At 57.5% G+C, this 183,301-nt stretch carries 151 protein-coding genes, 1 tRNA gene, 3 rRNA genes, 1 pseudogene and 1 riboswitch (1 of these 157 cut by a window edge); of the genes and pseudogenes, 84 read left to right on the top strand and 72 right to left on the bottom strand.

Features of this window, described 5'->3' with window-relative positions:
• Positions 1-200 precede the first annotated feature (200 nt).
• The 6 genes from rpmH (at position 201) to rsmG (ending at position 3,784) form a co-directional block, all read left to right on the top strand.
• Positions 201-338 (top strand): 50S ribosomal protein L34, encoded by a 138-nt coding sequence (gene rpmH / locus H2O17_RS11445; RefSeq protein WP_246311256.1) that lies wholly within the window; start codon positions 201-203, stop codon positions 336-338.
• A 3-nt stretch (positions 339-341) separates the two neighbouring features.
• Positions 342-770, top strand: coding sequence for a ribonuclease P protein component (gene rnpA, locus H2O17_RS11440; protein WP_182049782.1), 429 nt, complete (start codon positions 342-344; stop codon positions 768-770).
• Positions 767-1,105, top strand: a complete 339-nt coding sequence (gene yidD / locus H2O17_RS11435) for a membrane protein insertion efficiency factor YidD (RefSeq protein ID WP_182049781.1) — start codon at positions 767-769, stop codon at positions 1,103-1,105. Before rnpA ends, yidD begins: the two co-directional genes overlap by 4 nt.
• A gap of 62 nt (positions 1,106-1,167) precedes the next feature.
• The gene (yidC, locus tag H2O17_RS11430; protein ID WP_182049780.1) at positions 1,168-2,358 is read left to right on the top strand and encodes a membrane protein insertase YidC; all 1,191 of its coding nucleotides are present in this window, start codon (positions 1,168-1,170) and stop codon (positions 2,356-2,358) included.
• Positions 2,359-2,451: 93 nt separating this feature from the next.
• Complete coding sequence (locus H2O17_RS11425; protein ID WP_182049779.1) at positions 2,452-3,051, top strand: Jag family protein; 600 nt, start codon at positions 2,452-2,454, stop codon at positions 3,049-3,051.
• 97 nt (positions 3,052-3,148) lie between these two features.
• A complete protein-coding gene (rsmG, locus tag H2O17_RS11420; protein ID WP_182049778.1) occupies positions 3,149-3,784 on the top strand; it encodes a 16S rRNA (guanine(527)-N(7))-methyltransferase RsmG in 636 nt (211 codons plus the stop codon).
• Positions 3,785-4,229: 445 nt separating this feature from the next.
• Here the strand turns inward: rsmG and H2O17_RS11415 are convergent, their stop codons facing one another.
• Positions 4,230-4,916, bottom strand: a complete 687-nt coding sequence (locus H2O17_RS11415) for a hypothetical protein (protein ID WP_182049777.1) — start codon at positions 4,914-4,916, stop codon at positions 4,230-4,232.
• A gap of 1,642 nt (positions 4,917-6,558) precedes the next feature.
• On the opposite strand from H2O17_RS11415, the gene H2O17_RS11410 reads away from it, so the two are divergent.
• Together H2O17_RS11410 and H2O17_RS11405 are read left to right on the top strand one after the other, a co-directional pair.
• Positions 6,559-7,512: a ParA family protein gene (locus H2O17_RS11410; protein WP_182049776.1), complete on the top strand. Its 954-nt coding sequence runs from the start codon at positions 6,559-6,561 to the stop codon at positions 7,510-7,512.
• A 13-nt stretch (positions 7,513-7,525) separates the two neighbouring features.
• Positions 7,526-8,962, top strand: a complete 1,437-nt coding sequence (locus H2O17_RS11405) for a ParB/RepB/Spo0J family partition protein (RefSeq protein ID WP_182049775.1) — start codon at positions 7,526-7,528, stop codon at positions 8,960-8,962.
• Positions 8,963-9,048: 86 nt separating this feature from the next.
• Here H2O17_RS11405 and H2O17_RS11400 read toward each other — a convergent pair whose 3' ends face one another.
• The 7 genes from H2O17_RS11400 to H2O17_RS11370 all read right to left on the bottom strand — a co-directional run bounded on the left by H2O17_RS11400 (position 9,049) and on the right by H2O17_RS11370 (position 18,740).
• Complete coding sequence (locus H2O17_RS11400; protein ID WP_182049774.1) at positions 9,049-10,029, bottom strand: D-alanine--D-alanine ligase family protein; 981 nt, start codon at positions 10,027-10,029, stop codon at positions 9,049-9,051.
• Between the two features lie 249 nt (positions 10,030-10,278).
• Positions 10,279-11,625, bottom strand: a complete 1,347-nt coding sequence (locus H2O17_RS11395; protein WP_182051063.1) for an aminotransferase-like domain-containing protein — start codon at positions 11,623-11,625, stop codon at positions 10,279-10,281.
• Between the two features lie 266 nt (positions 11,626-11,891).
• Positions 11,892-12,182 carry a hypothetical protein gene (locus tag H2O17_RS11390; protein ID WP_182049773.1) on the bottom strand — a complete coding sequence of 97 codons (291 nt, stop codon included), beginning with the start codon at positions 12,180-12,182 and terminating at the stop codon, positions 11,892-11,894.
• A 62-nt stretch (positions 12,183-12,244) separates the two neighbouring features.
• A complete protein-coding gene (gene trxB / locus H2O17_RS11385; RefSeq protein WP_182049772.1) occupies positions 12,245-13,183 on the bottom strand; it encodes a thioredoxin-disulfide reductase in 939 nt (312 codons plus the stop codon).
• A gap of 114 nt (positions 13,184-13,297) precedes the next feature.
• Positions 13,298-15,592 carry a protein kinase family protein gene (locus tag H2O17_RS11380; RefSeq protein ID WP_182049771.1) on the bottom strand — a complete coding sequence of 765 codons (2,295 nt, stop codon included), beginning with the start codon at positions 15,590-15,592 and terminating at the stop codon, positions 13,298-13,300.
• Between the two features lie 168 nt (positions 15,593-15,760).
• Entirely contained in the window at positions 15,761-18,199 is a 2,439-nt protein-coding gene (locus H2O17_RS11375) for a DUF6049 family protein (RefSeq protein WP_182049770.1), read from the bottom strand.
• A gap of 1 nt (position 18,200) precedes the next feature.
• Complete coding sequence (locus H2O17_RS11370; protein WP_182049769.1) at positions 18,201-18,740, bottom strand: NUDIX hydrolase; 540 nt, start codon at positions 18,738-18,740, stop codon at positions 18,201-18,203.
• Positions 18,741-18,854: 114 nt separating this feature from the next.
• Here H2O17_RS11370 and H2O17_RS11365 point away from each other — a divergent pair, with 114 nt between their 5' ends.
• Complete coding sequence (locus H2O17_RS11365) at positions 18,855-20,336, top strand: CCA tRNA nucleotidyltransferase (protein ID WP_182051062.1); 1,482 nt, start codon at positions 18,855-18,857, stop codon at positions 20,334-20,336.
• Complete coding sequence (locus H2O17_RS11360; protein WP_182049768.1) at positions 20,333-21,649, top strand: MFS transporter; 1,317 nt, start codon at positions 20,333-20,335, stop codon at positions 21,647-21,649. The genes H2O17_RS11365 and H2O17_RS11360 overlap by 4 nt, the downstream gene beginning before the upstream one ends.
• Before the next feature lie 113 nt (positions 21,650-21,762).
• Here the strand turns inward: H2O17_RS11360 and H2O17_RS11355 are convergent, their stop codons facing one another.
• Both H2O17_RS11355 and H2O17_RS11350 read right to left on the bottom strand, forming a co-directional pair.
• Positions 21,763-22,842, bottom strand: coding sequence for an inositol-3-phosphate synthase (locus tag H2O17_RS11355; RefSeq protein WP_182049767.1), 1,080 nt, complete (start codon positions 22,840-22,842; stop codon positions 21,763-21,765).
• A gap of 55 nt (positions 22,843-22,897) precedes the next feature.
• On the bottom strand, positions 22,898-23,473 hold the full coding sequence (locus H2O17_RS11350; RefSeq protein ID WP_182049766.1) for a PadR family transcriptional regulator: 576 nt from the start codon (positions 23,471-23,473) through the stop codon (positions 22,898-22,900).
• A gap of 293 nt (positions 23,474-23,766) precedes the next feature.
• Between H2O17_RS11350 and H2O17_RS11345 the strand changes: the two genes are divergently transcribed.
• The 12 genes from H2O17_RS11345 (at position 23,767) to rrf (ending at position 37,033) form a co-directional block, all read left to right on the top strand.
• Complete coding sequence (locus H2O17_RS11345; protein ID WP_182049765.1) at positions 23,767-25,221, top strand: AI-2E family transporter; 1,455 nt, start codon at positions 23,767-23,769, stop codon at positions 25,219-25,221.
• A gap of 3 nt (positions 25,222-25,224) precedes the next feature.
• Positions 25,225-27,549, top strand: coding sequence for a transglycosylase domain-containing protein (locus H2O17_RS11340; protein ID WP_182049764.1), 2,325 nt, complete (start codon positions 25,225-25,227; stop codon positions 27,547-27,549).
• A 236-nt stretch (positions 27,550-27,785) separates the two neighbouring features.
• Entirely contained in the window at positions 27,786-28,073 is a 288-nt protein-coding gene (gene rpsF / locus H2O17_RS11335) for a 30S ribosomal protein S6 (RefSeq protein ID WP_182049763.1), read from the top strand.
• 24 nt (positions 28,074-28,097) lie between these two features.
• Entirely contained in the window at positions 28,098-28,703 is a 606-nt protein-coding gene (locus tag H2O17_RS11330) for a single-stranded DNA-binding protein (protein WP_182049762.1), read from the top strand.
• A 78-nt stretch (positions 28,704-28,781) separates the two neighbouring features.
• Positions 28,782-29,018: a 30S ribosomal protein S18 gene (gene rpsR, locus H2O17_RS11325; RefSeq protein ID WP_182049761.1), complete on the top strand. Its 237-nt coding sequence runs from the start codon at positions 28,782-28,784 to the stop codon at positions 29,016-29,018.
• Between the two features lie 14 nt (positions 29,019-29,032).
• A complete protein-coding gene (gene rplI / locus H2O17_RS11320; RefSeq protein ID WP_182049760.1) occupies positions 29,033-29,494 on the top strand; it encodes a 50S ribosomal protein L9 in 462 nt (153 codons plus the stop codon).
• A gap of 364 nt (positions 29,495-29,858) precedes the next feature.
• Complete coding sequence (locus H2O17_RS11855) at positions 29,859-30,164, top strand: MFS transporter (RefSeq protein WP_425486304.1); 306 nt, start codon at positions 29,859-29,861, stop codon at positions 30,162-30,164.
• Positions 30,085-30,345, top strand: a complete 261-nt coding sequence (locus H2O17_RS11310; RefSeq protein WP_182051065.1) for a hypothetical protein — start codon at positions 30,085-30,087, stop codon at positions 30,343-30,345. The genes H2O17_RS11855 and H2O17_RS11310 overlap by 80 nt, the downstream gene beginning before the upstream one ends.
• A gap of 76 nt (positions 30,346-30,421) precedes the next feature.
• Positions 30,422-31,381 carry a glucuronate isomerase gene (locus tag H2O17_RS11305; RefSeq protein WP_182049758.1) on the top strand — a complete coding sequence of 320 codons (960 nt, stop codon included), beginning with the start codon at positions 30,422-30,424 and terminating at the stop codon, positions 31,379-31,381.
• Between the two features lie 558 nt (positions 31,382-31,939).
• A 16S ribosomal RNA gene (locus H2O17_RS11300) occupies positions 31,940-33,474 on the top strand.
• Between the two features lie 237 nt (positions 33,475-33,711).
• A 23S ribosomal RNA gene (locus tag H2O17_RS11295) occupies positions 33,712-36,798 on the top strand.
• Positions 36,799-36,916: 118 nt separating this feature from the next.
• Positions 36,917-37,033 (top strand): 5S ribosomal RNA (gene rrf, locus H2O17_RS11290).
• The 16S, 23S and 5S rRNA genes sit together here, the layout of an rRNA operon.
• A 384-nt stretch (positions 37,034-37,417) precedes the next feature.
• Here the strand turns inward: rrf and H2O17_RS11285 are convergent.
• Complete coding sequence (locus H2O17_RS11285) at positions 37,418-37,846, bottom strand: Fur family transcriptional regulator (RefSeq protein ID WP_182049757.1); 429 nt, start codon at positions 37,844-37,846, stop codon at positions 37,418-37,420.
• A gap of 233 nt (positions 37,847-38,079) precedes the next feature.
• Between H2O17_RS11285 and H2O17_RS11280 the strand changes: the two genes are divergently transcribed.
• From H2O17_RS11280 to nrdE, 4 genes are all read left to right on the top strand, one after another.
• Positions 38,080-39,612 (top strand): L-serine ammonia-lyase, encoded by a 1,533-nt coding sequence (locus H2O17_RS11280; protein WP_182049756.1) that lies wholly within the window; start codon positions 38,080-38,082, stop codon positions 39,610-39,612.
• A 710-nt stretch (positions 39,613-40,322) separates the two neighbouring features.
• Entirely contained in the window at positions 40,323-40,580 is a 258-nt protein-coding gene (nrdH, locus tag H2O17_RS11275) for a glutaredoxin-like protein NrdH (protein ID WP_182049755.1), read from the top strand.
• A 134-nt stretch (positions 40,581-40,714) separates the two neighbouring features.
• Positions 40,715-41,119: a class Ib ribonucleoside-diphosphate reductase assembly flavoprotein NrdI gene (gene nrdI, locus H2O17_RS11270; protein ID WP_182049754.1), complete on the top strand. Its 405-nt coding sequence runs from the start codon at positions 40,715-40,717 to the stop codon at positions 41,117-41,119.
• On the top strand, positions 41,101-43,254 hold the full coding sequence (gene nrdE / locus H2O17_RS11265) for a class 1b ribonucleoside-diphosphate reductase subunit alpha (protein ID WP_246311254.1): 2,154 nt from the start codon (positions 41,101-41,103) through the stop codon (positions 43,252-43,254). Before nrdI ends, nrdE begins: the two co-directional genes overlap by 19 nt.
• Before the next feature lie 25 nt (positions 43,255-43,279).
• Here the strand turns inward: nrdE and H2O17_RS11260 are convergent, their stop codons facing one another.
• Positions 43,280-43,825, bottom strand: a complete 546-nt coding sequence (locus H2O17_RS11260) for a hypothetical protein (protein ID WP_182049753.1) — start codon at positions 43,823-43,825, stop codon at positions 43,280-43,282.
• 245 nt (positions 43,826-44,070) lie between these two features.
• Between H2O17_RS11260 and H2O17_RS11255 the strand changes: the two genes are divergently transcribed.
• Together H2O17_RS11255 and H2O17_RS11250 are read left to right on the top strand one after the other, a co-directional pair.
• Positions 44,071-45,447, top strand: a complete 1,377-nt coding sequence (locus H2O17_RS11255) for a hypothetical protein (protein ID WP_182049752.1) — start codon at positions 44,071-44,073, stop codon at positions 45,445-45,447.
• 11 nt (positions 45,448-45,458) lie between these two features.
• Positions 45,459-45,839, top strand: coding sequence for an RNA-binding S4 domain-containing protein (locus H2O17_RS11250; RefSeq protein WP_182049751.1), 381 nt, complete (start codon positions 45,459-45,461; stop codon positions 45,837-45,839).
• 123 nt (positions 45,840-45,962) lie between these two features.
• On the opposite strand, the gene H2O17_RS11245 is transcribed toward H2O17_RS11250, so the two are convergent.
• From H2O17_RS11245 to H2O17_RS11230, 4 genes are all read right to left on the bottom strand, one after another.
• Positions 45,963-46,451 (bottom strand): response regulator, encoded by a 489-nt coding sequence (locus H2O17_RS11245; protein WP_182049750.1) that lies wholly within the window; start codon positions 46,449-46,451, stop codon positions 45,963-45,965.
• A complete protein-coding gene (locus H2O17_RS11240) occupies positions 46,448-47,017 on the bottom strand; it encodes a sensor histidine kinase (protein WP_182049749.1) in 570 nt (189 codons plus the stop codon). Before H2O17_RS11240 ends, H2O17_RS11245 begins: the two co-directional genes overlap by 4 nt.
• A complete protein-coding gene (locus H2O17_RS11235; RefSeq protein WP_182049748.1) occupies positions 47,002-47,826 on the bottom strand; it encodes an SLC13 family permease in 825 nt (274 codons plus the stop codon). Before H2O17_RS11235 ends, H2O17_RS11240 begins: the two co-directional genes overlap by 16 nt.
• Before the next feature lie 132 nt (positions 47,827-47,958).
• On the bottom strand, positions 47,959-49,203 hold the full coding sequence (locus H2O17_RS11230; protein ID WP_182049747.1) for a DUF418 domain-containing protein: 1,245 nt from the start codon (positions 49,201-49,203) through the stop codon (positions 47,959-47,961).
• 133 nt (positions 49,204-49,336) lie between these two features.
• Here H2O17_RS11230 and nrdF point away from each other — a divergent pair, with 133 nt between their 5' ends.
• From nrdF to H2O17_RS11210, 4 genes are all read left to right on the top strand, one after another.
• Complete coding sequence (nrdF, locus tag H2O17_RS11225) at positions 49,337-50,314, top strand: class 1b ribonucleoside-diphosphate reductase subunit beta (RefSeq protein WP_182049746.1); 978 nt, start codon at positions 49,337-49,339, stop codon at positions 50,312-50,314.
• Positions 50,315-50,555: 241 nt separating this feature from the next.
• Positions 50,556-51,860, top strand: a complete 1,305-nt coding sequence (locus H2O17_RS11220; protein WP_182049745.1) for a winged helix DNA-binding domain-containing protein — start codon at positions 50,556-50,558, stop codon at positions 51,858-51,860.
• 9 nt (positions 51,861-51,869) lie between these two features.
• Entirely contained in the window at positions 51,870-52,574 is a 705-nt protein-coding gene (locus H2O17_RS11215; protein ID WP_182049744.1) for a low molecular weight protein-tyrosine-phosphatase, read from the top strand.
• 499 nt (positions 52,575-53,073) lie between these two features.
• Positions 53,074-54,681 (top strand): xylulokinase, encoded by a 1,608-nt coding sequence (locus tag H2O17_RS11210; RefSeq protein ID WP_182049743.1) that lies wholly within the window; start codon positions 53,074-53,076, stop codon positions 54,679-54,681.
• A 113-nt stretch (positions 54,682-54,794) separates the two neighbouring features.
• Here H2O17_RS11210 and H2O17_RS11760 read toward each other — a convergent pair whose 3' ends face one another.
• From H2O17_RS11760 to H2O17_RS11155, 12 genes and pseudogenes are all read right to left on the bottom strand, one after another.
• A complete protein-coding gene (locus H2O17_RS11760) occupies positions 54,795-55,301 on the bottom strand; it encodes an MMPL family transporter (RefSeq protein ID WP_281363053.1) in 507 nt (168 codons plus the stop codon).
• A gap of 58 nt (positions 55,302-55,359) precedes the next feature.
• Positions 55,360-55,953 (bottom strand): annotated as a pseudogene (locus tag H2O17_RS11755) (histidine kinase); the annotation flags it as partial.
• Positions 55,954-56,625: 672 nt separating this feature from the next.
• A complete protein-coding gene (locus H2O17_RS11200; protein ID WP_182049742.1) occupies positions 56,626-57,972 on the bottom strand; it encodes an ABC transporter substrate-binding protein in 1,347 nt (448 codons plus the stop codon).
• 157 nt (positions 57,973-58,129) lie between these two features.
• Positions 58,130-59,011: a carbohydrate ABC transporter permease gene (locus tag H2O17_RS11195; RefSeq protein ID WP_182049741.1), complete on the bottom strand. Its 882-nt coding sequence runs from the start codon at positions 59,009-59,011 to the stop codon at positions 58,130-58,132.
• Positions 59,012-59,021: 10 nt separating this feature from the next.
• Positions 59,022-59,921 carry a carbohydrate ABC transporter permease gene (locus H2O17_RS11190; protein WP_182049740.1) on the bottom strand — a complete coding sequence of 300 codons (900 nt, stop codon included), beginning with the start codon at positions 59,919-59,921 and terminating at the stop codon, positions 59,022-59,024.
• Positions 59,922-59,979: 58 nt separating this feature from the next.
• Positions 59,980-60,654: an N-acetylmannosamine-6-phosphate 2-epimerase gene (locus tag H2O17_RS11185; RefSeq protein ID WP_182049739.1), complete on the bottom strand. Its 675-nt coding sequence runs from the start codon at positions 60,652-60,654 to the stop codon at positions 59,980-59,982.
• A gap of 69 nt (positions 60,655-60,723) precedes the next feature.
• Entirely contained in the window at positions 60,724-61,746 is a 1,023-nt protein-coding gene (locus H2O17_RS11180; RefSeq protein ID WP_246311252.1) for an ROK family protein, read from the bottom strand.
• A gap of 165 nt (positions 61,747-61,911) precedes the next feature.
• Positions 61,912-62,841 carry a dihydrodipicolinate synthase family protein gene (locus H2O17_RS11175; protein WP_182049737.1) on the bottom strand — a complete coding sequence of 310 codons (930 nt, stop codon included), beginning with the start codon at positions 62,839-62,841 and terminating at the stop codon, positions 61,912-61,914.
• Positions 62,842-62,932: 91 nt separating this feature from the next.
• Positions 62,933-63,799 carry an ABC transporter ATP-binding protein gene (locus H2O17_RS11170; protein ID WP_182049736.1) on the bottom strand — a complete coding sequence of 289 codons (867 nt, stop codon included), beginning with the start codon at positions 63,797-63,799 and terminating at the stop codon, positions 62,933-62,935.
• A complete protein-coding gene (locus H2O17_RS11165) occupies positions 63,796-65,865 on the bottom strand; it encodes a dipeptide/oligopeptide/nickel ABC transporter permease/ATP-binding protein (RefSeq protein ID WP_182049735.1) in 2,070 nt (689 codons plus the stop codon). The genes H2O17_RS11170 and H2O17_RS11165 overlap by 4 nt, the downstream gene beginning before the upstream one ends.
• A 1-nt stretch (position 65,866) precedes the next feature.
• Positions 65,867-66,823 carry an ABC transporter permease gene (locus H2O17_RS11160; protein ID WP_182049734.1) on the bottom strand — a complete coding sequence of 319 codons (957 nt, stop codon included), beginning with the start codon at positions 66,821-66,823 and terminating at the stop codon, positions 65,867-65,869.
• 114 nt (positions 66,824-66,937) lie between these two features.
• Positions 66,938-68,524, bottom strand: a complete 1,587-nt coding sequence (locus H2O17_RS11155; RefSeq protein ID WP_182049733.1) for an ABC transporter substrate-binding protein — start codon at positions 68,522-68,524, stop codon at positions 66,938-66,940.
• A 60-nt stretch (positions 68,525-68,584) separates the two neighbouring features.
• Here H2O17_RS11155 and H2O17_RS11150 point away from each other — a divergent pair, with 60 nt between their 5' ends.
• Entirely contained in the window at positions 68,585-69,451 is an 867-nt protein-coding gene (locus H2O17_RS11150; protein WP_182049732.1) for a FadR/GntR family transcriptional regulator, read from the top strand.
• Positions 69,452-69,555: 104 nt separating this feature from the next.
• Here H2O17_RS11150 and H2O17_RS11145 read toward each other — a convergent pair whose 3' ends face one another.
• Positions 69,556-70,002, bottom strand: a complete 447-nt coding sequence (locus H2O17_RS11145; RefSeq protein WP_182049731.1) for a SprT-like domain-containing protein — start codon at positions 70,000-70,002, stop codon at positions 69,556-69,558.
• Between the two features lie 156 nt (positions 70,003-70,158).
• On the opposite strand from H2O17_RS11145, the gene H2O17_RS11140 reads away from it, so the two are divergent.
• The 5 genes from H2O17_RS11140 (at position 70,159) to H2O17_RS11120 (ending at position 74,952) form a co-directional block, all read left to right on the top strand.
• On the top strand, positions 70,159-71,352 hold the full coding sequence (locus tag H2O17_RS11140; protein ID WP_182049730.1) for an FAD-binding protein: 1,194 nt from the start codon (positions 70,159-70,161) through the stop codon (positions 71,350-71,352).
• Positions 71,353-71,369: 17 nt separating this feature from the next.
• Entirely contained in the window at positions 71,370-72,176 is an 807-nt protein-coding gene (locus tag H2O17_RS11135) for an SRPBCC family protein (protein ID WP_182049729.1), read from the top strand.
• 118 nt (positions 72,177-72,294) lie between these two features.
• Positions 72,295-72,654: an ArsR/SmtB family transcription factor gene (locus H2O17_RS11130; RefSeq protein WP_182049728.1), complete on the top strand. Its 360-nt coding sequence runs from the start codon at positions 72,295-72,297 to the stop codon at positions 72,652-72,654.
• 124 nt (positions 72,655-72,778) lie between these two features.
• Complete coding sequence (locus H2O17_RS11125) at positions 72,779-74,248, top strand: NAD(P)/FAD-dependent oxidoreductase (RefSeq protein ID WP_182049727.1); 1,470 nt, start codon at positions 72,779-72,781, stop codon at positions 74,246-74,248.
• A 2-nt stretch (positions 74,249-74,250) separates the two neighbouring features.
• A complete protein-coding gene (locus H2O17_RS11120; protein WP_182049726.1) occupies positions 74,251-74,952 on the top strand; it encodes a hypothetical protein in 702 nt (233 codons plus the stop codon).
• Positions 74,953-75,048: 96 nt separating this feature from the next.
• Here H2O17_RS11120 and H2O17_RS11115 read toward each other — a convergent pair whose 3' ends face one another.
• Both H2O17_RS11115 and H2O17_RS11110 read right to left on the bottom strand, forming a co-directional pair.
• Entirely contained in the window at positions 75,049-76,518 is a 1,470-nt protein-coding gene (locus H2O17_RS11115) for an LPXTG cell wall anchor domain-containing protein (RefSeq protein ID WP_182049725.1), read from the bottom strand.
• A gap of 447 nt (positions 76,519-76,965) precedes the next feature.
• On the bottom strand, positions 76,966-77,934 hold the full coding sequence (locus H2O17_RS11110) for an arsenate reductase/protein-tyrosine-phosphatase family protein (RefSeq protein WP_182049724.1): 969 nt from the start codon (positions 77,932-77,934) through the stop codon (positions 76,966-76,968).
• A 297-nt stretch (positions 77,935-78,231) separates the two neighbouring features.
• Here H2O17_RS11110 and H2O17_RS11105 point away from each other — a divergent pair, with 297 nt between their 5' ends.
• Complete coding sequence (locus tag H2O17_RS11105; RefSeq protein WP_182049723.1) at positions 78,232-79,425, top strand: nucleotide sugar dehydrogenase; 1,194 nt, start codon at positions 78,232-78,234, stop codon at positions 79,423-79,425.
• Positions 79,426-79,584: 159 nt separating this feature from the next.
• Here the strand turns inward: H2O17_RS11105 and H2O17_RS11100 are convergent, their stop codons facing one another.
• Entirely contained in the window at positions 79,585-79,917 is a 333-nt protein-coding gene (locus tag H2O17_RS11100; protein ID WP_182049722.1) for a coiled-coil domain-containing protein, read from the bottom strand.
• A gap of 987 nt (positions 79,918-80,904) precedes the next feature.
• Here H2O17_RS11100 and H2O17_RS11095 point away from each other — a divergent pair.
• The 10 genes from H2O17_RS11095 to H2O17_RS11050 all read left to right on the top strand — a co-directional run bounded on the left by H2O17_RS11095 (position 80,905) and on the right by H2O17_RS11050 (position 89,782).
• A complete protein-coding gene (locus H2O17_RS11095) occupies positions 80,905-82,062 on the top strand; it encodes an amidohydrolase family protein (RefSeq protein WP_182049721.1) in 1,158 nt (385 codons plus the stop codon).
• 28 nt (positions 82,063-82,090) lie between these two features.
• A complete protein-coding gene (locus H2O17_RS11090) occupies positions 82,091-83,689 on the top strand; it encodes an ABC transporter substrate-binding protein (protein WP_182049720.1) in 1,599 nt (532 codons plus the stop codon).
• A 97-nt stretch (positions 83,690-83,786) separates the two neighbouring features.
• Entirely contained in the window at positions 83,787-84,698 is a 912-nt protein-coding gene (locus tag H2O17_RS11085) for an ABC transporter permease (protein WP_484482105.1), read from the top strand.
• A complete protein-coding gene (locus H2O17_RS11080; protein ID WP_220456773.1) occupies positions 84,695-85,585 on the top strand; it encodes an ABC transporter permease in 891 nt (296 codons plus the stop codon). Before H2O17_RS11085 ends, H2O17_RS11080 begins: the two co-directional genes overlap by 4 nt.
• On the top strand, positions 85,582-86,409 hold the full coding sequence (locus H2O17_RS11075; protein WP_182049719.1) for an ABC transporter ATP-binding protein: 828 nt from the start codon (positions 85,582-85,584) through the stop codon (positions 86,407-86,409). The genes H2O17_RS11080 and H2O17_RS11075 overlap by 4 nt, the downstream gene beginning before the upstream one ends.
• Positions 86,406-87,215 carry an ABC transporter ATP-binding protein gene (locus H2O17_RS11070; protein WP_182049718.1) on the top strand — a complete coding sequence of 270 codons (810 nt, stop codon included), beginning with the start codon at positions 86,406-86,408 and terminating at the stop codon, positions 87,213-87,215. Before H2O17_RS11075 ends, H2O17_RS11070 begins: the two co-directional genes overlap by 4 nt.
• Positions 87,212-88,330, top strand: a complete 1,119-nt coding sequence (locus H2O17_RS11065) for an aminotransferase class V-fold PLP-dependent enzyme (RefSeq protein ID WP_182049717.1) — start codon at positions 87,212-87,214, stop codon at positions 88,328-88,330. Before H2O17_RS11070 ends, H2O17_RS11065 begins: the two co-directional genes overlap by 4 nt.
• 701 nt (positions 88,331-89,031) lie before the next feature.
• Positions 89,032-89,229, top strand: a complete 198-nt coding sequence (locus H2O17_RS11565) for a hypothetical protein (protein WP_220456772.1) — start codon at positions 89,032-89,034, stop codon at positions 89,227-89,229.
• A gap of 53 nt (positions 89,230-89,282) precedes the next feature.
• Entirely contained in the window at positions 89,283-89,546 is a 264-nt protein-coding gene (locus H2O17_RS11055; protein WP_182049716.1) for a ribbon-helix-helix domain-containing protein, read from the top strand.
• Positions 89,543-89,782: a toxin gene (locus H2O17_RS11050; RefSeq protein ID WP_130110946.1), complete on the top strand. Its 240-nt coding sequence runs from the start codon at positions 89,543-89,545 to the stop codon at positions 89,780-89,782. Before H2O17_RS11055 ends, H2O17_RS11050 begins: the two co-directional genes overlap by 4 nt.
• Positions 89,783-89,790: 8 nt before the next feature.
• Here H2O17_RS11050 and H2O17_RS11045 read toward each other — a convergent pair whose 3' ends face one another.
• Together H2O17_RS11045 and H2O17_RS11040 are read right to left on the bottom strand one after the other, a co-directional pair.
• Positions 89,791-90,039 carry a hypothetical protein gene (locus H2O17_RS11045; RefSeq protein ID WP_220456771.1) on the bottom strand — a complete coding sequence of 83 codons (249 nt, stop codon included), beginning with the start codon at positions 90,037-90,039 and terminating at the stop codon, positions 89,791-89,793.
• 464 nt (positions 90,040-90,503) lie between these two features.
• Positions 90,504-95,480 carry a DEAD/DEAH box helicase gene (locus H2O17_RS11040; protein ID WP_182049715.1) on the bottom strand — a complete coding sequence of 1,659 codons (4,977 nt, stop codon included), beginning with the start codon at positions 95,478-95,480 and terminating at the stop codon, positions 90,504-90,506.
• Positions 95,481-95,730: 250 nt separating this feature from the next.
• Here H2O17_RS11040 and H2O17_RS11035 point away from each other — a divergent pair, with 250 nt between their 5' ends.
• A complete protein-coding gene (locus H2O17_RS11035) occupies positions 95,731-96,993 on the top strand; it encodes an amidohydrolase family protein (RefSeq protein ID WP_182049714.1) in 1,263 nt (420 codons plus the stop codon).
• A gap of 85 nt (positions 96,994-97,078) precedes the next feature.
• Here H2O17_RS11035 and hrpA read toward each other — a convergent pair whose 3' ends face one another.
• Positions 97,079-101,506, bottom strand: coding sequence for an ATP-dependent RNA helicase HrpA (gene hrpA / locus H2O17_RS11030; RefSeq protein ID WP_182049713.1), 4,428 nt, complete (start codon positions 101,504-101,506; stop codon positions 97,079-97,081).
• A 147-nt stretch (positions 101,507-101,653) separates the two neighbouring features.
• On the opposite strand from hrpA, the gene H2O17_RS11025 reads away from it, so the two are divergent.
• On the top strand, positions 101,654-102,709 hold the full coding sequence (locus H2O17_RS11025) for an endonuclease/exonuclease/phosphatase family protein (protein ID WP_182049712.1): 1,056 nt from the start codon (positions 101,654-101,656) through the stop codon (positions 102,707-102,709).
• Between the two features lie 30 nt (positions 102,710-102,739).
• Here the strand turns inward: H2O17_RS11025 and H2O17_RS11020 are convergent, their stop codons facing one another.
• Positions 102,740-103,369 carry a hypothetical protein gene (locus H2O17_RS11020; RefSeq protein WP_182049711.1) on the bottom strand — a complete coding sequence of 210 codons (630 nt, stop codon included), beginning with the start codon at positions 103,367-103,369 and terminating at the stop codon, positions 102,740-102,742.
• A gap of 177 nt (positions 103,370-103,546) precedes the next feature.
• Between H2O17_RS11020 and H2O17_RS11015 the strand changes: the two genes are divergently transcribed.
• Positions 103,547-103,801 (top strand): hypothetical protein, encoded by a 255-nt coding sequence (locus tag H2O17_RS11015; protein ID WP_182049710.1) that lies wholly within the window; start codon positions 103,547-103,549, stop codon positions 103,799-103,801.
• Positions 103,802-103,871: 70 nt separating this feature from the next.
• Positions 103,872-104,714: a trimeric intracellular cation channel family protein gene (locus tag H2O17_RS11010; protein WP_246311251.1), complete on the top strand. Its 843-nt coding sequence runs from the start codon at positions 103,872-103,874 to the stop codon at positions 104,712-104,714.
• Between the two features lie 167 nt (positions 104,715-104,881).
• Here H2O17_RS11010 and H2O17_RS11005 read toward each other — a convergent pair whose 3' ends face one another.
• Entirely contained in the window at positions 104,882-105,892 is a 1,011-nt protein-coding gene (locus H2O17_RS11005; protein WP_220456770.1) for an ADP-ribosylglycohydrolase family protein, read from the bottom strand.
• A 90-nt stretch (positions 105,893-105,982) separates the two neighbouring features.
• Complete coding sequence (locus tag H2O17_RS11000) at positions 105,983-106,747, bottom strand: IclR family transcriptional regulator (protein ID WP_182049709.1); 765 nt, start codon at positions 106,745-106,747, stop codon at positions 105,983-105,985.
• A gap of 249 nt (positions 106,748-106,996) precedes the next feature.
• Here H2O17_RS11000 and dapA point away from each other — a divergent pair, with 249 nt between their 5' ends.
• The 5 genes from dapA to H2O17_RS10975 all read left to right on the top strand — a co-directional run bounded on the left by dapA (position 106,997) and on the right by H2O17_RS10975 (position 113,278).
• A complete protein-coding gene (dapA, locus tag H2O17_RS10995; RefSeq protein ID WP_182049708.1) occupies positions 106,997-107,884 on the top strand; it encodes a 4-hydroxy-tetrahydrodipicolinate synthase in 888 nt (295 codons plus the stop codon).
• A gap of 89 nt (positions 107,885-107,973) precedes the next feature.
• Positions 107,974-109,332, top strand: a complete 1,359-nt coding sequence (locus H2O17_RS10990) for a gluconate:H+ symporter (RefSeq protein ID WP_182049707.1) — start codon at positions 107,974-107,976, stop codon at positions 109,330-109,332.
• A gap of 81 nt (positions 109,333-109,413) precedes the next feature.
• The gene (gene garR / locus H2O17_RS10985) at positions 109,414-110,319 is read left to right on the top strand and encodes a 2-hydroxy-3-oxopropionate reductase (protein WP_182049706.1); all 906 of its coding nucleotides are present in this window, start codon (positions 109,414-109,416) and stop codon (positions 110,317-110,319) included.
• A gap of 198 nt (positions 110,320-110,517) precedes the next feature.
• Positions 110,518-111,852 carry an enolase C-terminal domain-like protein gene (locus tag H2O17_RS10980; RefSeq protein WP_182049705.1) on the top strand — a complete coding sequence of 445 codons (1,335 nt, stop codon included), beginning with the start codon at positions 110,518-110,520 and terminating at the stop codon, positions 111,850-111,852.
• 217 nt (positions 111,853-112,069) lie between these two features.
• Positions 112,070-113,278 (top strand): glycerate kinase, encoded by a 1,209-nt coding sequence (locus tag H2O17_RS10975; RefSeq protein ID WP_246311250.1) that lies wholly within the window; start codon positions 112,070-112,072, stop codon positions 113,276-113,278.
• Between the two features lie 67 nt (positions 113,279-113,345).
• Here H2O17_RS10975 and H2O17_RS10970 read toward each other — a convergent pair whose 3' ends face one another.
• The 16 genes from H2O17_RS10970 to H2O17_RS10895 all read right to left on the bottom strand — a co-directional run bounded on the left by H2O17_RS10970 (position 113,346) and on the right by H2O17_RS10895 (position 133,508).
• On the bottom strand, positions 113,346-114,086 hold the full coding sequence (locus H2O17_RS10970) for a FadR/GntR family transcriptional regulator (protein WP_182049704.1): 741 nt from the start codon (positions 114,084-114,086) through the stop codon (positions 113,346-113,348).
• Between the two features lie 63 nt (positions 114,087-114,149).
• Positions 114,150-115,271 (bottom strand): L-talarate/galactarate dehydratase, encoded by a 1,122-nt coding sequence (locus tag H2O17_RS10965; protein WP_182049703.1) that lies wholly within the window; start codon positions 115,269-115,271, stop codon positions 114,150-114,152.
• 230 nt (positions 115,272-115,501) lie between these two features.
• Positions 115,502-116,662, bottom strand: a complete 1,161-nt coding sequence (locus H2O17_RS10960; protein WP_182049702.1) for an App1 family protein phosphatidate phosphatase — start codon at positions 116,660-116,662, stop codon at positions 115,502-115,504.
• A gap of 105 nt (positions 116,663-116,767) precedes the next feature.
• The gene (gene gndA, locus H2O17_RS10955; protein WP_182049701.1) at positions 116,768-118,231 is read right to left on the bottom strand and encodes an NADP-dependent phosphogluconate dehydrogenase; all 1,464 of its coding nucleotides are present in this window, start codon (positions 118,229-118,231) and stop codon (positions 116,768-116,770) included.
• 250 nt (positions 118,232-118,481) lie between these two features.
• A complete protein-coding gene (gene pgm / locus H2O17_RS10950) occupies positions 118,482-120,158 on the bottom strand; it encodes a phosphoglucomutase (alpha-D-glucose-1,6-bisphosphate-dependent) (RefSeq protein WP_182049700.1) in 1,677 nt (558 codons plus the stop codon).
• Positions 120,159-120,326: 168 nt separating this feature from the next.
• Positions 120,327-120,869 (bottom strand): GNAT family N-acetyltransferase, encoded by a 543-nt coding sequence (locus tag H2O17_RS10945; protein WP_182049699.1) that lies wholly within the window; start codon positions 120,867-120,869, stop codon positions 120,327-120,329.
• Between the two features lie 67 nt (positions 120,870-120,936).
• Positions 120,937-121,323, bottom strand: coding sequence for a fluoride efflux transporter FluC (locus tag H2O17_RS10940; RefSeq protein WP_182049698.1), 387 nt, complete (start codon positions 121,321-121,323; stop codon positions 120,937-120,939).
• Positions 121,320-121,793 (bottom strand): fluoride efflux transporter FluC, encoded by a 474-nt coding sequence (locus tag H2O17_RS10935; RefSeq protein ID WP_182049697.1) that lies wholly within the window; start codon positions 121,791-121,793, stop codon positions 121,320-121,322. The genes H2O17_RS10940 and H2O17_RS10935 overlap by 4 nt, the downstream gene beginning before the upstream one ends.
• A gap of 108 nt (positions 121,794-121,901) precedes the next feature.
• Complete coding sequence (locus H2O17_RS10930; protein WP_220456867.1) at positions 121,902-123,212, bottom strand: uracil-xanthine permease family protein; 1,311 nt, start codon at positions 123,210-123,212, stop codon at positions 121,902-121,904.
• 406 nt (positions 123,213-123,618) lie between these two features.
• A complete protein-coding gene (locus tag H2O17_RS10925) occupies positions 123,619-125,355 on the bottom strand; it encodes a DUF2079 domain-containing protein (protein ID WP_182049695.1) in 1,737 nt (578 codons plus the stop codon).
• 78 nt (positions 125,356-125,433) lie between these two features.
• The gene (locus H2O17_RS10920; protein ID WP_182049694.1) at positions 125,434-128,235 is read right to left on the bottom strand and encodes a lysylphosphatidylglycerol synthase transmembrane domain-containing protein; all 2,802 of its coding nucleotides are present in this window, start codon (positions 128,233-128,235) and stop codon (positions 125,434-125,436) included.
• A gap of 105 nt (positions 128,236-128,340) precedes the next feature.
• On the bottom strand, positions 128,341-129,810 hold the full coding sequence (locus H2O17_RS10915) for a hypothetical protein (protein ID WP_182049693.1): 1,470 nt from the start codon (positions 129,808-129,810) through the stop codon (positions 128,341-128,343).
• Between the two features lie 54 nt (positions 129,811-129,864).
• A complete protein-coding gene (locus H2O17_RS10910) occupies positions 129,865-130,554 on the bottom strand; it encodes a DedA family protein (protein WP_182049692.1) in 690 nt (229 codons plus the stop codon).
• A 317-nt stretch (positions 130,555-130,871) separates the two neighbouring features.
• Positions 130,872-132,317, bottom strand: coding sequence for an adenylosuccinate lyase (gene purB, locus H2O17_RS10905; protein WP_182049691.1), 1,446 nt, complete (start codon positions 132,315-132,317; stop codon positions 130,872-130,874).
• An 88-nt stretch (positions 132,318-132,405) separates the two neighbouring features.
• Entirely contained in the window at positions 132,406-132,789 is a 384-nt protein-coding gene (locus H2O17_RS10900) for a phage holin family protein (protein ID WP_182049690.1), read from the bottom strand.
• Between the two features lie 110 nt (positions 132,790-132,899).
• Complete coding sequence (locus tag H2O17_RS10895; protein WP_182049689.1) at positions 132,900-133,508, bottom strand: HdeD family acid-resistance protein; 609 nt, start codon at positions 133,506-133,508, stop codon at positions 132,900-132,902.
• Between the two features lie 118 nt (positions 133,509-133,626).
• On the opposite strand from H2O17_RS10895, the gene H2O17_RS10890 reads away from it, so the two are divergent.
• Positions 133,627-134,700: a histidinol-phosphate transaminase gene (locus H2O17_RS10890; RefSeq protein WP_182049688.1), complete on the top strand. Its 1,074-nt coding sequence runs from the start codon at positions 133,627-133,629 to the stop codon at positions 134,698-134,700.
• 208 nt (positions 134,701-134,908) lie between these two features.
• Here the strand turns inward: H2O17_RS10890 and H2O17_RS10885 are convergent, their stop codons facing one another.
• The 4 genes from H2O17_RS10885 to H2O17_RS10870 all read right to left on the bottom strand — a co-directional run bounded on the left by H2O17_RS10885 (position 134,909) and on the right by H2O17_RS10870 (position 138,179).
• On the bottom strand, positions 134,909-135,730 hold the full coding sequence (locus tag H2O17_RS10885; protein WP_281363052.1) for a YwiC-like family protein: 822 nt from the start codon (positions 135,728-135,730) through the stop codon (positions 134,909-134,911).
• Positions 135,731-135,775: 45 nt separating this feature from the next.
• The gene (locus H2O17_RS10880) at positions 135,776-136,888 is read right to left on the bottom strand and encodes a hypothetical protein (RefSeq protein ID WP_182049686.1); all 1,113 of its coding nucleotides are present in this window, start codon (positions 136,886-136,888) and stop codon (positions 135,776-135,778) included.
• 307 nt (positions 136,889-137,195) lie between these two features.
• Positions 137,196-137,633, bottom strand: coding sequence for a (deoxy)nucleoside triphosphate pyrophosphohydrolase (locus H2O17_RS10875; RefSeq protein ID WP_182049685.1), 438 nt, complete (start codon positions 137,631-137,633; stop codon positions 137,196-137,198).
• A 472-nt stretch (positions 137,634-138,105) separates the two neighbouring features.
• Positions 138,106-138,179: transfer RNA gene (locus tag H2O17_RS10870), tRNA-Gly, on the bottom strand.
• A gap of 222 nt (positions 138,180-138,401) precedes the next feature.
• Between H2O17_RS10870 and H2O17_RS10865 the strand changes: the two genes are divergently transcribed.
• Both H2O17_RS10865 and H2O17_RS10860 read left to right on the top strand, forming a co-directional pair.
• On the top strand, positions 138,402-139,697 hold the full coding sequence (locus H2O17_RS10865; protein ID WP_182049684.1) for an isochorismate synthase: 1,296 nt from the start codon (positions 138,402-138,404) through the stop codon (positions 139,695-139,697).
• 361 nt (positions 139,698-140,058) lie between these two features.
• Entirely contained in the window at positions 140,059-140,487 is a 429-nt protein-coding gene (locus H2O17_RS10860) for a hypothetical protein (RefSeq protein ID WP_182049683.1), read from the top strand.
• A gap of 54 nt (positions 140,488-140,541) precedes the next feature.
• On the opposite strand, the gene menD is transcribed toward H2O17_RS10860, so the two are convergent.
• Entirely contained in the window at positions 140,542-142,266 is a 1,725-nt protein-coding gene (gene menD / locus H2O17_RS10855; protein ID WP_182049682.1) for a 2-succinyl-5-enolpyruvyl-6-hydroxy-3-cyclohexene-1-carboxylic-acid synthase, read from the bottom strand.
• A gap of 37 nt (positions 142,267-142,303) precedes the next feature.
• On the opposite strand from menD, the gene H2O17_RS10850 reads away from it, so the two are divergent.
• The 13 genes from H2O17_RS10850 (at position 142,304) to H2O17_RS10790 (ending at position 156,283) form a co-directional block, all read left to right on the top strand.
• Positions 142,304-143,437 carry an o-succinylbenzoate synthase gene (locus tag H2O17_RS10850; RefSeq protein WP_182049681.1) on the top strand — a complete coding sequence of 378 codons (1,134 nt, stop codon included), beginning with the start codon at positions 142,304-142,306 and terminating at the stop codon, positions 143,435-143,437.
• Between the two features lie 180 nt (positions 143,438-143,617).
• A complete protein-coding gene (gene dcd / locus H2O17_RS10845; RefSeq protein ID WP_182049680.1) occupies positions 143,618-144,211 on the top strand; it encodes a dCTP deaminase in 594 nt (197 codons plus the stop codon).
• A 274-nt stretch (positions 144,212-144,485) separates the two neighbouring features.
• The gene (locus H2O17_RS10840; RefSeq protein WP_182049679.1) at positions 144,486-147,509 is read left to right on the top strand and encodes a Na+/H+ antiporter subunit A; all 3,024 of its coding nucleotides are present in this window, start codon (positions 144,486-144,488) and stop codon (positions 147,507-147,509) included.
• A complete protein-coding gene (locus H2O17_RS10835) occupies positions 147,506-147,955 on the top strand; it encodes a Na(+)/H(+) antiporter subunit C (RefSeq protein ID WP_182049678.1) in 450 nt (149 codons plus the stop codon). The genes H2O17_RS10840 and H2O17_RS10835 overlap by 4 nt, the downstream gene beginning before the upstream one ends.
• Positions 147,955-149,514 carry a Na+/H+ antiporter subunit D gene (locus tag H2O17_RS10830; protein WP_182049677.1) on the top strand — a complete coding sequence of 520 codons (1,560 nt, stop codon included), beginning with the start codon at positions 147,955-147,957 and terminating at the stop codon, positions 149,512-149,514. Before H2O17_RS10835 ends, H2O17_RS10830 begins: the two co-directional genes overlap by 1 nt.
• A complete protein-coding gene (locus tag H2O17_RS10825) occupies positions 149,511-150,164 on the top strand; it encodes a Na+/H+ antiporter subunit E (RefSeq protein ID WP_182049676.1) in 654 nt (217 codons plus the stop codon). Before H2O17_RS10830 ends, H2O17_RS10825 begins: the two co-directional genes overlap by 4 nt.
• The gene (locus tag H2O17_RS10820) at positions 150,164-150,718 is read left to right on the top strand and encodes an MrpF/PhaF family protein (RefSeq protein WP_182049675.1); all 555 of its coding nucleotides are present in this window, start codon (positions 150,164-150,166) and stop codon (positions 150,716-150,718) included. Before H2O17_RS10825 ends, H2O17_RS10820 begins: the two co-directional genes overlap by 1 nt.
• Positions 150,715-151,089 carry a monovalent cation/H(+) antiporter subunit G gene (mnhG, locus tag H2O17_RS10815; RefSeq protein WP_182049674.1) on the top strand — a complete coding sequence of 125 codons (375 nt, stop codon included), beginning with the start codon at positions 150,715-150,717 and terminating at the stop codon, positions 151,087-151,089. Before H2O17_RS10820 ends, mnhG begins: the two co-directional genes overlap by 4 nt.
• Positions 151,090-151,099: 10 nt before the next feature.
• Positions 151,100-151,363 carry a DUF4235 domain-containing protein gene (locus H2O17_RS10810; protein WP_182049673.1) on the top strand — a complete coding sequence of 88 codons (264 nt, stop codon included), beginning with the start codon at positions 151,100-151,102 and terminating at the stop codon, positions 151,361-151,363.
• 132 nt (positions 151,364-151,495) lie between these two features.
• Positions 151,496-151,603, top strand: a riboswitch (TPP riboswitch).
• Positions 151,604-151,644: 41 nt separating this feature from the next.
• Positions 151,645-152,733, top strand: coding sequence for a thiamine ABC transporter substrate-binding protein (locus tag H2O17_RS10805; protein WP_246311248.1), 1,089 nt, complete (start codon positions 151,645-151,647; stop codon positions 152,731-152,733).
• 11 nt (positions 152,734-152,744) lie between these two features.
• Positions 152,745-154,412: an ABC transporter permease gene (locus H2O17_RS10800; RefSeq protein ID WP_182051054.1), complete on the top strand. Its 1,668-nt coding sequence runs from the start codon at positions 152,745-152,747 to the stop codon at positions 154,410-154,412.
• Complete coding sequence (locus H2O17_RS10795; RefSeq protein WP_182049672.1) at positions 154,412-155,281, top strand: ABC transporter ATP-binding protein; 870 nt, start codon at positions 154,412-154,414, stop codon at positions 155,279-155,281. Before H2O17_RS10800 ends, H2O17_RS10795 begins: the two co-directional genes overlap by 1 nt.
• Before the next feature lie 42 nt (positions 155,282-155,323).
• The gene (locus H2O17_RS10790) at positions 155,324-156,283 is read left to right on the top strand and encodes a hypothetical protein (protein ID WP_182049671.1); all 960 of its coding nucleotides are present in this window, start codon (positions 155,324-155,326) and stop codon (positions 156,281-156,283) included.
• Between the two features lie 69 nt (positions 156,284-156,352).
• Here H2O17_RS10790 and H2O17_RS10785 read toward each other — a convergent pair whose 3' ends face one another.
• From H2O17_RS10785 to dnaK, 4 genes are all read right to left on the bottom strand, one after another.
• Positions 156,353-156,955 carry a heat shock protein transcriptional repressor HspR gene (locus tag H2O17_RS10785; protein ID WP_182049670.1) on the bottom strand — a complete coding sequence of 201 codons (603 nt, stop codon included), beginning with the start codon at positions 156,953-156,955 and terminating at the stop codon, positions 156,353-156,355.
• Between the two features lies 1 nt (position 156,956).
• Positions 156,957-157,958 carry a DnaJ C-terminal domain-containing protein gene (locus H2O17_RS10780; RefSeq protein ID WP_182049669.1) on the bottom strand — a complete coding sequence of 334 codons (1,002 nt, stop codon included), beginning with the start codon at positions 157,956-157,958 and terminating at the stop codon, positions 156,957-156,959.
• Between the two features lie 65 nt (positions 157,959-158,023).
• Positions 158,024-158,626: a nucleotide exchange factor GrpE gene (gene grpE, locus H2O17_RS10775; RefSeq protein ID WP_182049668.1), complete on the bottom strand. Its 603-nt coding sequence runs from the start codon at positions 158,624-158,626 to the stop codon at positions 158,024-158,026.
• The gene (dnaK, locus tag H2O17_RS10770; protein ID WP_182049667.1) at positions 158,623-160,488 is read right to left on the bottom strand and encodes a molecular chaperone DnaK; all 1,866 of its coding nucleotides are present in this window, start codon (positions 160,486-160,488) and stop codon (positions 158,623-158,625) included. The genes grpE and dnaK overlap by 4 nt, the downstream gene beginning before the upstream one ends.
• Before the next feature lie 405 nt (positions 160,489-160,893).
• On the opposite strand from dnaK, the gene H2O17_RS10765 reads away from it, so the two are divergent.
• The gene (locus tag H2O17_RS10765) at positions 160,894-161,289 is read left to right on the top strand and encodes a DUF2218 domain-containing protein (RefSeq protein WP_246311246.1); all 396 of its coding nucleotides are present in this window, start codon (positions 160,894-160,896) and stop codon (positions 161,287-161,289) included.
• Positions 161,290-161,423: 134 nt separating this feature from the next.
• Positions 161,424-162,014 carry a hypothetical protein gene (locus tag H2O17_RS10760; protein WP_182049666.1) on the top strand — a complete coding sequence of 197 codons (591 nt, stop codon included), beginning with the start codon at positions 161,424-161,426 and terminating at the stop codon, positions 162,012-162,014.
• A gap of 43 nt (positions 162,015-162,057) precedes the next feature.
• Here the strand turns inward: H2O17_RS10760 and H2O17_RS10755 are convergent, their stop codons facing one another.
• Positions 162,058-163,287: an MFS transporter gene (locus H2O17_RS10755; protein WP_182049665.1), complete on the bottom strand. Its 1,230-nt coding sequence runs from the start codon at positions 163,285-163,287 to the stop codon at positions 162,058-162,060.
• A gap of 212 nt (positions 163,288-163,499) precedes the next feature.
• Here H2O17_RS10755 and H2O17_RS10750 point away from each other — a divergent pair, with 212 nt between their 5' ends.
• The gene (locus H2O17_RS10750) at positions 163,500-164,831 is read left to right on the top strand and encodes a DUF4921 family protein (protein WP_182049664.1); all 1,332 of its coding nucleotides are present in this window, start codon (positions 163,500-163,502) and stop codon (positions 164,829-164,831) included.
• A 125-nt stretch (positions 164,832-164,956) separates the two neighbouring features.
• Positions 164,957-165,832: a patatin-like phospholipase family protein gene (locus H2O17_RS10745; protein WP_182049663.1), complete on the top strand. Its 876-nt coding sequence runs from the start codon at positions 164,957-164,959 to the stop codon at positions 165,830-165,832.
• Positions 165,833-165,928: 96 nt separating this feature from the next.
• Here the strand turns inward: H2O17_RS10745 and H2O17_RS10740 are convergent, their stop codons facing one another.
• Positions 165,929-167,053 carry a methyltransferase domain-containing protein gene (locus tag H2O17_RS10740; protein ID WP_182049662.1) on the bottom strand — a complete coding sequence of 375 codons (1,125 nt, stop codon included), beginning with the start codon at positions 167,051-167,053 and terminating at the stop codon, positions 165,929-165,931.
• Between the two features lie 119 nt (positions 167,054-167,172).
• Positions 167,173-168,390 carry an alpha-amylase family protein gene (locus H2O17_RS10735; RefSeq protein ID WP_182049661.1) on the bottom strand — a complete coding sequence of 406 codons (1,218 nt, stop codon included), beginning with the start codon at positions 168,388-168,390 and terminating at the stop codon, positions 167,173-167,175.
• A 361-nt stretch (positions 168,391-168,751) separates the two neighbouring features.
• On the opposite strand from H2O17_RS10735, the gene H2O17_RS10730 reads away from it, so the two are divergent.
• From H2O17_RS10730 to H2O17_RS10720, 3 genes are all read left to right on the top strand, one after another.
• Positions 168,752-172,198: an ExeM/NucH family extracellular endonuclease gene (locus tag H2O17_RS10730; RefSeq protein ID WP_182049660.1), complete on the top strand. Its 3,447-nt coding sequence runs from the start codon at positions 168,752-168,754 to the stop codon at positions 172,196-172,198.
• Positions 172,199-172,472: 274 nt separating this feature from the next.
• Positions 172,473-173,474 carry a tRNA glutamyl-Q(34) synthetase GluQRS gene (gene gluQRS / locus H2O17_RS10725; RefSeq protein ID WP_182051052.1) on the top strand — a complete coding sequence of 334 codons (1,002 nt, stop codon included), beginning with the start codon at positions 172,473-172,475 and terminating at the stop codon, positions 173,472-173,474.
• A 185-nt stretch (positions 173,475-173,659) separates the two neighbouring features.
• Positions 173,660-173,863 carry a hypothetical protein gene (locus H2O17_RS10720; protein WP_182049659.1) on the top strand — a complete coding sequence of 68 codons (204 nt, stop codon included), beginning with the start codon at positions 173,660-173,662 and terminating at the stop codon, positions 173,861-173,863.
• Positions 173,864-174,033: 170 nt separating this feature from the next.
• On the opposite strand, the gene H2O17_RS10715 is transcribed toward H2O17_RS10720, so the two are convergent.
• Both H2O17_RS10715 and ybaK read right to left on the bottom strand, forming a co-directional pair.
• On the bottom strand, positions 174,034-174,210 hold the full coding sequence (locus H2O17_RS10715; RefSeq protein ID WP_182049658.1) for an antitoxin: 177 nt from the start codon (positions 174,208-174,210) through the stop codon (positions 174,034-174,036).
• A 125-nt stretch (positions 174,211-174,335) separates the two neighbouring features.
• Positions 174,336-174,848, bottom strand: a complete 513-nt coding sequence (gene ybaK, locus H2O17_RS10710) for a Cys-tRNA(Pro) deacylase (RefSeq protein WP_182049657.1) — start codon at positions 174,846-174,848, stop codon at positions 174,336-174,338.
• A 68-nt stretch (positions 174,849-174,916) separates the two neighbouring features.
• On the opposite strand from ybaK, the gene H2O17_RS10705 reads away from it, so the two are divergent.
• Positions 174,917-175,321 (top strand): GNAT family N-acetyltransferase, encoded by a 405-nt coding sequence (locus H2O17_RS10705; protein ID WP_182049656.1) that lies wholly within the window; start codon positions 174,917-174,919, stop codon positions 175,319-175,321.
• A gap of 186 nt (positions 175,322-175,507) precedes the next feature.
• Complete coding sequence (gene clpB / locus H2O17_RS10700) at positions 175,508-178,150, top strand: ATP-dependent chaperone ClpB (protein ID WP_182049655.1); 2,643 nt, start codon at positions 175,508-175,510, stop codon at positions 178,148-178,150.
• A 77-nt stretch (positions 178,151-178,227) separates the two neighbouring features.
• Here the strand turns inward: clpB and H2O17_RS10695 are convergent, their stop codons facing one another.
• Positions 178,228-179,640: an alanine/glycine:cation symporter family protein gene (locus H2O17_RS10695; protein ID WP_182049654.1), complete on the bottom strand. Its 1,413-nt coding sequence runs from the start codon at positions 179,638-179,640 to the stop codon at positions 178,228-178,230.
• A 216-nt stretch (positions 179,641-179,856) separates the two neighbouring features.
• Positions 179,857-180,660: a serine hydrolase domain-containing protein gene (locus tag H2O17_RS10690; protein WP_182049653.1), complete on the bottom strand. Its 804-nt coding sequence runs from the start codon at positions 180,658-180,660 to the stop codon at positions 179,857-179,859.
• A gap of 114 nt (positions 180,661-180,774) precedes the next feature.
• Here H2O17_RS10690 and H2O17_RS10685 point away from each other — a divergent pair, with 114 nt between their 5' ends.
• On the top strand, positions 180,775-181,548 hold the full coding sequence (locus tag H2O17_RS10685) for an HAD-IIA family hydrolase (protein WP_182051051.1): 774 nt from the start codon (positions 180,775-180,777) through the stop codon (positions 181,546-181,548).
• Positions 181,549-181,633: 85 nt separating this feature from the next.
• On the opposite strand, the gene H2O17_RS10680 is transcribed toward H2O17_RS10685, so the two are convergent.
• Both H2O17_RS10680 and H2O17_RS10675 read right to left on the bottom strand, forming a co-directional pair.
• The gene (locus tag H2O17_RS10680; RefSeq protein ID WP_182049652.1) at positions 181,634-182,620 is read right to left on the bottom strand and encodes an aldo/keto reductase; all 987 of its coding nucleotides are present in this window, start codon (positions 182,618-182,620) and stop codon (positions 181,634-181,636) included.
• A gap of 68 nt (positions 182,621-182,688) precedes the next feature.
• A protein-coding gene (locus H2O17_RS10675) for an exodeoxyribonuclease III (RefSeq protein ID WP_182049651.1) crosses the window boundary here: on the bottom strand, positions 182,689-183,301 show its 3' portion. 197 nt of this gene lie beyond the right edge of the window; 613 of the gene's 810 nt are visible here — the last part of the coding sequence; the start codon falls outside the window, past its right edge — the gene reads right to left on this strand; the stop codon is at positions 182,689-182,691.

Raw genomic sequence — 183,301 nt, 5'->3', positions numbered from 1 at the left:
ATTGTGGATTAGTCACCAGATCTTTCATTACTTGTAACTGAAACGACCTTGATCGTGAGATAAGTGTCACCCAGAACCTAACGATCATTGATTTTCAACTGGAAGCTCGCGTAAAGTCAGCTAGTCACGTGTGCATGCTTGTGCACATATCAAGAGTGTGGGGTTCTCCCCACGAATCAACCAAACGTGGGAGTAGAACCGTGGTCAAGCGGACATTCCAGCCGAACAATCGCCGTCGCGCCAAGGTGCACGGCTTCCGCAAGCGCATGAGCACTCGCGCCGGCCGCGCAGTCCTCGCGAACCGCCGCAAAAAGGGTCGTTCGAAGATCTCGGCCTGAGCCTTGCTATCTGCCGACCACCGTATGAGGCGTTCGGCGGACTTCGCCAGTGCGTTCCATGGAGAACGCGGCGGAGCGAACCGAGTAGTGGTCTCAATTGAGACTGAGCCTGAGGAGTACCAAGCCGACCTTCACGGTGTGAAGGTCGGCTTCGTCGTGTCCAAAAGTGTGGGGAATTCGGTGGTACGCCACCGCCTTTACCGCCAGCTCCGGCACCTTATGAGGGATCGGCTGGATGTATTTGATGAGGGAAGCCTAGTGGTTATCCGCGCGCTTCCCGCAGCAAAGGACTCCTCTTCAGCTCAGCTTGGTAGGGACTTGGATATTGCGATCGCGAAGGCCAAGCGAAAACTGGCGCTCAGATCGAGCAAACGCTTGCAGCTGGCGACGTCGTCGTTGTCAGTAGATGCAGAAGGTTCATCAGGTTCATGAAGAATCCAGTGACCTTAGTCCTGATGGCCGGCGTTAAGTGGTATCAGAAGACCATCTCACCAGGGTTTCCCCAGCGGTGCCGTTACTCACCGACTTGTTCGCAGTACGCGTTGGAGGCGCTTCGGATTCATGGAGCGTTCAAAGGTACACTTTTGAGTGTCTGGAGAATTCTGCGGTGCAATCCGTGGAGCGAAGGTGGAGTGGATCGCGTACCGCCACGCGGATCATGGCCCACAAAACCACTCGATCACGATCAACTTCTTGCTCTCTATGAGGAAGAAGATATACGAAGTCAGTCCTCCCAAGGCCAACAAGGTCAGGGCGGCGAGGACTAGGGCCCAAAGCTCACCCAAATAGACGTGCGGGCGTCCGGCCCGCGGCAACCGAAAGAAGAACCGTGGATACAATCCTCCATCCTATTATGTGGCTCGTAGCTTGGGTCATGTACGGGATCCACAGCGGTCTCACCGCCCTGGGAATGTCCGGCGGCGCTGGGCCAGCGTGGGTTCTGGCCATCCTAGGTCTCACGATTACCGTGCGCCTTATCGTGCTCCCGCTTTACAACAGGCAAATCAACGCCTCGCGTCAAACGCAGGTACTTCAACCTGAGATCCAAAAGATTCAGAAGAAGTACAAGGGCAAGAAGGATCAAGTATCCCAACAACGCCAGCAGGAGGAACTCTCCGCGCTGTACAAGAAGCATGGCACCTCGCCCTTCGCTTCCTGTGCGCCGATGATCATCCAGATGCCGGTGTTGTTCTCCCTCTTCCGAGTGTTGTACGCATTCCCGCAGATTGCGGCAGGAACATGGCAGTCCGCTTCGCTTGGCCCAATCAATCAAGAGGTCGCAGAGCAGTTCCAAGAGTCCACAGTGTTCGGGGCTCCGCTTTCCGCATCATTCTCTGATCCAGGTTCGGCTCACACCACTACGGTCCGTGTGGTGGCAGCGGTACTCGTGATCTTTATGTGCCTTTCGATGTTCTACACGCAGAAGCAGCTGACGATGAAGAACATGCCCGAATCCGCCATGGATCCGAGCAACCCGATGTTCAAGACACAGAAGTACATGCTCTACGGAATGCCCTTGATTTACCTGTTCTCAGGTGTAGCTTTCCAGATCGGCGTGCTCGTCTACTGGGTTGCTGGCAACATTTGGAATATCGGTCAGCAGACGTGGTTTATCCGCAACAATCCGACCCCAGGTTCTCAGGCCCATCGTGAGCGCGAGGCGCGTATCCGCAAGAAGAGGCTTCGTCAAGGACTCTCCGAGGAGCAGATTGAGGAACTTGAGGAACAAGAATCTCGTGGTGGACAGCGCGAACAACCCATGGGCAAAGCTCGTGCGAAGAAGTCGGGCCAGAAGGAAAATGCTCTCGATTACGTCGCCCAGGCCGGTTTGGATGAGGTTGAGGCCGACGACGACGGCGTCGATGAACCCGGTGAAGCTCGCGGCAAGGACGGCTTGACCGACGCTGAACGTGCTCGCAAGCGCTATGAACGCCGTCAGGCGGAACGCGCGCGGTCTCAGGCCAAGGCACAGAACCGCCAAAAGAAGGCTAAGCAGAACAAGAAGCAGCGCAATTTCTAGTTAAGGTGTGCGCGGAAAGGTGATGTGCCGATCCGCAGATCCGATGGTTGGACGGTGCGAGCCGTGATAGCCGTCAGAAAGAAGGAAATCACGATGAGTGAGACCACCGACAAGGCTGAACTCATAAAGAGGCTTGACGAAGAAGGCGACATCGCCGCCGATTATCTCGAAGAACTCCTTGATATTGCCGACCTGGACGGCGACATCGAGATCTCGGTTGAAGCGGACCGGGCCTCGTTGGCGATCGTGACCGAAGACGGCTCTGACCGCCTCCTCAAGCGTTTGATTGGCCGCGATGGGAATGTTCTGGAATCGCTTCAGGAACTGACTCGGCTCGCGGTGCAGAGCCAGACAGGCGAACGTAGCCGCCTGATGCTGGATATCATGGGCTATCGTGCTGGTCACCGTGAAGAGATCGCAAAGATCGCACGCACGGCCGTTGCGCAGGTGGAGGAGTCCGGCGAAGAGCTGGCACTGGATCCCATGAATCCGTTTGAACGCAAGGTAGTTCACGATATCGTGGCTGAGGCTGGTTTGCTTTCCGACTCCTCGGGCGTGGGCGCTGGGCGCCACGTGGTTATCAAGCCTGCCGGATCTGAGGAGAACGCTGCAGCAGACGATTCCGAGTCCGCAGGTGTCACGGATGCTGATTCCGCGGATGAGTTCGAAGGATCTGCTGATAGCGCTGAATGATGCTAGGCTCTCCGGCTTACGAAGCTAGAGTGTTGTAGGTTTGGTGTGGCCTCGCGACGTTTTTCGCGAGGCCACACGTCTGTAGAGAAGGATAAGTATGGGTGAGGTCGAACAGCCACCGGTTGGTGGCGTCGAGCAATTCGGGCAGGATAAATGGGACCGCCTAGTTGCATTCGCTGATCTTATAGAACAAGAGGGTGAGAAACGTGGTCTGGTAGGACCCCGTGAACTCAGCCGCATGTGGACGCGTCATATCCTCAACTCGACTGCCATCTCAGAGTTCATTCCAAACGGGAAATCTGTGGTGGACGTTGGTTCCGGTGCCGGATTTCCTGGACTCATTCTCGCGATAATTCGCCCCGACCTGCAGCTGACGCTGGTGGACTCAATGGAGAGGCGCTGCGACTGGCTAAACTACGCTACATCTGAACTCGGCCTTGAGAATGTGACCATCAGGCTTGGTCGCGCAGAAGAGTTGGCGAGTGAAATTGAAGCTGACGTGGTGACCGCCAGGGCTGTTGCCGCCCTCAAGAAGCTCTTGCCATGGACGATGCCTCTTCTCAAGCCCGGAGGTTCCTTAGTGGCACTGAAAGGGATTCGGGTCGACGACGAGATCGACGACGCCGTTCATGTCCTTCGGAAGTACCGGGCGGAGTGGGCGGACGTGCACGTGGTGAAGACGTTTGGCTCGGATGAAGAGACACGGGTTTTGGTAGTTAAGAAGAAGGGATAGTGCTCCTTCTAGGAACCGATAGAGTGAACCAATCCTGTGCAGGCTCGCTTCTCTGAATGAGAAGAAGCCTAGTGCACTTGTGCTTTCACATCAGTGACGTGGTTCCGAAAAGTGAGTACTGGTAAAGGCTAGATGACAATGGCCCGCTGGAGCTTAAGGAGCTCGCTGCTGGGGTAGGGTCTTGCGTTGTGACAGGTGAACCAGTATGCGATGTGGGAGGGTGGGCTTCCGCTCTCACATATGTCAGGACAAGAAGCCGAGGTTGAGTTGGATACTCGCGCTCATTGTGGCGGATTTACGGTGTTCTATCGTTGATTGTATGTAAGGACTAAGTCCTTTTCTCGCTGAGTGGTCGTGTGGTCAGGTGGGCTCGACATTCTGCGTTCGACGGGGCTTGTGAACGGCACCAGCGTTCGTGCTGACGGAAACGCATTCAGGTTCAACCTCAGAGCTCATCACAGAGGATCGATGACGTTTCACGTGAAACGGCAAATTGGTGAGCTTCTTCAGCGTGTTTGCTGGAACTGTGATTAAGCACGTTCTGCGAGCGCAATGTGTTCAGGGTTCTCTGTTTCCTTATGCGAAGTCTGACGTTCATGTGCTGTGCCGTTTCACGTGAAACGACGGGTCGATCAATTCTCTCAGAGTGTTTGCTGGAACTGCGCTCGAGCACGTCCTCCTTGTACAACATGTTCTGGATTCTGTGTTTCCTTATGCGAAGTCTGACGTTCACGTTCTCTGCCGTTTCACGTGAAACGACGGGTCGATCAATTCTCTCAGAATGTTTGCTGGAACTGCGCTCGAGCACATCCGACTTGCACAACGTGTTCTGGTTGCTGTGTTTCCTCATACGAGGTTTGACGTTCACGTGCTGTGCCGTTTCACGTGAAACGACGGGTCGATCAATTCTCTCAGAGTGTTTGCTGGAACTGCGCTCGAGCACGTCCTCCTTGTACAACATGTTCTGGATTCTGTGTTTCCTCATGCGAAGTTTGACGTTCACGTGCTGTGCCGTTTCACGTGAAACGGGTTTGGCGCTGAGTTGTGCCGCGCCGCGCACAAAACAGGCGTCTGGAGCTACCTCGGAAAAGATGTGGCAGCTCGTTTGGCGTGGCTTGGCGTGGCAGGTCATATCCCACTCCTCTGAAGGGCAGTGCTTTCACACTTTCGAAGACTCTCCTGTTGAGGGTTGTCTCATCCACCGCTTAGGAACGAAAGCAGTTTGCGTACTGTTCGGCTGGGTTGCGGCCGCAGTTCTTCAGATGTGCACACGCAGAACCTTCATGTCCGGGTTGTGGCTTCAATTTGTGTGTACGTCAACAGTCTGTGTTTGCGGGCTGTCGGATCTTCAGGTGAGTGGCCTCAAGGTAGGCCACTTCTGCGGAAGACAAGAGATAGAACAGACGGCTGACGGATACAACGGTTCTGTGTGAATAGTGGGCGACGCCCAGCGTCTCCCGCAAAACTGTGGGCAGTCGGGTGCAATAACAGGTACGTGACGTCCTCGTGGTATCAAACGCAGTCACCTCGCAGCCCTTCATTATGAAGTTGTGATTGTTTCACGTGAAACGGGACAAGAAGATGGTCGGAAGCTCTACTCCTGGCACTTCACGTCAGGTAATCAGTTTCGGACGTAATGCTTGTGGCCCATCTCGAGCTCCAAACTCCAGACTTCTTCTGGGGCACGTGTTTTGCGACTCACAAGGGAAGCGTGCCTGTGATCTGATGAGGCATCGAGAGAACATGCGATTGAGTGACTGTCGCGGTGTGGCGCACACGGCCGTGGTGCAAGAACTCTGCACTACAGATAGTGGCGGCTTGAAGCGCGACGCGACATCCAACTGCGGCAGGGACCCTGCACTAGGAGTAGGCGTGGCTTGAAGTGTGGCCCGGCATGCCGACCGCGGCAGGGACTCTACACCAGAGACAAGCGACCATCAACAACTCAAGAATTGTAATGGGTATGCGCAGATACAGGTCTAAAGGTGGTGGAAGTTGCGGCGGCACGGAGGAATGACATGAGACTGCAAGAACTGTAATCGTGGGCTGTGGGCTGTGGGCTGTGGGCTGTGGGCTGTGGGCTGTGGGCTGTGGGTTGTGGGCTGTGGGCTGTGGGCTGTGGGTTGTGGGCTGTGGGCTGTGGGCTGTGGGCTGTGGGCTGTGGGCTGGCGGCCACGCGTCCGTGAACAAATCCACAATCGACCAAAGATGAGACCTACCGCGCCGAGTGCACCAACCAAACAAGAAGTAGCAACAGCGCAAACTTCGCAGGTCGTGCCGAACAGAATGAGACGATTCTGTGGAGTAATCGCGCAAACTAATCGGGCAATGGGAACAACGGGAGTCAGTTGAACTACGCAAACAGACCGTAGATAACAACGGCGCCAATCACGCCTGGGTCGATTGGGCAGGTTCCTCGTGTCACTAATATCATCGCGCCTCCCTCCTTCGTTAGGGTTGATGGAGGAGTGCTCGCGGACCGATTGAAGGTAGACTTAGCTGCAGACTGTTCCACGTGAAACGCCTGAGCAGGAAGTATCTCTAAGGCGCCATTGTATTTGCCACGTATCTAGCTTCTCTTAGTGCATCTCCGTTTCACGTGAAACATGACGCTCACGGCGGCCGGTGACTCCCAGAGAAGCGGGCTTTGATACACGCACAGCGGGCTCACAAATGGTAGTTGTGTTTCACGTGAAACGCGAGCGTGGCTGCGTGGGCAAGAGAATGCGTCTGTAACCTCGAGTAAGCTTGTTGTGACGACGAGAAAGGGCAACATGGGCGATCCCCGGAAAATTGCTAAAGCCAACACTGCAACAACTTCGGAATCGAAGACGGATTGGGACAGGCTCTCCCTAACGGACACGCCGCTCGCATCTGAGCTGGCACACGATATGGAGCTGCTCTCGCGCGTCCAAGCACATCCAGTCCCACGCCCCGCGCAGACTCGGATCGTTGCGGTAGCCAATCAGAAGGGTGGCGTTGGCAAGACCACCACGGCGGTCAATCTCGCCGCTGCATTGGCCGAAAGCGGACTTCGAGTACTGGTCGTGGATTCGGACCCACAAGGGAATGCAACTACAGCCCTCGGAATTGAGCGAGTCGAGGGAATGCCATCACTGTATGACGTGTTCCTCGGCAGGAAGACGATGATGTCGACCCTTCGCCAGAATGACAAGTACGCAAGCTTGCTGGTCGTACCGTCAAGTATCGACCTTGCGGCCGTAGATGTGGACCTGGCAGACGCTGATGACCGCCGAACTAGGCTGAAAGTTGCAGTCGATAGCCTTCTCCTGGAACTGGAGGAGCTCGACAGGCACATTGATTATGTGTTCATTGACTGTCCGCCTTCGATGTCACTTCTTCCTATCAATGCGCTTATCGCCGCGAAAGAAGTCCTCATTCCGGTCCAATGTGAGTACTACGCTCTCGAGGGTCTGACTCAGCTCTTGCGAACCATTGATAGTGCGAAGCAGGCAGCGAACCCAAGCCTTGAGGTCTCCACGATTGTCTTGACCATGGCCTCGAAGAACACAAATCTGAGTGCTGAGGTAGCGGAGAACGTGCGCGAATACTTCCCTCAACAGACGCTGGACACTGTGATACCACGCTCGGTTCGAATTGCAGAGTCGCCGTCATACGGCGAAACGGTTATCTCATATGCGCCTCGGTCAAGTGGGGCTATCGCATATCTAGCTGCAGCCAACGAACTTGCTAACCGGGGCAGATAAGGGAGTTTTCGAAATGGCAGAACGGCGGCGTGGGCTTGGGCGCGGAATTGGCGCGCTTATCCCCGAAAGTCAGCAAGAAGCTAAAGAGAGCCCGGTCGATGTCTTCTTTGGTATCGGAGCGGCCACAGTAGAAGACTCTGTGAATGTTTCACGTGAAACAGCACAAGCGGGTATCACTCAGTCAACTATCAGTTCGGGCTCCGAGGCACCGAAAACTCCCCATTCAACCACATCAGAAGAGGAACCAGAGAAGCCTGTGAATCAGAAGCGTGCCAGCATCAAACGAGTCTCACTCAAGGATCGCGAGGCCACAATTGGCCAAGGAATCGTAGAGTCTGGCTTGCATACACCTGATGGTACGCAGCTGCGAACCAACCTGAAAGAATCGGCGCTAGACATCGCCCTCTACAACCCGCGGCAGGGCCAGACTGATCAATCGCGCGAGTTAGCGAATAGCGAGAAGCTCAATTCGCACGGAAATAACGTCGCGACTGCAGACGATTCCACGCTAGGCACGGACCAGAGCATTGACTCAAATGAACTAGTGGCGGTGCCGGGAGCTTCTTACGCGGAGCTTCCCATAGATTCAATCGTGCCGAACCAAAGACAACCTCGAAACGTCTTTGATGAAGATGAACTTCAAGAGCTTGCGGACTCAATCGCGGAAGTTGGAGTGCTTCAACCGGTTATCGTCCGACCATTGGATGCCCCCATTCAGAATGCGCCAGACGCCAGGTATGAACTCATTATGGGTGAACGCCGCTGGCGTGCTTCACGTCTGGCGGGCCAAGCTACGGTACCCGCCATCGTGCGGCGCACAGCTGATGAGGATCTGCTCCGGGATGCACTCCTTGAGAATCTGCATCGTGCTCAGCTCAACCCGCTGGAAGAGGCCGCTGCCTATCAACAGCTTCTTGAGGACTTCCACTGTACGCAGGAAGAGCTTTCCCGACGCATAGCTCGATCGCGCCCGCAAATCTCCAATACATTGCGACTCATGAAGCTTCCTCCGTTGGTGCAGCGGCGAGTAGCCGCCCAGGTAATCTCAGCTGGGCATGCACGCGCCCTGCTTGGGCTGTCCGACCCAGCGGCAATGGAACGATTGGCTCAGCGCATCGTCGCGGAAAACCTTTCCGTTCGCCAAGTTGAAGAAATCGTGGCACTTGGAGACGAACCGGCTGTAATGCCTCAAATCAAGCGCCGCGCAGCGCGTTTCGCCCCGGAGTTCAGAGAGCTCTCATCAAGGCTTGGTGATCGATTCGATACCAAGGTCGCGGTGAACATGGGCCAACGAAAGGGAACTATTCGAATCGACTTCGGTTCGATGGAAGATCTCAACAGGCTTATTGAACTTCTAGCACCTGGCGAAGAAGGCATCGATCAACCGGCAACTAACGGCACGGAACAACACAACGATTCGGTGAGTGAAGCTCCTGAATCTGGCTTCTAGCGGTTAGATACGTCGGTTGTACATGTTCAATGAAGCCGATTGATTCCAGCTGTCACAACAAAGGGCAGCGCATGCATCCCAGGGATCTAGGCTGTGGTAGTTTCACTTCCCGCTGCGCCCACCGTTGCTTCGATGATACGGGCATACACCTGGCCGGGAACGATCTCTTCGTCCTGTGCATATGATGCGACTGCCTGCGGGAACAGGGACGTCTCAGTGGTTCCTGGGGCAACGTTGACGTCAAGAACACGGATCGTGCCGTCCTCTTCAAGAATGATGTCAGTGCGCGAAATCTGACCGAGGCCTAGCACGGCGTGAACCTTTTCTGCGGCTTGCTTGACGGCATCCAACGTCTGAGCGTCTAGGCGAGCAGGAACAAAGTACTCGGAACGTCCAGCGTTGTAACGTGCGTCATAGTCATAGGGGCCGTCAGTCACAATCTCAACTGGAGGCAAAGCACATGGCGTTCCATCCAAGTTCAGAACAGAAACGGCAATTTCGCGTCCTACGATGTACTGTTCGATCCGGGCTTCATCACCGTATGCATAGCAATCCACCATCGCGCCAGGCAATGCTGCGCCGCTCTCCACAATCGTGACTCCCAGAGCCGATCCGCCCTGAGCGGGCTTCACGACCAAGGGGAATCCAAACTTGTTCTTAATGAGATCAAGGACTGGTGCCACGCCCACTTCACGAAGCAGAGTCTGCGGGAGCGTCATCGATTCAGGTACAGCCAGCCCCTCGCGAGCGAGGATTGCACACGCGACGGCCTTGTCAGAGGCCATGCGGCAGGCAGCAGGCGTTGAGCCAACATAGGGAATCCCAGTCAAAGTCAGCAGATCCTGAAGTGAGCCGTCCTCGCCTGTTGAACCATGCAACAACGGCCACACCACGTCAGGAGCCATAGCGTCCAGCGTTTGGATGAGGCCCGCGTCCACATCGAGAAGCTTGACCTGCATACCTGCTTCACGCAAGACAGTAGCCATCCTGCGCCCTGAGTGTAGCGATACCTCGCGCTCATGAGTCAAACCACCGGCCAAGATTGCCACGGTGAGTGGCTTTGTCATGACTGCCTCCTCGTCAAGGGCACACAATCTGTGCCATTTCTCAGTTGCCTTGGGACTTGGGGCCGAAATCGGTGCGGAACCGTTGAACCCCAAGTCCAAATCTACTTCGGTTGTGAAACTTACAAGGTTGGATACCTTGTTCGCTTGGTCTAGTTACTTGTCTGGTCTGGCTGGTGCTTGATGATCTGTTCTTTGATGGTCCGGTCAGGTTACTGTTCGCTCATCCAGCAGCCGATGGCTGCTGACACTCTAGAACGTATCGGGAGTTGGTCCCTCAAGTTGCGCTGCCGGTGGCATGTTCCTATCTTTAACCCCAAACATATCCACCAACTCCAGCTCGCTGCTTATGACCATAGACAAGCGTCTGACGCCTTCTTCAATCTGTTCCGGGGTGGGATAACAGAAGGAGAGACGCATGTGGTCATGGCCTTGTCCGTCGGCATAGAACGCTGTACCAGAAACGTAGGCAACCAAGTTCGTAACCGCGCGGGGCAACATCGCATGTGCATCCAAGCCCTCGGGAAGTTTCACCCAGGTATAGAATCCTCCCTCGGGTTTGGTCCACGTGCACATGGGCAGATGTGTTTCGAGTGCGTGTTGCATAGCTTGACCACGCTCGTGATACATTGCCCGGTACTCCTTGACCTGCTGGTACCAGTCATACGTCTTGAGATACTCAGCGATGGAAAGCTGACCGAAGGTGGTTGGGCACAGAAGTGCGTTCTCGTTTGCCAAGGTCAAGCGGGCTGTAACAGCTGCCGGTGCCAGTGCCCACCCCACGCGATAGCCTGGTGCGAATGTCTTAGAGAAGCTTCCCAAGTAGACGACGCCGTCGGGATTGAATGTCTGAATTGCCGGAATCGGATCGCCGTCAAATCCAAGCAGACCGTAGGGATTATCTTCAACGATGAGCACGTGGTGGCGCTTGCAGATCTCAGCAATGCGCGGGCGCCGCTCTGCGGACAAACAGACGCCGGCAGGGTTGTGGAAGTTTGGGATTGTGTAGAGGAACTTGACGGGCCGGCCCTCGTTATCGAGTCGCGTCAGTGTGTCTTCGAGTTCCTCGGGAATGAGGCCGTCTTCGTCCATCTGAACGTGTACAACATTGGCCTGGTACGCCCTAAATGTGCCAAGCGCGCCAACATACGATGGTGCTTCGGCAATGACTACATCACCTGGATTAAGGAAGATCTCAGAAATAAGGTCAAGCGCTTGCTGCGAACCGGTGGTGACTGTGATGTCATCCGGATGGCCCCGAACGCCGTCGGGGCGCATGACCTCAGCAATCATCTCGCGGAGCTCTTCTTCGCCCTGACCTGGCCCATATTGGAGGATCTTCGTTCCACGGTCACGGATGAGCCGGGCGGACATCTCTGCAAGAAAATCGAGCGGCAGCCCAGCGATATTGGGCATGCCTCCGGCAAGAGAGACAACCTCCGGGCGGTTTGCGACGGCGAAGAGTGAACGAACCTCAGACTGCTTCATGCCAAGGGCACGATCCGCGTAAGTGTTGAACCACGGATCCAGACGAGTGCCAGCAGCGGCGGCTGCTGCGTGACGTTCTCCCGCGTTGCCGTTGCTCCTCGCCCTGTCCATGGTGCTCATCGCATTCTCCTTGGAATCAATGGGCCCGAATTCCTCAGGCCCTCATCTGGCGCCGCCAACCCCTTGTGGGTTGAGACTAAGCCCAGACAGAACCCAAGTCTGCCACGTTCGCGCGCGGGCGCGGGTATCGACGTACGGATCAAGATAGCTGAGTGCGCAACTCCGCAACGGGTTCGAGGAGCGACGTAGGCATCACATCAACCAGCCACCGCACGAACAACCGCAAGTGACCGCACATCCAACGGCAAGTCGCTGCGCTATTTGCCGACTTCGGGAAGGGCGGCAATGATGTTCTGGCGAATCACGAGTTTGGGCAGCTGCCCGACCATGCGTGCTATCTCGTTTCCCACCAATGCATCACCCTCCACCAGAGAGATGATCGGAACAAAGTCAACTGAGGCCAAAAGCTCTGTGGATACGCGCGGTGCACTGGCCGCAGTTTGCTGATTGACCTCTTCGTCGTCGATATCAACGACGACGCCCTCCACGGTTATGTCCGAACGGAGTCGGGCAAGGTCGCGGAGCGTTTCGTCGAAAATGCGCCGCATGGGTATGCCGGGATCACACCACTGGGCCGTGAAGAAAACGAGCGTGTATTGGGAGGCCAAGGTCAGGAAGCGAGGCTCTCAATGTAGCTTTGTGCGTCCAGAGCTGCGCGGCAGCCCGTACCGGCCGCAGTAACGGCCTGACGGTAGATATGATCCACGACGTCGCCGCAGGCGAACACGCCGGGCACATTGGTAGAGGTGGAGGGCTCATCTGTGAGAATGTATCCGTTCTCATCCAGATCAACTTGCCCGCCAAGGAAACTGGAACGCGGCTCGTGACCGATCGCAACGAAAAGCCCGGAGACGGGAAGCTCACTTTGCTCGCCCGTCTGAGTATCCTCAAGGAGGGCCACCTGCAAGCTTCCCTCGCCCTTCAGATCAACCACCTTTGAGTTCCAATGGACCTTGACGTTAGGTTCGGCAAGGAGCCGGTCTGCCATGATCTTAGAAGCACGCAGCTGGTCGCGCCGGTGTATGACGTGCACGGTTGAACCAAAGCGAGCTAGGAAAAGAGCCTCGGTGACGGCCGAATCGCCGCCACCTACAACTGCGATTTCTTGCCCCTTGAAGAAGAAACCGTCGCAGGTGGCGCAGTATGAAACGCCCTTGCCGGAAAACTGCTGCTCGCCTTCGATACCAAGCTTCTTGTACTCGGAACCAAGCGCCAGAATCACGGCTTTGGCCCGATACACACCGTCTTCTGTGGTGACCACCTTGATTTCGCCGGCCAAGTCCAGGCTGACGGCGTCCTCGAAGAGTACTTCAGCACCGAACTTTTCGGCCTGTACCTGCATTTTCTCCATGAGATCTGGTCCCATAACGCCCTCGGGGAAACCCGGGAAGTTCTCAACTTCCGTGGTGGTCATGAGTGCACCGCCCGCGTCCAAAGAACCAGCAACAACAAGTGGATTGAATCCTGCGCGCGCCGTGTAAATTGCGGCCGTCCATCCAGCGGGACCGGATCCGACGACGACGACGTCGCGTACAGTTTCCTCGTTCATCAGTTACGTCCTTTCGAAGTTGCTACACGTCTCAACGCGAAAGCGCGCGAGGTATTCCTGAATCGGTTGCGGAACGCGCCACGTCTCACAGCTTGAGGATGCGCGTGCTCTGCATCATTGAACAGTGATCTCAGCAAGATCGATGCGGTACTGCCCATCTGGATCGGTTGGCAAAGAGTTGAACCAGAGAATAATCGTGCTGGTCGCCTGCGATTCGGACGGCTTGAGCGAGGTAGAGGAAGACATCGAGCCCTCTGCCAGAACAGTGCCCGTGCTAGGTGCGGCCGCCGTGGTGTCAAGCCACTGGACGTTTCCGCCGCTTCCGTTTACCTGAAGGATGACCTCGTTGACCTGTGCTTCCTCTGTGAGCTGGATTTCAAGCCCGATACCTTCCTTGCCCACGAAGCTCGGGTTTGAATACCACCACGAGCGCCAAGATGTGGAGGCGTCGCCGTCGTATGCATTGACAACCGTTGAGGGGCTGTCCTGCGTGTCCACTGTGGAGGGGTCGAGCTCAGCGGCTTGTGGGTTCAGAAGAGTCACTGACGAGATGGTTGGGGCTGGAAGCGCTGCGGTAGTTGTGGCGGGCGCACTTGGGGATTCGGAGGCACTGCTTGATGCAGATTCTGAGGGAACTGCCGAGGCGGTCGAAGAGGAGGACGGTACCTGCGGCGGATCCGTAAGCGTGTGCACGGCCCAAGCACCTGAGAGTGCGACCAGAATTATCGCCCCAGCCACGAACACCTTCGACGGGTTGTAGCGGCGTTTGCCTGAATCATCGCTCTGCGGGGCGGGTGCGCGCGGCGGTATCTGGGCAGCGCCTTGCTGAGGCTGAGTGCGTTCAGGTGATGGAAACTGCGGCTTCATCGACAAACCTTGATTGTGGGCGGTTCCAACGGGCGGCGTTGGTTCGGCTTGTGTGGGACCCATGGCAACGGTGGCGGCCATGGGTGGAACTTCCACTCTAGTATCGCTGGTGGCAGGCGCTATTGGTGATCCTGCCTCGAGGTTCACAGAAGAGTCTAGGACCTGGCTTGTTGGCGGTGCATATGGCGTCTGAATGACCGTGGTGGCGGGTTCATTGGGAGCCATACTCTCCTGAACTGGTGCCTCAGCCAGATCTTGATCGGTCGAGGATTCGCCGAACGTGTGATTCTCAGAGTCGTTCGAGGTGGCGGAGGACGCTTGGTCTGCCTCGAAGACCTCAGGTGATGCGTGGGCTGGTGATCGCGGAGTGTCTGCTCCGGAGGCAGAAGCTCCGGCACTTCCAGCAAGTCCAGCTGCGCCTGCTGCGCCTGCTGCGCCTGCTGCGCCTACTGCGCCTGCTGCGCCTGCTGCGCCTGCTGCGCCTGCTACGCCTGCTACGCCAGCCGCGCCAGCCGCGCCGGCAGCAGCCTGCAGTAGCGATGCGCGACCTGCTGGATCTAGAGATTCGGGAGAGACAGAGGGCCACTTGGGGCTCAACGGAGACGATTCGGTAGCAGCCACACGATTCGCATCAGTGTGTTTCACAGGCGTGCCGTTCGATGCCTCTCCGCGCAGTTCTGCGTTGAACTCCTCCGTGTTGCTGCCAGAAAGGTTCGCTGCTGCTTCCTGAACTGGCACGGAATCGTCATTCACGCGGTGACCTGCCCACGAATGCATGCTTAGCCGTGGCTGATCAATGCGACCCCACGGAACGAGTTCTCGGACAAGGTCACTTGTGGACAGAGCACCCTGCCCATTGAATTCCCTGATGAATGCGGTACGAAGGCGCTCTGGAAGCTCTAGGTCGCTTGTTCCGGCTTCGACGGCTGAGGCAATCTGCTGTTCGCTCGGATGGGGGTGCCCGATCAGCATTGCTGCGGCAAGTGCCACCACGCCTTTGGCCTCAAGACGATCCTCTTCCGAACTGAGCTCTGCGGTGTTTCGTCCGGCAAGCGCAGCCATGATTCCTAAGCCGTCCACATACACCTCGCCTGAACTGTCAATCCACACAGAATCTGACGTCAGGTGTAGATGGCGAATACCCTGGTCGCGAGCGTCAGCAAGAATCGAAGCAACCTCGCCTGCTAGAGCATGCACTTGATCGGCGGGCACCTGCGCTCCAGTAAGGAAAGAACTGAGTTGCGCTCCAATCGGAATCTCCGTGCAGATGAATGGGAAGAGACTCGAATCAGTGCTGTCAGCAACTGAGCGCACACGAACGGTATGTGCATTGTCCAGAAGTGCTGTGCGGCGTGCCGCATCCAGTGCATCGGCAGTGGTTGGTGCCGCAGGATCGAGCATGATGAGCCGCACTCGCTTGCTCAACAGCGTATCCGTGGCGTACCACAGCCGGGCCGATTCGATTCCCAACTGGTTAGGGGTTGGCTCGACCAACTGGTAGCGCCGGGCGATGAGCTGACCTGCTTCACCAAGTTGATTCAACGTGCATCCTCCAAGTAATGGCACAGAGTGGGTGCAGTCCGCGCCCACAAAGCATATTCTTCGCCGATTCTATCCGGAGTGCCACAAAGAATTCTGCGAACGCGCTTCCGTCACAGTGCGGGAGGTTGTGGGAACTGGTAGCGCCGCTAGAGGGAACTGGTAGCGCCGCTAGAGGGAACTGGTAGCGCCACGATCATCGGCAGCGTCGGAATCCTTGTAGGCGACGTCGTCGGCAGAAGGTAGATCGGCCTCGCTACGCGGGCCGCGCCGCAACGAACGAACAACTCCCAACACCAGAACCAAAGCAAGAAGTATGGCCACGATCAACGTGCCAACATTCTCCCAATCCGCACGCACGCGAATATCGAAAGCTTGGGATACTCCGACTACCTCGCCGGATGGGCTGAGCACGTTGACAGTAACCGATGCGTTTCCAGAACCGGTGGCTTCAACAGGAATCATCACCTTGGTGGTTGAGTTAGCCGGAATAGTGACGGCTACGGCCTTTCCTGGACTGATACGGACGTCCTTACTCTCCAAGCTGACCACTACCCCAACGTCCACCGGTAGATCGTTCGTTACGTGTATTGGCAGTTCGGTGGCCTGGGAAATGATATTGATAGCGGAGGACTGCTCAACGCTGATCGCCGTGGATAAACTCGACGCCACGTCCAGTAGTTCGCTGAGTTTTTCAGCACGTCCGGATTCGTTGGAGCGCCAAGCAGTGGCAGTCAATTGCTGCACAACCAGAGAGCTTGGTGTTGTGATCAAACTGGACTCTGCGGCGAGGTTCGCCACCGAAGATATTCTTGTGAATGCAGATTCCGAAGCTGAGATTTCTGTGGCGGTGACTGTGCCCGTGGCATCCGTGCTCGCCGGCAGGCTTTCGCGCGGTGAGGTTGAAGCCGTCAAACTGAGCATGTCGGATACCGTGGTCGGCTGCACCCACGGCGCACTCATGAGTGCGCTTATGGTGGCGGAGAGGTTTTCTGCGGCGAGCGCATCGTCTCCCTCGGCTTCAGCAGGGTCCGTGTTTCCGTAATGGAGAACGCCTGATCGGTCCACGGCCAACAGCACTGCGCGTGAGTCATTGGGCCGTTCGCGATACGTCACCGCGGAAAGGGCCACAACGAGCTGCTGCGAGTCAAGTGCGGTCAAGTTGATCGGATCATCGCTGGTTGCAGTGGAGTGATCTTCCTCGACCAGTACGCCAGCCAGCGCTGCCGAAATTGTGGCATCTGTAGCGAGTGCTGCGATGGAACGTGCCGACCCCTCCTCAGCAGAGACTCCTGAGTCCGCCACGGAGATATCTGTGCGCGCGCTGGGTGTGTAGTAGCGATATCCGGTCGGGGTTACTTCATCTCCAGCGACGACGACGCCGCCCACTCCAGCAGTTACCAGAGTTGCGAGCGTGTCCTGATCGGCGCTGGGGGTGGAAACCGCGATGTTTGACAGAGCGGTAATACCTGTTGGTGCCACAGTTCCAGAGGCCGAGGAGTACATGGAAATGAGCGTGTTGCCGCGGTTCGCTTGAATGAGTGCCGTGGCATCCGCATCCTGTGAGGGCATGAGGATCAGCTGAGATCCGCTCGTGGACGTGAACTCGCGCAGAGCGGCGGTGCTCAGCGATGACGAAGAATCGCCAGTGGAACCATCTTCGGCCGAAGCATCGCCAGTGGAACTGGCTTGGGCAATGGATTCTGGCTGCAATGCGACCGTTACGCCATTAATGGATAGTGCGCTCAGAGTTGTAGAAAGTCTGGATTCGTTGCTTCCTGAGGGGGACTCAGGGTCAGCAGATTCAGATGACTCAGCAGATGGAGAAGCGCTCTGCGTAGCGTCCACGCTTTGTGTGGGGCTTGCTGAATCTGCGGAGTCAGTGGTCGCATCCTCTGTTGGTTCGTCGGTGGGTTCCTCACTGGGCTCCGGCGTCGTCTCCGTGCCAGCGGCCAAGTTGGTGGCGATCGTATCCTGCAACGTGGAGGAGGAACTCATCTCTGTGGCAGAGACATTGAGGGGCACCACAACACCCGTCGGCATAGGAGTGAGTGTGTAGCTTGGAGTGGCCACCACTACGCTGCGGTCCGATAACCTACTGCCATCTGAGAGCGTCACCGACATTTCCACCCCATGGGGACCCCACACCGCCTCGCTTGTTCCCCACCTGAGGGAGTCCCGATCAACAGTGAATGAGAAGGTAATGGACTCACCGGCTGCTACTACGCGTTCGGTCGGGTCCGAGGCCAGCTGGTCTAGCGCAACAGCGTTGCCTCTCATGAAGTTGAGCAACCGCGTGCGGGTGAGCGCTGACTGCCGTTGCCCCCACAGTGATTCTTCTGTCACGGTGAACGGCTCTGTGCCGGGGTTGGTTACTGTCGCTTCAACCGTGAGATCTTCATCCGGTTCGAGCAGAGAATCGCCAACGGACGTAATAACGATCGAGGGATCAGTGGATGTGATGGCCGCAGTTTGTGATGTGGGCTCGGAAGTGACGGCCTGGCTGGACGACGCCGTCGTCGGCTCCGCTTGTGCTGGAGCCAACGCAACCGAACACGAAATCGCTATTGCTGAAACACATGCCGTGACTAGGCGTTTGAGGTTTGCCATGTCATTCCCGTCCCATCAGAATGTCGCGAGCATGCGCCACAATGCGGCGTTCGTTTGGGTACGCGAGGCGAGAGGAAACGCGATCCAGAAGAACCCATTCAACCTTTTCTGCTTCACGATCCGGGTCATTCTCTGTTGTCAGCTCCCCCGAAAGTGCTTCTAAGAGGAAGTGGTGGACTTCTTTGTGGACGCGGCGATCGGTCCCAGAGAACCAGTAATCGATGGTGGCCAAGTGCTTGAGGATCCGCCCGGTGATGCCGGTCTCTTCAGAGATCTCGCGAATGGCAGCCTGCTCAGCCGTTTCAGTTCCTTCAAGGTGCCCTTTGGGAAGGCACCATTCGAGGCGTCCGCCGCGATTCCTGCGGGCGATGACGGCTGCGTAGGCCTTACCGCCCTGGACCGAGATAACCACGCCGCCAGCACTTGTTTCATTGACCACGGGCAGCGAATGGCGTCGAGCAGCAGCCTGGTATGAGGCCGCGCTACGCCTCCACTGCTGATGCCGGCCATGCGGTGCCGGCAAGGGTGATTGTCTCGACATATCTCACAACTGTAGTGATGTGTCCCGGCGCATGTGCCCGGCGAGGGCTGCTCATGGCACCCTTATAGGGTGACAGAACGCGAAGTAGGCAATGAGTCGGAACAACTGACGGATATGGGGCAGGTGAATCGCCGCGCCCATTTGCTTGTGCAGGGGCAACGGACGCTGGGCAATCTTCCTAGCGCCATATATGAACTAGGAACCATTTTCGCAGATGCGGGACACGAATTGGCACTTGTGGGTGGTCCAGTTCGAGACGCCTTCCTTGGCCTGCCTATTCATGACTTCGATTTGACCACCTCGGCGCGTCCTGATGAGACCGAATCCTTGCTTGGTTCATGGGCGTCCACCACGTGGGATATTGGCAAGGAGTTCGGCACAATTGGTGCGCAACTGGGCAGCTTAACCGTTGAAGTCACAACATATCGCTCGGATGTGTATGAGATAGGCTCACGCAAACCAGAGGTCGATTTTGGCGACAACCTGGAGGGCGATCTTACTCGCCGTGACTTCACTGTCAATGCGATGGCAGTGCGCCTCCCGGGCATCGAACTCGTGGATCCATGTGGCGGACTAGACGATTTGGTGAATGGTGTTCTGCGCACTCCAGTGACTGCGCGTCAGTCTTTCGACGACGACCCGTTGCGCATTATGCGCGCCGCCCGGTTTACCGCCCAACTCGGTTTTGATGTTTCTGCCGACGTCATGGAGGCAATGGGTGAGATGGCTGAACGCCTCACGATTGTCTCTGCAGAAAGGATCCGTTCAGAGATAGAACGGATGATGCTGGCACCTAGTCCTCGCCGCGGAATCGAGCTCATGGTGTATACGGGCGTGGCTAGCATCGTGCTTCCCGAGGTTGCCGTCTTGCAGCACACTGTGGATGCCCAGCATCGCCACAAAGACGTGTACGAACACACCTTGACGGTGGTGGATCAGGCGATTGCATTGGAGTCCCAGCCGTTGGGGCCAGATGGCGCGCTGGCCGCCCCTCTGCCTGCTCCTGATCTTGTGCTTCGGCTGGCCGCTTTGTTCCATGACATCGGAAAGCCTGCCACCCGCCAATTTGAATCGAACGGCACTGTCACCTTCCGCGCCCATGACATTGTTGGTGCGAAGCTCGCAGGCAAGCGGATGCGGGCCTTGCGTTTTGACAAGCAGACTGAAAAAGATGTGTGCAAGCTGGTGAGCCTGCACTTGCGTGCCTTCGGATATTCAGAGGGAGATTGGTCTGATTCAGCTGTGCGCCGCTTTGTACGTGATGCTGGTCCGCTTCTCTCGCGCCTTCTCCGCCTGATTCGGGCGGACATCACGTCCCAAAACGCGCGCAAGGTGGCCGCACTTCAGGCAGCTGGTGACAAGCTTGCTTCGCGGATCGTGGAAATCGCTGATCAAGAGGAACTGGATGCGATTCGGCCAGACCTTGATGGCGCAGAGATCATGGAGTTGCTCCACCTCAAGCCTGGACCGGCTGTGGGTAAAGCACGCACCTTCATGCTCAACTTGCGCCTTGACGAGGGTCCGCTGGAGCACGACGACGCCGTCCAGCGCCTTCTGGCCTGGTGGAGCGAAAACCACGAGGAGATCACAGCATGAGACTTGTTGAGGATCTCAAGGTTCTTGCTCAGAAGAGCGGTTTTCAGAAGCTGCTCGGGGTGCGCTTAGTATCCCAATGTGGTGATGGCATGCTCCAGGCTGGTTTGGCCTCGCTGTTCTTCTTCAGCCCTGAGTCCGCCACCGATGCCGCAGGCGTAGCTTCCGCGCTCGTGGTCATGCTCCTGCCGTTCTCGATTGTTGGGCCGTTCACCGGTCCGTTCTTGGACCGGTGGCGCCGCAGGCAGGTTCTGGTGTTCGGCAATCTCCTCCGCGCGGTCCTCGTGGTAGGGGTAATCCTTGCCCTAGAAGTATTCGGCGAAGGTCTGCCGGTCTACATTCTTGTCCTTGTAGCTCTGGGTATCTCGAGGTTCATGCTCTCAGGGCTCTCGGCAGGTCTGCCAATGGTAGTGGGGTCAAAGGAACACCTCCTTATGGCCAACTCTGTGGTTCCCACGTTGGGTGGAATTGCAACAGGGGTGGGGGCCGTGATCGGCTTCCTGCTCAGGCTTTTCATCTCCGAGGGCGATGCGCAACAGTCAGCTTCTTTGGTGATCGCTGCACTGTTGTTCTTTGCTTCTTCTTTTGTGGCGCGTGCGCTTGGGCCTGATGAGCTTGGCCCCGAGAAGCCAGATCTCACGTCGTCGTTGAGAGGTCAGGTTTCGGCTGCAGCCATGGACTTGGTCAAAGCGGTGCGCTACCTCGTTCGTCGGGGAACTCCGGGACTGGCGCTCTCCACAATGGCCTTGCATCGCTTCGTATATGGAATGCAGCTCATTACGATCATTCTTGCTGGCCGGAATCTCTTAGTAGATTCCACGGATGCCAATGCTGGCTTGGCCGCCTTCGGAACGCTCATGGCCGCCATGACGATCGGTCATTTTGGAGCGGTCCTACTCACTCCTATCGCACACGAGCGAATGGCGCCATCCACGTGGATAGTCGTCTGCTTGTTGGGGGGCACGGTGGGTCAGATCATCATCGTTATCTCACCAGCGCAGATCCCGTTTGTCATTGGGCTTTTCATCTTCGGGATTGGTGTTCAGGGCGCGAAGATCGCAGTGGATACGATTGTCCAAACAGACACCGCGGACGCATACCGCGGCCGAGCATTCTCCATCTATGACGTGCTCTTCAATGTTGCCGAATGTGTGGCAGCAGGAATCTCTATCATCTTTCTGCCTAATACGGGGTGGTCGCGGCCAGTCCAGATCTTCCTCATTGTCTTCGTCTGGGTTGTGGCACTGAGCTATCGCCGCGTCGTCCGGATGCTTAACAACGTACCGCGCGAGGTCGAAGATCCGGACCTGATCTAGGAATCGTTGCGAAGCTGCAAGGAAGGGATGGAAAGCATGTGACTGCTTTCCATCCCTTCCTTGTTGTCCGTAGTGCGCGGCGGCGAACTTCACCGCCGCGCACTACTCATTGATTAACGCTCAACGTCACCGCGGATGAAGGCCTCAACGGAAGCCTTTGCGTCGTCGTCGGCGCGCTGTTCCATGGGTGACTTCATGAAGTAGGACGCTGCGGAAAGGAGTTCGCCACCGATGCCGCGGTCCAGGCCAATCTTGGCGGCGCGGACTGCGTCAATGATGATTCCTGCTGAGTTAGGAGAATCCCACACCTCGAGCTTGTATTCGAGCGACACAGGGGCATCGCCAAAGTTGCGGCCCTCGAGGCGGACGAATGCCCACTTGCGGTCGTCCAGCCACGCCACGTAGTCCGAGGGGCCAATATGCACGTTGTGCGGATCGAGCTTGTGGTGCAGGTTGGACTGGACGGCGTTGGTCTTGGAAATCTTCTTGGATTCCAGGCGCTCGCGTTCCAACATGTTCATGAAGTCCATGTTGCCGCCCACGTTGAGCTGGTAAGTGCGATCGAGTGTCACTCCCCGATCTTCGAAAAGCTTGGCGAGGACGCGGTGGGTGATGGTCGCACCGATCTGCGACTTGATGTCGTCGCCTACTACAGGGACGCCTGCGGCTGCGAACTTGTCGCTCCATTCCTTGGTGGAACCGATGAACACAGGCATTGCGTTGACGAAGGCAACCTTGGCGTCGATCGCGCACTGTGCGTAGAACTTAGCGGCGTGCTCAGAGCCAACCGGAAGGTAGCTCACCAGAACGTCAACCTGCTTGTCTTTGAGGACCTGAACAACATCTACCGGTTCGGCAGGAGATTCTTCAACCTGCTGCTGGTAGTACTTGCCCAGACCATCGTAGGTGTGGCCGCGCTGCACAATAACGCCCGTTTCGGGAACGTCGCAAATCTTGATGGTGTTGTTCTCTGAAGCGAGAATGGCATCCGCGAGGTCGTAGCCAACCTTTTTGGCGTCGACGTCGAAGGCCGTCACGAATTCGATGTCACTCACGTGGTAGTCGCCAAACTTGACATGCATCAGGCCGGGCACGGTGCCGCTGGGATCTGCATCCTTGTAGTAGCGGGTGCCCTGAATAAGGGATGACGCGCAGTTTCCGACTCCGACGATCCCGACACGAATCTTGCTCATCTGTTCTCCTAGGTGTTGGTCCAAACCAACGTCATTGAGGGTTTAGGTAAGGCGCTCACTCGGTAACACGCCGATCGGCGGGCCGAACACGCCTCTCCTTGTCAATCATCTGCTCGAGCCATCTGACTTCTGCTTGCACCTGTGCCAATCCATGGCGCGCAAGTTCGGCCGCATACGAATCTGCGTGACGGCCTGCGATATCCGACCACAGCTTGAGCGCCTCCCGGCGCTCAAGCATCCGGGTGTAACGGCCCTCGAGGATCCGCAAACGAGTTGCGATGTCAGTTGAGCCGAACATCTGGAAGCGGACATCGAATGCGCCATCCTCCCAATCCACTGAACCTACCGAGGACAGTTCGTTGTCTAGGTAGTCGCGTCCTTCTTCTGTGATCGTGTACGTGATCTTCTTCCGAAGGGCGCCAGGGGCGGGCGGAGTCTCATGAGACTCGATGTGACCGGATTCCTCCAAGCGGCGCAAGGCCGGGTAGAGGGACCCATAACTAAGCGTGCGGAATGTGCCGAGCGAAAGGTTAAGGTACTTCCGCACGGCATAACCGTGTTGGGGACCCTCGGAAAGGAATCCGAGAATCGCCAGATTGAGAACTTGCGTTCTGGGTGTTGTAGGAGCCAAGACAGTCCTTAGTAATTGACCTTACCGACTGATGATATATCGAACCGATATATCTGTCACTCAGTTTTCACGATGTGTATGTACCAATTTTGGCCGCAATGTGTCTGGCGTAATTGTTCAGAGTGGGTGGTGTGCCATACGCTTTTCGCAGTTGTGTTCAGCAAGAACGGCCACTGAACCGCGTCGCGAGGCCACAGCGCGCCCAGTCACATGGCCGGGTTGAATCCCCGATTATGGAAATCTGAGTCGTGGCGGCAACGCCACGATCGTGCATTAACGAGCGGAGGAATCTCATGGCATCCACTAATGATGCTGAACGCGTGGAAGAGACGATGGGCGCAGATAAAGAGGCCAAGGCCGCTGAAGGTGCACAACGCATTCCTGAGATGACGCCATACGTAGCTCAACCTTCCTCAGCGGGCGGTGCAGCGGCGCAGGAATCCGGCCAAGAGCGTACGGGCAACGCGCCGTCCTCCGAAGATACCAGCGAGGTTGAGCAGGCGGATACGCCGCGTTATACAGCAAGCTCGGGGCGCAGATCTGTGGACAACAGCGCTTACGGGTCGATGCCAGCCGGCATAAAGTTCTTGTTTCTCGGAGCGATCACAACGATTACGTTTGTGGGCCTCTACCAGGTCAGAGGCATCTTTGGTCCGATCTTCTTCGCTCTGACCTTGGTGCTTACCGTTCGCCCGATTCACCGCTGGCTCGTCAAGAAGCGCGTGCCAATGTGGCTCTCCGCAGTTGCAACCCTCACAACGATCGCGTGTGCTCTGTTGCTCATCGTGGCGCTCATGACCTGGTCGCTCGTAGGACTTCCGGATGTTGTCAAGTCCTATGCCCCGGTCTTCCAAGATGCGGTGGATTCCGTTCTTCAGTTTGCTCAGAACCAAGGCTTTGCCACTGACCAAATCACAGAACAGGTTCTCGGTGCCCTGAATGTCAGCCAGGCGCTTACCACCGTCATGACGGCCGCAGGCACGATCTCAAGTGTCGGAAGTTTTGTGGCGGTCATCGCACTTGCTCTGATGTTCATAACTGTCGACTCACTCACCATGAACACAAGGGCGCGCGTGGTGAAGGAACACGATTCGATGCTCTACGCCTCGCTCGCGTCTTTTGAAGGTCGGGTGCGTCAGTACTGGCTTGTTTCCACCATCTTTGGCCTCATTGTTGCGATTGTGAACGGAATCGTTCTCTACTTCCTTGACGTCCCGATGCCGGTGGCGTGGGCACTGTTTTCTTTCATCACGAACTATGTTCCGAACATCGGTTTCATCATCGGCGTCATACCTCCGGCACTCATGGGTGCACTAGACTCCGGTTGGCTCACAGGTGTCTGGGTTATCGTGGCTTACTCAATCATCAATGCGGTGATTCAAGGGATCTTCCAACCCAAGATCACGGGAGAAGCCGTTGGCCTCTCAAGCATTGTCACATTCATATCGTTGTTGTTCTGGACGGTCGCAATTGGGCCTATTGGCGCGATTCTGGCTGTTCCACTGACACTCTTTGCTAAGGCATTGCTGGTGGATTCAAGTGCAAAGACTCGTTGGATGGGTGCGTTCCTTGTTCCCGAAAGCGAGGCTGAAAGGCGATCTGAGGATGGCTTCTTCAGCGAGGAGGCACCCACTCCCTACACCTTCGTGGACTTCACCGCGGAGGAGTCGGAGGAGGGAAAGCGCCTGCGCACCAAGCTCCAGACACTGTCGCTGCGCAAGAGAGTCGCACGGACGGAGCAGAACTAAGTCATGCCCAAGAAACCAGATCGCGGTTCGAACGGTCAGGACTTCGATGCGGTGATCGCGTCGTCGTCGAAGAAGCCGGAACCAAAGAAGGCACACAAGGGATCGGGTGCGAAAGCACGTACCAAGGAGTCGGTTGCCCTGAAGGAATCTGGTAAGCGCAAGCGCTGGAATTACCCACGCAAAGGATTGGGTCCCATCCATAGGTGGCTTCCCAGCTGGCGCTTCATGATCGCCTCCATCTTCGCGGTAGTGGCGGTAGGGCTTGGCGTGTTTGCCACGCTGTACGCAACTCTGAAGGTGCCTGAAGCGTCTGAGATTGCGGTCGCACAGCGGACCACGGTCTATTACTCCGACGGTGAGACCGTCATGGGTACCTTTGCGGATTACGATCGCGAGGCCGTCGCACTGGACACTCTTCCGGACTTTGTGCCGCACGCACTGGTTGCTTCGGAGGATCAGTCCTTCTACACAAACAATGGCATCGATGTGCGCGGTATTGCGCGCGCCCTCGTCAATAATGTGACTGGCGGCGCCCAACAGGGCGGATCCACCCTGACTCAGCAATACGTGGAACGCTTCTACCTGGGGACCACAACTGGATACGCTGGCAAGGTCAAAGAGGCAATCCTCGCGCTGAAGGTTGACAGGCAGCAGTCGAAAGACGAGATCCTTGAGAACTACCTGAACACCATCTACTTTGGTCGCGGCGCATACGGAATTGAGATCGCCTCGCAGAAGTACTTTGGAGTTTCGGCCAGCGACCTCACACTTTCCCAAACAGCACTCCTGATTGGCGTGATTCCGGCACCAAGTGCGTGGGATCCAGCGGTGGACCCGGATCAGGCTCAGGTTCGATGGACCCGCGTTCTGCGCAACATGGTCTCGGAAGGCTACATCACTCAGGACGAGGCCGATGCCCAGACCTTCCCTGACACCCTCGATACCACCGTAGCCAGCAGCTACGCCGGTACCACGGGATACCTCTTGTCCACTGTGGAAAGTGAACTCGTTGATTCGGGTGACTTCACCGCGGATGATCTGAGCACCGGCGGTTACAAGATCATCACCACGATTGACAAGGACAAGCAGCAGGCGGCGGTAGATGCCGTCAACAATCTGCCGGACGATCGCCCGGACAACAATTACGTGGGTCTGGTCTCGGTAGATCCGAAGACCGGTGCGATCTACGCGATGTACGGAGGTGCGGACTATCTTGAGCGCCAGCGAAATGCCGTCACGCAAGACCGTGCGCAAGGCGGATCGACATTCAAGCCGTTCGCGCTTGTCTCCGCTCTTGAGCAAGGCTATTCGCTAGATACCACCTATGCGTCCTATTCGCCGATGAAGATCGACGACATCGAGGTGCAGAACTTTGATGGTTCAAACCGTGGCAACATCAACCTGTTGACTGCCACCAAGTTCTCCGTCAATACGGTTTTTGTGCAGCTCAACCAAGATGTTGGCCCAGCAAACACGCAGGAAGTTGCGATTCGGGCCGGGTTACCTGAGAACACGCCGGGCCTCGATGCGACGACGACGAACGTACTCGGGTCCGCATCTCCCCATCCGATTGACATGGCCAAGGTTTATGCCACTTATGCGAATCAGGGCGTGCAGCACGATACCTACATTGTGAACTCCGTGCAGAGTACGGACGGAACAGCCGTATACACGGGCGCCAATGAAGGAGAACGTGTGTTCTCCGAAGACGTCATGGCTCAACTGACCTATGCGCTTGAGGGAGTCACCGAATCGGGTGCTACTGGTGAAACGGCAGGAGAGCTGGGACGGCCCGTCGCAGGAAAAACTGGTACCTCCTCTGGTCCATGGTCCGCATGGTTCTGTGGGTATATTCCGCAGATGGTCACCATCGTGGATATGTATCAGATCGGCGAGAACGGAGAGGAGGAGGTCCTCTCCGGATTTGGCGATCACCCATATGCGATTGGCGGCGGATCCTTCCCTGCAGATGTTTGGCTTGATTACATGAAGAGTGCGACGGCCGGAATGGACGTAGAAGACTTCCCGGACCTGCCTGCGGGTACTGCCACATCCGAACCCACTTCAGCTCCAAGTCCGACCGCCACTGAGGAAGTCACCCAGACTCCTTCAGCCAGCCCCTCGCAGACAACTGCCCCAACAATTGAGACTACTGAGCCCACCGAACCGGTTGAACCGACCACTCCGGCAACGGTTGAACCGACCACTGACGAGCCCACTTCCGCCCCCTCTTCCAGCCCCGCGACTGAACCAACGGATGCAACCAATGGGCAGAACTCACAGCGCAGCTCTTCTACTACGACTCACAAGTCCGACGACAATACGTAAACTCCGTACTGTCCGGTTGTGGAAGAACTAGGCAATGCGGGGCGACGTCGTCGAGAATGATCCGGAGAGATCCGTGACATCTTTGGGGATTCGGGTGGCCCGAACCTCGTGGAAGTCTGTACAGTAGACCAATGGTGCGCCAGATCCATCGCCCGATGGGAATGGCGCTTCCAACGCATTGACCCTCCTGTCATGGAAAGACCATGACCGTATAGTCCAGAGGAGGTGGGAAAAGCATGCGTGATTACGAGATGATGATTATTCTCGATCCAACTGTAGACGAGCGCAATATTTCCACGTTCGTCGACAAACTGCTTCAGGTTGTCCCCAACGAGGGCGGCTCACTGGAGAAGGTCGACATTTGGGGCAAGCGTCGCCTTGCTTACGACATCAAGAAGAATTCGGAAGGCATCTACCTGGTTGTCAATATGAAGGCAACCTCGCAGACCGCACAGGAGCTGGATCGTCAGCTCGGCCTGAACGAGGCCGTTCTGCGTACCAAGCTGCTTCGCGCCGAAGCCTGAGTTTAGAACTCAAGAGGAGAAATCATGGCAGGCGAACCGGTTGTAACCATCGTCGGTAATTTGACCGGCGATCCGGAGCTCCGCTACGTCAGCTCCGGCACCCCTGTCGCGAGCTTCACCGTTGCGTCAACTCCGCGGACCCTTAATCGTCAGACGAACCAGTGGGAAGATGGCGAAGCCATGTTCGTGCGCTGTTCCGTGTGGCGTGAATACGCAGAGAACGTTGCCGAATCCCTCACAAAGGGGATGCGCGTGGTGGTCACTGGTCGTATGACCGTGCGCCAGTACGAGTACAACGGTGAACGCCGTACATCGATTGAACTCCAAGTGGATGAGGTGGGCCCAGCGCTGCGTTACGCACGCGCACAGGTCACCCGCGTCTCCGGTGGTCAGGGTGGCTCTGGTCAGGGTGGCTCTGGTCAGGGTGGCTCTGGTCAGGGTGGCTCTGGTCAGGGTGGCTCTTCCTACGGCGGTTCCAGCCGCGGCGGTAACGCCGGCGCCGGAGCACCTGCAGGTGGGCAATCACAGGGCCACGCCTCCTATGATGCGCCTTCTGGCGGATCGGCTTACGATCCGTGGCAGCAGTCGCCGGCGGGTGGCTCGTCTTTCGATGATCTTCCTCCGTTCTAAACACCATTTGTCACACGACTTTCTGAACGGCTTACGCCGTTGGGCGGCCTAATGGCCGCCGCAATATAAGGAGCAAAAATGCCGAAGCCAGTGCTTCGCAAGCCCAAGAAGAGGGTTAACCCGCTGAAGTCAGCGAAGATCGCGAACATCGATTACAAGGACACCGCAACTCTGCGCAAGTTCATCTCCGACCGGGGCAAGATCCGCGCTCGTCGGGTTACCGGTGTCACCGTCCAGGAGCAGCGCAAGATCGCCAAGGCGATTAAGAACGCCCGTGAGATGGCTCTGCTTCCCTACTCGAGCTCTGCTCGCTGAGAAAGAGGACGTTCATGAAGCTCATTCTTACGCACGACGTCCAGGGACTCGGCCAGGCCGGCGAAATCGTTGAGGTCAAGGACGGCTACGGCCGCAACTACCTCGTGCCTCGTGGCTACGCTACCGCGTGGACCAAGGGTGGCCAGAAGCAGGTCGATCAGATCGCAGAATCGCGCCGCAAGCGCGCCATCGCGTCCCTTGAAGAGGCTCACGCTCTGCGTGACTCACTCCAAGGCAAGACTCTGACGATCACCAAGACCGCTGGCGACAACGGCCGCCTCTTCGGTGCTGTATCCAACGCCGAGATCGCACAAGTTGCAACCGAAGGTACTGGCAAGGTCGTTGACCGTCGCCAGATCACGGTTCCAACACCAATCAAGTCGACCGGTAGCTACAAGGCAACCGTGAAGCTGCACGATGATGTCTTCGCGACTCTCAACCTTGATGTTGTGGCTCTGAAGACCAAGAAGAAGTGAACTGATCTAACCGATCGCACTCATCCGGGAACTCGGCATCCTGGGTGAGGGTGTGCATTGTCTTGCAAGGCAATGCCGCACTTCGCACATGTGACTTTATGTCGCCGAGTTAAAGACGGGGATGAAAGCAATGCTTTCATCCCCGTCTTTTTATGCGGAGTTAACCCCTGGGGGATAGTGGCCGATCGTGGAAGATCCTTAGGTTACAAAGACCGTGCCGGGCTGGAAAAGACTCTCAGATACCGCCCGCCTAAGGTCCCAATACTGTGGCCAGCCTAACTGGCACGCCTTCCAACATGCGCCAACAAATGGCAACAAAGTGACTCAGTAAAACGCGTAGCGCAGGCTAAACCTAGTTCGTCAGATGGAGGCCGCATTGATGCGATCCCCACAAAGACAATCAGCTACAGCTTCATTTCGCCGGATGGTCATCATGGTGTTCCTGTGCTTCTCCATTCCGGAGTCCATGCGGGGCAACCAAAGCGCGGTGATGTGGGCCTCGGTCACCTACTTCCTGATGGGTAGCATCGCCTACACGTTCGTCAACATTCCACATGGCTCACTTGCCGCCGCATTGACACAGAACGCAAATGAACGATCGAAGCTCACGAATGCTTGCCGGCACAGATGCCCACGATGTGGCGCTCAAGCACTCGGGCGGACACACTGAGCCATGCAGCATCCAGGCCGGTGGCCGGGAAACCTTCCTGACATCGCACACACTGACCAGCGAGGGCGTTGCATCCGGTCATGCAACCGTCCGCATCGGTGTGCCAGCACTCAAGCTCTCACAGGAACTGAGCTACCCCACATCTGCCCGTCTCTGGAAGCCAGATCTTCCACGCGCATAGCTCGTCTAGCTTTCGGGTGCTCTCAGGCTCATGGCAATACCTTTGTGTTCTTCAGACCTACGGAGACCATGGCGGTATGGCGAAATCCGTTATTCTTCATCCGGATCGGCTTTTTCCGTCGGACACTGGCGTCCGCAATATTGCGCGTGCCCTCCACTCGACGGTGGAAAACCTTCCAATTATCTCCCCTCATGGGCACGTGGATGCACACATGATCGCAGACGATACTCCTTTCCCGGACCCGACTGCTCTTCTACTGAGCCCTGACCATTACGTCACGCGGCTGTTGCATTCTCACGGGATCCCTTTGGACCAACTTCGAGTTGGTGGGAGCACAGGGGCTACTGCGCGGGAGGCGTGGACGACGCTGTGCACCAATTGGAATCTATTGGATGGTGCGGCTTCAGGATATTGGCCCAGCCTCGCACTCGCCACTGTCTTCGGTATAGATGAGGTTCCCACTGCATCGAATGCCAGCGAGCTTTACGATGCAGTTTCCGGGTTCTGGCTTAACAGATTCTCCGAATGTGCAGAGCGCCTTATCCAACAAACTGGTGATGGGCTTGCTGGATATAACGGCTACATCCAAGGAATGGCAAACCGTCGCCAATACTTTGTGGAACATGGAGCTGTTTCATCGGACCATGGCGTACATACCCCGCGTACTGCAAAACTCGATCAGGACGAGGCGGCACGACTGTTCGACAAAGGTATGGCCGGCACTGCCACGCGTGAAGAAGCGCTCATCTTTGAAGCGAACATGACCTATCAACCGGCCGCGATGGCTGTGGAAGATGGCTTGGTCATGACCATGCATCCGGGCATTCACCGCAACACGCACGCGCAAACTTTGGCTCAGTTTGGTCCCGATGCGGGTCATGACATCCCGTTTGCAGTGGACTACGCCACCGGTCTGCAGCCATTACTCAATGACTTCGGTACAGCAAAGGGATTCCATTTCATTCCGTTTACAACAGATGAAACGGTGTTCTCTCGGGGTAGATATGTCTCCGCGTCGTGCGTTCAAAATGGGTGAACGTCCCGGCGGGTAGATGAAAAACTCAACCTATTGGACGATTGCAAACAAGTGGGCATACGTCGAATCGGTTGAGGGAAACAGGCCGCGTGCTGAAAAGTACGCGGCCTGTCTTCGTCATTAATAACGTGAGTGTGTTCGGTGTCATGGCCACACGATTTGTTCTGGTGTGGTGTGGGTGTGTATTGTTTTTTCTTGTCGCCGCGGGGTGTTGGGCTGTTTGGTCTGGTGTTGTGTGGTGGTGCTGTTTGGGTGTGTTTGCTGGTTGTGGTCTGGTTGGTTTGACTGGGTTGTGGTTGGTGAGTATGCTTGGGTGGTTGCCTCTTTCGGGTTGCTGTGCTGTTGTGGTGTGGTGGTTCGGGGTGTGGGTGTGGTGTTTGAGTACTTGATAGTGTGTGGATGTTTTGAGTGACTGTTTGGGCTCTTTGTGGGTCTGGATGGTGTGTTTTTTGGGATGGCCTGTTGTGGGTTGTTCTGTTTGGGCTGTTTCGGGTTCTCGTTGTGGGGGTTCGGGGTGGTCTTATTTTTTTGTGAGTCTGTTGTCAGATTTCTCTGTTTTTTGTGGAGAGTTTGATCCTGGCTCAGGACGAACGCTGGCGGCGTGCTTAACACATGCAAGTCGAACGATGAAGCTCTTTCGGGGGTGGATTAGTGGCGAACGGGTGAGTAATACGTGAGTAACCTGCCCCCTTCTTTGGGATAAGCCTTGGAAACGGGGTCTAATACTGGATATTCCTGGTCTGGCGCATGTCGGGTTGGGGAAAGTTTTTTCGGTGGGGGATGGGCTCGCGGCCTATCAGCTTGTTGGTGGGGTGATGGCCTACCAAGGCGTCGACGGGTAGCCGGCCTGAGAGGGTGACCGGTCACACTGGGACTGAGATACGGCCCAGACTCCTACGGGAGGCAGCAGTGGGGGATATTGCACAATGGGCGCAAGCCTGATGCAGCGACGCCGCGTGAGGGATGACGGCTTTCGGGTTGTAAACCTCTTTCGACACGGAACAAGGCTCTGCTTTTGTGGGGTTGAGGGTACGTGTATAAGAAGCGCCGGCTAACTACGTGCCAGCAGCCGCGGTAATACGTAGGGCGCGAGCGTTGTCCGGAATTATTGGGCGTAAAGAGCTCGTAGGCGGCTTGTCGCGTCTGCTGTGAAAATGCGGGGCTTAACTCCGCACGTGCAGTGGGTACGGGCAGGCTAGAGTGCGGTAGGGGTGACTGGAATTCCTGGTGTAGCGGTGGAATGCGCAGATATCAGGAGGAACACCGATGGCGAAGGCAGGTCACTGGGCCGTTACTGACGCTGAGGAGCGAAAGCATGGGGAGCGAACAGGATTAGATACCCTGGTAGTCCATGCCGTAAACGTTGGGCACTAGGTGTGGGGTCTGTTTCCATGGATTCTGCGCCGTAGCTAACGCATTAAGTGCCCCGCCTGGGGAGTACGGCCGCAAGGCTAAAACTCAAAGGAATTGACGGGGGCCCGCACAAGCGGCGGAGCATGCGGATTAATTCGATGCAACGCGAAGAACCTTACCAAGGCTTGACATACACCGGGATCATGCAGAGATGTGTGAGTCTTCGGACTGGTGTACAGGTGGTGCATGGTTGTCGTCAGCTCGTGTCGTGAGATGTTGGGTTAAGTCCCGCAACGAGCGCAACCCTTGTCTCGTGTTGCCAGCGCGTTATGGCGGGGACTCACGAGAGACTGCCGGGGTTAACTCGGAGGAAGGTGGGGATGACGTCAAATCATCATGCCCCTTATGTCTTGGGCTTCACGCATGCTACAATGGCAGGTACAGAGGGTTGCGATACCGTGAGGTGGAGCGAATCCCTTAAAGCTTGTCTCAGTTCGGATTGGGGTCTGCAACTCGGCCCCATGAAGTCGGAGTCGCTAGTAATCGCGGATCAGCAACGCCGCGGTGAATACGTTCTCGGGCCTTGTACACACCGCCCGTCACGTCACGAAAGTTGGCAACACCCGAAGCTCGTGGCTTAACCAGTTTTCTGGGGGGAGCGGTCGAAGGTGGGGTTGGCGATTGGGACGAAGTCGTAACAAGGTAGCCGTACCGGAAGGTGCGGCTGGATCACCTCCTTTCTAGGGAGACACTTTTTTGCTTGGGCCTGTTGTGGTCTGGGTGGGTGTTTGTTTTTATGGAATGCTTGGGGCATCTGCGCACTGTCAGGTTCTTGGGTTCTGTGCCCGTGCTGCTCTTGTGGCTGCCTTTTGGGGTGGTTGTGGGGTGTTGGTGTGGTGGTTGATTTTCGTATAGTGGACGCGAGCATCTTGGCTCATGCATCTTTTGTGGGTGTGTGGGTTGTGTTGTTTTTTGTTTTGTAGGTGTTTTAGGGCGTTCGGTGGATGCCTTGGTATGGAAGGCCGAAGAAGGACGTGGCAGCCTGCGATATGCCTCGGGGAGTTGGCAAGCGAACTGTGATCCGAGGGTGTCCGAATGGGGGAACCTGGCTGGGGTTATGCCTGGTCGCATGCGTTTGAATGTATAGGGCGTGTGTGGTGAGTGGGGGAAGTGAAACATCTCAGTACCCTGTAGAGAAGATATTCTGTGAGTAGTGGCGAGCGAAAGCGGAGGAGCCTAAACCGTGTGCGTGTGATAGCCGTCGGGTGTTGCGTGTGCGGGGTTGTGGGGCTGTTTGTCGATCCTCCGACTGGGGGTCGGGTCAGTGATAAACCGATGGGATAGCTGAAGGGTCTGGGAAGGCCTGTCGTAGAGGGTGAGAGCCCCGTAGGTGAAATCTTGTTGGCTGGCTATGACAGTGCCCGAGTAGCACGGGACTCGTGGAATTTCGTGTGAATCTGCCAAGACCACTTGGTAAGGCTAAATACCTTTCATGACCGATAGTGAATAGTACCGTGAGGGAATGGTGAAAAGTACCCCGAGAGGGGAGTGAAATAGTTCCTGAAACCGGGCGCCTACAATCCGTCAGAGCCTCCTTTGCTGGGGTGATGGCGTGCCTTTTGAAGAATGAGCCTGCGAGTTAGTGGCATGTGGCGAGGTTAACCCGTGTGGGGTAGTCGTAGCGAAAGCGAGTCTGAAGAGGGCGTGAGTCGCGTGTTCTAGACCCGAAGCGGGGTGATCTACCCATGGCCAGGGTGAAGCACGTGTAAGAGCGTGTGGAGGCCCGAACCCACCAGGGTTGAAAACCTGGGGGATGAGCTGTGGGTAGGGGTGAAAGGCCAATCAAACTCCGTGATAGCTGGTTCTCCCCGAAATGCATTTAGGTGCAGCGTCATGTGGTTCCTTACGGAGGTAGAGCTACTGGTTGGTTGATGGGCCTTACCGGGTTACTGATGTCAGCCAAACTCCGAATGCCGTAAGGGTAGAGCATGGCAGTGAGACTGCGGGGGATAAGCTTCGTAGTCGAGAGGGAAACAGCCCAGATCGCCGGTTAAGGTCCCTAAGTGTGTGCTAAGTGGGAAAGGATGTGGGATTGCTGTGACAACCAGGAGGTTGGCTTAGAAGCAGCCATCCTTGAAAGAGTGCGTAATAGCTCACTGGTCAAGTGGTCCTGCGCCGACAATGTAGCGGGCTTAAGCACACCACCGAAGCCGCGGCTGCTCACCGTGTGGTGGGCGGGGTAGGGGAGCGTCGTGTGTGAGGTGAAGCGGCTTGGTGATGAGTCGTGGATTGCATGCGAGTGAGAATGCAGGCATGAGTAGCGAATGACGGGTGAGAAACCCGTCCGCCGATTGACTAAGGGTTCCAGGGCTAGGTTAATCCGCCCTGGGTTAGTCGGGTCCTAAGGCGAGGCCGACAGGCGTAGTCGATGGATAACCAGTTCATATTCTGGTACCGGTGAAGAACCGTCAATGTGTTTCATGATGATACTAACCATCCTTGATCTTGTGTCTGCCTTTCGGGGTGGGTGTGGGTGATGGCGTGGGACCTGAGTTGTGGGAGGCAAGCGTAGTAACAGGTGTGACGCAGAGTGGTAGCCCCGCGTGTCTTATGGCTTGGCACGTTTAAAGGCGCAGGCTGTTTCTTAGGTAAATCCGGGGAACGTGTAGCCGAGGCCTGATGGTGACCCCCGTTTGTGGGGGGAAGTAGGGTGATCCTGTGCTGCCAAGAAAAGCATCGACGTGAGGTTTGAACCGCCCGTACCCGAAACCGACACAGGTAGTCAGGTAGAGAATACTGAGGCGATCGAGAGAATCGTGGTTAAGGAACTCGGCAAAATGCCCCCGTAACTTTGGGAGAAGGGGGGCCTGATCCTTGAAACACTTTGCGTGTTAGGGGTGAGGGTCGCAGAGTCTAGGGAGAAGCGACTGTTTATCAAAAACACAGGTCCGTGCGAAGCCGTAAGGCGATGTATACGGACTGACGCCTGCCCGGTGCTGGAAGGTTAAGCGGACTGGTCAGTCCTCACTGTGTGGGGGTGAAGCTAGGAAGTTAAGCCCCAGTAAACGGCGGTGGTAACTATAACCATCCTAAGGTAGCGAAATTCCTTGTCGGGTAAGTTCCGACCTGCACGAATGGCGTAACGACTTCTCTACTGTCTCGACCACGAACTCGGCGAAATTGCATTACGAGTAAAGATGCTCGTTACGCGCAGCAGGACGGAAAGACCCCGGGACCTTTACTATAGCTTGGTATTGGTGTTCGGTACGGCTTGTGTAGGATAGGTGGGAGACTGTGAAGCTGTCACGCTAGTGATGGTGGAGTCATTGTTGAAATACCACTCTGGCCGTGCTGCACATCTAACCTCGGCCCGTGATCCGGGTCAGGAACAGTGCCTGGTGGGTAGTTTAACTGGGGCGGTTGCCTCCTAAAGAGTAACGGAGGCGCTCAAAGGTTCCCTCAGCCTGGTCGGCAACCAGGTTGTGAGTGTAAGTGCACAAGGGAGCTTGACTGTGAGACAGACATGTCGAACAGGTACGAAAGTAGGAACTAGTGATCCGGCGGTGGCTTGTGGAAGCGCCGTCGCTCAACGGATAAAAGGTACCCCGGGGATAACAGGCTGATCCTGCCCAAGAGTTCATATCGACGGCATGGTTTGGCACCTCGATGTCGGCTCGTCGCATCCTGGGGCTGGAGTAGGTCCCAAGGGTTGGGCTGTTCGCCCATTAAAGCGGTACGCGAGCTGGGTTCAGAACGTCGTGAGACAGTTCGGTCCCTATCCGCTGCGCGCGTAGGAGAATTGAGAAGGGCTGTCCCTAGTACGAGAGGACCGGGACGGACGAACCTCTAGTGTGCCAGTTGTCACGCCAGTGGCATGGCTGGTTGGCTACGTTCGGAAAGGATAACCGCTGAAAGCATCTAAGCGGGAAGCCTGCTTCAAGATGAATTCTCCCTCCAACATGTGTTGGGTGAGGCCCCCCACAGACCATGGGGTTGATAGGCCAGATGTGGAAGCCTGGTAACGGGTGAAGCTGACTGGTACTAATGGCCGACCACCTACAACACACACACTCTCACCATGAGCATCATGGTGTGGGTTATAAACCTCTTGTTTGCGTCCACTATGCGATAATCGATCCCCACACCGGCGGATAAGCACACACACAAAAACCCGTATAACGTGACGGTGGTCATAGCGGCAGGGAAACGCCCGGTCCCATTCCGAACCCGGAAGCTAAGCCTGCCAGCGCCGATGGTACTGCACTCGCCAGGGTGTGGGAGAGTAGGACACCGCCGCCACACACACTTGGTATCGAGCCCCCAGCCCTGGGCACAACCGGACACCCGGCCCCCAAGACCAGGGGCTCGAACCACACCCCGGGCCGTGTGAACACACCACAGCCCAGGGTCACTCGGTTCAACCACGGCCCAGAGTCACTCGGTTCACAGGACCAACACTGCTCCACCAGTTTGCAAACAACCCCGACAAGCGTTGCAGACACCTAGGGGTGGCGCGGCAGGCCGGGGAACACCGCCGTCAGTGTTTGCTGACCGAGCAACACCGACCCGGATGGTCACCAAGCCTGCAGACACGGCTTACCAGTGTGACCACACTGTTGGCAGGCCTTGTTCACCGAGCACACCCGTCTAGGCTAGGCGCCTCGACGATGCTCGGCGTCCTGGCTAGGCTGCTTGCTGACAGGCCGGGCACGTACCCCAATAAATCACTTCAGCTTCATCAATCACATAGCCATGCGACGTCGCAGCAGTCAAACACGGCCGATACCCCACAGCACACGCAACATCCACAACCTCACCACACGACCTGCACACAAGATGGTGGTGGTTGTCGTGCATGTTGATTTCGTACATTGTGGGTAGCCCAACCGGACGAATTTCGCGGAGCAGGCCCTTACCTGTGAGTGCGTGTACGATGTCGTAAACCGCTTGGGTTGAGACGGAGCCTATCTGCGTAGCGACGCGGTCGCGCAAGTCGTCTACAGTGATGTGTCCACTCTTTTCCACCTCAGTGAGTGCGGCCAACCGAGGTTGCGTTGCCCTGAGGTCGCAGCTACGTAGCTGGCATGCAAAATCTGAAGTGTGCGTGTTCATCGGTTTCCTTGAGCAGTTCAAGTCGCGGAGGGGCCGAGAGTCACCCCGCCAACCCCACTTTTGGGCATCATTGCCATTTTCGCCGAACACTGGGGCTGAAAGATAAGACTTTGGTCCGAGAAAAGTGCGTTGCGACGCTCAAAGTGAGAATATGTTCGCCAAATCAACAGTTTGTAGAACTGAAGCATTCAAGCTCACATTTCTTTAGCAGATGCATTCCATAAGATTCTTGTATGCGTGACCATCTCCATCGCCCTATCCCTGCGTCTTTCCAGACCGGAGCGGATGACGATTCTTCGTCACAGAGCGGCTTGCCCTATTCGATTTTCGACATGTTCTCAGTGGGCATTGGTCCTTCCTCTTCTCACACGGTGGGCCCGATGCGGGCGGCGCGTCAGTTCACAGTGGACTTGGAGCAGTTTCTAGCTGCGCATGCAGATACTCACACACTTGGCGGTCTCACCGTTGATCTCATGGGCTCGCTGGGCGCAACGGGAAGAGGGCACTCCACCGATCGCGCGGTTGTGCTGGGGTTGTTGGGCTACCGTGCGGATTCTGTGCCGGGCGTCGTCGTCGAAAACGGAATGGAACAGATCGCGAAGGTGGGCGCGCTGCAGGTTTCTGGGGTCGGGAGCATTCCATTTGCTCCGGAACGCGATATTCGGTTTTCTCCTCGGACTGTGTTGCCGTTCCACGTCAATGCACTTTCGTTTGCGGCTTTGGGAAGCGACGGCGCGGAGATCTTCGTTCGGACGTACTATTCGGTCGGCGGTGGATTTGTCATGGTTGAGACGGGCGATGCTGTGAATGATCCGCGTCCAGAGGCCGTGGGTGAGGCCGGGCCCGGTGGTGAACTCACCCGCGCGCATGTCCCACACCCATACTCCACTGCAGATGAGCTGTTGCAGCAGTGTCAGGCGTCGGGCCTATCGATTTCTCAGCTGGTTCTGGAGAACGAGCTCGCGTGGCATTCCCGCAGCGAGGTCGAGGCGTATATCGCGAAGGTCTGGGAAGTTATGCGTGAGTGCATCGACGCCGGATGTTCGGCTGAGGGTGTGCTTCCCGGCGTGCTGCGGGTGCGTCGCCGCGCGCACACCTTGTACAAGGAGCTGCGTGAGCGAGAGAGTGGCCCTGACGCTATGTCGGGCATGGATTGGGTCAACCTCTACGCCTTGGCAGTCAACGAGGAAAACGCGGCTGGGCATCGAGTAGTCACAGCGCCGACCAACGGAGCGGCGGGAGTAGTGCCGGCGGTTCTTATGTACTTCTGTCAGTTCGTGGTGGGCAGTGCGATCGATGATTCGTTTGCGTCTATGGATTTTGACGACGACGGCGTGCAGCGCTTCCTTCTTGCTGCCACAGCTATTGGTGGTCTGATCAAGGCCAACGCTTCGATCGCTGGTGCCGAGGTGGGCTGCCAAGGCGAGGTGGGTTCGGCGAGCGCAATGGCTGCGGCGGGGCTGGCAGAGGCTATGGGCGGAACAGCGCAGCAAGTGGAGAACGCCGCTGAGATCGCCATGGAGCATTCCTTAGGGCTGACATGTGATCCGGTCGCGGGGTTGGTTCAGATTCCGTGTATTGAGCGCAACGCCATCGCTGGAGTAAAGGCCATAAACGCGGCGAGGATGTCTCTGTGGGGTGACGGTAGGCATGTGGTCGCATTGGATACCGTGGTGGCCACGATGCGCCAGACAGGGCTTGATATGTCCTCTAAGTACAAAGAGACCTCAGAGGGCGGCCTAGCCGTTCACGTCATCGAGTGTTGATTGCGCGATGTGTGGTTTGAGTGCGGCCTCTGACTCATCGCACATGGCCAGCCCAGGTGTTCCCCTGACGTGGCGCCGCTCGACACGCCACACCTCCGACACGCCGAACGAGGCGCGACCGGTTTGCCCTTACGTTTGGCTCTTTCATCCACAGTTGTGGACAACTATGGGGAGAAAGTCCACAAGTGTGGATGGAGTTGTCCACCGCTGTGGACAACTCCATGTCCTTGCGATTGATCAGGCTGTGTACTCCAGGTGAACGTGACCCAAAAATCTGTCGGACCAAACTGAGAAAATGAAGATAGCCGGTCTCTATCCGGCCATGGGCTGGATGCTTCCACTCGTCCGGGCCAGGCACTCAACTGTGGACCATTTGGGGGATACCGGAGCGTAAGTGGGGCCGCCATGCACAGCTCTATTCACCGAATGTGCCAGTGAATCCACATGGAACGCACCCGGTGTTCTGGTGCACAAAAGACACGCCAAAACACTAGAACTAGTGGTTGGTCCATTCGATCGCCACAAGGTGTAGTGTTTCTGTCTGTACCTGAAAGCACGGAATGGTTTCGACCAGTGGTTCGTTTCTCTACTATGGAGGCCGGTTTTGCCCGCTAGGTGGCGGCCGCGTCATTCACTACGAAACGAACGGTAGAAATGGAAGGAATCCACATCTACCGCCCACGGAAGAAGCATCGGAAGGGAGATCTCATATGAGCATCACTGTTTACACCAAACCCTCCTGCGTCCAGTGCAACGCGACCAAGCGGGCGCTCGCAAAGTCGGGATTGGCATATAACGAAGTCGATCTCACTGAAGATGCTGAAGCGCTCGAAGCAGTCAAGGCACTCGGCTACCAGCAGGCACCCGTTGTCTTTGCGGACGGCGATCACTGGGCAGGTTTCCGCCCAGACAAGATCAAGGCGCTTGCTCAGGTTGCTGCCAACTCGAACGCAGCCGCCACAGCGTGACATCCATGAGGGACTGATGGTGTGGCCCGGCGGTGCCGGGCCACACCACAATCGAGCAGCGCGCTTCGCAGTACTGAGCTACTCAGGCTTCGTCGCTGGTCAGGCTTCGTCGTCGTGAGAAAGGGGAGGGGAGAATGCCCAAGATTGTCTACTTCTCTTCAACCACGAACAACACGAAGAGGTTCGTGGAAAAGCTGGGCTTCTCAGCAGTTCGTATTCCTATCCGCGCGACGGAAGAACCGCTGGTGGTCGATGATGAGTACGTCTTGATTGTTCCCACGTACGGTGGGGGAAACGCAAAGGGAGCTGTCCCTAAGCAGGTCATCAAGTTTCTCAATAATGAACACAATCGTTCTCTGATCCGGGGAGTCATCTCGGGCGGGAACACTAACTTTGGTGCGGGATACTGCGTGGCGGGGGACATCATCTCCGCAAAATGCCAGGTACCACACATGTACAGATTTGAATTGCTCGGTACGCCGCTAGATGCGCAGCGCGTCCGCGAAGGGTTGGAGAAGTTTTGGCAGCAACCACGTTGACCGACACAGGCGAAGAACAGTTCACGGACCCTAATCGTGACTACCATTCGCTCAACGCACAACTGAACCTATATGGCACAGACGGCAAGATTCAGTTCGACGCCGACCATCAGGCTGCCCGACAGTACTTCCTTCAGCACGTCAACAACAACACGGTCTACTTCCATGATCTCGAAGAGAAGATCGACTACCTCATCACTGAGGGGTACTACGAGAAGGAAGTGCTTGACCAGTACTCCTTCGAGTTCGTGAAGAAGCTGTTCAAGGCGGCTTATGCGCACAAGTTCCGCTTCCCAACATTCTTAGGGGCGTTCAAGTACTACACGTCTTACACCCTCAAGACGTTTGACGGGCGCCGCTACTTGGAGCGATATGAGGACCGTGTCTCGATGGTCGCGCTTGCACTTGGCGCTGGCGATGAACAACAGGCGTTGGACCTCGAAGAGGAAATCATGTCCGGGCGCTTCCAACCAGCCACGCCCACGTTCCTGAATGCGGGCAAGAAGGCCCGTGGCGAGCTGGTCTCCTGCTTCTTGCTTCGCATCGAAGACAACATGGAGTCGATTGCTCGTGGCATCAACTCCGCACTACAGCTTTCCAAGCGCGGCGGCGGCGTGGCACTCAACCTCACAAACTTGCGTGAGCAGGGCGCCCCGATCAAGAAGATCCAGAATCAAAGCTCGGGCGTCAATCCTGTTATGAAGCTGCTGGAGGATTCCTTCTCATATGCCAACCAGTTGGGTGCCCGTCAGGGCGCGGGTGCCGTTTATCTGCACGCCCACCACCCTGACATCATGCGATTCCTGGACACCAAGCGTGAGAACGCCGATGAAAAGATTCGCATCAAGACACTCTCACTTGGCGTGGTGATCCCGGATATCACCTTTGAGCTCGCAAAGCGCAACGAGGACATGTACTTGTTCTCTCCGTATGACATCGAACGGGTGTATGGCGTTCCCTTCAGTGAGATCAGCGTTACTGAGAAGTACTACGAGATGGTGGACGACAAGCGGATCCGCAAATCGAAGATCAACGCACGGCAGTTCTTCCAGACACTGGCTGAGATCCAGTTCGAATCTGGCTATCCCTACATCGTTTTTGAAGACACCGTTAATCGCGCCAACCCCATCAAGGGCAAAGTGACGATGTCCAACCTGTGTTCAGAGATCCTTCAGGTCTCTGAAGCTTCTGTGCTGAGTGATGACCTCAACTACGAACACATCGGCAAGGACATCTCCTGCAACCTTGGATCGATGAACATCGCGAAGTCGATGGATTCCCCAGACTTTGGCAAGACCGTGGAGACCGCCGTGCGCGCTCTCACCGCAGTGTCAGACCAAACGACGATCGATTCTGTTCCTTCCGTTCGCCGCGGCAACGACATGTCGCACGCGATCGGCTTGGGCCAGATGAATCTGCACGGCTTCTTGGGCCGCGAACGCATCTTCTACGGTTCACCAGAGGCACTCGACTTCACCAACATCTACTTCTACACAGTGGTCTTCCATGCCATTCGCGCATCGATGGAGATCGCCAAGGAACGTGGGGTGCATTTCGAAGGCTTCGAAGATTCGAAGTATGCGAGCGGTGAGTTCTTCGACAAGTATGTAGACCAGGTGTGGGAGCCGGCCACCAAGCGTGTGTGGGAGCTCTTCGAGGGCATTCACATTCCTACCCAGCAGGATTGGGTGGAACTGAAGGCCGACGTACAGAAGTACGGGATGTATAACCAGAACCTTCAAGCAGTTCCTCCCACCGGTTCGATTTCCTACATCAACAACTCCACATCCTCGATTCATCCGATCGTCTCCAAGATCGAAATCCGTAAGGAAGGGAAGATCGGGCGGGTGTACTACCCGGCTCCCTACATGACCAATGAGAACTTGGAGTACTATCAGGACGCCTACGAAATCGGGCCCGAGAAGATCATTGACACGTATGCGGCAGCAACCCAGCACGTGGACCAGGGCTTGTCCTTGACGCTCTTCTATCCAGACACCGTGACTACGCGTGACGTCAATCGAAACTACGTTTACGCATGGAAGAAGGGCATTAAGACCCTCTACTACATGCGTATCCGTCAGCAGGCACTCGAAGGGACCGAAGTCGAAGGTTGCGTTTCCTGCATGCTCTGATGGTGGCGTCGGGTGAGGATTTTCCTCACCCGACGTACGCAACCGCAAGGCTGGTCACAGCCCACACCCCTGCCGCAACCACAATGCCGAGTAACGGATAGAGCCGGCGCCGGCTGCTTCCTGTGCTTGCCCTCCGGCGCTCCATCATGACAGCAGTAACGAATACTCCCACGATGAGGAGCATTCCGATCAGACTGATTATCCACCGTGCGGGAGCTCCAGCATCGGCTATTGCGAAGTGAATGAGTACTGTGCATAACGCAACGCACGTCAGTCCGAGAAGGGCATTGAGAACCCCGGTGCTTTCAGTCATGGGATCGGAGGAGGCGCTCGTACTTCGTTCGGGAGGCACAGCTTCCAGCTCGTGGCCTATCTCTACCTCATTGTCCGAACTATGATGCTGGCTGCCGTGCCGAGCGCGAAATGACCCCTGGTAAGGACTAGGCAGTAGGGGCACCAAGCGGTGGTGTGTGCCGCGGTGAGGCCGCGTGGGGGTGCTTCCCTCGAACCAATCCGTGTCTGGCTCATCAGCGGGTGTGGGTGAATCATCCCAATCGTCTAGCTCGCTCATGGACAACCTCCTTGGTGTCTATTGTGCCGTCCCCGCAGACGCTGCGGGCAGGTGTTCGGGATTGGCTGGTGGCTGAAGTCCACTTCGCGGGCTGTGCGACGTCGACCACTCCGGACGTGTTCGGGATTGGCTGGTGGCTGAAGTCCACCCTGCTATTAGCGCAGATATGAAAGAGCGCATGTAGGCTCCACAGTATTGATGGTCCACAGCCGAAAGAACTCGGTGGTGAGGAAGGGAAGCGATCGGTGCAGTTAATCGGCAAGGCTCGAGCTGGCAGGGGGCTATTCGTCGTTGCCATGGTGGTGGCAAGTTCTGTTCTTGTGGGTTGCGCAGGAGAGGCTTCTGTACAGGACACGAGCACGCAGATAGGCTCACCGAGCCCGGACCAAACTGCAGACCCTGCGCCTACCACGGGAGCTGCCGCTCAGATCGCGGACCTTCCAGAAGTGGATGGCTTCACCCCAGTCGCTGCAATTGAGACCAGGCCAGCAACCAACCCGTGGGATGGCACGCTTGTGGTGGGCGGCGACGTGGTCGTATACCGGAGCGATCTATCCGCACAGACGTACACGGTCACCGGATACACCAGCCCGAACTACACGGAGTCGTGGAGCACCACAGGGGCTGGTTGGCTGACGTGTTCGAACGCTTCCGAGATCGTCTGCGAGGCGATGAGCTATGACCAGGGCGTACGGACGGTTGAGAACGTGTTCATGCTGTCACCGCACGATGGGACCTCCACTGAGCTTCCAGCTGGTTCTCCCGGCACATTCCTTTTTGTGGGGATGTACGCGGATGTCGCCTACTTTCTGACGTGGGATGGCACCACGTACATGCACATGACCGGATTCGATGGTACGGGCGCGGCTGTCAATGATGCGAACCTTCGGATTCAAGCCCCCGAGTCCTCCGAAGTGGTTGATGTGGACGCCACCGTTGCTGGAGCCTTCGCGCGCGTCTCCGTGCCCGGATCCGAGGCTGTGCTGTTCTCTTTTGAACGGAACAGCGTCCTGTTTTCCGGTGTGCCTGACGAATGCGTTGGGTTAAGCGATGGTGTGGTTTGTGCGGATAGTTCGGCACCGTTCATTGGCTACTCCATCTCAGGGAAAGAGTGGCAAGTTCCAGTTCCTGGTGCGATCCTGCTCAGTTCTACTGGCGCACCCAACCTCACGCTTCGCAGTGCCCGCACTATGCTCGAATCTATTGCCGACGCCGTCGCGGCCGTGCCAGACGCTGATCATTACATAGTTCCTGAGTCTGATTCGCTTGAGTTAGCACAACTTGATGACGGCACTCTTGTATTGCCGGCGGGCTATTCTGTTCCGTTGAGCGATGCGACGGTCTCAGGAGTAGACCTGACGCACGACGTGGTGATCGTGAACGTTCGACGAGTTGGCGACGCCACTGGTGAATCGGGTGGAAACACCATCGACTATTCGGTCCTTGTGGCCGCAGACGGCCACGTTGCTGCCTCACTGGACGATGACGCTCTCCGCCACCTTCTTTCCTCAAGGAATGAAGCGACAATGGACCTCCAGCCTTTTACGCTGGGATGGTCGGGTAATCAACTGGTGTTTACTGATGAGGTGGACGGGATCGTAGGTCTCTACGTACAGGTGTGAGGTGAAGAGCTGTGGATAGTGTGCGGTTGGATGTGTGGCTGTGGAGTGTGCGCCAGACGAAGACCAGGTCGCTTGCAACCTCGGAGTGTCGCGCCGGGCATGTGCGGCTAAACGGCGAACCTGTGAAGGCTGCTACGCCGGTCCATCTGGGAGACGAGGTCCGCTATCGAGTGGAGGGATTCGACCGCGTTTTCAAGGTCAAGAAACTCATATCCAAACGTGTGGGTGCGCCCGCAGCCCAAGAGTGCTATGAGGATCTGACCCCTGAGAGACCTAAAGTCTATATGCCAGTTATGCAGCGTGACCGAGGGGCAGGGCGCCCGACCAAGAAGGAACGCCGCGAACTTGATCGGATCTTTGGACACGATTCAAACTTCGGCCATAAGGAGTGATCTGGCAGGGTGGACCACGCCGCCATGGAATGGCTTGGTGGGGAGTGGCCCGGAGGTGGTCTGCCCATACCTGCGGATTTACCCAGTTAGGCTGCCGTGCTCAGTCAGCCAGACCTTCGGCTCTCAGTCGGCCAGACCCTCAGCACGCACGATTTCCAAGGCACGTGACTTGTCCAGTGCAGGCATGTGTGCGATCGGATCGATTCCACATTCTTCGACGTAGTCAGTTAGTTCCTTTCGGACCACTGCCCGGAGATCATCGCTGGCCCACGGTTTGGCGATGTAGTGATCAAGGCCAGCATCGTTCACTGCCCGAACCGTGTCTGCTAGGTCTGCCTGACCCGTCACGAGCACCTTCCTGGCGCTCGCGGTTCGTGGGTCGCTCATCATCTCTACGAGGAAATCGATTCCGGAGGTACCGGGAAGCCTGTGATCGCACAGAGCTAGGGCAAGAACATCGCCTTGTGTGGTGATCTCAGAGATGACGTCCCATGCGTCAACGACGTCTTCTGCAGGCTCTATCCGAACCGTAGGTAAGAAGACGAGAAGGTCCCGTTCTATTGCCGTACGAACCTCTGGTTCATCTTCCAAGATAAGAATGGTGAGCTTCATAGGAACTCCTGGGGATCTGCTGGGTTGTGTGAGGTGGTTTCTGGCAGGGTAGGGGTGGGTTGACTGGTCAAGGTATCACGTGGAGGCGCCGGTTCCGGCAGTCCGTTGATGGGTAGGTCCACGGTGACAGTTGTTCCGGTGGATCCGGTCTCGATTCTCATCGTGCCATGATGTGCAGCCACGATACTGCGGCACAGAGGGAGACCGATACCCAGGCCAAACCTTACTTGACCTGACTTTGTGGTGAAGCGGGGTTCAAAGACGTGTGGCAGGATCGCTGGCGGAATTCCGGGACCGTTGTCAGATATCGCAACGGTGATCCAGCCTTCGGTGGGGACGGACGTGCGCACCGTTATGGTGCCGATGTGCACGGGATCGGAGGTGGCTGATGTGCGGGCGGCTTCTGTCATGGCATCTGCGGCATTCGCTACGATGTTTGTCCATACTTGCGCCAGCTGACTCGGGTGGCAGGAGATAACTGGAAGTTCGCCATAATCGCGTTCGATGGTGATGCCGTGGAGAAGGTACGAGACGAGCCGAAGGGTGTCCTCTATACCGCGGTGCACGTCCACATCCTTGACCGGATCACCATCGGGACGGGCGTAGGAGCGTAGCGAGGAGACGAGTTCACTGATACGTTCAGCCGTTGAAATGTCATGTGGTAACCACGTTCAGCCAATGCGGCCACTGCGATCGCGTTAGCTGGCGTGCTGACAGGCGTAGCCACGCCTCCGACGTTCGCAGAGACCGGAATAGCCAAAGTAATTCCTGTTCGAACCTTCGGGTTATCAATGGCACCCAGCACAGGAATGATGATTGCGAACATGGTCGCGGTGGTGGCCGTGTTGGACATGAAGAATGAGAGCAGGCTAGTGATTGCCATGACGCCAGCTACGGTTCCGCGGGCGGAACCGGCGAAGGGCCGCAACATGAGGGACGCGATATTGCGATCAAGCCCAAATTTCCCTGCGCCGTCGGCGATGATAAACCCGCCGAGGAACAAGATGATGACGGGGTTTGCCAAGGTAGCGAAATAGTCCGCCGAAGTCAGCGCTTGGTCCGCAAGCTCAGGGTTTGCGCCAAATGGATCGCCGAAGGCCTCTGTGGAGATGAGAAGCACTTCAAGCAGGATGATGAGAACCGCGGTGGCTGTGAGGGGCACAGCTTCCGTGACCCAGAAAACGATCGCAAGGAGGAGGATGGAGAGCATGCGCTCGCCGGGTTCGGCGAGGTTCGGGATGTCAATAAAGAATGGCACGACGAACGCCACAATACCCACGAGCCGGCCAATACGTTGTGATCGGGTGAGTGGTTTATGCGCAGTCCCTCGGCGTCTTTGAAGGGATGAACGTCGTGGTGGGGCTGGCGAGCTCATATGGCAACCCTACCGACGTGGCACCCAAGCCGGGCGAATTTGGCCTTTTACATGGACTATCCCGTGAGCGAGGGACTATCCCGTGAGCGAGGGACTATCCCGTGAGCGATGGACTACCCCGTGAGCGATGGACTACCCCGGAACATGTGCCGCCGCCTGCGAGGCTCTCCACATGATCCACTCGAGGGGGCCACGCCGGAACCTCAGTTTCAGGAGCGGGCAGACAACCAGCGACGTTCCCACCAGCCACAGGATTGGCGCGCTGCTTTCAGAAAAAATCCATTCGGGATTGAAAGCGATAGCCACGATGTGCGCCGAGTACACCGTCAGTGACATTGAACCAGCCGCGGCAAGCGGATACAGGACCGTTCCTGCCAGGTTCCCAACGAGAAGGCAGACCCCGAGCACGGCGATTGCGAAACCGCCAGATCCAACGGCCTCGAACACGGTCCCGGTATGTGGTTCTGCCGTCACGAAGGAGTAAAGATCTGGAAACGGAGAACCAACCCACGTCAGGCCGGGATTCCAGCTGCTCGCCTGCGCAGCGGTTTCCATACCCTGAGCGGACGATGACGGGCCGACGACGTCGTCGACAATCGTGTTCGTGAGAAGCCAACTTGCGCCGTATCCACACATCATTAAGACGACGCCGGAAGCCACAAACCGAACGTGGTTCGCAGTGGACGTGAGTTCCAGACGGCCGATTCCCATTCCTGCCAGAACAAATGCCATGTAGACGAGCCCGGGATAGGTGCCGGTGATGAAGACCTCGAAGAGGAAAGTGTTGGGGTCTCCGCCGGGCCAGATTGACAAGCCCGGGAGGAACCAGTTCACGGTCAGGTTGGTCACGAGAGGGCCGGCCACCGCAAAGACGGCGGCGGCGATGAAGAGCTTGCACGCTGACCAGCGTGAGAAGGGAAGCGCCGCCACGAACCACGCAGCGTAGTAGGCCAAGATGATGGCAACAGCTGTGCCGAGAGCCCCGAGGATTGCCGCGATAATCAGCAACACGCACGATCGGCCCACTACGCGAAGGCGGGCGGCGCGCATCTCCTCACCAATGAAGGGAACGTTGCGGCCAGTGATGATAGAGAGTGAAACTCCTGCCAAGAGGGCGAAGAGGATAGATGAGCGGCCGTCAGGTATTCCTGCGAGAAACTCGGCAACTGGATTACCCCACCATTCCTTGCCCACGTGGGCGTAGAACATGCCGAAGATCGCCAGCGCGCGAGCGATGTCGATACCGCCGATGCGGCCGGAGTACCGGGCAGGTGTAGTGGCGATCAGGGTTGAAGTAGCAGCGGCCAAGTCAGGAGTAGTGGCGATCGGAGAATCGAAGCGGCCTCGTTCCAGCTCCTCGTGGTGAGAGTCACTCATGTGAACAGACTAGTGGAGATGCTTGCCGGGCCAGCTGTATTGCGTGAGAATGAAACGACCTATGCCGGGTGCCTGAAGGTGAAACGTTCAGCCTTCCGCAGATCCGCTAGGCCCTGACTTCCTGAGGAGAGAAATGACGCCACCAAAGCTCAAGCTTGTTGACCGGGTCCAAGCGATCAACTGGAATCGCCTCGAGGATGACAAGGATCTTGAGGTCTGGGATCGCTTGACTGGCAACTTCTGGTTGCCGGAGAAGATCCCGCTGTCCAATGACATCCAGTCATGGAACACGCTCAAGCCTCACGAGCAGCAGATGACTACGAGGGTCTTCACTGGCCTCACCTTGCTCGATACAGTCCAAGGTACTGTGGGCGCTGTTTCACTGATCCCCGATGCTGTTACTCCGCACGAGGAAGCTGTGTACACGAACATCGCGTTCATGGAGTCAGTGCACGCGAAGTCCTACTCATCAATTTTCTCTACGCTGATTTCCACCGAGGAGATTGATGAGACCTTCCGGTGGTCAGAAGAGAATGATCATCTTCAGACGAAGGCCAAGATCATCCTTGACTACTACCGCGGTGATGATCCCGAGAAGCGCAAGGTAGCTTCCACGATGCTGGAATCCTTCCTGTTCTATTCAGGGTTCTATGCGCCCATGTATTGGTCTGCCCACGCCAAGCTGACAAACACAGCCGACCTGATCCGGCTTATCATCCGCGATGAGGCCGTGCATGGCTATTACATCGGGTACAAATACCAAATGGCGTTGGCCAAGGCGAGCGCGGAACGCCGCGAGGAGCTGCAGGACTACACATACTCGCTGCTCATGGACCTATATGACAATGAGGAGCTCTACACGGAGTCCCTTTACGATGAGATGGGCCTGACTGAGGACGTCAAGATGTTCCTGCGTTACAACGCGAACAAGGCGCTCATGAACCTCGGATATGAAGCACTGTTCACCGCCGATCAGACGGCAGTGAATCCTGCGATCCTTGCCGCTCTATCTCCTAACGCAGATGAGAACCATGACTTCTTCTCAGGCTCAGGTTCTTCCTACGTGATTGGCACGGCAGAAGCTACCACTGACGAGGATTGGGACTTCTAAGCACTCCGCCTCGAAGCCCAAGTTGAGTCGCTTGGTCGAAGGCCCGGATCCGTGAAATCTCGCGGATCCGGCCCCTTTTTCGTTCCTTCAGCCTTCCCGCACCTCCTACCTGCCGCCCCTCCCGTCGGCCACCTCCCGCCCCTCCTATCGGTCACCTCCCGTGCTTTCGCACCTCCCGCATCCATCCCTTCTCGCCCTCTCCGTTTGCACCAAAGCCCGCGTTTTCCGTATGTTCAGAAACATGAGCACCGCGGCCCAACGTAGGCAGATTTCCAAGCTCCGAATCCTGGCCCATGGCTTGGTAGGTCCCACGTGGCAGGATCCCTCAGATGCTGCGCGCGCCATGATGTGCCTGCAGGGCCAAGATTGGCAGGGAGTGTTGGTTTCTTTGGCGTTGCGTTCCGGGCAACGCGGTGCGCCAAACGTCCGGGCGGTGATCGATTCGTTCGACGCCGGCGCCTTGGTCCGAACATGGCCTCAGCGCGGCACTCTGCACGTGTTGGCTGCTGAGGATCTGTTCTGGTACCTCCCGCTCTCCGCTCAAGCCCTCTTGCGGCGTGAGAAATCGCCGCGCACTCCACCACCCGTGGCTCCCCATATTCTCGACACGCTCCGGGAAATGACGATTGTTGCACTCCTGCCTGGTGGTGAGCTCTTTTCCGCGCACTCCACCAGTGCAGCCAAGGTTTCTGAATCCCCAGTTCTCTCCAATGCGCAAACAGGTTCAGATTCCGCACTCCCAGTTGGTCGAGTCAGCCGTGATGCCCTCATCGCGTTTTGGCACGAGCACGGTTTCCTGACAGACCGTCAGTTTGCCCGCTACTTCCTGTATCACCTGAGTATTGAAGGCGTGCTCGTGCAGGGGCCAATCCCGGAGCGTAGTCCACGATCCGCGAGGGTGGGCCAACCCGATTTCGTATTGGCCCATGAGTGGATACGTAACCCTACGATGCTCTCGCGCGACGACGCCGTCGCCGAACTAGTGTGGCGATTCCTCCATTCGCATGGCCCTGCCTCGCGGCGAGACCTAGCGCGCTGGTCCAATCTTCCGTTGCGTGATGTGGATGCGGCTTTGGAGGGGCATCGAGCGGAGTTGACTCGGGTAGCCATTGACGGTGAGGAGTTTTGGTTTCCTGAGACCTTAGCCGAACGTGGCGCGGGGAGTCAGGCCTCATCGGTAGGCCGTTCAGTGTTGGTGCTTCCCGGCTTCGACGAACTCATCTTGGGATATGCGAGTAGGTGGATGACGGTTCCTTCCGAGATGGATGCGGCGCTCGCACCTGGAAAGAATGGCATTTTTCGTGGCTCGATCGTGGTGGGTGGAACTCTGGTGGGTCTGTGGAAGAGAGGGCGAAACGGGCCTGTGCCAGAGTACTTTGTGGAACCCAGTGCTGCGCTCGCGAAGCGGGTGGAGGCGGCCTGCGCACGCTACCCCATACTCTCTAGTGATGACCTTGGGCCTCTCTCATTGGGTGACGTGGTTGAGAGAGACCGTGCAACGAGCGCCGCTGGGCTCATGACGCGCGTCAGGTCGCTCAACCCATAAACTCGATCCATGAGCTCTGATCCACAGACGTCGGCTAATGGCCGTGAGGCCAGCATTGACCCCGCCGCACGCGCTGACCGCGAGGCCAGCATTGACGGTTCCGCCGTCTCCACCGCAATTCGGAATGAACTTGTGCGCGCTCCGCAGATCCTCGTTGTGTGCACTGGCAACATCTGCCGTTCACCGATGGGGGAGGTAGTACTTGGCGCGAAGTTGCGAGCGGCAGCGAATGTGGGCCAGAAGTATGCTGTCGCTTCGTGTGGAGTCTCCTCGGAAGAGCACGGCAATCCCATTTATCCCCCGGCCGCACGCATTCTGCGTGCCCATGGTTACGAGGTTCCGGCTCGCCGTGCCCATCGAGCCACTTCGAGGGAGCTCACTGAATCAGGGCTGATCCTCGCGATGACCAGCGGTCATGCAAGGTCCCTTCGCTCGATGTGTGCGGATGCCGGAGTGCCGCTCAGCCGTATCCACCTATGGCGTGAGTTTGATGGTTCGGGGCTAACGCCCGCTGCTGAGGGCTGTTTTGGTCCAGGCGGCACATTGGATAGGCAGAGCATTTCGCACTCATCAGGCAGTGGATACTCTGATTTCTACTCGTTCGACGACGCGTGGGATGTTCCGGACCCGTGGTACTCCGGTGACTTCGATGCCACTTTCAGTGCCGTTGAGGCCGGTGCGCAGGGGATCGTTGCCTTTCTTGCGGCAAACTGAGCACACTCCGCGATCGGTGATCCGCCAGAGAGGATCGGTGGTGGACAGGACGGATCGTGACAACACAGTGTTCCGTTCGACGACGTCGTCGCCCTGCGAGCAGAATCACGGAACGTCGACCTGAGTAACAGTGATGATCATTCTTGTCGGGGGTTGGTAAGTCATGGTTACCCCGTCGCGGGAGCACGGTCTTCCTTTGGAACCAATGGGTCTTGTTCGTTTGGAACCAGCGGGTCTGGTTCTGGCCGCCGAAGAAGAGGCTGCAACGCGCTCTGCGCCTAGTCGCGTGCCGTCATTATGGTCGAAATGCGTAAGGTGCCAACCTTGAGTTGCTACTGGGTATGCGCAGTCTGACGAAGTGGCGATGCGCTAACTGCTAGGCTCGTGTTTGCCTAGCAAAATCCACATAGTTAGCGCTAACATAGTGGTGAATGAAAGCAGGGCTCCCGCACTGTCGCGGAGCGGCACCTGCCCCGCCCATCTGTAATGGAGCACGAATATGACTGACAATGCCGCCAGTACTGATCTGACTGCGATCATCGACGCGGGCGAAGCCGCACTTGGAATTGAGTTTGGGTCAACGCGCATCAAGGCCGTGCTGATCGGACCCGATTCGGCACCGATTGCCTCAGGTGGTCACGAATGGGAGAACCGCCTCGAAGATGGTGTTTGGACCTACACACTGGACGACATCAGGGAAGGCCTTCAGGATGCCTACCAAGAGATGTCAAAGGACGTCTTTGAGCAGTACGGCACCTCGATCCGTAAGCTTGCCGGGATCGGCATCTCTGCCATGATGCACGGCTACCTCGCTTTTGACGCTGAAGGTAAGCTGCTCGTTCCCTTCAGGACGTGGCGTAACACCTCCACGGCCCAGGCTAGCGAGGCACTGACCGAGCTTTTCTCCATTAACGTTCCACAGCGTTGGAGCATTGCTCACCTGTACCAAGCGATCCTCAATGGCGAAGAACATGTGCCTGCTATTGCCTCGTTCAATACGCTCGCCGGATATGTTCATGAGCTTCTGACCGGCGAACACGTTCTGGGAATTGGTGATGCCTCTGGTATGTTCCCGATCGATTCTTCGCTCAATGATTACGATCCGGTTCGCCTCGAGAAGTTTGACGCGGCGTCTGCACAACACGGATTCACCAAGAAGGTAGTTGATCTACTGCCGAACGTGCTGGTCGCTGGAGCGCCTGCGGGAACACTCACAACCGAGGGTGCAGCATTGCTGGATCCGAGTGGTGTGCTCCAAGCAGGAATTCCGCTATGCCCACCAGAGGGCGACGCCGGAACCGGCATGGTTGCAACCAATGCGGTAGCTCCCAGAACGGGAAACGTTTCAGTCGGAACATCAATCTTTGCCATGGTGGTGCTTGAGCATGAACTCAAGCAAGTTCACCTTGAACTCGATCCCGTCACTACGCCCGACGGCGATCCGGTAGCAATGGTTCACTCCAACAACGGCACCAGCGAGTTGGACGGTTGGGTCAAGATGTTCGGCGAATTCGCTGCGCTCGCGGGCGTGGATATTCCACGGTACAAGCTGTATGACACCCTGTACCTCGAGGCACTCAAGGGAGCTGCCGATGGAGGCGGCATCCTCAGCTACAACTTCCTTTCAGGCGAACCCATCACTGGGCTGGAAGAAGGGTTGCCGCTCATTGCTCACACTCCTGGAACACCGCTCAAGCTAGCGGATTTCATGCGCTCACAGCTCATGACGATCTTCGGTTCACTGCGCATTGGCATGGACATTCTTATCGACGATGAGAATGTCCAGCTCGATAAGCTAAATGCCCACGGAGGTATCTTCAAGACTCCTCACGTGATTCAGGCTATTCTGGCTGGCGCACTGAATACCTCCATCGCAGTAAGTGCGACTGCGGGCGAAGGCGGTGCATGGGGTATGGCAGTGCTGGCGCTCTACCGCTCAAAGCGCGCGGAGGGCCAGACGCTTGCTGACTTCCTCGAAAACCAAGTCTTCGCAGGCTCCGAAAGTAGCGTTGTTGCGCCGGAGGCCGACGACGTCGCAGGCTTTGATCGCTTCATGGTCAAGTACCGCAAGGGCCTGCCGATGGTGAAGCTCGGTTCCGAGCAGTAACACCAGCAGTATCGATTTCATACTCTGGGGGCCAGTACCACACAGGTACTGGCCCCCAGTCTGGCTTTTCGGTGGGTTTTCAGTGACGTTGAGTCACTGAAAACCCACCCTCGCTACACGGCAGCCGGAACGAGATCTTCGGCGGCATCCGCACCGGACTCAAGAGGAGTTGGGTGCACTGTGGCGGGATGGCGGTTTGAGCGCTTCCCGGGGAACCACCAGTTCGCATTGCCAAGCATGTTCATGAATGACGGTATAACAACCAGCCGAACAATCAGAGCATCAGTGAGAACTGAGAGTGCCAGCCCGATTCCCATGGAAGCGATGATGCGTTCGCTCGTGAATGCGAACGATGTAAACACACACAGCATGATGGATGCGGCCGTGATGATCACAGGTGCGGTCTCAGATACTCCAACTCTGACCGCCCGCTGGTTGTTCTTGTGCATTGTCCATTTCTCATGCATTCGTGACACCAAGAACACCTGATAATCCATAGACAGTCCAAACACCACACCCATGAGAATCACTGGGACGATGTACATAATGGGTGCTCCTGAACCTACACCCAACATTTGGCTGCCCCATCCAAACTGGAAGATTGCAGTGATACATCCCAACCCAACCGCGATCGTGAGTAGGTTCGAGAGCGCGCCAATCAACGGACCGGAACGCGATTGTGAGCAGTAAGAAACCCAGCACGGCAATGAGACCCAGATAGAGGGGCAACTTATTCATGAGCGCTTGGGAAAGATCGATGTTCGAGGAGGCCTCGCCACCGACGTAGACTCTGAGATCGCTTCCGGCTGTCGCAGAAGGTATGACGTTCTCGCGTAGGTTATTGACGAGGTCTTCTGTCTCCACCGTTTGAGATGACGAACCCGGAATGACGACTGCGGTCGTGACTCCCTCACCGGTTGCAGGTAGTACGTTTGCGGCGGCGACGTCGTCGGCTGAATCTTCGCGAAGCACAGCGAGTAGCTGCTGCATATCTGTGAGGGCTTGGTGAAGAGTACTCTGCGCATTCTCTATGGCGGTGGACGATGCAGTGGCATCTGGCGGCAAGGTAACGTCCGCGGCATTCAACTGCATATTTGCCAGGGCGATGCTGTGGCCCACGCTGTCATGTAAATCGCGCGCAATTCGCAACCGCTCCTCCACAACTCGGCGGCGAACTTCTTCGGCGCGCGAACGGACCACATCTGCGGCCCTTCTCTCAACTTCCCACCAGTACAACTGCTGTGACCGAAAGGTACTTCCAAGTGCAGCCATCAGCAGAGCGGCACCTCCGGCAATCGCCGGGATTGGATCCTCCATCGGAAGCCAAGCGTGCTCCGCAAAGCCCTCTGAACAGTAAGCTGCAGCAGCAATGGTGAGGCCAACGAACAGAGCGGAGTCACCTCGGAGAGTCAGGATCAGGGCCATGAAGCACCCAACTGACCACAGTCCAACCGGAAGTCCGCCCAGCAATCCAACAAGCAGCGGCGCTGCGCAGATGAACCAGATGCCCAGCCGAACCCCGAGAAACCAACTAACCGCAACCCCCACAGTCATCACAGCCAAACCAATGAGGTCCACAAGCGATCGTGATTCGAGTATGACAGTGAACAGCTGCGTGAGGATTGAGAGGATCACGATGATCCACGTAGCTCGCATGACCAACTTGGGAAAGGTGGTCCAGAAAGATTCACCAAGGACAGGCTTTGGTGAATCCCCCAACTCTTCCGCAGCGCTGGATGACGGCATGAGTCTCACGGAGTCATTGTGCCATCCGGGTATGGCGGGCATGTACTCCCCGCGGAGTAGATAGAGCTACTCCGCTGGGCGGCTTGGGCCGTTCCGGATGGCGGCTTGGGCCGTTCCGGAGGGCGGGCAGGGTTGTTCCGCTGGGCGGCTTGGGCAGAGGTGGTTCTCGGTTCTGCCAGCACGCACCATGTGCACTGGTTACTCCATCGCCGCATTGCCTTCCGCTTGCGCAGCTGCCAAGCCCTTGGCAATGTCAGTTTTACCAAGAAACAGATCAGCCAGCAGCGGCGAGGCTGCATTGAACCCTGCGTTGACGGCCGTGCCAACCGGGGGAGCAGCCGTTGTTCCCTCGGCTGCATCGATGAACACGGATACATCTACGTCACGATCAGCCCAGTACTTCACGAATGCATCCTGCGCTGATACCACCGCAGGGAAGGAGACACCTTCTTCAGCCAATGGAAGTTGACCTTCTTCGGATCCGAGCCATTCAAGCACCTTGACGGTCGCTTCCTTGTTCTTCGTTGCCGCATTCCCCACGGCGGACACGCCATGCACTGTGCTTATGCGGCCTTCCGGGCCAGATACCAGGGGAGCAAGTCCCCAATTGATGTTTGACGCCGATTCAGCGATCGTCTTGAGATTGTAGGGACCTGACTGGTAGAGGGCTAGCTTTCCCTGCACGAACATGTCCCGCGTGATGTCGGCGTTCGTGTTGGTGTCGGCCGCCGAGGGGGCAACGTGGTACGTATTCACCATATCTACGAGATACGTGAACGCCACTACGCCCGCGTCTGAAGCAAACGCGAACTGATTGTCATCATCTTGGAACTGGGCACCGGCCTGAGCAAGGAATGGCCGATAAATCGCTTGAAGGTCCGCCTGAGCGTTGAAGCCGTAAACGTCGATGTTCGAAGAATCGAAGTCTGCGCTCGCGGCGTTGTTCCCTGCCGAGTCCACTGTGAGAGCTTGCGCTGCGGCAAGAAGAGTATCTCCGTCACCTGCCTCAGGAGCCCACGTCAGATCGTTGACGTCCACTCCTGCCTTCTCAACCATGTCTTTGTTGTAGAAGAGGCCGATTGAGTCCCAGAGCTGCGGAACTCCCCACAAGCTTCCATCACGGGTATAGATGTCCACCACGGATTGTTGCCATTCATCGTGATCCGTGCCGAGTTCAGCGCTGACATTGAGTAGGTCACCGTTATCGGCGTACTGCGCGAAGTTGGAGGAGTTCACCAAGTAGACATCTGCCATGTCCCCAGACGATATGTCCAGTGGGAGCCGGTCCCAGTAGTTCGCCCACGGAACTACCTCTACATCAACTTTGATGCCGGGGTTCTGCTCCGTGAACTCGGCGAACGAATCTTCGTAAGCCGGCGCGGCGACGTCGTCCCACAAACGGAATGTCACTGTCTGAGTGGAATCCGTTGTGCTGGCAGAATCACCCCCCGAGGCGCCTGGGGAGCAAGCGGTGAGGGGAATCGCCACAGCGGCACTCAGGATGAGAGCTGCGGCAGATCGCAGGGTGATCGAATGGCGTTTCATGAACACTCCTTGGAAGGGCAAACAACCGCCCAACCTACCATCTCACCAGCGGCACTACTCCCTCGAGATGGCGGATGTGAGACTGTAGTCGCACTCGCGTCATGAATGCGCACATCGGCGTGCGCTGCACGCTGCGGGCGTGGAGCTGCTCGGTTGGTCACTTCAATCCGGTGATCCCAAGCGATGCCACGATTTGTTTATGGAACACCACGAACAGAATCACCAGCGGTGCGAGGGCCACTGTGGTTGCGGCCATGACGAGGGTCCAGTTGCCTGCGTATTGGCTCTGGAGTGCTTGTGTGGCAACGGTCAGGACGCTCCATTCCTGGCTCGGAGCAATGATCGATGGCCACAGGAAGCTGTTCCATTGGCTGACCACCGTGATGAGGAGCAACGTTGCCAAGATTGGCTTGTTCATGGGCAACACGATGAAAAGGAGCGTACGCAGGTGCCCAGCGCCGTCAAGCTTCGCGGCGTCCAACACATCCTGGGGCATCCGCTGAAAACTCTGCCGCAACAAGAAGATGGCATACGGCGAGCCGAGCAGGAAAGGCACCACGAGCCCCGCGAATGTGTTGCGTAGCCCCATTTCCGAGAGCATCGAGTACAGCGGAATCATCGTGACGATGGGTGGGATCATCTGGGTTGCCACAAAGGTCCAAAAGAGTGGTTCGCGGCCCGGGAAGTTGAGCCGAGCGAACGCGTATGCGGCAAGTACCGAACACGTGAGTTGCCCTAACGTGAGCACCAAGACCATCTGAGCAGTTACGGCCAGCGGAACGATGAAGTTGTGGCTGCCAGAGAAGAGCGCGGTGTAGTTCTCCAACGTCAGCGGCGCAGGCGGTGTCAGTGGGGTAGTGGTGGCAAATTGCTCAGGTGTCTTCAAGCTGGTCATAACTGAGAACACAAACGGCACCAGCATAAAGAGCGCACCCGCGCCGAGGAGCAGGTACGTCATTGCGATTGAGAGCCACCTCTGGCGTCTTCTTCTTGCCGACGACGACGGCGCCGCGTCCAGTCCGATTTCCACAGGATTCATCGGCGTCACCCTAATCCAGTTCAAAAACGGTGCGCTTGGCGAAGTAGCGCTGTTGGAGGACAGTTATGGCAACGATGACGGCAAGCAGCAGAACCGCCATCGCACTGGCCCGGCCCATCTGATGAGAACCACTGAAGGCAGTTTGATAGATGTGCACAGCAAGCAGATCGGTGGTTCCTCCCGGATAGCCGGGGTTGGATCCAGTGAGTCCGTATACCAAGTCAAAGGCCTGAAAAGAGGAGATGAATGAGGTGACCAGAACAAAGAAGGTGGTTGGGCGCAACAATGGTACGTACATCGACGTCACCATACGAATGGGGCCGGCACCGTCAATCTTTGCTGCTTCTAACACTGATGTGGGTATTGATTGCAGCCCTGCTAGGAAGAAGAGCGAGATGTAGCCAACGTTTTGCCACACGTACACGAATGCAACGGTAGGTAGGGCTAGCGCGGTATTACTCATCCATTCAATGCGGTGGCCTATGACTGCGTTCACCAGCCCGTTGGTGGGATCAAGCATCCATTGCCATACCACGCCAAGAGTGAGTGGGGCGCACACCCACGGCAGGACGTATAGCAGCTGAAGGAAAGTGGTGCCGGGAAGTCGCCGATTGAGTGCCAGCGCGATGAGCAGACCGAGCACCACTGCCGGGGGAATGGTCAGGAGCGCGAATACCAACGTTACTGCGATGGAGTGAAAGAAGGTCGTGCCTGAGGCAAGGTAGCTGTAGTTCTCAAGTCCCACGAACTGGGGAGTGTTGATCAGCTTCCAGTCAGTCAGTGATATGGCAAAGACCAGCAGAAAGGGCAGTACAAGGAAGATTCCCACGCCGATGAGCGAGGGGGTGAGCAGTGCATAGGCGGTGCGAACCTCATGCTGGCGGTGGCCGGAGTGGAGGCTCGTGCGCATCGTGGGCCTCCTTTCCAAGCGTCCCTGCAAGCTTAGTGCGCTTGGCTAAAAGAAAGCATCAGCCTTCCACTGCGCCGCGGAACCACGAGGTGATGGTGGTTGGGTGAGTGATCGCCGTGCCAACCACGGCCGCCCATGCGCCTGCATCAATCACTTGGCGCGCGTGCTCGGTAGTGTGGATTCGACCTTCACAGAACACGGGAAATTCTGGGAACGCTGAAACCATCTGGCTGAGGAGTTCGAAGTCCGGTCCATCCGTCTTCACACGGTCGCCGGTGTATCCGGCGAGGGTGGTTGAGAGAATATCGCAGCCAGCATCGGCGGCCTGTTGGGCATCGGCAAGGGATCCACAGTCAGCCATCACCAGAGTGCCGTCCTCCTTGAGGGCAGCCACGGTTTGGGCGAAAGTCAGGCCGTCAGGTCGGGGGCGGGAAGTTGCGTCGATTGCGACGATGTCTGCACCGGCCATGACGCATGCCCGGGCATGGCGGAGGGTGGGGGTGATGTAGACGCCCTCGTGGCCCTCCTTCCATAACCCGATCACCGGGAGTTCAACCTGCCCTTTGATCGCAGAGATATCTGCTAGACCTTGGCAGCGGATGGCGGCGGCACCACCTCGTTCGGCGGCTAATGCCATCTGCGCCATGGTTTCGGGGTGACGCAGTGGCTCGCCAGGGTAGGCCTGGCAGGAGACGATGAGCTTACCTCGGACTGATTCAATGATCGGATGCATAACACTTTCCTTGAAAACTCGGTTATGTGACGTGATGTGATGAGAAGCGCGATGAGGGCGAAGCGCTGGTCATGTGATCAGATAGTTTGCCGCGGCTCCAATGAGTGGTGCGGAATCGCCCAGCGATCCTTGGAGAAGAGGAGTGTGGGCCACAGTATCCATTGCCTGAGCGCCGTATCCTTCGTGAATGGCGTTCCACCAAAGCTCACCTGCTCGGGTCACGGATCCGGAGAGGATGATGACGTCTGGATCGAAGGCATTAGCTAAAGAACCAAGTACTTCACCTAGGGCGCGGCCACTTTCTGAGAGAGTACGTTGCGCTAGGTCATTGCCCGCATCGGCCAGATCCTTCAGAGCGCGGCCGCCACTGACAACGCCCTCGAGCTGAGAGATGGAGTATTCCTCGTTGTGTGCCCGTTCAGTCTGAAAGTCAGATACTCGCGCATTGTACAGCCGGCCAAGTCCGCTGCCCGAAGCAACGGACTCAATGTGCCCAAACCTTCCACACGAGCATGTGAAGCCGTTGGCCAACGGATGGTGGATATGTCCAAGGTGCCCGGAGAGTCCGTGAGCGCCGCGAAGAACATGGCCATGGGAGACCACTGCTCCACCAATACCCGTACCCACTCCTAACACAAGGGCTGAATCACATCCGCGCGCTACACCAGCACTCACTTCTCCAAGAGCGTGGGCATGCACATCGTTCATGACACGCGTGGGCAATCCAAGTTGCTGTGATAACGTGCGGCCCAGCTCGATACCAGCCCATCCGGGGATGAGGTCGGTCGCAGAGATGATGCTTCCATTGGCTTCGTCAACAACGCCAGCTGACGCCACTGAGATGCCAACAATGGAAGAACCATGCGCAGCGGCATACTGATGAGCAACACTGCGAGCCAGATCTACAGCGGTGGCACATACGGCTGTTCCGCCTCGAGGTGCATTGGTGGGTGCTGTTTGAGAGCAGCAGATGGTGAACTGAGGATCAGCCAACGGCGTCCACTCCACAACTGCAGCGCTAATCTTTGTGCCGCCAATGTCTAGAACCACCACGGGCTTGCTGGCCGGTTCCACAAGTGAATCGCTTTCCAAAGCTTCTCCTAGCATCCAGATGCACGGTGCTCAGTATTTGATGAGCACATTCGTTGGCCGGGCATACCACCACGCGAAACCCAGCCAACGAATGCGAGTTGGCGTGCATACAGCCGCCATGAACGCGGTTGGGGGCGAGTGGCCCCCAACCGCGCCCCGCGCCACCTAGCTCTCAACGAGTCCTAGGTCGGCCAGGACGGAACGAACTGCCTCAACGTTCTCACCTTCAAGGGCGGAAACGGGACGAGGCATCTGGTTCGAACTGTAGATACCAAGGAGCCACAGCGCAGTCTTGAATGCGCCAACTCCACCGCCGAAGCCTTGGACACCCTTCACAACCGAGGTGATGCGCATGAGGTCGGCAAGGTAGTCCTGGAGTTCAGAAACGCGATTCCAGTCGCCCTCTTGGGCGGCCTTCCACTGTTCCACGTACGGAGCAGGATCCACATTGGCGAGTCCGGGAACCGAGCCGTCCGCTCCACCCAAGTACGCACCATCAACCACTACTTCATGCCCGGTGAGCAGTTGGAGCGGATGTCCGGCCTGATCATTGGCGCGAATAAGGAAACGGAAGGCGACGTCGTCGCCGGAAGAATCCTTAACTCCGGAGAGGACGCCCTCCTTGCCAAGCTTGACCAGGAGGTCAACGCCCAGCTTTTTGTGGACGCACACCGGGATGTCGTAGGCAAAGAGTGGCAGGTCCACGGCTTCGCGAATGGCGCGGAAGTTCGCCTCGATCTCTACGTCTCCACCTAGCGCATAGAACGGTGCGGTGGCGACTATCGCGTCGGCTCCGAGTTTTTGAGCCTGCTTGGCATGTTCGATCATGCGTTCAGTCTGCATGTCGATCACTCCAGCAAACACTGGCACTCGTCCGGCCGTGGCGCGGATGCCAGCTTCGAGGATCTGGCCGCGGCGTTCGTCCGTGCTGAACACGACCTCGCCAGAGGATCCGAGGAAGAACAGCCCGTTGACCCCAGCCTCGATCATACGGTTGACGTTCTTCTCGAGAGCTTCGACGTCGAGTTCACGCTCGGGAGTAAGTGGCGTGACAACTGGTGGGATTACCCCGAAAAATGGGGAATTTTGAGACATTGAGCCATTCCTTCAGTGATGACTTGTGGGCGTATTGTTGGGGGTTTTTGCATTCTCAATGCGTGTAGCAACGTGGGTGTGGCGCAGTCACTTAGTTGAGCACTGGGTGTAGCAGGGATGGCGCCGCACCCAAGAGCTTCTGCGTGTATGGGTCCTGAGGGTTGGCAAGAAGCTGTGCCCCGGGGCCCTCCTCCGCGACGACGCCGTCGTGCATAACAGCGATGCGATCAGAGACGTAGCGAACAGTTTGAATATCGTGACTGATGAAGACCATCGCTAAGCCGAGTTCGTTCTTCAGATCTGTCAAAAGATTAAGAATCTGAGCCCGCACGGATACGTCGAGCGCTGAAGTGGGCTCATCCGCGATGATCGCGTCGGGTTCGAGTGCCAAAGCACGTGCGATCGCAACGCGTTGGCGCTGACCACCTGAAAGCTGGCCCGGCAGTGCGTCGAGCGCAGAATGGGGAAGGCCCACCATGGAGATGAGATCTTCCACCCGCTTGTCACGTTCGGCTGAGGTGCCAATGCTGTGCACGTTGAGCGGATCAGCGAGCTGGTCACGAACGATCATGCGTGCGTTAAGCGCTGTGGCTGGATCTTGGAACACCACGGAAACCACGCGGCCGATCCTGCGCCGGTCCTTGGCGCTTCGCTTCGTGACCTCAACCCCTTTGAAGAAGACGTGGCCAGCGGTGGGCTGCTGGAGTCCGCACATGACGTTCGCGGTGGTGGACTTACCACAACCAGATTCACCCACGATGCCGAGGGTTTCTCCGGCCACAACCTTCATGTTTACGCCACGAACTGCGTGGATCCGGTTCGGATGAAAGAGTGACCCGGTGCGGGTCTTGAACGTGACGTCAACATCCTTCAGCTCAATGATTGGCGTGGCCGCATCCCCGATTCGGGCGGTGCGGATCTGCCCATTGCGAACCTCGTTGTTGGTGGAATCGCTCATGCTTGCTCCTCCGTGCCTTGTGTAGCACCAGCCGGGGAAAGGTCCGAAGAGCTGCCTTCCCATGGCTGGGAATGGGGTGGTGTTAGGCCCTCTTCGATCCATGCGCTATCTGGAAGATCGGCATAGAAGTGTAGGGAGTCGCCTACTGGATGCATAATGGGCCGGGTTGTTAGGCCAACGGTCGGGTGGCTGGAACGCGGTGCGAACCTGTCTCCCACAGGGAAGTCCTTGGGTGAAGGCACTGTGCCGGGCACCTGATGGAGGCGGCCGGAGCCCGCTTCGATGGAGAGAACCGAACCGAGGAGGCCGCGAGTGTATTCGTGGCGAGGATCGGTCAGGAGCTCCACGGTGGAGGCCTGCTCCACAACTTGACCGGCATACATCACGGTTATCGAGTGCGCCACTTCTGCAACGAGAGCTAGGTCGTGGGAGACGAAAACCATTGCGAAGCCGAGCTTGTCGCGTAGTTCATTGAGCAACTTGATGACTTGTTTCTGAACCGTGACATCCAGTGCGGTGGTGGGTTCGTCAGCAATCACAAGTTTGGGATCGCGGGTCAGCGCCATGGCGATGAGAACACGCTGGCGTTGACCACCGGAGAGTTCGTGTGGGTAGGACTCGAGCGTGCGCTTAGGATCCAGCCCCACAAGTTCGAGAAGCTCCTCTGCGGTGCGGGTACCGCCGCGCTTCGTCAGCTGCTTCATCTGCGACTTGATAAGCATCGAAGGGTTCAACGCCGATAGTGCATCTTGGTAGATCATGGCCATTTCGTGCCCACGCAGAGCATTGCGCTGCTTGCCGGTCATCTCCAGCAGGTTCTTGCCTTGGTAGAGGATCTCGCCGGAGATTTCGGCCTTGGGATCAAGCAGGCCCATGATGGCGAATGCGGTGATCGACTTTCCACAGCCCGATTCGCCTACAAGTCCCATGGTCTCGCCTGGACGAACCGCGAATGAAACGTGGTCCACAACGTCGACATTGCCATGCCGTGGGAACTTGATACACAAATCCTTTACTTCGAGGATTGGAGCTTCGTCCGATTGGGGCGTGTGCCGATCGTGGCGCAGTGCCTCCATGTCGCTCAGGGATTGAAGCCTAGCAAGGAGGGCTTCATGCTGCTCTTTGTATGCCTCAACGGGATCGGTCAGGAGCTTGTCGGCCTCGCGCTGCGCAGAGGTCACCTTGGATTCGTCGGGGACCTTCACGGCGGTGGGGGCCGCGACCATTGCATCCGTCATTCCTTCGGAGAGGATATTGAGGCACAGCACGGTGATCATGATGGCCAAGCCGGGGAACAGTGCTTGCCACCAGCGGCCCAGCAGAACGCCGGCGCGAGCGTCGGAGAGAATGTTACCCCAGGTTGGGGTGGGCTCCTGAATGCCTGCTTGGATGAATGACAAGGATGCTTCGAAGACGATTGCGTCGGCTACCAGCACAGTTGTGAACACCATGACGGGGGCAATGCAATTGCGTGCCACATGCTTGGCGAGGATCCAAGGGGCGCGTGCACCAGAAACCACGACTGCGTTCACATAGTCCTCGGAGTACTCCGAAACCACGTTGGCGCGCACCACGCGGGTGAGCTGGGGAATGTAGAGGAAGCCGATCGTCAGAATGATGATGGGCAGCGAGTTGCCGAAGACGGAGACAAACATGGCGGCCAGCGCAATGCCGGGGAACGACATGATGATGTCCATGATCCGCATGATGACTTCGGAGATTGACTTGCGGGAAACCGCTGCGACCGACCCGATGACTGCGCCACAGATCAACGCAAAGGCGGTGGCGCACAAGCCAATGACCAGCGAGTACCTTGCACCGTAGATCATCCGCGAGAAGATGTCGCGGCCCTTGTCATCAGTTCCGAAGAGGAAGCCGTCGCCGGGAGCTTGCCGGGCGGTGAAGATCTCGAGCGGATTGTTCGGAGCGAGGATGGGTGCGAAGACGGCCGCCAGCGCGATGATGATGATCACGGAGACCGAGATCCGCGCACCCCAGCTCATGGCCCGGAAGCGCTTGAAGCGGACTCCGGGTTGTTCCATCTTTTCAGTGAGCTTGCGACGCATGTCAGACCTCCCTGATTCGTGGGTTGATGAGGACGTACAGCATGTCCACCACGATGTTGATAATGATGAAGGCGAGTGCAACCACCAGCGTCACGCCCTGAACCAGCGTGGGGTAGTTGGACTGGACGCCTTCAAGAATTGCCATTCCCATACCGCGCAGGTTGAAGATGACTTCGATAACCACTGCACCGCCCATGAGATAGCCGATGCGAAGTCCGAGCACGGTGACGGGTGTAATGAGCGCATTACGAAGCACATTTCGGGAGACGACGATGCCGTATGGCACGCCTGCGCCTACAGCTGTGCGTACGTAGTCCTTGTCCAGTTCCTCGACCATTGCGGTTCGGATGACGCGGGTGAGTGATCCGGCTACGGGAACTCCGAGTGCAACGGCAGGAAGGATCATTCGTTGGAACCACCCTGAGGGATCCTCGCTAAATGCAGGAAGGGCACCGGAAGCTGGCAGGACTCCAAGGTTCACGGAGAAAAGCAGAATCATGAGGACTGCGAGCCAGAACGACGGTGTTGCAATGCACGCGATGGAGACTACACGGATGACCTTGTCTGGCCAGCGGTCGCGGTACAGGGCGGCGATGACGCCGAAGATGAGGGCAAAAACGACCGCAATGATCAGACCCATGAAGGTCAGTTGCATCGTGATAGGGAAGGCTGAACTTACCCGATCAGCCACTGAAGCTTGGTTGGCACCGTAGGTACCAAGGTTTCCATGGAGCAGATCACCAAGGAAGTTGACAAAACGGACGATCCAAGGGTCGTTGAGACCATTGGCTTCGCGATATTCCTCAAGGGCCTGCTGTGAGGCCCCTTCTCCCAATGCCGCGTAAGCGGGATCGATCTTGGAGAAGGACATGAGGAAGAAGACGAGGAACGCCACTCCAAAGACCATGATTGGAAGCGCGATGAGGCGCCTGCCTATGAGTCTGACGAGGTTGTTCACAACAATTCTCCTCTGATGCGGGCGCGTGCAGGGCGGCGGACCGGGTAGCGGTCCGCCGCCCTAGGCACTGTGCATGAGGGGTTTCCGAAGAGGTCACCCCATCGGATTGGTGGATTAGTCAGTCGAGGTTGCGCTGGAACCGATGAAGTTCAGGCCAGTGGTTCCGATTGGTGAGTAGTTGGCAATCGCATCGGGGTAGTACGCGGTGACGACCTGACGGTGGAACAGTGGGTAGAGCGGGACTTGCTCGGAGATCAGGTCAAATGCCTGGTTCCACAGTTCCTGCTGCTCATCGCCGGAGGTCTGAACTGCGGCATCGAGGATCTCGTGCAGTTCGGTGTATCCCTCGGAGTCCTTCCACTGGGTACGCTTCTGGGTCCACGAGTTGTCGCCATACCACCAGTTCATAAGGAGGTCCGGGTCATTTCCGAAGACTGAAGGATCACCGGGGGCCAGGACGACGTCGAACTGAGGATCGTCGACGTCGGTGTAATCCGCGTAGAGAGACGAGGATGCCAATGCCTGAATCTCCACTGAGATACCCACGGCCTCAAGATCGTTCTTGATCTGCGGTGAAAGCGCGGTGATCCACGTGTGATCGGTAGTCAACAGGGTAATGGATAGACCATCTACTCCGGCTTCTGCAAGTAGTTCCTTAGCCTTCTCTGGATCGTAGGTGTAGACCGTGGAGGCTTCGTTGTAGTTCGGGTGATCCTCGGGGAGGAAGGACGTGGCTGCTGTTGCTTGACCGGAGAGCGCATTATCAATGAGCTTGTTGGTGTCAATTGCGTAGAAGAACGCCTGGCGAACACGCTCGTCGTCGAAAGGTGCCTTCTTTGTATTGAACATCAGGAACGGGAGATTGAATCCTTGAACGGCCGTAATGACTGCTCCAGCGGATTCGATGAGGGCGGCGGCGTCCGCAGGGACAGACTCCATGACGTCCACGGTGCCTTCCTGCATGGCTGTAGTGCGAGCAGTATCATCCTTCAGGATCTCCCACTGCATGTTGTCTGCCGTCGCGGGGTAATCGCCGTTGTAGTACTCATTGGGCACAAAGTTGATGGCCTGCTCCGTGATGGAGTCATACTGCCATGGGCCGGTACCAATGGGCTTTGCGGTCAGTTCATCGTCGGTTGCTGAGGCTGGAACGATCTTCACAAGTGAGAGACGCTGCTTGAGCAGTGAGAACGGGTACTCGAGGTTGATGGTGACGGTGGTGTCATCCTTCTTCTCAACGCTGCTGATGAATTTGAGCATCGGTGTGTAGATATTGCCCTCGGCCATGGACCGCTCGAAGGAGGCCACGACGTCGTCTGCTGTGACATCGGTGCCGTCGGAGAACTTCGCGCCGTCACGGAGCGAGACCTCATATTGGGTATCGGAGACTTCGACCGGATCGTCAGAGGCAGAAAGCGCCTTGAATGGTTCGTAGGTAGTCATGTTGAGTTCCCACAGACCTTCGACAACATGCCAGTTTGCACCAAGCGCAAGGGCTGAGGAGGTGGATGAGGGGTGGTAGTTAGTCGTTTCGTAAGCGACGGCCGCGGTGATGGTGCCGCCATCAACAGCTTCTGCGGCGGATGTGGAACCGGCGGTACCGTCTGCACTGGAATCTGAGCCACCACCACACGCGGAAAGGGCAAGTGAGCAAGCGGCTGCGACCGCTACGACCTTGACACCCCACTTCATTCGAGACATTGGTTTTCCTCTCAAGAGCTTTCACGAGACACCTTCAGCTGCGTCGCGTAGGCTAACCATATGATGTCTGACAAATTCGCGCAACGGTTTCTCCAAGATTCGTCTGACAACCTGTTGCAGCGGTCTTTGCCTGCAGGTCTGGGGCCGATTCCCGTGGTGAACCGTTCCAGCGCAACAATGGAGGCGATTAAGGCCTACATACTTTCGCATGATCTGCGTCCGGGTTCACCGCTCCCTACTGAGGCGGAGTTGTGTGCCGAACTTGGCGTATCGCGTTCTTCTGTGCGCGAAGCGCTGCGCAAGCTCGAGGCGCTTGACATTGTCTACGTCCATCAGGGCCGCGGCACGTTTGTAGGCGACATGTCCCTACGCCCGCTCGTTGAGACGCTCACCCTGCGTGCCTCGTTAAGTACTGAGAACTCCACTGTCTCATTGCGCGACGTCGTGGCACTACGCAAATACCTTGACCTTGGTATGTCGGCCGAGATCGCAGAGGGTTTCGCTGGTACACACCACCAGGGCCTTCACGACGTCGTCGACGCTATGGTGGCAAAGGCCGCTCGCGGCGAGAGGTTCCTTGAAGAGGACAGTGCGTTCCACTTGGGGATTCTTGAGACGCTGGGAAACGTTGTTGCCGAACAGATGGTTTCAGCGCTCTGGCTTGTACATCAGGTGGTAGTTCCTAGTTTGTCCGACGACGACGGCGATGACCTCGCCGCGACCGCCAGAGCGCACGGTGACATCCTGAGGGCTGCGGAAGCTGGAGATCGCAAGGCCTACCGCAAGGCGGTTCGCAAGCACTACAAGCCTCTGGAAATCATCCTTGACCGAAACGAAAAGGAGGCCGAGGCGCGCGCATCGGCTAAGGCAGAGGTGCTGGGTCAGGCCGAGCCGACAGAAGGCACTCAGGAAGAACCGGAGGCGTAAGAGGTGGGGGAAGAACCGGAGGCGTAAGGGGTGGGGGAAGTTCAGCATCGAAAGATACTGATTCGCTGGAAGTGGGCAATGTGGCGAGGGTGCCCAGCGAGGCTCTAGGCCGACTTCTTGTACCACTTGAAGGCGTAAGCCGGGTTGTACTTCGCGGAGCACTTGGCGCAGGACATGACCTTGCGTGGAGCGCGGAAGCGTTCAATCTGGTGCCCGCTGGGGCAGATTCCCAAGTATGGGGCTGGTGGTTTGGGGCCGTCCGTGATGCAGGCGGTTGGCGTTGTTCCCAAGCGCCGGGCCTCAGCCTTCCACGTTGCGTCGTGGCCATGATCGCGCCCCACACGGGCATGCGCGATTTCATGCAGAATGACGTCCTGTACCCGAGCTTCGTCATACAGCACCATGAATGGTGCTGAGAGGCTGATCGTGTGGGAGCGAAAGTCGGTGAGTCCAGCTCGGCGCTTGGCGCGGTCGAACGTGAGATCCCACGCCTGTAAGCCATGACGATCCATGAGAGTTCGTGCCACAGCTTGTGCTCTGGAAAGTTCCATACCGGCAATTCTAGTAGAGAGGGACAAAAGGCCCCGCCACGTATAGTACTTTGGCAATACGACGAATGAAGCGTTACGTATTCCACAAGTGCTATACGTAGGTTCGGGCAAAAGAGCCTCGAGCCGTGGGATGCATTGTTAGTTCAGGAGTAGACCATGGATTCACACAACACACTTGATGCCATAGTCATCGGAGCCGGAAGCGCAGGACTGTCTTGTGCATACAAACTCGATGAAGGCGGTGCCACCTTCGCACTTATCTCTGACACTCTGGGAGGGCGAATCGATTACGACTCAACGGGCAAAGTCAACTTCGGCGCATACTTCGTCATGTCCAACTATGGGAACGCTGCCAAGCTTGTTTCCCGGCGGACGCGCATAAACCCTCTTTCCTGCCGCTTCCATGATGGCAAGGGGGAATCGTTTACGACCCTCAGTATGCACACCCTTAAGCGGAGCCCAGGTTTCGCCGCATTCGGCATTTCCATGGCGCAGTTCATGCGTCACTACAGCCAGTTCAAAAAGAACTGCGAAGTCATGTCCCAACGCGAAGCAATGGAACTAGACCCTTTCATCCTGCGCCTGTATACAGAGCCGGCTTCCAGTTTCATTGCACGCCATCATTTGGGATCGGTTGCAGAGGACTACGTATCGAAGTTCTCCTACGCGTGCACGGGCGCTGATATGGATCAGATCACCGCACTGGACTTCTGCAATGTGTCACAAGGCTTGATTGTTCCGATTCATCGTTTTGAGTTCGACGCCGAAGCCCACCGGAAGCGTCTTGGCGACAGGTTTGTTGAGGATTCGGTGGTGGCACATCGTGAGGAGAACGGACTCCACATCGTCACCACCGCGAGTGGCCGGGAGTACGTGGGCAAAACGGTCGTGTTCGCAACTCCCGCAGTTGTGACCGCGCAGTTCCTTGACGTAGGGGACATCCGTCAGTCGTGCCAACTCTACGTAGAGCATGTGCGAGGCACTATTCGCAAGGATCTGAGTGCGCAGGACATGAATCTCTTCCCCTTCACCTCGCCCATCATCTTTACTGCTGTTCAAGATGATGGAACATACCTCGTCTACAGCCGTGAACCGGAGATCGATTTGGCTGCATTGTTCACTGAGTTCGAGCTCATCCAACGCCGCGAATGGGAAAAAGCGATGTACGTGACGGGGCGAGCTTATGTGGAACAACAGTATGGGCCAACCACCTTCGTGGCGGGCGATCACAACGGCCTAGGCCTCGAACCCACTGCGATCTCAGGGGTCTACGCCGCCAACCAAATTCTCAACGCAGTGGGACTTCACGCCAACAGGTTTCTGACGTCCTCAGCCAACAACGAGAAGTAAAGGCAAGGAAAGCACTCATGTCTATCTCATCCATCGCCCGATGCATCGCAAAGCATCCAGTGGCATTAGCCGCCGGAGCCGTCGCGACGATTCCGACTACCGTCCTTGGCGGCATGTGGATATATGGTCTTCGCGGATTCTCCTCCACGGAGGATAGGAAGCAGGAACTCCCAGGTGACGACCTTCTGTTGCCAGGAGATTCCTTTGCCCGCTTGCAAGAAGATATCGTGATCGATGCTCCCCCGGAAGTTGTATGGCAAGTAATCGCGCAGCTTGGTCAACGCAAGGGTGGGTTCTACGCACTCTCATGGCTCGAGCGACTCTTCACGTTCCACATCCATAACGTCTTTGACCGAGTTGATGCATGGCAAGAAGTGAAGCCCGGAGACTTCATGTTCTATCACCAGAGTGGAATCGGCTCGCAGATCGCCGAAGTGGATCCAGGATCCCACTTCACCTCCCTCTCAGATACGCGGCGTCCTCCCACATATCAAGGTTCTATGGCGCTGCTCCCGCCCTTCGGTCTCACTTCGTTCGCATGGACGTGGAACTTCATATTGCAGGAGCTTCCCGATGGCCGTACTCGGTTTGTCAACAGATGTGACTCGACTTGGGAACCGTGGGGAAAGAAGATCCCGTCCGCGCTCATCTACATCTGGCTCGGTAGTCCATCAGTGTTCATGGTCAGGAAGATGCTCATTAAGGTCAAGAAGGTGGCGGAAGGGCGCCAGGCGCCACAGATCGTGGATCGCCTTGTGCGCGCTGTTGGCGTGTGGCACTCGGACGCCAAGCCCGTTGCTCTCGGTGTGAAGCGCGATTCATAGTGAAAGCGCGGTTTCTTGCTTCACGGAGAACCTCGGCGAAGCTACTATCATCGACGATTGCAAGAATCGCTGTGGAAGGCGCAGATTGTTTGCGAGACTGCCAGCAAGGCATCATTGAATGATGGCTAAACGAGGATTGGTTGAGCGGACCTGTGAGCTTCAGTCCGCAATGGGTTTCCCAGTGCGAATGAAGATGATCAAGGTGCTCGGTTCACACCAAGAAGCGCCATTGTCTGTGTCTGAAGTGGCGGAGAAGTTGCAGATCAGCCAACCAACCGCCACCAAACACCTTGCAATTCTCCGGGAGGCCGGTTGGATTACTCGCGAGCAAGTAGCCCGCGAGGTCCATTACCGGCTCAATTTGGATACGGTGGCCGAGTTCCGCATGCTCATTGACCTTGCGTTCGAGCATGCGTTCACACCATGCGTGAACGGATACGACTGCGAGACCTGCCCGTTTATGGCCACCTGCATCTAGCATGGCGATGAGCTGTTCGGTGGTGGGTTCGAGGCCCACCACCGACCAGACGTGGGTCTCGAACTTGTGGCCACGGCCGCGGTAGCGACCGCAAGCGGGTGAACATTTCCGGTAACTTTGGAGCATGAGAGTGTCGGAACCAGGGCGGGGATCCCAAAGGCGAAGTTACACCCGCATCCCCACCGGCGCTTACCTACCAGCATCGCATCCCGACGTCAGCCGACCTTTGTGGGAGTTGGTGTGGGGTGAGCCGCGCATGTCTGTGCCGCACTATGTTGACGTCCTCGTGATCGGTGGAGGCCAAGCCGGTATTTCTGCCGCATTCGAGTTGAGAAAGCGTGGATTCCGTGGGTATGCCGGCGCTGCCGGCCTCGCGCAATCTTCAACGCTATCCGGCCCAACCCGTGCGGATGCGGAGCAACAGTCTGAGTACTCCCGAGATTCGACTTCTCTGGGAACGTATCTGGTGCTCGACGCCGAAACCCGCCCGGGAGGCGCGTGGCAGCATCGGTGGCCTTCTCTGACGATGGCCACCGTCAACCACATCGCCGATTTGCCCGGCCTGCCCGTGGGAGAAACGGATCCGCGAGCGGAGGCCGCTGATTTCGTGCCCACCTACTTCTCTGAGTTCGAAGATCTTTACGATCTTCCCGTTCTTCGTCCTATTCTGGTCCATTCCGTGCGGTCAGTTACCCCCATGGCGTCCGATGAGCTGCCGAGCGCTATGCACGATGCTCTCAGGTCTGGGCCGCGGGAGTTCCTAGAAACACAGACCACTGCAGGGACCTTCCGCAGCCGAGTAGTCGTCAATTGCACCGGAACGTGGACTCGCCCTTTTGTGCCCTTCTGTCGAGGGGCATCGAGCTTCGTGGGCAGGCAGTACCACACCCAGGATTACGTAGGCGCTCGCGAGTTTGAAGGTCAGAGCGTCATGGTAGTTGGTGGTGGAATCAGCGCCCTCTCACATCTCGACGATTTGGGTGGAGTTGCACGTGAAACGTACTGGGTAACCCGTACTCCGCCTCGCTGGCGAACCGCCGAAAACACTCAAGAGAACCGAGAAGGAGGATCCGACCAATCTGGGGGAGCTGCGGCCGCCACGGGATCCGCCTCAGCCGCAGGATCACCTTCTCTTGAGTTTGGCCTGCACTCTGACGCCGGTCTGACGGCCGCCGAAGGCCGCGCTGTTGAAGAACGTGTCCGGGCGCGAGTGGAAGCGGGCTTGCGGCCGCTCGCCGTCGTCGCTGAAACGGGACTGCCGGTTACGCAATGGACCCGCGATCTTGAGGAACGTGGTCTGCTCGATCGCCTCCCCATGTTTGATCACCTCACGCGGTACGGAGCTGTGTGGAACGATGGCTCGGAGGTCCAGATAGACTCAATCATCTGGGCTACCGGATTTCGCGCAGAGCTTCGCCACTTGGCTCCGCTAGGGCTGCGCGTGCACGGGGGCGGTATCGTGATGGACGGAACTCGCGTGGCGGCGGATCCCCGGCTGCATCTCATAGGGTATGGTCCGAGTGCCTCAACGGTGGGTGCTCGGTGGGCCGCGCGGCGCGCAGTTCGCGAAATCGTCGAATTCTTAAGGAGCTAATGGTGGCATCGTCCGACCGTATGAATCTGGTGCGCGCAACCGCTTCAGCTGGAGCAATCCCGGCGAACCGGCCAATCGATCACGCCCGGAGAATCGGCACGGCGCTCGCGATGGGCAGCGTGATCGGTACGATCGCTGCGGTCTTGTTCCTGGATGTGGACGTAACCAACGGACGTGCGTGGATCGCAATGATCGTGATGATCGCGATCGTGGCGGCGTGCCTCGTACCGTGGATGATACGGCCAGCTGCAGAGTCACACCCGGTGCCCGTGGTGGCACGCACCCTTGGGACAAAGGAGGATCCTCGTCAACGCTACGTCAAGCGTGGATCCCGATCCGGCCTTCTGGTTCCTGTGATTGTTCGGACGGTGGATGCCGCCGCCGACTTTCGTTCGATCGTGATGATGACTGAGGTAGATCCCGACGATCCGAAGGATCCACCTGTGGGAACTCTCATGGCTTTGGAGCAGACTGAGCCAGGCATGGGGGAACTGGTCAATGCCCAAGAGGTCACCGACGAACAGGCGAAGTTGGTGGATCGACTGCGTAAGCACCCGCGTGAGTTGGCGAACGAAGCACCAGTGCTGCCGATGCGTCGTGGAACCTTGGAACGCAACCCGTGGTGGGCTGCGCTGGAGTTCTGGGCCCCGATTCCTGTGGGATTCGCCGTGACTGCCTTCCTGATGCAGCTCATCACGGGATAGAAACGGATAATTCGAGCAGCGCGAACAGTAAACCGCGAACAGTAAGTCGGAACCGGAGAGGCATCACGTTTGTGTGGCGCCTCTCCGGTCAGCTTTCTAGTTGCTCGTCTGCCGACGCACAACAACGGTCAGCGCAATACCGGCGCCGAGTACAAGGAGGCCTATCAGCACAAGCGGTGCCGTGCCTGAGGCTCCCGTGTTGGCAAGCGATTCTCCATTTGATGCCAAATTCGCGGTACTGGTCGTTGAGTCAGTTGACGGTAGTGCAGTTGTTGTCGTCTCTGTTACTGACGGCGTAGTGCTCTGCTCCACGCTTGGTTCGTCAGATGTGGCTGGCGTACTCGGCGTGGGCGAAATTGACGTGGGGGTCGGGCTGGGCTGTGCTGGTTCTGCGTCACGAGCGGCAATTGCTGCGTCAATTTTCGCAGCCAGGATCGGGAATCGCTCGGTGTAGCAGAAGCTGCTTTCGTTACTCAGACAGGCGTTCTCTGTTGCTGCGAGTTCTTCATCTCCATAGCGGTAACCGAGATTGCTTGTGACAGCGATGATGTAATGCCGGAAGTCTTTTCCTTCTAGGGATTTCACAATCCCAGCATCAGCGCCAGCATTGTACGTTAGCCCGTACTTGTTGTAGTAGGTTACCTCGGCTTCACTGTTGCACGGTCTGATATCTATGGTTGCGAATGGCGAATCTGCCCACGCGATCTTTGATGTTCCATCAGCGTTGAGAGTCGAATCTGGAACAACGGCCGGGATACCCCGCGCGGGATACTGGCGTTCCCCGGTATACGGTGTTGTCCAGTCGCAGAAGTTCCCTGTGTCAAGCATCCAGTGGAAAGCCGTTCCTTGCCACAAGGTCATCAGCCAATTGCGTCCTTCGGTGCTGATAACGTCAGCCGACACATCTACACCTTTATCTGTGGTCCACAGCACTCCGCCGTCGCCGCCATCGAGTACTAGATCCAGACGTGCAATGTCGAATGCAGTCATTGTGACACCACCATTTGACCAATTACCGCCAGTGCTAGAGCTGGTTCCTTGTAGCTGCAAGGTGGTAAGTCCGAGACGCTGGAGTTCGTCATTGAGAAAATCAATGCCCGACTGGCCCTCATACTCCACTTCGTGAAGTAGCTTGATCATTGCTTGCGCTGAGGTGTTGTTGGAGTACTGAATCATCTCAGCTGACCAGGTCTGTATGGATTTGGTAGTGCCTGAGAAAGTGTAATCGCTTGATAGGTCGATTGCACCGTGGTCGCTCAGGAACACGAGGCCGAAGGCAACCATGGATTTGAGCAACGATGCGGGGTAGGTGGACATGTACCGCAGAGGAGCATCTTCGCGACCAGGAACAATATCAGTCCCTTCGCCATACGTACCGTTTCCGTCAAAAGCGTTCTGGTTCCAACGGATCCAGCGTACAGAGCTGGAGGACAGTGCCGAGTCAATAGGTGCTATTACACCGTTGGGGTAGTCGCGACTCACCAGGATGTTCGCCGTGTCACGGATGCTTCCGTCTTCGCCAAGTTCAATAACTGCAACATCAACTTGTGGGACCTGTTCAGTCACTTCACCATTATCAAAATCCCATACGCGTGAAAAGTCTGCTTCACTGACAGCATTCAGCACATCCTGCTCAAGGACAGAGGCGGATGAGGGATGTTGCGTGGGATCTGCGGCAGAACTAACTGTTGGGACTAAGAGCAGTAATGCTGAGAGCGCGGCTACAGATAAGCCGGTTAGTCGGTGTCTCTGGTGAGGCGAATGATGTGTGTTTGCAGGCACGGATAGCCTTTCGTTCGAGGTGTCATGAGATCACAGTGTTCGTGGTGGAGGCACAGTGATTTCTTTCGGACGGTTTAGGTTATCCAGCGATTGTTTCGAGATCTTTCACCGACTGTTGCATCAGTGTTTCCGCTGGTCACAAGGTGTGTTCTCGACCTCGGAAATGTGGCTCATCAATTGTTGTTCATTCGTCCCGTCGATGGAAAAACAGGTGAACTTGATACTTTGAGCTTACTGTGAGTGCTTGCCGCGGCGCCGGCGAGGCGTAGCCGCGGGCGTAGCCGAGCGCGCCTGTTCTGCCCCAGTTTTTTGTGGGCTGGCGGCCTTTTGGCCCTTAGCGGGTTCGTGTTGATCCGGATGCGCACGCGCATCCGGATCGTGGAGCAACGGTCCATTCCAACGCGTTGCCACGGGCCTGGCCTGTGAGATTGATATAGGAGAGGTTTGCGTGGTGGACAAGCGTTGCGCCGCAGGCTGAGCTAGTTGAACTGGCCGACCCGGCTGAGTGGAGGCATGCGCGGGGTCAGGTGTGTGCGTGCCTTGTCCAGTCGTTCCAGATAGTTGGCGGAGGTTCGTGCCCGCCAGATGGCTGAGAAACTGTGCTATGACGCGCACGGCGGGCATGAGTTGACGGGCAGACTCCTCGTAAACTGCGGCTTCGTGACCATATGGGTCGACGACGTCGTCGTCCCGAGGATCGCTTGGTCGAGGAGCGAGGCCACGAATCTCATTTGCAGCGGCGATTCCGGCACGGACAGGATCGTTGCCGTTCTTCATGTGGAACGCCAAGTCCTCATCAGTGATTGTCTGGCTGACTCGGGCAAGTTCGCGGATTGTGAAAGTGTATTTGACGGCGGATGGCACAGTGCGAACCACGCGGCGCCGGCGGTGGCGAGAAGCAGTGAGTATGAGGTCGGCTTGCGCGATGCTTTCAGCTGTAACTTGACGTGCGATGTGTGTTGAGATGCCTGCGATCCCGAGGCTCTCGGCGATCTGAACCTGCTCCTGAGGTACGCGCCCGTTCGGGACTGCGCGGGTTCCTGCGCTTGCGATGCGAAAGACGGCAGGATCCAACTGTCCACGGAGTGCGTACTCAGCGAGAGGGGAGCGGCATATGTTCCCTGTGCATACAACAAGCACCCGCAGCGGCGTGATTGCCTGTTGATTCCCCGATTCGGATGTACCGGAGAGTTTGGACATTCTCTCTCTTTCTTCATGAGCCGGAAGTGGCCGGCTCTTAGAGCACATTCGTATGTCACGGTATCAAACATCGTGAGGCTTGGGGCGGCTGTGAGTGTGATGTACCGAGTATCGCTGCTTGTTCCATGCACCTGAGTGGTTGAGTGTGGGCCCCACGGCAGTGGTTGAGTGTGGGCCCCACGGCATCGGCCACACCGAATTCAACAGATCGTTATGATTGTCTCGGACCTATCTCCGTTGGATCGTCGATCGCATCTCAGTGCGCGATCCGGAGCTTCATTTTGGATTGGATAACCCATGAACATTGCCGTTGCCGGCATCGGATACGTTGGACTCTCATGTGCCGTCTTGTTAAGCACGCACCATTCGGTACGATCATTCGACATCACGCAGAGCCGCGTTGACCTGATCAATGCGGGTAAGTCTCCCATTCGAGACGTTGAGATTGAGGACGCTCTGGCGGCTGGGACGAGGATCAACGCCTCAACCGATCCACAGGAAGCGTTCACAGGTGCTGATTGGGTTGTTATTGCAACACCCACCAACTATGACCCAGACAAGAACTACTTCGACACCTCAAGCGTGGAACAGGTGCTCCGGCAGGTCCAGGCAATCAACCCGGATGCAACCATCGTGGTCAAGTCCACTGTTCCAGTGGGCTATGTAGAGGGCCTAACCTCGGAGTTCCCGAAGTTGAGTATTCTCTTCAGCCCAGAATTCCTGCGCGAAGGAAACGCGTTGCGAGACAACTTGCACCCGTCGCGCGTTGTGGTTGGCTTCCCGTCCGCAAAGCCAGAGTTGGAAGAGAAGGCGGCACAGTTCGCTGGCATTCTTTCCGGGGCGGCACTTGATCCCGATGTTGACTGCTTGGTGTGTGGCTCAACCGAGGCCGAAGCTATCAAGTTGTTCTCAAATACGTACCTTGCGCTTCGAGTCAGCTTCTTCAATGAACTTGATACGTACGCTTCGGTACGTGGTCTGAACGCCAAGCAGATTATTGACGGTGTGGGACTGGATCCGCGAATTGGCACGCACTACAACAACCCCTCCTTTGGGTATGGCGGATACTGCCTGCCGAAGGATACGAAGCAGCTGCTCGCCAATTACCAAGATGTTCCACAGAATCTCATTCAGGCCATCGTGGATGCCAACGGGACTCGTAAGGACTTCATCGCGTCCGATGTATTGGCTGACCTCTCCGATACTGAGAAGCCAGTGGTGGGCGTGTACCGCCTGACCATGAAAACTGGTTCAGACAACTATCGCCAATCGGCTATCCAAGGCATCATGAAGCGCATTAAGGCCAAGGGTGTTCCAGTTGTCGTTTACGAACCAACCTTTGACGGCACTGAGTTCTTCGGTTCTGAAGTCACTGCGGATCTAGATGACTTCAAGAAGCGGTGTGACGTGATCCTAGCGAACAGGTGGAGTGAGGACCTCGAGGACGTGGTGTCAAAGCTCTACACGCGCGATATGTATCATCGTGACTGATTGGCTGAGTCACAGCACAGTGTGAACGTAGGGGTGCCGGGTGATGGAAGTTCCATCACCCGGCACCCCTACGTTTGCCCAGCTCACTGCCGCTTCTACTCCACAATGTGGAGCTTCGCAAGTGAGCGGCGGGCGCGGTTGGGATCTTTCGAGGCAACCCTAAAGTTGGTTGATAGCTGCCTCGAGATCGTCAACCGACTTTCCGCTTGCAAGCAGAGTGTCAAGAAGCTTCGTCACGTCTTGGCGCCGCTTCTCTTCGCCGACTCGCGATTCCAGTTGCGTAAGCTGTTTGGTGGAGCGATTCAGCCGGGTACGTGCTGAGCGCAGTTCCTTCTTCTTTGCGCTGAGACTGGACACCAAGGCATCGACTTCGTGTGAAAGCTTATCTACAGACTTCTGATTGGCATTGATCTCGGAACGAATGCCCTTTGCTTGGATCTCATATGAGATAACCGTCTTAGGCTTGTTCTTACTTCCTTTTGGTCTTGGCATTGTGTGCTTCTCCGGGTTGGGCACTGGTAGCGGGTGTGCGAGGTATTCCCGGGCAGGCTTCTGGGCCTAGCGGGGGACTACCTGCATCACGGCGACTTCTTGTGTTGCGTTCGGTCATTTATCTAGTTCGTGCAAGTAATCTATCGGCAAGAAGAGCCAGTGACTTTTCGATTATTGATGTCTAAGCCATCATGATGATGATAACCAAATGGTGAACTCATCGGTAGTCAAGTATGTGTTTCTCGTCTGGGAACTTACTCAAAAAACTGATGTTGGAAGATTCAATCAATCTCTCGAGTACATTGCCTCCGTCTTGCCACAGGATTCACCGTATCACTTGAGGACTATATGCGTCCCAAAAATAGTGCTTTACGCGGGTGTGGATCGAGTGATTGGCTTTGTAAGGATTGCGTGGGTAGTCCTTTTTGGGACGAATGGGTGATCCTTTTTAGTGGTGAGTAGGTAACCCTTTGGGGTGAGTGCGTAACCCAGTCAGGATCTGATGAATAATCCTGTGAAGATCGAGTGGGTGACCTGTAAGGATCTGGTGGGGAACAACTCTCGCTGATCAACCATTGCGAACAGCTGCCAAGGTGTGGCACGGCTTGTGCGTGTTATGAAGCTAAGACGCGGATTCTTGCGCCGCGCCGGCTCAGGCGCGGGTCGGCGACTGGAAGGATAGCTGGATTGTGGTGGGCTTAACGTGTGACGTACCTTGCTCACACGTGGGACGTCTTTAGTCCTATACTTGCAAATACCTATTTGTTTGGTTGGTTGAAGGGTAATCTCGGAAGGGGAGTCAGATGACACAAATTGCCACTGAATCCGCTCCACCTTGGGGCCTGCGAATGTGTAGCTCGTGTTGTTCGGCCATGCGGCGAAACTTCTAAACGAGAAAGTGACTTCGTCACAACTATCGATCGCTCGGGCATCTTGAGCCCAGCATCGAGAAACAGCATGCTCAAGTCTTCAAAGAAATGAATCTCCATGGACGCTCTCAACGCAGTGTCTGGCATCACCAACGCTCAGGTGCTCGGACCTGATTTCACCTTCTATACATCTCCCGCGCTGTATTGGGAGGCAGGGACCTTTTCTGCTTCAGGTTCTGCCACCAATCTGCTCCCAGGCGAAAACACGTGGGTGATCCCCGGGCTCGTGGATAGCCATGTTCATCTGGCGTGGACTGATTTTGACGAGTCCGAAAGGAACCAAAGAGCTCAGGCTGATCGCGATCAACTCATCCAACTGGCCCTCGCCAAAACTCTCGCCGCAGGATTCACCTCCGCGCGAGATGCCGGGGGATTGGAGACAGCTTGGGTGGAGAAGCTCGCGTCGGGCCACATCCTTGGTCCAGCCGTGTCGCCCTGCGTCGCCCTCATTACTCGTGAGGATGCGCAGAGATGTGGAACGGTGGGCTCCGCGGTTGAAGACGCACTTGATCGAGGCGCTCAGTGGATCAAGTTAATTGGAACCGATGGCGTGACCAGTCCAGAAGGTCAAGACCTCGAACCTCACTTCACAGCTGCCCAATTTCAGGAAGCGACGAGGCTGGCACACCAAGCCGGTGCGCGCGTCATGGTGCATGCGTGGGGAGGCCAAGCGATCACGTGGGCTCTGGAGGCCGGCGTGGAATCCATTGAGCACGGGATCTTCCTGACAAGAGATCAAGCTGAACTTGCGGCTCATACCAGCGCCACATTTGTTCCCACTCTTGTGATCTATCGCTTGGTGTTAGCAATGATCGAAAAGGGAAAGCTACCTAGATCTTTCCTCCAGCGTGTACAGCACGCCGTTCACGCGCATCCAGCCGCGGTTCGCACAGCCCGGGATGCAGGTGTCCATATTGCGCTTGGCACGGACTTTGGAACCATGGATCAACATGGCTCCAACGCCCGCGAACTGCTTGCTCTCATTGATGCAGGGCTTACCCCAACAGAGGCGCTGCGTGCCGCAACATCCGCCGGCGCGCGGCTTGTCAATCTCAACCAGACCGGGACGATCGAAACGGGCGCACCCGCCGACGCCGTCGTGCTCCGGTACAACCCATTGAACCCAACGACCTTCGCCCAAGCCGACGCAATCGTCGCCGTCATCAAATCTGGACGCATGGTTTCGAACCAACTGCAGCCACACATTTCTAACTAGATACACCCACACATCAGGAGAACAGATTATGAAACGTCAAGATTCACGAGGCAGGCGAGGCCTGTTCAAGATCAGTGCTGCCGTTGTAGTTGCGGGGCTGGCACTGGCCGGCTGCTCCTCGTCTGATTCGGGTTCTGAGGCTTCCGCAAGTTCCACGGCGTCGGCTTCCCCCGTCTCAGGTGGAACTTTGACCGTTGGACGTGTGGCCGCCGTGACTTCCCTAGATCCGGCAACCCAAATCACCGCGAACAACGCGTTTGCGATTGACAAGGTCTTCGAATCCTTGGTTTCATTCAACGCCGACGGCGAAGTCATTCCGTGGCTCGCTAGCGATTACAACATTTCCGACGACGGCCTGACCTATACCTTCACATTGCGTGATGGCTTGAAGTTCTCGGACGGCACAGACGTTACGCCCGACGACGTCGTCTTCTCACTCGATCGTCACCTGAAGCTTGGTGACGAGAGCCCCTTGCCACTGTCTGGACCCATCGATTCGATTGAGGCCACCGCAGACAATCAGGTGACGATTACGCTGACCAGCGCATACACGCCGCTCATTTCGGAGCTGGCGAACTTCTCCAATGGCATCTACCCGGCGGACTTCGGCGGACAGAGCGAAGAGGACTTCTTCAAGAACCCGGTAGGCACTGGGCCGTTTGTGGTGGACGAATGGGATCCGAACGCTGACATTTCGTTCACGAAGAACACCAACTACTGGCAGGATGGCAAGCCGTACGTCGACAAGCTGGTCTACAAACTCGTTTCCGACGATGCTCAGCTACAGCAGCAGCTTCAGGCTGGTCAGCTCGACATTATCGACGAGGTCCCCTATGCAAACGTGACGGAGCTTGAGTCGAACGCCTCCGTCAATGTGGTGACCAACAAGTCGTGGGAAATCGAGCAAGTCTTCTTCAACACCCAGAATGAGTACTTCGCCGACGAGCATGTTCGCCGCGCGGTTGCTCAGGCAATTGATCGCCAAGGAATTGTTGACGCGGTGACCTTCGGAACTGCTACTGTCGCCAACTCGCTTATTCCGCCCACAATCGAGTACTCGGCGAATGACGAAGGCTACGCGCTGGACTACGATCTGGACTCGGCAAAGCAGGAGCTGGCGCAGTCAGCGTATCCGGATGGATTCTCTGTGACGCTCTCAATCAAGAGCGGCAACTCGGCCTTGGCTCAAGAGGCCCAGATTGTGCAGCAGTCGCTGGCAGAAATCGGCATCACAGTTGAGATCGAATCGCTCGAATCAGCCACCTTCTCCTCCAAGGTGTACGGCGATTACAACTACGATTTCATGATCAACTCTGGACAGTCTGACAGCCCCGATCCTGACGGTCTGGTTTCCTTCCAGGCCGATCCCGATGGCTTCAGCCACTCGTACTGGACCTTCTATACGAACGACGACGTCACATCGCTCCTTAACGAAGGTCGCGAGACGGCCGACGGCGACGCTCGCCAGCAGATCTACCTCGACATCCAGAAGATCATGGCTGAGCAGGTTCCTTACATCCCGCTCTACTACACGAGTGTCATTAAGGCCACCACCTCGGACATCTCCGGTCTGACGGTCCTTCCTAATGGTTCAATGCTCTTGCAAGATGTCTCAGTGACTGACTGAGTTTTGACCGGCCCGTGTGCCTTAATGGCGCACGGGCCACACACCTAAGAGATAGGCGATCCCAACGCTTCGACTTGTAAAACACCTGCTGGCCCGCGTGCTCCCTGTGGCAGTCGGGGTGGTTGTGGCCGTCTTCTTTTTGCTTCGCCTCGTGCCGGGGGACCCGGCTCGAATCATTCTGGGCGATCAAGCGACCGATGCGTCGGTCAGTGCCCTGCGAACTCAGCTTGGGTTGGACGAATCCCTCTGGAGCCAATTCTGGAGCTTTGTCACCCAGCTCTTCACACAGTTCGATACCGGGAATTCTCTGGTCTATGGCGAATCCACCCGCTCGCTCATCCTTGAGCGAGCGGGGCTCAGCCTCGGAATTGTTCTGATTGCAGTGGTCATTACCGTGCTGGTTGCCGTTCCGCTGGCGGTAGTTGCCGCGACCCACAAGAATGGGCCGGTGGATCACGCGATCCGCGTGATCCCGGCTGTAGGCATGGGCATGCCTACCTTCTGGGTTGGTCTGTTGCTCATCATCATTTTCTCTGTGCACTTGAAGTGGTTGCCGGTGGGTGGTGTGGGCGAAGGCCCTTTGGAGCCATGGCGCTCGCTGTTGCTCCCCGGCCTCGCCGTGGCCATCGGAGCTATACCACCGCTGGTGCGCTCCTTGCGAGCACAACTGCTCGACGTGGTATCTGCTGACTTCGTCACCACTCTGCGAGCCGCACATATCCCTGAATGGCGCATTCAGTTCCGCCATGTTCTTCGCAACGCCGCGGTGCCCTCTCTGAACCTGTTCGGTGTCAACGTTGCCTACATGATCGGGGGAACCTTGGTAGTGGAAAAGGTCTTCGCCATCAACGGGGTGGGCATGTTGCTCTTTAACTCGATTTCCAGCAGAGATTTCCCTGTTGTGCAGGGCGTCGCCTTGTACTGTGCATTCTTCGTGGTGCTCATCACGATCCTTGTGGACGTGTTAAGCGCCTTGGTTGACCCTCGGCTTCGGGAGGTGCGCAAGTGAGCTACGTAGCTAGCAAACTCCCAGCCGCTGACCTGACCCTTGAAGGCGATTCGCCCCGCGCCGAATACGTACCATTTTGGCGGCGTGCGCTTGCCTCAAAAGCCTTTACTGCCGGGCTGATCATGTTCGTCACCCTTGCCGCACTGGCGATCCTCGCACCCCTCATTGCTCCATTTGACCCCGCAGTTCAGAACCTAACAAACGGTCTCCGGGCGCCGTCGTCGGCACATTGGCTAGGCACCGACCAACTGGGGCGAGACATCTTCTCGAGGATGCTATACGCGGCCCAAACTGACCTGCGCATCGCAATCACTGCGGCGATCGCCCCCTTCATCATTGGCGTGACGCTTGGGATTCTCTCAGGATTCCTCGGAGGATGGTTCGATACGGTCATTTCACGGCTCATCGATACCGTGATTGCGTTCCCGTTCTACGTGATCGTCATTGCCCTGGTGTTCGCGGTAGGAGTTGGCGAGAAAGGAATCTACGCCGCCTTCGCGCTGGTGGGATGGGTGGGCTACGCTCGCGTCATGCGCGCCGCCACCCGCTCGCTACGATCCTCAGGTTGGCTGGAAGCCGCGCGTGCCGAAGGTTTGTCGCTTCCACGCGTTCTGGTACGCCACCTGCTGCCTAACGTGTTGCCACAAGCCGTCGTTCTCCTTATGACTGAGGTACTGCTGATTATGGTGGCGGTGGTGACGCTGAGCTACCTCGGCCTTGGCGTTCAGCCGCCCACCCCAGATTGGGGAACCATGATCTCGGACGGTCAGAGTTTCATCACCACAAAGTGGTGGATTTCGGCTATCCCCGGTCTCGCGGTGGTGTACTCCGGAATCTCGTTCTCACTTCTCGCCGACGGCCTGGGAGACGCTTGGAGGGTGTCATGAGCGAAGTATCGGGAAGCGTCCGCGTTTCGGACCTGCGCCTGCGCACTCGCGGCAAGCAACCTGCCGCGCTTGTAGAGGGAGTTTCTTTTGACGTCGCACCCGGAGAAGCCCTCGGTATTGTCGGTGAATCCGGTTCTGGAAAGAGTCTGACGCTCCGCTCAATTCTTGGTCTGCTGCCAGATGGCGTGGAGAGGGCCGGGGGTTCAGTCGATGTGCACGGCCGGGTGGGTATGGTGTTTCAAGATCCGCTCACTGCGCTAGACCCATTGGAGCCCGTTGGCCGCCAAATTGCCGCCGCCGTGCGAGCAAATAACGATCTGAGCCGGGGGCGTTCAGCGAAACGCCAAGCCAAGGAACGCGCACTCGAACTCATGAGAGCGGTGGACCTTCCCGATCCGACTGAGCGGTATGGCTGGTACCCGCATCAACTATCGGGCGGCCAGCGCCAGCGCGTAGTTATCGCCATCGCTTTGGCGGTCAATCCCGATGTTCTTTTGTGTGATGAGCCGACGACGGCGCTCGACGTCACCGTTCAGCGCCAAGTTCTGGCACTACTGAACTCTCTGCGTGAGGAGCGTGGCATCACCATTCTTTTTGTCAGCCACAACTTGGCGGTTGTTTCCTCCATCTGTGATCGGGTGATCGTTATGAGATCAGGCAGAATCGTCGAATCGGGTTCCACCACGCAGGTCATCACAGCGCCGAAGTCCCCATATACACGGCTGCTCGTAGGTTCCGTGCTCGGGGTTCCCGAGCTTGAGACCCGTAGTTCAGCAGCATCGGCCGCGGACAGGCGCGGATCCGAAGGTGGCACACAGGCATGAGCTCTTTGACAGTTTCAAACGTGACAGTTCGCTTCGGGGACTTCACCGCGGCGGACGCCGTTTCATTTGAGGTCCCGTCTGGTGGTGCGGTGGGGCTGGTTGGTGAGTCCGGGTCCGGAAAAACCACGGTGGCACGCGCCGTCGTCGGGCTTCATTCCGCCGATTCCGGGGAAATCCTCGTGGATGGCGAAGCTCTTCCTAACAAGCGCACGCGCAATCAGAAGCGCCGGATCCAGATGGTATATCAGGATCCATACACCTCATTGAACCCGCGTATGACGGTTCGGCAGACGCTCTCTGAGCTGCTGCGCTTCCACAACGTTGTTCCGAGGGCCGATGTGCGGGCGCGATGTGCAGAGCTTATGGCCATGGTGAGATTGAGCGAGTCCTCGCTTGATGCGTATCCCGCGCAGTTTTCTGGAGGTCAGCGCCAGCGAATCGCACTGGCACGCGCGCTGGCGGTCCAACCGGAGATTCTGGTTGCAGATGAACCAACGAGCGCACTGGACGCCTCTGTGCAGGCCAGCGTGGTGGAGCTTCTCGCGCAGTTGCGGCGAGAGCTTGGGCTAACACTAGTGTTCGTTTCCCATGATCTGGGTGTGGTCAATGCCTTGTGCGAATCTGTGGTCGTCATGCAATCCGGTCGCGTTGTGGAGAACTCGCCTGCCCGTGCCTTCTTTGCTGGGCCGTCCCACACCTACAGCCGTGAGCTGCTGGCGGCCGTGCCGCGCCTGCCTAGCCGGACCGTTGACAAGGTTGAACGTCATCATGCCACCGACATCATTCAGAACGAGGAAGAACTATGAGCCAAGATAATGCTGCGGCGAGCACGCGAACCACACTTCCTGCATACCCCCTGCTATCTGCGGCACAGCTGCTCGATCAGCCACCGCTTACGGCAGTAGAGCTCGACAGGATTGCCGAACTTTGCGCAGTCGTCTTCGAAACTACCAACGACGTCGTCCTGTTCCAAGCTGAGGCAATTCTGGCTCTTGAGGCAGTGGCACGATCTGTAGCTTCGGCCGGGACCGTGGCCGTCAACATCGTCACCGGGCCATATGGCGGTGGGTTTGGCGAGTGGATGCGCGAAGCCGGTGCGGATGTCACAGATATTGTGAGCGATTTCGACGACGTCGCCGATCCACAGGCCGTTGCTTCCACGATTCGTGAAATCAAACCCAGCGTAGTTGCGCTTGTCCATGCGGAGGCGGCCACGGGCGGCACTAACGATGTTTCGACCATCTTCGCTGCTGCGAAGGAGGTTGGAGCGGTAACGATCCTCGATTCGGTTGCTGCCATTGGTGCTGAACCCGTGCACGCGGCTGAGTGGGGCGCGGACATCGTGGTACTGGGTGGTCAGAAAGCCCTTGCGGGACCTGCAGGAGTCAGCGCTGTTGCGGTTTCGGACCACGCCTGGGCTTTGATTGATGCGAATGAGAGCGCTCCTCGATCTTCGAGCCTTTCCCTCATCGATTGGCGTGATCACTGGCTTCGGACGGATCGGAGCATCATCCCCGGGCTTCCGTCGTGGCTGGAGGGGCGCGCACTTCTTGCTGCCCTTGAGCGGGTGGTGGCCGAAGGTGTGGGCGCAGTGAATCGGCGCCACGTTGCTGCTGCAGCCGCCACACGAGCCGGTGTGCGAGCACTGGGCCTTGAACTGTGGCAGAAGGGCGCTGGCGTGGCACCCATAGCCACCACTATTCGAGTTCCGCAGGGCGATGCCGCGGCCGCACTCTTGACACTTGACACTGGGTTAGTGACCCAAGGGAATGGATCACTTCGCGGTCAACTCTTGCGGGTGAATCACTACGGCCGGGCGGCTTCGTTGCTTTCGGTTATCGAAGCTGTGCAGACTCTGGCGGATGCCTTGGGTGTTGATGCTCTGGCCGCCGTGGCGGCAGCCAGAGCAGCGTGGCTCTGACAACTGACTCTTCACTCTAAGAAGAGTCAGTTGTTCTTGGTCCAAGTCTGGGTGCCCCAGCTATAAGAATGGCGAGATTCCGCGGCGAAACAGCCCGTCCGCCCACTCCGTAACTCAGCCCACTTGGGGCAGTTTTACCACTTTGGTCACCAGAAACTCCGTCGCAGACCTTATTCCTGGGCTGCCGGGCGGGGGAGTGCCGAGCGTTATCGGACGCTCCCGGTGGGAGACATTCCTGCCCGGTATGGACCTCCTGCCGCCCCTCGCACCCGCCTTCCTCACCCAGCGTGAGGTCGCCGATCTCCTCCACCGTGCCCGTCCGCACGGTGGAGGAGATCGGCGACCTCACGCGCTCCGGTCCGCCGTGGGTCAAGCTCGGACGGCACGTCTGCTACGAGCAGGCGGAACTGCTCGCCTAGGTGAAGGAGCGTCGCCGTGGGTAGGCCCCGCATCCGCGCCGGAGAACTCGGTACCATCCAGATCACCCAGCTCGCGAAAGGTAAGGTTCGGGCTCGCGCGAGAGCGAGGGATGACGCCGGGGTGCTTCACCAGATCGTCGCCGTCGCCTCGCCCTGGCGGGAAGGGGGAAGGAAACGCTGCTTATCGCGACGAAGAACGGCAATCCGATCAGCGTCAGCAATTACGAACGCCTCCTGCGGTCCTTCGTCGACGACAACCGCGAGACCCTTGAGGAGCTCGGTATGGAGGTCGATCAGTACTCGACGCACATCTACCGCCGCCCGACCGCGACACTCGTCGAGCACGCGGCGGGTCTCACGCTCGCATCGCGCCTGCTCGGGCACGCGAACGAGCAGATCACGAGAACCAGCTACGTCGTCAGTGCCGAGGAGGTCGACCCGATTACCGTCGACGTGCTTGATGAGATCCTGAGGAGTTGACCACGCGAAGGAGGTCTCTTGCCGAGTCAGTATTTTCGTTATACATTAATGGTATGAGTGAGCGCGAGACGATCAATGGGGTTCCCGTTACCGAGGATCAGATCGATGCCTGGGCCGCCGAAGCCGAGGCTGGCTACGATGTTGCGGCGTTGAAGAAGCGCGGTCGTGGACGCCCAGGTCGCGGGGCTGAGCCGTCTCAGGTAGTCGCGCTCCGGCTCACCCTTGAAGAGATCGCCGCGATCGACGAACGCGCAGAGCGTGAGGGCAAGTCACGTTCAGAAGTTATCCGTGAAGCGCTTCATCTGTCGGCAACGTGAACGTTCACGATTCGGCGTTGAAGCACGGTGTGCTCCGTGAGGACGCGATTCAGGCGGCGACGTGGGCAGTCTGGATCGAGGACTTGGATGAGAACAGCCCGGCACGGCAGTTGCGGCTCGGTTTCGACACTCGTGGTCGGCTCTTGGAGACGGTTGTTCTTGTCTTCGACAGCGGCAATGAACTGGTGATTCACGCAATGAAGGCTCGACCGCAGATGATCGATCTGCTGCCTTAATCAGATACCTAGTTCAATATTCGCGCGAGTAATTGACGTTGCTGCGGCGCGCAGTCATCGATGCTCTTCTTCTCGACGGTGAGTGCCCACCAGAGCGTCTGTTCGATGCCGCAATCGCCGCAGGTGCGCGGGGACACCACACCCCATGCGCCCATCCGTGGCGGAGAATCCCATCCCGCTTCGAATGCTTCCTCGCAGGTCAGTATGGCGGTCGTGTCGCGCGCCTCGCACCAGTGCTCGAATCGCTCTTCGTCCATGGTGTTTGACGGTAGCTTTGACCTTCGACAACCACTGCTGCGTTGCATCGAGTTCAGTCAGGGCTGTTCGGGAAACCCACGTGTTACGTCGGCGGTGGAACAGGGCATCTTCCGGAGCGTTAGATGGGCTGCATGCCTATCGAGTGGAGGAGCACTCTAGGAAAGTGCGACTCGGCTTCGATCGGTCAGTCACCAGAATGGTCACCAGAAACCCCTCCCGGGGTCACTAGATTGGCTGGCATCGGCCGGCAACAACCGGTGAGATAATGCCATGAAACCCGCGGAAACATGCGGTTTATGGCCGTAAGTTGGCGGGAGAGAGATTTTCCCGGATCTCGTCAGTTGTTCTTGGGTCAAGTCTCATCATAGGGACCGGTGATCTGTGGCAAAGCGGAGCTCTCCAGGCCCGATGGAGGCGTTCGGATCGAACGCTGAGCCAGCCTGAGGGACCTTTCGCGGCGCTATCAGCGAGCTGGCCGCATATAGCTTAGCCCACGGGGCGTGCGGTCTAGGCCTGCCTCACGCATGGGAAGGTGCCAAGGTGAGTTTGAGGGCAGAGCGCCGTCGATTGCCTCAATCACGAAGTCACTGAGATTACCGCGCCGGCATGTTCGGACTAGTTCCGCTGCAGCCGCGCTGCGTTCTTCCCGCGTGATTTCATCATCGTTAAACGTCAGTGCCGTTTTGCCGCCACGTTCGAGGTAGAGCACGGGAGTTCCGCCGAGCAGTACCACCAGCGCACCGGGATTACGGCGAGGTCTGGCGTTCAGGCGGAGCTCCGGCCACGCTAGGGTGGCGCCGTACGGATTTGCTGGGTCAGTTGCGGATAACACCACCGCAGTGCGTGGTTGCGGGAGAGATGATGAGGATGGTTCGAGGCGATCAGACCCTTGTGTAGGTTGCGTGGCCGAATCGTCCAAGGCGGACGCGGCGGCCTTGGACTCAGATTCACCGCGGAAGCTGCGCAACTGATCCACTGCAGCGGCCGTTGCGAACTGGGCACCGCCAACGCCTTCCACAAAGTGACCTCGTCTGCATAGCCCTGCCTCCTCGAGCTGATTGAGGCCTTCGTAGACTGCGGAGAATCCGCCAGGGAAAGATTCTGCTATCGCGACGCCTCGGGACACTACGCCGTATCGGTCTAGGAGAAGCGCGAGAGCCGTGGAGTACCACTGTGATTCTGAGCCGCCTTCGGCTGACACGAGCGACCATCTTCCAGCGATTCTGGCGTCCACGGAGCGTGGTGAGACGCCGGCAAGGGCGGCGTTGCGGAGCGTGCGGCGCCGAGGTTGAGGGCGGCGAACCTTCTGGGCTGCGTTAGGCGCAATTGCTGCGCGCAGTGCCCCGAGGGAATCAGAGGTGAGAGTTCCCTCCCACGCTAAGCGCCACATTTCGTCTGCGAACGAACTGGGATCAAGCCCGGGGAAGGCCTTCTGCGCTTGCGCAAGGAGATCCCGGCCGAACTCGGCGCGGCCTCCGTTGAGCTGCTGGACGATCCACGAGGATAAGGGAAGTTGATCGGGTGAAGGGGCATGGCCCACCACGCCCTCCGGTTGGCTTTCTGGTGAGTTCGTCTGGCCTTCCGCAGCGGTCACGTACCGTTGTGCCGGGCCCGTCTTGTCTCTAACCGACGACTGCACATCGCTATTGCGCGGGCGCAGGGTGGAACTGAGTGTCTCACGAAGATGTAGGCTGACACGGCCCTCGGCGTCGCCGTAATCCCCTTCGCCCACCCACACAACCTCACCCGCAGCAACCAATGAGTCAAGGAGAGCCGGAGAGTAGTCAGCAACTCTTTGGGGCAGTATGAGGCTCTCGATTGTGGAAGCAACCAACGGCAGGCCACAGAGCTGTTCAACCACGCTCAGCACGCCGTCAACTCCAGTTAACTGACCTCCTCCGTACTGCCACTGTAAAAGAAAACTGGCGAACTGGGGACTTGTGGCAGGTGTGATGGCTTGCCGGGCGCGCTTGGCCGCGCGCCGCTTGATTCGCTGCACCACATCTCTGTCGCACCAGCGTTCGGCGACGCCGCCAAACTGGCTGCGACGGACTGAACCAGCCTTCTCAAGGTGGGTCAGGGCATCGAGGACTAGGCCGTGGTTCACTCCGAAGCGATCCTCAATCTGGGCAATGCTGGTGGGACCGATGGAGTGTAGATAGCGGGAAATAAGACCTCGAAGTGGTTCTTGCCTGGCCGGGAAGTGCTTAGTTTGTGACGTGAGGTCTTGGGCGCTCGGTGCCCCTAACGAAAGTGCCAACTCAGGCGAAGGAACCGCCCCAATTGCTGCCAGAGTTCCGGCGTCCTCAGCCGCGGCAATGTAATTGCCACCGCCGAGGATTGTGGCAACCGCACGTTCCTGGCGTAGCAGGTCCGCAATATCAGCTGCACTAACGTCTGATCGCGCAATGATTTCGGAAACAGTGAGCGGTCCGAGTATTCGAAGGAGGTCAGCTACGCCTTCGGAGCCGTGAACCTGGCGCGTGGTTGCAGTGTGTTGAAGTTCGGCCTCCACCTCGCGGATGACGTCTGGATCGAATACATCTTGGATTCCAGCTGTACCGAGCAATTGCTCCATCAGTTCGGTATCGAAGCTGAGAGCTGCCAGCTTCCGTTCTGCTGCGGGTGTATCTCCTTGATAGATGAACTCTCCCACAGATTCAAACAGCATGGATCTCGCATAGGTGGAAGGAGATGCCGTGGTGACTTCATGAAGGCGAATCTGCTGAAACGTGATGCGTTGGCAGGTATCGATGAGGGTGGGGAGATCGTAGACATCATGAAGGCATTCGCGGGCGGCCTCCTTCACGATCGGGAAGTCTGTGTATGTGGCCGCCACTTCGAGAAGACGAGCCGCCCGGTGCCGTTGCTGCCACAGAGGTGCCCGTTTGTGCGGGGAGCCTCCTCCCAGAAGCAAGGCACGCCCGGCGCATTCCCGGAAGCGTGCAGCAAATAGCGCGGAGCCGCTCACTTCTTGCTGTACGATTTCGGCCATCTCAGCCGGGTCAAAAACGAAGAGTTCAGCTCCAGGGGGTTCGCCTTCGACGTCGGCGAAGCGAATGACGATTCCATCGTTGCTTGACATGATCTGAAACGAAGATCCGAAGCGCTCTCGCAGCCGCGCACCCACGGCGAGCGCCCACGGGGAGTGAACGGCCTTCCCTAGAGGCGTTTGGAGAAGGATTTGGTAATCGCCCAACTCGTCTCTTGTCTTTTCGACCACGAAGTCGCGATCGGTTGGCACAGCCCCAGCTGTTTCTTGGGCTTCCGCAAGGTAGGCAAGGGTATTTGCTGCAGCGTTGGGGTCGAGGCCGGGAAGTATCTGCTTAGGTATGGAATCGTTCTGCCGTGTTTGGGTGAGGCATTCCCGAACGGTAGCGCCGATAGCCCATCCCAACTCCGCTGGCCGGCCAAGCCCTTCCCCGTGCCAGAAGGGCACGCGCCCGCGTTGACCCGGTGCTGGAACAACCTTTACGCGATCCGGGGTGATCTCACGGATCCTCCAGCTTGATGTGCCCAATACGATGACATCACCAACACGAGATTCGAAGACCATCTCCTCATCGAGTTCTCCAATCTTCGGTGACGTTCCCAGACGGGCGGGCAAGCTTTCTGTGGTAGGCACACTTTCGCTTTCACGCGCGATCTCCACGCGATAGAGTCCGCGATCAGGGATGGTACCGCCGTTCATGATTGCCAGCTGGCGAGCGCCAGGCCGCGCTGTGAGGACTCCTGTTTCACGGTTCCATGAGATGCGGGGGCGCATTTCGGAGAACTCGGTGGAGGGGTACTTGCCCGAAAGGAGGTCCAGCACCGAATCGAAATCAGCTCGGTTAAGGGTAGCGAACGGAGCTGACCTGCGCACGGTGTCAAACCACGCCTGCGCGTTCAGAGCCTTCTGGGACACGGCAGCTACAGTCTGCTGAGCCAGAATGTCCAGCGGGTTCGCGATCACTGAAGTGCTTTCAATGCTCTTTGATTCGATTCGCTGAACGAGCGTAGCTATTTCAGGAAGGTGCGATCTGTGAACAGGGTAGAAGAAGGCTCTTGATACCTCACCAACCCTGTGGCCAGCACGCCCGATCCGCTGTAATCCAGCCGCGACGGAGGGCGGCGAGTCCACTTGAATGACCTGCTTCACCGCTCCCATATCGATACCTAGCTCAAGGCTGGCGGTAGCCACCACGCATCTCAGCTCACCTGCCTTCAGGGCCTGTTCGACTTCTAGGCGGACCTCTTTTGAGACGGATCCGTGATGTGCTCGCGCGATTTCTCCTGTGCCGCCACCGGCCGCGTGTATGTCATTGAGCGCTGCGGTCAATCGTTCCGTCTGGCCGCGGTAGTTAGCGAAGATGATGGTGGAGGGGGCTTGCATCACGCGTTCGTAAATAGCATGTTCTATGGCTGGCCAAGTGGAACCGATGCGGTGATCATCTGTTGGGTTGGCTTCGCCTGCGGCACCCACTCCGAGTGCGAGGTTCTCCACTTCTGGATGGGACATATCCTTGAAAGGGACTGCCACTCGAACGTCAATGCCTTTGTTCGCAGGAGGTTCGATGATGTGCACTGCGTGGCTGCCACCAAGAAAGCGGGCAACTTCGCTCGCGGGCTTGACTGTGGCTGACAGGCCGATTCGGGTGACAGGTTTGGACCCGCTGGTGGCAAGAACCAGATCATCGAGCCGCTCCAATGAGACTGCCAGATGCGCACCGCGTTTCGTGGCCGCGAGGGCGTGGACTTCATCCACGATAACGGTGCGGACTGCAGTGAGAGTTTCGGCAGCTCCAGAAGTCAGCATGAGATACAAGGATTCTGGTGTAGTGATGAGGATGTCCGGCGGGTGCTTGCGGAGCTTGCGGCGCTCATATGCGCTGGTATCGCCTGAGCGCACGCCCACTGAGATCTGTGGTTCCACAAGGCCCAGAGCGCGGTACTCGCCTTTGATCCCAGCCAAGGGAACTTGAAGGTTCTTGTGCACATCCACGCCCAACGCCTTAAGAGGTGAGATATAGAGGACTTGGGTGGCTTCGATGTTTGCGGGGGCAAGGCCAACGGGTGATGCATGTGGTGAAGGCAGTAGGTTCTTCATCGTGCCTATGGCATCGGAAGCCGTGCGCGATCGGACCAACTGGTCAATAGCCCAAAGAAAGGCGGCCAAGGTTTTTCCAGAGCCAGTTGGCGCAATGACTAACGAGTTCTGCTCCTGAGAAATCGCATCCCACGCTTGTTCTTGGGCGAGTGTTGGAGCATTGAACTGTTCGAGGAACCAACGCCGCACTAGGGGTGAGAATTGGAGCAGCGCTGAGCAATCCGGCGAATCATCCCGTGATGCTTCGTGTGGAGAGGCCGCACCTAGTGATTCTGATGTGCCGCGACGGGCCGCCGCGCTAGGTGTTTCAGCCGAGCGGCGCGCTTGATGACTCCCGTCCCCATCTGCCATTCCATCAGTCTAGTCAACGTCACAGACAGATGATGTGGCGCCAACGCTTCATCAAACCGGCCGCTGACAGTGCGTACTGCCGGACTGACCGTCGATCAAAAGTTGATCGGCCTCACGTCTGCAGAGTAACGAGCATTACAGCATCGCAGGTTTGCATGTAGATAAGGTTCAAACAGTACATCTACCCATTCTGTTGACTGGTTGCGCTACACATCGGCGCACCGTCCAACGGATGCAGAAGGGGACAGCCATGGAGACTCACCCAGAGCAGGTTGGCATTCAAGGTGCCCGCGTTCTGAATTCTGACTTCCGGTTTGAGGATTCTTCATGTCTTTCGTGGGCCGCTGGTAGCTTCCACCACGGCAGCGAAACCGGGCTCTCCAGTGCCGAGCTTTCCAATGCCGAACCTTCCAGTGCGCCACCGTCCAGTCTGATGAGCGAAAGCGATTCCTCGCAACGATTCATCGGCGGCGAAGGGCTATGGGTTGTTCCCGGTTTTGTGGATGCCCACATTCACCTCTCGCGGACTGACAGGGTTGCTGGCGGGCGTTCCTCATGCTCGCTTGAAGAACGCGATGAACTCGTCTCGCGGAACTTCGAGACAGTACTCGCGGCGGGCTTTACAGGTGTGCGCGACGCGGGTGGCCTTTGCCCAGAATGGATTGGCAAAGTGGCCTCGGGAGAAGTGAGCGGCCCGTTCATTTCTGGGTCGTTATCCATCATCACCAAGGACGTGGTGGATGAGGTAGGCAGCCTTCCGATCGCTGTTGGGCGGGCTCTTGCCAATGGAGCTTCGTGGGTCAAGATCGTTGCCACCAAGGGACTGGATAACCCAGTCGGTAGCCCCTATGGGTCTCTTTTTTCGCGCGAGGACTTCCGAATCGCGGTTGGCCTTGCGGAGGCCGCAGATGCACGGGTTATGGTTCATGCGCTCGGCGGCGATGCCATCACGTGGGCGATTCAAAGTGGCGTCCACTCAATCGAACACGGCGTCTACCTCACGCATTCCCAGGCGGTTATGATGGCCGCTGCTGGTGTGACGTACGTTCCCACAGTGGACCTCTACCACGGCCTTCTCGAACGCCTTGAGTTAGGCGAGCTTCAGGGATCATGGAAAGCGCGGCTCGCCGACATTATCGCTGTCCACCCTGCTTCGATCCGCCTCGCCCGTGCGGCGGGTGTGGAGGTAGCGCTCGGGTCTGACTACGTGAGCGATGATCCGGCTGGCGCGCAGCTTCGGGAGTTCCGCGCATTGCACGATGCCGGCTTGAGCGCGCGTGAGGTGCTGCGCTCTGCCACTGTGGTGGGCGCGAAGCTGCTGACCGGCGAATGTGCGCCAACTGGAACGCTTGAGGAAGGCGCCCCAGCTAACGCTGTGATCTTCTCCCGCGACCCCTTCGATGCCGATGCATATACGGATCTCACAGCAATCGTGGCCGTGGTCAAGAACGGATTACTCTTCACTCCCGATCACGCCAAGGCGATGCTGTTCGGAGCGCCGGTAGGGCGCTGACCCTCGCAGCGAGGTTCGCACTCGCGAATCGCGGTGCGCTGCGCCAGCGTGTCTGCCTCCTCAAGCTTCCCTTCGCGCTCGCGAATCAGATCCCCGCGATGAGCTTCTCAATCCTCTTGGCGCTGACTTTGCCTTGAGTTCCCAGTTGCTGCGCAAATAGGGAGACTCTTAGCTCTTCCACCATCCAGCGCGCTTCTTCCAGTCTGGCGGCAATGTGTGGATCGTATGTGTGTTCGGTTGCCCGCTTTTTTGCTTGTTCTATTTTTTCGACGACGTCGGCAACCTGCCATGCCAGTGCGTCATCAGCAGCAGGGTTACTGCTTGCCTTCTCAAGGCGAAGGTTTGCTGCCTTGAGGTAGCGCACCAGATGAGCGAGTTGGGATTGAGGCACTGTGTGGAGGAATCCAGGTGGAACTAGAGCTGAGACTTGGTCCCGGATGTCCGTCACTGTTCCGAGCAAAGCAATGGATGTGTTGGCTTTGACAGCTTGTGTGGTCGAAGCCCACTCGGTGCAGATCTGGGCGCAGAGCTGTGCGAGTCGGAACACTTCATCCTCATGGCGTTCTCGAATCCACTCGAGGATCTGATCGAACTGCGCGTGGGAGCGCACCTCTCCGGCTGTAACACCATTCTGGTTGCACCATTGGTCAACGAGGTTGCGGGCGGCCGCCAGTTGTATGTCTGCCACCAATGCCGAAGTGGTGGGATAGGGAGATCCTGCCAGAGCCAGTGCTTGGTTCCCTGACCAACGGGACGTGACGCGGGCTTCCTGCATCTGTACTACAGAGGCAGCTAGGTGAATAACGCCGAGGCGGTGATCGCGGACTTGCTCAGCGGGTTCCGCCAGAACTGAGAACAATACGGGAGCGGGACCGGTGGCTGGCCGTTTCTGAGCGAGAACGAGTGCCGGGTAGCCACGGACAACCATTCCGTGTGGACCGGTGGTTTCCACAGAAGCTGGGATGATTCCCCCTTCCACAGCTGGCCAATGCGTTAGCGGTGTCTCGGTAGCTGCTGAAGAAGAATCAGCTGCAAGCGCGGCTCGAATAGCTGCGCGGGCAGCCCCCTCGTCCCTCGCTTTTGTCGCTGCAGAACTCGCTTCGCGTTCCGCGGCCTTCTTGGCATCTTCAGCCGAAAGGAGTCCACGCCGTGCCTCATCTAACGCCATGGCAACAGCACCCTTCACCACGTTCTCCACCGCGGATTTGGCTCGCGGTGCGAGGCTAAGTTGGAGCCGTTCTAAGCTCTCTCCTTCGTCAAGTACCGCTCCGCGCTCGCTGCGGATCACAAAACGCACCTTGAGATGTGCGGGAAGTTCGGTTTCTTGCCACGCGGCATCGTCGATCTCAATGTCTCGAAGCTGGCGCACGGCTGCAGTGAATGCCTCTTGGAAAGAAGGCGCTTCGGGGTCTCCGTGAGCAACACTGTTCCAATCGGGCAGTGATGGAAGGAGGGCGCGCGCCACATCCGGTGCGGGAACAAGCTGGCGTCGAATCCGTTTGGGTAGCGCGCGAATCGTAGCTGTGACGAGCTCCTCTCGCATGCCTGGCACAAGCCAATCGAATCCTGAAGGCCGCACTTGTGGCAGAAGCGTCACGGGAATCGTCACGGTCATGCCATCGCTATAGGAGCCGGGATTGAAGCTGTATGCCACGGGGAAGGTGAGGTCTCCTTGAATCCACTCCGACGGGTAGTCACCCTCAGCTGCGGCTTGCCCGCCTAGAAGGAACTCTTGGGTGAAGTCCAGCAACTGGGGATTAGTAGCCTTCTCTTTCTTCCACCATGAATCGAAGTGGCGCCCTGAGACCACGTTGGTGGGTACGCGCTCCTCATAGAATGCGGCGAGCGAATCCTCATCGGCCACAACTCCGCGGCGCCGGAGTTTGCTTTCGGTCTCCTGTGCTTCCTCGATTGCAGCTTTGTTGGCGGCGAGGAACGTGTGGTGAGTCCGCCAGTCTCCTTCGACTAATCCGTGCCGGATGAATAGCTCACGCGCCAAGTCGCGGGAGCTATCCGTTCCAACCGAACTCAATAGGATCTGGCGGTCAGCAATTAGCGTCATTCCGTAGAGAGTCACGCGTTCTTTGCACATCGCGGCACCATTGCGCGAACTCCAGATGGGTTCCGAGTAGGAACGCTTGACCAGATGCTTGGCCAACGGTTCTATCCACTGAGGCTGAATCTCTGCCACTGTGCGCGCGAAGAGCCGCGAGGTCTCTACGAGCTCGGCTGCCATGACCCACGCCGGAGTGCGGCGATGTAATCCAGATCCTGGCCACACCACAAAGTGGGTATTACGCGCACCCTCATAGTCGCGAGTCTTCTCAGAGTAGTTACCCAAGTTGGACAGAAGGCCGACGAGCATTGATCTGTGGATGGCACCCGCTTCGGGAGTGTCTGAAGACCTCCCGAGCTCACGGCAGGCCTGAGCCACAGCACCTGAGTTTGCGGAGCCGCCCAGCATGGGAGCGCCTTCTGCAGCCGCCGCATCAATCAGGGTCGGCGAGGGAAGTGCAAGAGGACGGATTGACAATCCAAGTGGGCGCGCCATCTGCTGAAGCTGTGAAACGACGTCAGTCCATTCGCGGTATCGCAGATAGTTGAGGAACTCGGACCGGCACATGCGGCGGAATGCGCCACCGGAAAGTTCGCGCTGCTGCGTGTGCAGATAGCGCCACAGGGTCAAGTAGGCCAAGAAGTCCGAACTGCGTGCCGTGAAGCGGGCGTGGAGTTGATCGGCCTGCGGGCGCTTCTCTACCGGGCGCTCGCGTACATCCTGCACTGAGAGCGCCGCCACCAGCACGAGCACTTCGCTGGCGCAGCCGTTCTTCTCCGCTTCGATAAGCATGCGGCCAAGCCGAGGATCAATTGGAAGGCGGGAAAGCTGCCAGCCGATCTTCGTGAGTCTGGGACCGGTCGGAATACCGCGCACAGGGCGAGTGTCCAATGCGCCGATCTCTTCTAGAAGCTGAGTTCCTGCGCGAACGGATCGTTCGTCCGGAGGGTCAATGAAGGGGAAATCTGAGACGGTGCCGAGCCCAAGCGAGACCATCTGCAAGATAACGGATGCGAGTGAAGTACGCTGAATCTCGGGTTGCGTGAACTCTTCGCGGTGCGCGAAGTCCGCTTCGGAGTACAAGCGAATGCAAATGCCATCGGCTACGCGTCCGCAACGGCCCGCCCGCTGATTTGCACTGGCCTGAGATACGGGTTCGATGGGTAGGCGCTGCACCTTGGTTTTGTTGGAGTAGCGGGAGATGCGAGCTGTGCCGGGATCCACCACATATCTGATTCCGGGCACAGTGAGGGAGGTTTCGGCGATATTTGTGGCCAGAATGATTCTGCGATGCCCATGGGACTCGAAGATCCGATGCTGCTCAGCCGCCGATAGTCGTGCGAAGAGGGGGAGGACCTCCACCGCGCCAGGGAGGTTCGAACGCCCGCCGGGTTCGATGTATCGATTCTTCAGATCGTCTTGGAAGGCCTGCTGGGTATCGCGGATCTCTCCTTCGCCAGACAAGAACACCAAGATGTCGCCGGGCCCCTCAACCATGAGCTCACTGCAGGCCTCCACGATACCCGTCACCTGATCTACGGCTTGTGCACGTCCCGGAGTCTCTGGGCGATCAATCTCTCGGTAGAACTGCGAGTCATCTGCACTGGAAGCAGATGCGCCTTCCGAAGTGGCGGGCGAGTCTGGGAGGAGTGGGCGGTATCGAACTTCAACGGGATACGTTCGCCCTGAGACTTCGATAATTGGGGCAGACGTACCCTCTTTCCCGGCAAAGCTGTGATGCCCAAAATGTGCTGCAAAGCGCTCGGTATCGATGGTTGCCGAGGTGATGATCACCTTCAGGTCAGGGCGATGCGGAAGCAACTGTGCGAGGTAGCCCAGAATGAAATCGATGTTGAGGGAGCGTTCGTGTGCTTCATCGATGATCAAAGTGTCATAGCGTAGGAGTTCGGGATCTGACTGGATCTCCGCAAGCAGAATCCCGTCCGTCATCAGCTTGACCAAGGTGGTTGAGCTGACTTCCTCAGTGAAGCGAACCTGATATCCAATGGCGCCGCCGAGCGTCACACCGAGTTCGTCGCAGATGCGTTCAGCAACTGAACGAGCCGCGATCCGGCGTGGCTGAGTGTGGCCAATCAAGCCCTTGATGCCGCGTCCAAGTTCCAAACAGATCTTGGGTAGCTGAGTGGTCTTACCCGAACCGGTTTCACCCGCGACAATCACCACCTGATTGTCGCGGATAGCGGCCTTGATCTCTTCTCTTCGCGCAGAGACAGGAAGTTGTTCCGGATACGTGATGGTCGGAAGTGCTGCTCGACGCGAATCGAGTTGCGTGGGTGAGAACGGGCGCGGAGGATTGCTGCGTTGCTGTGAACCCGAGGTATGGGACGAGGCGCGCCTACCCGTTCGACGCCGGGAGTTGGTGCGCTGATCACCGTTGCGTGCAGTGGAATTGTGAGTGGAGCGGGCGGAGCGCTCGGCAGAAGAGTCGCTAGACATACGGATTCCATTCTCCCACGGCGAGCGGCCTCGCACCATGAAGCACGTTACGTCTCGTCGTGAGCATGCCGTTGAGCCTGTGCATCCGAGCAATCTTCCAGCGGGGCCACGTAAGCTCATCCTTACGGCAACTGCGAAGGAGGAATAATGCGCATCACGCCTATGAAGATCCTGTGGGGCATTTTCGCCATTGCGCTCATTGCCGCTTCTTCCCTAACTCTGAAACCGGATGCGGTTCCTGAAGTGGCAACCCTGACGCTACGAACCCCGATCACGCAGGTAATCGCTCTACGCGGATGGATGATGCTCGGCTTCTTTGGCGGCGCCATCTTTTTCGCCATTATCGGAGCCGTTCGCCGCACCATGTTGGGACGAGGCCGTATCGCATTCTTCCTTTCTGCCGCGCTCGCCGTGGTTGGCGTTCTTCACGGCGTCACTATCTATTCCCGCGGAATCTCCAACCCCGGTTCGTTGAGTGCCGATCCGGGGATAACGACGTCGTCGTCGGGAAATGGCGCAATTACCGTGTTGCAGTACAACACGCACGGTGGACTCGTGGAAGCCACCAGCATTGCGGACCTGGTTGAAGAAGAGGGCATAGATGTCTTGACGTTGCCCGAAACCTCGACCGTATCGGGGGTGGAGATTGTGGATGAGCTCGCGAATCGAGGGCTCACTTTCCAGATGTTTGATACAGGTACTGCAGGTACAGACGCCGATTACGATTCGACCGTCCTGCTGGTCTCCTCTGCCATGGGGGAGTACGTGGAAGCGGATGTGGATACCGGCGATGCGGTGTACCGCTCAATTGTCCGGGCGGTTCCGGCAGATGGTTCAGGACCGGACCTGATTGCGATCCATTCGGTTGCGCCGTCCACCTTGTCCACCAAACAATGGCGCATCGAGATTGAAAGCGCCTACAACCTTTGCGGTGCCTATCCGAACGCTATCTACTCGGGCGATTTCAACTCGACAGTTGACCACGAGTTGGCACTTGGTCTTTCCACCACGTGTACAGATGCAGTCGCTCAGGCAGGATCTGCCGGGCTAGGCACGTGGCCCTCCAACCTGCCCAGCTGGCTCGGTTCCCCAATCGATCGCGTCATGGCTCCCACAGGATATGAAGGAACTGAAGCCGCAATCGTTGATCTGGGAGGCTCAGATCATCGGGGTGTAGTTGTGAGGCTGACCCCCGAAACCTGAATCGGCACACACCTAGTCTGCTTGCTGCCCCTAGGTTCCATTGGGGGACGGCTGTGAGAACTGGTCCGCGAGTGCAGCCAAAGCAGCTTTCCAAAAAGCTAGTGTCTCTGGAAGATCAGATGCCTGCGGCAGCCGCGAGTGGGCCACGTCGATTCGAGTACGCGGCTCACCGTTTTGTAAGGGTGGCAGCGGATGCAAGGTCACGTTGATGTGGGAAGCATCAGATGCTTCCATACGTAGTGACTTCTCAAATGTTCGTCCACGCACTTCAAATTCACAGTCCAACCACAAGCGCCGCGCGTCGTCGTCGTCCAAGTAGGGCCACATCTGTGACGGCGTGCAACGAACTGACTTAGAGACATTCGCTTCAAACGAATCATCGGAGCGAACACGGGATGCGCGCGATCCATGCACATCTTCGTACTCGATTGTGACGCTCTGAGCCCACCACGCGTCCACATCCTGTTTGCCGCCCAGCCAACGGGCGATTCGCTTGTGGTCCCATTCTTGGGCGCCTGCCTCATCTAGCGCCCTGAACCATTGCCGCCGCGTGCGCCCGGTAGCTTCCTTCAGCTGTTCGTCTGCGATGAGAGGGCGCTGTGAATGAACGTAGTTCTGCGAGGATGTTGTGCCGCGAGCGGCAGGATACATCTGTGACATGGCGCCCCTCCAAGTGATCAGATCACATCCAGTCTATGCCGTACTGTGAAGGCCGTCACGTCGAGTATGGCCAAGAAAGCTGAGAGGGTTGTGAACACTACCCGGCGCGATACCTAATGCGTTACCGTTGAACGAGGGTAATCGGTTCGTGTTCAACCCTGCCAAGAGGAGGCAATCGTGAGCTTTAAGTCACTCATCGTTGGAGGATTTGTAGGGTACGTCCTAGGAGCTAAGGCGGGCCGGCAACGTTATGAACAGATCGTTGGCATCTCCAAGAAGCTGTGGAAATCGGGACCCGTTCAGCAGGCGTCAGAAAAGGCGCACGATGCTGCGGGAACAGCCTTTACCGAAGCCAAGTCAAAGGTTTCCGATGCTGTGAAATCTGCCCGGCACCACGATGACGATGTCTCGGTGACTGCAGTCGATTTCTGATCGATTTCACACCTAATAACTCCGGCTCGCATTTGTTAGGTGATGGGTCCGTGCTCGTAGAATTTGAGCCGTGGATGCCGCAGAGATTTTTCCTTCGGTCCTCCGAATTTTCGACGTCGGAGGTGTGCTCGTATCGGGGATCGTCGGCGGGATGGTGGCCCGCGAAAAGCACTTTGACATCATCGGATTCTTTGCGCTGTCTGTGATCGCAGCGCTCGGTGGCGGTATGCTCCGCGACGTTCTGCTTCAGCAGGGAACCCCCGTCGCGTTGACGGACCCGTATTACCTCGTTTTTGCCCTTGTGGGTGCGCTCATTTCCTTCAACTTGCGCTTGTCGGGAAAGTGGTGGAGCAGGTTCTTCATCGTTGCGGACGCCTTCGTGATCGGCGCATGGTCAGCAACGGGAGCGCTCAAGACGCTTTCGGCCGGCTTGGGAATCATCCCTGCAGTGATGCTCGGGGTGATTACGGCTGTTGGGGGCGGTGCGATTCGAGATATCGCAGTGGGGCGCATCCCAGCAGTGTTTGGCGGCAACACCTTATATGCCACCGCATCGCTCGTTGGCACCATTCCAGCGATTTCCCTTTGGTTTGCTGGCTATCCAACTTTGGCGACCTTTGCTTCCACGATGGTGGGCGGCGGGCTGTGTATCGCGGCACGGCGGTTCCGGTGGCGCCTTCCCGAACACTCACACTTTCCGCTCACTGATGCGTATGGAAAGATGCGGATGAGTCTGGCTGAGTACGTTCACCAGCGTGAACTGGCTAAGAAGCACGCGCTCCCGCGCGGCGCTGGCAGCTCAGTAGGTTCAGAACGTGCTGATACTGGTGAACCCGTTGCTGGTGTAGAGGAGAAGCGCGACGATCGCACGCTTGGTGCGCGATCACGCATGATGAAACGATCCAATAAGTAGGGCCACAGCGGGGTGCACCTGATGCGGCCCTGACTAGGCTGACGTTTCAGCATCCGACTGTGGAAACCACGTGTGCTAGGCCCCTAGGCACTCCGGGCACCCAGGCACCCAGGCGCTCCAGACCCCTAGGCCCCCAAGCGATCTAGGTAACCAGCCGGCCATACCGTTTAGCCGATCTCCTTATCCGCTGCGGTGCGTATGATCTTCTCGCCCATATCGGCGTACTGGGTGGCCGTGAGTCCCGGCCAACCGTGTACTACAGAGACCCATTCGCCAGGGACTTTCGATGCACCCCATGCTGCACCCAGAAGTGCGCCAGCAATGGAGGCCACTGTGTCTGTGTCTCCACCAATTCGAACTGCGTTGGTGATGCCCACCCGGATGGCATCCTCTGAGTGATCTCGCACGGACCACACGGCCTGCCAAGCGCAGGCGAGGGCGTGCACGGTGAAACCGTTTTGATGGGAGTTGGCCTTGCCTGCTTCGGCGTCGTCCAAAACAGTGGTCCAATAATCCACAGAATCTTCATTGATCAGATCCAAGCCGGCCCGGATGTTGATTTCACCGGTGAGCACGGCGTGACGAATCGCTTCGGACCATAGTACGCACGACTCATCCACAAACTTGTCCACGTGAGTCAGGCGCGCAACATCTACTGCCGCCTTTGCCGTGCGCCCGCGTGAGCCGAGGAAAGCCAGTCCAACAGGGGCTGTGCGCATGAGTGCGCCGTTTCCGCCGGATCGGCCCGAAGTGTGCGCGTATTGTGCTGCTGCGGCATTGAGCCTATCCGAGATGTCGCCTCTTCCGGCTTCGACAGCGGCGTTGAGTACGGCGCGCGTCTGGATGCCGACGTCGAGTGCGCCGTCACGAATCCATTCGAAGAAGCCGGCGCCTATCTTGTCCATTGCTCCGGGGCGATCTAGGGCTAGACCTGAAGCGGCTACGCGGGCGACGCATGTTGACATCTCCGTATCGTCTGACCACTGGCCTGGATCATAGGGGCCAAGGCCTCCGCCGATCATCTCAGGAGTTTGTGTAGGCGAATCGAACTCGTAGGGCACACCTAGGGCGTCGCCGCAGGCGGCGGCAAGGAGGGCGCCACGGGCGCGGTCCACAATCTCAGGTGTCAACTCAATGTGGTTTTGTGGCGTGGTGTTGGTGGGCTGAGGGATGTCCATGGCTGCTCCTCCTGTGTGACTGTAGCCATTCTATGTGAGGGAACCCATAACCTGATGCCTTATGTCAGGGTTACCGACCCTGACGGTGACTCACACTGAGACGGGTGCTGACTCAACAATTCGAATTACTGCGGCGCGCATTCCTTCGGTGATCCGTTCGACATTCGCTTCGGTCCAACGAACCTTTGGGATTGAGCAGGAGATCGCGTCAGTAACCGGCTGGGAGTAGGGCAGTGGGAACGCAATGCATCGAACTCCTAGGGTGTTTTCTTGGTCTTCGGTGGAGTACCCGCGCTCAAGGGTGGTGGCGACGTCGGCGTCGAAATCAACGCGGTTGGTGATAGAAAACTCGGTTAACCGTTCAAAGGTCTCTGGGATCAGTTCGGGCCGATGCGCCAGAATCACCTTGCCTAGTGCAGTGGCGGTGGCGGGCATACGGCGCCCAACTCGGGAGTAGGCGCGCAGTTCGCGGTGGGATTCTTGCGTGAACAGGTACACCACCTTGTCGCCGTCGATCCTGCCCATATGGAACGTCTCTCCGAACGTGGTGGACAGATCAACCAAGATGGGCCGCACGATTCGCACGTACGGATCTGAGTCGATGTACGACGTTCCGGCTATGAGTACCCGGATACCCAAAGAGTAGCCATCGGTGCCGTCGGATTGAACCCAACCTTGTTGCACGAGGGTCCGCAAGAGTGCGTAGACGGAGGAACGTGGCGCGCCAAGGGCAGTACAGACTTCGGCTAGGTGCGGGGGGTTGGCCTGCCGTGACGCTAGGTACTCAAGGAGTTCAATGGTGCGGCTCGCGGACTTGACAGTCCGCACGCCGTTTGGAGTTGACGTGGCAGTCATGTGTGGTCTCCCGAGTTGTCAATGGATGCCATCAAGGCTACCTGTATCTGCCTATATACAAGCAACTTGCGAAAAGACGCCAGTTTTGCCTGTTTAGCAGTGCATTCAGAGCGGCTGAGGACAAAAGTCCTCAAAAAGCCTCACAAATCTAGTATTTACTACATAGAGTATTCATATGTAGATAAACATCTACCAACTAGAGCAGTTCATTTCCATTTGTGAAGTTCTGATCCGAATTGGAGAACAACAATGACGTTCAAACCTCAAGGCATCATCCCTGCGCTTGTTACACCTCTAGACCAAGATGGTGAGCTTCTTGAGCAAGGACTCCGCGATGTGCTCGACTACACCATCAACAATGGGGTCCATGGCGTGTTCGTGCTTGGGTCCTCCGGTGAGATTTACGGCCTTACGGATGCCCAGAAGCGCCGCGTGGTTGAGTTGACTGTCGAGCATGTCAACGGCCGCGTGCCGGTCTATGCAGGTGCCTCTGAGATCACTACTCGTGACTGCATCAAGACGGCAAAGATGGTAGCCGAGGTGGGGGGCGTCTCTGCGCTGTCCGTTCTGACCCCCTACTTCATGACCCCAACTCAGTCTGAGCTGGCTGACCACTACAGGGCGATTGCCTCAGAGACGGACCTGCCCATCCTGCTCTACTCGAATCCTGGCCGTACTCAGGTTCCACTTGCGCTCTCCACTGTGGTTGAGCTTGCTGAGGTTCCTAACATTGTTGGCGTTAAGGATTCGGCTGGAAACATGACACTTACCGCTGACTATTTGCGCGAGGTTCCAGAAGATTTCGCAGTGATCATGGGCCGTGACACGCTCATTTTCCCAGCGCTCGCCATGGGTGCCACAGGTGCAATCGCTTCGACCGCCAATATCGCCCCGCGCCTTCTATCCGATCTGTATAACTCCTTTGTCGCAGGTGACCACACCCGTTCCCTCGAACTTCAGAAGAAGATCTCGCCGTTGCGAAACCTGCTGGATAAGGCAACTTTCCCCGTGGTTCTCAAAGAAGGGCTGCGCTATGCGGGAGTGGAAGCAGGGTATTGCTTTGCCCCAGCGAAGGAGCTTGCGTCTCAGTTCCGTGAGCCGCTCCGGAAGGCTGTTGAAGCAGTCACCCAATTCTGATCATCCTCACATCCGGCCAGTCGTCGCTCTAGTAGTGGCGTCGAGGTTTCCCACACAATACTCAAAGAAGAGAATCCAGGAGAATACCCATGCCTCTCGTAGTTGTGGCACTCGCTGTAGCGCTACTCATTTTCCTTATGACCAAGCTGAAGCTCAACGGCTTCATTTCGCTTCTACTCGTTGCAACCTTGGTCGGCATCTGGGCTGCAGTAACCGGCCAGCTTACTGTTGGCGACGAACCTGCCACCATTGCTGATATCGCAGACATCCTCGAGGATGGCATCGGCGGCCAGATGTCCTCAACCCTAGTTGTTGTTGGACTAGGCGCGATGATCGGCCGCGTTATGGGCGACGCCGGCGCCGCCCGGCGGATCGCTTTGCGGATCGTGGATGTCTTCGGTGAGAACGGTGTGCAATGGGCGATGGTCATCACATCCATGCTCATCGGCGTGACCATGTTCTACGAAGTTGCTTTCGTCATTATCGTGCCGGTCGCGTTTACGCTCGCGAGGGCCACAAAGTCCAACTTGCTATGGGTTGGCCTGCCGATGTCCATCACGCTTTCCACGATGCACTCCTTCTTGCCGCCACACCCTGGCCCAACGGCTGTTGCAGGTATGTACGAGGCCTCTGTTGGCATGACGTTGGCATACGGACTCATCATGGCAATTCCCGTGGGCACGTTTGTTGCTATGGTGTGGCCCCGCCTAGCCTTCGTCAAGAAGATGAACCCGGAGATCCCTGCGGGCCTCATCTCCGAAGACGAAATCCCAGACGATAAGCTTCCGTCAATGGGGGTGTCCCTGACCGTCGCGCTCTTCCCCGTGGTGTTTATCGCGGGTGCGGCGATCTTCGACATGGTGAATGATTCCGATTCTGCTTTGGGCGACACCATAAACTTCCTCGGTTCACCAGCAATTGCGCTGCTCATGGCTCTGCTGCTTGCCATGTACGTGTTCGGTCCACACATGGGCCGCCCGATGAGCGCTGTTGCAAAGTCGGCCGCTGAAGCAGGCAAGGCCATGGCTATGATCCTCCTTGTCATCGCTGCGGGTGGAGCATTCAAATCGGTGCTCACCGCCGCAGGCATTGGCGATTACATCGCCGAACTCACTGGTACATGGGCAATCTCGCCACTTATCCTCGCCTGGCTCATCGCCGCGATCCTGCGCATCGCTCTAGGCTCGGCAACGGTGGCCGTGGCGACCGCCGCCGGTATTGCAGCTCCACTGGTCGCGTCGGCAGGAGTCTCTCCTGAGCTCATGGTGCTTGCAACCACTACTGGTTCCATCGCCTTCTCTCATGTGAACGATCCGGGCTTCTGGATGTTCAAGGAGTACTTCAACCTTTCGGTGACGGAGGCAATCAAGACCCGCACCACCTACACAACGCTTCTTTCGATCCTCGGCCTCATAGCCGTCATGCTTATGAGCCTCGTCATCAAGTGACAAAACGATGTGCCACCCCGCTGATGCGGCACGCAGCCAAGCTTTTGTGAACGTCATTTCCAACCCAAGTAGGAGAACAACATGAAGATCGGTTTCATCGGACTCGGAATCATGGGACGCCCCATGGCCAAGAATTTGGTCAAGGCTGGCCATGAACTGTACGTCAACGATTTCAACAAGGATGCGGTCTCGGAGCTCGTCTCCCTCGGTGCAACCGCAGTTGCGAATGCAAAGGAAGCTGCAGCTGCTGCTGAACTTGTCATCACCATGCTCCCCAACTCCCCGCACGTGAAGACGGTTGCGCTGGGTGAAGGCGGCATCATCGAAGGAGTTCACGAGGGCCTGATCTACGTGGACATGTCTTCGATCGCTCCGTTGGTTTCCCGTGAAGTGCACGATGCGCTCGCCGAAAAGGGCCTTCCCATGCTGGATGCACCGGTTTCTGGCGGAGAGCCGAAGGCAATCGATGGCACCATGTCCGTCATGGTCGGTGGCGATAAGGACGTTTTCGACAAGGTCGCCCCTATCCTGAACGTCATGGCTGGCGACGTCACGTACGTGGGCAGCATCGGCGCTGGCAACATCGCCAAGCTTGCCAACCAGTCCATCGTGGCAATCAACATTGCCGCCTGCGCTGAGGCCTTCACCTTGGCACAGAAGGCTGGCGTTGACCCGGAGGCAGTCTACAAGGCGATTCGCGGCGGCCTTGCCGGATCGACAGTTATGGATGCCAAGGTTCCCATGATGCTCGCTCGCAACTTCAAGCCGGGCTTCCGCATCAACCTTCACATCAAGGATCTGGGTAACGTCCTAGATACCGGTCATGGCGTGGATGCCCCACTTCCGCTGACCTCACTCGTTCGCGAAATGATGAGCGTTTTGAACGGTGATGGATGCGCCGCTGATGATCACTCCTCGCTCGTGAAGGTTTACGAGAAGCTCGCCAACATTGAGCTTCAGCCAGGCGAACCGAGCACCGAAGCCTGAGTTCGGCTCCGCCCGGCGCGTCCGAGTGGAACCTCCTCCATGAGTTGGGCGCAATGGCCCGTGATACCGACCATTGCGCCCAACCATTGAGGCCCGACGTCGTCGTCGAAACGAATCTCCGTTTTCGAGCTATTCATCGCACAAGCTACCCAAACATCCCAGCAAGCTACACAAACGTCCCAAATAGAAAGGACGAAGATGTCCACCCCAACTGTCGCAAGGATTGATGTCTACCCAGTCGCTGGACGCGACTGCATGGAGCTGAACCTCTCTGGAGCCCACGGCCCCTACTTCACTCGCAACATCGTTGTCATGGAGGATTCAGAAGGAAACATCGGCATCGGCGAAGTTCCCGGCGGCGAGAAGATTACCCAAACTCTGGAAGACGCCAAGGAACTGGTAATTGGACGCCACATCGGCGAATACAAGAACATCTTGGCCGAAGTGGGCGAGAAGTTCTCTGATCGTGATTCCGGTGGCCGCGGCCTCCAGACCTTCGATCTGCGCACAACCGTTCACGCTGTGACTTGCTTGGAAGCAGCGCTCTTGGATCTGCTCGGCAAGCATCTTGGTGTGCCCGTTGCGGCTCTGCTCGGTGACGGGCAGCAACGAACCGAAGTTCGTGTGCTCGGCTACCTGTTCTACGTGGGCGATCCCGACAAGACGGACCTGGAGTACCTGCGCGAACAGGATTCGGATACCGAGTGGTACCGCATCCGTCACGAAGAAGCTCTCACACCCGAAGCCATCGTTCGTATGGCCGAGGCAACCCATGACCTCTACGGCTTCAAGGACTTCAAGCTCAAGGGTGGCGTGCTCGAGGGCAAGGAAGAGATGAAGGCCATCGTGGCGCTTAAGGAGCGATTCCCTGACGCCCGCATCACACTCGATCCCAACGGGGCATGGTCCCTCAAGGAAGCTATTGAGCTGTGCAAGGATAAGCAAGGTATCCTCACCTACGCTGAAGATCCCTGTGGCGCAGAAGAAGGCTTCTCCGGGCGCGAGATCCTCGCTGAGTTCCGCCGAGCCACCAATCTCCCAACCGCAACCAACATGGTTGATACCGATTGGCGTCAGATGACTCATTCGATCGCTCTGCAGTCCGTGAGCATCCCGCTGGCTGACCCTCACTTCTGGACTATGCAGGGGTCCGTGCGCGTGGCCCAGCTCTGCCATGACATGGGCATGACATGGGGCTGCCACTCCAACAATCACTTCGATATCTCGCTGGCAATGATTGCACATTGTGGCGCAGCGGCACCTGGCGAGTACAACGCGTTGGATACTCACTGGATCTGGCAGGAAGGTGCAGAGCGCCTGACCAAGGAACCATTGAAGATCGTGGACGGCAAGGTCACCATTCCCAACAAGCCTGGCTTGGGTATTGAGCCTGATATGGACCAGATTCTCGCGGCGAATGCGCTGTACAAGGAGAAGGTTGAAGGATCGGGTGCCCGTGACGATTCAATCGGCATGCAGTTCCTCATCCCAGGGTGGAAGTTCGACAACAAGAAGCCAGCGTTGGTTCGCTGAGATCTCTTGCCTTCCTGCTCGCTGTGGCGACGCGATGCCTTGTGAGCAGGAAACCGGTGGTGCCCTAGTTGGGATGGGCGCCGCCGGCGAATCCAACGGAAAGCACTCTTCTTCCGTGTGAGACGCCGTTGGTTCACTACGTATCGGGGAGAAACCAAGCTGTTCTCCTGGGGTCTCCCCGGTACGATCGCCCTAGGCCGAACACGTCCGCATCGCGATGGATAAGATTTCCACTCAACGCGGATGCGTCCGCACCACGCGGGATGTGAAGCACCCGCACCCGATCTTGGAGAGTTTCGATATGAAGTTTGTCTGCGCACCGGATAGTTTCAAGGAATCGATCAGCGCCTCGGATGCTGCGGCTGCATTGGCGCAAGGCATCCATCGCATTCTCCCGGATGCCGAATGCGTAGAAATTCCCATGGCTGATGGCGGCGAAGGATTCACTGAAGCACTCGCTGATGCTCTAGGTGCACGCCGCGTGAGTGTTGATCTGCTCAATGCCCTGGGCGAGCAAGCTACCGGAACCATCGCTGTGACGCCCGATCGCGCGGTTATGGAGGTTGCTGAGGCCGTTGGAATCGCAATGGTAGCACCCGAACGCCGGCGCATTCGGGCCATGCAATCCTTCGGGGTGGGTCAGCTCATTTTGGCCGCGTTGGATGAAGGAGTCACGGAGATCCTGATTGGCTTGGGTGGTTCGGGTACGAACGACGCCGGGGCGGGCATGCTTCGCGCTCTTGGTTTCGTATTCTTGGACCACGATGGCGCTGAGCTGGACGGCAGTCCCGAGTCATTGACTCGGCTGGCACGCATTGACACTTCCGGCGCGGACCCGCGGCTTTCAGGTGTGACGTTCCGGGTTGCTTGCGATGTGGATAATCCGCTCTTGGGTGAGCGTGGTGCTTCAGCCATCTTTGGCCCGCAGAAGGGCGCCTCTCCAGAAGACGTCAGATTCCTAGATCAGGCGCTGAGGAATTTTGCCGACGTGGCTGGGCATCTCGATGGTCCCGCGCTGGCGGAGGGAGCTGGGGCTGCCGGTGGGCTGGGATACGCCATGGTTGCTTTCCTAGGTGCCGAGCTGGCTTCCGGAATTGATCTTGTGGTGGAGACGGTTGGTCTCAAGGACGCCATTCGTGGCGCTGACTTCGTTTTCACCGGCGAGGGCGCAATGGATCGCCAGACTCTTATGGGAAAGACGCTTTCGGGTGTGGCGCGCGTTGCCGTTCCGGCAGGCGTTCCGATTGTGGCGTTTGCCGGCAAGCTTGGTGACGGTGTCGAAGAGCTGTATGACCACGGATTTGTGGCCCTCATGCCGATCGTAGATGGAGTGACAGACTTGGCCGGGGCATTGGCCCATGGTCGGGAAAACCTTGCCAACGCTTCTGAACGTGCAACGCGTTTGCTAATGGCAGGGCGTCGATAGCCCATAGGTATCCCAGCGACGGGAAAGAACCATACCTGCCCCGCGCCTGCTGCTCGCACCCGTGTGGTCAGCGGCGCAGCGCCGCCATGGACCGTGAAAGGTGAACGCGAATCGCTGCGCGGGCAGCTTCGGCATCGCCTCGCGCTACCGCATCGCGAATCACGTGATGCTCGTGAAGAATGAGTGCGCTGTGCTCGGGGTCCAATACGTCGACGTCGTCGTCTAAACTGGCGCGATGGCGCAAAACAGCCGATGGTCCCATCGCCCGCATTGTTGCGATGAGGAGTGGGTTGGCACTTGCCGTAGCAACGGCCATATGCACGGCCCAATCGGGTCCAATGATGCTTCCGCCTACCTCTGTAGCATGCCGTAGGTCGCTCAAGGCAGCATCCATCGAGCGGATATCTTGATCGGTGTGGCGCACGGCGGCAAGCGCCGCTGCCTCGGTTTCAACCGCCATTCGCAGCTCCATCACGTCTCGCGGTGATTGGGAGAGTGACAAGTCCACTACCGATTGAGAACTGGCATGCTCGGTTGGGGCCTGGGGAAGGGCGATGAAGGAGCCCTTCCCGTGAAAGGTTTCGATCAGTCCTTCGGCGCGCAATTGTGAGATAGCCTCGCGGACCACAGTTCGTGATACGTCGAAGCTCCGGCATAGTTCCGATTCTGATGGTAGGCGGTCTCCAGTGGAGAGCCTCCCAGCTGCAATCTCTGACTTTAGACTGGCAGCGAGCGCGTGTGTCAGCCCGCGGGGATCATTGCGGTGCAACGACTGCTGATCGCTCAAAGCAGGCCCGCTTGTGGTCATGGTGATTCCCGTCTGGTCCTTGTGGAGGTGGTGGCTCCACCCCCACAAGGATAACGCCCTAGGTCAGGCGTGGACGCTGAAGGTGTCGATGGTCCATGCTCGCATCTGATCGGAGAGCGTAATGCCTAGGCCTGGCCTTTCTGAGACGAGCATGCGTCCGTTGGCGATCTCCATGTGTTCGTTGAATAGCGGGTCGAGCCAATCGAAGTGTTCCACCCACGGCTCGAGCGAGTACGTTGCCGCGAGGTGGGAGTGAATCTCCATGGAGAAGTGGGGTGCTAGCTGAAGGCCCGCGTCCTCCGCCAATGTCAGAAGCTTGCGAAACTCGGTGATTCCTCCGATTCGCGGGGCATCTGGCTGAATGAAGTCGCACGAATGACGCTCGATCAGCTTGCGGTGTTCCGCAACCGATGTCAGCATTTCTCCAGTGGCTATTGGAGTGGCGATTTCCCGAGTGAGTTCAGCATGACCTTCGTAGTCATAGGCATCTAGGGGTTCTTCAATCCACACGAGGTTGAACTCCTCCATTGCTTTGCACATCCGCATGGCTGTGGGACGATCCCATTGCTGGTTCGCATCCACCATGAGCGGGAAATCGTCTCCCAAGTGTTCCCGCATGGCCGTCAGGCGTGTGAAGTCTACGTTTCGGTCGGGGTGTCCGACTTTGATCTTGATGCCGCCGATTCCCGCTTCTACCGACGCCGTCGCGTTCTCGAGGATTTGTGGAAGTGGTGCGTTCAGGAATCCTCCGGACGTGTTGTAACAACGGACTGAATCGCGGTGGGCACCGATGAGTTTGGAGAGTGGTAGGTCTGCTCGTTTCGACTTGAGGTCCCACAATGCCACATCAATGGCGGCGATGGCCTGTACTGCGACCCCAGAGCGGCCCACCGATGCGCCTGCCCAAAGCAGCTTGATGCGGAGGCGGTCAATATCGTTTGGATCTTCGCCGATCAAATTGTCGGCAATCTCCTTGGCGTGCGCGAATTGTGCTGGCCCGCCGGCACGCTTGGAGTAGCCGAACCCGACTCCAGAGAATCCATCAGCCGTCTCGATTTCGCAGAAAAGGAAGTGGACTTCAGTCATTGGCTTCTGGCGCCCGGTAAACACCTTGGCGTCTGAAATCTCGTGCTTGAGTGGCAAGACGACGTGTGACAACTTGACGTTGGTTATTGAGTCAGACATGACGTGCTCCTATGCAGTGCGAGGTGGGGACTACCTTGTTCCCACACTCATACTATGTCTATATAACTTATAAGACAAGTGGTCTCGATTCCTCAATTCACTTAGGAACAAGTCTGTTGAAAGTGTCTGTGTTGCTTGCGGTGGGGAAGAACCAAACGTGCCCCGTGCCTGCTGCTCGCAGCCGTGTGGTCAGTGGCGCAGCGCCGCTCGCGCCGCGCCCACTTGCCTCTTTATGCGGCAGAGTTCCTTTTTATGCGGCGGAATTCCTGCAGTAACTCGTGGCCGTCGCGGCCTTGGATGAGTGGAATTGAGGCTGGGCGCATCGGCAGGATCGGGTTGATTGCCTCAATGGTTGCACCCATGCCACTGGAAAGCACTTGCTCAACCGGGTTGAGCTCGCGCAGGGCGATCGCCTCTACTCGTGTGGGGTGTTCGCGCGCAAGTTCGTCATAGATCACCGGATCATGTTGGCCGTCGTCGCCGATGAGTACCCACTTGATGTGCGGGAACATGATGAGGAGATTGCGGATCTGTGTACGTTTGTGTTCCTGCCCTGATCGGAACAGCCCTGTTGGCGTTGGCCCCCAGTCGGTCATGAGCAGGGGACCTGTAGGTAGATCATTCGATTGAATGAAAGCTTGCATGGCGGGCAGTGTGTTCCACGCACCGGTGGATACGTAGAAGACTGGTGCTTCGGGGTAATCGGCAAGCACTTCGGCGTAGAACTCCGCCATACCTGGCACCGGTTGGCGTGCGTCAGTCTTCAGTATGAAGGCGTTCCAGGCTGCCAGCATGGCGCGCGGCAGCCACGCTACGAGGATCGTATCGTCAATATCCGATATGACACCTAGTTTCGCGTCAGGATCGACGACGACGACGGGGGCAACTACAGGTTTGCCCGCACGAGGAATGATCTCAGCTTCGTGCCAGCCGGGTTCCAAACCGTGTTTGGTGAACATGACATTGATGTATCCGCTGGCATCGGTGCGCGTTTCGATCTCTTGATTGGCGATCCGAACGGTAACGGGCAGATTCCCCACTTGAGTAGTGAAGAACTGGCGCCATCCGCGTTGCGCTTCTCCTGCGGTGTGCGCGGCGAGTTCCACGATATCGTCAACCGCGTCAATCGTTGGCGAATGAAGATCGAGGAACTGCGAGACCGGCCGTGACGGGATAGCGCCGTGGGCGCTGCCTGGCAGCAACTTGAAGGTGAAGGGCTCGTCTGCATCTGGTGCGGCCATGACTGCTCTGGCGAGCACGTGCAACTTGTTTACGGAACCATATCCTGTGAAGGGCAGGATTTGAGGAAGCCATCCGCGCGACCGCATTCGAACGATGCCCCGCTTGTTCAGGGCGATCTCTGCTGCGCGCGCGATGTCTGCAAGTGCCACGCACCAAGCTTAGCGTCTCAGATTGCGAATCGGCTGAGGACGGGCATGAGTTGGGGGAGCGGCGCACATTGCCGCTCCCCCAACTCACTCAAGCGTCATGCCAGCTTAGTTCTGCTTTTCCTCTGAGCGATCTTCGCTCCACAGAGTGTGGTAAACGCCTGCTGAGTCATCTACGCGATGGTAGGTGTGCGCGCCAAAATAGTCGCGCTGGCCTTGGATGAGGTTGGCAGGAAGCTGTTCTGCACGCACGCCGTCGTAGTAAGAGAGCGTGGAGGAGAACGCCGGTACCGGGATCCCGTTGAGCGCAGAGAAGGATACGATCCAACGCCACGATTTGACGGTCTTGGCGATTTCGCCAGCGAAGTAGGAATCCGAAAGCAGGAGTGGTAGCTCCTGATTACGTTCATAGGCTTCCGTGATGCGGTTAAGGAACACTGCGCGGATGATGCAGCCACCGCGCCAGATGCGGGCCATAGCGCCCATATCTACATTCCATCCGTACTGGTCGGATGCAGAACGAATGAGATCGAATCCCTGCGAATAAGCCACCATCTTCGAGGCATAAAGCGCTTGCCTGATTGCTTCGATGAATGCTTCGCGCTGTTCGTCGATAGGCGTATCAACGGTCAGCGCTGGGAGGGTGGTTCGGGCAGCCTCGCGTTGTGGGATAGAACCGGAAAGTGATCGAGCGAATGTTGCTTCCGCAATGCCGGTAACCGGAATGCCCATCTCAGCCGCGTTCTGAACGGTCCACGCGCCCGTGCCCTTCTGAGCTGCCTGATCGAGGATGATGTCCACGAAAGGCTTGCCCGTCTGTGGGTCGGAGTGCTGGAGCACATCAGCGGTGATCTCAATGAGATAGGAATCGAGTTCTGTCTTGTTCCACTCTTCAAAGACCTTGCCGATTTCAGGTGCGCTCATCCCCAGAGCTTTGCGCATGAGGTCGTAGGCTTCAGCGATGAGCTGCATATCCGCATACTCGATGCCGTTGTGCACCATCTTCACGAAGTGCCCAGCTCCATCCGGCCCAACGTGCGTGCAGCATGGCACTCCATCAACATGTGCGGAGATCGATTCGAACATGGGCCCGAGCCGCTTGTACGATTCAACGGTTCCGCCAGGCATAATTGATGGGCCCTTGAGAGCACCCTCTTCTCCGCCGGAGACTCCGGAGCCAACGAAGTGAAGCCCGCGCGCGCGAATATCGGCTTCGCGGCGGCGGGTGTCATGATAATTGGAGTTCCCGCAGTCCACGATGATATCGCCGGGTTCCATGAGGGCGGCAAGTTCCTCAATAACGGCATCGGTGGGAGCGCCAGCCTTGACCATGATGATGGCAACCCGAGGCTTGGATAGCGAGGCGACGAAATCCGCCATGGTTTCAGAGGGATAGAACTCGCCATCGTCTCCGTGTTCGGCTATGACCTTTTCAGTCTTGGCGGCCGAACGGTTATGGATTGCGACCTTGTAACCCTTGCTCGCGAAGTTGCGGGCAAGGTTCGATCCCATGACCGCCATTCCGGTGACGCCGAGATCTGCGACGCCCTCAGCGGGTGCGGGGATTGACATGCTCTCTCCTTATTTCGAGGCCCCTCGCCTGACCGATGAGACTTCGGCGAGATCTGGCATGTTCACCAACAGATCGAGGATCTGACGTGCACCGCCAGATCCGGCAGGGCAACTCCGATAAATCTACTGTGCTGGGTGCGCGTGCGGAAGACGAAAATGCCCTGTGGGGCGATCCGCACGCGCTCAGCGAAAGCTCGTGTGATAGAGGCGACGTGCTGACTGTGGCTCGCCGCCAGCCACCACCAAGCCGTCAGCCTTTTAATGCTGCTGAGACCACAGCCTTAGCAGCCTCTTGGACTTCCTCAAGATGCTCGGCACCCTTGAAGGATTCGGCATAGATCTTGTAGACGTCCTCGGTGCCAGAAGGCCGGGCTGCGAACCAAGCGTTTTCTGTGGTGACCTTGAGACCCCCAATGGCGGCATTGTTTCCGGGGGCCGCTACGAGCTTCGCGGTAATGGGTTCGCCCGCAAGCTCTGAAGCCGTTACGTCTTCGGGTGCCAACTGGCCGAGCTTGGCTTTCTGCTCCTTGGAAGCCGCGGCATCGATCCGTGCGTAAGCAGAAGCCCCAAACCTCTCAACCTGTTCTTCGTGAAGTTGAGACGGGCTCTTTCCTGTTACCGCCAGAATCTCTGATGCAAGGAGATCCATGATGAGGCCGTCCTTGTCAGTAGTCCACACGGTTCCGTCTTTGCGCAGGAATGATCCTCCAGCAGATTCTTCGCCGCCAAATCCAATCGTGCCTGTCAACAATCCGGGCACAAACCACTTGAATCCCACAGGGACTTCCACGAGGTTCTTGCCCATATCTGCCACAACTCGATCGATGAGCGAGGACGAAACAAGGGTCTTTCCAACACCGGCTCCGTGACCCCATCCTGGCCGGTGAGTGAAGAGGTACTCGATTGCCACAGCAAGATAGTGATTGGGGTTCATAAGTCCGCCGTCTGGCGTCACGATGCCGTGGCGATCCGAATCTGCGTCGTTACCGGTGGCGATATCAAACGGAACGTTGCCTTCGGCGTCGGGAATCATGCGCGCCCGCAAAGAGGCCATAGCGTAGGGCGACGAGCAATCCATGCGAATCTTGCCATCCCAGTCAAGCGTCATGAACGGCCAGCGTGGGTCAGCCACAGGATTCACCACGGTGAGGTCGATCTGGTACTTGTCTGCAATCGCACCCCAGTATTCGAGCGAAGCGCCACCCATGGGGTCGGCGCCGATTCGGATGCCTGCGGAGCGGATCGCTTCAAAATCGATCATCGTATCCAGTGAATCCACATACAGCTTCCGGAAGTCGAAGCCTGTAGTCGAAGCAACGGCCTGATCGTAGGGCACGCGCTTGATGTTCTTCCAACCCTCGCGCAGTAGTTCATTGGCGCGAGCGGCGATCACGCTGGTGGCGTCTGATCCCGCTGGTCCACCGGTGGGCGGGTTGTACTTGAAACCGCCATCGCGTGGCGGGTTGTGCGAAGGTGTAATAACAATGCCGTCTGCAAGCCCAGCGCCGCTCTGACGGAGCCCGCCTTCGCTGCCAACCCCATTGGCGACGAGGATCGCGAGCGAAACTGCCGGTGTTGGTGTGTAGGATCCGCGCGAATCGATGCGGACGTCCACACCCTGCGCAACGAGCACCTCAATGGCGGTTCTTTCAGCAGGCACAGATAGGCCGTGGGTGTCGCGCCCGATGAAGAGCGGGCCGTCGAAACCCTGCGATGCGCGATACTCAACGATCGCTTGGGTGGTCGCGGCGATATGAGCCTCGTTGAAGGCTCCGTCAAAACTTGAGCCGCGGTGGCCTGAGGTCCCGAAGACAACGGCCTGCAGCGGATTGGCAGGATCTGGTTCGATTTCGTAGTACGCCGCGATGAGCGCATCGACATCGATGAGGTCCTCTGGTAGTGCGGGAAGTCCAGCGCGTTCGTTCATGATCCGATTCTCGCACGTTCGCACGGAGCGTTCCCGTCCAAACGGCCCTTGTGGACGAATCGTCGTCGACGACGACGGCGCTCACCTGCGTCTAGTATGCCAAGAATACTCAACTCTATAAGAGGTATATCTGGCGGGTTACGGATCGCCGGGCCTCCGCAGAATCGGCTAGAAGGCTGGAGTCACCGCGGGTAGATGCACTGGGCGGCTCATAAGCAGATCAGTCTGGGGTTCGGTGGCAATGGGGAAGTCGTGGGAGCCAAACTGAGTGAAACCGAAGTGGCGGTAGAACCCTAACGCGTCAGTGTTGTGTTCCCACACCCCGAGCCAAATCGTGGTTGTCCCGTGTTCTTTGGCGGTCGCAAGTGCCTTCTCCATGAAGAGACGGCCTATTCCATACTTCTTGAAATCCTTGAGTACATAGATGCGTTGCACTTCTAGCGCATCGGGCCCTATTTCTTCAGTCTGCGCGCTTCCCACGTTGAGCTTCAGGTATCCGGCTACCGTACTTCCGGCCAGAGCAAAGTACGTAAACGAGTTTGGGTCCGCGAGTTCACTAGCGAGTACTTCGGTTGAGTACGCGCTGGTGAGGTACTCGTTAAGGTCTGCTTGGCTCGCGGTGGCGCCGAATGTTTGCGTGAAGGTTTGGATGCAGAGGTCGCGCAGACAGTCAAGGTCATTGAGCGTGCATGGGATGAGGGAGGTGTTCATTGTGCTTTCGTTGGGTGAATGTGAATGTGAATGTGAATGTGAATGTGAATGGGGAGAGGAGCGGGCTTTAGGCCAAGAAGGTTCCGGCGAGATGCCCAGCAACGAGGGCGAGGATGCCGGATGCAAATGTTCCCATGAACACAGCGATGGCCATGCGAGTTCGGTTGTTGCGCAGAAGCTGGACTACATCCACCATCGCAGTGGAAAAGGTAGTAAATCCTCCAAAGAATCCCACGGTGATCATCCGTGCCACGTCTTGACTCACTGTTCCAGTGACGATCAGCCAGTTGGTTATCAAGCCGAGCAGGAAACAACCCACGACGTTTACCGTGAAGATGCCAGCTGGCCAATTGGGCCGGGAGGCTCGGGTGACGGCCGCATCAAGGCAGGCACGGCACACGGCGCCGATACCGCCAGCCACTCCGATGAATAGCCACACAAGCAACGGCATCATGCGGGATCCTCTTGCGAGTGGGTGGCGGGGCGCCGCTTGGCGCGGCGCAGTTCGCTGCGTGTGCCTACCTTCAAGCCAGCAACCATTCCCACACCTGCGAGTGCTAGTCCCAACACGAGCGTGAAAGCAGCGTACGCGCCAGCTGAAACCAACCGGGTGCTGGCTTGACTGACTGATTCATTAACCAAGGTGCTATAGGTGGTGTAGGCCCCCATGAATCCGGTGCCAAACACTAGGTACCAGCTCCGAGCCCGTTCCGCCTTGACCGGAGGGAGGGTGGCTATGAATCCCACGATGAATCCCAGCATGAGGGCTCCCGAGAGGTTGACTACCAACGTTCCCCAGCCAATGTGGGAAGTGAGTGGGCCGAGCGCCTCAGTGAGAAGTCCGCGCGCAATTGATCCCGCGATTCCGCCCACAAAGATGAGGGCGATACCGCGTGGATCACGATAGATGGGAGGAGAAGCCACGAAGTCATCTTACGTGCGGTGCGAAAAACGGGGAGGGTGCGACGCCGTCGCGGAATCCTCAGCTGAGGCTGCGAATGGAGCGTGGAGAGGCAGTGAGCGTAACCGCCCTTACTGAACGTAAACCACTTCTTCTGGCTGGCCGACTGATGCGTCAGCTTCTTCGCCTTGGCGGCGCTTCGAGATCCAGTTCATGGTGTGGTACACGATGATTGCTGCGAGGGAGCCAAGTGCAATTCCGTTGAAAACGACCGATCCGATGTGGAGCGTGAAGTCAGCAATTCCGACGATCATTGTGACTGCGGCGGAGAACTGGTTAACGGGCTTGGAGAAGTCCACTTTGTTGTCAATCCAGATCTTGACGCCGATGAGGCCAATGAGACCGTAAAGTGCAGTAGTCACTCCACCTAGCACACCAGCCGGAATGGCGTTAATAAATGCGCCAACCTTCGGGGAGAAGGAAAGCAGAATCGCGAAGATGCCTGCCACCCAGTACGCCGCGGTGGAGTAGACCTTAGTGGCTGCCATGACGCCGATGTTTTCACCGTAGGTTGTGGTTCCTGATCCGCCGCCCAAGCCGGCGAAAACCGTGGAGATACCATCGGCCATCAGCGCGCGACCAGCAACGGGGTCCATGTCACGGTCGATCATGAGGCCGACGCTCTTGACGTGACCCACGTTCTCGGCAACGAGCACCAGCACTACGGGAAGGAACGCCGGAAGCAAACCCCATAGGCTCGGATCTGAAAAGGGATTGCCAGGCAAATGGAATTCGGGCAAGCCGATCCAACTTGCCGCCCTGAAGTCAGCGAAGTCGACGATCCCGGCAATTGCGGCAGCAATGTAGCCAATTGCTACGCCCAGAACGATGGACAAGCGGCCGATCAGGCCCTTAAAGCACACAGTGATGAGAAGGATTGAAACGAGGGTAATTGCCGCGACAACAGCCGACTTGGTGGGATCGGCGCCAGTACCGCCGCCATTCCAGTTGGTGAGAACAGCTGGAGCTAGGTTAAAGCCGATAATTGCGACGATGCCACCCATGACAACGGGCGGCATTAACGCGTTTACCCAGCCCGTGCCCCACTTTTCTACGGACCACCCCACTATCGCCATGAGCACGCCTACGCAGAGGATTCCAAATGAAGCCCGGGCAAGGTTTCCGTCGCCTGCTGTTGCAGCTGTGATCGGAGCGATGAACGCAAATGAGGAGCCAAGATAGCTGGGCAGGCGGTTGCCTGTGAGCAACATGAACAAGAGGGTGCCCAGGCCTGAGAAGAACAGCGTAGCGGTAGGGCTGAAGCCAGTGAGGATAGGGACCAAGAAGGTGGCACCAAACATCGCAACGATGTGCTGCATGCCAAAGCCAATAGTGCGCGGCCAGGTCAAGCGCTCTTCAGGAAGGACAATCTCATGTGCCATGACGGCCTTGCCGTCGCCGTGCAGATTCCAGGACAGAGCCACAGGGTCTCCTCGTGCTTAGTGTGGAGTGGTAGGCATGTGCCCGCACTGCGATCCGGCGGGGCGCTTCCGCACTAATCCGCCTGAATACTCGCGGACACTCATTCTACCGAGACCACTCAGCCACCTTGCGGTTGGCAAGATCGTGCTAGCCGCACAGAGGTACACCAAAATCACCCGAGAGCGCGAGATTTCGTCGGGAGCACAGCAGAATGCTGTGGCAAAGGCAACGGAAGCAGTTTACGAATCTCCCGGAAAATCTCACGATGTGGAACTAGGTTCGGCCCAAGCATCTGAATGGTGGACGCCTGGGAGGTGTGGCTATGAAGAGTGGGGCCGTCTCTGCTTCACGACGGCGTCCCCAGCACTACGGAACGCCAAGTACTTCGGGAGCGATGGCGTCGTCGGAATTGAATGTTCCGTCAAGCTTGAGCACACTGTATCCGTCCACTGAATACACCAGGCTCCATGAGTTTCCATATTGTGTGTTGGCCCATTCAATTGGATCGGTATAGCCAGTTTCAGAGAGATCGCCGGGACTCAGAACGATCGTGTCAAAGTAGGCGTCGCCCACACTTCCGGTCCAATAGACGGTGTTGTCTGGTATGAGGTAAGCCAAGAACTGAAGGCTTGACCTAATACTCCGTCCGCTTCCAACTGCATCAATGGCGCCCTGCGCAGCTTGTGAGCTTACTGTGTTTACAGTCTTTTCTCCGCGAAGAAGCGCACCCATCGGGCCATTCCAGGCCATGCCGATGCTGCCGAAAAGTGACACGACCACCGCCGTGCCGGCCAGCCATCGCTTATACGTTGGGCGCACACGTGCATGGCCCCTGATCCGATCCACGCCATCAACAAGGGCAAGAATAGCGATCGGCATGAGGACCGCCGAGTAATGCCACTGCCATCCCCAGTAATAGGTCACGTTGCCCGCAAAACGCCATGCCAGGGTAGGGAGCATGAGGAAGAAGATCGGACTTCGCAATCCCACCACGCCCATGGCAACGAGCAACAGCAATACCGTAACGATCTTCTGACTCGGTCCCAAGAGGTTCTCAAGGAACCCGATCAATGAAGTTGTGGCGGTTCCGGACTCAGACAGATTCTGCGTGTAATCCCATCCTCCATTGGAGTTGAAGTGCGGGAGAATCACCATGATTGCGGCAACGAACCAGAACATTCCCCAAATGAAGAATGAGAGCCCGGTAGTGGCTTCACCTCCGGAGATGGTTCGCCGCAACGACGCACGCGTTCTCTTAGGGAACGGGCGCAACGTGTGAGTTTGATGTCCGGATTCCTGCGCACGGCGCATCTCAGCAACCACACCTCGATGTGCTTCTTCGCCCCACGCGAGCCATATGAGAATAAGGCCGAACATTGCCACGGTAAGCCCGAGGTCTTCCTTCACGAACACAAGAAGGCCGATCTCTACCCACGCCAGCTTGCGCCGTCCTTCCAGCCAATGCACCAACCCGAACGCGATCAGGGGAACTGCTAGGGCGATTTCATGGAACTGCGCTTGAACCGCTTCTGCCAAGCCCCAGCTCAGAATGTAGGAGAATCCCGCTACTGTTCCCCACAATGGGCCGATACGTTTGCGTGCATATCGGGTGATAGGTACAGCGGACCACGCAAAAAGAAGATCTTGCAGGATAAGGAGCGTGAGCCCTGAAGGGAACAACCAATAGAACGGCGTGAGCACCATCAAGAGTGGGTGAAAGTGATCTCCCCACAAGTTGAAGCCGGGTCCCTTGATCTCCACAATCGGAACGCTGAGCTCGGAATACTTCCTCAACAGTTGGGTGAAGATCCCAAGATCCCACGACGGTACAGAGAACGCCTTCCACTGAATGACCGAGTAGGAAATGAAGAGCGCCGCGCCCACAAAAGCCACTACCCACGCGACGGGGTCGGGATGCCACCGAGGGAGGAATCGTCGAGGAGCTTCCGCAACAGGAGCTTCCTCAACGGGAGCTTCCGCAACGGTTTGGTTTGCCGTGGCAGCGACGCTTTGGCTGGCTGCGTCAGCAGATGGTGGAGCTGTGGGGTGGTTCTCAGAGTCACCGGCGGGGAGGGATTGGAAGTCCGTGTTCGTTTGGATCACGTCCGAATTCAATAGGAGTTCTCGTGGAGAACTGCTGGAGTTAGCACAGAGGAATCTGAATGGGTTCGATGGCACACGTCACACCACGTTTCGTCTCTGGCACCAGTTCAGCGCCAGCCAGCCCAGCGGAATGCGGATCCAGAAGGTGAGTACACGGAACAGTAGCGCAGTGGAGAATGCAATGGAGTATGGAACACCCGCAGCTGTGAGGCCAACCGTCAGAGCAGCTTCAACTGGACCGATGCCACCGGGAGAAGGAACCACGGAACCCACGGAGTTCGAAACCAGATACGTGACGGCCAGAGTTACTACGGGCAAGCTATGACCGAAGGCAGCTAACGCGCCGCCAAATGCAGCAACGTACGCCACGCTTTGAAGAACGGATCCACAGAATCCGTAGAAGAACCGAATGGGATGGGTTCCTAGCCATACCAGCCGAGGCCAGATCTGGTCTATGGTTGGCCGGATCTTCTCAGAAGCCCACTTCCTGAGCGGCGTGACGAGTACAAAAGCCGCAGCCACCACGGCCACACACGCGACCACTACCAAGATGGTCCCGGACGGCACTGCGAATGAACCGACATCGCCGGTGGCGAGTCCCAGCAGAACCAGAAGTGCCACTGTTGTGACAAACTGCGCCACTTGCACAAGTGAAACCGTCGCTATCGCAACAGGCGTTGCAACCTTGTTCTTCTGGAGGAAGCGGAGGTTGAGAGCCGCTGGTCCAATACCGGCGGGCGCTACCAGTGCCACCACGGATGCTGCGAGTTGAACAATGGTGGTGGTCTTGAAGTTGAGATTCTCTGCCGTGTACGCCTTGAGAACGAGACTGGCACCCACATAGGAGAACATTCCCGCGATAAACGAGAAGACCATCCATGCGGGAACCGCCTGCGAGATGGTGTCGCGCAGTTCCTCGATATTGATGGAGGCGAGGAGCAAGTAGACGGCCACCAACCCAATGGACAGGGTAATGACGGTTCGTGGGGAGAATCTGCGCAACTGAAGTGGCTGCACTTCGCCAGTGGCAGGTACGGATTCAGTCAGCGAATCGCGCAGGCGCTGGAACTCCTTCTTGCTGGAGAATCTCGCCATCGTTTCATGGGGGATGACGGCAGCCTGCAGCGCGGGCGCGAGCGAGATCATCTGATCGAGGGGCAGGCAGCGCTGCGCGGATGCTACGGCGCGCTCGACGCCAGCGTGGCTAGCCATGAGGGCTATCGCCTGGGCCATATCGATGCGTCGGGTCAGTTCAGATGCCGCGAGGGAACCGCGCTCCCAGTTCAGTATCTCAACATGCCCATCGTGCATCACTACGCTGCGAGGACCAACATTTCCGTGGCAGAAACCGCGTTGGTGTGCTTTTTGAAGAATGGCCCATGTCTCATCCAGGGTGGCATCGAGAGGAGCGTCCGTCATAGCATGGAAGGCCGTCTCTCCCCGAAGTTTGTAGGTCACGAGCATAGAGTTGGTGCCACTTGCCACGCGCAGGTTGCGTTCAGGCGCGAGGCCCGCGTGAGTTGCGGCAAGTTCCATCATGACCACGCGGTCAGCGCTTTCTTCGATGGTGCGTTGGGGACGCTGCGATCCGATGGTCAGAGTGAGCCTGTTCCACATCGACGCCAGAACGCCCATGATGTGTTGATCGGTGTCGATGAGGCCAGCGATGTAGGCAGTGCCGTGGACGTCTGTCACGATGTAGTTCCTGGACGCAGCGACGCTGATTGGCGGATGCCATTTTTCCTTGAGGGCATCTGAGAGGCGATCTGGATCCACCTCTGGATCGAGCCGGAAGGAAACGTATCCAGACTTCGCCTTCTTGCGATGGATGGCAGATTCGGGCTCGGATTCGTCCGGCCGTGGGAGTGCTTCGCCGTCGTCGACGACGCCGCCAACTAGGAGTTCCCCACCATCAGTTGGAGGATCCTGCGGACGATCAAGGAGGCCTGATTGGGCCATCTCCTCTGTGTCCTTGAGGATTTGGCGGATCTGTTCGAGCCCATATCTATCTACATAGCCCAACGGGGCTTCGGTGATCGTTCGCCAAGCGTAGAGCGGAGAATCCTCCGGCAGCTTGTCTATTCGAACGATCTGAGTTACGTCAATTCCGGCTCTGCGAACGATGTTGACGAGGTGAGCCCCGGTGCTCCGTTCGGGAACATCTCCCGCGATGTAGCGAGCCAGAAGCCCGCACAAGCAGCCGAGAAACACCGTGATGAGAGCGCCAGGTAGGGTCTGATTGCCCTTGAGCACCGATACAACTAAGGCGAATATGAGTAAAGGCCAACCCCACGAACTGATCCGCCACGCCTTGTGAGAACTGGCCACTGTGAGTAGGGCCGCGATGACCGCCACGTAGGGGATAAGGTTGATGTTTGCCTGCTCGTCAATAGAGTCAGAGAGTTGCTGTGTCAGTGGCGAGATGGGGAAGTACTTCTCGAAGAGCCACAACATGCCGTAGGCAATAACAACTGCGGAACCTGAAGAGGCAACGGCAGATACCAGAGTCCTCCACTGGCGGTGCCAAACAAGGTCAATGAGAAGAATGAGCGGCAAGAAGAAGCTAAGGAGGCCTTCAATCACATTGATGGGAATGAAGAGAACCGTTTCAAGAATCTTCTGAGTAGCGCTGCGAACGTCCCGTGTGATCGCCAAAGTGGTGGCCGATCCGTAAATCGCCAGAACCATCACGGAAATGATTGCGAGGAGGAACAACCCGGCGCCAGCAAGGTCACGGGGACGCCGCACCCAACGCACGGCTTCATCAATCAGCAGTACGTTACGCCGTGGCGCTGGAACGGGTGTCGAAAGCGCGGGAGGGTGGGTGGGCTCGGTGGATGAGCCTTCTCGTGCTTCGGGCACGCGGTCCTCTTCTTTCACAAGAGCAGTCTACGGGTAGATATTCGGATTCTGGTGATCGGGAAGGCGGCTCAGCTCCACCTAGCACATTCGCCATTTCGGGAATGACCCTAGCGCACTATCGAGTCATTGTCCGTCTGACATCAGCTCTTTCATCCATGCTGGGATGTGTTCTTCGTTGCGTGGATAACGAATGAGGTCTTTCTTCCACGCCTGCGCAGTGACCTTGTCAGCCCAGCGCGGCTTGTTGTGAAGGTTCAGCGTGACGCTTGCTTTACCGTCTCGGTTGAACTCGATCACCACTGCCACGGCGGCACCTTCGCCTGGGCGGTACTGATCCTCTTTGATCTGGTTGCAGTAATGCAGCACCGCGGTGGGCATGAACTTGATTCCTACCTCGCGCACAGTGGCCTCCTGTGCTGCTCCGGCGGAACTGACGTTCGTATCGATCTGCCCAGTGGCAGAGGAATGGGCCCCCGCGGGTTCGGAGCCCGGGACATCCGCCGTGGCAGCGAAGTGGATTTGGCGATCCACCAGTTGAACCATCATGCGGAGTCGGGTCCAGTTGCTCGGTGCCACGTTTGTCATGAGTGCAAGGATGTCTGCAAGCAGCTGCTGGGTATCACCATTGTCTCGGATTCTGGCTGGATCCACTGTCACAGCTGGCCGGTTGCGCACGTCCCATGAACCAGGCCGAGCTTCGCGAATGGTGCGATCTTTGATTGATTCCATCGGGATGATGTGGGTGAATACACCTTGCGTGTAGCGCTGGAATCCCGCTGCGCTCGCGAGTGGCGCATCCACGATCATCGGGGTGATGTGAGCTTGGAGGTGAAGGGCGTCGTCGTCCTTGATAGCGCGCAAGACGCGAATCGGAAGTGACTCTGATCTACCGATTACCTGGTATTCAAAGATATCCAAGGCGGGGTTGTATTCGAGGCGTTTAGCCCACATACCTGAACTGACCGCTTCGAAGCCATCCTCCTCCGGAGGTTGGGCGGGCGCTACCATCGTGACGGAAACGGGTGTGGTTCCACTCGCGTTAAGCTCCACGTCTACCGGCACTACGCCCCATTCGCGGCGAATCACCGGGCCAACGAATTGGGTGGGCATTCCCACGCGGAACTCGCCTGTCTCAACGTTTTCCCAACCCCATGTAACGCCGTGGTACACGCCGCATAGGGTGGGCTCTGGATTTCCGGGCTCGAATCGCCACAGTTGTGATCCTTGGCTGAGACGGGTGGGCTCAATCCAGATGAGAGGGGTGCTCACGTTGCCTGCCCGGGCAACTCCTGAACCATCGAACGGATCGAGTTCAACGATGCCTCCGAGGAAGGCTCGCTTGTCTAGTGGACCAACGGCCAGACGGGCCTGAATAAAAGGATTAGTTGGGACGTGCAGGATGTAGAGAGGCTGATCCTCTTTGTACGGCGAACCCGGCATGTTTCCGTTGAGCAGCGTGATGAGATCCGCGACGTCCGTCACGCCACTGACCTCGTTCGCATCAACCGCAAGTCCTCCAAAGAAGTCGATGCCGTGCTTGAGGAAAGATTCGGCCTGATGGGCCGATACGGTCAGCTGGTAGACGACACTCACGGAATGCCCTTTCATTGGTCCGACTTGGCGCAGCTTTGCACCTGTTGTCCAACCCTAGTCGTTTGGATTCTCTTGCTCAGTATGGGGCGTCTGCGCGTGGGGCGTATCGCGTGGCTCTGCCTCGATTTGTGCCAGGTGCCCCGGGGTTGAGTGCTCAGCTCTAGCGACCATTGCGCGGTTGTTGCGTATGCGCAGGGCAATCCACACTATGGCAGCGATAACGACGACGACGATGACTACCTTGGACAACGTGCCCACGTACGTTTCCACCACGTGCCAGTTGGCACCTAATAAGTAGCCAGCATAGATGAGTACGCTGTTCCAGATGAGTGAGCCGGTTGCGGTCAACGCGGTGAAGAGGACAGGGCTCATGCGCGTCACTCCGGCTGGAAGCGATATGAGCGAGCGAAAGATGGGGATCATTCTTCCAAAGAAGACAGTCCACTGACCATACTTCTCAAACCACACTTCCGTGCGGTACACATCTGCGGCCTTCATCAGCGGAAGAGCGGTGAGGATCCTGCGTGTGCGATCCCGTCCAAGCAGCGCGCCAAGCCCGTAGAGGAGCCATGCTCCGAACACCGATCCGCCCGTGCACCACAGGATTGCTTCGAGCACCGTGAACGAAGCGCCTGTTCCAGCAGTGAAACCAGCCAAGGGAAGTATGATTTCTGAGGGCAGCGGTGGGAAGAGATTCTCCAGTGCGATAAGGGAGGCTGCGCCGATTCCGCCCAGTGCTTCCATGACACTGACCGCCCAACCCGCAACGCCTCCAAGATCGGAGGCGTTCTGCGCGCTTGCTGTGAGGCTGGCAAGAGTGGCGCCGGCGTGTGAGGCGTGGGGAATTGTGGAGGCAGTTAGTAGTGAAAGCAGAGGTGTTTCCTTCTTCCGGCCTGCGGTGATCCCGAGGCGGTTGGGCGTAGCTGCTTTCAGTCTTTCAAGAATTGCTGGCCAAGACCACTATCTCTGCGTCTCATCGCTCTTAGAGGAAAACAGAACTCTGCGTGCTGTTGCGGGCAGCCTGCCTTGAGTTTGCGCGAATTCAGCTGGCGGATCAGGACTCAGGCTTGTGTGTTGGAAAGGAATTCTCTCACCAATTGGGGAGCAAGACCCACATAGGTGGCGGGCGTCAGTTCAACAAGGCGAGCTTCAAGTTCTGAGGGAAGCCCGAGGCCCAGAATGAACTCACGCATATCAGATGCTGTGACGGAGCGCCCACGTGTGAGCTCCTTGAGCCGTTCATACGGGTTAGCCATCCCGGTTGCTCCCGCAATCTGGGCAGCCCGCATCGCCTGCTGGATGGGTTCGCCCAAAACCTCCCACGAGTTGTTCAGGTCTTCAGCGAGACGCGTGGGGTTTGGATCCACACCGGTGATGCCGCGGCGGAGGTTGTCGATGGCCAGAAGTGAATGGCCAATGCCTACACCAATATTGCGCTGGGTAGTGGAATCGGTAAGATCGCGCTGCATTCGGGACGTGACCAGCGTGGAAGCAAGTGATTCGAGAAGTGCCGAAGATATCTCGAAGTTTGCTTCCGCGTTCTCAAAGCGAATCGGGTTGACCTTGTGGGGCATTGTTGAAGAGCCAGTTGAGCCCTGGGCGGCTAGGTTCTGGTGGAAGTAGTCCATCGAAATGTAGGTCCAGAAGTCAGTGGCGATGTTGTGCGCAATGCGGTTGAAGTGCGCGATATCGCCATATAGGTCTGCCTGCCAGTCGTGCGGCTCAATCTGGGTTGTCAACGGGTTCCATACCAACCCCAGCCCCTCAACGAATCCTCGCGAGATTGTAGGCCAGTCAGTACCGGGCACGGAGACTGCATGGGCGCCAAATGTGCCTGTGGCGCCGTTGATCTTTCCAAGGTACTCAGTGGCGCGGATGCGGCGCAGCTGACGATTGAGACGCGCTGCAAACACGCCCATTTCCTTGCCGAGAGTGGTGGGTGTAGCAGTCTGGCCATGCGTGTGGGAGAGCATGGGTAGATGCGCGTTGGCGTTGGCTAGATCCACGAGTTGCTGTGTGAGCGCTTGGGCGGCCGGAACCCACACGGTCTCCATAGCGCCCTTGATAACCACGGCATAGGAAAGGTTGTTGATGTCTTCGCTGGTGCAGAAGATATGCACCATCTCGTGGAGATCGGTCAATGTGGTTGGGTGCCCCATGGATTCTTCGGCGCTGTCAAGGCGCCGCTTCAGGAAGTACTCAACGGCTTTGACGTCGTGGCGGGTTTCCGCCTCGATTGCGGCGAGTTCAGCGATTTCGTCCGCCCCGAAGGTCTCCCACATTGAACGGAGGTAGGCGACGTCGTCGTCGGTCAAAACGGGAGCGCCGGGCAGAGCTTTGTTCTTGCACAGGAAGATGATCCATTCGACCTCTACGAGTACGCGGGCGCGGTTGAGTGCGGCTTCGGAAAGGTAGTCAACTAACACCGCGGCGGCACCGCGGTAACGGCCGTCAAGCGGACCAAGGGCGATGGGAGGCTGGACATCTGCAAGCGAAACAAAGCTCATGGCGCAATTCTTCCACGTGTGACCACAATGTGGGCAGGTAGTCCGGCAATGAGTATCGAATAGTGAGCAAGCGCTCGCGTCCGAGGTGCTACCGGCGCACGTTCTCCGGGAGTATCCAGTCGACGACGACGTTGACGATACCAATGAGGATTCCGCCGATTATGGCCCAACCGAAGCTGTCCACAACTATCCCTATGTCCAGGTGGCTCGTGGCCCATGAAGTGAGCAGAAGCATCAGTGCATTGATCACAATGAAGAACAAACCGAGCGTCACAATGTAGAGAGGGATAGAGAGCACCACAAAGATCGGGCGCACTAGCACATTGATAACCGCCATGATGACGCCGGCTATGAGGTAGTAGATGATGAGCTGAGTCTGCGTGCCTGACGCGCTGAGGCTGACTCCAGTCAGGAACTGGACACAGACCCACAAGGCGAAGGCATTAACAACGGCACGCACGATGAACTTCATGTTCACAGCCTAGTTCTGATCTCGCGGCGGGGGTAAGTGGAGACCGGGGAGCATGGCCCACGGCACCACACCGAAGCGAACTCCAGTGTGGTGCCGTGGAGTTATCGTCGTCAGTCGAGTGCCGCTAGGGCTTCTTTTCCGAACCGCACGGCGCGGAAGATGGCTGTGATACCTGTGATGACCAGCATGACGCCAGTGAAAACGAAAAGGGCCGCAGCTGACCACGACGGGGTGGCTATCACGATGATGCCGGCAAGGATTGAGAGCAAACCGAAGGCAATCGACCAGCCGGAATTTGGATGCTTGCCCGATTCGACCAGTGCCAAGACTCCTTCAAAGATCCACAGCACGCCCACCACGATGACAATTGCGAGCACAAGCGTCGCTCCGGCCAGAGCACTGTTGCGAACCATGAATACTCCTCCAAGGAGCAGCAGTAGGGCCATGAAGAGATCGAGGATTCGCCAACCTGCAGGAAGTCCTTTGGCGGTGATCCCTGCCCACAACCTCATCACCGCGATGACAAGGAAATAGACACCCATGAGTACGGCAACTACCTTCATTGTTTTTCCTGGCCATACGAGCAGGATGATGCCCATCGCCACCGCCACGATGCCTGTGAAGGCAAGCAATGAACGGACAACTTTGATAGCGGAAGTAGTGAGGCGCTCAGCCGCAAGCTGGAGCGCGTCGATCGGTTCTTCAGTAGGTGTACTCATGATGCTCCTTCGTTTACCCCAAGATTATCCGGGGGCAGCGTGCTTGCAAGGGGCCACGCGGTCGCAGGTTTGTGGACGAAGTGGGCCAGGGACTGGCAAGAGGCGGCACACTAGAGGTATGGAGAATGCTGACCAGATGTGGTTCCGTCCAGAAGTGCTTTCACTGCCCGCTTATGTCCCTGGCAAGAAGGGTTCTAGGGACGACGTCATAAAGCTGGCTTCGAATGAGACACCGTTTCCCGCACTTCCGCAGGTTCAGGCCGTTATTGCAGCTTGTGCGGGCGATCTCAACCGGTACCCGGACATGTACGCTGGACGGTTGGTTTCCGATATCGCAGCGTTTTGTGAATGGCCAGACGATGGCATTGTGGTGGGCAACGGTTCCACCGCGATCATTGAGAAGATTCTTCAAGCCGTTGTGACTCCAGGTGGAGAGGTCGTGCTGCCATGGAGGTCATTCGAGGCGTATCCAATTGCCATTCAAAGTGCAGGCGGTGTATCGGTCAAGGTGCCGCTCAGGCATGATGGTGGCCACGATCTTCGGGCGATGGTTGGTGCGATCACATCCAACACGCGTGCGATCTTGCTGTGCTCTCCAAACAACCCAACCGGAGTCTCGCTCACCCACACGGAGGTCCAAGCATTCCTTGCAGAGGTTCCGCCAACTATTCCGGTCATTCTTGACGAGGCATACATTGATTTCGTCGAGATGGCAGACAAGGTCAACTCACGTGAGCTACTGCTGGCCTATGAGAACCTTGTTGTTCTCCATACCTTCTCTAAAGCATATGGGCTGGCGGGATTGCGGTGCGGGTATGCACTCACATGCCCAGCGATGGCCGCGGGGCTACGTGCCATTTCGACGCCCTTCGGTGTGAATGCGTTGGCGCAGGCGGCTGCGAGTGCAGCACTGCGCTCGCAGCCGCTGGTCCGCGAGCAGGTTGAGGTGATCAAGGCCGAACGGACGAAGTTTGTGGCTGCACTGAAGGTGCAGGGCTGGAACGTGCCAGACTCTCAGGCAAACTTCTTGTGGCTTGCGCTGGGGGAGCACTCCGCTATGTTCGAGGAGCTGTGCAACGAGGAAGGCGTGACTGTTCGCCGTTTCGGATCTGAAGGCGTTCGCGTAAGCGTGGCGGAGCCACGTGGCTCGCTTCGCGTGCTCCGTGCTCTTCAGCGCCTCCGCCAAGCTTGATTGGCTTGTCTGTTTCAGACTCGAGTTACCTGTCTAGACCCGGGCTACCGGCCCTGATGACCCGGGCTACCGGCCCTGATGACCCCGGCCACCGGCCCCAATTCTCATCTACCGTTCCCTGCCATGGCACGCCTTTGACTAAACTGGCGCGGGCATGAGCCGAGGGCTTCTCACACAAGTATTCGTTCGCGAGTTGGAGGCAGTGGGATCACACGACTAATGCCACAGCTACAAGGGCTGAGGCAACCAGCTCACCCACACCGATTGCCTTAACGGGAACTCGCCGCACCCGCGCGTCATATATTGGGACTCCGATGGAGCGAACTACGAGCCCTGCCCATACCAGAATGTTCCACGCAGAGAGCGGGTGTGCAAAGCCGGTGGCACTGGTACTGGATACAAGAACAAAGATGATGACAAGTACTAACCAAGAAACGTGCCACGCTACAGAAGCGGTGAGGTATCGAACTGAACCGCGTTCGCGGATGTTCGTCTTAACGTAAAGCACTGTGCCCGCGAAGTAGCCGAACAACAATAGAGTATGCAGCCACACTAGGGGTGTTGTGGCGTAACCTGATGTGCCTGCCGTTGCGATGTCCCACGTAACTGGGAGTGTGAGGCAGGCTGCAGCCACGGTGACGAACCCGGCCCACACCGAACGGTCTTTTCGAAGCCATGCCGCCCCCGCCGCAAGCCCTACGAGCGGTAGAAAAACGGGAACCCACCGCAGGATTTCAGGTTCGGAGAGTGCGGTCACCATTCCGAAGCAGGCGGACGCCGCTCCATACACCACGACTGGTCTGAGGTACCGCCGCTTGCCGTGCGACCGCAGCCAGAGTGAAGCCGCGAAGAAGCAAAAGTAGCCCAACCACCAGGTGGCGAGGAATGGCAGATGCACCCAACGCCAGCCGCCTTCGATGATTCCAACGAGCGGCGGGATAGTAATCATGCTCCAAGCACCGTGGTAGGTGGGAACCCACCCCGAATGCCGGGCGCGTCTGCTGGGACGCGTGCCTTGTGCGCGCCCCATTAATCTCCCAACCCAGCTCTCATCTTCTCACCGCAGCGATTAAGCCTAATAGGTTGTTCCAGCAGCGCGGCGTAGTTGGAAACCGTGACCTGAGAGTTCACTCCAGCATTCGATTCCCGTTGTCTGGTCCAATGTGCACGCGAAGCCGTTGTATTCAACCGTTGTTCCGTAATCGAGCACGGTGGTCGCATTGAGCTCTGATTCGCAGTCGGCGAGCACATCTCCTGTTCGGCCGAGCGTATACGTGGCAGTACGTCCTTCGCATCCAGTTGGCGAAACGTAGTCATACACATAGATGGAGCACGCGACGTCGTCGTCGCCAAAAACGCAACGAATATTGTTGGCCTGAGTGGTGAAATCCTGGACACTCACGGCATCTTCTGGTGCGGCCTTCTGGAGATACCACCAGCTGGTATCGCTGGCAAGAGTTCGAAGGCTTGTTGGTGCGGAGTCGGTTGTGAGGCCGTCCTGCAGCTCAATGGTGAAGTCCGCTCCGCACTTCTCGCTCAGTGCCGCAAGTGCATCCGTAATGACGGTGGAATCGCTCGATTCATTGGATACGGAGGCCAGCGCGATGATAGGCGTAGTGGCATCTGAGACGTTCGTGCATGTGGGATCCGTTGAAAGGGCGACGACGGCGGCGCGTGCTTCTGCGACCTGATCCACCGTGGTTGTCTCTTCGGCATCTCCGCTGGAATCGGTGGCTGGGGTCGAGAGTGATGAGGTGGAGTCGGAGTTATCCGATGTGGCAATTTCTTGGCCCATCCGGAACACCCTGAAGATGAAGATACCCATAATCACAATCACCAGCACGAAACCCGCGAAGATCATGAAGTTGAGAGGGGCTCGTGAGGGAGGCTTCATGCCGGAACCGTTGCTGTGTTGGAAGTTTCCTTGATCAAAAGGCCCGCGTGTGAATGCGCTCTGCTGCCCACTATCAGTCATGGAGGGGTAGTTGAAGAATCCGGAACGCTGTGTATCGTCAATCGGCGGCTGGGACTGCCCGTTTGGGGGATACGGTTGACCTGCGGGATACGACTGGCCGGTGGGGAACTGTTCGGTCTGTCCAGATTCTTGAGGGACAGACGGCTGGCCGTCACCCTGCTGGCCAAAAGGCAGCTGAGGGTTCCCTTCCTGATTCTCATCTGGTGCAGTCATGAAGCTTTCCCGTCGTCAGGGCCGGTTGGGCCGGTTGAGCCATTTCGGCCGATTGTCTTCTGGTAGCTGGCGCCGCTTCGGCGAAGGCCGCCAAGTTGGCAACCATTTCACGCTACCCAATCCCATATCCTTCGGAAAGCCATCGCATCACACTTACAGGAAAAGCAACCAAACTGTTATGGAAGGTGTGGCCCTAGTAACACCGCCGCGTCCAATAGATGCGTTTCACCGTAGCAGCTATTGGCTACCCACGCGGGCCGGATGGCAGGATGCCGTATTTGTGCAGGGCACGCCGCCCAGCAACTTGCTACGGGCACCGTTGGAGGGCCTTGGCAAGACTCGGCAGAATCTGAAGGTCGCCGGGGAGCCACGGGAGCGCGGCGGCGGCGTCGGCATCAATCCAACGAATCTGCCTGTGGCTCGAACCGGCCCTTGCATGTGGGCCTTGCGGATCAATCTGCGCGAGCCAGAGGCGCATGTAGCTATTCCCTCCAGGCAGTGGCCAATCGCCCGAGGCGGAGGGAGAGGCTATGCGGGCACCCAGCACAATGGCAGCGCCAAGTTCTTCATGGATCTCGCGGCGGATAGCGGCTTCAGGTGTTTCCCCATCTTCGACTTTTCCGCCGGGAAATTCCCATAATCCGTCGAGGCCTGGTGGGTATGAGCGTTGTGCGGCAAGTAGTTGGGTTGGATTGTGTAGTGAGTCAACAATTGCTGCCCCGACGACGATCCGCGTAGACGCCATACAAATCTTCTTGCTTTCGTGACTGGTTCGGTCTGCAACATGCTTTCGCACGCCTGTTGGATGATATCAATGTGACTCGTGGACATCCGGATAAGGGACGTCTGTTAGTACACGGCACTCGTGATCGGATAAGGGAGGTTCCGTGCATAGGAGTCATAACTGAGTGGGCGGCCGCCTCACTTATCGTTGGGCTACCAGTTTCCGCGGCGGCCCTCATTTCTAGCACGCTGCTCCATCTAGCTGGTCTTAGAGTTGGCATTGTTCTGGTGATCGCCATAGAGACTGTTTGCCTAGTGATTGCTTGTCTCGCGAAATCCGTGCGTACCATTCCAACGCCTGACAGCTGGTAGCTGCCACAATCTGTTCGGTAGAGCGCTCTGGCACGAGTGAGTTGTGAATACGAGAGCGATGCCCCTGCTAGTGTTCCTTAGCTTCTGCCTAGGCCGAAAGTGGACCCATGCTAACGATACAGTGGAGCGGGCGACGGGAATCGAACCCGCCTCTGAAGCTTGGGAAGCTTCCATTCTACCGATGAACTACGCCCGCAAGGCGTGCCCCCTACCTTACCGTTACGTTGGCACCTCAGCAAAATGGAGGCAAGCGCCAGTCAAGAGCTATGTCCTCAGTTTCCATGGTCGAGTTCTACGTCTGTAGGTTGGTGTCATGCTGTTATGTGGCTGAGTGCATGAGGCTGAGCCGCTGTGGGACTCGTCGCCTCTGCGTCTGGAGAATCGCACGTTTGGCCCACCCCCGCTTATGCTCGGATGCGTGCTTGAATTGTTTTCACGGACCATCGTCCCGGATTCTGCGCTCCCGCAGGAGGTGTGGGAGCGCCTGAACCCCTTCCATCTCCTTGATTCTGCCGACCCATTGCTGTGGTGGCGTGAGGGCAACTGGATGGTTGGCCGCGGACGTTTGCTCACGCTTCAGTTCTCAGGTTCCGATCGTTTCTCGGATGCGGCGAGTACGTGGGCGGATCTCAGCAGCCACGTTACATCTGCCGTGAGTGCTTCGGTACAACACGTATCCGAATCATCTAACGTTATTGCGCAGGCCAGAGTCCGTGCATTCTCTAGCTTCGCCTTCGCTGACGAATCACCAACCAGCAGCGTCATTATCGTGCCGGAACTCCTTGTGGGTCACAAGGATGGTCAATTCTGGGCCACGCGCGTCTGGGCAGCGGAGGATAAGGCGGTCGAGGCACATGAGCTTGAGCTGCAGGTCAAGACGCTGGCGGCTGCAGAGATCGCGCCCCTGCCCGATCCGGGCATCGTGTTGACGGCAAGCCCACAAATCCGGGAGGATCACGAGCGTGCAGTGGCACAAGCTCTTGACCTGATCTCCCGGAACCAGCTTTCGAAGGTCGTGCTGGCTCGCACTGCGAGTGCACCGGCCGGCGAGGCGTTCGACGCACGGTCGGTACTGGCCAACCTCGCACGCACGTACCCTACATGTTGGGTATATGCAGTGGACGGGTTCTTTGGTGCCAGTCCCGAAACTTTGGTGGAGGTTCACTCAGGTCACCTTCATACGCGAGTCTTGGCAGGCACGCAGCCGCGCACTTCCGGAGATCAGATTCCAGTTGTCTCCCTGATGACGGATGCAAAGGAACGGAACGAACACGAGTTTGCCGTGCGAAGTGTTGTTGACGTCCTTGACGAGTGCGCTACAGGTTCCACCGTGGACGGCCCCAAGGTTTTGGAGTTGCCTAACGTGTGGCACCTAGCCACAGATATTACCGCCACATTGCGAGAAGCGGACCTACTCGACGTCGTCGGAAAACTACACCCGACCGCCGCCGTGGCGGGCGTCCCACGCACGGCCGCTTTGGATGCCATTAGCGCTTTGGAGATCGAGGATCGTGGACGTTACGCCGGTCCCGTTGGCTGGCTTGATTCTTCCGACGACGGCGAATGGGCAGTTGGTATTCGATCGGCGCAGCTTCGGGGCAACACTGTGACTGCATGGGCAGGAGGCGGAATCGTGGAGGGAAGCGTACCCGCTGACGAGTTCGAGGAAACCGAGGCTAAACTGGCGCCCATCCGTGACGCCTTGGCTGAATAACGGTTGGCATTCAATCGCAATCGAAGTGACCCGGCAGCTTTGGATGGCTGGCTCAATTGTCTAGGTAGCGATGCTGACCGTTTCGCACGTGGGACTTGACCTCTGATCTTGGATATTCTGATGCCAGCACGGCGCCACTGCGCGATCGGCCAGGTTCTGTATATTCACATTCACTCGATCGGTCTAATCGTCACAAAGATACGGGAGCATCTGCTTCTGCAAGAGCACATAATGGACTCTCCTGAGAACGATGACACTCACTTCCGGGCCTAGCTACACTAAGAACTAGCAGAAAGCGCAATTCATAGATTTCTATCCCTGATGAATGATCTGAACCGCGAGTGTGATGAAGGACAGCACCATGTGTAGTCACAAGTTTAGTGTGGGGTGGGCTGCATTCTTCGCGGCGATTTTTATGGTTATTGCCGCTGGTAGTGCCTGCGATTCGAGCACGGAAGTTCAGCCAAGTCCGTCGGCAACTGCAGTGCAGGTGGATTCTTATGAAGAAGTGATCGCATTGCCGATTGGAACTCATATTGAAGTCACTGAGGCGCTTTTGATTCTGACTGGAACTGAATCCGCAAAGCTTTGCCTGTCTGCGGTGGATTCGGATCCTCCTGCCTGTGGCGATCACGGACTTGAGCTAATCGGAGTCACAGAAGAGTCTGATCTGACGTGGCGGTGGGAGGTGATAGGAGGACAACCTGATCGCCGTATTACCTATGTCAATCTCACTGGCGAGATCATTGGCGAGGGAGTCGTGAAGGCTGAACAGGTCTCCAGTGAGTAGAGAAGACTGACTCCGATGTCCGCTTGGAGGTATTCGAGGCTCTGGGAGCATTCCTCACACGGTCGCCATAGGTATTTCGATGATCGTTGGCCTGCGATCGGCGAGCCGAGCCCATAGCTCGGATGGCCTCTGCGCCAAGGTGTACTCCCAGCCATATGCTGCGGCCACGTTGGCAACGTTCAGATCACATGGTGTGCGGACCACCCGCTCGTACAAGGTAGGTTCGCTGGCGGCTACCTCCAGCCCATCGAATATGGAACCGCCGTGATCGTTCACTACCACGATCTGCAGGTTCGGAAACTCCTCGCCGGTTGGGAGTAAAAGGCCCCCCACGTCGTGTGCGAATGCGAGGTCTCCAATGATCAGGCGAATCAGACAGCCCGGTTGTACCGATTCGGCCACTCGTGCCACGCCAATCGCGGCGGCAATCGTTCCGTCAATTCCAGCGAGTCCGCGATGCGAGTAAACAGGTACCGGGCTGGCACCAACCCGTTTGTCCGCAACCCGCACCATATTGGATGCGGCAATGTAGATCGCGTCGCCACCGGTGCTTGAGCCCCATACGAGGTCGACGACGTCGTCGCGCCCAATCGAACCTTCGGGCCCAGAGAACGAGGGTGAGGATGGTGTGGCGGTCGAGGTTGAAGCCACATCCGCGGGCGCATCGGAACCAGGCGTGGCAGCCGAACCCGAGCTTGTTGAAACTTGGCTGCCGCCATCGCCGCCATGGAACGTCACACCGGAAGTGAGTTCGGCGCGGTGCCCCGGAGAGAAGGCTTCGCTGCCGGGTTGAGTGACGGTGATGAGCTGTACATCTGGCCGGGAAGCAATTGCCCATACCTCCCGGGAGAGGTTCGGCAAGCCGGAGACAACGAGGGTGTTCCGTCCGTCCGCACCAGCGGCCAGCCAGTCACGATAATTGGGCACGCTGTGCCACGCGCGCGAACCTGAGGTCACTTCCGCCACCACAGGAACACCAGCGTATGTTGCAGCTTCCGCGACAGCAGGATTGGAACGAAATCCAGCAATTACCACGGTGCTGGCGGAGTCCACCTGCCTGATGGGAGGGTGGGCTGAAGAGGCCGTGGCACCATCTGCCGCGTACGCCTGAAGCTCGTGTTGGATGTGATCAATGGATGAATGAGGCCCGGAAAGCGGTTCCACGAACTGGATGTTGGCATGCACGGGACCCGGTGCGCCGTTGGCAACCAGTTCGGATGTGCCAGTGCCGCTGCCAAGGATCCGGCCAGCCAGCTTGGCGGCCGCCGCTACTGGGTTCGCCTCGTAGACGTCCGGAGAAGTATCGCTGCTATCCACTGTGAACGGATCGAAGATCCCGCTCTGGTGGGTGGTTTGGTTTGCGCCCGTATCTCGCAGAGCCGCAGGGCGGTCCGCCGTAAGAAGCACCATCGGAATCCCGGTGCGGGAGGCTTCCATAACGCTGGGTAGAAGGTGCGCAACAGCGCTGCCGGATGTGGTGATCACGGCCGCGGAATGGCCGCTGGCCATCCCGATTCCGAGTGCGAAGAAGCCGGCATCGCGTTCATCAATGCGCACGTGTAGTTCAATGATCCCGGCTTGCTCCAGTTCCGCTGCAGCCAAGGCAAGGGCCTGTGAACGCGAACCGGGGCTTACCACCACATGTCGTACTCCGCCTTCTACAAGCGCCACCAACAGGGCCACAGCAAACTCGCTCGATGCACAAGAAGCGGGTTCAGTGGGGGATGGAGCGGGTTCAGCAGGGGAAGGGGAGAGTTCGGATCGGTGCTGGATGGGCATGTCAGCAATCATAGGGCGCGGGCGTACCGTAGATACCATGGCCGAGCACACTCCCGTCCCTCGCGTGGCCTTAGAGCACACACGCGGCGATCGAACTCCTTTGGATTCCGTGCTCACGGAGCACGCACACGCCGCGCAGGAGCCCACTCTTGCGGACCTGTTGGAAACGATGCGAGTGGTGTCCATCCCGATGAACACTCAGTTTCGCGGTGTGACGGTCCGTGAAGCTGCGTTGTTCGAGGCACCCAACGGTTGGGTGGAATTCTCGCCATTCCTAGAATACGAACCTCTTGAGGCAAGCACATGGCTTGCGTCGGCGCTGGACGCCGGATGGCTCCCACAGCCCCAGCCATTGCGGCATAGTATTCCAGTTAACGCCACACTTCCTGCTGTGGGCCCAGCCGAGGTCCCGCTGGTTATGGAGCGCTACGGAGATTTGACGAACCTTCATACAGTGAAGGTCAAAGTGGCGGGAAAGAACACCACTCTTGAAGCTGACATCGCCCGCCTTCAGGCGCTTCGTTCCTTCGCGGGGGATGAAGTACGCATCCGCATTGATGTGAACGGGTTGTGGAGCCTGCCCGATGCGCTGGACGCGTTGGCCATCCTCGAACCTTTCGACCTCGAGTATGTGGAGCAACCGGTCCGAACTGTGGAAGAGCTTGCTGAGCTTCGCGAGCAACTCGCAGTACGCAAGATCGCCATTCCGATTGCGGCAGACGAGAGCATTCGGAAGTCAGACGATCCACTGAGGGTCGCGGCGCTCGGAGCCGCCGACCTCATCATCGTCAAGGCACAACCACTTGGAGGCGCGCATAGGATTCTCAGCATTGTTGAGTCCACGGGTCTGCCCACGGTGGTCTCCTCTGCCCTTGATACGGCAGTGGGAATCGCTTTTGGGGCGCGGGTAGCTGCGGCGCTACCGCACCTAGATCACGCTTGCGGTCTGGGTACGGGCGCACTGTTTGCGGGCGACGTCGTCGGCGAAACAAGCGATGATTCGGTGCAAGCATTGCCGGGTCACGTACGGGATTTTCGCACGGTGCCCGGGTGGCCAGTTCCGTCACCGAAGAAACTGGCACGGTTTGAAGCTGCGGCGGATCGGCGCGCATGGTGGGCTTCTCGAGTGACCTCCTGCTTTGATCTGCTGAGCCGCAAACCGCCTCAATAGCGCGAGTACAGGGCAGATGCCGCCGCCTATGCCCTCTTTAGCCTGCTGCGTGACTATGGAGGTTACCGAACGCACTAGCCCGCTTGGTTCAGAAGCGCGGCCACGACCCGCCGAAGGTAGATTCCGCACGTATACGTCCATGTTGTCTCAAGGGACACGAAGAACTGGCAGAATCGAACCGTGCTTCTTTCTGATCGTGACATTCAGTCATACGTTGAGTCCGGCCGCATCACGCTGGATCCATGGGACCCAGAGATGATCCAGCCGTCATCTGTGGACATTCATTTGGATAGGTTCTTCCGGTTGTTCGACAACCACAAGTACCCCGTGATCGACCCTGCTGCTCCCCAACCGGAGCTGACGCGGCTAATTGACGTTTCTGCCGATGGGGAGCTTGTGCTTCACCCCGGTGAGTTCGTTCTTGGTTCGACGTTTGAGACGGTTACCCTTGCCGACGACGTCGCCGCGCGCTTGGAGGGTAAGTCAAGCTTGGGCAGGTTGGGTTTATTAACACATTCAACCGCTGGTTTCATTGACCCTGGCTTTTCGGGGCACGTCACGCTAGAGCTCTCTAACACCGCTACGTTGCCGATCAAGCTGTACCCAGGCATGAAGGTCGGCCAGTTGTGCTTCTTCCAGTTGTCTTCTTCGGCCCAGAACCCATATGGCAGTGGTGCGCATGGGTCCCGCTACCAAGGCCAGCGCGGGCCAACGGCTTCGCGTTCGTTCCAGAACTTCCACCGGGTGGATGTGGGCTCTAAGGAGATCGACTAGCTTTCCGGAGGCGAGAGACCCCTAACTTGGGGCGCTGGGTCCGCCATTTGAAACGTCAAACCCACTATTCGAAACGTCAAACCAACTATTCGAAACGTCAAACCAACTATTTGGGGCGGTAAGCTCGCAATCTGAAGTGTTAAGCCCGCGGCGGACGTTCATCAAACAGATGGGGGCAGTTTTACTACCACCTGATATGATGCACGTGTTTCCCTGAACTATCATCCACTGGTCTAGGTATGTCCGAATCTACCTAGCCACCGAGGAGTGATCGATGCTCGTATTGTTGTCCCTGTTCTTTATTGGGGCACTTTGCGCGCCTGCGATCATGTCTAAGGGGCGTACAGGATTTGTGATCCTTGCGCTCATCCCTGCTATTGCATGTGGTTGGTTCATCCTCCAAGTCCCGCAAGCGATCAATGGCGAGGTCTACGTCAGTTCGGTGCGCTGGCTTCCTCAGATTGGCCTGTCGCTAGACTTCCGGGTGGATGCCCTCAGCACTGTCATGGCGTTGCTGGTCACTGGTGTGGGTTCGCTAGTTCTGCTCTACTCGGCGCGCTACTTCCGCAAGTCAGCTTCCCACCTCGGGCGATTCGCTGGAGTATTCCTGGCATTTGCAGGCGCAATGCTGGGCCTTGTTATAACGGACAACACCCTGATCATGTACATGTTCTGGGAACTGACCACCGTCTTCTCATTCCTCCTGATCGGCCATTACTCAGGGCGCGGTAGCTCACGCCGCGCGGCGCGCCAAGCAATCATCGTCACCACGGCTGGTGGGTTGGCGATGCTGGTTGGGCTGATCATGCTCGGTGAGATGAACGGCGGCTCATACTCTTTGGCGGGCATTGTGGAATCCGCCCAGGCAGGTAGCCTTGGCGCAGGCCAAGGCGCCTTGTTGCCAGCGGCAGCCGTACTTGTGTTGATCGGTGCCTTCTCAAAGTCGGCCCTGTTCCCCTTCCATTTCTGGTTGCCAGCGGCCATGGCAGCTCCCACGCCTGTTTCTGCCTACCTTCACGCTGCCGCCATGGTGAAAGCAGGCGTGTACTTGGTGGCGCGGCTTGCCCCCGGCCTTTCTTACCTGACCCAGTGGCAGTGGATGGTCACGGTGGCGGGCGTAACTACCCTGCTCATTGGTGGGTATCGTGCCCTCAAGCAGAATGACCTCAAGCTGGTCCTAGCTTTCGGAACTGTTTCCCAGCTCGGCCTCATCACAATAATGGTGGGCTACGGAGACTCTGAGGTGGCGTTGGCCGGGCTCATGTTGCTGTGCGCACATGCACTCTTCAAGTCCACGCTCTTCCTGACAGTTGGCATCATTGATGCTTCGTTTGGAACGCGTGATCTGCGCGAACTGAGCGGCGCGGGAAGAGCGATGCCTGCGATTGCAGTCTTTGCTGGTCTTGCGACGGCTTCCATGGTGGGCTTGCCACCGTTTGGAGCCTTTGTTGCGAAGGAACAAGCTTTTGGCGCGTTGATCGGAGGGGATACGCACTCCACGATTACATGGGTTGCTATCGCCGTGGGTTCTGCACTTACGGTCGCGTATGGCGCCAGATTCTGGTGGGGAGCCTTTGCCACTAAACCTGGCGTTCAGAAGATCAGGTATTACCGCGGTTCGATTCTCACAACCGGCCCGGTTGCCGTTCTTTCGATTGCAGGTCTGCTACTTGGCGTGCTGAGCTCTAGGTGGAGTCCGATTCTGGAACTGCAGGCGAACCTGAACCCAGGAGAACACAGCCATTTGGCACTCTGGCACGGATTTGGTACGCCGCTTTTCGTCACAATCATCGTGTTCGTGGTGGGCTTCGCAATCTTTGCTGTGTGGCCACGTTTCGAGTCCTTTGCGAAGGCCCACACCTCCGCACTCCGTGCAGAGTCCATCTTCAACGGCTTGCTACGCCAACTTGAACGCCTCTCAGGATTCGTCACTGGCCTGACCCAACGTGGATCTCTACCCGCGTACTTGACCACCATCTTCATGGTCACGTTGGTCTCGCTCGCAATTGCCTTCGTTCTAGGTGGCGTCTCACTCCCGGATTCCGTCCGTCTGTGGGATTCTCCCGCACAGGCTGGCACGGCTGCGGTGACGATACTCGCGGCAATCTTGGCCGCGAGGTCGCGCCATCGAATGAAGGCCGTACTTCTGATGGGCGTGACAGGCTACGGTGTGGCCCTCATCTATGAGCTCTATGGCGCACCCGACCTGGCACTCACGCAGGTCCTATCTGAGACTGTCACCTTGGTGATCTTCGTTCTGGTTCTCCGCAGATTCCCGCCATACTTCTCTAATCGGCCGCTGCGCGGGGCCCGAACATCCCGGATGATCATTGCGGTGTTGATGGGGACGGCGTTCTCAACACTTGCGGCAATAGCGGCGGGCACCCGGATCCACGAGCCGATCTCCAAGCTCTTCCCCGATGAGGCCTACAGCTTCGGATACGGCCAGAACATCGTTAACGTCACGTTGGTGGATATTCGTGCATGGGACACGATTGGTGAAACGTCTGTTCTGGTCGTGTGCGCGATCGGAATTGCCTCGCTGCTCTTCGTCCGTGATGCCCATGGGCGCACGGATCGCCTCCGGAATGTCATCGGCCCTATGGACTCAGCGCTACGAGCACGTCTGGCAACGGTCTTGAGCGGACACCAGTTCTCCGAATCGCACAAGCAAGGCGAGAAGGTTCCTATGCTGCGCCAACCTGGAACTACCTCGTGGCTTTCCACGGTGGTGCGGCGCGGTGTGGATTCTGTACCTGTCATCCTCGCGGTGGGCACGCGGCTAGTCTTCTACTCGATTTTCGCCGTCTCATTGTTCTTCCTTTTCTCGGGGCACAACGCTCCCGGCGGAGGTTTTGCCGGAGGTTTGTTGGCTGGCATTGCGCTGGCGCTGCGATACCTAGCAGGTGGCCGGTTCGAACTGGGCGCGGCGCTTCCTGTACTTCCAGCTCATCTCATGGGCAGCGGCCTCATCGTCGCAACGGGTGCTGTGATTGTTCCTGTGCTGTTCGGCGGGCTTCCCATGCAGACGGTCATGTTCGACTTCACGTTGCCGTGGTTTGGTGATATTCATGTAGCTACGGCACTGGTTTTTGACGTGGGTGTCTACCTCGCCGTCGTCGGCCTGTGCCTTGAGATTCTGCGGTCATTGGGAGGCGAAATCGATCGTCATGGTGAGATCGAGGGTCTAGACAATCAGGACCACTTCACCTTGACTGCGTCCGACGACGAACGCCGAGCTGTTCGTGACGAGGCCGAGATGCAAGAAATGCTCGCAGCGTGGGAGGAAGAGAAATGATAAGTTCCTTGGCTCTCATTATTCTGTGTGGCGTCCTTGTGGCTGTGGGGGTGTACCTCATCTTGGAACGCTCGCTTTCGAGGATTGTGCTTGGTATCGCGGCTCTGTCCAACGGAATCAACATTCTCTTTCTCATTGCAGGAGGCAGATCCGGAGAACCGGCATTTGTTGGTAGAGCCGATCAAGAGGACATGTCTGACCCGTTGGTTCAGGCGATGATGCTCACCTCGATTGTTATCACTTTGGCGCTGACTGGATTCCTGCTTGCAATGGCATACCGTTCGTGGCAGCTGCGCGACAACGATGAGGTGCGTGATGATCGCGAGGATCGCGCTGTAGCGCGCCGAAACGCGGCAGAGGCTCGCGAAGAACGAGAAGAGGACATTACCGAAGCCGCGGCAGAGTTCCATGACGATGTGGACGAAGCAGAAAGGAGCATCTCCTAATGCTTCAAGGGCTTCTCGCGCTCCCCATCGCGCTTCCGTTGCTTGGCGCTGGGCTACTGCTTGTGTTCAAGAGCCGAAAGATGCAGTCGATCGTCACGGTCGCGCTCTTGTCACTTGTCCTAGCCGCTGCGATTGTGCTTCTCATAGCCTCGACGAGCGGCCCGGTGGTTCTCAACGTTGGCAACTGGGCAGCACCCGTTGGAATCAGTCTGGTGGCTGACAGGCTTTCCACACTCATGCTTGTCACATCCGTGACAGTTACCATCATCGTTCTGTTGTACTCGATCGCGCAGGGTGTTGCTGATGGTGACAGGGCGGCACCAACCGCCATCTACTTCCCAACATTCCTTATTCTTTCCGCTGGCGTATCCAATGCGTTCCTTTCCGGCGACCTCTTCAACATGTACGTTGGGTTTGAGATTCTGCTGGCATCCTCATTTGTTCTTATTACCTTGGGTGGCACCCATGAGCGGATGCGCACGGGCACCGTGTATGTCATCGTCTCATTGGTCTCCTCGACGATCTTCTTGGCTGCGATCGGCCTGATCTATGCTGCGTGCGGCACTGTGAACCTGGCCCAGCTCGCACTCCGTTTGCCAGAGATCGATCCGGGGATGAGGCTGATCCTTCAAGTCATGCTTCTGATCGGATTTGGTATCAAGGCCGCCATCTTCCCACTCTCAGCCTGGCTTCCAGATTCCTATCCGACTGCTTCGGCGCCCGTGACCGCGGTGTTTGCCGGCTTGCTGACTAAGGTCGGCATCTACGCAATCATTCGGACTCAGACTCTGCTATTCCCAGACGGCAAGCTGGATACTGTGCTGGCGCTGGTGGCCATCGCGACCATGGTGGTGGGTATCCTCGGTGCAGTGGCACAACAGGATGTGAAGCGTCTGCTTTCCTTCACCCTTGTTTCCCATATGGGGTACATGGTGTGGGGTATCTCGGTGAACGGCCAAGATGGGCTTTCCTCCACCATCTTCTACGCAGTTCACCACATCACTGTGCAGACCGCACTGTTTTTGGTGGTGGGCCTTATCGAACGCAAGGGCGGCACCACATCACTGATCAAGTTGGGTTCACTTGGAAAGGCAGCTCCACTCATCGGAGCGCTGTACCTCATCCCAGCGCTCAACTTGGCAGGGATTCCACCCATGTCCGGCTTCTTGGGAAAGATCGGGCTGATGGAAGCTTCTGCGTCGCGTGGAACTGCAATTGACTGGGCTCTCATTGCTGCCGGGATCGTCACATCCCTTTTGACGCTTTATGCGGTTATTCGTGTGTGGAACATGGCCTTCTGGCAGGAAGCACCTGAACCCCTCAAGGAACAGGAGTGCCCCAATGGCATGACGGGTGCAGCAGCTTCGCTCGTGGCAGTGACACTTGCCTTGACGATTGTTGCCGGGCCGTTGCGCACATTCACGGATGAAGCAGCAGACCAATTGGAGGCGCGTACCCCCTACATTTCTTCGGTTCTTCCTGAAGCAAACGAACGTGGGGATGGTATCTCGACGGATGCCGTGGAGGATAATGGCGCAACAAAGGAGGTGACGCCATGAGAAACCCGCGAGGAAAGCGGAGCGCGAGCGATGCAATTCGCATCGCCACTCAACGTCCAGGGCGTTTCCCTCATGCTTCACTCGGGACGATTCTGTGGATCACGATTGTCTGGGTGCTTCTTTGGGGCGATGTAACCCCAGGCAACATTCTCTCCGGCTTTGGCTTGGCACTCCTCATCACAACTGTTGCCCCGTTCCCAACTGCTCGGTTTGATGGCCGCTTCCGGCCCAAGGCGCTCGCATGGCTGGCGGTAGTGTTCGTGTGGGATTTGCTCAAGGCCTCATGGCAGCAGACGTGGTTCATCGTCCGAGGTAAGTACCCGAATAGTGCGATCATTCGCGTACACCTTCGGTCCAACTCCGATGCCTACCTTGCTATGACTGCGGGTATGACGGCACTGGTACCTGGATCGGTTGTTGTTGACGCCGACCAGACTTCGGGCATGGTGTACGTACACATCTTCGATGTGGAGCTAGCCGGTGGCTTGGACGCGGCCCACGCAGCGGTCCTTGACCTCGAGGAACGGATTCTGCGGGCATTCGCCTCACGCAATGAACTCCTCAAATCAGGCTTCGTTCCGGGATGGTCGACCACATCTGGGCGGCTTCCAGTTCCTTCTATAGCGGGACTTGAGCTGCAGGAGGACTGATGATCTGGCTTGTTTCTATATGTGCAGCGATGCTCTTCATCGCTGCGGTCCTGGTGCTATACCGAGTTGAGAAGGGCCCCACCACACTTGATCGTATGGTCAGTGTGGACGTGATGACCTCAATCCTCCTTGGAGCACTGGCGTTACTCGCAGCCGTCACTCGCCGCTCCGATTTGCTAGCGGTGTTCGTAGTGGTTTCCGTTGTAGGTTTCCTCGGTTCGGTGGCAATCTCGCGTGCTGCCCGAATGGAGAGCCCAGAGTACCGGCGCATCCTCACGCTTGAAGAGGACCGTCTGATGAAGGAAGCTGAAGAAGCTGCCGATGAGGCTGATCAAGTGGTTCACGACGTCGACGTCGACGCAGAGTCCGTTGATGAGACCGCTGGTGATTTCCACGTTGGCCCACTCGTCGATATTGGCGAGCATTACGCCAACATGGCGATCTGGCGTGAGCGACCGTCTGGGAAACCTTCTGAAGGTCAGTCGAAGGGTTCCTTCGATAACCGACCAGATTCTGGCCAGGAGTGGACCGCTCAGCCTGAGGAGAACCAGTGAACGATTTCCTAGACGTCATCGCAGGAGCCTTCCTCTTTGCCGGATGCTTGCTCACCCTGATTTCAGCGGTCGGAATTGCTCGATACCCGGATGTGATCTCGAGGCAACATGTGGCCACAAAGCCGCAGGTGCTCTCCTTGATCTTTAACCTGCTCGGAACCGCACTCTTGGTACGTGAAGCCACCATGACGTGGACGATGCTGTTGGTGGTGGCCTTCATGCTGATCACGGCACCGATCTCCGCGCATATGCTTTCCCGAGCTGCCTATCGAACTGGACGGGTCCAGACAGATAACCTAGTGGCAGACGAACTGGGTGAAGACCTCCGCCTGAATGTTGATCCGGGGGATAATGGCAACACCCCAAAATAAGGAGAACTCAATGGACGTTGGTTGGAAAGTCATGACGGTCGGTGCGAGCCTTGTCTCTGGCGTCGTCGCCAACAAGATAGTGGACGTTATCTGGCACACCGCCTTCCACAAGTCGCGCCCCAAGGGGGACGATCTCACGGAACCGCTACGCGACGCGATCGTGTTTGCCGTGGTTTCGTCAACCGTTGCCGCAGTGGTCAATCAGGTTGTTATGCGCCGCACCGCCAAGTGGTACGGCTTGAACACAGCGAAGTCAGACGGCTCGGCCGCCTGAGGCGCGCATTCGTTGGACTTGGGCCGCCTGAGGTGAGTTGTTGCCAATGCTCGCTGTGAAAGGCCCGGATGAGTTTCCGGTTCTTGCCATCTAGTCCAGTTTTCTTTGGGACCTACACCCAGACTAAGATGGGAATCACGACAGGGGAGCGTCGCATGAGAAGCGACGCTGAGAGTGCGAAAGCAGACCCTCGAACCTGATCCGGGTAGTGCCGGCGAAGGGAGTCGAGTTCTCTCCTCATCCAGCACCGGCTTGATGAGCCCTCCAGTAATGGAGGCATAGTGAAGTCCAATATTCCTGCTGCAAAGCCAGCTTCTCACGCACGTTCACGCCGCCGCGCAGTTGCGCTGAGCGCCGCCGCACTGGTCACATTCGGAGCAACTGCGTGCTCGGCAAGTGATCAGAGTTCCGATACGGAATCGTCGTCGGGAAGCGGAACCGTCAACGTGCTGGTGCACGATTCATTCTCGCTGCCCGATGAACTCATCCAACAGTTCGAGGATGAAACCGGGTACAAGCTGGTTACGAGTTCGGCTGGCGATGCTGGCGTAGTTAACCAACTTATTCTGACTAAGGACAATCCGGGCGTTGATGCCGCATACGGTGTCGATGGCTACTCGGCCTACACCGCGTTGGATGAAGGCGTGTTCGAATCCTACGTTTCCTCGGCGGTGCCGGATTCTGCGGCGGACGATGTGCTTGAGGATTCCCTCAACCCCATCGATATGGCCGACGTGTGCGTCAATGTGGATCATGACTGGTTTGAGCAGAACGGAGTGGAAGCACCCACCACGATTGCCGATCTGGCCACTGCGGAGTATGCACCACTCTTGGTGGCGCAGAATCCCTCAACGTCAGCCACTGGGCTGGCATTTCTCATTGCCACGATCGCAGATCAGGGAACCGATGGCTTCGAGTCCTATTGGTCAGATCTCCTCGCCAACGGCACGAAGGTTGATGCGGGCTGGTCAGACGCCTACTACACCGATTTCTCCGGCGCTGATGGCAAGGGCGACTACCCGCTCGTAGTCTCCTATTCATCGTCTCCTGCGGAGTCTGCTGGTGCCACCGGGTCCATCGAAGGCACGTGCACACGCCAAGTTGAGTACGCCGGAGTCGTGGCGGGTGCCGCCAATGAGGCCGGCGCCAAGGCTTTCGTTGATTTCATGCTTTCCGATGACGTCCAAGCCGCACTCCCTGAGAGCATGTACATGTACCCAATCAATACGAGCATCGAGTTGCCCGCCGAATGGGCACAGTATGCAACTCTTACCGATGCGCCCCTCACTATGGATCTGCGTGACGTAGCAGACAACCGCGAGGCGTGGATTAAGGATTGGACTACGGTCTACGAAGCCCAGGGCAACTAGGCGATTTCGTGATGATCAGCAGGCACCGCAAGGGCATGATGTGGCCGCGCATGGCGTGGACGCTGGCCGCTGCGGTGCCTGTAGCATTCCTAGCTGTCTTCTTCTTTTGGCCCGTCGCAACCATGTTGGCTCGTGGGTTTATCTCCGACGGTGGATTTGACCTCTCTGCATTCCGCGACGTGCTCGGATCGATGCGAACGTGGCGCATTGTGTGGCAGACGGTGTGGATGGCACTGGCGGGTACATTCTTTTCAGTACTGCTGGGGATCCCTGGGGCCTACATTCTCTATCGTTGTGAGTTCCCGGGGCGCCGGATCTTGCGATCAGTCGCAACGGTTCCGTTTGTTCTACCAACAGTCGTGGTGGGCGTAGCCTTCCGCGCACTGTTGCACAATAACGGTGCATATGGATTCCTCGGACTGGATGGGACCACGACCGCGGTTGTACTCGCGATGGTTTTCTTCAACTTTTCCGTCGTAGTACGGACCGTTGGAACGATGTGGGCAAGCTTGGATCCGCGTTCGGTGGATGCGGCACGCACATTGGGAGCCGGTCCAGCCCGGACGTGGCTCACAGTCACCCTTCCTGCATTAGGGCCAGCCATTGCGTCCGGTGCCAGTCTCGTGTTTCTGTTTTGTTCGACTGCCTTCGGTATTGTCCAAACTCTTGGGCGACCCGGCTACGGAACCCTTGAGACCGAGATCTGGGTGCAGACAACCACGTACTTGGATTTGCGCACGGCTGCCGTTCTTTCGTTTTTGCAACTTGGAATTGTGACAGTAGCGATGGTGGTATCGCGGCGCGCTCAAACAGGCAGCGAGGCGGCTCTCTCGATGAACGAAGGCGGGGCTCATCGCCTTCGTCGAAGTGACATTCCAGCGTTGGTGGCAACACTCGTCGTCGTGCTATTTCTCGTGGCTGCGCCACTGGTGGCGCTCGTGGTGCGTTCTCTGCGCAAAGACGGGGCGTGGTCCTTGGAGAACTATCGCTTGCTCGCGACGTCTGGCCAAGGGTTCTCGGGCGGAACTACGGTGTTGGAAGCGATGAATCATTCCGTGAGAATCGCTGCCGATGCCACATGGATCGCACTGGCTATAGGGGTGCCATTGGCACTGGTCCTCTCCCGGCGCGTACGCAACCCCGCGCTCGCCCGCAGCCAACGGCTGCTAGATTCCGCTGTGATGCTTCCGTTAGGAGTCTCAGCGGTCACCGTGGGTTTCGGGTTCTTCGTGACGCTACAGGGCCCCCCGCTAGACCTAGCTAACAGCCCGTGGCTGGTGCCACTGGCACAGGCCGTGGTGGCATTACCGTTGGTGGTGCGTTCATTAGTTCCAGTCTTGCGTGCGATCGATCCGCAGCTACGGGAAGCCGCCGCCACATTGGGTGCAGGACCGGGCAGAATCATCGCAACAGTGGACGGGCCATTCATGCTGAGAGGTCTGGGATTAGCTGTGGGATTTGCATTCGCGATCTCGCTCGGTGAGTTCGGAGCAACAAGCTTTCTGGCTTCTCCTGACTATTTGACGTTACCGGTGGTCATTGCGCGCTTGCTCAGCCGAGCAGGAGCAGACAACTACGGAATGGCGATGGCGGGTGCCGTAATACTTGCGGTGGTGACGGCTGGCGTCATGGCAATATGCGAGGCTTTGCAGCCGCGCGCAGCGGGAAGGAAAGCCTGATGGCCGGTAGTTCAGCTCTATCCCTCACACATGTGACCGTCACATATGCAGACGGTTACGAGGCGGTCCACGACGTGAGTGTGGAGGTGGAACCGGGCGAAATCCTTGCGCTGCTCGGGGCTTCAGGATCCGGGAAGTCTTCAATGCTGCGCGGAATTGCTGGGCTGGAAGAGGTAACTACCGGGCACGTTCTCATTCAGGGTGAAGATACAGCGGGGATCCCAGTGCACAGGAGGGGCTGTGGGATGGTATTCCAATCGCCGCAGCTCTTTCCGCATCGAACAGTTGGCCAGAACGTGGCATACGGAATCGAGCGGAGTGGGAGATCGCGAGCGGCTGTCCATCAGGAAGTTGCCCAATGGCTTGAACTTGTTGGGCTAGCTGGGTTCGCGGGACGTGCGGTCACAACGCTCTCGGGAGGCCAAGCTCAGCGGGTGGCACTGGCGCGGTCGTTGGCACCACGCCCGCGCATCATGTTGCTGGACGAACCCCTATCGGCCCTAGACCGCCGCCTGCGCGAGGAGCTCTCTGTGGAGCTGCGGCGAATTCTGACACAAGCTGGTACTGCTGCTGTGTATGTTACGCACGATCATGACGAGGCTTTCACTGTGGCGGATCGGGTGGCGATCATGCGTGATGGCCGGGTTGTCCAAGTGGGAACTATGTCCGAACTCTATGGACACCCTGTCCCAGAGGCCGAGGGTTTTCTGAGAGCCATTCCCACCGTTCGCGCGATCGTTGTGCGAAAACTGCCTGGTGGAGGGGTGCGGGTCGTGCTGGATCGTTCGGAAGTTGACCTTCCGGATGCGCGCGGCGAAGTGGGGGATGAAGTCGTAGTGGCACTCAAGGAGCATGGTTCGTCTCACTAAGTGGCACCTGAGACTTAAGTCCCTTACAGTGGGAGGGTGCGAGTGAGCGAAATCGAAGTCCTACAAGTGGCTCAATGGGCGCCCTTGGCCGCCGAGCACATGGCAGATATCCGCATTAATGCGGGGCTTCTGAACGCCAAATCTCGTGCGGCATTTGTGTCCAAGCAACTCGATCAGTTCCGGGTTGGCCTTCCGCGTGAGTCAAAAGTCCTAGTGGATGAGGAATGCAGCCAATGGCTGTGGCTCCGTGAAGGAAACCCTCTGCGCTTGGTCGCCGGCCGCACGGCGGGCGACGCCGCAGATTGGATTGAAGCTCTGCGCATACACGCAGGGGATCGAGAAATTGTCACTCGGGTGTGTGCGGGGGATTCATCGCTTAGTTTCCTCAACAAGCTGGCCAGCCGCGATCTTGAGGTGAGGCTGTGGGCCTCTTTCCCAGAAGATAGAACCCCTTTGATTGGTCGAGTACCTGTGGTGCGCCTGCGGGGAATGTTCATGAACGAGGTGAGTACTTTCTTGGCCCGCGTACGTGCTGCCGACGACGCCATGTGGATCAGCGATCCGCTTGAGATCTCCGAGCAACATGACAGGGTGACAGGTATTCATCCGGAATCAACCCTTGCTATGGTTGCAGATTCCCCAACACCAGCTATCGAAGATTGCATGTCGATGCCAGGGCATGAACTGCTTTCTATCTGCGTGGACGGCGTTGTCATTGGCGGAATCTGGTATGAAGTTGACTGCAATGACGCCAAGATCTGGAGGATCTGCATCTTCAGAGGGAGCCGTGGCCGGGGTTATCTCAGAGGGACAGTGGTTGCCCTCCTTGAGCGGCTGCGCGGGGAGCGAATGCGCAGTGTCGAAATGATCCTAGGCGGCTGTGACGCCAAGGTCAGAGGCATCTGCTTATCCGAAGGTTTCCGAGAAGTGGAACGCCTTGTGGCATTCGATGTGCGAGGTTTGGGCAGCAGCACCAAAGCGCTTTTGACGGCACGTGGATGAGCCGAGCGGCACACGCATGAGCGCGACGCTCACCGCACTTCGTCACTGCGATGGCGCATAGAGTGGCCGTCAGTCGTGGTAGAAGTCTTCAGCCTCATCGAGCGTCAAACCAAGCTCAATGGAATCGGCGTCGATGTCAAACTCGGGTTCGGGCAGCGTGAACACGCGCGCGGAAACCGGATACGGCCGCCAGAGCACCAGTTCGGAGCCTTCGTGATGTGAACTTCCTGAGTTGCGTAGTACTTGGTGAGCCTCCTCGCGGAGGCGTTCGCGCAGCTCTTGAGCCCGGGCAAACATGACCACGTCTCCATCCTCGCCAGCCGCAAATACACGCTGTTCGAGCATTAGGCGCTCTTCCATCATCATCTGCTGCTGGTGCAACCTTTGGCGCAACTTTGCTGTCTGCTTCTTTAGAGCCTCGACTTCATCTCGCAGTTCCATGATCCGCGAGATCCCTGCCAAGTTGATTCCTTCTGTCTGGGAGAGTTCTTGAATCTCTAAAAGTTTGTCAACATCGGCGAGGCTATACCGGCGCCCACCACCGCGCGTTCGCTTGGCCGGGACGAGCCCCAACCTGTCGTATTGCCGCAGCGTTTGGGGGTGCATACCCGCTAGCTCCGCCGCAACGGAGACAGAAAGGATTGGGGCGTCGCGCCCGGCCTTCGCCGTCATGTCAACTCCTCGCCAAGCTCATGAAATCGGCACGGGGATCCGCGTCGCGAGTCGCCGCAGCAAAGAGAGTTGCTGCTCGCCTTGCTTCATCCGACATCTGGCGGGGGACTACAACTTTGAGCCGCACATACAGATCGCCGTGAGCGTGTCGGCCCTGCGGCATTCCCTTACCTTTCACTCGCAGCAGTTTATCTGTGGAGGAACCTTCGGGGACCTTCACTGATACCGTCTTGCCGTCAAGAGTTGGGACTTCCACGGTGGCACCGAGGGCCGCCTCTCCAAAGGAAACGGGAAGGTCCACATAGACATCCGAGTCTTTGACATCGAATACAGGGTGCTTTTCAACTCGAACGGTCACGATGATATCGCCGGCCTGACCGCCATTCGATCCGGGATTGCCCTTTCCGGCAATCCTGATCTTTTGACCGTCGTGAACACCCGCAGGGATCCGGGCCGTAATCGATTTGCCGCGAGTAGTGGTCATCTTGACCGTGGTGCCCGCAATTGCCTGGCGGAGGGGGATGGAAACCTCTGACACGATGTCTGCGCCGCGCTCTGGACGCCGGGTCGAGCCAAAGCCGAACCGCGATCCAGATTGCGACCCACCTCCGCCAAACATCGAGAAGATGTCCTCAAATCCACCGGCGTTACCGCCGGTGTTGGTGGAGAACTTGACGTTGGGATTACCACCGCCGAACATCTGGGAGAAGATGTCCTCAAACCCTGCCGTATCACCTCCGGCAGCACCACGTGGAAAGCCCGACGCACCGAGCGAACGGATCGCATCGTACTGTTTGCGGTCTTCAGAGTTAGAGAGAACCTGATAGGCCTCTCCCACTTCCTTGAACTTCTCTTCAGCCGCCTTGTCGCCGGGATTGCGATCAGGGTGGTACTGGCGGGCAAGCTTGCGGTAGGCCTTCTTGATCTCATCCTCGGAGGCATCCTTTGACACTCCCAAGGCCTTGTAGAAGTCCTTCTGCATCCAATCTTGACTGGCTGCCATCACGCCTCACCTCCTATTGACGAGGTGCGCCGCCCAGGCGTGTGGGCGGCGCACCAACTGTTGTCCTACGCTGGCGAAATCACTCCGACGCGCGCAGCGCGCAGGAGTTTCTCCCCCACCTTGTACCCAGGTTGAATGAGCACATTGACTTTCTCAATTGTGACGTCAGGCGAGGTCTGATGCATCAAAGCCTCATGAACCTGAGGATCGAATTCATCGCCTTCGGCTCCGAACCTGTCCACATTGAAGTTGACTTTGAGAGTCTGTTCAAGCTTCTCAGCGATCTGCCCAGCTGGCCCTTCGAGGTCACCGTGCTGGCGTGCCAGCGCAATGTCATCAAGCACAGCGAGCAGGCTCTCGATGACATGGGCCATGCCTTCTTCGTACCTATTTGCGCCGTCTTGCTTGGAGCGACGAACGAAGCCGTTGTACTCCTGACGTAGGTTGTAGTTGTCAGCGTTGCTTCGAGCCAGCTGATCTTCGAGTGACGTGATGGTATTCATCGCTTCACTCAGCGGATCAATCGGCTGTTCGGCCTCGCTTTCACCGTTGGCTTCGGCAGGTTCGGGTGGCGTTGCGGATTCGGCCGCTTCGCTACTCTCACCTTCGCCTGGCTGAGGGGTTTGGTTCAGTTCCTCACCCTCGGCATTGATGTTCTCTTCACTCACTTCTGGTCATCCTCGTCAACGATTTCGGCGTCGACGACGTCGTCGTCACTTCCTGAAGCTGACGCGCGCCCGGCTTCGCCTGCTGCAGTGAATCCGTCAGTCTCGGCTGACTGATTCGCGTAAAGAGCTTGGCCGATGGCCTGAGACTTCTCATTCAGTTCGGCAAGGGCAGCCTTAACAGCTTCGGAATCTTCACCCTTGAGTGCTTCGCGGACCTTATCTGCGGCTTCCTTGACTTCAGTGGCAACGTTGTCCGGAATCTTCTCCGCATTGTCCTTGAGGAGCTGATCGATCGAGTAGACCGTCTGCTCGGCAAGGTTACGAGTTTCCGCTTCTTCCTTGCGCTTCTCATCCTCAGCAGCATGTGCTTCGGCTTCCTTGACCATGCGGTCGATCTCATCCTTGGGGAGTGCCGATCCACCTGTGATGGTCATCGACTGTTCCTTGCTGGTGGCCTTGTCACGTGCGGACACGTGAACGATGCCGTTGGCGTCGATATCAAAGGTGACTTCAATCTGAGGCACACCACGAGGAGCCGGGGCAATTCCAGTCAGGTCGAAGGTTCCGAGCGGCTTGTTGTCACGAGTGAACTGACGTTCGCCCTGGAACACCTGAATGGAAACCGATGGCTGATTGTCCATCGCCGTGGAGAAGGTCTCCGAGCGCTTGGTTGGGATAGCCGTGTTGCGCTCGATGAGCTTGGTCATGATGCCGCCCTGCGTTTCAATTCCCAGTGAAAGCGGGGTCACGTCGATGAGGAGCACGTCCTTGCGGTCACCTGTAATGACGCCTGCTTGGAGTGCGGCACCAACGGCCACAACTTCGTCAGGATTAACGCTCTTGTTGGGCTCGCGGCCGCTCGTAAGGTTCTTGACCACGTCAGAGACTGACGGCATACGGGTCGAGCCACCAACAAGCACCACGTGGTCGATATCGCCGACCTTGACGCCAGCGTCGCGAATAACGTTGGCGAACGGAGTCTTGGTGCGCTCGAGTAGATCCTTTGTCATCTCTTCAAACTTCGCGCGGGTAAGCGTTTCGTCAACGTGCACCGGGCCCGCATCGGACATGGAGATGTACGGCAAGGAGATGCTGGTGGTTGCTGCGGAGGAGAGTTCCTTCTTCGCCTTTTCAGCAGCCTCACGCAGGCGCTGCAACGCGATCTTGTCCTTGGAGAGATCAGCGCCGGAGGACGCCTTGACCTGCGCAACGAGCCAATCCACGATGCGCTGATCCCAATCATCGCCGCCCAGGCGGTTGTCGCCGGATGTGGCCTTCACCTGAATGGTGGAGAAGCCGTCGTCGTCCTTACCAACTTCCAGAAGGGAGACGTCGAATGTGCCACCGCCAAGATCGAAGACGAGGATATCCTCATCTTCCTTGCCCTTCTCGAGGCCATATGCGAGTGCGGCTGCAGTCGGTTCGTTAACGATACGCTGGACGTTGAGGCCAGCAATGGCGCCTGCATCCTTGGTCGCTTGGCGCTGAGCATCGTTGAAGTATGCCGGGACGGTGATGACGGCATCGGTGACTGGTTCACCGAGGTATGCTTCCGCGTCCTTCTTCAGCTTCTGCAGGATGAAGGCGGAAATCTGCTGAGGTGTGTAGGTGGTGCCATCGATCGTGGTGGTCCAGTCTGTGCCCATGTGGCGCTTGACGGACGAAATGGTGCGGTCGACGTTTGTCACGGCCTGCCGCTTTGCCACTTCGCCGACGACGACTTCGCCGGTCTTGAGGAAGCCAACCACCGATGGGGTGGTGCGGGCGCCTTCAGCATTTGCGATGACGGTGGGTTCGCCACCTTCGAGGACGGCGACGCAAGAGTTTGTAGTGCCGAGGTCGATTCCGACTGCACGTGCCATGTTGTTCTCCTAAGTTCTGGTGTCAACGGAACTGATGTTCTCAATGGGTTGGCCCATTGGCCGAAACCCTATGTTCTTATCTGGCTGCGAGAATTCGCTTACCACTCAAGTGTGGACCGTCAAGCAACTTATGTCCACTTGACTCCGTCATTCTTGAGTCCACCCAACTCAACTTTGGATGACTGGGATTTATTCCAAACATCTCATAATTCCTGCCCATTTCCCGGAAAACCGCCAGAATAAAGCCGTGTGGGTGTGCCAAGCATAGGACATAAGCGTGGCACGTTCTGGTACCACGTGACGCAGAATGGAGACCAGTACCCCACGTGCTGCCTCTTCACAATCGCGACAACTTGGGGCACCATGGACCAAAAGGTTAGGTAGACCTTACTGGAAGAGGTTCTTGTGATTTCCATTGCAACAGTAGAGACGGATCGCGCTGCCCGGTACGGGAAGCAGCTGGTTTCCCACATGGGCCGCAAGATCAGTGGGAGCTGGGAGGAGGATCATGGCAACCTTTCATTCGCTGATCGTGGAGAAATTGTGCTCATGGCCAGGCCCGATGCTCTTGTCATGGAACTCACCTGTGCAGACTCGGAATGCGACCAACTGGAACAGGTAGTGGGAATCCATCTCGCACGTTTTGGCTTCAAGGATGCCTTGCGCATCTCATGGATTCGCGATGGCGGCGTGCCGGGTACCACCCAAGGACCTCTGACGGAAGCTGACGTGGAGCGGATGTCCGCAGAGCGTGCGGCTCGAAAAGCAGCCGCAGAAAGCTCTAATCTCTCGCAGAGCTGATAGATCTACGATCGGGCATCAGGCATCAGGCATCAGGCATCAGGCATCGGGCATCGGGCATCGGGCATCGTGCGCCTAGCATCTGGCGTCGTACGTCTAGCCAGTGGCATTGGGTAGGTGCCTAGACTTGCCACATGGAGTTCGTCAGTCGCACAGATTACCTCAATCCCTACTCGCCAGAAGAGTTCGGTGAACTCGCGTGGGTTGTCACTTTCCCAGACGTACAAGAGTTGACGTCACTTACAGCAGTGCTCCCGGAGTGCCTGAGAACCGTGCCGGCCGAATGGCTTAATCACACTCTTGTGCCCAACTGGTCTGGTCATTCCGTTTTCGATACGATCGGTGATCTTCCGGACGCTCCGGGACTAGACGTGACGTTCTCCGATGTCGTCGCCGAAGGTTCGTTTATTTACGTTAGTGGGGTCAACCGGCCGTGGCAGGATTGGTTCGATGCTGCGGTGCAGGCTATGACCGGCAAACTTGGGGAAGCGGAGATCAAGGTTGCTGTGGCACGCGCAGAGTCACGCTTGCCTACTGAGGCAATTGGTCAGGCACTCGCACCCTTGTTGGAAACTGGCCCTGAATCTGTCATTTTCGGTAGGCCGCGCCTCACTTTGGGGCGTACGGCCTCTAGCGAATCGGGATTCACGTGGAAGAAGGCGCGCAGCATCTCCGCTCTCACAAAAGATGAGCGTCAGGAGATCCAAAGCAGCTACCGGCTCTAGCGGCGTGACGGTCGGTTGGCGTGACGGTCGGTTGGCGTGGTGGTCAGCCCGATATCTTAACTGGGCGCCCGGCAATTACTCCAAGAACCATCATCGCCGCAGCAACTCCCGCAGTCATCACAAGCACGGCATCCCAGCTGAGGGACTCCGCCATAAGGCCTGCAAGCGTAGGCCCAATGGCGGCTATGACGTAGCCGAGCGATTGCGACATTCCAGATACCGCGGATGCTTGGTAGGAGTCAACCGTGCGCGTGGAGATGAAGGAGAGCGCAAGGTTGAAAGACGCGCCCGAACCGAGGCCCATGACTATCGCCCACGTTAGTGCGAGAGATGGAGCAGCGAGCATTCCACCCAAACCTACGAACCAGATCACGCCAGTTGCGAATGCCGCCCAGCGCTGATCGGGGCGCTCACCTTGAATTGCTGTTACCAGCAAGGTTGCGGCCAGCCCAGCGATCTGGAAGAGCATCATATGTACGCCCGCGACTTCGGCTGAGATCCCATTCGACTTTTCGAGATCCGGAAGCCACTGCACGAACGTGTAGAAGAGGAAGCTTTGGAGCCCCATGAAACTCGTGATGGCCCAGGCCAGTGGATTCTGCCAAACATTTACGCGTGGTGCGTGAGAAATGTGGCTACCCCGAATGTGTTGCTCAGGACTGATGCGGATCAGACTGCCGCGAGCTTGAATTGACCATGCCCACGCCGCCAGGCCGATGACCACCAAAACCAGCCAGATTCCGGTGGCTACGCGCCAAGAAGTGGCCCCGGCGATGGGCACAGCCACGCCGGAGGCGACCGCAGCACCCATCGTCAACGCTGCAGAATAAATTCCCATCACCATTGTGGATCGCGTCGGGAAGTCGCGTTTGATGATCGGAGGAAGGACTCCATTGAGAACTCCGATCGCCAATCCGATTCCCACCGTGCCAATCCACAGGCCCGCTCCTGGAACGAACGATCGTATGGCCGTTGTGATACCCAAGGCGACCAATGCCGCCACGACCGCTGAGTCCATGCCGATTGTTCGGATGATCCATGGAGTGCACAACGCACCGATTCCCATGCACAGGACCGGGACGGAAGCTAGAAGGCCCATTGCCGAAGTTGAAAGGCCCGTTCCTGCTTGGATGAGATCCGAAATGGGTCCAACCGAAGTGAGAACAGGACGCAGATTCAGTGATACAACAACGACGACGGCGGCCAGAGCAATGCCCAGCGCACCGAACTGCTGTTCAAACCTCGAGTTCGAGGCAGAAGACTGCGGATTCATGGCACAACCTCCATGTGAGGGCAGCCGATCGGCTGGGCTTCTCCCATGCCGGAAGCAGCAATCTATTCTCGCATAGAACTGTGCATTGTCCATAGATGCGTAGCTATGTTGGCGGAGGAGGGCGAGGCTTGATTGGGCCAGTCGTCCAGCCTCAGCGCAGTTTGCTTAGGTAGGATTGGGATCGAATTCTGAGCCACATCAAAGGTCGCATCATGCCCCAGAGTATTCCCTCTCCCATCCCGCCCCAGCTGACTCGCCTCGCAGATGGCACTATCAAGCAGCTCAACCCATTTTCAGGTACGGAGATTTGGACGGTACCGGGACGTGCTAATCGGCCACTTGACGTAACCCCGGAAAACCCCATGCCCTTGGCTGATACAGGGAAGACCTGCGCATTCTGCGCTGACCGAATCCTTGAGACTCCGCCGGAGAAGGCTCGCATTGCACGATCTGGCGACGATGCTGTTATCAGCTACGCGACGGCGGTTGATGACCTCGCTGAGCCTTGGGAGTTCCGCCGGGTGGGAAACCTCTTTGAGATCGTCTCTTACGACTTCTGGGTGAAGAACTACGGGTACAAGATGCCTGTTGCTGCGCAGGAGCGCATGGAACGATACCTCGCTGATCCAGCTGGGAAGGCGCATGCACTGTCAGTTGTTCACCAAAAAGCTACCGCTTCCCATATTGAAACATCTGAGTGGGAGAAAATGACGGAATGGGAGCGCATTCAAATGGCGCAGCCATTCTTTGGTGGGGGTCACGAGGTGATTATCTCGCGCCGTCACTATGTGGATGGCGCACATGATTCTTCCCAACTTGCTTCTTCCGGAACCCTAACGCCCCAAGAACATCAGTGGTATATGCGGCTTACTGTGGACGCTATGCGCGATCTTTACGCTCAGAACCGCTACGTGAAGTATGTGCAGGTATTCCAGAATTGGCTTCGCCCTGCAGGTGCGTCATTTGACCATCTACACAAACAGCTTGTTGCGATCGATGAGCGCTCCGTGAATGCTCGAATGGAAGCGCCTAAGGTTCGCGACAACCCGAACTATTACAACGAAGCGGCCGTTGATTATGCGAGCTCTCAGAACCTCGTTATTGCCGAGAACAAGCATGCAATCGCCATCGCAGGCTTCGGCCACCGTTATCCCACGCTCGAGGTGTGGAGCCGTTCGGCCTCTTGCCAACCATGGGAACACACGCCAGAGGAACTTCGGGACGTATCGGACCTCGTTCACGCGATGCATGCCGCAACAGGGGTTTTTATTCCCACGAATGAAGAATGGTACTCCAAGCCGCTTGATCTGGACGTTGCCATGCCGTGGCGAATCCTTATCAAGTGGAGGGTCTCAACACTTGCTGGATTCGAGGGCGGCACGAAGATCTACGTAAACACAATCGACCCATGGATGCTGCGGGACAAGGTTGTGCCGAAGCTCCTCGAGCTGCGCGCTGAGGGTGCAATCGCCCAGTCGATCAATATTGCCACTGAGTGTTCTTGCAAGGTGAACTCGCTCAAGTACAACCCCAACTTGCAGTGAGTTTGTGATGGCTGAATAGGCCTTCCTCACATGGTTCGGTCTTGTCCGAGATGGATACACTGAAACGGTTGGAGTCACGAAGCAGAGGTCACCGTCTCTGCCTCTACGCCACGGGAGGAGATCCAATGCCGAAGATCGAAGAAACAGCGCTCATCTTTGAGGGTGGAGGAATGCGTGCCAGCGCCACTGCACCGATGGTAGTTACGTTGATTGAACAGGGAATATTCTTCCCACACGTTTCAGGGATCTCAGCTGGATCCTCAAACACCGTCAATTACATTTCGCGTGATATCACGCGTTCGGCACAATCCTGGGTCGAATTTGTGGGCGACCCTAATATGGGTGGTATGCGCTCCTGGTTGAGGGGAGAGGGCTACTTCAATTCGCGCTACATCTATCATGAGGCCACCGAACAGGGAAGTTCCTTCCCTTTCGATTTTCAATCATTCGATTCCAGTACCACTGACTTTCGCATCGGAGCCTTTCGCGTAAGCGATGGTGAAGAGGTCTATTGGAATCGCGCTAGCATCGCAGACCACAAGGACCTCATGCTCAAGGTCCAGGCCTCTTCCACAATGCCAGGAATTATGCCCTTCACTGAAATCGATGGCGAAGTCTACGCAGATGGCGCACTTGGTCCATCGGGAGGTATCGCACTGGATGCGGCGATGCAGGATGGGTACAAGAACTTCGTCGTAGTCCTTACGCGACCGCGTGACTATGTCAAGAAGGCGCCACGCAATCCACAGTTCTTTCGGACGTACTTCAGGCGCACTCCTCACATCGCAGAGGGCCTGATTGAGCGCCCGCAGAACTACAACCACACGCGTCAGCAGCTTTTCGAGCTGGAGCGCCAAGGACGTGCCTGGATCTACACACCCGAGACGATCAACATAACGAATCACGAAATGAACGTGGCCAAACTGAAATCCACCTACGACGCAGGTATGGAACAGACAAAGCGACTTCTACCAAGCCTGAAAGAGTTCTTGGGTATGTGATCGTCCGGCCATTCGGGTGGCCGTCAACGTCCCACCGTTTTCCGGCCCGATTCACGGTATGACCATGTCTAGCGGCACGTGACTGGGCTCTGAATCCTATGCAACACGCTCTAGGAGCACCATCGTTTCTGCGTGGTTGGTCTGAGGGAACATGTCAAAGACTCGTGCCTCCACGGGAGTGAAATGGGGCATTTGGGCGAGATCTCGTATGAGCGAGTCGGCGTTGCAGCTGGAGTAGATAACATTGCGGGCCGGTGACCGATCGAGCCAGTCGGCCAGATCCCCAATGCCGCGCCGTGGTGGATTGACAATCACAAGGTCTGGATCCGCTTCCTCGTGGGAGGCGGCCGTGAGGGCGTCACCCACGAGGAAGCGCACATCAAGGTTCGAATCAGCAACGGAAGTCTGCGCGCTCGCGATGGCCTGCTCCGAGATTTCCACTCCGAGCACGCTACGATCTGGCCCAGCACAGGAGAGAGCAAATCCTCCTACACCGCAGTAGAGATCCCACAGGTGAAGAGGGCCTTCCATGCTGGCCACCCATGCGGCGGCCTGATCGTAGAGGCCCTGCGCGATAGCAGTATTGGTCTGGAAGAAAGATTGCGGGCGGAGGTTGAGCGTGGCTTTTGTTAGCCTCATAGGCAGATGCTGCGCCTCTGTCAGTACGATTTCTGTTGCGCCTTCGGGGACGGCCTTACGCTCTGGAAGCAAGTTCGCGGTGACAACCACAGCTTGAGGCAGCGCATCGAGCAGCCACGTTAAGTGCTTCCGAATCCGAACGATGCTCTCTGATGAACGAAGTACAAATCGCACCATGAGCTCGCCAGCAGGAGACACGGTCACAATGATGTTCTTGAGTTCGCCGCGTCCAGTTGCCACATCGAACGGTGGCAGGGTGGCCAATGTGATGAAGCGAACTAGCGGCTCAAAACTCACGGCAAGTGCGGGCTCATATAGCCCACACTCCTGAAGGTCCACACCCCGCCCGCTTGGACCTAGGATCCCGAGGGTTGGTGCGCTGACTGTTCCGCCCACAACCAGCTTGGCCTTATTCCGGAAGTGGGATTCCGCTGAGGCCATAGGAGGTAGCCAGCTCAGAGTTGGGAAATCGCTAAACAGCTTTGCCACACGAGCGTTCTTTTGCGCGAGCTGCACAGAATAATCGCTGCCCATGAGGGTACAGGATAGGCACACTCCGGCGTCGAAATAGGAACAGCGCATGGCACAAGGCTACTCGGCGGCAGCGATTGAGGCAGCGAGGAGGCGCACACTGCCACCAGCACCCGCTTGCTCTTCGCAATGCTGATGGCCATCAGCTCCGAGTCAGACCGGAGATCACTCTATTTCTGCTCTCCCCAAGCAAACAGCTGATGTCCTGCTAGGTCTGAGATTGCGACGTGGGCCAATGGGTCCACGTCAAGACGTACGTGTAGACCATCATGATCCGCGGTTTCACTATCACGTGGCGTCACCGTATATTCGATCCACTCGTTTTGCTTGCCATCAACCTTGATGTGAGCGCGTGCGAGCCATGGGCGCTGCTTGCGTAGAGCAATGAGTCCCTTGTAGATGTTTTCCATCCACATACCCATGTCCGAAAGAGCCTCGGGAGAATCAGGAAGCGGAGGGCGGAGTTCGTCGTCGGCAGCAAAGCCCTCCAACTTGCGCCCACGGAAGGCCTGTTCGTCGCCATAATAAATGGACGGCATGCCCGGCAGCGTGAGGAGGGCACTGACCGCAAGCACGGCACCGGAATCGCCAACCTGGCTGGCTATTCGTTCGACGTCGTGATTGCCAATGAAGGTCTGCGGCACAAAACTGGCAACAAAGGCCTCATGCCGCTCAAGGGACCATGCGAGTTCCCAAAAGTTGCGGGTTTGGATCGAACTCCATGTGGCCTTCCACAGCTCATACTGGGTCACAGTGTCTAGCGAGCTTTCGGCTACGAACTGTGGATAGTCACCGTGGATCACCTCACCGAGGAACACTGCTTCTGGGAACTCAGCACGGACAATACCAGTGACTTCCCGCCAGAAGGATGATGGGACGGCGTAAGCGACGTCGAGCCGCCAGCCCGCTATGCCACGCCGCAACCAGTACAACATGGCTTCCGCAACCAGTTCGATTACTTCGGACTTCGAATGGTCGAGCACCACGAGTTCGTTGTGACCCTCCCAAACCTGTGGTGTGCCATCAGGAGACGTGGCCGCGAGCTGCGCTGCGCGAGGATGCGTGACTGCAACATGGTTGAACACTCCATCAAGCATCACGGCGATTCCGCGTTCAGTGCATTGAGAGATCAGATCATCGAAGTCGTTCTGATCACCCAAGCGACGATCGATCTGGAAATGGTCCAGCGTGTCATACCCATGAGAGACGGATTCGAAGATTGGGCCAAGGAGCAATCCGTTGCACCCCAGATCCACAACGTGATCAAGCCACGGGATGAGGCGAGGGAGGCGGTGCGCGGAATCGTCACCGGAACGTATCCGAATGGGCGCGCCGCACGCACCGAGCGGAAAGACCTGCCACCACAACGTGTTATCGATGAGGCTCACGTTCTGCTCCATTCTGACGGATGGTCGTGGACTCAACGCTACATCAGGCATCCTCCTCCTATCGTTCTATAACATGAGTAATCCTCAAGATTGAAGCACAGATTTGTGAGGGTCTCTGGTACTGAAAAGTTGGAAGAATCGTGTAAACACGGGTTGAAATGGGCGTTTATCTGCAAATTCTTTCATCTAAGCGCTACTGGGTGGGTTGGAAAAGCGAAGCGAAACCAACTAGTCATCCAATCATCGCTTTCGCGTTACCTCCTGTGCGTAGTATCTGAGTTATCTGTGCGTCACACAGGCACAGATAAGACCCAACGAAGGGAAGCACGTGAGTATCAGAGGAAGAGGGAAGGGGTTTGCCATGACCGCTGCAGCAGCAGTGGTGGCAGCCACTTTCAGCACCGTTCCAGCCACGGCCTCGCCGGCCGGCGACGCCGTGGTCATCAATGAAATCAACGTTTCCGGCAAGTACGTCGAACTCTACAATCCCACGAGCCAAGCGATCAGCCTCGATGGCGTTCGAGTTGGCTATTACGCAGCCAGTGGATCCCTGCAGTGCCAGAATAACGGGACCTTAACGGGAACTGTCCCTGCCAATGGGTACTACCTCATACACATGGCAACCGCTTCCCAGGCAAACTTGCCGGGAGCAGACCAGCTATGGGGCTGTAACGACGGCCTGGGAAAGAACGGTGGATTCGCCATCGGAAATGGCGCTCTACCAGCAACTGCGACTGGCGGGAATATCGATTACACTTCCACGAATCTCATCGACTTTGTGGGACTCGGGACAAATAAGGCATTCGAAACCAGCGCGGCTGCGGCGCCGTCCACCGGTTCCTCTATCTCGCGTGCCGCTGGTGCCGACTCAGACAACAATGAGTCAGACTTCGCGGAAGGCGCGCCCACACCAACCAATTCCAAGGGTGAGACCGCTCCGCCGGCTCCGACTCCAGATCCAACGCCAACTTCGCCGGCGCCCACTACCGATGTGGTGACTCCGATCGCTAGCATCCAAGGTACTGGCGCTGCATCTCCTGTGACAGGAACCACTGTCACAACGGAGGGCTACGTTACGGCCGTCTATCCAGCAGGTGGGTTCAACGGCCTCTATCTTCAGACAGCGGGTACCGGCGGCGGCACCAGCCACTCTGGAGCCTCTGATGGCATCTTCATTTACGCGGCGTCCAGTGGAATTGCCAACGCGGTGCAGATCGGTGACTACGTTAGTGTGACAGGTGCAGTCAGCGAGTACTACAACCTAACTCAGGTGACTGCCTCCAGCTATGCAAAGGAGGCTCCGCCAGAAGGTGTTGCCGTTCCGGCCGCAGTTGAACTCGAAGCCCTGCCGGGTAGCGACAATGAGCGTGAATCCTTGGAGGGTATGTTGGTCAAGATTACGGGCGATATGACCGTGACCAACAACTACCAGACAAACCAATACGGCACGATTGGCGTTGCAATGGGCGACGAACCACTTCGCCAGCCAACTGATGTTCTCAATCCGACGCGCGACGGTGAAAGCGCAGTTCAAGCCCTTGAGGATCAGAACAACGCTCGCCTCATCACACTTGACGATGGCATGACCACAAACTTCTTGAGCAACGCGACCAATAAGGCCATTCCGGTCTCTTGGCTCACCCTCGCTAACGAAGTTCGTACAGGTGCGGCAGTTACGCAGACTCAGCCTGCAGTTTTGGATTACCGCAACAGCACGTGGGGGTTGCAGCCGCTCAAGCCTTTGACCAGTGCAAGTGGTCAGGATCTTTCGGCGCTCTCCTTCGAGTTTTCGAGCACGCGCCCTGATTCCAGCCCTGAAGTTGGCGGCGATATATCAATTTCCAGCTTCAACGTTCTGAACTACTTCACCACCACTGCGGCCGATGTTGGGTGCACCAGCACATACAGCGATCGCGCTGGAACTCCGATCACGGCCAACAGTTGCGACACCGTGCGCGGTGCTGCAACCGACGAAAGCCTCAACCGCCAACAGGCGAAGATCGTTGCAGCCATCAACAAGCTCGATTCCTCTGTGGTTTCACTTGAGGAGATTGAGAACTCTGCAAAGAACGGCTTTGACCGCGACTACTCTGTTGATCAGCTGGTCGCAGCCCTCAACACCGCGGCGGGATATGAGAAGTGGGAAGCTGTCGCATCCCCGAGTCTCTTGCCGGACCTATCTGAGGAAGACGTCATCCGTCTTGCCTTCATTTACCAGCCGAAGGAAGTTGAGCCGATCGGCGATTCCGAAGTTCTCATTGGCGCATCGGCCTTCAGTAACGCCCGCGAGCCACTTGCCCAGACGTGGCAAGCGGTAGATGAGAGCGGCGAACCTTACGGCGACGATTTCGTGGTGGTTGTTAATCACTTCAAGTCCAAGGGCAGCGGAACAGCAGCGCCAGACAAGTGGCAAGGGAACGCCAACTCTGATCGTGTGGCTCAGGCTGAAACCTTGACGGAATGGATCGCTGACGAATGGGCAAATGAACCTGTCTTCATCGTGGGTGACCTCAATTCGTACTCTGCTGAGGATCCGATCCTCACGCTCAACGATGCCGGGTACACGCGCGTGATGCAGCACCTCGCTGATACTGAGAACGATGATTCATACCTTTCGTTGACCACGTACCAGTACTCCGGTCTGATGGGTTCATTGGATCAGGCGCTTGGCAACGAAGCTGCACTCGATATGGTCACCGACGCCGGCGTGTACTCCATTAACGCTGATGAATCGTTGGCACGTGAGTATTCGCGCTATAACTACAACGTCACCTTGCTCTATGACACGTCAGAGTTCCGTTCTTCGGACCACGATCCAGTCAAGATCGGCGTGAACGTTGATGGCGACGACGGTGAGACCATCATCGTCGAGGCTGCAGCGCCAACATACGCCGACGGCGTCATCACGATCCCTTCCGTTGAAGGTGTTGTGTACCTAGTAAATGGCGAACTCGTGACGGGAGCCGTTGAGGTTGCCTCTGGTCAGACGGTCGTGGTCACTGCAGAGGCGGTTGACGGCTACGCGCTGGCAGATGGCTCAACCTCAAGTTGGAGTTTCACTCACCCTCAGGATCCGGATACCTCTGGTGTGGTTCCTGTGGTGGATGGTTCTGTGGGTGTGAATGTGTTTTTCCAGGATTCGTTGGTTCGGACTGTGACGGAGTTTGCCGCGAAGATTGGCTCTGCTGATGAGGTGTTGTCGGGTGATTTTGATGGGGATGGGGTAGATACTCTGGTTCTTCGTACTGGTCGCACGTATACGTTCTTGGATGCGAACCGGTCGGGTGCGTCCAGTTATTCGATTGTGTATGGTCCGGCGGGCAGTATCCCTGTTGTGGGTGACTTTGATGGGGATGGGTCTGATGATGTGGCGGTCAAGGCTGCCTCATCGAACAGGTTCTATGTTCGCTTCAGCGTGGATGGTCGTGTGCGTGGTGGGTCTGCTGATCTGAGTGTGGCTTACGGCAAGGCGTCTGATGTTCCGCTTGCGGGTGATTGGGATGGTGATGGTGTTGCAGGCCTAGGTGTGCAGCGTGGGTCGCGGTTCTTGGTGAAGCAGGTTGCTTCTGGTGGGTCTGCTGATGTGGTGTTTACGTTTGGTCGGGTGTCGGATCGTGCGGTTGTGGGTGATTTTGATGGTGATGGGGCTGATTCGGTTTCGGTTGTTCGTGGGACGCGTGTGTTTGTGAATGATCGGTTGGCTGGTGGGTCTCGTCCAGGCTTTGTGTTTGGGCGTTCTTCTGATCAGCTTGTTGCTGGTGATTGGTTTGGTTCTGGTAGTGACACGTTAGCCGCCTACCGCAAGTAGGCGTGTAGGTCAGGTGTGGTGGGTGCACCCCCACCACACCTGACCCCTCCCACACTGACCCCCACCACACTGACCCCCACCACACTGACCCCCACCCACACTGACCCCCACCCGTGGTGCCAGTGCCAGGTGTGATGGAGAGGTTGCCGGCCACCCACAACCCACAACCTCACAATGCAACCCACAACCTCGCACCACACCCACACGCGTGCCACCGCGTAGCATTAGGGTGGTTTCAACCATCGAAAGGCAGCTCTCAGTGGCAGATGCGAACATGCACGGTCCTGCCGGCTCAGTGGCCGCGGTTGGCGATCCAGCAAGGCGGGGCGCTGGGCGCTATGCGCCGTCGCCAACAGGCGATTTACATTTGGGTAACCTGCGCACCGCGTTGCTGGCATGGTCTTTGGCGCGTAACGAGGGCCTCCGCTTCGATATCCGAATGGAAGACCTCGACGAGAGGTCACGGCCGGAGTTTGTGGATCGCCAACTCCGCGACCTTGAATCGCTTGGAATGGACTGGGATGGTCCGATTATCTTCCAGTCGGAACGCCTCGATCGGTATGAGGAAGTCTTTCAAGATCTCATGCGCAGGGGACTCCTGTATGAGTGTTACTGCACCAGAAAGGATCTGGCAGAAGTCGCCTCAGCTCCCCACCGCCCGCCGGGTTCCTATCCCGGCACGTGCAGTGCGTTGACTGAACAGGAGAGAGAATCGGGCCGGGCGAAGTTGGCAGGAATGCGGCGCGGACCAGCGATGCGCCTGAGAACGGAGTTCCCGGATGGAGGGTCCGGGGACCTGACCGTAGTGGATGAGATCAACGGGCCGTACACGGGTAGTGTTGATGACCTTGTGATTCGTCGCGGAGATGGCGTGTTCAGCTACAACTTCGTTTCGGTGTTCGACGACGGCGTGGAGAACGTCACCCAAGTTGTGCGCGGAGACGACCTTCTGCCGTCAACACCCCGCCAGGTATACCTTCAGCGAGTACTTGGCTCTGCGGCGCCACGCTACTTTCATGTTCCGATGGTGCTCAACGTCGAGGGAGTTAGGCTGGCGAAGCGTGATGGCGCAGTCACTTTGCGCAAGCTTCACGCACTGGGGTGGAGCCCGCAGGATGTTGTGGAACTGCTGGGACGGTCGCTCGGTATAGAGGGTGCGCGCAGCGCAGAGGATTTCGCGCGAGGGCTTCAGATTGAGATGCTTCATCGAAAGCCGTGGTTGATCAATCCGCAGGAGCTTACCAAAGGGCCGGGGTACCTGAACGTTCGCGGCTAGCTCCACCTTCACCTGTCAATGGGCCCTGTGCCCGCAACATACTGCGCGAACTGCGCCCGCCGAGCATTGCGCAACACAGTACCGGCACATCAGCGCGCAATTCACCGCTTAGCCTCCTCGACTGTATGCTTGCTATTAGCGCCGATTTTCGGCGGAAATGAATGCGTTGATCCGAAGGAGAACCAATGAATTCTCGGGGCAATGGCGGCGATCAAGTCGAGGGAGACGAAAACGGTCGCACTATCAGCGGTGGGTATGACTTCGGCGGGTATGTGCCAGGTGAGGATTACCTGCCCAAACGCCGTTCGCGTTCGGCTCCTGTGGCCGCGTTTGTCAGCATCATTCTCATAATCGCGCTTGTGGCCTGGTCGATCGCTGCGGTTTTCTAGGGCGAAGGCCCTGCGTCGAGTGCGAAGGCTTGTATCGGATGTGGAGCCCTGCTTCGGGTGGGAGCAAATGAGATCGGGTCAGAGCATAGGAGAAGGGCGCCAACTCCTCTCGGAGTGAGCGCCCTCCCGGCCAAGTTCAATGCCTCTCGAGTGAGTCGAGGCGAGACGTTCTAGCCTTGATCGCCAATCTTCTTATCGATGGCGTCCCGGACCTGACTGACTTTGGCTGCCTGATCATCACCAAGCTTTGACTTGGCGAAATCTTCGGCCTTGTCCAGAATCTGGTCCGACTTTTCCTCAGCGTCACTGCTGTTGAGGATGTCCTTGGCCTTGTCTAATAGACCCATAGAACTCTCCCTTCCTCGCCTTGTGTGAGACGGCTGACTCACAGTCACTAATGTAGCGTGATTTGGCTCATATTGGTAGCCTTTTCGCCAGAAGATCGCATGCTGAAACCGCCCGCCGTCAGTTCTCAGAAATGCCGTGACTGGTCAGCGATCTGAGCGAAGCTTCCGCGCGTCAAAGTGGCTAGATCTTGGGGCGAAACGTCAACGGAGAGCGTCCGTTTTCCGCCTGAAACCGCGATACGTTCGTGTTTCTGGGCGGAGCTGTCGATGAAAGTGGGGGAGGTACGCCTTTGGCCGAGCGGGGAGATCCCGCCCGTGACGTAACCTGTGAGCTTCTCGGCTTTGGCTGGCTCCATCATCTCGGCCCTTTTGCCGCCGGCAGCTTTGGCTAGTGACTTCAGATTGAGCAGCCCGGTTGCCGGTACTACTGCGCACACCGGTTTCCCGTCCACAAGGGTCATGAGGGTTTTGAAGATGGTGGCGGGGTCCCGCTCGAGCACTTTGGCAGTATCGAGGGCGTAGCCGCGATCTTGGTGTTCGGAATGCTCATACTCGATGAGTTCATACGCCACGCCAGCGTCCTCGAGCGCCTGTAGGGCGTGTGTTCCACTCTGGGTGCGGTCCTTCTTCTTGGGCATGGAGGTACTCCTTGTTCGCTTACCTTCACAGCCTAGCGAGGCCATGCCGTTGTGGCATTGTTGGTGGTATGTCCCCACAATCACGTATCACGCTACGCGAGGCGTCTTTCGACGACGTCGACCCTCTCGCCTCGTTCTCGCATGCCAGCGCATCAGATCGGGAACGATTTCTTCATTTTGTGATGCATGTGCGGCCCGGCACGTTGTGGATTGCGCAGCGTTCGGGTGTGGTTGTGGGCTTTGTTGGGGTGGAGGCCGTGGGACCAGGACATCTGAGGCCGCTTCACGTGACTGATCTGCTCGTCCATGAGGGAATACGCCGTCAAGGGTGGGCCACCCGCCTGTTGGGTATGGCTATTGGTGATTCACCGGCGTTTGCGGTGATACCAGAGGAAGCTGCAGCCGTGGGCTTCTTCGTTTCTCAAGGTTTTGAGCGTGTTAGCGAGGCAGAAGGGGTGTGGATGGTTCGCTGAGAGCGCGATGTGGCGGAACAATCGACCAAACGAAGTTGAGTGGAATAGACTCAACTCTGAAGGCGTTCCTTGCTGTAGAAACCGTGAGCTGTGCGTGACCGCGTGAACCGATCTGCGCAGAAGACGAGTAGTTGGCAGGGATATGTGGTCCCTTTGATGAATAACCCCACCAGAAAGGAGAGGTTAATGGACAAGTTGACGACGAAGTCGCAGGAAGCTCTCGCTGAAGCGATTCGCATGGCATCGGATCGCGGCAACCCGCAGGTGGAGCCCCTGCATTTGCTGGCGGCCCTGTTGAATCAAGAGGGCGGCATTGCGGTTGCGCTTCTCGAGGCCGTGGGTGTGAATCGTGCAGATGTGAAGGCACGGACAGAAGCAGCGATCGCCGCGTTGCCTGGCGCAGAAGGAAGTTCCGTGCAACAGCCGGATGCTTCACGGCCGCTTTCGCGTGTTATTTCTGATTCGAGTAAGGAGGCCACAGGACTCGGAGACGCCTATATCTCTACTGAGCACCTACTCCTGGGAATCTCTGAGTCGCAATCGCAGGCGGGTGAGATCCTGAGGTCTTCTGGCGGCACACATGAGCAAATCGCGGCAGTTCTTCCAAACGTTCGAGGTAGTGCCAAGGTGGATTCTCCTGATCCTGAAGGCACGTTCAAGGCGCTGGAGAAGTACGGCAGCGACCTGACTCAGATGGCACGCGACGGCAAGATGGATCCGGTAATCGGACGCGATCAGGAGATCCGCCGCGTGGTGCAGGTCCTCTCGCGCCGCACCAAGAACAACCCCGTGCTTATTGGCGAACCTGGAGTCGGCAAGACCGCCGTCGTAGAAGGGCTCGCTCAGCGCATGGTCAACGGTGATGTTCCAGAATCGCTGCGAGGCAAGCGGCTGATTCAACTAGACGTTGCCTCGATGGTGGCTGGAGCCAAGTACCGCGGTGAATTCGAGGAGAGGTTCAAGGCTGTTCTTCAGGAGATCAAGGACGCAGCCGGTGAGGTTGTTACGTTCATTGACGAAATCCACACGATTGTGGGTGCTGGTGGAGGTTCCGAAGGCGCAATGGATGCGGGCAACATGCTCAAACCCATGTTGGCACGCGGGGAGTTGCGGCTAATTGGCGCCACCACACTGGATGAGTACCGCGAGCACATCGAAAAGGACCCTGCACTCGAACGCCGATTCCAACAGGTTTACGTGGGCGAACCTTCTGTTGAAGATACGGTCGCTATCCTTCGTGGAATCGCACCGAAGTACGAAGCTCATCACAAGGTGACTATTTCTGACGGCGCCCTAGTGGCTGCGGCGGAGCTATCGCAGCGCTACATCGTGGACCGTCAGCTTCCTGACAAGGCCATTGACCTCGTGGATGAGGCTGCCTCGCGGTTGCGCATGGAACTGGATTCCTCACCAGAGGAAATCGATGTGCTTCAGCGCCAGGTGGATCGCCTGCGTATGGAGGAAGCCTATCTGGTGGACACCGACGGCGACGCTGATGCAGGTACCGTGGACCGCTTGGATAAGCTTCGTGCGGAACTAGCAGACAAGCAGGAGGAACTGGCGGGGCTCAACGCTCGTTGGGAATCGGAAAAGGCCGGGCGTAATAAGGTTGGAGATCTGCGTGTGCGTCTAGACGAACTGCGCACTGAACTTGACCGTGCTGTGCGCGAAGGCCGATATGAGGATGCCGGACGCCTTCAAAACGGCGAAATCCCTGGAATTGAAAGGGAAATCGCTTCTGCTGAGGCGGCTGAAGAGCACTCTGGTGACTCCACGTTGGAACCGATGATCGCGGAGCGCGTGGATGCGGATGAGATCGCCGAGGTTGTTTCAGCCTGGACAGGCGTTCCTGTTGGGCGTCTGTTGCAGGGCGAAACCGAGAAGCTCCTTCGCATGGAGGATGTGATCGGGAAGAGGCTGATCGGACAGAAGCGCGCGGTGGCATCTGTGGCAGATGCTGTGCGCCGGGCGCGGGCGGGTATTGCCGACCCTAACCGGCCTACGGGATCGTTCATGTTCTTGGGTCCAACTGGTGTTGGTAAGACTGAACTTGCGAAGTCGTTGGCAGATTTCTTGTTCGACGACGAACGCGCCATGGTCCGAATTGACATGTCCGAGTACTCAGAGAAGCACACCGTCTCGCGGTTGGTAGGAGCTCCTCCGGGATATGTGGGATACGAAGAAGGTGGCCAGCTGACCGAGGCCGTGCGGCGTAGGCCATACTCCGTCATCCTGCTGGACGAGGTTGAGAAGGCGCACCCAGACGTCTTTGACATCTTGTTGCAGGTGCTTGATGACGGCCGTTTGACCGATGGCCAAGGGCGCACAGTCGACTTCAAGAACACGATTCTGATTATGACGTCCAACCTTGGCTCGCAGACGTTAACGGACCCCTCGCTGACGGAGGCTCAGAAGCACGATCAAGTAATGGGCGCGGTGCACGCCGCATTCAAGCCCGAGTTCATCAATAGGCTCGACGACGTCATTATCTTCGATCCGCTTTCGCTCGACGAGATAGGGAAGATCGTAGATTTGCAGATCGCGCAGCTCGCTGAAAGGCTACGGGGGCGCCGGATCACGCTCGAAGTTACTGGGGCTGGCCGGGACTTCCTCGCAATGGGCGGATACGATCCGGCCTATGGCGCACGCCCGCTGCGCAGGCTCATTCAGCGGGAGATCGGGGACCAGCTAGCTCGAAGGCTCTTGGCCGGTGAAGTGAAGGACGGAGATACCGTGCGGGTTGATTCGCCAGCGATGTCGGCGGAAGAGTTGCTGGCCGGTTCAGGCGAGTCCTCGCTGACTCTGGAGGTCATCGCGTCTGAGGGCTGATGGCAGCTGTGTGGGAGGGTGGAAAATCCACCCTCCCACACGCCCGCCGCAGAGGTAATACCGAAGGTGCGGTAGATCTACTCCGTTGCGGAGGCTGGCACCGAGGTGAACTCGTTTCCAGCGCGGCGCAGGTATGGATCCAGCGCCAAGTATTCCTTGGTTTCCCTCGCGATGAGGCCTGAAAGGATGAGGAGGCCGATCAGGTTGGGTAGAGCCATGAGGCCGTTGGCGATATCCGCGAAAGTCCACACGTCCGTGAGCTGTGTGGTGGTGCCAACGAACACCACGATCGTGAAAATGATGCGGTAGGGAAGCACACCGCGGACACCAACCAAGCGTTCAACGCAGCGTTCGCCGTAGTAGGACCAACCGAGAATTGTTGAAGCGGCAAGGAACACCAGTGCCAGCGAAACAATGTAATGGCCCCATTGGCCGGGGAGTCCGTGTGTGAAGGCTTCAGAGGTCATAGTGGCGGGATCGTCACCGGTCCACGTTCCCGTGGAGAGGATCACCAGTCCGGTGCAGCTGACCACGATGATCGTATCGATAAAGGTCTGAGTCATAGAGACCAGACCTTGGCGAGCTGGGTGGTTGGTCTTGGCTGCTGCTGCGGCAATTGCTGCCGAACCCATCCCGGATTCATTGGAAAAGATGCCACGCGCGACGCCGTATTGAATAGCCATTATGAAGGTGGATCCCACGAATCCGCCGGTTGCTCCGGCACCTGTGAATGCGCCTTGGAACACCATGCTCAGGGCGTGAGGTATGCCAGTGATGTTGACTGCCAAGATGTACAGGCAGCCTCCCACATAGAACACGATCATGATTGGCACAAACGCGGAGGTTACTTTTCCGATAGAGGTGATTCCGCCAAGGAGGACCGCACCGACCACCACAGCGAGTACGATTCCCACGATCGCGCGCTCCCATCCGAAGGAGTTTTCTAGCTGGGCGGCAACGGCATTAGATTGCGTCATGCATCCGATTCCGAAGGATGCCAGAACCGCGGCCACTGCAAAGAACAGCGATAGGAACTGCCCCCATCTTCCCTTGATCGCGTGGCGAAGATAGTACTGGGGTCCGCCGGATTGCTGGCCGTTGGCATCCGTGGTGCGGAACCGAACTGCCAAGAAAGCTTCGGAGTACTTGGAAGCCATTCCGAAGAGGGCAGTGACCCACATCCAGAAGAGTGCGCCAGGGCCGCCGAGGTGGATTGCGGTAGCGACGCCCACGATGTTGCCAACGCCAACGGTGGCGGCAAGTGCTGTGGTCAGTGCTTGGTAATGGGAGATATCGCCGTGGGCGGCGTCGCTTTCTCCTCCGCCATCGCGCTGGAAGAATGCGAAACGCATGGCCGCACCAAGTTTGCGGAACTGGAGGCCGCGAAGGCGGATCGTGAGAATGATTCCGGTGCCAAGAAGCAGCGGAATGAGGAGCCATGGGCCCCAAATAAAGCTATCGATGGCATCGAGGGTCGAGCTGACGGACATCGCGGGTGAGTGCATCGGATTACCTCCAAATCATGCGTGAACGATGACGTCACGGTAACCCCCATCACGTTTCCAATAGGTTTCGTGAGAAGCTTTGGTATTCCGCTGATACACCGCAGGATTTGTGGTAGCCCTATCGCGATTTGTGGTAGCCCTACCGTGGTTAGGTTGGCGCCACACAAGTGGCGTACCTTTAGGGCCAAAGAGCGGCGATATTTACAGATCCCGCATCGCGTCAGTCAATGCAGGCCAGCAGCGGCGATGTGCATCACCGAACTTCTGCTCGCCCAAGAAGATGCCGGCTTTGGCGATAGTCGGATCGATCCACAAGAACGATCCGGATTGCCCGAAGTGGCCACACGTGCGGGGAGAAAAGCTGGTGCCTGTCCAATGGGGATCTTTGTGGTCGCGGATCTCGAATCCCATTCCCCAATCGTTCGTCGTCTGGCGGCCATAGCCAGGCAAGATGCCAGAGATTCCCGGGAACTGAACGGTTCTTGCGGCAAGAGCCATCTGGGAGCTGAGAAGAGTTGGGTGAAGCACCTCTGCTGCGAACAAAGCCAAGTCTGCCACCGAACTCTGGCCCGAATACGCAGGTGACCCGTCGATCGTCGTCGACCTCATGTGTAATGGGCGCACGACTTTGGCCGTGATCCATTCGTTGATGGAAAGGCCAGTGTGTGCGGAGATAACCTCACCAAGCAGTTCGATTCCGTGGTTGGAGTAGATGCGCCGGGCGCCGGGCTTGGCAAGGATAGCGCCCTTTTCAAACGGGACTCCAGAGGTATGTGCGAGTAGATGGCGCACAGTGGCGCCTGCTGGACCGGCGGGGGTAGCGAAATCGATGTGACGTTCTTCGATAGCGATGAGTGCGCTCCACGCAGTGAGGAGCTTGGTGACTGAGGCCAGTTCGAAGACCTTATCGATGTGTCCATACGAATAGGTGATTGACCTCAGTGGCGATCCGACCACGGCGTAGGCGTGTTCGAAAGTCAGGGTGTCAGCGGCGAGTCTTTCCACATGCCAAGTGTGCCACGCGGGGTGGGGTCACTTGCCTTTTGAGTGGTGTGACACCGTCTCGAACGGAAGAATCCGCAGACAATCGCAGGTGAGGCACCGTAAGCTGGGGGCGTGATGAATAGAGAAATCAAGAACTGGCTCACCGATATGGATGGTGTGCTGATCCACGAAGAGACGGCTCTTCCAGGCGCGAAGGAGTTCATCTCACGCCTACGGGAACGCGAAGTACCGTTCCTAGTCCTCACCAACAACTCTATCTACACTCCACGCGACCTATCGGCGCGGCTGGAATCGGCGGGTTTGTCGGTTCCTGAGGAGAACATTTGGACTTCTGCACTTGCCACGGCAACGTTCCTAGCAAAGCAATCGGAGAACCGCCGCGCCTTCGTTGTTGGCGAAGCGGGCCTCACAACAGCTCTGTACGAACGCGGTTTTGTTATGACTAACGACCATCCCGATGTGGTCGTGTTGGGTGAGACCCGAACATACTCTTTTGAGTTGCTGACGCAAGCCATCCGCTTGATTGAGGGTGGTGCACGATTCATCGCCACCAATCCCGATGTGACGGGCCCGTCTTCTGATGGCCCATTGCCGGCGACCGGCGCTGTGGCGGCCATGATTACGGCGGCCACAGGGAAGACCCCGTACTACGTGGGCAAGCCGAACCCGGTCATGCTGCGAAACGGCCTGAACAAGATTGACGCTCATTCCGAAGAGACGGCTTTGATAGGTGACCGGATGGACACTGACATTCTGGCTGGCATGGAATCTGGACTCCAGACTCACCTTGTTCTATCTGGCTCCACAACACGTGAACAGATCCAGCAGTTCGCCTTCCGTCCGGACTTCATCCACCAAGGTATCGGAAACGTCGTCGACCTCATCTGACGAGTCATTGACCTCATCTGAAAAGGATGCCGGCACAACCTGAGGCTGTGCCGGCATTTCTCGTTTCAGACCAGTTTCCCTGTGATCAGGACTCCTTCACGGCAAATGGCCGGGAGGCATTGTCCAACTGAATGACCTGATGGACGGAGAGATCCAGATCGAGTGCGGCCGTGAGTTCCGGCAGTTGCTCAACCGTTCGGGCCGAAGCGATTGGGGAAGATACTCCCTTCGCTAGCTGCCACGCGATCGCCACAGTTGTTGGAGTGGAGTTGGCTTCTTCTGCTACCGCAACGAGTGCATCAATCACAGCGAGGCCATCGGGTGTCACATATTCTTTGGCGGCAGATCCGCGGGCGGCGTTCTGTGCTGCATCCTCTGCGTTACGGTACTTGCCGGTGAGGAATCCGGAAGCCAAAGCGTAATACGATTCGGTGGCCATTCCGTATTCTGCGGCGATAGGAGCATATGCAGCTTCAAACGTCAGGCGCTCCACCAAGTTGTACTTCTGCTGAAGAATGGTTGGGCGATGAAGCTCGTGCTGTTCGGTGTAGTCGAGCCATTCAAGCATCCGCGCGGGCGAGAAGTTAGAGAGCCCGATGGCACGTACCTTCCCAGCATCGACCAGTGCTGAGAATGCTTCGGCCATGTCTGAAACCTTCTGGCTCGGGTCATCGAAATGCGCAAAGTAGATGTCAACGTAGCCCAGTCCGAGCCGTTGCAGGGAAGCATCGCAAGCTGCCGCAATGTTTTCAGGGGCGAGGCCGGAGAACTCTGGATGTTGTGAAACTTTGGTTGCGATGACTACCGAATCTCGCCCATCACCCTCATTGAGCCCGCGTTCGGCAAGCCAAGCGCCGAGGATGGTTTCCGATTCGCCACCGTGGTTGCCGGGAGCCCACGATGAATATGAATCTGCGGTATCGATCGAATTTCCGCCTGCAGCTCGGAACGCGTCCAGAACAGAGAAGGCTTCTTCTTTGCTCGAGGTCCAGCCAAATGTGTTGCCGCCAAGCGTCAGCCGCGACATGGAAACCCCGGTTTCCCCGAGAGGAACAAGCTGCTTATGTGTCATGTGGCTCACTCTATGACTGGAAGCAACGTATTCCAAGGGGCATGCGCTGCTCGCGAACGTGACGCGTATCAGTCATCGATTTCGACGACGACGGGTACGTGGTCCGAGGCTCCCTTACCTTTGCGTTCGTTGCGGTCAATATGTGCAGCGGTGACTCGTTGCGCGAGGGCGGGGGAGGTCCATGCGAAGTCGATGCGCATGCCTTCATTCTTCGGAAAACGGAGTTGCTGGTAGTCCCAGAATGTATAGGTTGCGCCGTCAGCTTGCCGAGTGACTTCCTGAAGGCCTGACTCACCGAAAGCGAGGAAAGCTGCCCTTTCAGGTTCTGAAACGTAGAGGCCGTCGTCGAAAAAATCCTTGTCCCATACGTCCGTATCGCGTGGGGCGACGTTCCAATCGCCGCCCATGAGAAGTTGGAGATCGGGGTTGGCTGCCAACCAGCCGGCGGCGGTCCGGTTGAGGGCAGAGAGAAACTCCAGCTTGTAGGCGTAGTGCGGGTCTCCTACAGCGCGGCCGTTGGGAATATAGAGGCTCCATAAATCGATGCCGCCGCACGTTGCGCCGATCGCGCGGGCCTCGATCACGGGAGTTGCAATGGATCCATCGGCGGGGGCTTTGGCGAATCCGGGTTGGCCGTCAAACGATGTGCGGACATCGGCGATCCCGACCCGGGAAACGATT

The organism is Changpingibacter yushuensis, assembly GCF_014041995.1.
Classification (GTDB): Bacteria; Actinomycetota; Actinomycetes; order Actinomycetales; family Actinomycetaceae; genus Changpingibacter; species Changpingibacter yushuensis.
The sequence above is the reverse complement of the archived record's forward strand: the minus strand, read 5'-3'. Positions and strand labels throughout refer to the sequence as shown.

Bases quoted from the DNA above. Each gene is read 5' to 3' on its own strand.
- yidD (WP_182049781.1), top strand. From the start codon at position 767: ATGAAGAATCCAGTGACCTTAGTCCTGATGGCCGGCGTTAAGTGGTAT.
- H2O17_RS11425 (WP_182049779.1), top strand. From the start codon at position 2,452: ATGAGTGAGACCACCGACAAGGCTGAACTCATAAAGAGGCTTGACGAA.
- rsmG (WP_182049778.1), top strand. From the start codon at position 3,149: ATGGGTGAGGTCGAACAGCCACCGGTTGGTGGCGTCGAGCAATTCGGG.
- H2O17_RS11415 (WP_182049777.1), bottom strand. From the start codon at position 4,916: ATGACCTGCCACGCCAAGCCACGCCAAACGAGCTGCCACATCTTTTCC.
- H2O17_RS11410 (WP_182049776.1), top strand. From the start codon at position 6,559: ATGGGCGATCCCCGGAAAATTGCTAAAGCCAACACTGCAACAACTTCG.
- H2O17_RS11405 (WP_182049775.1), top strand. From the start codon at position 7,526: ATGGCAGAACGGCGGCGTGGGCTTGGGCGCGGAATTGGCGCGCTTATC.
- H2O17_RS11400 (WP_182049774.1), bottom strand. From the start codon at position 10,029: ATGACAAAGCCACTCACCGTGGCAATCTTGGCCGGTGGTTTGACTCAT.
- H2O17_RS11395 (WP_182051063.1), bottom strand. From the start codon at position 11,625: ATGGACAGGGCGAGGAGCAACGGCAACGCGGGAGAACGTCACGCAGCA.
- H2O17_RS11390 (WP_182049773.1), bottom strand. From the start codon at position 12,182: ATGCGGCGCATTTTCGACGAAACGCTCCGCGACCTTGCCCGACTCCGT.
- trxB (WP_182049772.1), bottom strand. From the start codon at position 13,183: ATGAACGAGGAAACTGTACGCGACGTCGTCGTCGTCGGATCCGGTCCC.
- H2O17_RS11375 (WP_182049770.1), bottom strand. From the start codon at position 18,199: ATGGCAAACCTCAAACGCCTAGTCACGGCATGTGTTTCAGCAATAGCG.
- H2O17_RS11370 (WP_182049769.1), bottom strand. From the start codon at position 18,740: ATGTCGAGACAATCACCCTTGCCGGCACCGCATGGCCGGCATCAGCAG.
- H2O17_RS11365 (WP_182051062.1), top strand. From the start codon at position 18,855: ATGGGGCAGGTGAATCGCCGCGCCCATTTGCTTGTGCAGGGGCAACGG.
- H2O17_RS11360 (WP_182049768.1), top strand. From the start codon at position 20,333: ATGAGACTTGTTGAGGATCTCAAGGTTCTTGCTCAGAAGAGCGGTTTT.
- H2O17_RS11355 (WP_182049767.1), bottom strand. From the start codon at position 22,842: ATGAGCAAGATTCGTGTCGGGATCGTCGGAGTCGGAAACTGCGCGTCA.
- H2O17_RS11345 (WP_182049765.1), top strand. From the start codon at position 23,767: ATGGCATCCACTAATGATGCTGAACGCGTGGAAGAGACGATGGGCGCA.
- H2O17_RS11340 (WP_182049764.1), top strand. From the start codon at position 25,225: ATGCCCAAGAAACCAGATCGCGGTTCGAACGGTCAGGACTTCGATGCG.
- rpsF (WP_182049763.1), top strand. From the start codon at position 27,786: ATGCGTGATTACGAGATGATGATTATTCTCGATCCAACTGTAGACGAG.
- H2O17_RS11330 (WP_182049762.1), top strand. From the start codon at position 28,098: ATGGCAGGCGAACCGGTTGTAACCATCGTCGGTAATTTGACCGGCGAT.
- rpsR (WP_182049761.1), top strand. From the start codon at position 28,782: ATGCCGAAGCCAGTGCTTCGCAAGCCCAAGAAGAGGGTTAACCCGCTG.
- rplI (WP_182049760.1), top strand. From the start codon at position 29,033: ATGAAGCTCATTCTTACGCACGACGTCCAGGGACTCGGCCAGGCCGGC.
- H2O17_RS11855 (WP_425486304.1), top strand. From the start codon at position 29,859: ATGGAGGCCGCATTGATGCGATCCCCACAAAGACAATCAGCTACAGCT.
- H2O17_RS11310 (WP_182051065.1), top strand. From the start codon at position 30,085: ATGAACGATCGAAGCTCACGAATGCTTGCCGGCACAGATGCCCACGAT.
- H2O17_RS11305 (WP_182049758.1), top strand. From the start codon at position 30,422: ATGGCGAAATCCGTTATTCTTCATCCGGATCGGCTTTTTCCGTCGGAC.
- H2O17_RS11285 (WP_182049757.1), bottom strand. From the start codon at position 37,846: ATGAACACGCACACTTCAGATTTTGCATGCCAGCTACGTAGCTGCGAC.
- H2O17_RS11280 (WP_182049756.1), top strand. From the start codon at position 38,080: ATGCGTGACCATCTCCATCGCCCTATCCCTGCGTCTTTCCAGACCGGA.
- nrdH (WP_182049755.1), top strand. From the start codon at position 40,323: ATGAGCATCACTGTTTACACCAAACCCTCCTGCGTCCAGTGCAACGCG.
- nrdI (WP_182049754.1), top strand. From the start codon at position 40,715: ATGCCCAAGATTGTCTACTTCTCTTCAACCACGAACAACACGAAGAGG.
- H2O17_RS11260 (WP_182049753.1), bottom strand. From the start codon at position 43,825: ATGAGCGAGCTAGACGATTGGGATGATTCACCCACACCCGCTGATGAG.
- H2O17_RS11245 (WP_182049750.1), bottom strand. From the start codon at position 46,451: ATGAAGCTCACCATTCTTATCTTGGAAGATGAACCAGAGGTTCGTACG.
- H2O17_RS11235 (WP_182049748.1), bottom strand. From the start codon at position 47,826: ATGAGCTCGCCAGCCCCACCACGACGTTCATCCCTTCAAAGACGCCGA.
- H2O17_RS11230 (WP_182049747.1), bottom strand. From the start codon at position 49,203: ATGAGTGACTCTCACCACGAGGAGCTGGAACGAGGCCGCTTCGATTCT.
- nrdF (WP_182049746.1), top strand. From the start codon at position 49,337: ATGACGCCACCAAAGCTCAAGCTTGTTGACCGGGTCCAAGCGATCAAC.
- H2O17_RS11220 (WP_182049745.1), top strand. From the start codon at position 50,556: ATGAGCACCGCGGCCCAACGTAGGCAGATTTCCAAGCTCCGAATCCTG.
- H2O17_RS11215 (WP_182049744.1), top strand. From the start codon at position 51,870: ATGAGCTCTGATCCACAGACGTCGGCTAATGGCCGTGAGGCCAGCATT.
- H2O17_RS11210 (WP_182049743.1), top strand. From the start codon at position 53,074: ATGACTGACAATGCCGCCAGTACTGATCTGACTGCGATCATCGACGCG.
- H2O17_RS11200 (WP_182049742.1), bottom strand. From the start codon at position 57,972: ATGAAACGCCATTCGATCACCCTGCGATCTGCCGCAGCTCTCATCCTG.
- H2O17_RS11195 (WP_182049741.1), bottom strand. From the start codon at position 59,011: ATGAATCCTGTGGAAATCGGACTGGACGCGGCGCCGTCGTCGTCGGCA.
- H2O17_RS11190 (WP_182049740.1), bottom strand. From the start codon at position 59,921: ATGCGCACGAGCCTCCACTCCGGCCACCGCCAGCATGAGGTTCGCACC.
- H2O17_RS11185 (WP_182049739.1), bottom strand. From the start codon at position 60,654: ATGCATCCGATCATTGAATCAGTCCGAGGTAAGCTCATCGTCTCCTGC.
- H2O17_RS11175 (WP_182049737.1), bottom strand. From the start codon at position 62,841: ATGTCTCAAAATTCCCCATTTTTCGGGGTAATCCCACCAGTTGTCACG.
- H2O17_RS11170 (WP_182049736.1), bottom strand. From the start codon at position 63,799: ATGAGCGATTCCACCAACAACGAGGTTCGCAATGGGCAGATCCGCACC.
- H2O17_RS11165 (WP_182049735.1), bottom strand. From the start codon at position 65,865: ATGCGTCGCAAGCTCACTGAAAAGATGGAACAACCCGGAGTCCGCTTC.
- H2O17_RS11155 (WP_182049733.1), bottom strand. From the start codon at position 68,524: ATGTCTCGAATGAAGTGGGGTGTCAAGGTCGTAGCGGTCGCAGCCGCT.
- H2O17_RS11150 (WP_182049732.1), top strand. From the start codon at position 68,585: ATGATGTCTGACAAATTCGCGCAACGGTTTCTCCAAGATTCGTCTGAC.
- H2O17_RS11145 (WP_182049731.1), bottom strand. From the start codon at position 70,002: ATGGAACTTTCCAGAGCACAAGCTGTGGCACGAACTCTCATGGATCGT.
- H2O17_RS11140 (WP_182049730.1), top strand. From the start codon at position 70,159: ATGGATTCACACAACACACTTGATGCCATAGTCATCGGAGCCGGAAGC.
- H2O17_RS11135 (WP_182049729.1), top strand. From the start codon at position 71,370: ATGTCTATCTCATCCATCGCCCGATGCATCGCAAAGCATCCAGTGGCA.
- H2O17_RS11130 (WP_182049728.1), top strand. From the start codon at position 72,295: ATGATGGCTAAACGAGGATTGGTTGAGCGGACCTGTGAGCTTCAGTCC.
- H2O17_RS11125 (WP_182049727.1), top strand. From the start codon at position 72,779: ATGAGAGTGTCGGAACCAGGGCGGGGATCCCAAAGGCGAAGTTACACC.
- H2O17_RS11110 (WP_182049724.1), bottom strand. From the start codon at position 77,934: ATGTCCAAACTCTCCGGTACATCCGAATCGGGGAATCAACAGGCAATC.
- H2O17_RS11105 (WP_182049723.1), top strand. From the start codon at position 78,232: ATGAACATTGCCGTTGCCGGCATCGGATACGTTGGACTCTCATGTGCC.
- H2O17_RS11100 (WP_182049722.1), bottom strand. From the start codon at position 79,917: ATGCCAAGACCAAAAGGAAGTAAGAACAAGCCTAAGACGGTTATCTCA.
- H2O17_RS11095 (WP_182049721.1), top strand. From the start codon at position 80,905: ATGGACGCTCTCAACGCAGTGTCTGGCATCACCAACGCTCAGGTGCTC.
- H2O17_RS11090 (WP_182049720.1), top strand. From the start codon at position 82,091: ATGAAACGTCAAGATTCACGAGGCAGGCGAGGCCTGTTCAAGATCAGT.
- H2O17_RS11075 (WP_182049719.1), top strand. From the start codon at position 85,582: ATGAGCGAAGTATCGGGAAGCGTCCGCGTTTCGGACCTGCGCCTGCGC.
- H2O17_RS11070 (WP_182049718.1), top strand. From the start codon at position 86,406: ATGAGCTCTTTGACAGTTTCAAACGTGACAGTTCGCTTCGGGGACTTC.
- H2O17_RS11065 (WP_182049717.1), top strand. From the start codon at position 87,212: ATGAGCCAAGATAATGCTGCGGCGAGCACGCGAACCACACTTCCTGCA.
- H2O17_RS11565 (WP_220456772.1), top strand. From the start codon at position 89,032: ATGGAGGTCGATCAGTACTCGACGCACATCTACCGCCGCCCGACCGCG.
- H2O17_RS11055 (WP_182049716.1), top strand. From the start codon at position 89,283: ATGAGTGAGCGCGAGACGATCAATGGGGTTCCCGTTACCGAGGATCAG.
- H2O17_RS11045 (WP_220456771.1), bottom strand. From the start codon at position 90,039: ATGGACGAAGAGCGATTCGAGCACTGGTGCGAGGCGCGCGACACGACC.
- H2O17_RS11040 (WP_182049715.1), bottom strand. From the start codon at position 95,480: ATGGCAGATGGGGACGGGAGTCATCAAGCGCGCCGCTCGGCTGAAACA.
- H2O17_RS11035 (WP_182049714.1), top strand. From the start codon at position 95,731: ATGGAGACTCACCCAGAGCAGGTTGGCATTCAAGGTGCCCGCGTTCTG.
- hrpA (WP_182049713.1), bottom strand. From the start codon at position 101,506: ATGTCTAGCGACTCTTCTGCCGAGCGCTCCGCCCGCTCCACTCACAAT.
- H2O17_RS11025 (WP_182049712.1), top strand. From the start codon at position 101,654: ATGCGCATCACGCCTATGAAGATCCTGTGGGGCATTTTCGCCATTGCG.
- H2O17_RS11020 (WP_182049711.1), bottom strand. From the start codon at position 103,369: ATGTCACAGATGTATCCTGCCGCTCGCGGCACAACATCCTCGCAGAAC.
- H2O17_RS11005 (WP_220456770.1), bottom strand. From the start codon at position 105,892: ATGGACATCCCTCAGCCCACCAACACCACGCCACAAAACCACATTGAG.
- H2O17_RS11000 (WP_182049709.1), bottom strand. From the start codon at position 106,747: ATGACTGCCACGTCAACTCCAAACGGCGTGCGGACTGTCAAGTCCGCG.
- dapA (WP_182049708.1), top strand. From the start codon at position 106,997: ATGACGTTCAAACCTCAAGGCATCATCCCTGCGCTTGTTACACCTCTA.
- H2O17_RS10990 (WP_182049707.1), top strand. From the start codon at position 107,974: ATGCCTCTCGTAGTTGTGGCACTCGCTGTAGCGCTACTCATTTTCCTT.
- garR (WP_182049706.1), top strand. From the start codon at position 109,414: ATGAAGATCGGTTTCATCGGACTCGGAATCATGGGACGCCCCATGGCC.
- H2O17_RS10980 (WP_182049705.1), top strand. From the start codon at position 110,518: ATGTCCACCCCAACTGTCGCAAGGATTGATGTCTACCCAGTCGCTGGA.
- H2O17_RS10975 (WP_246311250.1), top strand. From the start codon at position 112,070: ATGGATAAGATTTCCACTCAACGCGGATGCGTCCGCACCACGCGGGAT.
- H2O17_RS10970 (WP_182049704.1), bottom strand. From the start codon at position 114,086: ATGACCACAAGCGGGCCTGCTTTGAGCGATCAGCAGTCGTTGCACCGC.
- H2O17_RS10965 (WP_182049703.1), bottom strand. From the start codon at position 115,271: ATGTCTGACTCAATAACCAACGTCAAGTTGTCACACGTCGTCTTGCCA.
- gndA (WP_182049701.1), bottom strand. From the start codon at position 118,231: ATGTCAATCCCCGCACCCGCTGAGGGCGTCGCAGATCTCGGCGTCACC.
- pgm (WP_182049700.1), bottom strand. From the start codon at position 120,158: ATGAACGAACGCGCTGGACTTCCCGCACTACCAGAGGACCTCATCGAT.
- H2O17_RS10945 (WP_182049699.1), bottom strand. From the start codon at position 120,869: ATGAACACCTCCCTCATCCCATGCACGCTCAATGACCTTGACTGTCTG.
- H2O17_RS10940 (WP_182049698.1), bottom strand. From the start codon at position 121,323: ATGATGCCGTTGCTTGTGTGGCTATTCATCGGAGTGGCTGGCGGTATC.
- H2O17_RS10930 (WP_220456867.1), bottom strand. From the start codon at position 123,212: ATGGCACATGAGATTGTCCTTCCTGAAGAGCGCTTGACCTGGCCGCGC.
- H2O17_RS10910 (WP_182049692.1), bottom strand. From the start codon at position 130,554: ATGGAAGCACTGGGCGGAATCGGCGCAGCCTCCCTTATCGCACTGGAG.
- purB (WP_182049691.1), bottom strand. From the start codon at position 132,317: ATGAGCTTTGTTTCGCTTGCAGATGTCCAGCCTCCCATCGCCCTTGGT.
- H2O17_RS10900 (WP_182049690.1), bottom strand. From the start codon at position 132,789: ATGAAGTTCATCGTGCGTGCCGTTGTTAATGCCTTCGCCTTGTGGGTC.
- H2O17_RS10895 (WP_182049689.1), bottom strand. From the start codon at position 133,508: ATGAGTACACCTACTGAAGAACCGATCGACGCGCTCCAGCTTGCGGCT.
- H2O17_RS10890 (WP_182049688.1), top strand. From the start codon at position 133,627: ATGGAGAATGCTGACCAGATGTGGTTCCGTCCAGAAGTGCTTTCACTG.
- H2O17_RS10885 (WP_281363052.1), bottom strand. From the start codon at position 135,730: ATGGGGCGCGCACAAGGCACGCGTCCCAGCAGACGCGCCCGGCATTCG.
- H2O17_RS10880 (WP_182049686.1), bottom strand. From the start codon at position 136,888: ATGACTGCACCAGATGAGAATCAGGAAGGGAACCCTCAGCTGCCTTTT.
- H2O17_RS10875 (WP_182049685.1), bottom strand. From the start codon at position 137,633: ATGGCGTCTACGCGGATCGTCGTCGGGGCAGCAATTGTTGACTCACTA.
- H2O17_RS10860 (WP_182049683.1), top strand. From the start codon at position 140,059: ATGTGTAGTCACAAGTTTAGTGTGGGGTGGGCTGCATTCTTCGCGGCG.
- menD (WP_182049682.1), bottom strand. From the start codon at position 142,266: ATGCCCATCCAGCACCGATCCGAACTCTCCCCTTCCCCTGCTGAACCC.
- H2O17_RS10850 (WP_182049681.1), top strand. From the start codon at position 142,304: ATGGCCGAGCACACTCCCGTCCCTCGCGTGGCCTTAGAGCACACACGC.
- H2O17_RS10840 (WP_182049679.1), top strand. From the start codon at position 144,486: ATGCTCGTATTGTTGTCCCTGTTCTTTATTGGGGCACTTTGCGCGCCT.
- H2O17_RS10835 (WP_182049678.1), top strand. From the start codon at position 147,506: ATGATAAGTTCCTTGGCTCTCATTATTCTGTGTGGCGTCCTTGTGGCT.
- H2O17_RS10830 (WP_182049677.1), top strand. From the start codon at position 147,955: ATGCTTCAAGGGCTTCTCGCGCTCCCCATCGCGCTTCCGTTGCTTGGC.
- H2O17_RS10825 (WP_182049676.1), top strand. From the start codon at position 149,511: ATGAGAAACCCGCGAGGAAAGCGGAGCGCGAGCGATGCAATTCGCATC.
- H2O17_RS10820 (WP_182049675.1), top strand. From the start codon at position 150,164: ATGATCTGGCTTGTTTCTATATGTGCAGCGATGCTCTTCATCGCTGCG.
- H2O17_RS10810 (WP_182049673.1), top strand. From the start codon at position 151,100: ATGGACGTTGGTTGGAAAGTCATGACGGTCGGTGCGAGCCTTGTCTCT.
- H2O17_RS10800 (WP_182051054.1), top strand. From the start codon at position 152,745: ATGATCAGCAGGCACCGCAAGGGCATGATGTGGCCGCGCATGGCGTGG.
- H2O17_RS10795 (WP_182049672.1), top strand. From the start codon at position 154,412: ATGGCCGGTAGTTCAGCTCTATCCCTCACACATGTGACCGTCACATAT.
- H2O17_RS10785 (WP_182049670.1), bottom strand. From the start codon at position 156,955: ATGACGGCGAAGGCCGGGCGCGACGCCCCAATCCTTTCTGTCTCCGTT.
- H2O17_RS10780 (WP_182049669.1), bottom strand. From the start codon at position 157,958: ATGGCAGCCAGTCAAGATTGGATGCAGAAGGACTTCTACAAGGCCTTG.
- dnaK (WP_182049667.1), bottom strand. From the start codon at position 160,488: ATGGCACGTGCAGTCGGAATCGACCTCGGCACTACAAACTCTTGCGTC.
- H2O17_RS10760 (WP_182049666.1), top strand. From the start codon at position 161,424: ATGGAGTTCGTCAGTCGCACAGATTACCTCAATCCCTACTCGCCAGAA.
- H2O17_RS10755 (WP_182049665.1), bottom strand. From the start codon at position 163,287: ATGAATCCGCAGTCTTCTGCCTCGAACTCGAGGTTTGAACAGCAGTTC.
- H2O17_RS10750 (WP_182049664.1), top strand. From the start codon at position 163,500: ATGCCCCAGAGTATTCCCTCTCCCATCCCGCCCCAGCTGACTCGCCTC.
- H2O17_RS10745 (WP_182049663.1), top strand. From the start codon at position 164,957: ATGCCGAAGATCGAAGAAACAGCGCTCATCTTTGAGGGTGGAGGAATG.
- H2O17_RS10740 (WP_182049662.1), bottom strand. From the start codon at position 167,053: ATGCGCTGTTCCTATTTCGACGCCGGAGTGTGCCTATCCTGTACCCTC.
- H2O17_RS10730 (WP_182049660.1), top strand. From the start codon at position 168,752: ATGACCGCTGCAGCAGCAGTGGTGGCAGCCACTTTCAGCACCGTTCCA.
- gluQRS (WP_182051052.1), top strand. From the start codon at position 172,473: ATGCACGGTCCTGCCGGCTCAGTGGCCGCGGTTGGCGATCCAGCAAGG.
- H2O17_RS10720 (WP_182049659.1), top strand. From the start codon at position 173,660: ATGAATTCTCGGGGCAATGGCGGCGATCAAGTCGAGGGAGACGAAAAC.
- H2O17_RS10715 (WP_182049658.1), bottom strand. From the start codon at position 174,210: ATGGGTCTATTAGACAAGGCCAAGGACATCCTCAACAGCAGTGACGCT.
- ybaK (WP_182049657.1), bottom strand. From the start codon at position 174,848: ATGCCCAAGAAGAAGGACCGCACCCAGAGTGGAACACACGCCCTACAG.
- H2O17_RS10705 (WP_182049656.1), top strand. From the start codon at position 174,917: ATGTCCCCACAATCACGTATCACGCTACGCGAGGCGTCTTTCGACGAC.
- clpB (WP_182049655.1), top strand. From the start codon at position 175,508: ATGGACAAGTTGACGACGAAGTCGCAGGAAGCTCTCGCTGAAGCGATT.
- H2O17_RS10695 (WP_182049654.1), bottom strand. From the start codon at position 179,640: ATGTCCGTCAGCTCGACCCTCGATGCCATCGATAGCTTTATTTGGGGC.
- H2O17_RS10685 (WP_182051051.1), top strand. From the start codon at position 180,775: ATGAATAGAGAAATCAAGAACTGGCTCACCGATATGGATGGTGTGCTG.
- H2O17_RS10680 (WP_182049652.1), bottom strand. From the start codon at position 182,620: ATGACACATAAGCAGCTTGTTCCTCTCGGGGAAACCGGGGTTTCCATG.